The following is a 230686-nucleotide window of genomic DNA, read 5'->3' on the forward strand; positions in this document are numbered from 1 at the left end:
GACTGAAGCAACTCAAGGCGGATGAGGCCTGGCTGTTGAGCATGCACCAGGGTGCACTGCCCCCAGCAGGTGCCACCGAGGCCGGAGCACCCACCGTCGAGGCGCAGGCCGGCTCGCCGGGTGGCACGGCGGCCGCCATCACGGGTGAGGCGGCTGCCGCACAGGCCGTTCCGCAGCCGCGGGGGGCGAAGAAGACGGGCGGCACCACCCGCGGGCAGAGGAAGGCCGCGCAGGCCAAACCCAAGGAGAAGGCGAAGCCGGCCAGGAAGACGGCGGAGTCGAAGAGCGGGCCGCCGCTGCGGGAGCTGGTGCAGGGCCTGCTCACCGGCGAGCCGCGTACGGTCGGCGAGGTGGTCAAGGACCTCACGCAGGCGCACCCGGAGCGAGTGGTCACCAGTGTGCAGGTGGTGCGCAACGCGCTGGAGACGCTCGTCGCCAAGAGCCTGGCAGAGCGCTCGAAGCAGGGCAGCACGGTCTACTACACGGCGCCCGACAACGACACCGCTGCAGCCGCGGCGCCCAGCGCTACCGGCGAGAGCGCGGCGGCCGAGACGGCCGAGGACAGCAAGGTTGCGGCCGGGGTGTAGCCGGGCTGTTGCGGGCGTGGGTCCTGCCCGTCCCCATGCGCGGGGACGGGCACGGGTACCACGGAGTTACGCAGGCCTGATGTTCTCCGCCTGCGGGCCCTTGGGGCCCTGGGTGACGTCGAAGGTCACCTTCTGGCCCTCCTGCAGCTCACGGAAGCCCTGGGCGGCGATGTTGGAGTAATGGGCGAAGACGTCCGGGCCTCCGCCGTCCTGCTCGATGAAGCCGAAGCCCTTCTCGGAGTTGAACCACTTCACGGTTCCGCTGGGCATGTACGTCCTCCAAGGGACTCGAGATACGGTCCCCGCACCGTGCGGGGCCCGGAGGTGATCGCCGGGTCCTCAGCGGCACTGAACAGCAAAACCGCCCGTGTGTATGTGCTCACGGGCGGAAGGGACTTCGGAACCACGACAGCTGACGGTGACGCTACACCGACCCCGCCCCCGGCAGCGTGAAATCCGCCGCAGCCCGGCCAGGTGTCGACACAGCCCGGGCCGGGCAGGAGCGACCCGTCAGCGGCGTGAGCCTTCATGCTGGCGGTGGTGGTGCTGCAGCGTTCCTGCTGCGCCTGTGTCTGCGAGGAGACAGCTGTCGGCGTACGCCTGAACGTTGCTCAACCCCGTACAGGTGAACGTGCTCAGTTGATGATGCGCTGACCACGGGTTCTCGTCAGTCCGCAATGGACGGTCGACAGCGTCAGACGGCCGGGCACTTCTCATGCCACCTTGATGACAACCTTGCCCGAGGTGTGACCGTTCTCGACGGTGGCGAGGGCGGCCGGGGCGTCGGAGAGCGGATGGACCGCGGTGATTACGGGTGCGAGGAGTCCGTCGAGGGCCAGCCGGGCCGACCGCTCCAGGTTCTCGCGGTCGACGCGACGCTCGACGAAACGCCCACCGAGATCGGGCACAGACATATCACCCACAGCGATGACGTTGCGGGGATCCTGGGCCAGCGGAGCGACCGTCCGCAGCGAGGTGCCTCCGGCCAGGTCGACGATCCCGTCGAAGCCGTCCGGAACCAGCTCGCGTGCCGCGGCGGCGACGTCCTCGGCGGTGTAGTCGATGAACCGCACCCCGATGGCCTCGGCGTGCTCGCGTTTGGCGGTGCTCCCGGTGCCGATCACGCGCAGCTCGCGCCCGATAGCCAGCCGGGCGACGGCGAGGCCGACCCCGCCCCCGACTCCGTTGACCAGGACCGTGGCACCGGCCGGGAGGCTGAGCTGGTCGAGCACGTCCACCGCGGTCGTCCCGGCTACTGGCAGCGTTGCCGCCACGGTCGCGGACAGACCCTCCGGGATGCGCGCGGTGTTCGGCGCGGACAGCACCGTCGTCTCGGCGTAGGTGCCGCCACCGGTGAGTGCGAAGCCGAAGACCGCGTCACCCACCTCGAGCCCGTTGACGTCCTCGCCCCGGGCGAGAACGGTTCCGGCTGCCTCCATGCCCAGCACGCGGGGAAACGGACGCCCGCCGTCGAGCCCGTCGACCAGACCCGAGCGCAGAAGGTGGTCGAGGGGATTCACGCCGGCGACGTCGACCTGGATCAGCACCTCGCCGCGACCGGGGACGGGGTCGGGACGATCGAAGAACTCCTGCACCTCGGGCCCGCCATACCTGCCGAAACCCCACGCCTGCCCCATCTTCCGCCGCCTCTCGTATGACCGACCCGGTGATTCCGGGCCTTGTCGCCATCCTCACCTCTGACATTGATGTGAGGGGCAACCGGCTGAGATGCAGATCACAGCATCAGGCCGACTGCGGCACCGGTTCCGGGGCCGTGGACAGCTCCGCCCGGTGTCGGCTGTTGGCCCTGATCAGGACGTCGAGTGCATCCCGGGTCTCGATCAGATGCGCAATGTCGGCGTCGATCCGGTCGCGCTCGCGCATCATCGCCGTGAACGTCTCCTCGGCGACGCCCAGGTCACCCGGGACGTCCACACACGGCAGCACAGTCGCGATCACCCTGCTGGACATACCCGCGTCGAACAGCTGTCGGATGAGTGACACGCGCTGGACCGCAGCATCGGAATAGTGACGCTGCCCCGCGTCGGAGCGTGCGCTGGTCAGCAGGCCCTGCTCTTCGTAGTACCGCAGTGAGCGCGGACTCACGCCCGTGCGCTTGGACAACTCGCCTATCCGCATCCCGGAGAGCCTACGCCCGCGTGCTCCAGGTTCAGACCGCCGTTGAGTCATGGACGCTCGCGGACACCCCCATGGCTGCATAGGTCTCAAGCGAGAGCACTTGTCGGTGGGTTCCGGCATCACCCGTCGTCCAGAGAGCGCGTGATTGTCGGTGAGAAGTAAGAGCAGCTGAAGAGGCGCGTCCCAGAAGATGTCCGTCATGCGAGCCCCGGCCCGGCCCGCGAGCGCGAGGCCGACCGAGATGAGCGTCGATCGCAGCCGTTCCGTCCGCCGGCCGAACCGGCGGGTGAGTCCCGGCACCTGCTCGGCAAAAGTCTTGCGCGGACAGGAGGCTTCCGCGCAGACGAACCGGCGCACCCTCAATGCCACCACGACGGACTTGCCCGCAGATGGCAGGTCATGGGGAAACCGCAGATAGGAGCCGTGTATTCGCCCGGAGGGGCACTCGCAGCCCGGACAGGTCGCCTGCCGGGCAGTGCTCAGGGCCTCGACCCGGACGACCATGTCGGTCACCTCGACCGACTCCACCAACACGTTCTCCAGCAAGGAGAACAGCAACTCTTCGAGTTGCGGCCGTACTTCGTTCACGAGGCAGCACTGTCGGCCACACTGCACACCGGCCGGGCGATTTTCGGGCTATCTCAGCCACCATCACGAGAAGATCGACAGTCACGCTGCGTACGCGACCACAAGAAGTGGACCAGAGCCAAAACAAACTGACATCGCAAACTCGGTACGGCGCCCGCTATGTCTGCGGCGGCCCGGTGGTGACTCCCACAGTCACGTCGAAACGGCTCCCGCAGTCACGCGCATAACCAACTGACCGACCAAGGCGGTGAAGGCCGCGCCTGGACCGGGTTGGCGGATCGGTTCGTGATGAAGGCCGGTCAGGCCGTGGGCGGAGTGCCAGAAGCAGGGTGTGCCTGCCAGGCTTCGGTCAGACTGCCGTGGATGGGGAAAACATTCCCAGCACCGGTGATGGTGAGCAGGCGCATCATCTGCGGGGGCGGTGCGACCAGAACGAGCTGGCCGCCGACGTCCTGAGCACGGCGGCGCAGGCGAATGAGGGTGTTGAGGCCGGAGGAGTCGCAGAACGTGACTGCGGTCAGATCCAGAAGCACGGTGCGGTGGTCGTTGAGGACCTCGTCCACGGTGCGCTCCAGGACCCAGGCAGTGTCCAAGTCCAGGTCCCCGGCCACCGTGAGGGCCCTCGTCTGCCCGCGGGTGTCGGCCACCTCGACATGGAGGAGGGTGTTCATAGCTGGCTGCTCCCGTCCTGATCGGTGCTGCGTGTGAAGGGCAGCGGATCGCTGAAGGGCAGTCCCGTCAGGGCCGCCGCCGGTTCGGTCGCCTCCACAGCGGGGCCGAGCCATTCGCACATCAGTACGGTGGCGTCGTCCTGGAGGTTTCCGTCGTGGTAGTCGAGGACGGCGTGGATGAGGCGGCGCAGGGTTTCGGGTACGGGCAGGCCGTCGGCGTGGTGGCGGATGAGGAAGTCGGTGAAGCGTTCGATACCGAACTCGGTGTCGTCGGGACCCCGTGCTTCGGTGATGCCGTCGGTGTAGAGCACGATGCGGTCGCCTGGCTGCAGATGTTCGCGGCAGATTGTGCTGGGCAGGCCCAGGTCGGTGCCCATGGGGTGGGCCGGGGGGCACTTGAGGTGGCTGCTCCAGCGGTTGGCGCGGATGATGACCGGCGGGTGATGGCCGCGGTTGACCCAGCTCAGTACACCGGTGCGGGTGTCGAGGGTGGCGAGGATGCCGGTGACGGAGCGCCGGTGGTCGTACTGCTCGATCAGGGCGGCTTCCACGGCCTCGCCCTCGGCGATGAGGCCGGCGTCCTGGCGGCGGGCGTTGCGGCAGGCCCCGAGCGCCAGGGCTCCGCACAGGCCGGCTGCGTTGTCGTGGCCCATGGCGTCGAAGATCGTTAGATGCACCAGCGGGCCGTCGAGGGCGTACTCGTACACGTCGCCGCTGATCCTATAGGCCGGCTCCAGCGACGCCGAGATCACGATGCGCCCGTCGGCATAGGTGCTCGGCGGCATCAGGTTCCACGCCATCTCGGCCCCGATGTTCAGCGGCTCGGTCCGCGTGAGGCGGGCGAGGGTGTCGCTGGAGGGTCGTTTGGCGACGATCAGGAGCGCCAGCAGCGCGGCGAGGCGGTCCGCGTCCTCACGGGCGCGGTCATCGTCGTACACGGAGCGTACGCGCAGCACTCCTACGCGCTCGGTTCCGTCCACCACAGGCAGCCACCAGTCGATGCCTGCCGCCTCCTTCAGGGACGAGGAGGTGAGCTGGCCGTACTGATAGGCCCGCCCGGGAGTGGTGCCCTCGATCCGGATGTTACTTGCGGTAGCCGGCGGGGTCCCGTCCGGACCGGTCAGCAACTGCAGGACCTGTCGGTCGAGATCCGCGACATAGATGAGCACGTCGGTGAAGCCCGCGGCGCGGGCGTATTCGTTCGCTTTCTGCGGCAGCGCCTCAAGGGGCATCAGGTGGCTGGCGTCCAGCAGACCGGCGAGCATCGCCCGCCCGCCTGCCTCACGGCCCACATCCACAGTCTCCTCCATTCCTCTGGGAAGTGCTCCATACCTTTCGCATCGGGCGCCCAACCGCAACCGCAGCACAGGAGCACCGCAAGCGCCAACCGAGCCCACGGCCTGCCGTCGGGCCAGGCGCGGCGCCTACCGCCGACCAGGCGCTCGATGGCCCGCGCCCGAGGCCGCCGACGACGAGCTTGTGCTTGTCAAGCTCGAACAAATGGCACAGATGCCCCTATGGATGTCAATCAGCTGCCTGAACGAGGTCTGGTCGGTCAGCCGGACTCCTCGCGGAGAGGATGAGGTTATAGATCTCTCGGCGACGTACCGCTTGAGACAGCGGATGATCTCCCGGTGTGTCTTGCCCTCGGCCATCAGCACCGTCACGGTCCAGCGGGTCCATACGCATGCGGCGGGTCCATCGAAAAGATGGGCTACGCAAGCCGTGGGCATGTGGAGGTTCATCGAGAGCTGCCCGGGTAGTGCGCAAGTGCTGGCCTCCGGATGCGTGACGGCTCCGGGGACCAGCTCCTCGATTCCCCACGTCACCGAAACTTGACGCTGCGGCGTGTGGTGATCGGCTGCTGCGCACGGACCATGCTCCGGGAGCAAGGGACGACGTCGATGAGGTGCTGCAGGAGGCGCTGCATCACCTTGCCCTACCGGCCGACTATGCGTCTTCGGGCAGCCCACCCGCCTGTATTCGCCCTGGCGAGGCCCCTATGACGTAGTCAGGCGGGGTCCGGGGACCGTACGAAGGGGGTGCAGACGGCGTGCCGGCCCAGGTGCACCTTGCGGCTGGTGTTGACGAACGTGGCGTGTCCGCCAAGGAATCTGCTGCTGCGGCCTTCGCGGGCGTAGATCGGGGTCAGGCGGATCCGCGCCCTTGGCATCAGGCACAACTGCCTGCTCTGGGGGTGGAGGAACTCGACGTCGTAGCGATCGCTGTCCACGAGATCGCTGATCACGAAACGTGCGGACGCCTCGGGGTGGCCGGGGATCCGGCCTGCCGCGGCAGCGTCCAGCGCGTCACGCCAGCGACTCACCGAGTGATCACCGAAGAACACCCCGCGGCTTCCCCAGGTGTAGACGGAGTCGTCGGAGTCGATCACTTTCAGTACCTTCTGTCGGCCGCAGGCCTTGAGCTGCTCCACGAGCGTCGTGTCGGCACGAGCCGGAAGTACCTGCGAACGCGGCACAGTCGCGCGGAGCACGGCCAGCAGATGTGCACCGAGCCGCTGGACGATGCGGGACTCCAGGGCCGGGTCCCAGACGAGTGCGAGCAGCGCCTTCGTGCCGAAACCGTGGAAGAGCGGATTGATCAGTCGTTCTGACGCCGCGAGGATCTCCCGGCGCAGACGCTTGTCGTACTGCCGCAGCTCCTTGACGTAGCAGAACCGCCAGCCCCTGCGCCCGTCATCACGAAACGAAGAGAAGAATCCCACCTCCATCGGGAGGGCGAACTGCTCCCTCATGCGGCGGGCGGCGAGCTCGTTCTCCGACCGGTACATGCGGTACTGGTCGTCCATCCAGATGCGCTCGATGCCGAGGCGGTCGAAGGTCCGGAAGACGTCGTCGGCTCCCACGCCGTACGCCTGCTCGAAGGCGTGCATCTTCCCGGCGTTGCCGAACGCCTCCTCGAGCTCGGTGACCAGCGGAGTTCCCTGGCTCACCACGACATCGAGGCGGAACAGCTCGATGCGACGGTGCAGGTCGCGACCGCGGAGATCTTCGGGCACTCCGATGTCCAGAGCCGCTCGGACATGCGGATCACCGTCCGCGTACAGGTCCTGAGCGGTGTCGCAGAGCGCGACGACGGCGGAGCCGAGTTCTTCGAGCTGTCGCGTCAGACCGGGGCCGAGTGGAAAGGGGCGTGCTGCAACGAGCCAGGGCGCCCACTCCGGATCGGACAGGCCGTATCGCACCTCCAGCGCGATCAGCGTGCCCTCGGCATGAAGCGCCGCGCCGAGACGGTCGGGGTCCTGCGCCGTCGGCACGTACACGACGTCCGCCAGGTCGTGCCGCCGCTCTTCCCGAGCGAAAATCGCCACGTATAAACCCTAAGCCTGGGCATGTGGCCACGACGCGGCTCGCCTGACGCGGTCGGTCGGGGGCATCCGTTCACGGCAGCTGTGTGCCCAGGTCAAGGGCGTCGGCGAGCTCACAGAATCCGATCGGGTACAGGTGCTTGGACGGGTCAAGCCGACCGCTCGACCTCGCAGCCCGAAACCTCAGCGCCCGGCTCTGCTCACCGCCCTCATCATCACCGAGGCAGGAACCATGCACCCGATCTACCGGCGGCTGGCCGACCACGCCGGTCACATCTGCCCCTGCAGGCCGACAGCGTGTGGACCGATACGGTCAGGATCCTCCACGACCGCTACCGCAACCCATAGCGAACAGCGCCGTCAGCAGCAGCGACCTGAGCTGGCTCGGGACCGTGGTGTTCCGTGCCCCGCCACCCGCCCCAAGGCCGACTTCAGGCGCAGGGTGCCATGGGCGCCGCGACCGCAGCCGAACCGGTCAGCTCCATGGACCCACCGGTCAGGGCGACTTCCCCGCTCCGTGAGCTGGTGATGGAGCGTGATGTCTTCGAGCTATGGCAGGGGGCGGGCCGGTCCGGTGAGGGCGGCGCGGATCGCGGCCCATTCAGGCGGGAGGCGGCGAAGCCCCGCATGAGCGGCGAGCCGGCGCCACCGGCCGGTGTCGATGAAGCCGCAGCAGTTGTCGCAGACGGACCAGTCACCGGCGGTGAACACCTCCGCGATCATGTCCGGGTTGCCCAGGGCGCGGCCGTAGACGGTGTCCTTGAGGTTCATCATTACTCCCGGCCGGGATAGGTGAGAGTGGGCGGGGCGTCGCGGAAGAAGCACTCGTCCGGATCGCGGGGGCTGAGCCGCAGCGTCCGCATTCTCCCGTCCTTCAGGATGATCTCCATCGTCTCGAGCACCAGCCGTGGGCGGCCGAACGCGTCTCGCTCACGGGTGTGCTGATCCGGGGGGCCGTGCTCAGGACCCCGGGGTGCGGTATGGGCGAGTGGGGGCGCACACTGAAGGTCGCCTGTCGCCTCCCGCCCCTTGTGGCCGGGAGGCGAGCCGAAAAGCTGGCTCACGTTCCTGCCTCATCCGGTCTGCCTCGCAAGGGATGGGTGGTGGTGCCCCGTGGAGCAGCGTGCGGTGTCGGTCGAGGTGACCCCGAACGGCTACGTCGTCTCCTGCCCGGGCACGGAGGTGGTCGGGCGCGGGCCGACCGAGACGGACGCGTGGCTGGACTTCTGGGACGCGGTCCGCGACGACTGGAAACCACCCGGGGAGAGCTCGGTCGCCCCTTTGGGCGGGCGGCTGCCTGCGCGTCGCGCCCGCCGGGTGCGCACGATCCGGGTCCGCGACCTGTTCGGCTGACACTCCCGGGCGTTCTTTCCCGGCCCGGGCTTGCTGGGGTTTCGTGCCCCCATGCTTCGTCACGATGCTGTTGGCGAATGCGAGGCACTGATCACTCGTCCCGGCGGGAAGCCGCCGGGACGAGTGCTGCCAGGTGGGATGTCCGGGTCCGGGATCGGGGCCGGTTGGAGGTTCCAAGCGTCGTCGGTGTCCTGGGCGGTGCGGGCCTGCTGGATGGCCTCAGGCTCTGGTCGGCGTCGCAGGGTGATCTGTCTGTAGCTGGCGGCGGACGAGCTGATGCAGCTGGAACGAGCAGAGCAGGGGCGGCAGCCGGCCGGGAGGAACTACCCGGACAACCGAGGTCCCGCGGTGGGAGAGGGGGTCGCCCCATCGGTCGGTGGTGGCGCCGTTCGGGCAGGTCACGGTCTTGTTGTCCCAGGCCACGATGAAGGCGTCCTGGGCGTACCCGCCGGTGGCCTGGGCGGTGGTGTTGCTGGTCACCGGCCCGGTCAGGGTGATGCCCTGGCGATGACGGGCGGTGACGATGCGGGAGCCGTCGATATAGCCGTTGTCGACGATGTGCTCGTCGGGCAGCAGATCCTACGCCGCAAGACCGTCGTGAACACTCTCGGTCGCTTTGATGTCGGGGATGGTGGAGTCGGTGGTGAACACGTGGGTGACCAGAGTGAGGGTACCCGGTGTGCAGGCCTAGGTGAGATGGACTTTGAAGCCGGAGACGATGACCGCAGCCAGGCTGCCGTAGGTCTTGTCGTAGCTGGAGAACGTCGCCAAGAACAGGGCGAAGGCGGCCGAGGCGACAAGCCAGATGAGCACGGCGCGGATGCTGCCGGGGCTGACCCAGCGGAAGTGGCGTCGGACGTTGGGCGCGGCCCAGTACAGCAGCGCGACGATCAGGCTGAACAGGATGATCAGCACGGGCCATTTGGCGATGTTCCACACCATGACAGCCGTGCTGCCGATGCCGAGGATCTGTCCGGTCTTCTGGGCGAGGGTGCCGGTGAAGACCACACCGATCGCGATCAGCGCCAGCAGCACGACCACCCCGAGGGTGATGAGGAGCCGGGTGGGCAGCGTCTTCCACACTGGCCGGCCTTCGCCGATGTCGTAGACGGCGTTGGAGGCCCGCATGACGCCGCGATATAGCCCGAGGCCGACCACAGCGCGACCACCAGGCCGACGATGAAAGTCAGCCCCGCCTTGCCTTGGCTCCTTTCCAGCTGTCCCAGCATGCTGGTGATCAGCTCACGTGCAGTGCCCGGGGCCAGACTGCCCAGGTTGTCGATCAGGGGCTTGATCCTCGCGCTGCCCAACAGAGCGAGGACCGCCATCAGGGCGAGCAGGGCGGGAAAGATCGCCAGCACCCCGTAGTAGGTGAGGGCGGCCGCCCCGTCGGGCAGGTTGTCGTCCCTGAACTCCCTCACCGTACGCCTGAGCACCGCCTACCAGGACCGTTTGGGCAGCTGGCTGGGCTTGCTCGCCGACAGCCGCCTCCCGGCACGCCGTGCGTCATCCTCCCGCCCGCTGGGCACCTCATCTGCTGGTTTCCGGGCCATGATCACACTCCTTCTTCGGTTGCCCGCCGCGCAGACCGGGGAAGGAGCAACTGGTTTGCACGGCAGTCCCGGTGGTGCAGCGCAGAGCGGGGAGGAGGCGCTCAATCGGCTCTACGCAACGACCGCGCCGAGCCTGCTGTCAAGGACCGGTGCTGGGGCCGCGGCTCTGGCCGCGTGCTTCGTCAGCCACCTGCTGCCCGGAGTCGCGGGCCTGCTCCGTCACGTGCGCCGCTTGCGCGCTCGCCTGCTCCTTGGTGGTGCGAGCGGCGTCCGCGGCGGAGTCCTCGACCTGCTCGGCCGCCTGCTGCGCGACCTCGGTCGCGCCTTCCCTTAGGCGCTGGGCCGACTCGAGGGCCGCCTGCTTGACCGGCTCGACGGCGTCGCTGTCGGCGATCTGGGAGGCCGTCTGCTGCTCGGCCTGCGAGACCGGCAGCAGGGACGCGGTCAGGAGCCCGGCCCCGAAGGCGATCAACCCTGCCGCCAGGATTACCCTGCGTCTGCCGCACCGCTTGCTGCGGTGCCCTGGCCACCGTCTCGCGTGCCTGCCCAGCCAGTTCACCCACCTGACCGGCAGCCTGTCCGGCAGTCTCGCGCACTGTGTCCGCAGCCCCGCCGGCGCTCTCCTTCGCTGCCCCACTAGCCTGCAGCGTCCGGTGCCGGGCCGTCCCGGCGGAATCAGCCATGGGGCCCATGACACGGTCCCGCAGCCCGGACACCGCGCCGCGCATCCGCCTGGTGCGGCGGCGCACTATCTGCCGCGGGCGGGCGCGGTCGGCGAGTTGATCGACGTTCTGCGACAGGCGTTCGCGGGTGGTGTCTATCTCGGTCCTCATTTGGTCGGGTGACGTGCCCATTGCGCGTCCTCCTTCAACGTTTCGACGGTCTGCTCAGGCTTCGGCGATACCTCCCGCATCCGGGAGCGGCCCATGACGTACAGCACAGCGGCGATCAACGCCCACACCGCCGCGACGATCAGCGCCGCCCAGTCGGCGTCCATCACGTTGGCAAGAGCGAACACGGCCGCCAGCAACAGGAACAGCGCCACCATGTATCCGCCGAACCCGGCGCCCCCGTACACCCCCGCGGCCTTGCCCGCCTTGGTGGCCTCCTCGCGGATCTCCGTCTTCGCCAGCTCCACCTCCTGGCGGAAAAGCGTCTGCACGTCCGACGTCACCGCGGACAGCAGCTCACCAACCGAGCGGCCCTCCCCCTGGCCTGTGCCTTCCGCCCCGGGCGACTGCGGGTGGATCGACGCCATCTCACACCCCCGGCTGAGCCGGGTTAGCCGGAAACTCCGGTGGTGGCACCTCAGCGCCTTGCGGCACCGGCGTCACAGCCGGTACGCCCTCATGGAGGGGGTCGGTGTCTTCACGCTCCAGGCCCTGCCTTCCACTGTCTTGATACGGGGCCGGTGGCGCCCCCGCCGCCTTGGTGCCGGCCTTGGCCGGGCGGCCGACCACCAGTCCGGCCAGCACCGCCCCGCCCAGGAACGCTCCCGGACGGCGGCGCGCGAAATTCTGCAGGTCACCTACCAGGCCGTCCAGACCGTTCTTGTCCAGGTAGTCCGCCGCGCGACGGCCTTGATCGGCTGTCTGGGTGGCCAGGCTGCGGGCGGGCGAGTCATCCGAGGCCTTCTCCGCCAGACCCGCGAGATCATCGGCCCACTGCCGCACCGTCCCGGCCACCCGCTCCACCTGCCCCTGACCCTCGCCCACCACGCGCTGCTTCAGCTCCCCTATCGCGCTACCTACCTGCGCGCCCGTCTCACCGGCGACCGCTTTGACCCGCTCGGCAGCGGTACCGGCCACCTCTCCGACGGCCTGCCCGGACTGCGTGGCCACCGCAGGGGCCTGTTCCTTCGCCGTCTGCCCCATCTGCTGAACACGACCGGCATCCGGCATGAGCCACCTCCTAGACGAGTAAGTCCGAAGGCTTCGGGTGCATGAAGCGAGGGTCTCGTTGGTCCGTTTGTGACGACAGACCTCGAAACCCTCGCGACTGCACTGTACGTGAAGATCGATGACTCTCTGGCAGGATCACGGCGTTGGGGCCGTCCGCCGAGGCTGACCGATGCCGAGTTACTGACGCTGGCGGTGATGCAGGCCCTGCTTGGGTTCGTCTCCGAGACCCGCTGGCTGCGGTTCGCCCGCGCCCATCTGGCGGCCGCCTTCCCCTACCTGCCCCAGCAGTCTGGCTACAACAAGCGTCTGCGGGCAGCGAACACGCTGATCAGCAGGTTCATCCGCACCCTGGCCCGGGACACCGACCTGTGGCACGACGACGTGTGGATCGTGGACTCCACGCCCGTCGAGTGTGCACGCTCACGGCCCACCGTCCAACGCTCCGACCTGGCCGGCTGGGCCGAATACGGCTACTGCCCCTCGCACTCCCGGTACTTCTGGGGCCTGCGGCTGCACCTGATGTGCACGCCCGGCGGGCTGCCCATCGCCTGGGCACTGGCCAACCCCAAAGTCGACGAACGCGAGGTGCTGGCCGACATGCTCACAGGTGACCAGGACCTGCTGGCCACACATCCCGGGCAGACGGTCGTCGGCGACAAGGGCTACGTGTCCAAGGGCCTCGACGCCTTCATAGCCGAGCACGGCCTGACCCTGCTACGGCCGACCTACCGCAACATCAAGCCCCGACCCGGCGAACACCTGCTCAAGCCCGTCCGCCAGCTCATCGAGTCGGTCAACGACACCCTCAAGGGCCAACTCGACCTCGAACGTCACGGAGCGAGAACCCCCGCCGGAGTCCTCGCCCGCGTCGGCCAGCGAATCCTGGCCCTGACCACCGCGATCTGGCACAACCGCAACACAGGCCAATCCATCACACGATCACTCACCGCCTACGACCACTGACCAAGCATTCGGATTACTCGTCTAGGCTCCGAGCGGCCACTAGGTCGGCCGTCCGGATTCGCGTCTTGGGGCCCCCGCGTGTTCACGCAAAACAGCCTTATCGGACATCGGAGCGGGAAAACGCACGGCATGGCCCTGCGCTTGCTCCAGGTCCAGTGGCTGAACCAGACCCTCCTCCACTGGTCCTTCCCGCCCAGCGAGGTGCAAAGACTCCTGCCTGACGGACTGGTCGTTGACGAGCGGGACGGGCGGGCCTGGGTAAGCCTGACGCCCTTTGTTATGGCACATGTACGGCCTGCCGGAGTCCCCGCGACGCCCTTGTCACGCCTGGCTTCTTTCCCCGAGACCAACCTGCGCACCTATGTACGCGCAGCGGATGGCCGTGAGGGACTGTGGTTCTTGACCATTGAAGCAGCAAACCCGACAACGCTGGTCGCGCGAATGGCCGTCGGTGTCCCGTACCATTGGGCCGACCTGTCCGTCACGAGCCACGGCAGCACGGTGAGATACGCCGGCTCCCGGCGCGGTGGCGGGCCGTCGTACCGCTTGACCGTACGCCCTGGTGGTGAAATCGAGTCGTCGGATCTCGACGTGTGGCTGACCTCCAGGTGGCGTGCCTACACACGACGCATGGGGATTGTGTGGGAAGTCCCGGTGAAGCACGAACCCTGGGCGCTGTCCTCGGCCACCCTCGATGATCTGCAACAGACACTCCTGGCCGCCGTCGGGCTGCCAGCCCCCACCGGGAAGCCTCTGGTTCACTACTCGGCGGCGGTCCACCACGTGAGCATTGGTGTCCCACGACCCCGCCCCACCTGAGCGAGGACGTCCGCAGGGACATGCCCTTCCGGCCAGACCGATGCCGCCGGTGATGCCCTACTCGGCGCAGGCGGCACCCAGGAGCTCGGCGGTCGGAACAGCGAAGCCCCTGGCCACAGCAGGCCGGTAGAGGCCAATCACTGCGAAGTCCGCACCGAACCAGTCGGCTTTCTCCCTGGCCCACAGCAATGTGCTGGCGCCGGAGCAGGAGCAGAAGGTCAACTTTTCCAGGTGGATGCGCAACGCGGGTGGGCGCGCATGCAGGCAGCAACGGACGGCCTCGCGGGCTCCGGGAGCACTATCGCGCCCGACGTTGCCGGCGTGGACTCGTTCAGGCATCGGCTGGACGGCAGCATTACCGCTCCCTGGGCCCACCACACTCCGGCCTGCGCCAGGGAGCAGAGCCGTACCTGCGCTTGGCTGCCGACCGCAAGCACACCGTGCCCGAGATCGCCGCCCGTCTGCGCATGGCCTTCGCGCAGTCGGAAGCGGCAGCACGACCGCGGCGGCTTCCGCCTTCTGACGTCTCGCCGGTCACGCTGTCTCGCGGGGCACACCCCTGCCCGCTCGGCAGGACCAGGCGCAGCGCGGCAACGGTGGTGTCCCGGGCGATTGCCAAGTCCATGTCTGTGGCAGGAGAGACCGTCATCGGTTAAGCGACCGGCAGTGGGGTCGGCCGCCGACCGAAAGCGGACGGCACTACCATCTCCTGCCAGCGGGTGAGAGCGCCGGTCCGGGGCTCCTAGCAAAGGGCACCGGCGCACCATCCGCACGGAAGGGAACCCCAATGATGGCGGTCTCGGCGGCTCTCATCGCATGCCAGGGCCTCATCACCCTGCGGCCTCGGGAGCCGTGGCGAGCGACTCTCCCTCCTTCATAGCGTGTGGGCCCAACTCCAAGGGATACATACAGGTCATGAGGGTGCTCGCCGGAGTGCGTGACGGTGATCGCCGTTTGACGAAGCGGATGGCGTCGTGGGACTCGCCCGGCCTCACACGCTCCTTGTCGGCGATGGAAGAGGCCGCAGAGGGCACCAAGCTGTGGTGCGGCGGCGCTGCGGTCATGGCATGGCTGGGCGGCTGGCGGGGCCGTAGGGCCGCGGCGGGCCTGGCGGCGATGGTGTTGGCGCAGTTGGTGGCCAACGGCGTGTGCAAGCAGCTGGCCGACCGGCCCCGGCCGCCCAAGGGATGGTTCCCCCACGGTGAGGTCGACGACCGTTCCGGCTCGTCGGTTCCCCTCCGGGCACACTGCGGCCGCGGTGGCCTTCAGCGCCGCCGTTGCTCCCTCCTGGCCGCTAGCGGGCGCTGTCTGCGCCGTGCCAGCAACGATGGTGATTGTCGAACGGGTGCAAAGGGGCACCCACTACCACAACGATGTCCCGCCGGCGCTGGGATCGGCCTGGCCAGCGCCTGGCTCGCTGCTGCTGCGGCACCGCAGCAGGCACGCGACAACGATCACGATGCGGGGCTCCTTCCTTGGGGACGACACAAGTCGGGTACCCACCAGGACGCCGACCATTAGCCAACCTTGCGAACTGGCCTGCCTGGGTACTGGCGCCCATGGAGGCGGACGAGTGCCCTGACGCCGCACGGCCGGCACCTACATGGCGCGCCATGGGCTCCAGAGCAATCCCCAGTTCTTGGGGACATGCGCCCCACGTACTGCAGCACACGCGGCCCGGACCGGGCGCCCGCATCCACCCCGGCGACCCGGGGAGGAGCGAAGGGATTCAGCCGTCTGCGAGCCGCTCTATTCGGCCGCCGGAGCCGGTACCGCTGGATGGAGTCCGGCGCTGGGCTGCTCCTTTCCGCATCTTCCCCATAACATCCGGGCCACTGATTGAGAACTGAACGTTTCTGAAATGTGTGGGGTTGCTGTGACGCTTGCGGATGGGCCAGGCAAACGTGGAAATGCGAACCAGAGAGCAATACCCAACCGATCCAACACACGGAAAGGCCGCAAAATGCGGAAGACCGCTCGATGGACTGCAGCCGGCGCCGCCCTCACCTTAGCGCTGATGGGCTCAATGGCCGGCACCGCACACAGCGAACCCTCCTCGCTGTACGCCCCCTCGGCACTGGTCCTTACCAGTGCTCATGGAGAAAGCGTCGCCGCGACACCGCAGCGCGCTGTGACTCTCACTTGCGCCCCCACCGCGACTGGCACGCATCCGGCCCCCAAGGACGCCTGTGCCGCGCTCGCGCAGGTAAAGGGCGACTTCAGCGAGCTGGCAGAGACCACGCGAGGAGAGCCGCGCTTCTGCACCAGGCAGTACGACCCCGTCACGGTAACCGCACAGGGCGTGTGGCAGGGCAAGCGTGTGAACTACGAGCACACCTTCTCCAACGAGTGCATCAAGAATTCCGAAGGCTCAAGCGTCTTCGAATTCTGAGATCCCCTTGCACGGTTTAGAGATAACGGGCCCGGCCGCAGCGTGGCAGCATTTCTTCAACTCCCGCCGTTTAGGGCACTCCCCGCTACCTCCCGATTTTGTGGGGCTGCTCCCCAAAGTCGGATGTGCGGGGCGCTGTAGCCGAGGCCCGCTCTCCCTCTTTGTCCATGCCCCCTGATCGCGCATACGCGATACCTCGGCCGGGGCGCTTACTTTGCCCAGTCGCAGCCTATCCACCTTGAGGATTCGGGTGCCGCTGGTCTCTAGCCAGTCGGCGCGCCAGTCCAATGACGGTAGGGATGACGGAACAGGCTGGTCATGCTGCCTGTCTCGTGATTCTCGTTCTTGCAGACGGCGCGTGTGTGAGATCTGGATGAAGGGGAATCGCCGACGGCGGCGATAGCCCACGCCCGTGGCGTGTCAAGACAATGGTCGGCTGTCGTCGGTCTCGTCGGGCAGAGCGATGCGGGCGGTGATGCGCTTGCCGACGGGCTCGCTGCACTTCGAAGCCTTCGGCGACGGCCATCACGACCTCCAGGCCGTGCTGTCCCACCCGGACGATGTCCGCGGCCCGTGCGATCGGCAGTACCGGGTCGGAGTCCCAGACCACGACTTCCACCGTGTCGCCGGTGATCCGCAGTTCAAGCAACGCCGGGCCGGGGGCGTACTTGCGGGCGTTGGTGACCAGCTCGCTGACCACCAGCTGGGTAAGGTCCATGGCGCGCTGCGAGACGGGCAGGCCATGGTCGGCCCGGACGCGGGTGAGGAAGGCGGCTGCCAGGTGGCGGGCCTGGGCGATGTCCGTGCCGTCCCCCTCCAGAGCCACCGTGGTCTGTGCCGTTCTCGCCCCCTGGCACTGACTCCATCGCAGTACTCACCTTCACTACCCCCGTTCACCCCTCGCGCGCCCACCCACACCGGTAAGGCGTGACGTTTGCTGCCCCTCTGTTGGCTCCACCGCCCCTGGGAGGCCACTCGGTGTACGCGGGGCAGCTGTCCGGGCGACGGTCCTGGTGTGCCCGTATCACCGACATGGCTGAGGAAGAAGTGGCGGGTACCGAAAAGGCTGAACTGGCGGGCCAGTTGTCGGTCGTGGCCACCACCGTGGACGGCTCCGCCAGGCCATGGATCTGCCTGACACGTCCCATCCCTGCGTCGTGGTGTCCCTGCGGCAGTTGACCTTCATCGACTCCCTCGGCATCAACATCTTCCTCGCCGCCCACCACGCACTCACCGAGGCCGGCGGCTGGCTGTGCCTGGCCGCACCCGGCGAAGCCGTGATGCGCACCCTCACCATCATCGGTCGACGCCGTCATCGACTGCCGCGAAACCCTCCACCAAGCCCTCACCAACTGACCCTTCCCCACAGCGACCACGCGCTGAACAGGCGTACCGGCGGAGGGGGCCGCTGCCCTTTGAAGCGTTCGTGCACGGCCGGAAGGACGGCGTTGGCCCACGCTGCTGTCGCTCCGGGTCTGTCAAACGAACGGTCCTGTCTCACATTCGGTGGTAACGGAGGGTGGCGCTATCCGAGGAGGATGCGGTGGCGGAGCAGGGTGAAGCCTGCACGGCCGTGCATCTGGCGTGCGATTCGCTTGGTCTTGGTGTTGACACCTTCGGTGCGGCCGTTGCTGTACGGAAGTGTGAGTGCGGCGTTCACGGCGTCGCGGTCCCGGTACAGGCCCCGGGTGAAGGCGTGCAGATGGGGCAGATCGGCTGAGCGAACCTCGACGATCCAGCGCGAGAGCCCGTCGGCATTTCCTGCGCAAGGCGTCAGGAGTTTAGCGAAGCCCCCAACAACGGCGGCCAGTTGGGTCATCTCGGGGCAGGCGGCGATGAGCCGTGCCAGAAGATCGTGATGTTCGGCCTTGCGGTTGTCGGGCCTGGTGAGGATCATCCGGGCGAGCCCGCGCGGGGAGATGTGGCTGCGGTCGGCGTCCGCGCGGCCCTGGTTGACGTACTTGTGCAGGAGGTTCAGGCAGCCGGCGAAGCCCAGGGCCTTGATCTCTTCGAAGAGGTGCTGGACGGGGACGGCGGGGTCCTCGGTCCGGCGTTTGCGCAGGTGCTCACGGTAGGGGTCGACGAGGCTCGCGCGATACTTGGGGACGCGGAGCATCCGCTCGGGCCGGTCGGCTCGCGCGTAGCGTTTGACGGTGTTCAGGGCCAGCTGCAGACGGCGGGCGCACTCGAGCAGGCCCACACCCTTCTCGAGCAGGCCGTGCACCTGGTGCCAGCGTTCCAGGGTGGTCTGAGCGCGAGGCCCCTCGTAGATGGGCGCGTCCAGCACGGCGGCCCAGCAGGTGCTGTGCGCTCTCACCTCGCTCAGGACGTCTTCGCACAGGTTGTGCCACAGATGCCACCGGTCCGCGACCTGGACTGCGTCGGGCAGGGCACGGCGGATGGACTCGGCGTAGGTCGCGGAGCCGTCTCGGCACACGATCTCGATGCCCGGATGCTCGCGCAGCCATGCTTCCGGCGTGTCGGCGGTGCGGTCGGGCAGTACGTCGGTCCGTTCATGGGTCTCGGCGTTGATCACGACGGTGGCGTAGCGGTGCCGCCGGCGCAGGGCGAAGTCGTCGACGCCGATCACACGGGGCACCCGCCCGGTAGGCAACGGGATGCGTAGCAGGGTGCGCAGGGCCGTGTGACGCAACAGGCCCACCGCGAATATCGCTAGCAGCCGTGATCCAGCCCGGGCCCGCTAACTCTTTGACCACGGCCATGACCTGCCTGGTCAGACGGGCCGTGCGGCGCTGGTATCGCTCCAGCACCCCGGGCATCTGCTCACGGAAGGCCTGCCGGCAGCCGCGTCTGGGACACACCAGACGCCGAACCCGTACACGGACCACCACCCGGCGGTCGTCCACCGGCACGTCGGCGACGGTCCGCCAGTGGTAGCCGTGCACCCGCCCCGTGGATGCCCCGCACACCGGACAGATCGCGGCCTCCTGCGGAGTACGCGCCGGCACCACGATCCGCTCACCCTCGTCCGCCACCTCCTCGATGACCAGCGGGAACAGGCCCGAAAACACTATCTGCACAAGCTCGTTGATGTCCTTCACGCGAAGGTCAACGACCCTCACGACTCTCCGTCACCACCGAATGTGAGACAGGGCCGAACGATTTCCAGTCCCGTCGCTCCTGAGCGACGATCCCGCGGTGAAGTCGCCGGGTCGTCAGGTGCCATCGGTGAAGCTGTGCGGCTCCGGTGAGCAGCTCACTGCCGCATCAGGCAGCTGGGCAAGCCCCGTGTAGGGGTGGTTCCACGGCCATTGGATGTTCTTCAGCGTGGCGGGTACATGCGGTGTATCTGTCAGTGGAGAGGGGCGGTTGTGGTTGGAGCGTTGGTTGCGGGCGGCTGGGGCTTGTTCGCGGGTGGGGCTCTGCTGGGGGGCGCGGCCGTCGGCTCGTTTGTGCGGGTTCCGCCTCGGCTGATCGCTCTGGTCATGGCATTCGGCAGCGGTGTGCTGATGGCCGCGGTGTCGTTCGAGCTGATCGCTGAGGCCTACGAGCGCTCCGGTATGGGGCCGGTGGTGACAGAGGCGTTCGGCGGGGCTGCCGTGTACACGGCGGCAAACGCCCTGTTGGCACGGCACGGTGCTCAGCACCGGAAACGATCCGGAGAGCAGCAGCCGTCCGAGATCGAAGCGCCGGGGTCGGGCAACGCCATTGCGCTCGGGGCGCTGCTGGACGGGGTCCCGGAATCCGTGGTCATCGGCACCAGTCTCCTGGGCGGCGGGCAGCTGGGGGCAGCCACGGTGGGAGCGGTGTTCATCAGCAACCTTCCCGAGGGCCTCGCCAGTGCCGCCGGTATGCGCAGCGCCGGCCGCAGCCGCAGATATGTGTTCGCCCTATGGGGAAGCATCGCTGTGATCAGCGGTCTGGCTGCGTTGGCCGGGTACACGTTGCTGAGCGGGGCGTCCGCGGCCGTGATGGCGATGATCACGGCGGTAGCCGGCGGGGCGATCCTGGCGATGATCGCGGACACGATGATCCCCGAGGCTTACAACAAGGTTCACCTGTTGACGGGACTGGTCACCGTAGTCGGGTTCCTGTCGGCGTTCGCCATGGCTCACCTGTAAGTGCGGAGGACGGAGCGGGAGGGGTCCTCGCAAAGGTCGGATTCCGATGACCGTGCAGGCTCGCTCCTCGGCACGCCCGGCCCGTGCCCAATCAACACAACGGACAGCGCCTAACGGCTGCGCGAGCCTTCACCACCAGGCCGGGCCACATCGGGGGCACACCACGAGGCACCCGGTCGGCAGCCGATCGCATCTGCAGACCGCCCTGCCCCTCACCGCGGCCCCACACCCACGGTGGGTAGCGGCCCGCAAGAAGGGCGGAGCGGGCGCTCGAGTGCCTGCCGACGCCGTCTGCCGAGCCCTTTTGACGACCAGACCGGGCCTTGACCCAAGGCCGGGTAGTTAACGGATTCTTGCTGGTGGCAAGGGGTTTCGGCGTCGATCGCAACGCGGGCAACGGGATCGACGTTGATCAGATAGTCCGCCAAGACTGCTGATCGCCGAGGAGTTCCGTTGCCCGCATCTCAGTGTGCCTGCCACCCGGTCTGACGACGTTCTCTCGAGAACTCACGGTGGCCGCGGGGCGGTTCGGTCCTGGTCACCTGGGTGAGTTGACCCAGGTCGTCTCCTTCGACCTCGTCGACGCCGTCCTGGAGGAGACCCGGTGTGTGCAGCGCCGGTTACGGGATCTGCCTACGCGGGTCGGTGTCTACTTCCTGCTCGCGATGTGCCTGTTCCCGGAGGTTGGCTACCGGTTGGTGTGGCAGAAGCTGACCGCGGCGCTGACGGGCGCCGGGCTGGAGACCGCGTGGCCGACCGCGAAGGCCCTCCGCGACCTGCGCCGACGAGTCGGTTCAGGACCCGTCCACCGGTTGTTCGAGGTCCTCGCCGGCCCGCGGGCCCAGCCGTCCACGCCCGGCGTGAGGTTCGGGTCCTTCCGGACGGTCTCCTTCGACGGCTGCAGCTCGATCAAGCTGCCTGACAGTGTCCGGAACGTAGACCGCTTCGGTTCGCAGAGCCGCGGCGGCTACCCGATGCTGGATGACTCTGGTGGAGACCGGGACACGGGCCCTGATCGGCGCGGTATTCGGAGCCACCAGCGGCGGGGAGACCGCCTACGCCCGCCGGCTGCTGCACCACCTGAGCCCGGACATGCTGGTCCTGTGGGACAAGGGCTTCGACCAACGCCTTCCTCGCCGCCGTAGCCGACACCGGTGCCCAGTTCCTGGGCCGGCTCCGAGCCAACCGCCGCACCCCGGTCCTTGTCCGGCTCGCGGACGGCTCCTACCTGTCCGTCCTCGGCTCCCTCCCGGTCCGGGTCGTGGAAGCACAGATCGCCGTGACCTGCGACGACGGCAGCACCTTCACCGGCTCCTACCGCCTGGTGACGACTCTCACCGACGCCCGCCGCTGTCCGGCCGGCACTCTCGTCGGCCTCTACCACCAGCGATGGGAGCACGAGTCTGCATACTTCGCGCTGCGGCACACCATCATGCGGGCCGGGTCCTGCGCTCGAGCGACCCCGTCGGCGTCGAGCAGGAGATGTGGGCCCTGCTCAGCCTCTACCAGGCCCTGCGGACCGTGATGGTCGAGGCGGCAGAGTCCCGGCGGGGCACCGACCGGACCGCTGCGGTTTCACCATCGCCCTGCACACCGCCCGTGACCGGGTCGTCCAGGCCACGAGCATCACCCCACGTACAACGATCGGTGTCATCGGCCGCCGGATCCTGGCCGGACTCCTCCCAGCCCGGCGGCCGCGCATCAGCACCCGCAAGGTCAAATCACAGATCTCCCGCTACCACGACCGCCAGCAAGACGGCCGTCCGGACACCAGCCGCACCATCACCCGTCTCGACATCAGCATCCTCGAGCCCGAACCACAGCTACCCACCGAACCCGGCCTTGGGTCAGGGCCCATCCCCTGTGTGCGACAGCGTTGCCGCGCGCCGCAATGCCCGTTAGTGAGCCCAGTTGCCGCAAGCACGTCATGCGCTCCTGAGCAACTCGTTCAAGGGTTGCCAGTCGAGGTGCTCGCTCTCTGTGCCGGGTGGCACGAGGGCGCAGGTCAGGGAAAGCCAGTCGGTCAGTGCCGCCCGGTCGAGTGTGAAGTGGACGCAGGGGAAAATGCCCAGGCGTATCTGGAGCCCGCCAGCGCATCCAGGTCCGGGAACGGGGCGGATACGGACGTCGCCCATTCCTGCGGGGGCGCGGGTGCCGTTGAGCAGCAGCTCGCGGTCCATGTACCACACGACCGGGGGGCTGTGCGGGGGCTGGAAAGTGACCTTGATGGCAAAGGGGTCCCGCGTGCTGTGGTGGAAGGTTGTGGCGACGGCGAAGCAGAAGCCGCCACGCACCTGTTGGATCTCGGTCCTCCAGGTGAGCTCACGCCGGCGGACGGGGCCAGAGGGACGGACAGAGGTCTGGCGTCACCTTTCCCAGGGCAGGGCCGCCCGGCACGGCAGCGCGCTGTGCGTACTCGGATATCCGCCCGGGGAGCTTCTACACCACTCGGCGGTTTTGCCGCAGCAGCGTCGATTCGTACGCCGCCGTCCTGTCGGCATATCGGGCAGGCATTGCCTGCCCGGGGTCAACTCCTTGCCCAAAGCGCCCCCGGGCAGACAGTGCCGCACACGCCCGCCGCCGACGGGACGGGCGTTGCCGCCCCTACAGCGAGACCGGGGCGAACAGGTCACAGCTATGGATGCTCTCTCGCAGCGTGGCCCAGGCTGTTGCACGTTCTACCCGTATCCGCCTGGCCTGGTTCGTCATCGGGCCCGTTCAGTGGTCATCGGCTCTCAGGGGTGTGGCACCACTGCTACGGGGCAGGTTGCGTGGTGCAGAGCGGCGTGAGCCGCTGATCCGATACGTCCACCGATCGGGGAGCGGCGTACCTGTCGGCCGAGGATGAGCAACTGTGCCCGGGTGGCAACCGACAGCAGTACCTGTCCCGCGCTTCCCAGTTCCACGTGCGGGGTCACAGTGACGGTCGGGTACTTCTCCCGCCATGGCTTCAGCGCGTGCTCCAAAGTTTTCTTCTCGAACGGTTCCAGCCCTCCGGCTTCGTCGGCGAGGCGCATCGATCCGGGGCTGTAGGCGAAGATGGGCGGCAGGCTCCAGGCCCGCACCGCTCGCAGCGTTGCGCCGCGTGCGGCGGCTGCTTCGAAGGCGAACTGGAGTACGTGGTCACTGTCGTCGGCGTCGCCTTGCTGGCCCACGACGATCTCTCCGCCTGCTGTCTTATCCGCACCCCCGTCCCGGGCTCGGACGGAGACCACGGGGCAGGACGATGCCGCGATGACCTGCTGACCGTAGGAACCAAGCAGGAATCCTGCGATAGCCCCGTACCCGCGAGATCCGAGCACCAGCATGTTCGCCCGCTGGGCTTCGGAGAGCAGCGCGGAGACCGCCGTGTCCGACACCACCTCGGCGGTGACTGGCACGTCCGGGTACCGGCTGACTACATGTGTCTCAGCCGCCCGCAGAATGGTGTGGGCCGATTGCCCCTGCTCTTCCTTGTCCTGGACGATCGGTACGTCCAGCGGCTGCCAGAGCCAGGCGTGCACGATGCGAAGGGGCAGCCCTCGGAGAGCGGCTTCGCGGGCTGCCCAATCCGCAGCGGCCAGGCTCTCGGGAGATCCGTCCACTCCTGTGACGATGGCTCGGGTCATAAGAAGTCCCTCCTACGATTCGGCGGGCACGGCCACTCCAGCTGGCCCTGCCCCTCAAGCATGGGCGATTCCAAGGCGATACGGCCTCCCTCCCGGCGTCCCGAGCGGCTCCGCTCAACCTTGAGGTTTTCAGTGGTTCTGCATCTGCGTTCCTCCACAAGGGCCGTCTGGGGGCCGGTAACCTCCGGAAGAGCTGTGCAGCCTTGACGGACATTTGCGCTCCTCGGCCCGTGCGAGAGTTCTCAGAGGGCGGTTCGTGAGTCTTTGAGTAGCTGCAGGACAGGCACGGAACCGTGCTGGTTGTGGTGGACCAGCTGGCCTCGATCGGGGCTCTGCCGCTGGCCGTGGCCCGCGACGCCGGCTGTCGTGTCGCCTATCTGCCGGGGCTGACGATGCGGCGGATCGCCGACTTCTACCCCGGTGAGTCGAGACCGACGCCCGGGACGCTGCGGTCATCGCCGATGCCGCCCGCTCCATGCCGCACACTCTGCGGGCCCTGGCACCAGACGTCGAAACCGTTGCCGAGCTGAACATGCTCGTCGGCTTCGACGACGATTTGGCTGGCGAGGTCACCCGCACCCAGAACCGTCTGCGCGGGCTGTTGACATAAATCCATCCCTCGCTCGAGCGGGTCCTGGGTCCTCGTCTGGATCACCCGGCAGTGCTGTTCCTTCTTGAACGCTATGGCTCACCAGCACAGTTGCGGAAAGCCGGCAGCCGACGGCTGATATCCATGCTGCAGCCCAAGGCACCGCGCATGGCCCAACGACTCGTCGAGGACATCTTCAACGCGCTCGACGAACAGACCCTCGTCGTGCCCGGCACTGACGCTGCCGCCCTGATCGTCCCCAGCTCGGCCGCCTCGCTCACCGCCGCGCTCGACCAGCGCAGACTCCTCGCCGCCAGGACGAGGAACTGCTGGAGGCGCACCCTCTTTCGCAGGTCCTGACCTAATGGCGGTGCACGACGGTGACGGAGAGCCGGAGGACGTCTGGTCCTGACCCGGAGCTCGACTCCTGCTTCATCGAGGCTGTGCGCAACCAGCCCTCCGTTTCCGGCACGTCGTGATCATCCGCTGGGTAGTGCGTCTTCCGAGCCGTCGGCAAGGAGACCTCTCATCGACACCAGAGCCACGTGCTCCGCATACAGAGCGGGGCCCTTGCCGACCGCTGGGGATGCGAACTGCCAATCGGATGCCGGACCTGCGAGTCCTCCCATTAGGGCGCGGCGTTTCCCTGCACTGGCTCCTGCACTATCTGCGTTCGAGGAGGGCCTACTTGAAGATCTTCTGCGGCATCGACTGGGCGGAGGACCACCACGACGTCGCCCTGGTCAACGAACGCGGCGATCTGGTCGCCAAGCAACGGATCAGCGACGACCTCGCCGGGCTGGAGGCCCTGCAGCACCTTCTCGCCGAGGCCGGGGACGAGCCCGGGGATCCGATCCCCGTCGCGATCGAGACCTCCCGCGGTCTGCTGGTGGCATGCCTGCGAGCCACCGGCCGCCCCGTCTATGCCATTAACCCCATGGCGGTCGCTCGCTATCGTGAGCGACGTTCGGTCGCGCGGGCCAAGTCGGACCACGCGGACGCACTCGCCCTGGCGAACGTCCTGCGCACGGACGCGGACCATCACCGTCCGCTGCCCGCCGACTCCGAACTCATCCAGGCGATCGCCGTCCTGGCCCGGGCCCAGCAAGATGCGGTCTGGAACCGTCAGCAGCTGGCCAACCAACTCATCCCTGCTGCGGGAGTTCTTCCCGGCCGCACTGGCCGCCTTCCAGGTCAAAAACGTGGGCCTTGCCCACCCGGAGGCCCGCACCGTCCTCGCCGCAGCTCCCACTCCTGCCGCAGCTGCCGCGCTGAGCAAGGCACGGCTTCGCACTCTCCTGCGCAAGGCCGGCCGCCAGCGCCGCATCGAAACCAGGGCCGAGCACCTCGCCGGAGTCCTGCGAGAGCCGCACATGCGTCAGCTCCCTCGCGTCGAGGAAGCCCTCGGCCAGCAGGTCAGAGCACTCGTCCTGCAACTCGATGCCGCCGCCCAGGCAGCCGACGACCTCGCCGCCGCATGCGCCGAGAAGTTCACCGAACACGAAGACGGGCAGATCATCACCAGCTTCCCCGGCCTGGGCGAACTCACCGGAGCCCGCATCCTGGCCGAGATCGGCGACGACCGGTCCCGCTTCGCCGACGGCCGCGCGCTCAAGGCATACGCCGGCTCGGCCCCCATCACCAGAGCCTCCGGCAAGAGCCTGATCGTCCACCACCGCAAGGTGAAGAACCAGCGACTGGCCGCAGTCGGCTACGTCTGGTCCTTCGCCGCGCTGTCCGGCTCCCCCGGAGCCCGCGGCCACTACGACCGCCGCAGAAGGATCGGAGACCGTCACACCGCGGCCCTGCGCAACCTCTATAACCGACTCATCGGCCAGCTGCACCATTGCCTCACCACACGCCAGAACTACGACGAGGACACCGCCTTCCCCACCCCGCTACCGGCCCCGGCTTTGACGCCATAGACCGATCGGATGTCTCCATGCCCGGCATCGGGGTCAGGACCGCAGCACGCATCCTTATCGACGTCGGTGACGGCAGTGGCTTCGCCACCGCAGGACACCTGGCCGCCTCCGCCGGACTTGCGCCGGCCACCGCCGGTCGGCTCCTCCACACGCAGCGAACACCCGGCCCGGCGAGGCAAAAACAGCTCAAGCGAGCCTTCTATCTCGCCGCCTTCGCCTCACTGTCCCAGCCGGACTCACGCGCCTACTACGACAGGAAACGACGAGAGGGCAAACACCACGTCGCGGCCCTCGTCTGCCTTGCTCGACGCCGCATTGTAGGCGACTTTGGACGCTTTCATTCAGCACCCCCTGCTGCGACGGGCGAAGAAGAGAGCGGCGAGGACCGCCACGCAGGCGGCGATGAGAAGGCCGCGGTTGCCGCGCGCGGTTTCTGCCAACTGGGCGGCCTTCTCGCGGGCTGGCTGCGGGGTCTTGTCCTGAATCTTCTCGCCCAGGTTGTGGGCAGTCTCGGTCAGCTGCTGCCTGGCCTGGGCGGCCTTCTCGCGCACCGGCTTGGGGGTCTTGTCCTGCGCGAGATGGAGGGCGCGGGCGGCCTTGTCCTGGATCTGACTCTTGACCTGCGCTGACGCCTGCTGCGCCTGCGTCTTGATGTCGGCCTTGGCGGCCAGCGCTTCGACCGTCTCGCCGAGTTCCTCGCGGGTGCCTTCCACCTGCTCGCGCAGTTCTTCCGGGGTGGGCGTGGGGATGGAGTCGTTGCTGCGGGACTGGTCCGTCATCGGTGGGCCCTCTCCTTGATCTCAGCTACGTCGGTCTTGACGCTGTCGATGGCCTGCTCGGGCGCGGGCGGGGTGGCGTGGCTGACCTGCTTCTTGCCCACGGCGGCGAGTACACCGGCCACCGCGGCAAGCAGGACTGTGACGGTCAGGTGATGCCGGTCCCGCCGAACAGGCCGCCGCCAAGCCCGAACCGTTTGCCCTTCTGCTGCATCTCCGCCTGCGCCAGACGCAGTTCCTGCCGCATCAGCGTGGAGATCTGCTCCGACGCCTGCTTCGGGGTCTTCGGCCTTCCTCGCTGCCGGCAGGCGCGACGTCCGCGCAGCCATGGACGCCTCTTCCCATTTCGTGTCGTGTACGGGTCTTTTCCCGGCGGGTACCCGAGCCCCGTCGGGACACTCACCGCAGCAGGACCCCTTTGGTCGACGCGCTACAGCAGGCTGCGGAGCAGCAGGCGGGGTGCGTGGTGGACCAGGAGGGCGCTGGCGATGCCGATGGCGGCGCCCGCCGCGACGTCGCTGGGGTAGTGGGCTCCGGTGTGGACGCGCTCGAGGGCCACCATCGCGGTGGGGATGGCGGCCGCGGCTGCCCACCACGGGGAGGTGGGGGCCACGGCGGCGGTGAAGCCCACGGCGGCGGCGGTGTGGCCGGAGGGGAAAGAGGAGCTGTCGGGCCGGTCCTCGACGTCGTCGTGCGGGATCATCTGCTCGGGCGGCCTGCGCCGCTCGTACAGCTGCTTGCACACCGCGTTCGACAGCACTTGCGCGGTGAGCATGCTCACCACGCCCGCTGCCGCGGCCTTGCGCCCGGTGCGCCCGCCTGCGGCGGCCATGAGGACGGCCGAACCCCACCAGAGTTTGGTGCCTTCGGCCGCGGATTCCACGGCCGGCAGGGCCTGTCTGGCCCAGGGTGAGTCCCAGGAGGCGGCCCGGCGGGTCAGGCGGCGGTCGAGGCGGCGGACGTCATCGAGGAGGCGCATGATCACCGGCTTCCCGTCATCCGGCAGCCCACACACCAGCCCCTGGGGTCAGCGCTCGCCCCTGTCCTCGCGTTCCTCGTCGGTCCATTTGCGGGTGTCGCGGGGCTGGACGTAGGGCTCTTCGTCCTTGGGGTGGCCGCCGAGGATGGCGCGTTCGCGGGCCATCTCGGCGTCGAATTCCAGGCCGAGCAGGATCGCCAGGTTTGTGATCCACAGCCAGACCAGGAAGATGATCACTCCGGCGAGGGTGCCGTAGGTCTTGTTGTAGGAGGCGAAGTTCGCCGCGTAGAACGCGAAGGCCGCCGAGGCGATCATCCAGATCACCAGGGCGAGGAAGCTGCCGGGGGTGATCCACTTGAAGCCGCGGCCCCGTGCGTTGGGTGCGGCCCAGTACAGGATCGCGATCATGATGGTGACCAGGACGACCAGGACGGGCCACTTGGCGATCGACCACACCGTCTGCACGGTGTCCCCGATGCCCAGGGCGGTGCCGATCTGCTGGGCGAGAGGGCCGGTGAGCACCACGAGCAGGGCGCTGATGCAGGCCAGGATCATCAGCACCAGTGTCAGGACCAGCCGCAGTGGGGTGATCTTCCAGATCGGTCGGCCCTCGGGGATGTCGTAGACGGCGTTGGAGGTGCGGATGAACGCGGCCACGTAGCCGGATGCCGACCACAGGGCCATCACCAGGCCGACGATCGCCAGAATGGAGCTGGTGCCGCCGGAGGACTGCAGCTGTGTCACCGCGTTGGTGATGATGTCGCGTGCCGCGCCGGGGGTGAGCTTGGTGAGGTTGTCCAGGACGCCCTGCGTCGCCGACTTCCCGGCGATGCCCAGCAGGGAGACCAGCACCAGCAGGGCGGGGAACAAAGCCAGGATGCCGTAGTAGGTCAGCGCCGCCGCCCGGTCGGCGAGCTCGTCGTCCTTGAACTCTTTCAGCGTCCGCTTCAGCACCGTCCCCCACCGTTCTGGACCATCCCGTCCAGGACATCGACGGGAACAAGATCGGCGACGCCAGGCATGTCTTCCTCGACGATGTCACCGGCCGGCCGGAATGGGTCAGCGTCAAGACGGGCCTGTTCGGCACCAGTGAGTCCTTCGTCCCCATCCGTGAGGCCACCCTGGTCGAGGACCATCTCGAGGTCCCCTACGCCAAGGCCCCAGTCAAGGACGCCCCCAACGTCGACGTGGACGTCGACGCCGGCGGACACCTCTCCGAGGATGAGGAACACCGCCTGTACGAGCACTACGGCATCGACTGGGAGGAAGCCTGGCAGCAGGCCAACCAGTCCGGCCAGGGCGGATGGGCCCACCCCGACGCCGGCATGGGCAGCCCGGCCCCCGACACCGCCGCATTCGCTGACACCGACGCGGTCCGCAAGGCCACCCGCTCCGCGGCCACGGGCGATGACGCGATGACCCGTTCCGAGGAGGAGATGCACGTCGGCACCGAACGCCGCGAAGCAGGGCGGGCACGGCTGCGCAAATACGTGTCACCGAGGAACAGCAGCGGACCGTCCCCGTGCGTCCCGAAGAAGTCCGGGGGGAACGCGAACCGATCACCGACGCCCACGTGGACCACGCCACGTCCGGGCGGAGGATCTCAGAGGCCGAACACGAGATCACCCTGCACGAAGAGAAGCCCGTCGTGGAAACCGAAACCGTACCGGTCGAACGCGTGCGTTTCACCCCCGAAGAAGTCACGGAGGAGGAGACCGTCACGCGCGAGGTGCGCAAGGAGCGGATCGAGACCGAAGAAGACGACAACTCCCCACACTGACCCCACCACCCCGGGCACGTCGGGGAACGTGACTGCGCCCGCCGGTGCTCCGGGTTGTCTACCGGCGGGCGTGCCGGGCAGGGAGGGGACGACGCGGGCGGTGAGCGTGGCGCGGGGTGAACAGCCGTTCCTCGTATCGGTCCAGCGCCAGTATCAGAGCGAGGAAGAAGGCGGGCAGCAGCACCGCGCACAGTGCCATGCGTGGCAGCTCAGGCCGGTGCGCCGACGGGGACCTGGGCCGCGTGAAGAACTTCGGGCAGGGGCAGGCCGAGGGCGCTGGCGAGTTCGGCGAGCTCTTGGCCGGTGGGATGGACCGGGCGGTCGGCGCCGTCCATGGCGAACGCCCTGATACGCGGGGTGCGGATACCGGTCCGGTCGGCGAGGGCCTGGGCGCTCAGGTGCCTGCGCCTCATGGTCGTCTGCAGGAGTTCTCCAAGATCAGCCATTCACCTCGCCTGCCCCCCACAGCCCCTCTCATGCCGCCAGACCGTCCCGCAGTCCTGGTTGCGTGATCGCTACCGCGACCGGGTACTGGGGCGCCATGTTCAGGCATCGGCGTGTGCGGACTGTGGCCGTCCTTCTGACCGGCTGGGTGGTACTGACGACAGTAGAACGGTGCGCGGAGCGGGCCCCGTGGCCCAGTGCCGTGCTGGCCGGTCTGCTGTGGTCGTGCGTGGTGGCAGGCGCCTGGTGGTTCGCGGAGTGGACGCAGTTGACGCGCACCCCTGCACAGCGTGAAAACGACGTCTCCGCACAGCCCGACGGCGAAGAAAGCAGTACCCCGAGGCGACCCATCTCGCTGCCTGTACGCCGAGGACGCGGCTAAGAAGCCAGGGCCCGGCCGTGCCAGGAGATACAGAAGGCCGCTGAACCGTCGGCCCAGGCGTCTGACCCCGGCCGCAACGAACACGGCAGCCGCTTCGACAGGCAGATCCCGCACGCCGGATGATCCTCGCCCTGGGCGAAAGGCTCGCTCATGACGGCACAGTAGCGGAGCGGTCTCGGCAACGGGTGAAACGAGGGCCACGGACGGCGGACTCGCGCGGTGGCCCGTCAGCTGGGGATCTCCAGGAATACCGTGCTGCGGGCGCTGGCCTCCGACCGTCCGCCGCGGTATCGGCGGGCGTCGAGGGGCTCGGCGGTGGACGCGGTGGAGCCGGCCGTGCGGGAGCTTCTTAAGCAGACCCCGACGATGCCCGTGATGGTGATTGCGGAGCGGATCGGCTGGGACCGAGGGCTGACGATCCTGCGGGAGCGGGCGCGCGAACTGCGGCCGGCTTATCTGCCGGTGGACCCCGGTCTCGCGGACGGTCTATGAGCCGGGTGAACTCGTGCTGTGCGACCTGTGGTTCCCGCCCGTGGACATCCCGCTCGGTTACGGCCAGAGTGGGCGCCCGCCGGTGCTGGTCATCGTGTCCGGTTACTCGCGGGTGATCACGGCTCGGATGCTGCCCTCACGGCAGACGGGCGATCTGATCGGCGCCCACTGGCGGCTGCTGACCACCTGGGGAGCCGTGCCGAAGATGCTGGTCTGGGACAACGAAGCCGGAGTCGGCAAGGGGCGCCTGACCAGCGAGTTCGCCGCGTTCGTGGGCCTGCTCGCTATCCGGGTGCACCTCTGCCGCCCCGGGAACCCGGAAGCGAAGGGCCTTGTCGAGCGCGCGAACGGCTACCTGGAGACCAGCTCCTGCCCGGCCGCCTCTTCACCGGCCCGGACGACTTCAACGCCCAGCTCACCGCCTGGCTGCAGATCGCCAACCGGCGCCATCACCGCTCGATCGACGCCCGGCCGGTCGACCGCTGGGAGAGCGACCGGGCGTCGATGCTCGCCATCCCGCCCGTCGGCCCGCCCCACTGGTGGCCGCTTCGCACCCGCCTGGGCCGCGACCACTACATCCGAGTCGACACCAACGACTACTCCGTCCGCCCCCGCGCGATCGGCCACGTGGTCACGGTCCACGCGGACACCGAGGAGATCACTGTGATCTGCGGCGACGACCTGGTGGCCCGTCACACCCGCTGCTGGGCCAGCATCAGAGCCTGACCGACCCCGAGCACGCCTCGGCGGCCCGGAACCTGCGCGGTGAGGTGATCCACCAGTAGGCAGCCCGAGCGGCCACCGCCAAAGCTGCGGCCCTGGCCCCCGACAGCCTCGGCATCGAGGTCGAACAACGCGAGCTCGGCACCTACGACCGCATGTTCACCCTCATCGAGGGCGGCGGCGGGAAGGAGGGCACCTGATGGCCCGCACCACCGCTCCCGCGAAGACGCACCCCACGGCCGACGCGGGCAAGCCCGACGGCCAGGGCGCCCGCACGGGCCGGCAGACCGCCGCCGACCTGGCCTTCCTCGCCCGTGCCATGAAGGCCTCGGCCCGGGCGCCGTTGCACGTCACGACCGGTTTGGTCTATTCGGTTTGTGCCGCTCCACAAGACGTGCCGCACGTCCGTCGTGAACTCGGTCGCCGTACGGGGCCGTGGATTCCGCTCCTAGCTGTCCGCCCTGGCTGCGGACGCACCCCGGTGTCGAGGTGGTCTGCCGGGACGGCTCGCTGGTCTACCGCCAGGGCATCACCGACGGCCCCGGACGCGGTGCAGGTCAGCGACCGCTTTCACCTGTGGCAGGGGCTGTCGAAGCGGATCGGGGATATCGCCGCCACCCATCGCGGCTGCCTACCCACCGCAGTACCCGAGCCCGAACCGGCACCGCCACCAGCGAACCCAGTGGCACCATCCGACCAGGCCGATACCCCAGCCCGCCGCCACGCGAAGCAGATGTTCGACGCGGTGCACACGGTGACCGATACGGGTCGTTCGCTCAACGCAGCAGCCCGCGAGCTGGGCTTGAACCGGCGCACCCTGCGCAAATACGCCCGAGCAGCCACCTGGCAGGAATGTGTACGAACCACCCGGTCCCGCCGGCCCACCAGTCTCGATCCATACCTGGACTACGTGCCGCAACGCTGGGAGAAAGGCGAGCACACCGCAACGGTGCTGCACCAGGAACTCGTCGCCAAGGGCTACCGCGGCCACTACCAGCGGATCGAGATGGCCGTCGCGCCGCTGCGTCGCGGCCTACCGATCAACACGCCACGCGAGCGACCACCCTCGCCCCGGGAAGTCGCCCGCTGGATCACCACCGCGCCGTCCCGGCGCGGCCTGCACGCCGCTGAGGGACTCAGGCGGCTGTTCGAGCACTGCCCGGAACTGGACCGAACCCACGATCTGGTGCGTCAGTTCGCCGCGATGCTCGACGCCCGCGACGCTGCTTCCCGCTGGCGGACTGGCTCGAGCAACTCACGACCGCCCGCCTCCCTGCCCTGGCCAGCCTGGCCAAAGCCATCCGCGAGGACCAGCCCGCAGTCGTGCAGGACATCACCACCTCGTTCAACTCCGGCGCCAACGAAGGCCGCATCACCGATCTGAAGCTCCAGAAGCGGATCATGGCCGGACGCGCGGGGGTCCCGCTGCTCCGCCAACGCGTCATCCTCATGGCCCTGCTTCGACGCCGCTACCCGTGACGCTGCGTCACCGGCGCACGGTGGCACATCCCAGCTTCAGGGAAATCTTGCCAGGGCCGAACGTGCACCGGTCGGTACGAATCAAAGTGCACAAACTTGATCTGATGCCCGTCTGCCCGGAGGGGCGGGTGCCTCTCGGTGCCTTCGCCCAACAGACGTGACCTGCGCCGTCTGTTCCGTCGTCAGCGCGCGACGCGGTCTGCCGCTTCCCGGGTGATGTCGGTGTAGAGGCGGAAGAGGGCAGGGCGGGCTTCGCCGCGTTCTCGTTCGTGCAGGGCCGCCCAGCACCGGGCGATGAGCTCCCGGGCCTGCGTGCCGGGCCAGGGTTGGGGCAGGAGCTGCGGCGGCAACAGTGGGTCGGGCTCTATGGCGCGGGTGAGTTCGGCGGCCAGCTCGACCGCGATGGTGAGGAGTGCAGATGGGGAGAGTCCGGCGGTGCCGGTGAGCCGGGCGAGGCGGGGCTGGGCGATGCGGCTGAGGCGGTGGTAGCGGTCGGCGATCTCCTGCAGGGGCCACAGGCGGCGGGCGAGTTCGGCAGGCTCTTGGGTGTCGCCCCTGCGCAGGTCCGTCGTGGTGAGGAGGGTGAGCGTGCCATGGGCGCCGAGGCGGTGGGCCGCTTCTTCGACGTACGGTTCCCAGGTGTTGGCGCAGACGTACAGTCCGCCCTGGAGCGGGGCGCCGCCGAGGTGGACGAGCGTCTCGCGCAGGGAGTCCCGGGCCGTGCGCGCCGAAGCCACGGTGCCAGGGGCCGATAAAGGCGTCGACGTGGCGGGGCGCGGCCGAGCCGCCCCCTACGTATCGCGCCCCGGTCGATCCCGTGGTTCGGCTCTATCGGAGCTGCGGCGGAAGCCGTCGGCGTGGTTGCCCTCTCCGTGGTGGCGTCGCGTGGGCGATTGCTGGGCGGCGGATGGCGATGAGAGCGGCGTCGTCGTCGAGGCGTCCGCCGGCATGGGCGAGGAGGTCACGCCGGATGTGGTGCAGGAGTGCCTCTGGGGAGTTGTCGGTCCACTGGGTGGCCCGCTCTGCGAAGGGGTAGAAGTTTCCGTCTTGGTCGCGTGCTTCGATGACGCCGTCGGTGTAGAGGACGAGGGTGTCTCCGGACTCGAAGCTGACCACGTCGACGGTGTAGTCCGCCGGCGATGTGCTGCTGACCCCCAGTGGGGGCGCGGGGTGCAAGCTCGGAGTGGTGATGCTGTGGCCTGGGCTAAGCAGCAGGGGGGCGGGGTGCCCGCAACTGGTCATGCGGGTGATGGGGCCCTCGTCGGGTACCTCCAGAAGCAGGATGGTGACGAAGCCTTCTCCGGACTCGTCTTGCGGCTCGAAGTCGGCCTGGTAGCGGGAGATGCTCTGTTCCAGTGCGGCGGCCAGGGCGGGCAGGGTGGTGTGCTGGTGAGCGGCTTCGCGGAAGGCACCGAGCAGGAGTGCGGCTTCTCCGATGGCGGCCAGGCCCTTGCCCCTCACATCGCCGATCATCACCCGCGTCCCGCCGTCGACGCGGCTGGCCGCGTACAGGTCACCGCCGATCTGGGCCTCGTCCTCGGCCGACAGGTATAGGGAGGCGATCCGCAGGGGGCCAATCCAATCCGGCAGGGGCCACAGCAGGACGTGCTGTGCGGCTTCGGCCACCGACCGGACCTGGGCAAGCTCTCGTCTGTGCCGCTCGCGCAGCGCGCAGAAGATCACGAGGCTCGATCCGACCAGGACCAGGGCGACGATCTGTGCCTGGTGGTTCGCCGAGAACAACTCGTCCCGATCGCGCAGCACCGCGATGCCCGCCTGAGCCATCACCGCGAGTGCGGCGACCAGCCCCGTCATCCAGGGGCCGGCGAAGAAGGCAGTGATCGCGGGCGCGATAACCAACAACGGCCCCAGATGGATGTCCTCCGGCACCAGGATGTCCACAATCGTGATCACGATGATGAGCACCACGGGAATCGCCAGCCGCGCATGACTCGGCCGCCATGGCTCCCGCAGCCCCGCAAAGCGTTCCCTGAGGCCCACGTCTTCCACAGTGCACCGCCCCGGTCCGGCTGACGAGCCAGCAAGGTGTCGTCGAGCAGGACGATCCCGTTCGTTGCAGGGCCTGCACCTGGTGATGCCGTGGAGGAGTTCGCCCTGGGGTAGCCCTTCACTGGTCGATACCGTGTCTGGAGACTTCCTGGCCTGCGACAACAGCCACAGAGGCTCTGCCCCTGAGTGTGTCGGCGACGCTTGAATCGTGACCCAGTTCCGGCGCTTGGGTTCTAGCTAAGTGCTGACGTGGCCGGTGGTCTTCCCACACGTCCTGGTCGGCGAAGCCATCGAGCAGGGGTGGGGAGCTGTTGCTGGGTGAGGATGACCGATCGGCAGATGGTGCAGTGCGTGGGCATACAGGACGAGCTCGTCGCCTGTGCCGGGCCCGGCCGCCGGGCACGCTACGCGTTCGGGCCCCACTCCCCCGTGCCGGCGTGGGTACGCGCAGAGTTCGACGGGCACCTGGAGGGCTGCGACCTGCTGTACGGGCGCAGCCTGGGCTATGTCAGCGAGCCGCTGGACTGGCAGCGGCTGCATGCCGACTACGCCACGCGCGGCTTCACCGTCACCGCGCCCCAGGGCCGGCCGGACCTCGCCGGTGTGCTGGGCGAGGGATCTGGCGCGGTCCGCGGGGTGCAGCGCGGTCATGGTCGTCACGTGGACCTGGTGGTCGACGAAGACCATCTGACCGGCCTGGAGGTACTGGCTCACCGAAGCCGCAGTCACCGACACTCACCTCACCGGGCGGCTGGCTGAACGCGTCCTCCCTCGCCGAGCCGACCAGACCGTTGCGCCTGTGTTTGCACTGGATCACCCAGCGCCGCCCGTAGGGGTCGGTAGCCTTCACATCCGCGCCCATTGCTTACCATACGGGTCGCCCCGTATGGTAAATCGCTATGAGCTCCTTTCCGTCCTCCAGGGGACGTCCCCGGGATCCCCGCTCGCACGAGGCGATCGTCAGCGCGGCCGCAGAGCTGGTGGGCGAGGTCGGCTACGCCGCGACATCGATCGGGGCGGTGGCTGCCCGTGCCGGTGTCGGCAAGGACACGGTCTACCGGCGGTGGCGGGGCAAGCCGGAGTTGCTCTTCGAGGCCGTGTTCACGGCCACCGACCATGCTCCGGTCCCGGACACCGGAACGCTGGCTGGGGACCTGACCGCACTGCTGCGGGACCTGGTCGACGAGTTCCACGCGCCTGCCGCTGCAGCAGCGCTCCCGGGGCTGCTCGCTGACTTCGCCGCCGATCCGGCGCTGAAGGCGCGCATCCGCAGCGACTTCCTGGCCCCATCGAAGGAGCGGCTGCTGATCGTCTTCGAGCGTGCCGTGGCGCGTGGGGAGATCGCGGCGGGCATACCCGTGGATCTGGTCCTGGACACGCTGGCAGGAGCCGTGTTCTTCCACGTCGGTCTGGTCGGGGAACACCCCGACCCTCAGCTGGCCGGCCGGCTGGCTGCTGTCATAGCCAAAGGAATCGAGATCCGATGAACGGCTGGCTTCTCGCAGCGGGCATCACCGCGTTCGGCGTGGCCGCAGCGCACATCGCCGGCGGGCACCGGGATGTGGTGCGCCCGCTGCTGTCCTGCGGACTCGCAGACGAACCCAAGCGCGTCCTTCATGCCGTGTGGCACATGGTGAGCGTCGACCTGGTGCTCTCCGCAGCCGCCTTGGTCTACCTCGCGCTGGCGGACAATACGCGAGCGACCAGGCTGATGGCGTGGTTCGTGGCTGCGCACTTCGTCGCGTACGCAGTCGCTTTCCTGGTCGTCACGCTGTCGGTCGGCTGGCCGAGGCCACTGCTCCGGCTGCCGCAGTGGATTCTGCTCCTGCCGGTCGCGGGCCTGACAGTGGCGGGCGCCGCGTAGCGACAGCCCCGGAGCCACAGCCGCGGTGCCCGCGGGGCTGATCCGGCCATGGGGACCAGCGGTACAGCCCGTTGGTCCCTATGGCCGGTGTAGAGCGAGGGCCGTCGGTTCGACCCCGACAGGCGCTCGCAGATCAGGATGTGGAGGCGCGCCCCGGACCGATCACGGTCGGGTGTGTCCAGTAGACGGCTGATCCAGTTTTTGTAGGGGTCAGTTGGCGGCCGGTGTGAGCCGGCCTTCGAAGGCGATCTGGAAGGCGTTCAAGGGTGCCTTCCAGCGCATGGTCCACCGCTTGCGGCCCTTGCCGGTCGGGTCCAGGCTCATCAGCGCCATGTAGACGCACTTCAAGGCCGCGGCTTCGTTGGGGAAATGCCCGCGGGCACGTACGGCCTTGCGGATGCGGGCGTTGACGGACTCGATCGCGTTCGTCGAGCAGATGACCTTGCGGATCTCGACGTCGAAGGAGAGGAAGGGCACGAACTCGGCCCAGGCGTTCTCCCAGAGCCGGATGACCGCCGGGTACTTCTTGCCCCAGGTTTCCTGGAACTCGCTGAACCGCTCGGTCGCGGCGGCTTCGTTCGGTGCCGTGTAGGCGGGCTTCAACGCCTTGGCGATCTTGTCCCAGCCCTGGCGGGCCGCGTGCCGGAACGAGTTCCGCAGCAGGTGAACGACACAGGTCTGGACAATCGTTCGGGGCCAGACGGCTTCCACCGCCTCGGGCAGGCCCTTCAGCCCGTCGCAGACGAGCATCAAAACATCGTCGACGCCCCGGTTCTTCAGGTCCGTGAGCACGCTCAGCCAGTACTTCGCGCCCTCGCCGCCGTCACCGGCCCAGATCCCCAGGATGTCGCGGTGGCCCTCGGCGGTCACGGCCATGACGACGTAGATCGGACGGCTCGCCACCTGACCATCCCGGATCTTCACGTTGATCGCGTCCACGAACAGCACCGGGTAGACGCGGTCCAGCGGGCGGTTGGACCATTCCGCCATCCCGTCCATGACCTTGTCGGTGATCGTGGAGATGGTCGCCTTGGACACGCTCGCGCCGTAGACCTCGGCCAGGTGCGCGGAGATCTCGCCGTGCGTCAGGCCCTTCGCGGAGAGCGACAGCACCATCTCGTCCACCCCGGACAGGCGCCGCTGCCGCTTCTTTACGATGGCCGGCTCGAACGTTGCGGCCACGTCCCGCGGCACCTTGACCTCGACCGGTCCGACATCGGTCAGCACCGTCTTCGCCCGCGTCCCGTTGCGGCTGTTGCCACTGCCCCGACCTTCGGCATCGTGCTTGTCGTATCCGAGGTGATCGGTGATCTCGCCCTCCAGGGCGGACTCCAGGACCCGCTTGGTCAACTGCTGGAGTAGCCCGCCCTCACCAGTCAGCCGCAGACCCTCCGACCGAGCCCGGTCCACGAGCATCGCAACCAACTGCTCGTCACTCGCCGCCACGGCCTCCGCCGTCGGCTCGCTGCCCGGTATCTGCTCGATGGTGGTGTCGCTCATCTGGCGTCTCCTTGATCATCGGATCCGCCGATCATTGAACACTCTCCTACGGCAGGAGCCCGGACGGTCCAGGCGTTGGGCGCCCCGGCGGGCGTGCCCAGGATGGATGCGATCCGCGACCAGACGGGCGTGACCCGTAGTTCACCTCCGCAAGGTGGGCATGGCGCTGGCGACAGGGGGTGGCGCCCGCGAAGCGCCGAACTATCCCTTCCAGGGATGGCTGCGCAGAGGCCATCCGCCGGTGACAAGGCGTTCAGACCGTGTGAGCGGGTAACACACAGCTCAGGAGCGCGGTCGCGGCTGCGGTCAGCCGACCGGGCGGTGACGTTCACCGAACGAACGTTGCGATCGCGCCTGGTGTTTCCAGCCGACGCCGGGGGCAGACCGTGTTGGCACTGATCCGCATGCACCGGGCGACCTCCGCGATCGCATCTCCATCCGCGCACTCCAGCACGATCCGCCACCGTAGGGCTCACGACTGTGCACTCGAATGGCAACGCACCCACGACTGCAACAGCTCCGGGCTCGACGTCTGTCAGCACCAGTGGCGGGATCTTCGACGCCCCAGCTCGCGATCGGGCCCGGACTCGCCCGCAGCGGATTGACCTTCCAATGTGCACAGGCTCCGCCCCGGTAGTTGGGCGGGGCCTCTGTGGCCGTTCAGGGCCTTGACCGCCAGGTCGATCGCCGCGTAGGTGTCGGCGGTGGTCTTCGCCCCGGCGCCTCGGCGAACGCCTGACGCCGCACGCCCAGCCAGTCGACCTCGTGTCGGCCAGCGCAGAGGGCTGGAGCAAGCCCAGCACCCGGGGTCAGGTAGGTGCAGTGCAGGTCGGCGACTGTGGTAGTGGCTCAGATCCGAGCCGACCTGCAGTCGGAACCTGGGCCGCAGACCGGGCGCCGGTCAGCCTGCAGAAGTAGTCCGCACAGACGCACGAGATGCTGCCCGTTGGTGCTCACTGGGCCCGCAGGGAGAACTCCATGGTGTTCCCGTCCCTTACGAGTGATGAATTTTCGCGCTTCATGGCTGATACCACCAGCCGCTGCCCGGACCGAACCACGGCCAGTATCAATGGTGAGGTGACGTCTTTGCTGAGGTGCCCAATACGTGCCTGAGGCTCTGATGTGCGGATTTCGAAGTCGATGAGATCTGTCTGCTCGCCAACGAGCACGGTCAGGATACGAACGGATTCGTATCCATCCTCGTGATGCTTCGATCCGGTGTAAACGAGAGCCTCCGACTCGGACATGACAGCCATCGGCGCGCCGGCCAGGACGGACCTGACAGCTGTTTCGTCCTCGACGTCAAACCCGAGCATCCCGCCGCCAAGTTGATCGCAGTCGAGCCAGTTGCCCTTCGTGTCCCGTACGGAGTAATACAGCTCCTCGGAGACGAATCCATCGTCACGGCGGTGTACCAAAAGGGCGAACCCGAGATCGCCGTCGATCCATACGTCGGCGGCCGTGGGCCCGTCGGCGAGACGCCCGGGCAGGGCGTGCCCGGCACCGACGCGTGGCGGGCGCGTGCCTTCCCGGAGGGCTTCCTCAGCAATGTGCGCGATCGTTTGTCTCATTACGGATCCCACTCCGTTCCTGATCTAACGTTCGTTCGGGGGCAGATGCACGGTGTGGCGCGCCCTGTTAAGGACGCGCCACACCGCGATGTTTCCGAGGGACGAGGTCAGCTAACGACCTTCACTCGGTGGTGATCACCTGGCGATACAGGAGTAGGGCATGTCGGCCACATAGCCGTTCCAGCCGAACACCGCCTCAAGAGTGCTCTGCTTTTTTTCCTCGGCCGGGCTGGCCTGCCTCTGGTCAGCTCCTGTGCATGAGTTGGGTCTGCTCGCTGCCAACTTGGGTGGTGCGCTGCAGATACCGCTCGATCAACCCGAGCTCGTCGTCGGTGAATTCGTCGAGAGCCTGCGCGAAGGCCCGGCCGGGCGCCTGCCAGGCGGCTTCGAGTTCCGGGCTGCGATGGGCGGTGAGGGACACGAGCATCTTGCGCCGGTCGCCGGGGTCGGGCTGCCGCTCGACGAGGCCGGCCCGCTCCAGCCGGTCCACCAGGCGGCTGGCCGACCCTGAGGTCAGCCCGGTCAGCTCCGCGATCTCGCCGGTCGACCGCGGTCGGGGCTCCAGGCCGAGCAGGCTCACGCACTGCAGATCGGTCGGGTGCAGGCCGAGTCGTTCGGCCATGGCCTGGTTGAACAGGGTGTAGGCGGCGTGGTGCCGCCGGGCGGCCACGTTGACCGCGGCCACCGTCTCCGCACGAGTTCGGTTTGACATGTACCGATCCTAATGCCCTACATTCAATATGTGTGCCACGCAGACTGTGCTTGGCGCAGACACTTTCTATCATGGTAGACGGGAGAACCCATGACCACCCAGTCCCCGGAGCAGCTGCGCGCTCTCTACGGCCGCTGGAGCGAGATATGGCGCGGCGACTTCAGCCACGCCGAGGAGATCCTCGACCCCGGCTTCGTCGTCCACCAGGCACGCCCCGACGGCAGCGACTCCGAGGCGATCACCGGCCCGGCGCGGCTGCTGCCCGAGGTCGAGCAGACCATGGCCGCCTTCGGCGACATCACCATCACCGTCGACCTCGGCCCGATCGTCGACGGCGACCTGATCGCCGCGCGCTGGACCATGCGCGCCACCTACACCGGCGGCATCCCCCACGCCACAGCCCCCACCGGCACGAAGGTGGCCTTCAGCGGCCACGACATCCTGCGCGTGACCAACGGCAAGTTCGTCGAGTACTGGACCTGCACCGACATCCTGGACGGCCTCGCCCAGCTCGGAGCCGTCTCCGGCCCCAACGGCCCGCCCAGCACCGACACCACCGCGAGCCGGCAGCACTCCGCGGATCCTCGATGACATCCGACCCGCCCGCGCCGGCCTTTGGCGTGGACGGCTGAACGTGGTGGGAGAGTTCAGCCGCCGACAAGCCGGGGCGAATCACCGGGCGGGCTCGGTCAGGTGGTGTATTTGGTGACGAATTCCGCGATGGCGTCCTCCATATGCTGCAGACCGGGCTCCTCGAGCGGGTAGTGGCAGGGTTGTCGAGCATGACAGTGTCGACGGGGACCTTGATTATCCGGGACAGCACCGGCACGCTCAGGTGGTGTGGCTCCAGCGGTCCTCGATGGGGCAGGCGTCGAAGTCCGGCTCGATGGCGGGGACGTAGCTCATGTAGCGGTCGAGGAAACGGATACTGACCCAGTTCGCGGCGGATGTGCTGTCCTTGAAGAGGAGCTTCATAGACCTTGAGCACGGTCAGCGGACCGGGTCGCCGTCTCCGCCACGCCGACCCGGTCCAGGAGCGAGGTCTCCCGCCGGAGGCCGAGCAGGTGCCGCCCGGCCCAGGGGCTGCCCGCCGGGCACAACTCGGTCTCGCCGAAAGGCCGCAGCCATCGGGTTCGCACGCCTGGGCCGTCGCGGTTGTTGACGAGAGCGGATATCTTGCCGGCCAGGCGCATGGCGTACTTCATCGAGGCAAGGGGGGTCTTGGCCAGGAGCCCCAGGAACGGGGCCCCACTCGCGCGGTCAGGATGTCGTGGAAGGACTCGTCCCGGGGACGGCAGGGCGGGGCCGTCGCCACGGTGGTGGTGCGGGCCCGGGCGCCGGGTGGTTAGAAGCCGAGCGGGCCGAGGAGGACGCGTCCGTTGAGGACGAGCTGGTGGGTGCACGGGCCAGCCCGATCAGCATGACGTTCACCGAAGTGAAGATGTCGTTGGTCGAGATGTCCGCTGCGTTGATGAGGAACGCGATGAAAAACAGCACAGCTGCTGCAATGCCAAGCATGAGATTCTCCTTCGAATCGGTGAATCCCTTGTGCCCCGCGGAACCGCTACAAGACCTGCCGCAGCCCATGCATACAGCCTCCGCTGCAGCCATCACCCGCGGGAACGGGTGCGGACCGCGAAAGCGGCTATAGAAGAGGCTGCAGTGTTTCGGCGGCCTCGCACGTCGTGCACAGCCTCGTACCCGGTTGCCGGGCCGCGGTCAGCGCCTGGTCACGGTCGAGGATGTCACCGTCGTCCGCGTCCTTGCAGTCATGGACGTGCACCACATTCCATCCTGGACGGCCCCGCTCAAACGGTAGTCTCTGGGTCCGCCACACTCCCGCCTCCGTAGCCGGCGCGGCGGCGTCCGCCGACACCAGCTCTTGCGTCGGCACGCCCTCATAGGGGACGCCTTCCAGCAGGCGCACATAGTCGCCAGGCACCCAGACCACATGCTCAGCGGGCTGCACCCACCCGTCCTTCCTCGCCTGCCACGCCGGCAGGCCGACCTGGTACATCCAGGCCCGCTGCGTCTGCACACGCGCGCGCAGCAAGCCACCGAGCTCCTGACCGTCCGGAAGAACCACGACAACCGGCGAAACACAGTCCGTACCCATCTCACACCACCAAAGAAGCCTCTGTCGGCGAGCCCGGCCAGCCGCGCCATGTCCCCTGATACCTCGTGTGCTCCCGCTTCGAGACTTCAACCCCGAGTTGTTGTGATCATCCCTGTGGTGGTGGCAGTGCGAATGCATTGGTTCGTCGGGTTGCTTGTAGTCGATCAGAAGACCGGCCGCTGGCGCGGATGGTGTCCAGCGCGCTGGACGGGGCCGCGGCATCACCTCTGTCAGGTTCCGAACGCTCGGTGATCCGGGCGCGGCCGGCATCGACGGCACGGGCGCGGTATGCCTGCAGCTCGGCAGAGCCCTGGCGGGCCCGGCAGTAGTCGGCCAGTCCATTCGCGGAGGCGTCGATCGAGGCTCGCTCGGCTTGCTGGTAGGCCGGAACCTGACTACCCCATTTCTCAGCGTCGTGAGCCGTATGCCCGGCGAAAGGCACCCGGAAGGCGGTGTCGATCCAGGCCGGTCCCCGGTGGGGCCAGGCGGCTCGCTCAACCCGGCCAAGAAGGTAGGACGGTCTTAGCGCGGACATGGGCCGAGTCGAGGACCCCGCGGGCGGAGGTCGACCAAGTCCTGCTCGTCCAGGAGATGGAGAAATTCTGGTGCAGTCGTCCCCAGGCACCCGCACGAGAGCCGGAAGATCGAAGCTGTCCGCGGCGGCGAGCAGGCTACCGCTCTTCGGGCGGCGCCGAAGGAGATCAATCGCTGGTAGCAGCCACCAGCTTGCGCACGTTCTCGATGCTGCCGCAGCCGGCCTCCAGGTACTGCGCACGGGCCTCGCGAAACGCTCGCCCCAGCTCGGCGCGGCGGTCGTCGCCGACGTTCTCCCGGGCGTCGTTGAGGAGCGTGCGTTCTTCCTCGTCCGCGTGGTTGACTGCCGTGACGAGCTCCTCCAGCTTGTCATCCCACCCCTTGGAAGATGTGTCTTCCACCTCCAGCAGGGCGAGCAGCGCCTCGTTGGCTTCGTGGTGTTCGTGGACGCTGTGGTCTACATCGCCACCGTCTACGTTCTTGTAACGTCGCAGGGCGGGATAGACCTTGTCTTCCTCGGCTGAGGCATGGGCGATGAGCAGGTCCGCGAATTCTTCTAGAGCGGCGGCACGATCTGCCTCGACGTTGCGCATGGCACGGAAGAGGTCTTCCATACGGCGGTGGTCCTGCAGGATGAGCTCGACGACGTCGGTGGAAGACACAACGACTCTCCTTACTCGTGACGGTGATCCGGTCTCGCAGGTACCCGCTTTTCCGCAGGTGAGACACGCCCTGTCTCCCTGGAACGCCGTCCAGTCGATGTCCTGGCCGACCTGGTAGAGCTCGGCGGTGGTCGCAGCGAGTACCGGTGTTCTCTTCTTTCGGCTGTCGCGGGCGGCCGCGGCCCCTCGGCGAAGCCCAGGTCGACGGGATACCTTCTCCTGGACGATCCGCCCGGGGGCGGATCGTCCAGGTGCGCGATAACGGTCCGCGCAGCCCAGCCACTACCAGCCAAGACCTCATAGCCAGCCGCAGGGCCGCTTCGGTTCAGTTGCTGGTGAGCATGCCTTCACGCAGGCGGGTCAAAAGACGGGAGATCAGGCGGGAGACGTGCATCTGCGAGATGCCGAGGCGTTCGCCGATCTCCTTTTGGGTGAGTTCGTCGACGAAGCGCCAGTGGATGATCTGCCGGTCGCGTTCATCGAGTTCGGCGATCATCGGAGCCAGGGCGTGAAAGTCCTCGAACAGTTCGAGGGCGGCGTCGTCGGTGCCAATGAAGTCTGCCAGGGCCGCCTCACCGTCCTCGCTGCCGTTGATCGCCACGTCCAGGGACGCGGAGTTGTAGCCGTTGGCGGCTACGCGGGCCTCGACGACCTCTTCCTCCGACAGGCCCAGCAGCTCGGACAGTTCCTTGGTCGTAGGGTTGCGACCTAGCCGGCCGTGCAGCTCCTCGGTGGCGCGGGCGAGCTGCACGCGGGCCTCCTGCAGGCGCCTGGGCACATGCACGGCCCAGGAGGTGTCGCGGAAGAACCGCTTCATCTCGCCGACGATGCACGGCACCGCGAAGGAGGTGAACTCGACCTCGCGGGACAGCTCGAACCGGTCGATGGCCTTGATCAGACCAATCATGCCGACCTGGACGATGTCCTCCATCTCCTCCGGCCCCCGGCTGCGGAACCGGCCGGCCGCGAAGCGGACGAGGGACATGTTCATCTCGATCAGCGTGTTGCGCGCGTACTGGTAGTCGGGCGTGCCCTCCTCCAGCGCCGCGAGCTGATCGAAGAACAGCTTCGACAACTCCCGTGCGTCCCTGGGCGCCACCTTCGATGGGTCCGAGATCTCCGGCATCTCGGTGGTGCGCTCAGCAGTCTGCACGGCCGTCGTCATAGTCTTCCCTCCCGGTCGATCGACCCCTGCGGTTGTCGGCTGGTGAACCGACGATGCAGCGCATACCCCGCCTTCTGCTTGGCATGCCTCCTTGCATTTTAGGAGGCGCCGCGGCCGTCCTCTCACTAGGCCACCAGATGCACAGCCCCATTCGATCCCTCCCAGTAGGGGGCGACACGCTAACGGCCTGAAAAGGGCTTCCTTCTGCCCGTGCTGTGCCGAGAGCGGCCAGCACGTGCGGTCGGGTGCTGAAGGAGTCCGAGCACTGGATGGCCCACATGCGGTGGGCGGACCCGGCGACGACCGGAAGGGCCGCGTTGGAGGTGAGCCCGTTGCCCGGTCGTTCCGGGATACGTGCCAGTAGCGATATCAGCGCGGTCACCCGCCCGTCCTGGGAGCATGCCCTGACGGAACTGGCCGAGCGGCGCGCGGACGTGTCCTACGTAGAGCTGTTGCCGAGGTGACCGCGCTGGCGGTCACCTCCGTGAACCTGCCCGGCGGGCGGAACCCGAACGCACCCCATGCGAGCCAGCGACCGACCGTTACCGGGCCACCTGTCACTTGCTTCGCCGTTCATTACCGGTACCTCCGTCACCCCCGGGCGTCGGCATCGAACGTTCGCGGCGGTCTGCGGAAATGTGGTCCGCGCCAGTCCAGGCACAGGGCCGTGGCGTCGTCTTGCGGACGGCCGTCGCAGGCGTCGGTGACCGCTGTGGCCAGATTGCGCACGACCTCGCGCGGGTGCTCGGCGGCGGTGTCACGGATGAGGCCGGGGAGATCGACTTTTTGCGCTTGACGTTCTTGCATGCCGTCGGTGTAGAGCACGAGGCGGCCCCCGGGGCGCAGGTCGAGGTCCTGCACCTGGTATGGGCCCTGCCCGGCTACGCCGAAGGGCAGGTTCACGGCCAAGTGCAGTTCCTCGACCGTGCCGTCGCGCAGCCGTAGCGGCCAGGGGTGACCGGCGTTGACGAGCTGGGCGCAGCTCCCGTCCAGGGCGATACGCAGCAGCTGGCCGGTGGCGAAGGTCCGCCGGCCGTGGTCGAGGAGGGCCTGGTGCGTCTGGCGGGCCTGTTCGGCAAGATCCGTCCCGGCACGGCGGGCGCCGCGGGAGGCGTTGACCAGGAGGGTGGCCATGAGTGAGGCGTCGACGTCGTGACCCATGGCGTCGGTGACGGACAGGTGCAGGGTGTCGTGGTCGAGGGAGTAGTCGTAGGTGTCACCGGCGATGTCGGCGGCCGGCACCAGGGCGCCGGCGAGGGCGAACTCGGCGGCCTCGCAGGACGGGGCCGAGGGCAGGAGCTGGCGCTGGATCTCCGCGGCCAGGCTGACCGAGGTGGTGCGATTGCCCCAGTGGTAGAGGTCGGTGAAGCGGCGGTCCGTCACGATGATGTACGCCAGCGCGTGCGCGGCCTCTTCGACCTGCTCCAACACGTCCTGTGTGACCTGGGGAAGAAACAGCTCCAGGACACCGACGGCGTCTCCGCGATTGGTGACGGGGGCGAGCACCCGCTGGCCCTGCTCTCCCTCCGGCGCCTGCACCACCTTCTGGATACGCAGGACCTCGTCGTAGACGCTGTCGTCGAAGGGAACCTGTTCGGCGCGGCGCTCCTGGGGCGTAGCCGCCTCCTCGCTGACCCGCAGCAGGCGTCGCCCGACGACGTCGACGAACAGGAATGACACGTACCGCGCGCCGAACCGGTCGCGCAGATTGCGCGCCACGACATTGAGGGAGCGCACCGGCGCGGCATCTTCCGCCGCTTCCAGCACATCAGCCAGTCCGATCCGATCGCGTGCCACGGCAGCCTCCTTTAGGTTGCAGACTCGTTTTCCCGTCGACACGACTGGCACACGACAGCTGTGACACATGCCTCGGCCCGTAGGCACCAGGGCAAGGAAGGCCCCCAGAGACGCCACACTCCTGGGCGGCCCCACATGTCTGGTTTGAAGATTCGGGGGTAAACGGGCCGCAGCACGTTTGGGCGCGGGGGCAGGGGCGGTGCGGCATGGAGCGGACAGCGGACAGTGAGGACGGGCAGTTGCTGGTGGAGAACCTCATATCGGTGTCGGGGGCGTTCGAGGGCAGCGAGGACATTGCCGCCGCTCGCGATCTGGCCCGTAGCTTCCTCGCCGATGTCCAGGCCGTGCACGGGCTGCCGGTGTCGGGGCGCGCGATGGGCCTGGTGCAGCTCGTGGTCAGCGAACTGGTGACCAACGCCCGTAAGTACGCACCCGGCCCCTGCCTGCTGACGCTGGAAGTCAGCGGCGGCGCGGTCGAGGTCACCGTGTGGGACAGCAACCCGACGCCGCCGGCGATCCTCGCGCCCGACCCGAGACGGATCGGCCAGCACGGGCTGGAGATCGTCATGGCGGTCGGCCAGAGCTTCGCGGTCCACCGCGAACCCCTGGGCAAACGGATCACCACGGCCATCCTCCTGGCCGACGATCCCGGCGGGGACCTCACCGGCCGCCGGTCGTGACGGCTTTCGCCGTCCACGGCCGCTTCCTGCGCGCGGGTCTACCCGGCACGGGCGGGTGCTGGTGGACGAGCGGGACAGGCGCCCCGTATGCGACCTCCCCCACGCGATTGCTTCCGCCATGCCCGAAGCGCGCCCACCCCCTGGAAAGGGTGCGACGAACAACCAGGCTCCAGCGGCGGGCGGGGCGGCACCTGAGCAAGCCGCACGGCATGAGCAGGAGAACCAACAACTCAAGCAGGACCTACTCCCCCGATAACGCCAACGCCGGCCGTCCTGCCAGTCCGACCGGCGCGACACTGCTCACGACTGATCTCCCTACATGGGCGTGGTTTCCCGTACGCCTGCAGGACTGCAACAGCGCGACGCCCCCTCCCGCGCACCGCGAAGATCACACGGAACGTGAGATCAGGGTCATCGCGGAATTCCCCCCTCGACCTGTCGGCGAGGATCTGCAGGCGCGATACATGACAGAGTGTTCCGCCCCCAATCGGCGGCCGACCTCGTACAGGCGCATCCCCTCCCAGGACACTGGCCTCGCCGCCGGCACCGGCGTCGCTGTTGCAGCGGTTGCCGGAGATGCGACGGCGACCGCGGAACGGATCGGCTGGAACGGAAACGTTCCTATGCGGTGGTCAGACGGCGGGTCCGGGAGGTGAGGCCGGTCTGCGGGGCGCCCGGTCGCACGGACCGGCTATCAAACTGCCGCGCCCGACAGTCTCGCAACCACCGCCCTGCAAAGACGCCGCTGCCGCCCGCCGGCCCAGGTCGAGGAAGTCGCCCGCCGAAACCACCAGTTGGCCGACCACCTCGGCAGCAGCGCTCGATTGCCACCTCGACGACGCCCTCGCCCAGCGGGCCCCGCATTGGGGGCGGCCTACTCCCCCGACAAACCCTTGCGTGAACTGCCGCGTCGGCGCGCTACGGCCATCCCAAGTGCTGTGCCGCTGACTACTTGGTCAGCAACATGAGAGCGTGGCGAGTGTGGTCGCCGTAGACGCCGATCTCGTCGCCGGGGATGCCGTGCCGCTTTTGGAATCTGGCCACGGCCACCCGGACCTCCCTGTCGTAGCGGCCATCGATCGCGCCGCCGTCGTAGATATTCGGGACCTGAAGTAGACGTACCTGCAACTCGTATACTCCGTGGCCGCTGTCGCCCTGGCGCAGCACGCCAGTACCCGGGATCTCGGGGAGCGAGGGAGCCGGGTTGTCGGGCAGGGACCCCTCCAGCCGCCCAGAGGGCGGGGAAGTCACCGCCGGTGCGGGGCCGTCGTGGATCAGCAGCGAGGAGGCGAGAATCAGTCCGCTCATGGCACCCACCCCGAAAACTCCGGCGACACGGGTTCCCCGCCGGTCGGTCAAGCGCCCCCGTCCTCGCCTTCTCTTCGTCGCGTGCGCCCGGACGTGTGGCGGTGCCGCCCCCGATGGCGCGGCGCCCGGCTGGTCCGATTGCGGGACCGGGCGTTGGGAGACAGCCGACGGTGCGGTGACCGGGTGCGGGCCATTCCCGCCACAGGCGCCCTCTCTGTACGGGAAGGCCAGGGTCCGAAAGGTCACGGGCGGCGCAACGGGGGTCGGATCTGTGCCACGCGGCCTTGGCGGCCTCAGCACAGGCGGAAGTGGCACGGGCTGCGGATGCGCCCCGCGCGGCCACATCGGCTCCACCACGACAGCCTGTTGAACACGGCCCTGATCACCATCACCGGTGCGCAGCGGGGCCACGCCAGATGGCGGAACGGAGCGCGGTCGATCCGAGTCCGGGTCGGGCTCCTGCCTTTCCTGTTCTGTCCGCCGGGACGGGGCCGGATCACCAAAGCCGGCGTCCGTGACCGGTTTACTGTGACCAGCCCAGGACTGCGTCGGGATCTCAGCCTCGTTCTGCTGCTCGTCGGAAGCGTAGAGGTCGGCGCGTGCGGCATCCAAGGCGTCCAGCACGGCTTGAAAGGAATCCCGTATCTCCTGCGCGATGTCAGGGAACGAACCGGGAGTTTGCTGTGGTTCGGCGTCGTTGAGGCCCACCGGTCGTCCTCCTCGCCCAAGTACGTGTGTCATGTCTGGAGTTCCATGGACGGTTCCGTGACGGGAAGCTGAACCGAACGGATCCTGCTGGCGTCACTGGTGCGTTGTGATGACATACGCAGCCCGTGCGACCTCGTCTCATCGGTTCCTTCTTCCGAGAGGCAGGCCACATTCGCTCCTCTGCGCCGCAGAACGCCCGCCGGGCGGCGGCCGACCAGCTCGTCACCGACGGCCGACTGGAGACGATCCTGGCGGCGCTCATCGGAGGCCGCAGTCGTCCGGCCAGGTTGGCGCGGCGCGTCAGGGTTCCTTCGCGGGTTCGTGGTGGGTGCAGGGGGTCAATCCGGCCGCGCTCAGGGTGAGGTGTTGGGCCAGTACCTCGGCGGCGGTGTCGGCGTAGCCGGCCAGCGCCGGGTCCTCCAGCCGGCGGTGCTCGCCAACACCGTCCCGGTCACGGACGCGGTGCCCCGACCAGCGCCGAGCCAGCTCGCTCGCGGTGCGCATCCGGTGGCGCGGACCGGCGAACCGAACGGTCATGCGTCGGTGGAGCCGCTCGGCGTCCATGCCGTCGCACAGTTGGTGGCCAAACTCCCGGCCGATCTTCCGCTGTACGAATGGCCGGTGATGATGGCTCCCTCTAAGCTCTTGGCCGCATCGAGGGCGTGCCCTGTGCAGGCTAGGAGCGTGTGCCCTTGGCGGTCGGTGATCTTGTGGCTGGCCGGTTCTGTGCAGGTGTTGGCGAGCCGGTCGTATCTCCAGGACCTTTGGCACCCATGATTGGTGCACCAGGCACGGCCTCCTGTCGCAGACAGCGTGTTGCCGTGCTCCGGGCACAGGCCCCAAGGCACATCGCACAGGCGGGGGGCGCGGGCGCTGCGGCTGCGGGCGAGGTCGCCTGCCGTCTCTCCCAGGGCCTCCCTGGCCCGATGCACGTTTCCGGCAGCGCACTCCAGGTGGAAGGAACTGCGCCGGGTCTCCTCGCTGGCCCACAGACGCTGGTGCACATCGAGAATGCGTCGTTGTAGGGCGCCCGCCTCGATCATGAGGGCGCGTAGCTCCGCTGGTATCGGCTCCGTGTACTCGGTCATCGCTCGAACTCCTCAAGTTGCGGGCCCATGGGCTCACGGGCCGATGCCTTGGGCCACGGGGAGCGCCAGCGCATGGCCTTGTGCACTTACTCCTATTCGATGCTGGTGGTGACCCGGCTTGGGCGGAGTGGCCGCTCAGCTTGACGCCGACGCCTGCGTGCCGCGCGACCCGGGTGATGACCGGTCTCGCAGTCGTCCAGGGCGCGGGGAGCCGAGCCGCCCGGCCTGGGCGGGCACAGATTCCGGCTGCCGTGCGGAGTAGCTGGAATGTGGTTGCGTGCCCCCACCCGGAACGGGGAAGCGCGGTCACAGTGCCCGCCGTCTGTTTGGGAAGTGAGTCCTCGTGACGGCGTCCATCACCAGCCTGCCCACCACCTCCGCCCGGGCCTCCCCGGACTGCCTTTCCCCGTGTGGAGGACGGCAGGAAAGTGGCCCCCAGGATGGGGCAACTGAACGTGACCTTCATGGAGCGGCTGGCCGTGCTGGAGGAGGGCACGCACGAGTACCAGTACGTCCGCAACACGCTGATCGAGATGAACCTCTCGCTGGTGAAAACGCGGTCGTCGGGTTCCGCAACCGCGGCGACGGGGAGGCGGACGACATCCTCCAGGTCGGCACGATCGGCCTGATCAAGGCCATCGGCCGGTTCGACCTCAGCCGGGGGGGTGGCCTTCACCTCCTTTGCCCTGCCGTACATCCGCGGCGAGGTCATGCGCTACTTCCTCGACGCCTGCTGGGACGTCCACGTACCCCGCCGTCTGCCCTAACCGCGCGTGGAACTCGCCAAAGCCAAAGAGCACCTCGCCCACCGACTGGACCGTGACCCCACGGTCGGCGAACTGGCCGTCCACCTCGAGCTCAGCGAAGAGGAGGTCAGCGACGGGCTCATTGCCGCCACCTACACCGCAAGCTCCCTGGACACCCTTAACATCGACCCGGACGACCGCCCGGCCACCCTGGCAAGCGGTCGCTCCTACGCCGACCACATTGGCGTTTCCGATCACAGCATGGAACTCGTCGAGGACTTCCACGCGCTCGCCCCGCCTGTCCGAACTCGGCGAGCGCGAACGCACCATCCTGGAGCTACGCTTCGGGCGCGAGTTGAGCCAGGCCCAGATCGAGGCCGAACTGGGTATCTCCCAGATGCACGTCTCCCGGCTGCTCGTCCGCACCCTGAACGAACTGCGCACCAACATGCTCACCGAACAATGACATCCCGCGTGGCCGACTCCGTCCGCGCAGAGGTGACCGGGGGAGCAACGCAAGGGGTGGCGGCACGGAGATTCCGGGGTGATGCTGGAGGTGTGGGGCATCAGCCGGGGTGAGTTCCTTGCGGTTGTCCCCCGTCACGGAACCTCAAGTGATCAGTAGCCGTCGGATCTTGTACGGCGAGCCGGTGAAGGGCCGAAAAGTGGAGCCGGTGGGCGGCTGGAGCGGCCGCGGCGGCCTTTGTCCTGCATTCCCCTCTCTTGGGACTTCCCACCGCGGTCTCACTTTGCCGGGGCCCCAGACAGTGAGGCTTTCCTGTCTCGTCGTGAAGGCCGGCCCTCCTCTAGGGACCAGGTGCATGGCCATTCGGGTGGAAGGTCCGTGGAGCACTAGGGTTGTCCTGGTTGACATCGTCGATGTCTTCGGATTATCCGTGCTGGTCAGGTCTCATGTGACAGCTGAACCTCTCTGCGTCTGACGGATGCTTCTTCGCCGTGACGCTCCCCTTTCCTTGATGTTCAGATAGATAACATTATTTCCGACTTTGCGGACTTCACTCGGATGGTGCCCTGATGGGTCAGGCCCGGGGGGCCGGGTAGCCGCCGAGAGACAGCCGGTGCTCACAGGGCGATGAATCAGAGCCCAGCCCGCACGGAACCCGGAGGTAATGACCTTGCCCGGACAACCAGGGGGATCGCTTTGGACGGAGTACGACCCGGATCTCCGGTATCCGTCCCTGAGAAGCGACATCCGAGTGGATGTCGCCGTGATCGGTGGTGGGATGGCCGGGCTCTGCACGGCGCGGGAGCTGGCGCGCTCAGGCCGTACCGTCGCTGTTCTGGAGGCGGACCGCATCGCATCTCCCGCCACTGCCCGCCCGTCTTGAACCGCCAGATCACGCCCTCGAACTGCTGCCGCAGTCGCTCGGGGTACGGGCCGTACTCGCCGATCGGCAGGTACGGCTCGATGAACTCCCACTCAGGATCCGTCAGTTGCACTCGCGTCACGCAAGAAGATCTACCGTTCCAGGCCGCGCCGCGAGAGCGAAGTCCGGGACTGTCACCGTCCGCCTTCGAGTCGGACTAAGCTCAGCCGAGACCACGATGAGCGGCCCACAACGCCGCGGCACGGCTGGCAGCACCGGCGACCAGGGCCGCCAGTTCGGGTTTGTCGGGGACAGGGAACGAGACGTATGCGCCCCGACCACCACCAACTGGTCGGCCATAGGCCTTTGCGGCTAGGCGACCGTCCGGGAGAAGCCGGACGTTGAGTGTGGTCAGCGTGAACGCCTCACCGCGTCGAGTGTCCGTCCAGCGGAGCGCCTGCGGGATCGTGACATTGATCGCCAGAGCGCTCACTTCCAGGTCGCTGCTCATAGACGGATGATCCCACACGAGTCGCTACAGGCGGCCGCCACCAGCTTATGAAGCGGTGCAGTTTGAACACGACTCGATACGCGCCCTAGCTGCCTCTCTACTCGGTGGGCTCAGGGTTGTCGGGGGAAGGAGATGGTGACGCGCCTGTTCTTCTCCCTGCCGGGCTCGGTCTTGTTGTCGGCGACCGGATGGGCGTCGCCGAATCAGTTGACGGTGTAGGTGAAGCCGGTACCGAGTTCGTCGCGGAGGACGTCGCGCACGCCTCGGCGCGCCGGCGGGAAAGTGTCAGGCCGTGGGCAGCCGATCCGAGGTCGTCCGTGTAGCCGACGATGGTGGCTTTCGTGGCGTGCCAGCTGCGGATCTCACCGGCGACGGCGCGGATACGGGTACGGGCGGCGGCGGTCAGTGTGGCGCTGTCCTTGCCGAACAGGATCCTCGCGCCGAGCGTCACGGTGGTCTGGCCGGTGGTGTCTTCGCGGCGGTCGTCGACAGTGCCCGAGACGGTGGTGATGACGGCGGTCACCAGGCGCAGGTCGGCGATGACCGGCGGGGCGAGGGTAGCTCCCGGCCGGAGCTGCCCGTCGTCTGCCTGGGCCGGTGCGGCGAAGCCGGTGAGGGTGAGTAGGCCGGCGGCGGGGAGAAGGACTGCTGTGTGTCGGTTCATGGGGTCAGCCGCCCAGCTTGATGGTGGCAGTTGGAAGCCGAGCTCGGTATTGCTCCCAGTCCCAGACGTGGACAGCCGGGCGTTCCGAGTCCAAGCCCGCGACCAGGGGAAGCGCGGATGAAATGCCAACTGCTCAACAGGATGCCCGCTGCTGACTTGCGCACGTGCCACGGCCTCAAGAATTCCCCAACGCCGTAGTTCTCAGTGGCTCGTGCGACGAGGTACTGGTCAGTGTGTGGTCACGTCGGTCACCTTGCTCGACCCCCGGTGACCCTCGCACGCGGTCCGGGCTTACCACTCGGGGCTGGAGGTACGCAAGCCCAGCGTCACCCAGCGGACCGATCCGTCGTCGTCGAGCGAGAACGCGACAGCCGCCTCTAACCCCTCGCTCCCGCACGGGCGTCGGTCTCGGCCTCCTCGGCTGCCGGCATCGGAGAGGTCAGCACCGTCCGGGCCCGGAGTCGCGCAGAGTGAAGGCGATCTCGCGGGCCATGAGTAGCGGATTCGTAGGCACGACGACGCCGCCCGCGCGGAGGATGCCGTAGTGGGCGACAGGGAAGGTGCGGCACGTTGGGCATGATCGGGGCCAACCGGTCACTCTGGCGGACGCCACGAGCCTGCAGCAGCGCGGGGGAGGTCAGCGCGGTGGTCCGGCGGGCGGGTCGGCGTAGACGCCGTTCAGCATGCCGGTGGCCTGCCCGACTTCGATGAGATAGCCGTCCGGGTCACGCAAGTAGCACCGCAGCTCGGCCTTGCGATCGATGGGTGGCGTGAGGAACTCGGCGCCCTTCGCACTCCACTCTCGGTGACATGCCTCGATGTCGGCGACGCGGAGGTTGAGGAAGCTGCTGACCGTGCTCGGGTCGGTGGGCGGGCGCAGGGTGACGTCTGGCTTGTCCGGGGTGGGGCCGCCGCCCGGGTTCATGATGATCCATCCGTTGGCGAGCTTGATGGTGCAGGGGTTCTCCTCGAGCACCACCTCACCGCCGAGAACGTCGGTGTAGAAGGCGCGAGATCTGGCTACGTCGGCCACCGTCAGAAAGTGAGTGAGGAGGAGCCCGGAATCCGGGGCAGGAAAACCATCACGGTGCATGGCAAGGCCTCCAGGTAATCGGACGTTTCCTTCCATAGTGATGGATGGATGTCCGTGGGCACGAATGAACACGGCCGGGAAGGGAGCCAGACGTGCTGGCCGCCGGGCCCTCCGCTGCCCTCGAGCCCGTGCCGGCGGCCCTGGCGGGGCCGCCGGTACGGGCACTGGTCAGCGCACGTCGACGTGGTCCCCGGCGGAGTAACAGTGGTCTTGAGGGCACCGGTGGTGCTCGCCTTCACCGTCTAGAAGGTGGTGTAGGCCGTACTGCCTGCCTTGCGGAACTGGAGCTTGACGTACTGGGGACTTGTCCGGTCGATCAGGGGCAGCCAGTGAGCGCTGGTTTCGATGAGGACGTTGGCCAGGTACGCGAAGTGTCCGACAGATGAGAGATGATGAGGCACTTTCATGGCGGCGGGGGGCCGCTGAAGTTCACTGGGGGTGGGGATGGATCGGGAACCGGGTCAGGGTTCGTTCGAGGCGCTGGCCGACGGGGATCCGGTGACGATCGGGCGGTACCGGATCGTCGCGCGGCTGGGTGCCGGGGGCATGGGGCGGGTGTACCTGGGCCGGTCGCCGAGCGGCCGTGCCGTGGCGGTGAAGGTGGTACGTCCGGAACTCGCCGAGGACGGTGAATTCCGTCGCCGGTTCGCCCGGGAGGTCGGCGCCGCGAGCCGGGTGAACGGGTTCTTCACCGCAGGGGTCGTCGACGCCGACCCTGAGGGATCACCAGCATGGCTGGCAACTGCGTACGTGCCGGGGGTACCGCTGAGCGAAGCCGTCTTGACCAACGGCCCGTGGCCGCAGGACGCCACTCTGACACTGGGCGCGGGCCTGGCCGAGGCACTGGAATCCATCCACGGTTCGGGAGTGGTCCACAGGGACCTGAAGCCGTCGAACGTCCTGCTCGCGGCCGACGGTCCACGGGTGATCGACTTCGGGATCTCCGCCGCGGCCGACGTCAGCGTGCTCACGCAGACAGGAACGGTGATCGGCACACCCGGGTACATGGCTCCCGAACAGCTCACCGGACAGCCCGTGGGCCCGGCCTGCGACGTCTTCGCGCTGGGTGCGGTGTTGGCGTTCACCGCGACAGGTACTGGCCCGTTCGGTGCGGGATCCGCCCACGCCCTGAACTTCCGGGCCGTCTACGAGCAACCGGACCTGGACGCCCTCCCGACCGTGCTGCGCGACCTGGTGGCCGACTGTCTGGCCAAGGAGGCAGGGCAGCGTCCTACCGTCGCCGCCCTGCTGGACCGTCTCGGCGACCACGGTGACGCGCCGGAAGCCCGCCGGACTCTGCACAAGCCCGGTTGGCTTCCCGAAACGGTCGCGGCAACCGTCCTCGCACGTGCCGCCGCTCCTCAACCGGCCACCCCGTCGCCCTCGACCGTGCCGGCATCGGCACCCTCCGACGGCCCACCACCAGCGCAACCCCCGAAACCGGTCGGCACCGCCATCACTTCGACCCCGGACGCCGGGGCACCCCAGGCCACCACCGCTCTGCCCGGACCCGCCCCCGCCCTGCAGGAAGCGCGGGACAAGGTTCCCGGCGGGCCGGGACCGTACATGCCGGCTCCGACCGGCCGACCGGGAGCACAAAGTCTCGGGCTGTCCCGACGACAGGCCCTGTTCGGACTCGTAGGGGTAGGTGTTGCCGGCGCCGGCTACACCGCGTGGAGGGTACTCGACCGCACCGGCACACAGCCGGGTCAACAATTGTGGGTGTTTCCCACCGGCAAGACCGTCAATTCGACGCCGGCGATCGCGGACGGAGTCGTGTACGTCGGCAGCGGCAACGGCACGCTCTACGCTGTCGACTCCGGCACAGGCAAGGAGCGCTGGACGTTCCGGACCGGCGAGATGATCGAGTCGTCACCGGCCGTGGCGGACGGGACCGTCTACGTGGGCAGCGGCGACGGCAATCTGTACGCGGTCGACGCCGGCACCGGCAAACGGCGCTGGGCCTACCGGACCGGCCCCAACTACACATCGCCCGTCGTGGTGGACGGAGTTGTCTACATCGGCAGCAACAACGGTGTGCACGCGGTCGACGCGGCCGACGGCAAACCGCGCTGGACGTCACTCACCGGCGTATCGGTGACGTCGCCGGCGGTGGCGGACGGTGCCGTCATCGTCGGGAGCGGCAGGGGCCTCATCTCGCTGGAAGCGGCCACCGGGAGTGAGCGTTGGAGGTCGCTCCAGGACAAGATCGTGAATGCCACACCGACTGTGACCGGCGACCGCGTCCACGTCGGATCCGACGACGGCCTGCGTTCCGTCAAGGCTGACAATGGAGGCGAGTGGGAGGACTTCCCCGCAGGCGGCCCCGTCGGCACGTCGTCCGCGACGGTGGTGGCCGGCATTGCCTACTTCGGCAGCAAGGACGGAAATCTGTACGGGGTCGATGCCACCACCGCCCAGCAACGGCTCAAGTTCCCCACGGCCGACAGTGTGGACTCCACACCGGCAGTGGTGAACGGCGTCGTCTACTTCGGCAGTGACGACGGGCACCTGTACGCCGTGGACATGGCCGCCAGCAAGGAACGCTGGCGGTTCGCCGCCAAGGACACCTTCTTCACACCGTCGTCGCCCACGGTGTCCGACGGAGTCCTCTACATCGGCACTTACGGAGGCGACCTGCTCGCGATCGCCCTGTAGCCAGGCTCCACGCCTATCGCGGTCGTCCGCCATGGGCCGTGCCCGGTGCCCGGCACGTGACCCGTGTTGTCTTGGACAGCGAGTCTTGAAGGTGTGCCATCGAACTTTGACGCACGTGAGTTCGTGACACGGGACTAGCCCCTGCGCCTCCGTCGCACCCAACCCGTCCCGAGGGCAACTGCGGCGACCACGGACAGAAGGATCGCGCCAAGGACTACCGTCGCTCCGGCTGCAATCACGATGATCGCCCACCACGGCCCATCGGATTCCACGGCGCCTCCAACGGATCACGAGTACCGAGCGAGACGACGGTCTCTTGGGACTGGTTCCACGGCCCGATCACTCAAAGTTCGATGACACTGCTCAAGGTTGGCTGTCACAGGACACATGTGGGTCGTCCACGGCGCTTCGGCGGGCCTCCAGGTGGTCGGGAGCCGTTGCCCCGTGCGCGAAGAAATCGACGCAATGGACGCACAGCACGTTGCCGGGCCAGGTCTCGTGGCCCTGGACATCACCGCCGCTGACGGACGGTCTCGAGCAGAAGTAGGCCACCTCCGGCATCACACCGGTCAGCGTGAGGGGGCTGCCGTCGTCTCGTGCGACACCGATGGCGCAGGTCGGCGGGCGCCGGCGCCGCGCGTTTCGTAGATTGGCAATACACCCAGGACAGTCGAAGGGACGCACAAACCGTGGTACCGCACATCGATTACAAGGCGGTCTTCACGGCTACGCCCAGTCCGTATCTGGTGCTGGCTCCCGACTTGATGATCGTCGACGTCAACGAGTCGTACCTGAGGGCGACCGGTCGGAGCAGGCAGGACTTGGTCGGGCAGTATCTGTTCGCTGCTTTCCCGGACAATCCGGCGGACCCGGACGCCGACGGGGTGCGGAACCTGGGCGCCTCGCTGGACCGGGTCCTGCGATCCAGGGAACCCGACACGATGGCGGTGCAGAAGTACGACATCCCCGTCGCCTCCAGGCCGGGGGTGTTCGAGGAGCGATGGTGGTCCCCGATCAACACCCCCGTACTCGGGCCGGACGGGCAGGTGGCGTGGATCATCCACCGGGTGGAGGACGTGACCGCGTTCGTCCTCTCCCGCCCACAAGGCGGGGCGGGGGGTGGACGGAAGGCCATGGAGGCCGAGCTGTACGCGCGGGCGCGCGAGCTGCAGCGGCTGAACGAGGAACTGCGCCAGGCGCACGGCCGGGAACGCCAGGTCGCCGTCACCCTGCAGGAAGCCATGCTCCACTCGCCCGACCTGGTCCGGCACCCGAATGTTGCGGTGCGCTACCTGCCCGCGGTCGGGTCGCTGAACGTGTGCGGCGACTGGTACGACGTCGTCGACCTGCCCGGTGAGTGCTTCGCGGTCGCGGTCGGCGACGTCGTCGGCCACGGCCTGGCGGCCGCCACCGTCATGGGCATGCTCCGCAGCGCACTGAGCGCCGCCGTCCGGGCCCTGCACGAGCCCGCCAGGTCGCTGGAGGTCCTCGGCCTGTACGCCCGATCGGTGGAGGGAGCGGTGGCCACCACCGCCGTCAAGGCAGTGATCGACCCCAGCCGGCACCGGATCACCTACAGCAGCGCCGGCCACCCCCCGCCCGTCCTGCTGCACCACGACGGCGCCTGCACCATGCTGGACCGGGCCACAGACCCGCCCCTGGGCGCCCGCCCCGAACACGTCCCCCGCCCCCAGGCCGCGCTGCCCTACACCCCCGGTGACACCCTCGTGCTCTACACCGACGGACTCGTCGAACGCCGCGGCGAGGACATCGACGCCGGCCTGGACCGGCTCACCGACGCCCTGGCCCGCTATGCCCTCCTGAGCCCCGACCGCCTCGCCGATGCCCTGCTCGCCCGCCTCGAAGTGGCAGGCGGCGCCCGCGACGACATCGCCCTGATCGTCGTGCGCCTCTGACACCACGCCGCGGGCCGCAGCACGGGGCAGGCCACACTGACCGGGCGGCCGTCGGCTGCTTCGCGTATCTCGTCCGTCCAGCCAGGATGCTCCGTCGCCACGACCGGCACGTCCGGGAATCGCTTGCGCAGTTCGGCGGCACCGCGGTCGCTGCGGACGACGTTGACGAGCGCCAGGTTGTGCACCAGGGACGCGCCCGTCAGCAGCCGCCCGACCGACGAGCCCGCGGCGGTCTGCACCAGAAGACCGTCGTATCCGAAGGCCAGGTGCTCCTGCGCCTCACGGCGCAGCATCACCGTGGTGAGCGGGTTCACCAGCATCTGCGCGGCGACCTCGTCCGACAGCTCGTCCGGGACGACGATGACCGCCCCGGCATCCGCCACGATCCACTGGGACCAGGCCCCCGGGTGAGGGAAGACCGTTACGCGGCCGCCGACCGTGACGCCCGGCGCCACGCGTGTTCCCGGGCCGATCGCCTCCAGCACGCCGGTGCCCTCCACGCCGGCGGGAATCGGCTTTGCCGCCTCCTCGGGGTAGGCCTCAACGGCCTGGAGATCACCAGGGTGCACCGGGAAGGCGGTGGTGCGGATGAGGACCTGACCGGCCCCGGGTGCTGTCGGCTCCGGCTCCTCGATGACGGTCACGACGTTGGCCGGCGACCCGCCACGGGTGTAGACGACTCGACGGTTCATGAGCTCCTCCTGTGCGCTGGAGTGAGGCTTGGGCAGGCGTCAGCCGACGTCCTGAAGCAGCAGGTGCTTCGCGCTGAGTGCGCCGTCCAGTTGCATCAGCCGACCGCCCTCACGCAGACCGCCAAGGTCCACGGCGGCGAATCCGAACTGGTCCAGCAAGCCGGCCACCGCTGTCTTCGCGTCGGCGTCGTCGCCCGCGTAGAAGGCCACTTGCCGTCCTTCGGTATGCCGGGGGTCAGCGGCGATGAAGGGGGCGAACAGTGTGTTGAGCGCCTTCACGACCCGGGCTCCCGGAAGGTGCTGGGCGACCCATTCGCTGCCCGTGAGGTCACCGACGTCGTACCGGCCCCGCCAGGGGTTGGCCGCTGCGAACTGATTCGTCGTGTCGACGACGATCTTCCCGGACCAGTTGGTGAGGTCCGTCAGTTCCGGTACGGCGAAGAACGGCACCGAGAGAATCACCAGCTCCGGTTTCGCCGCCTCCTCGGCCGTTGCTGCGCGGGCCTTCGGCCCCAGCCTGTCCACGAGGGCTTCGAGGGTCTGCGGGCCCCGGCTGTTGCCGATGACCACCTCATGGCCGTAGCGGATGGTCTGGTCGGCGACCGCCTGCCCCACCTCTCCTGCGCCGAGTACGCCGATGGTGCGGTGTGTGTCCATGGTGCTCTTCCTCGATCGTGTGCCAAGTCCGTGCCAGCTGCGCGGTATCGGTTCGCACAGCCGACCCGGCGGCGCGTTCAGGTGCAGAGACCCGCAGGGGGCACCGCCGCCCTCGTCGCCGTCGGGAGCCTTCAGCATTCCCGCCCTATATCGCAATATGTGCCTATTGGTGAATAGACGGAACCGGGGAAGCTGCACCGGCGGGGCACGCCGGCCATGTGCGCCTCCCGAAGCCTGGCGCCTCTGGCAACGGCCGCCCGACGGGTGCGGCGAATGAGGCTGCTGCGGAGATCGGGGGTCGATCTCGTCGCCCAGGATCCAGTCACTCGTGCCGTATCGGCACCGGGCCGCGACGATGCCTACGGGCGGTGAGGGTTGAAGTCCAGGAGGACTTTGCCGTTCCTCCGCAGGTATGCGAGGGCCTCGGAGAAGTCCTTGGCCTTGTAGACGGGGGCGGAGGGCAACGTGAGCTTTCCGTCGGCGACCAGCCGCGCGGACTCCGCGCTGAGGTCCGGATGACGGGGAAGGTATTCGTCCTGGTACATCCAGAACTCCCTTGTGGTGATGTTCTTTGCCTTCAGCGCGTGCTGGTCGGGAGTGAAGGGCTCGCCGCTCATGTAGCCGTAGATCACCAGCAGGGCGCCTTCGGTCAGCACGTCGAGCAGGAGCGAGGTGGCCTTTCCACTGACGCCGTCCAGCCCCAGCGGCACCGGCTCGTTGCCGGTGGTCGCACGCACGCGCTCGGCCACGTCCGGGGAGTCGAGCAGCACGATGTCGGCGCCGAGGTCCTCGAGTTCGGCGACGAGTTCCTCGCGGCGGACGATGTTGATCGTGCGAAGCCCGCGCTTCTTGGCGAAGGCGATAACGGACCGGCCGACGCCGCTGTTCGCCGCGTTCTGCACCACCCAGGAGCCGGCCGGAAGGTCACGCGACTCCACCAGCAGACCTGCGGCGGTGGGGTTGATGCTGAGCATCGCCGCCTGTTCGAGGCTGATGGTTCTGTCCACGGCGGTCAGCTTCGCGGCCTCCGCCAGGACCTGTTCGGACCAGGCGAAGGTGCCGAAGGGAAGCAGGACCCTGTCGCCGGGGCGGATGTGGGTGACCTCCGGTCCGACGGCCAGGACCGTGCCGGCTCCCTCGTTGCCGATGGCGCTGGGCAGTTCGGGCCGGACCGGATAGGTACCCTGCGCCAGGAGCAGGTCGTGGTGGTCGAGCGGGGCGTACTCGACCTGGATCAGCGCCTGCCCGGCGGCAGGAGCCGGAGGCTCAGGAACGTCCACGACTTTCAGGCTCTGCTCAGGCTCCCCGAACCGGGTGAGGTGAATGGCGAGCATGGAACTCGTCTCCGAGCAGTGAGTGCGGATCAAGAACGGGGTGAGCAGCCGAGGGCTTCGAGGTCGTGGGGCCCGGACCTGCCAATGAGCACCTCACGACCCGTGGCGGATGACCTTGTCGAGTGCCCGGGCTGCCCGGCATCGGAGTGAGCAGCAGACCCGGCGGCGCGTTCGGCCTGCTGAGACCCGCAGGGACCGTGCGCCTCCGCTCGTCGAGCGATCCGCGGGCATCGACGACACCCTCGGCGTCCACGGAGGTCTTCGACATCCTGATGTCCAGTTTAGGGAATTCTGTACCTAATTCTCAATAACTATACCCAGGGCGGCGCACCGGCAGGTGCGCACCCTGCCGTGGACCTCACTCAAAGGCAACGACTGATGCCGGGGCCGTCCCTGAGCAGGTACGCGTGCGGAGGAACAGCAGCTGCTCGTGCGGGGGGCTCAGATGCCTGGGAGGCTTGGCTCAAACAGCGGATCCCCGTGTGCATTCGCCCGTGTGCGCATGCCGGGGCTTCATCGGACGGATCCCGCTTCCGGCTGGCTGTACGGCGACTGCTCCGTGGACGAGAACGGATTCACCCTCACCGACGCGCACATCCCGCCCGAAGAACTCGGCCAGCGCTGGCAGGGCCTCGGGCGTGGGCCGCTGCCGTTCGAAACCAGCATCCCCGGGGTCTTCGCAGCAGGCGATGTGCGCCACGGATCGATCAAGCGCGTCGCCGCAGCTGTAGACGAGGGGGCAAGCGCAGTGTCCTCAGTGCACCAAGTGGTCGGTGTGCGGCTTTGGAAGTCGCATCTCAACCGTCGGTTGAGACATTCAGGTTCGGCGCGGCGTCACTGGGGTGCCAGAGGCCGCGCTCCGGTCCAGTCGGTGACTGGTAGGGACTGTGCATGGCGAGAAAGCGGACGTCGAGATCGGTCAGCAGGTAGTCCATGCGCCGCTCCCAGAACACTTGTATGTGGGGGAGGGCAAGGTGGGCGTCGAGATCGGCCTGGGAGCGCCAGGCCTCGTAGAAGACGAAGACGCCGGGGTCGTTGCGATCTTCATGGAAGTGGTATTCCAGGCAGCCGGACTCCTGCCGGGTCGGCGCGACGAACGAGAGCAGAAGCTGCTTCAACTCCTCGGGGAGGCGGACCATGGACAGCATCAACCGGACGGGCCCCGCTGGAACCGCCAGCCGCTCCACAACAAGACCAAGGGCTGCCTGCCAGTCCTGCACCGACGTGCCGGGAACACATCCGGCAGTGACCCCATCAACTCGGGGTCGAACCAGCAATTGACCTCATCCCACAACCACTACCTCAACCTGTCTCATCGCCGCGTCACAGCCTGGGCCTGACGGACCGACAATCTGACCGAGAGTCCGGCGCATCAATGGGGCTATCAGTCCCCGCGGCCTCATCGCACCGGAAAGCCGAAGACGTATCCCTGCTCCCGGAGCCACGGCAGGACCTGGCGCAGAGCAGCAACCGTCTGGCTGCGGTCTCCGCCCGCGTCGTGGAACAGAATGGTGGGACCGCCTGCGATCTCGTTCTTCACGGTCGCCACCATCGCGGCCGCCCCGGGTTGCTTGAAGTCTTTGGAGTCCACGTTCCAACCCAGCGGACGCATACCGTGCGAGGCAGCGAGCTGACGGCTGTACGGAGTGAAGGCGCCGCCCGGAGCACGGTAGTAGAGCGGCTTGACGCCCCCCGAGGCCTCGCTGATCATCCGCGCCGCATCCAGGATCTCCTGGGACTGGCGGGCACGTGACGCGGTGCCCATCGTCGTGTCGTGGGAGACGGAATGGTCACACAGCCGGTGTCCGTCCGCGACCACGGCCTTGACAAGTTCGGGATGAGCTTTGGCTTGCGTTCCGACCATGCAGAAGGTCGCCTTGACGCCGTTCTCCTTGAGCACGTCGAGGACCTGGGGCGTCCAAGTCGGGTCCGGACCATCGTCGATCGTAATGTTGACGCCCTTGGCACCCATGTCGGAGGCATGCGCGATATCCATGCTGACGGTGGGGGCCGGGAGTTGGGGATCCGGAACGGAGGTCTGGCCCACGATCGGCCTCGGCTTCGCAGGCGCGGTCGACTCGCTCCCGGCCGGGACAGCCTGGGTCGTCCACGCCGCTGCCAGGGCGGTGATCCCCGCCACGCCGATGGCCGCCGCGATTACACGGCCGTTCATCCCCATGCTTCGATGCCGCCCCATGCCCGTTCCCCGCTCTCCCCTGCGCCTGACTTGCACCTGACTTGCCCCCGGGAGGACGCGAGCTACGGCGTGACGGATCCGCTTATTACCGATCCCGTACATTTCCGTGGGCGCGGCCCGTCCACCCTCGGCGTCGGCTGGTTGCCGGCCGCCGACCGTATCCGCCGCCACCGGAGACCACTTGGATACGCCTGGCCGGCCGCGCCGTGCGATTGCCGAACAGGCCCGGTTCCGGGCGGGATTCGCGAACCGGCGCGCGGTGCACGTCAGTCCAGCTGGGTGCCCCCTGCCGGGCAGGACGGTGGGTTGAGCCGAGGGTTCGGGGCGGACCGTTGCCCAGCTGGACCGGCCGGGGTCTAGACGGATTCGGCAGCCTTGAGGAGCCGCTGGGGCAGGTAGGGGGACTCGACCCGGATGTCCCAGCCCCGGCGGCGGGCGTGGCAGCACAGGGCGAGGACGTTGACGTCAATCGTGGAGGCGGGATCGTCGGCGCGGTCGGCGACCTGGTAGTGATCGCGGTGGGCTTCGAGGGCATCGGCCAGAGCCAGGTTGAAGCTTTCCTCGTCGCCTTTCACAAGCTGCGACAACAGTACGGCCGGTGGCGGCAGGAAGCCCCAGTCCTTGGCCTTCTCGATTTCCCGCAGCGCCCGCTCCGCCGCCGGCTCGGTCTCCACCCCTGTCAGGTAGGCGTGGAGGGCCTCCCGGTACGCGGCGAAGGCGGAGCCGTCCTTGCCGGCGATCGCAGGGCCGGCGAGGACCAAGGGAGCGAGGTCCTCGCGTACACCGGTGATCAGGGCGAAGGCGGTGGCGTTCTCCCAGTAGCCGGCGCCCGCCTCCCCGCCCCGCGCAGCCGGATAGCGCAGGTTCTGGCCGCCGATGGTCACCGCGACTTCGGTGCCCGGCTCTGCCAGGGCGATGCGGAACAGGGCCGCCCCCAGCTGGGAGGCCAGCAGCAGGTTCGCGAGCTGGGCGTCCGTGACGTCGGCGGAGTTTCCGGCGCGCCACTTGAAGAGGAGCTCCTGGTAGCGCATGGCGCGCCCGAGCCGCCTTACGACGAGGGGTTTTCCTTCCTCCGGAGTGAAGGCTTCCCGGGTGTACTGGTCGAACAGCGCCTCGCTCTCCGCGTTCACGGTCCGGTCGCATGCCGGCCGCTCGACCACCAGCGGACCTGCGGCCAGCGCGGCGACCGCGTCCGGACGCCGGTTACGGCCAAAACCCCCGACCCTTGGACCGCGGGTCTCGAAACCGGTGACCAGGGCGTGCGGGAGGTAGTCGGTGTGGAGGGCCGGCGCCCAGCCCAGGGTCCGGTACGCGAGCGCGGCCAGGCCGAGCGGCAGGAGCGGGAGGAGACTGCTCGGCGAGGCAGTGGCGCCGTGAACGGTGGTGTGCGGGAGCAGGAGGGCGGCCAGTCCGGAGTCGAAGGCCTCCCGGTCCTCGGCAGACAGGGCGCGCAGGGTCCTCAGCGCCACGCTGTCGGGCCGGTCGAGGAGGCCTTCGCCGGTCTCCTCAGCCCGGCTGCGGATGCGGGCCAACGCGGCGTCGATGGCGGCGAGCTTCGCCTGCGCGTTCGGTGGGTGGTCCTGGTCGTTTCCGGTGTCGTCGAGAACCTGAGCCATGAAACCCGTGACGAGCTCGCCGGCGGGGCTTCCCTGTGCCTTCTCAGCGAACTTCTCGCGGGCGAAGTGGAAGGCCTCACCGTGCCACTTGGCCCTGTCTCTGAGGATCGTCAGGCAGAACGCGTCGATCCACTCGCCAGGGGTGACGCTTTCCTCGACGTCGTCCTCGTCGCTCGGGTCGTAGCTGATGCCGAAGTTCACGTAGTCGAGGAAGACCTGGAAGGTGCAGTGCGGGAAGTACGCCGCGAAAGACACGGCGCCGACCGCGGACTCGGTGGCATCCTTGAGGGCGGCCTTGGCCTCCGAGGTGTCGAGGCTGGGCGTCTCGACGGAGAGGGCGCCCAGGTAGTCGAGGAACTCGTCGGCGATCGACTGCCATTCGTAGGTGGCCATCCGACCGGCCTTCGACATGGACCGGGCCCGTCCCCCGATCCGGCTCGCGAAGTCCTCGCGCGCCGCCGAAACGACTGCCTCGCCTACCTGATGACGCTCTATCCGCACTGGGCTGCTCCTTGACGCCGGACCGTGCGGACAGCCTAGGCACAGGGTCTGACAAGGCAGGCGCGCGCTGTGGGATACGGGCCCCGCCGAGGACGCGTACCGCTCCACCGGCGGATTCTGAGCGTCCCGGCTACGCTCCCGGCAGACGCACATCCTGGGCCACCGACGGAATTGGTCCACCCGCGGTTCTGTGGCTTCAGTGGTGTGGTGATCTTGGAGGGCGCCGGACTCCCTGGAGGGCTGGTCTCCGGTCCGGTGCTGGGAGTTGAACGCCGACCGATCACTTGGCTGTTCTGGTGACCACACCAAGCAGGTCGATCTGTGTGCCTGGGGCGAAGGGCCGACCCTGTGAACCCCGGGACCGCTCGCGATGTTCGATGCCGCCTGTCTCGGCAGCGAAGTCGGCACCCTCACCGATGGCGCTGCTGTCGAGCTGGGCAGAGGTCGTACCGGGTCATGTGACGCTGCTGGCCCAGCTAACCGCCAGTGCCTTCGGGACCGGCTGGGCCTACTACGCCATCAGTCTCCTCGTCACCCTCGTACTGGGCATCGCAGCGAACACCAGCTTCGGCGGCCTACCGGTCCTGATGAGCCTGCTTGCCAAAGACGACCGTCTCCCCCACCTGTTCGCCCTCCGCTCGGAACGGCCCGTACACCGCTGGGGCGTCGCCGCCCTGGCGATGATGGCCGGCGCGCTGCTGATTGTCGTCAGCGCCGACACACAGCGCCTGATCCCGCTCTACGCCATCGGCGTTCTCGTCGGCTTCACCATCAGCCAGATCGGCCTCGTCCGGCACTGGCTCACCCAGCGCCCTGACGCGTGGCTGCCTCGGGTACTGATCAACGGCATCGGGGCGGTGCTGACGGCCGTTGCAGGCATCGTCCTGCTCACCACCAAGTTCCTCGCCGGTGCGTGGATCGTCGTCCTCATCGTGCCGCTGCTCATGCTGCTGTTCTCTCGAATCGAGCGCTACTACACCCTCGTCGAGAACGAGCTCAGACTGGACCGCACCCCGCCGCGTCCGACACGCGCCCACAGTCTCGTCATCGTTCCGCTGGGTGGGGTCGACGCGGTCGCCGTTTCCGCCGTCAACGCCGCGTACACGCTGGGCGAGGAGGTCGTCGTGGTCGCCGTCTTCACGACCAGGAGAAAGCCGACATCATGCGCGACGCCGACTGGACGCGGTGGAACCCCGGTGTACGGCTCGAAATCATCGACAGCCCCCAGCATGCCCTGGTGCATCCCGTCGTCGACTACGTCGAACAGGCCACCCCCGACCGCGACGACAGGCGGATCGCCGTGCTCATCCCGCAGGTGGAACCCCTGCACAGCCGCTACCGGATCCTCCAGAACCAACGAGGCATCCTCATGGCCGGCCTTCTGAACGCCCACACCGACGCGGTCGTATGCCTGCTCAACGTCCGATTGAACCTGTGACCACGGCCCGCGGGCTGTGAGTCCCTCGACCGCCACGGGAATGTGGCGGGGGACGCTCAGCACGCCAGGGTTTGGAGGGGCAGTACCCACACGCACGGTTGCTGCGCAACGTGTACTTGGGAACTACCGCCGGACCTCGGCAGGATAGACGTCGACGAATTCGCCGCACCAGGCCGGGCGGTGACGGCCGACGACGCGCCCCTGCCGCCGGGGCGATCACACCGTGATGGCCCACGCCATCTCCAAGCGTGGCGCCGGTGTACTCCCACCACCGCGGGGCGAGCGCCCGCATATGGCTGATCATGTCGGTCAGGTCGTCGATGCTCCCGGCGTGGCCAATGTCATGAGCCCATGGTGGTCCTCCTGGCTGGTGTGTCGGCTGCCGGGCGCCGACGGAGGCAAGGGGAAGTCGTCAAACGACGGCGGCTGAGCGCGACATGACGGGTGGCGGATGCCATGGGACGGCCTCGAAGCCGTGATCAGTGGCAGGGGTGGCAGGGGTGGCAGGAGTCGAACCTGCGGCATCCGGTTTTGGAGACCGGCGCTCTGGCCTCTGAGCTACACCCCTTCGACGGGGTCAGCTTGGCACGCCCGGCAGTCCTCTCTCCATGGATTTTCTTGTGGGCAGCCCGGGGCCTCCCCGGCTGCCTCGCCACCTGGTGGCGGAATGAGTCGAACAGCAGTCGGGGCGCAGCCGGTCGGCTGCGCCCCGGGCTTCAGGCGGTCAGGCCCTGACGGACGAGGCGTTGACGTACTCCGTACCCTGCTGGAACCTCGGACTGCTACCACTTCGCCCCCGACCGGTGGTTCCGGACAGAGCCGGGCTGGTCGGCAGCGCGGCCGGGGAGTCTCAGCGCGTGCCATCGTGCTGTGACCAGGAAGGTTCACCGGTGGGGTGTGTGCTCTATGGCCGGTCGTAGAGGATCTGCCGTATGAGCGACAGGGGATTTTCGTTGCGCGTAGCCACAGGTGACGATGCGGAGTTTCTCGCAGACATGCTGGTAGCAGCAGTGAACTGGGGCCCTGCTCGGGAGCCCGTCAGCCGGGGCGCTTCCGCTGCACCTCCGTCGAGTCGTCCGACAGCCACTCCTGACGGTCCGGCGCGATGTCTCGAGTCGGACGACGATCCGCCTCGGCGTCCCCGGCAGGCAAGGTTCGTCATCGACGAAGAGGCAGTTCCTCGGAAAGCAAATGAGACAAACCCGCGCCGGCCGCGTATGGCTCTGTGACCGAACAAGCCTTGCAACCCCGGTGCCCCCAAGGTGCCAGCTCATCGTTTCGATGCTATCCGGCCGCTACAAGACATCCTGCGTCTGTCCGATTCGGGCAGCCCCGTGGATGTCGGTCGAGGAGGACTGCCGGTGAAATTTGACAACAGCGAGCCACAGGAAGCCCTTCCTCCAGGGCCTGAGTTCGAGCGCTCGATCATGGACTCCTTTCAGCAGGTCCTGCAGGCGCTCGACGACGCTCGCGCCGAACTCCTCGACGGTTTCACCCCGCTGTACGGAACGGCCGATGCGTCACGGGTGCCTGGGCGCCGCACATCCGTGGAGCACCCGCTCGACGGGAGGGGGCGCAGCGCAGACTCCAGCGGCTCGTCCGGCGCCGAGGCCGCGCCTTCGCACCCGTGGCGGCAGCCCGGCGACGACTGGGACGCGTTCCGGCCGCGGACGCCGATGGGAGAGGCACGCAGTCCACGCCCTGTTGCCGCGTCGGCGGTTGTGGTGGAGCCGCTGTGGGAGCGTGGCACAGAGCCGGATGGCCAAGCAGCGGAGGACGGATTGCCCCCCGTCGGCGCCCACCACCACGTCATCCCGAAGCCCGACTCGTCTCCTGGGAATGTCCCGGCCCCCCGCGAATCCTTGTGGAGCACCGCGGACGGAGACGCAGTCTCGCCGTTCACGGCTGGGCCCAACTGCTTCCAGTGGCCCGCGACCCCGGTGACGTCACCAAAACCTGCCCGACCGAAGGCGAGAGCCCGGCGCATCGACGTCGCGCGGCTCGTCGTGAAGCCGGGGCGCCTCGCGGGGGTGTGCGGGGTCGGGGCCGTAGGTGGTCTCATCGCCGTCTCGTCGCTGATGGGCAACGACGGTGAGGCGTCCGACCCGGCCGTGTCGCCGTCCGTGCAACCGAACCAGCCACTGCCCGGCGGGGCTGTGTGGGGCCCCGATCAGGCACGGTCGTCCGACGAAAGCGCGCTGGACCCGGCCCCGGACCAGGACGTGCCCGGGGCGCACAAGCACCGGCTCCGGGTCGCCCGCATCCTCCGTGACCGCGTCGGCGGGCACTACGACATCGAGATCCAGGTCCAGGCGGCAGCGGCCAGGTTCCAGGACCCGTCAGGAAGGGCGTGAGCGCCGCGTGCGGCGTCACGCAGGAGTGCGTGCGTTCGGTTTGTGGTGCGCGTCCGCTCGTTGACCTGGTCGTCGTGGCGCTCGGTCAACAGCCGCAGGATGCCGCCTGGTCCTCCGATGTGATTCTGCGCAGGTAGGCGCGGAAGAGCGCGGCCTGGGCGACGTGGAGTGCGTCAGCGGGGTCGGTCTTGCGGTCTCCGCCGGTGGCCAGGAGCCGTGCCCTCGCCGACAGGGTTGAAGGCCCTCCCAGTGGGGGTGCCGATGCTGCTGGAAGCCCCTACGGATCGTCACGGTCTGAGGGAGCTTCCAGCAGCTTTCACGTCGGAATCAGCTCGATGAGTTTGTGCATCTGGAGGCCGGCGGTCATAGCCCCGGGGGGAGCGTGGTGTCGGATGCTCGTGATGGAGGGTCAGGAGCGGTTCAGACCCCACGTCTGCAGGGTGTAGGGCCGCCCCTTCTCCTCACCCGTGATCAGCGGCACGTCGAGCAGTCTGAAGCCCGCCTTGGTCGCTACGGCGACGCTGGCGGCGTTCTCGGCCTCCAGCTCCAGGATCAACTGCTCCGCGCCCAGTTGCTCGAAGGCGTACGCGGCTGACACCCGCACCGCCCGTACTGCCAGCCCCTGGCCGCGGTGCGCCGGGCCGACCGCGTAGCCGAGCTCCATGCCCTCGGGGGCACGCCGCAGCATTACCTCGCCGAGCGGTGCGCCGCCGTCGACGGTGATGGCAAGCAGGATGGTCGTGCCCTCCTCCCGCAGCTGCCGGTCCCGGTCCAGCCGTGCACGGGCGGCCGCTTCGTCGAAGGGCGAGACGATCGGTGTCCAGTACGCAATGTCAGGGTGGTCGAACAGCTCGGGCATCGCAGCCAGGTCAGCCTCGGTCCAGTCGCGGAGGACGAGCCCCTCCCCCGAAAGCTCAATCCGCTCGGGCAAGGACGACGTGGTGCTGCTCATGGTGGGGACCTCCCTGGCCTGTTCAGGACGAGGCAGGATAACCGAGGCAGGCATGGGCCCACGCATTCCCTCCGGGGGCTCACTGGACCCCGGGCCGTGGTGGTCTCCGCCGTAGCCTCCTACGGCTCCCGCGAGCCACCTGCAGCGCGACCGGTCGCATCACTCCGTCTGGGCGTCCGGCACGCCACCACGCTCCTGCGGACCCTGTTCGTGCTTCGAATGTTCACCGGCCTCGACGGAAACGAGCTCCTGGCGCGTGGACACGGCGACCCGTCGGCGCATGCCGCGCGACCGCGGCGAATGCGCAGGACCGCGACGCGGCCGTCGGGCTGCTTCAGCGGCTGCGCACGCTGTACTTCTCGATCCGTCTCGTCTGGGCGGACGGCGGCCGCGCGGGCCGACCGGCCGGCCGAGAAGCCCCAGCTCACCCTCGACATCGTCAAACGCTCCGACGCCACCACGGGCTTCGTGGTGGCTCGCCGGAACTCCCGTATCCGCGGTGCGCTCCGGGTCCTGGTCCTGAAGCCCCGGGGTCGTCGGGTCCGCGTGGTCAGTCACGAGGGAACGCCAAGGGGTCCATTCCCAGCAATGTGAACCAGTCACCGTCGAGGACGTTCCGCTTCCAGGTGTCGACCTCGCTTTGTGGGATCTTGTACTTCCTGGCGACCTCGGCGCTCGTGACGTCCCCGTACACAACGATCATCACGATCCGTGCCTTGTCCGCGGCCGAGAGCTTGTCCTTGGTCTTGTCCGGCAGATCGCTGAACCTGAGGCAGCCGCCCGTGCCGCCGTCACCGCCGCGGCCGCCGGTACCGCCGAGGAAGCCGTCCCCGCCCCGGCCGCCGTCACCACCCTGGCCACCCAGACCAGGCTCGCCTGGCCGGCCGGGCTTGCCGGGCTCACCTGGCTGACCGAGCATGCCGCCCAGGCCGCCGTCACCACCACGGCCGCCGTCACCGCCGCTACCGCGCAGGCAGCCACCGCCGCGGCCGCCGTCACCGCCGTTCCCACCGCGACCGTTGAAGATTCCGTCACCACCACGGCCACCGTCACCACCCCGGCCGCCCTGCGGACTCTTGCCGAGGCGGTCACCGGCACTGGCGGAGTGGTCTGTGCCTGCATTGTGCGGCGCCGGTGCGGCGCATGCGGTGCCGACGGCGAGGGCCGCTGCGGCCGCCGCCAGGATGAATGGACGCCGCCAGAGACTTCTGGACATGGGGGACTCCGTTCCACGACATGGATGTTGACCTGCAGGTGCTGTGCGCCGGCCCCGACGCCGTGTACGGCGGACCGGCGGTTGTTTTCGCGATGACCGACTTGGCAGGGGCACGGGGGAGGCCGCGTACGACCTCCCCCGTGCCGGTGGGCTGCCACGGCCCGGACGCGGATCGTGGCGGCCCGTCGGCGGGTGAGGGTCAGAAGAAGCCGTTACCGCCCTGGCCGCCGGTACCACCGAAGAAGCCGTTACCGCCCTGGCCGCCGGTACCACCGAAGAAGCCATTACCGCCACGGCCACCAATGCCGCCGAAGAAGCCGTCACCACCACGGCCACCGAGACCGCTGAAGATGCCGTCACCACCACGGCCACCGGTACCACCGAAGAAGCCGTCACCACCACGGCCACCGACACCGTTGAAGATGCCGTCACCACCACGGCCACCGGTACCACCGAAGAAGCCGTCGCCACCCTGGCCACCGGTACCGGCCTGGATGCCGGTGTGATGACCGGCGAGGCTCACCACAGGCGCGGCGGGCTTCGGGGCCGCCATCGCGGTAGCCGGAAAGAGGACGCCCCCGCCGATCACGGCGGCCGAGGCGAGAACCGTTGCGAGACGAAAGCGCCGGCGCTTGGGACGGGCATTGTCGTTGATGTGAACATTACGGGTCATGGTTTTCTCCTTATTGCGGGGGAATACTTCACGACGCCCCACCGAATTCACAGAACGGGCGGACCGGTATGGGTTTCCACCGGAGCCGCCAAAGAGATGAACCGGCGGTTCGGCGAGAAGAAATCCCGGTGAGGAATTCCGCCCTACCGTGCTGCCTCGTTTCCCTTTCCGTGAGGCCACTTCCAGTAGGCCCGAGCAGCGCAATGCGGTCACGTTCCGACATATCGGGGCTTGACCAGAGCGCACGCTCCGGGTAAAAGGCCGCCAAGGCACCACCAGGCAGCGATGCGACCCAAAAGCCCCAGGAGAACCGCCCCGAAGCCGCGCCGGGAGGTGAGCCGATCCCCGCCTCGAGGAATCGAGCGCACAAACCATCACAAGGACCCCGCACACGAGCGCCGCCGCACGCTCACCGGGCTCCGCACACCCCCTGTCGGCCATGCCCGCCCGGCCCCAACCTCAGCCCGCCGTAACCGACTTCACCAGACCCGGCCATCAAGCCACCCCCTGACGCGGCATCAACAGCACCGGCCACTGGCGGCAGTGGCGGCACTGGCGGCACTGGCGGCGCCGAACACCGCGGACCCGAGCCGGACACCGGTTGACACACGCGAGCAGCGGCGCACCATCGGGGAAGCAAGCGCGAGGCCGACCGTCCCGATGATCCCGGCATCCTGCCCCGCGTGGCTTCCCGCCCGGGGAAAGGCCTCCCGGCCATTCGGCCCACGACCCCGCCCGTGCCCCGCCACCAGTCAGGGCACCCACGCGACAGAAGGGATCACAGGCCGGCGGGAACCTCGCCCGCCAGTCCGGCGCTCCGCTGACCCTCGGCCCCCTGGGCCACCGCGGCGCCGGACCAACGCGACCGGCCGCTCAGCGCGTGCCGTCCAGACCGGCCCGCAAGCATCACGCGTGCGCGGTTCTTCTCCCCGAGTGCGTTCCCGGCAGCGCACATCCCTGCCTGGTTCCTGCTCCGATGTGGCCACAGTGTCCGGTGGCGTGCGGGGCGCCGCCCCAGATACAGGCCCCTTGCCGTGCTCCCGCGCCATGCCCACCGGTCGTGCAGGTGGGGCACAGAAGATCACGGCCCCCGGCGACCGGACCACCCTTCGCACAGCCCATCGTGTCCGGCGTGCCGGCCGGTCGACATCGTCGCCGGCCGCACGGACCGTGCTGCTGCCCGGCCTTGTGGACGACCCCGGTTCCAGCGACGTACTGGCTCCGCTCCCCGTGGCACCGGCCTCGATGAGATCCGGAGGCGGAAGCGCGGTGGACGACAGCAGGCGTAACCGGCAGCCGAACCAGCATGCCGAACGCCCCCGGCAGGCCCCGGGACACCGGGCGCCGCCAAAGTGCAGCCTGCACGCATTCGTCGCCCAGTCGCGCACTCCGCAGACACCGGGCGAACCCCCTCTCCTCGATCCAGGAATCGATACCGGCGCCCCGGGGTGGTGCCATCACGCCGAAAACACAGGGCGAAAGTGTGCGCATACCGCTTTCCACGGCACACGCACGGGCCCGGCCGGGTGACACGTCCCCTTGACGTTGCCACCCGGCCGGGCCACAGCCTCACCGGTGTTGCACCTGCTTGCTCTCTCAACGGGTGTTGACAGTCCCGTTGTTGACAGGCACCGTGTTGTTGTTGCCGATGATGACAACGATATTCCCCCTCCCACCGCCTCCGCCGCCCTTGTTCCGGCCGCCGCTGTCACCGTGGCGCCACTTGTCGCCGTGGCCGTGACGCCAGTTGTCGCCCTGAACGGCTGCCTTCGCCGTCACCGCGTGAGCCGGCGCCGGAGCGGCGAACGCACTGGTGGGCACCAGCACACCTCCCGCGGCCAGAGCGGTCGAAGCGGTCAGCGTCACAAAACGCCGGGTACGGAAAATGCGAGCCATGGGAATTCTCCTTCGCAAGAAAAAGAGGGGAATGAGGGGATGAAAAGACCAAGGGACCACTGGACAACCTGTCCATTCACGGGCCATTCAGCAACGGGACGAAATGCCCCGCAAAACACGCCGTCAGGACTTTCCCGAACGATACGGACGGGCCACCCGGCCTGCGTGAACCCATGACTCAATTAAGCCCCCGATAAGCACCCCTGTCACGCCGCTGCATCTCGGGACTTGACAAATCCCCGTGGATCAACCACTCACGCTGCCGGCATACCGGGCAGCGTAGGCCCGACAGAGCCCCGCACCGGGGCGACGCCCGGACCGCGGGCGCGTGTCGGTATTGCGGGCCATGTCCGGAGGGGGCTTGTGTGTGGCAGGGCGGCGGGGCTCGGGTTGTCTGCCGTGGGGGCCGCCGACCGGTCGCTGACCGCGCCGGCGACCCGGCCGCCGAACCCTGTAAACGCCTCACTCACCCGCGGAACATCTCGCCGATCTCCCGGCCGCCCTGGTCGACAGCAAGCATGGTCAGAACCCAATGCCGCAGCCGGAACACGGACTGCCGACGACCCGACGGCGGCCAATCCCGGTCGAAGCCGCACAGCACCCCGGGCCGGGCTGGAACGATGCCGCGCGGCCGGCCGCCGCCCACCGACCGCTCCAGCCGCACCTGGGCCGGCCAGGCCGCCTTCCGCGACGGCTGGAGAAGAACCGGAACCGCCGTTCGGATCACCAAAGACGGCCCTTCCGGTGATTGCCGCACGCTTCGCGAGCAAAGTGGCCGTCGCGACGGGTAAAGCGTCTGCGTCAAGGACGAAACCACGCACCCAAAACCCGCGAGGAGACCGGCCATGTACGCAGCAGTCCGGCGATACGAAGGGGTGACCGATCCGGCCGAGGCGGCACGCCTGGTGGACGAGGGGTTCGTGCCACTCATGCGCCAGACCCCCGGCTTCGTTGCCTACTACTGGATCGATGCCGGGAACGCAGTCATGGTCTCGACCAGCATCTTCCAGGACCAGGCCGGGGCCGAGGAATCAGTCTCGAGAGCGGCGGACTTCGTCCGGGACAACCTCGCGTCCCTGCTCCCCAACCCTCCCCAGGTCACAGCCGGGAAGGTTGTGGCTTCCGCCTGACAACGTACGAACCTGCACCCGGTCCGGCCGACCGGACAGCCACCGCGCAGACAGCCGCTCGCCGCCCCGGCACAGAACCACACGGAACAGCACGGCACCGCACGGCAGCAGGCAGCAGGCAGCAGGCAGCAGGCAGGGAAGGGGATCTCGCGGCGTACCGCTCAGCGGGAAGACGCGGCAACCCGCACGCGGTGGCTGTCGTTGTCGGAGAGGAACAGCGCCAGTTCCCGCCCCTGCTCGGCGACGGCGGTGCGGTCGGCCCGGGAGAAGCTGCGCAACGGAGTGACCATCACGGTGCCGTCCTTGACGGTCCAGGTCGCGGCGACCCGGCCGTCGACCAGGACAACGCGCTCGCCGGCGACCGACAGGCCGCGGTGGGCCCCGTCGATGATCCGGCTGCGGTCGTGGTAGCCGAGCAGCGCGTTGTCGAACGCCGGCAGGAACCGCACCGGGGCGGGTGTGTCGGGATCGGGGCGCGGCGCGCCGGGTAGGTCCAACAGCACCCGTCCTCGCTCGTCACGGAAGGTCACCAGCTCCTCGCGTATCGCGGCGACCGCGGCCGGCAGTCCGGCGAGACCGCACCAGGCGCGCAGGTCGGCCGAAGCCGCGGGGCCGAACGCAGCCAGATAGCGCCGTACCAGCGCCTGGCCCACAGGATCGGAACCGTCCATGGACAGAGCATCGATCTCGCGACCCAGCCAGGACGACAGCAGGACGTTGCGCACTCCTGCCCTCGTCCGCCACAGCCCCCGCGGCGGCAACTGCGCCACCGGGACGAGAGCCGCGACCAACATCTCCCCCAGGGCCCGCGGCCCCGGCGCCGGCCACCGCACGGCCAGCGCCCGCGCCAGCTCGGTCATCGAGCGAGGCACGTCGTCGGCCATCACCGCCCGGCCCGCCGCGGCAAGTTCGTCGAGGTCTGTCCCGGCGAGCTCACGGCGGTAGTTCCCCAGTACCCGTTGGCGCAGCATGGCGTCGTGGCGGGCCCGCCAGGCCAGAGCATCCTCGGCCGTAACAAGGTGGACCGTGCGACGCATGAGATGAGTCCGCACCACTCTCCGCCGGATCAACAGGCCCGAGAGCACCTCCGGGTCGAACGCGCACAGTCGCGACCACAGTCCGACGAAGGGTTCCTGCGGTTCCTGCGCCTGCAGACCGCCGAGGTGCGCGACGGCATCGACGACCGGCACGTCGGCTCGATCGAGCAGCAACTGCCGGGCAAGCGACGCGCGATTGAGGGCCCGGTCATCAAGAACGGTCATCGGGAACACGCCTCAACGCACTCGCCGACCGAACGTCGGCCGAACGACACGCGCCTGACCACCGACAGCGCACAGACCACGCCGGCTCCGACGATCAGGCCGAACAGCAGGGCGTCCGGATAGGAGTCGATCCTCAACGTGGCCATCAGAACCACGCTGGTGATGGATGTCACCAGCGCGGTCAGGACCAGTCCGGCAAAGAAGAGGGCGGACTGCGGGAACTCGCGTGCGGTACCGGCCGTGAGATCGGCCCAGGTGACGCCGTCGGGCAGGTCGTAGCGCATCGCGGACGGGCCCTCGACCACGAAGCGCATCCATCCGTCCTCGATGGACGCGACATGCTTGATCAGCCCGCCCAGGCACAGCGCGCTGACCGTCGGTTGCTCGCCGGCCTGCTCGTCGCTGAGCTCGCGCGTCGTGTTGGTCAGGGCCGATCGCGCGGCTGCGAGCGCGGCGAGCAGGTCGGCTCGCTCGGCGTCGAGAGTGGGGCGGGGCGTGGTCGTGGCGGTCACGGTGATCGGGGCCCTCCGGTCGTTCTCGTTGTCTGGCACGAGACAACCGTCGCAGGAGAAGCGGACAGGATGTGGCCGCTTCTCAGGGCAATATGGAGTCATGCAGAAGACCTCAGCGCGACTGCTGTCGTTGCTCTCGCTGCTCCAGGCGCGCCGGGACTGGCCGGGGGCGCTGCTGGCCGAGCGGCTGGACATCAGCGCGCGCACCGTCCGCCGTGATGTCGACCGCTTGCGTGAGCTCGGCTATCCCATCGTGGCGGCCAAGGGCCCCGATGGCGGGTACCGGCTCGACGCCGGCACGGAACTGCCCCCGTTGCTGTTCGACGACGAGCAGGCCGTCGCACTCGCCGTCGCACTCCAGATCGCCACCACCACCGGCGCCGGCATCGAGGAAGCCGCGGCGCGCGCGCTGAACACCGTCCGGCAGGTCATGCCCGCCCGTCTTCGTCGCCGCATCGACACCATCCAGGTCACCGCCGTCGAGCGGCCCGCGATCCGGCCGGACCCGCAGGTCGACAGCAGCGTGCTCATGACGCTCAGCGCCGCTGTCCACGCCCGCGAGGTGCTGCGCTTCGACTACACCTCCGCATCGCCACCGGGAGGCGGCAACGACGACCGCGCCGAAACTCCTCCGCGCCGGGTGCAGCCCCACCACCTCGTCACCTGGGGCGGGCGCTGGTACCTCGTCGCCTGGGACCTCGACCGCGAGGACTGGCGCACCTTCCGCGCCGACCGGATCACCCCGCGTACCCCTACGGGGCCCCGCTTCACGCCGCGCGAAGTGCCCGGAGGCGAGGTGGCCGCCTTCGTCGCCGCCAGGTTCGGGGGCTCCGACGGCTCGGGCGACTGGCCCTGCCGTGGCGAGGTGATCCTCGACCTGCCCGCCGCCGTCGTGTCCCAGTACACCCGCGACGGAATCGTCGAGGAACTCGGCCCGGACCGCTGCCGGCTCGTCCTGGGCTCCTGGTCATGGCCCGGCCTGGCCGCGAGCATCGGCAGGTTCGACGCCGACATCGAGGTCGTCGGCCCACCCGAACTCAACCACGCCTTCGCTCACCTGGCCCGCCGCTACGCCAACGCCGCGACCAACGAGCCCCCCGAGCCCGCCGAGCCCCCCGAGCCCCCCGAGCCCGCCAAGCCCGCCAAGCCCGCCAAGCCCGCCAAGTCACCCTCGGGCTCCGCAGTCCCGGTTTCCTTGCAGCGGCGGCCTTCCGAATGAGTTCCAGGTGAGTCCGAAACCCTTGACCCGGGGCTTTCCGGGTCGGGGAACACTCGCGGGAGGGCGGCCCTGGACCCGGAGTTCGTCCGGTCAGGCCTGGTGGCCGATCACCGGAACCGGGATGTGCTGGGTCCCGTGCGGGTCTGCGTCGTCCTCGGGTGCCCGGGGAGCGAAGTGCAGCAACTCCCACAGGGTCTGGTCCCGCAGGGTCTGCGAGTCCTCGGCGCCGTCACGGCGCAGCGTCACATCTCCCAGAAACCGGTGGTACGCCCCAGCCTTGCCGAAATCCAGGAAGAAGGCGTCCTTCCGGTGCCGGAAGGCGATGGTGTAGGTGTCGTCCCCGTCGGTCACCCGATACTCCAGTTCCGAACCGACCGCGACATGTGTGGTCGGGTGAACGCTCACCCCGTGCTCGGTGAATCCGACGGCGTCGGCACCGACGGCCGAGACCACGGCCTCGCCGGCCCGGGCTACCAGAACCGCGGGAAGCACCGCTTTGCCGTACCGCTCGTGGCTGACGAACATCAGGGTCACGACTGTGTACTCGCCGAGCCGGGCCCGGCCCCAGTACCAGTGGTCGAGCACCTTGCGCGGCGCGATGTTTCCCCAGTTGTGATCGTGGTATCCGCTGCCCGTCAGCTCCCGGGTCGTCCCGTCGACGGTCAGCGTCGCAGTGACGGAGCCATGGGCGACGACCGGAAGCCAGGCGATGTAGTGCTCTTCTGCGGCACCGAAGAACGCGTGTCCGGTGGCGGGCCGCCAAGGCGGGACCTGCGCGGTGAGGGCGAGGTCGAGGACCACGTCCTCGACCTCCACATGAATCGTGTAACCGCCCTGTCCCCCACGGAAGATGTTGTTCCCGATGGCGACATCGCAACCCTGCGTGGACGCCCGGAACTCGTCGGGCTCCGCGGTGTACGCCTTGTCGATCCTCGAGCCGTCCGGAAGCGTCAGGGTGAACAGCACGAAAGGCGTCAGCGGCGCCTTGGGCGAGACGAAGGGTGGCTTGGTGTGGAACTCGACGGTCAGAGTGGACCCGTCGTCCAGGTGTGCGTCGCAGTACCACCACTCGAAGGTCCCGCCGGCGGCGCCGGTGCGCAGTCCGTCCTCCCAGGGCTGGACAACGCCGGGTGTCAGGTTCAGTCGCTCGTAGTGCCGAGGCTGGTCGCCGATCAAAGCATGCATGTGTGGGTCCTCAGTTCCGCAGGCCGGTGCGCGGAGCCCGCATGGTCGGGGAAATGTGCGGATGGATCTGCTCAGGCGCCCTTGTAGACGGGCGTGCGGCGTTCCACCAGTGCCGCGATGCCTTCGGCTGCGTCGGCCGTCGCGAACAGCCGCGGTCCCACCTCGCCCCGCAGACTGGTCGCGGAGGCCGCGATCGTCCCGGCCAGCGCAACCCGGGCGTCGGCCAACGTGGCCTGCACGGCCAGCGGTGCCTGCCGGGCGATGCGTTGCGCCAGCTCCAGCGCGCGATCCTGCTGCTCGCCTGCCGGCACCACCTCCTGGACCACACCCATGCGCAGGGCTTCCTGCGCGTCGAACTGGTCCCCGGTCAGCAGGTACCGCATCGCGTTGCCCCAGCCGACGCGATGGGGCAGGCGGACGGTGCCGCCGCCGAGCGCCACGATGCCGCGCGTGACCTCCTGCTGTCCGAAGACCGTGTTGTCCGCCGCGACGCACAACTCGCTGTTGAGTACCAGTTCCAGACCTGCCGTGAAGCACCGGCCGTGGACCGCGGTGACGACCGGCTTGCTCGCCGGTTTGCCGTACATTCCCCACGGGTCACGTCCGCCGTCGGGGATCAGGCCGTCGCCACCGGTCGCCAGGCGGGGGGCGAGGGAGGCGAGATCGAGACCGCCCGTGAAGTGGGCGCCGTTGCCGTACACCACTGCGACGCGCAACGCGGCATCGTCCGACAGCCGGGTCAGGGCGTACGACAGGCTCGTGATCATGTCCGAGTCGATCGCGTTGGCCTTCTCCGGCCGGTTGAGCGCGATCCTGAGGACCGGACCGTCCTGTTCGACGAGTACTTTTCCCGGCCGGGGGGGCGGAGTCTGCCGAGGGATGCTGTGTGGATGACATGGGCTCACCGTAGGGAGCACACTGAGGCCGGATGCGACATGCGAAGGGGCGTCTGCGACATGAGGATTGGCGTGGTGGTCCTGAGCGGCTGCTGGGACTCGGGGCTGACGACCGTCCTTGACGTCCTGCGGACGGCGCACGCCGCCCGGCAGCGGGTGGACGGCAACATTCCGGCAGTGGAAGCCGTGACCGTTGCGCCCGCGCGGGAACCGGTTGTGACCGCGGGCGGCCTGCTCGTGCCGGTGGACCGCACGCTCGACGACTGCGTCGCAACCGGCGACGTCGATCTGCTGTTCGTCCCTGCCCTCGCCGCCCAGAGCCCGGCGACGCTCGTCGACGCCCTGATGCGTGAGGAGACCCGAGCCGTGCGCACGGCGCTCCGAGGCTGGGCCTCAGAAGGGCGGGAGCTGGCCGCCGCGTGCACGGGCACGTTCGTCCTCGCCGAGGCGGGACTGCTCGACCGTCGCCACGCCACCACGAGCTGGTGGCTGAGCGACATCTTCCGGTGCCGCTATCCCGCCGTCGAACTGGACATGTCCCGCATGGTGGTCCGCGACGGCAGCATCGCCACCGCCGGTGCCGCGTTCGCGCACATCGACCTGGCCATGAGCCTTGTCGCGCGGGTCAGCCCGCGACTGGCCAAGGAGACCGCCAGTGCCCTGCTTGTCGACGAACGTCCCGCGCCGAGCGTGGGAGCGGTGACGGACTACCTCGCAGACCACGATCAGCTCATCAGCGACTTCGAGACATGGGCCCGGGCGAATCTGCACCGTCCCGTCAGCGTGACGGACGCCGCTCTCGCCCTCAGCACCACGCGCCGCACCCTGGAACGTCATATGCGCGAACGTCTCGGGACATCGCCCTACGCATTCATCCGGGCGCTTCGCAGCGAGCGGGCCGAGCACCTGCGTGCGACGACCGCGCTGCCGGCCGCGGCCATCGCACAGCAGGTCGGCTACCGGGAAGCGGCGACCGTCCGCCGGCTCCGCACCGGCCGGTGACGCGCTCAGCCGCCGGAGCTATCCCTCGGGCCTCTACTCCTGTCCGACCCCGCACAGCATCTTCGCCCATCCATGCGCCGTCACCGTCTCCACGCTCGAGCAGTACCACCGAGACATGAGCCCGCCCCGCAGCTGTCCCAGCCATCTCTCCGACGCGCGCTGGGAGTTGCACGAACCCGCCCTGACCGCCCGGCAGACCGAAACGCCGCGGACACGGCCCCGACATCGGACGGCCGTCCGAGCACAACCAGCGCTGTCTCCACCAGCGACGACCTTGATCAGCTGCTGATCGACGAGCCCTGATGCCCCCAGCCCTTTCGGCGCTCGCGATGGTATGCGTGCTCGGTCGTCACTGGCCCCTGCGTACCCGGGCCGCGTTTCGTGCCTCTGCGACCTTGCGGGCTTCTGTGGTCCTGCGGGATTCCTTTGAGCCGCGGCCCGGCCGGGTCCCCAGACCACGGAAGGGGGCGTTGCCGCTCTTGGTCTTGTCCCCTGCCGGCGGGCGCTTCGCTCCGGTGATACTCGTCAGCTTTTCCTCGCCGGAGCGCACCTGTGTGACCGTCGGTCGGATCCCGGCGTCGGACATCATCCGGTTCACGTCGCGCCGCTGGTTCGGAGTGACCAGGGTGACCACGCTCCCGGACTCGCCCGCCCGTGCCGTGCGGCCGCCCCGGTGCAGGTAGTCCTTGGGGTCGGAGGGCGGGTCGACGTTGACGACGAGGTCGAGCGCGTCGACGTGGATGCCACGTGCCGCGACGTTGGTCGCCACCAAGACCGTGATGTCACCGTTCTTGAACTGGGCGAGGGTGTGCGTGCGCTGCGGCTGCGACTTCCCGCTGTGCAGGGCGGAAGCCCGTACGCCGCTGGCCCGCAGATGGCGGGTGAACTGGTCCACGCCGAGTTTGGTGTCCAGGAACATCAGCACCCGGCCGTCCCGAGCCGCGATCTCGGTGGCCGTCGCGTACTTGTCGGCGGGGTGGATGTGCAGCACGTGGTGCTCCATCGTCGTGACCGCGGCCGACGCCCGGTCGACCGAAGCGACCACCGGGTCGTGCAGGTAGCTCCGGACCAGTTGGTCGACGTTGCGGTCGAGCGTGGCCGAGAACAGCATCCTCTGCCCCTGGGGGTGCACCTGGTCCAGGATCTCGGACACCTGCGGCAGAAAGCCCAGATCGCACATCTGGTCCGCTTCGTCCAGCACCGTGATCTGCACCTGATCCAGGCGACAGTCCCGGCGCGCGACCAGGTCGGTCAGTCGTCCCGGGGTCGCGATGACCACGTCCGCGCCGGCCCGGATCAGCGTCGCCTGCCGCCCGATCGACACGCCGCCGACCACCGTCGCCAGCCGCAGCCTGAGCGCCTTCGCATACGGTTCCAGCGCGTCGCTCACCTGCTGGGCGAGTTCTCGAGTCGGTACGAGGACCAGCCCGAGCGGTCGCTTCGACTCGGCCTGCCGGCCTGCCGTACGGACGAGCAGTGCCAGCCCGAAGGCGAGGGTCTTGCCCGACCCGGTCCGCGCGCGACCGAGGACGTCCCGGCCGGCCAGCGCGTTGGGCAGGGTGGCCGCCTGGATCGGGAACGGTTCCCTCACCGCGAGGCTGGTCATCGTCTGCACCAGCTCCGGCGGCAGTCCCAGTTCGGCAAAGGACTCGGCGGGCGGCAAGCCCGGGGTCAACGTCTCCGCCGATGGCTCGCGGTGCGGCGCCGCGGCTCTCTGGGCCTTGCCGGCACCGAAATGCCCAGGCGCTGGCGGCTTTGCGTTCATGGGAACCTTCCTGGATCTGGCGCCCGGAACGGGCCGGTGCCCGTACCCCTCGATTGGGACGCCGACGGCGTCGAAGCCTACAGCCATTTCTCACACCGGACACTCCGCCGGCTCCAGCGCGGTCTCCTCCAGCGGTGCCGGTTCGACGGGGGCGACGCCCCTGCGCTTCGCTCCTACTGGCGTTGTGGCACCTGTCCGGAGGAGGACGGCTGGGTGGCGCGAGGCCTGGAAGCACTCCCCCGCCCCGAAAGCCCTGGTGGGGCCCGTTTCTCGTTGTTCCGGGAGCGTGACCGTCCCGGGCTGTGCATACAGGGGCGGTTATATGCGAATGAGCCCACACCATGACATGCCTCACAGTGCGGGCCCTGCTCGTTGGGCGATCCGTCTGTAAGGGACGAGGCCGTCCGGCGCGGGTGGACGACCGGGCCGTCCTCCCACCTGGAGGTACGGGAGTCCCCTGCGGCCCGCGGGGTTGGCACCACTGGTCTTCGGCAGCGGTGCCCATCGGGCGGTTGGCCGTCGGGCGGGGCCGTCGAACCACGCCCTCGTCGTCGGCGTCGCTGACGGGACGGGACGGGACGGGACGGGACGGAGGAGCATCTCAGCATGCCCTGTGATCCAGATCACGGGCCGCAAGTGCATCGTGGGCCGTATGCCAGTGCCTTCTACAAGGTGTAGGCGACCGGCGAGAACAGGGACAGTGCGGATGGAGCAGAGTCGAGCCCGTGCGTTCGACGAGTTCGTGGCTGCCCGCTGGTCGGTGCTGATCCACCTGGCCCGGCTGCTCGTCGGAGGCGATCGGCATCGGGCCGAGGACTTGTTGCAGGAGTCCTTGGTCAAGCTCTGGTTCGTCTGGCCCAAGGTCGCGGATGACGCACCGGAGCCGTATGTCCGCAAGGTGATGGTGCGTGCGGCGGCACGCTCGGGACAGCGGCGCTGGTGGGGTGAACGCCCCGTCGAACAGCTGCCCGAGGCGGCGATGGTCGGCGATGTCTCCGCGGACGTGGTGGAGCGTTCCCGACTGGAGGCCGCGCTGGCCCAGTTGTCGCCGAAGCAGAGGGTGGCGGTGGTGCTGCGCTACTACCAGGACCTGCCCGAGGGGCAGGTGGCGGAGGTGCTCGGGTGCCCGGTGGGCACGGCTCGGTCCCATGCCGCGCGCGGAGTGGCGCGGCTGAGGCAGCTCCTGGGCGATGTGAACGAGCCGGTGCGGTGAAGGAGAACCCCATGGATCACTTCGAGCGGCAGCTGGCACAGATGATGCGCGACACCGAGGCGCCCGCACCGTTCGAGCCGAAGCACCGGGAACGTCTCTGGGCAGGGGTGCGTGTCCGCGGTCGCAGACGGGTCGCGCAGAGGGCCGTCGGCTCCGCCCTGGCCGTCGTCGGCCTCAGTGTCGGGCTGTTCCTGCTGCCCGGCCATGCGACCCGGGTCGATCCCAGCCACCCCCGCCCACAGCCCGCGACGAGCCCGTCGCCCTCCGCCCCGCCGGCGACACCCGATGTGTCCCCGAGCGCGCCCTCCTCCTCGGGCACCTCCACTGCCCCCGCGTCCCCGGACGGGACCGCCCCCATCACGCCGCCGGCCACGACCGGGAGTACGGCAACGGCCACTATGACCCCGCCGGGGAACACGGAGGGCGCGTCGCCGCCCTCGACCTCGGCCCCGCCTTCGGGAACGGCGACCGCGCGCAACTAGCCGTCGACCGCCTCGCCCTCGCCCGTCACCCCGTAACGCCCTGGCACATCCTCGCCCCGAGCGTCTTCGGCCTGCCCCGCGCCAGGTCACAAAAAGGACAGAACATGAGAAACCAAGGGTCACTTGCACTGAAGGACCTGAGCCGACTGCCGCACCGCGCACCGGTGGCGACGCACCACCCGGAGCCCGTCCTGGACGTGGTCGTCCCCGTGTTCAATGAGGAGAACGATCTGGAGCCGAGCGTGCGGCGGCTCCACGCACACCTGCGCGAGACCTTCCCCTATCCGTTCCGGATCACCATCGCCGACAACGCCAGCACGGACAGCACCCCGCGGATCGCCGCTCGGCTGGCAGACGAACTGCCCGAAGCGCAATGGCTTCGGCTGGCCGAGAAGGGTCGCGGCCGGGCGCTGCGTGCCGCCTGGTCGCTCTCGCCGGCTCCCGTACTCGCGTACATGGACGTGGACCTGTCCACGGAACTGACGGCGCTGCTGCCGCTCGTGGCCCCGCTGCTCTCCGGCCACTCCGATATCGCCATCGGCACCCGCCTGGCCCCCGGTTCCCGGGTGGTGCGCGGCCCCAAGCGAGAGATCACCTCTCGTTGCTACAACGCCCTCCTGCGCTCCGTCCTCGCCGTGGGCTTCTCCGACGCGCAGTGCGGATTCAAGGCGGTGCGGCGTGATGTGGCCGAGCGTCTGGTGCCCCTCGTGCAGGACTCGGACTGGTTCTTCGACACCGAACTGCTGGTGATCGCCGAGCGTGCCGGGCTACGCATCCATGAGGTGCCGGTCGACTGGGTGGACGATCCCGACACCCGGGTCGACATCCTCGCCACGGCACTGGCCGACCTGCGCGGCATCGCCAGGATCGGCGGGGCACTGGCACGGGGCACACTGCCGCCGGGCGGGTCGCTGCGCGACGGTGGCGCCGACGCACCGGGCAGGCTCGCCACCCAACTCGTGTGCTTCGCCGCCGTAGGAGCCGTCAGCACCCTCGTATACCTGCTCCTCTACGCGGCGCTGCGCCCGGTGGCCGGATCCCAGGCCGCCAACGCACTCGCGCTGCTGGTCTGCACCGTGGCCAACACGGCCGTGAACAGGCGGCTCACCTTCGGACTCCGTGGCCGCGGCAGTGTGCTGCGCCACCAGGGCAGGGGCCTGGTCGTCCTCCTGATCGGCCTGGCGCTCACCGGCGGATCGCTCGCCGCCCTGCACCACGCGGCGCCCTCGGCCGGGCGGGCCACCGAACTCGCCGTACTCCTCGCCGCCAACGTTGCCGCGACGCTGCTGCGGTTCCTGTTCTTCCGAGCGTGGGTGTTCCGCGCATGATCAGGACCACCGCCCGTACGACCGCGACCGGCACCCTGAGCTGGAACGCGAGGCTGTCGCAGCAGCCCGCGACCACAGGCCCCGACCGCCGGCGCCGGCTGCGCCGCACAGCCGAGCACTACGGCCCCGTACTGGCCGTCTACGGCACGCTCAAGTTCATCGGCTTCGCCGCCTTCATGTGGCTGCTGCACTCCGCCGCGGACTACCGCACGAAGAACCCGCGCTTCGGCGGCGGCGCCCACCCGTGGGACGTCCTGGCCAGCTGGGACGGCTGGTGGTACCAGCAGATCGCCGCGCACGGGTACGACCCTCAGCTGGTCCCGATCCCCGGCGCCACCGGCCCGATCACAATCGAAGGGAACTCGGCGGCGTTCTTCCCGCTCTACCCGGCGCTGATGCGGCTGGTCTCCGAGCTCACCGGCCTCGGCCTGTACGGCGCCGGCCTGCTGGTCTCCGTCGTCGCCTCGTTGGCCGCCGCCCTGGGCATCTACGCCGTCACCGAACGCCTCGGCGGTAGACGGGCCGGGCTGGCCGCGGCTGGACTCTGGGCCGTCTGGCCCGGTTCCGGCGTGGAGTGGGCGGTCTACTCCGACTCCCTCTACGTGGCCCTGGCCGTCTGGGCCTGCCATGCCGTCCTGAGCCGCCGCTGGCTCACCGCCGGCCTCCTTACCTGTGTGGCAGGGCTCAACCGGCCCACAGCCGTTGCGCTGATCGCCGCCGTCGTCGTCGCGGCCCTGCTCGCGCTCCACCGTTCCCGGGACGGCATCCTGCGGCCGGTGGCCGCGATGGCCGTCGCCCCGCTCGGTCTCCTCGCCCATCTCGGCTGGGTGGGTCACCAAATGGGCGACTACAGCGGCTACTTCAGGCTTCAGTCCGGTGCCTGGGCCCACGAGTGGGACTACGGCCGGCACACCCTCGACGTCCTCACATCCGTCCCGGTGGGCCACTCCGACTACCTCTACGCCTGGCCCTTCGCGGACCTGATCGCCGTCGGTGTCGTCCTGCTCGCGCTCGCACTGCTCCCGCTGCTGATCCGGCTGCGTCCCCCGGCCGTCCTGACGGTCTACACCGTTCTCACCCTTGTCCTCGTCCTGGGCAGCCAGCAGATATTCGGCAACGTCTCCCGCTATCTGCTCCCCCTCTTCCCGCTCTTTCTCCCGCTCGCCCTCGCCCTGCGCCGCCTCAGCCTGACCCACCAACTCGTGCTCCTCGGCATCGCGGCCCTGGCTTCCGGCTCGTACGCGGGCTACGGCCTTTTCGAACTCGGCGTCCCTTAACCGACGCACCCAGGAGTGGATGCCCGATGACCACGACCCTGCCCACCGCAAAGCAGTCGGCCTCGAGTCCGGCACACCGTGATCCTGCAGGCGATCCAGGTCCCGTACGGAGCCCCATCGGCCGCCCCGAGCGGCGCCGACTGCTCGACCGACTGACCCCCACGGACCTCCGGGTGCTCCGGCTCTACCTGTTCACGCGCCTGGGGCTGTGGCTCGTCGCCTACTGCACCGCCTGGCTGTTCCCTGGCGGATCCGACGCCAGGACACCCGCATCATGGCTGTCCCGCTGGGAGCAATGGGATTGGGTGCACTATCAACACATAGCCCGGTACGGCTACTTCGACCCCTTCCCGGGAATCGACCCCGCGTCCGACAACCGGGTGGCCTTCTTCCCCGGTTTCCCCCTCCTGCTGCGCGCCGTGCACACCCTCGTCACCGACTGGGCCGTGGCCGGCCTGCTGATCTCCCTGGTGAGCGGTGCGGTGGCTGTCGTAGCCCTGGCCAGGATCGCTGGACTGGGCCGGCCGGACAGCGCTCGGGCCGGCCGACGGGCCACGGGCTTTCTGTTGCTGTCGCCCGCAGCGGTGTTCCTGGCAGCCGGATACACGGAATCCCTCTTCCTCGCGTTCGCGCTGCCGGCCTGGCTCGCGGCGAAGAACCTCAACTGGCCGGTCGCGGGCGTTCTCGCCGCCCTGGCCACCACCACCCGGATCAGCGGCCTGTTCCTGGCCTTGGCCTGGTCGACGCCGAACGCGACGCCGCGGGGCACCTGGTGTTCGACCCCACGGCCCCGGCGGTCCTCGCCCGCATCCAGCGGCTGCGCACCGGACTCTGCCTGAACTACGCATCCATCGGCCTGGTGCTCGACCTGCTCGACCGCATCAGCCTGCTCGAAGCCGCCCTGCGCGGCCGCGGCACGAGGAGTGAAACACCCCCATGGACATGAACCGTCTCACCCAGAAGTCCCAGGAAGCCCTCCAGGAGGCCCAGACCGCGGCCGTCCGCATGGGCCAGACCGAGGTCGACGGGGAACACCTGCTGCTCGCACTTCTCGATCAGGAGGACGGTCTGATCCCGCGGTTGCTGCAACAGGCCGGCACCGAGCCGAAGGAAATGCGCGCGGCCGTGCGCGAGGAACTCTCCCGCCGCCCGAAGGTCACCGGCCCCGGCGCGGCACCCGGCCAGGTCTTCGTCACTCAGCGCCTCGCCCGCCTGCTCGATGCCGCCGAACGGGAGGCCAAACGCCTCAAGGACGAGTACGTGTCCGTGGAGCACCTCCTGCTCGCCCTGGCCGAGGAGGGGTCGTCCACCGCCGCCGGGCGCCTGCTCAAGGAGGCCGGCATCACCAGGGATTCGTTCCTGAGCGCGCTCACCCAGGTCCGCGGCAACCAGCGCGTCACCTCGGCCAACCCCGAAGTGGCCTACGAGGCTCTGGAGAAGTACGGCCGCGATCTGGTCGCCGAGGCCAGGGACGGCAGGCTCGACCCGGTCATCGGCCGGGACGCCGAGATCCGCCGCGTCACCCAGATCCTCAGCCGCAAGTCGAAGAACAACCCGGTCCTCATCGGCGATCCCGGCGTCGGCAAGACCGCCGTCGTCGAGGGTCTCGCCCAGCGCATCGTCCGCGGCGACGTGCCCGAAGGACTGCGCGACAGGACCGTGTTCGCCCTCGACATGGGCTCCCTGGTCGCCGGCGCCAAGTACCGCGGTGAGTTCGAGGAACGCCTCAAGGCCGTACTCAGCGAGGTCAAGGCCGCCCAGGGGCGCATCCTGCTCTTCGTCGACGAACTGCACACCGTCGTCGGCGCGGGCGCCGCCGAAGGGGCCATGGACGCGGGCAACATGCTCAAGCCGATGCTCGCCCGCGGCGAACTGCACATGATCGGCGCGACCACCCTCGACGAGTACCGCAAGCACATCGAGAAGGACGCCGCCCTCGAACGCCGCTTCCAGCAGGTGCTGGTCGACGAGCCGAGCGTGGAGGACACCATCTCCATCCTGCGCGGACTGCGCGAACGCCTGGAGGTCTTCCACGGTGTGAAGATCCAGGACACCGCGCTGGTCTCCGCGGCCACCCTCAGCCACCGCTACATCACCGACCGGTTCCTGCCCGACAAGGCCATCGACCTCGTCGACGAAGCCTGCGCCCGGCTGCGTACCGAGATCGACTCCATGCCGGCCGAGCTCGACGAGATCACCCGCCGCGTCACCCGCCTGGAGATCGAGGAAGCCGCCCTGTCCAAGGAGACCGACCCCGCCAGCAAAGCCCGCCTGGAGGAGCTGCGAAGGGAACTGGCCGACCTGCGTGGTGAGGCCGACGCCAAACACGCCCAGTGGGAGGCCGAACGGCAGGCGATCCGCCGCGTGCAGGAACTACGCCAGGAACTGGAGCAGGTCCGCCACGAGGCGGAGGAGGCCGAACGCGCCTACGACCTCAACCGCGCCGCCGAACTCCGCTACGGCCGCCTCCAGGACCTGGAGCGCCGACTCGCCGCAGAGGAGGAGCAACTGGCCGCCAGACAAGGGCAGAACCGGCTGCTGCGCGAGGTCGTCACCGAGGAGGAGATCGCCGAGATCGTCGCCGCCTGGACCGGCATCCCCGTCACCCGCCTCCAGGAGGGCGAACGCGAAAAACTCCTGCGCCTCGACGAGATCCTGCGCGAGCGCGTCGTCGGCCAGGACGAGGCCGTCAAGCTCGTCGCCGACGCCATCATCCGCGCCCGCTCCGGCATCCGCGACCCTCGCCGCCCCATCGGCTCGTTCATCTTCCTCGGCCCCACCGGCGTCGGGAAGACCGAGCTGGCCAAGACCCTCGCCCGGACCCTGTTCGACTCCGAGGAGAACATGGTCCGCCTCGACATGAGCGAGTACCAGGAGCGGCACACCGTCAGCCGGCTCATGGGCGCACCGCCCGGATACGTCGGCTACGAGGAAGGCGGCCAGCTCACCGAGGCCGTACGCCGCAAGCCGTACTCGGTTGTGCTGTTCGACGAGATCGAGAAGGCGCACACCGATGTCTTCAAGACCCTGCTGCAGATCCTCGATGACGGCCGCATCACCGATGCTCAGGGCCGCACGGTCGACTTCCGCAACACCGTGATCATCATGACGTCCAACATCGGCTCCGAGCACCTCCTCGACGGCGCCACCGCAGAAGGTGAGATCAAGCCCGACGCCCGCGCCCTGGTGATGGGCGAGCTGCGCGGGCACTTCCGCCCGGAGTTCCTCAACCGCGTCGACGACATCGTGCTGTTCAAACCGCTCGGCGAGCGGCAGATCGAGCGGATCGTGGAGCTGCAGTTCGACGAACTGCGGCAGCGGCTCGCCGAACGCCGCATCACCGTCGAACTCACCGACGCCGCCCGGGAAGTGATCGCCCACCAGGGCTACGACCAGGTGTACGGGGCCCGGCCACTGCGCCGCTACATCTCCCACGAGGTCGAGACACTGGTCGGACGCGCCCTGCTGCGCGGCGACGTCCAGGACGGCGCGACGGTCCGCGTCGACGCCGAACACGGAGAGCTCGTGGTCACCTACGACCAGCCCGAGGACGTGAAGGGAGCGCGGGCGGCATGAGCACGATGCAGGCGACGACCGTCAGTTGTCCGAACTGCGGGCGCACCAACCGGGTGCCCGTGGCCGCGGAGGGCCGCCCCAAGTGCGGCCACTGCAAGCAGCCCCTACCGTGGATGGTGGACGCGGGCGACGACGAATTCACCGAGGTCGCCGAGCGGGCCGACGTCCCCGTCGTGGTCGACCTGTGGGCCACCTGGTGCGGCCCCTGCCACATGGTCAGCCCCGCGCTGGAGAAGGTCGCCACCGATCTCGCCGGCCGAATCAAACTCGTCAAGGTCGACATCGACAAGAACCCGCGGCTGTCGCAGCGTTTCGAGGTCCAGGCGGTACCGACGCTGCTCGTCCTCGACCAGGGCGAGACGGTCGCCCGGCAGGCGGGGGCGGCGCCCGCCCCCGCTCTGCGCCAGTGGGTGGAACGGTCGATCACGGCCCGGGAAGGGTGATCCGGATGACCCTGCACGCAGACCCCCACCTCGCGCTTGTGCGGCCGGTCCAGCCGCTGACCCCAGAAGGGTGTCAGGAGTGTCTGCTGCTCGGCTCCCCGTGGGTCCACCTGAGGCTCTGCCTGACCTGCGGGCACGTCGGCTGCTGTGACTCCTCACCGAACAAGCACGCGCGTAGGCACGCAGCTGCCGCCGCCCATCCGATCGCGCAGTCGTTCCAGCCCGGCGAGGAATGGCGCTGGTGCTACGTTCACGAGGCGTTCGTCTGATGTCCGGCGACCAGTCGCTGCCGGGCGAAGAACCGGTGCCGGAGGAAGCGGACGAGGCCGTCTTCTGGGAGACCCCGGACATCTACGGCGCGTATCCGCGCCTGACGGAGGACCAGACAGCACGTCTGGCGGAGCACGGGCAACGCCGGAGCGTGGCTCCGAACGACGTGCTGATCCAGGAGGGGGAGCGCTGCGAGACGTTCTTCGTCGTCCTCAGCGGTACCGTCGCCGTCGTCGAGGACTACGGCACTCCCGAGGAGCACGTGCTGCGCGTGCACGGCCCCGGTCGCTTCATCGGCGAACTCGGGCTGCTGCACGGACAGGTGGCCTTCTACACCGCTGTCGCCAGGGAGCCGGGCGAGGTCCTCGTCGTCCCCTTGGACCAGTTGCGCCACCTGGTGTCCCAGGACTCCACCATCGGGGACATCGTGCTGCGCGCCTGTCTGGGCCGTCGCGCGCTGCTCGTCGGACAGGGCGCCGGCTTCCGCATCATCGGCTCGCGCTACTCGCCCGACACCAGGCGGCTGCGCGAGTTCGCCATCCGCAACCGGCTGCCGCACCGCTGGATCGACCTGGAGACCGACGCGGAGGCCGAGGACCTGCTGCGCCGCTTCGGCGTCGGCCCGGAGGAAACACCGCTCGTCATCTGGCGGGACACCACCCTGTTGCGCAACCCCAGCAACGCGGAACTGGCCCGGCTCATCGGCCTGCCGTCACTGCCCGCCGGAAACCGTCACGGCGACGTCCTGATCGTCGGCTCCGGACCCGCCGGCCTCGCTGCCGCGGTGTACGCCGCCTCCGAGGGCCTGAGCACCACCGTGGTGGAGGCGATGGCCACCGGCGGCCAGGCCGCCACGTCGTCCCGCATCGAGAATCTGCTCGGCTTCCCCGCCGGCATCTCCGGCGCCGAACTCACCGAACGCGCCGTGCTCCAGGCCGACAAGTTCGGCGCCAGGATCAGCATTCCGGTGGAGGCGACCGATCTCCGTCCCAAGGACGAGGACCACTACGTGGTGGCGTTCGCCGACGGCAGCGAGATCGCCGCCCGCGCCGTCGTCCTGGCCACGGGTGCCCGCTACCGCCGGCTCCAGGTGCCCGGCATCGAACGCCTGGAGGGAACGAGCGTCCACTACTCGGCGACCGTCTACGAGGCCCAGCAGTGCCGTACCGACCCGGTGGCGGTGGTCGGCGGCGGCAACTCCGCGGGGCAGGCCGTGCTCTTCCTGGCCGGGTACGCACCGCAGGTGTATCTGCTCGTCCGTGGGCCGAGCATCGAGGCGCACATGTCCCGCTACCTGATCGATCAGGTCGAGCGCCACCCGCGGGTGCGCGTGCTGCTGCACACCGAGATGACCGAGGCACTCGGCGACAAGGCGCTGGAGGCGGTCACCGTGGTCGACCACCGTACGGGTGAGCACCGCCGCCTCGCGGTGCGGGCCCTGTTCGTCTTCACCGGCGCAGACCCTCACACCGATTGGCTGTCCGGTGCGCTCGCCCTCGACGCGCGCGGCTTCGTGCTCACCGGCGCGGAGGCGCAGGCATCCTCCGTTCCCGAACTGTGGCAGAGCCAGGGCCGCGACTGCCTGACCTTGGAGACCAGCCTGCCTGGCGTCTTCGCCGCCGGCGACGTCCGCAGCGGCTCGGTGAAGCGCGTGGCCTCCGCGGTTGGAGAAGGCGCGATGAGCATCCACTTCGTGCACCGCTACCTGGACCACACGGCCGCGCCCGGCGGCACCGACAGCTCCCCGCACACCCGTCCGAAGGAGTCCGCTTGGCTCGCATGACACCCAGCGGGCGAAGAGATCACGAGAAGGAGAAGGAGGCGGTGGGAATGACCACGCCCGTCCGGCGCCACCGCGGTGGTGCCATGCAGGACAGGCCCCTTGGCTGGGCACGCAATCCGCTGACGGAGTTCGACCAACTGCTCAGCGAGATGAGCGGCCTGATGGAATCCACGGCGGGAGGCGCGGCGCCCGCAGTCGCGTGGACACCCCTGGCGGATGTCACGGAGTCCGACGACGCCTTCCACGTCGAGATCGAACTCCCCGGCGTCAAGAGCAAGGACATCGACGTCGAAGCGAACGGCCAGGAGCTGGTGGTCACCGGAGAGATCAAGGAGAAGGAACGCAAAGGCGTTCTGCGCCGGAGCGCCCGCCGCACCGGAGCCTTCGAGTACCGCCTGCGGCTGCCCGGAGAGGTCGACACCGAAAAGATCAATGCGCAGATGTCGGACGGGGTGCTCACCATCACCGTCCCCAAGGCCGAGGTCGCAAAGCCCCGGCACGTCGAGATCAGCGAGGCGAGTGAAAGCACCAGCAGCAGCGGCTGAGACGCGAACGCCGCGGTTGCGGGCACCCATCCGACACCGCGGCCGGGCCGGCTAGGCTCAACACCCGGGGCGGCTCATGAACGACGTCCCACTCGGCTGGCGGCTGGCCTTCGGCCTGGGCGGCATTCTGGGCCTGGGCATCATGCTGGTACGCCGCCACGTGCCGGAGAGTCCGCGCTGGCTGTTCATCCACGGGCATCAAGCCGAGGCTGAACGCATCGTCGACCGGATCGAGGCCGAGGTGCGCCAAGAGACCGGCCGCGAGCTGCCGGAACCGGGCGAGGCGGTCACCGTACGGCAGCGCGACGTCATCCCGTTCAGGGAGATCGCCGGCGTGGCTCTGCGGCGGTACCCGCGTCGCGCCGTTCTCGGTCTGGCGCTCTTCGTCGGACAGGCTTTCCTGTACAACGCGGTCGTCTTCGACCTGGGCACGATCCTGAACGGCTTCTTCGACATCGGCTCCGGCTCGATCCCCTACTTCCTTGCCCTCTTCGCGATCGCCAACTTCCTCGGACCGCTCCTTCTCGGCCGACTGTTCGACACAATTGGCAGAAAGCCGATGATCGCGGGCACCTACTTCGGCTCGGCAGTAGTGGCAGCCGTCCTCGCAGTCCTGCTGATCAGCGGCTCCCTGACGACATGGTCGTTCTTCCTACTGGTCTCGCTGACCTTCTTCGTGGCGTCCGCGGGAGCGAGCTCGGCCTACCTGACGGTGAGCGAGGTCTTCCCCATGGAGACCCGAGCCCTGTCCATCTCGCTGTTCTTCGCGATCGGCACGGCCGTGGGCGGAATCACCGGCCCGCTGCTGTTCGGCCACTTGATTCACAGTGGCGATGCCGACCTGGTGGCCATCGGCTTCCTCGTCGGAGCGGCAGCCATGGCCCTGGGCGGGCTGGCCGAGGTCTTCTTCGGTGTCCGGGCCGAACAACAGTCCCTGGAGAACATCGCCCGGCCGCTCACCGCTGAGGAAGCCGAGGCAGCCTGGCGCAACGAGCCCGCGCCACAGGACGCACGAGACCGCCTCCGGCCCGCGCACGTCCGGCAGGCCGCGCACGAGCGGGAACTGCGGATCGCCGACCGCACCGCCCGCCGCCGGGAGCGGGAGCGCGCCGGAGCCCGCCGCTACCGCCCGGGCACCGGACCGGGCAGCACCCTGTACTCGCCGGGGATGGCCGGCACCGCGGGCACGGCAAGCCGTACGTCCGCCATGGCCGAACAACGCCTCGACGACGAGATCGAACAAATCACCCACGTGCTCCAAGAAGCCGGCCCGACCAGCCGCAACCGACTCGAACAGGCCGTGGGAGGCCGTTCCTTGGGGCCCCGGGCGATTCCGCCGTGCCCTGCGTGAGTCCGTGCGGGAGTCCCGGGCCAAGGGCCTTGCGAACGGCAGCTACGCGCCGACGGACGGACCCGGCAGGCCCGACGGCGCACCCGGCGCCCCCCTTGATCAGCGGTGACCGGGGAGGGCAGAAGGAAGGCAGCGATGAAATACGACGGATTCCTCGCCCGGGTACGCGAGCGAGGCGAATACAACGACCAGGACGAAGCCGCGGACGTCACCAACGCCGTGCTGGAAGTGCTGGCCCAACGGATCAGCCCGGGAGAGGTCAAGGACCTCGCATCCCAGCTGCCCGGCCCGCTGGGACAGGTTCTGGACCACGCCACGCCGCAGCAGGCGCGGAGCTTCGGGATCGAAGAGTTCTACCGCCGGGTCGCCGAGCGCACCCATGCCCGGCCGCGTACGGCGCAGTGGGACGCCAGCGCGGTCCTGACCACGGTTGCCGACGCTGTCACCGGCGGAGAGCTGAACCAGATCATCAGCCAACTCCCCTCCAGTTACGCGGTCCTGTTCGGCAAGGCCGACCTCGCGGACTGAGCCCATGAGGCGCCCAGAACGAAAAGCCCACGAAAATGGTTGAGACAGGTTTCTCCTCGTTCGACACCATGGTGGACAAGGCCAATCGGCTCCTCAAGGACGTCGAGGAGGCCTTCGAATGGCCTAAGCAACGGCGCAAGCAGTCGTACGCGGCACTTCGGGCCGTGCTGCACGCTCCGGGATCGTCTCCCGGTCGAGACGGCCGTACGTTCGGCGCCGAGCTGCCGACCATCGTCAGGGGCGTCTACTACGACGGCTGGAAGCCGGCCGAGACGCCCGTAAAGATGAGCAACGAGGAGTTCTTCGCACGGGTCGGGGCGAATTCCGCTATGCGGTCGAGGCGGCAGCGAGAAGCCGGTGCGTACCGTACTGAAATCTCTGGAGCGCCATATGAGCGCCGGCGAATGGCAACACCTCAAATCCCGGGTGCCGACCTCGTTTGCCGCGCTCCTGCCGTGATCCGGGCGGAGGAGATGAGCGGCCCAGCGCGCCCAGCAGGCCTGCGGCGCCCCGGCCGTCCCAGCACCCGGGTCGCGGGTGGTTGCCGAGCGTGATGGTCGGGGATCGTGCGGATCCCCGCAAGCCGCACAGCGGTCTGCTCCAGCAGCCGGCGGGTGCCCGCCGCGGGTCTCAGCCTCAGCTCACCGACCAGGTGCGTCAGCCGCCCCGAGGGCTGTTTGCCCAGCGCGCGTCGGGCGTTGCGCTCCACCGCAGGACGAGTTCGACGTGGACGCGGCGCTGCAGCGGGGATCTGGACCGCCTGGCGCTGCTGGCGGAGGTCACCGACCGCTCTCGGCAGCACCCTGGACGTGGACGAGGCCCTGCGGCGGGCCAGCAGGATCGTTGCGGCAGCCGAGGAAGCAGAGCGCGCTGACGCTGTTCGGCCGTGGCCTGCACCGCCTGGTCCGGTCGCCCCTCACAGCAGGAGGTCGAAGACGGCTCGGGCCTCGTCCCAGTGCTGGGTCCGGGGGTTCTTCAGGTCGGGGTGGATGATCTTGAAGCTCTGGGCAAGGGCCAGGCTGAGTCCGCCGATGATGTCCGGATAGGCCGCCTCGGTCTCCTCGTCGGGCGTGCGGTCCAGAGCGGGGTGGGTGGCGAGCTGTTCCAGGATCGGCTTGAGTTCTACTTCCTGGTCGATCTTCCGGAAGTGGTGAATGCTCTCCTGCAGGCCTTTCGTGATCGGTAGGTCACAGGTCCGGATGATGTCGCGCCCGTTGGCCTTGGCAGTGGCCTGGGCGACGGTCAGCAGATCGTAGAGCTTGGCGTCGACGAAGTCGCTGTAGCGCTTGAGATCGTTCTTGTCGACGTCCAGCCCGGCGGCCGCGCGGAAGAACCTTTCGAACCTGGCGATGGACATCACGGTCATGACGGCAACCTCCGGCTGCGGGCGCCGGGGTGGCTCCCGGCCCCCTGGGCTTCCCAGTCAGCCTGGCAGACGGGGGCGCGCGAACGCATGCGCATGTCGGGCCCAATTAGCCTCCCTGTATTGCCCTGCCAGGCCCAGGCGTCCGACTGCCCGGGTAGTGGGACGCGGGTGCGCCGTTGACCGACGCGCATGGGGCGCGGATCGAGCCGTTACTTCCGGGCCGGACACCGAAGCGGGGTGGTCGGTGACGCGGCGTGCGGTGCGGGCCGAGGTGGGGCCAGAGCGGGTGTTCGCGGTGGCGCACGCGATCATGGCCCGTGGTGGGAGCCGGCCCTGTGCTGGGAAGACGAGGAGACTGGCCGTACCGCCTGCACATGTCGGCGGAGGCCAGCATGTCACGCGGCGTCGACGTTACCTCGGGGGCATCCTGTGGGCACTTGCGATCACGGGGGCAGTCGACGAGAAGGGTCCAGTCATGCGGGTGTCGTCTCAGGGCGTTACGGTCGTGGCTCTCCTGGCGGATCCGGACGCGCCGACGGAGATCGCGCAGCGCATGGCCCGGACACTTCCTACTCGGCTCGCCGACAAGTCAGGCCAGGGGCGACGGTTCGACGTCGAGGTGGTCAGTGAGCCCTTCACCTCAGGCACCGAGGACCCGCCCACCTTGATGCGCAGGATCATGGACCGCGCAAGTGCGGAAAATTGGGATATCGTCGTGGCCCTCACCGACCTTCCGCTGCAATCAGACGGGCGCAAGCTCGTTGTGAATCTGAGTTACGAACACGGCTTGGCGCTGCTGTCTCTTCCTTCACTGGGGGGCTTGCGGCTGCAGACGAGGGCCCGGCGGGCCGTGGAAGAAGCCGTGCTTGGCTTGGCGGGTCCGCAGGCCACTGGAGGACCTCCGCAAGGTGAGCCGCTGCTGGGGCCCTTTGCCGGTCGTCTCACGCCTGTTCATCCGGGCCCGGTCGGTGAGGAGACCGCTGATCTTCGGTACGTCGTCAGCGGGCCGCGCGGTTACCTGAGGGTGCTCGTCGGTATGGTCCGCGCCAACCGGCCGTGGCGCTTGGTGCCGGGCTTGTCGAAAGCCCTGGCGGCGGCACTCGCCACGGGGGCCATCGCCACCCTGGACTCCACCACCTGGAGCCTGGCCGAGTCCCTGAGCGCGCCACGCCTCGTGATCGCCATGGTCGGGTCTGTCGGGCTCATGATCGGCTGGCTGATCGTAGACGGGGAGCTGTGGCATCGACCAGCAGAGGGCTCGCCGGAGGCGAGGCAGAGGGCGAGGCTCTACAACGCCTCGACGGTCATGACCGTAGGTATCGGGGTGCTCGTCTGCTACGGGGGTTTGATGGTCATCAACTTGGTGTGGGCGCTGTTCATCCTCAACGACCGAGTGTTCGCTTCCGCGACACGAACCCCGCTGCACGCCGCGGAGTACTTGACGTTGTCCTGGTTCGTCGCTTCGGTCGCCACCGTGGGCGGCGCGCTGGGATCAGGCTTGGAGAGCGACGAGGCGATCCGGGCAGCCGCCTACTCCAAGCGCGAACAGGAACGTCGCCACACGCTCCAAGACGATCCCGGTGACCAGCCCTCGAAGTGAGCCGATACCGGCGCAAATGGCTCCAGGGCGCGCGTGCGGCATCACGGCTCACCGCTGCCGGCGTACCGGGATTCGGGCTACACGCGGCGGTCCTTCGGACCCGCCCACGCCCGCTGAACCAGGGCCGCTCCCTCAGCCGGTGGGCGACGGGCACCAGACCAAGCATGGGCAGCGACAGCAGCGCGATGTGCTCCAGCGGGTTGATCATGGCAATGACGGGGCGGGTGTCGTCCCGGTAGGGCAGGTCCGTCACCCTTCTTCAGCCGCTTCGCGACCTCCGTCGGCCATCCCGGATCGGCCACGAGGACGATGCCGTGGCTGCTGGGGCTGAACAGGCGGTGCTGGGGGATGTGGTCATCGATCGCCCTGTACGCGAGGGTGCCGTTTTGTGAGTGCAGGTCGGCCCGGGGGCGCGCGCCCGCCGTGCGCGGCCCTGCCAGGAGGCGGCGGCGCGGCCGACGCGCCCCGGCAGGGCGTTCCGGCTAGGCTCACACCCGTGACGTGGCTGCGCGCCCTCGGGGAGGTCGTGCGATCCGGGCTCACGATCGAGGAGACGCGGCTGGAGCCCCTGCTCGCGCTGCGCACGGCTGCTGGGGTGGCGATCGTCATCGGGCCGGCGCTGTGGCTGGTCTCCCCTGCGTACGCCGCGTCCGCCGCCCTCGGTGCCTATTCCGCGGGTGGGGCCACCTTCCAGCGCATCTGGCGTCCACGCAAGGTGATCGCGCTCGGCGCGGGCGCGGGTCTGGCGCTCAGCACCTTCGTGGGCTACCTGGCGGCGGGGCGACTCCTGACGTTCCTCCCACTGCTGGCCGTATGGGCCTTTGTCGCGGGGATGGCGTGGGCCGTCGGATCGACACCTGGGATCGTCGCAGCGACGACGGTCGGCAGCATGCTGGTGACCATCACCCTGCCCACGAGCGTCGGGCAAGCCCTGGAGCACGCCGGGGTCATCGCGCTTGGAGGCGTGGCGCAGGCCGTGCTGATCTTGCTGTTCCCGATCCGCCGTTGGGGGGCGCATCGGGACGCGCTCGCCGACGCCCTGGCCGCCGTGGCGGACTACGCCCGCCGGCTGCGGCACGACCCGACCGCCCCGTTCGACCCGGAGCCGTTGATGACGGCCCGGGACGCGGCGGCCGTGACGCCATCACAGGCCCGCACCCGTCCCCCCGTCCTCCACGGCCCCCGGGGCCTCGCCGAGCGCATTCGGCCGGTCGTCGCCGCGCTCGCCGACCCGGACGTCGGCGCCCCGGCGGAGGGACCGGGGCGGGACCGCGCGCGGGAGTTGCTCGAGGCGGCCGCCGACGTCCTGGACGCGGCCGCCCGTTCGATCCGCCGCGGCACTCCCGCCGAGGTGCCGCCCGGGAGCGCGGACGTCCTGCGCGTCGACGAGGAGCACGAGGTGCTGGAGGGGCCCGCGCGGCAGGCCGCCGCGCGGCTCGTGGAACTGCTCGGCGAGGCGTTGGAGATCGCCGGGAGCTGCGGCGCGCGCGGGAAGACGCCCACGCCCCCCGGCCCCGCGGGCGCCCAGTTCCTGGTGCGCCCGACAATGTTCCGGCTGCTCCCGGTCGTCGTCCGGGCGGTCCGCAGTGAGCTCCGCCGGGACTCGCCCGTGTTCCGGCACGCCGTCCGCCTGTCGGCGGTGGCCACGCTCGGCTATCTGATCGCCGCCGGGCTACCCCTGGGCCACGGCTACTGGGCGCCCATCGCCTCGGTGATGGTGATGCGGCCGGACTTCCACCGGACGTATGCGCGTGCGGTGGCCCGTCTCGCCGGGACCCTGGCGGGGGTCGCGCTCGCCACCGGGATGGTGCGGGCCCTGGGCCCGGACGCCCAGGTGTTCGGCGCGCTGGCGGTGGTCTCGGCGGGCCTGTCGTACACGCTGATCCGTACCGGCTACGCCTACTCCCAGTGCTTCACTGCCGCATACGTCGTCTTCCTGCTCGGCATGGGCGGCCAGGCATGGGAGCAGACGGTCCCGGAGCGGGTGGTGCTCACCCTGCTCGGCGGGGCCCTGGCAATGCTGGCGTACGTGGTGTTCCCCGCCTGGGAGACGCCCCGGCTGCCGGGCCGACTTGCGGACTGGCTCGCCGCCAACGGCCGCTACGCGGCCGCGGTGCTCCGCAGCTACGCCGAACCGACCCAGGAGCATCGCGCCGACATGCGCAGGGCACTGCTGGCGAGCAGGGAGGCACGTGCCACCTGGCAGGAGGCCTACGACCAAGCAAGGCAGGAACCGGTCCGCCCCAGGGGCCTGACGTCGCGCGAGGCGGAGGAGGCGCAGGAGGCGCTCAAGGGGTTCGGCCGCGCGGCGATGCTCATGGAGAGCCACATCCCGCGGGCCGACAGCCGTTTCGTCCCCGAGGCGGAGCGGTTCGCCGAGGCCCTGGAGGCCGACACCGCGCAGGCGGCAGTCGACGTGCGCGAGCACAGGAATCCGGACTGGGGGCGCGTGGAGGAGGCGCTCCACGCGTGGGAGGGCGCCGCCGTGGGGGACCGGAGCCCGGTGGTCCGGCGCGGGGCGGAGCTGCAGAAGCGGGCCTTGGAGGACCTCGCGACGGCCGTGAGCCGCACACCGCTGGAACGGGACGTCGGCTCTGCTCGCGAGGAGCAGCGGGTGCGGGCGGCCGTGGAGGATCAGGACCCGCGCACCGGGTTGGGTGACGGCGCCGGCGACGGGGAGCGCCCCACCTCCTGGAGCGGGAAGTAGTCACCCGGCCGCGTCGAGCGCCGCCACACGTACGCCGCTGTCGCCATCACGAGGATCAGCCCCGCCAGGATGAGCAGTTCGATCCCCTCGACGTTCCACCGGAAGGACTTCTCCGCCTCGGCCGTCACGATGAGCACCTTGCGGATGCCGGCAATCAGGCCGACGACGAGGAACGGCTCGGCGTCGAGGGTCTGGTTCCTGATGGTGAGACGGACGGTGTGGAGCAGCTCGGCCACGATGAACAGCACAAGGCCGTTGTCCAGGGCGGAGAGAACCACCGTCTCCTCGCGGTACGGCCCCTGGATCGACCTGATGACGTCGTGGACGACCCCGAGGGTCAGGAGCCCCGCGAGCAGTACGAGGAGCGCCGCAACGACGAGGTGGATGCCGTCCTCGATGAGCTGCAGGAGGCCCTGTACCCGGCCGCCCTCGATCTTCGGGAGAATGGGTCGCACAGTGAGCATGCTAGGGGTTCCCCGGCCCGCAGGCGCGGCGTGCTGCCGAACGGGTGGACCAGCGGATCCCTCCCTGTGGTGACAGCCTGGGGGAAGCGGCGGGGCGCGACATCACCGAGGCCTACCCGGCGGCAGGACAAGGGTGTATGAGGCAGCCCGACGCCGACACGAACGGCAGGAACCTGCGGCCCGCCCTGGTCGCCGACCGGGGGTCTGCCCTCCGAGACGGCCCGGGACCTCGCCCCCGGCCTGCGGGAGGAACCGCGCCGCCGCACCGCCAGGGGCATCCTCTGGCAGGCGGACACCGATGGCGCCCCTGGCGGCGAACGAGCTGCGTTGCCGGAGTGGCGCGAAGCGATGGCGGGGAACCTGTACTGGGCCCGCTGCTGCGTGGCGGGCGCACCGTGCCGGAGGACGCGAGTGCACCGGAGGTGTGTGATGAGTGCTGGCCGCTCCCACGAGAGCCGTGATGGTCACGTACTGGTCCTCGATGCCGGCTCTTCGAGCCTTCACATCGCTCTGTTCGCGGCGGACGGTGAACGGGTGGCGGATCGAGACGCCTCGGAGCCCCCGGGGCCCGCTGCGGCGGCGGACCTGCGGGACTTCCTCAGCGAGGTGCCCGCTCCTGCGGCGGTTGGTCACCGCATCGTCCACAGCGGTCCGCACCTGACCGGACATACGCTGATCGACGCACGCGTACGGGCGCTGCTGGCGGACGTCGCCGATCTCGCGCCGCTGCACGTGACCCCTGCCCTGCCTGTGGTCGATGCCGCACGAGAACTCCTGCCCGACGTGCCTCATGTCGCCTGCTTCGACACCGTCTTTCACAAGGATCTGCCGGCAGAGGCGCGCACGTACGCCGTGCCGGAGCGATGGCGAGCCGAATACGGGCTGCGCCGGTACGGCTTCCACGGGCTTTCCTACTCGTGGGCACTACAGAGGACGGCGCAGGCCCTGGGCCGACCCGTCGACAACCTCCAGGTCGTGCTCGTGCACCTGGGCGGCGGCTGCTCGGCCTGCGCCGTCCGGAACGGACGCAGCGTGGACACCACCATGGGCCTCACTCCGCTGGAAGGCCTGGTGATGAGCCGGCGCAGCGGCAGCCTCGACCCCGGCGCGCTGCTGTGGCTGCAGCGGCGGCACGGTCTGAGCACGGACGAATTGGATGACACACTCCACCGGCATTCCGGTCTGCTCGGCCTCTCCGGTACCTCGGGAGACACCCGGGACCTGGTGCGCGCCCGCGCGGAGGGTGATGCCGCGGCCGCTCTGGCGCTGGCTACGTTCACACTCAGCTGCCGCAGGGGCATCGCCTCGATGGCCGCCTCGCTGGACCGCCTGGACGCGCTGGTCTTCACCGGGGAGATCGGCGAAGACCAACCCGAGGTACGTGAGGAGATCTGCTCGGCCCTGACTGTTCTCGGCGTACGAGGCGGGCTGCTCGTCCCCGCACTGGAAGATTTGATGCGAGAAGGCCTCCGACGCATCGATCAGGCGGGGAGTGGTGTCCCGGTCCTCGTGGTCGCAACCGGCGAGACACAGCAGATCGCCACCGAGACCCGACGGGTGCTCGGCATGTGACTGGCCAAGGCAACTGCCGGCACATCCACATTCACCTGGCCCGCTCACAGAGCCGGCCTCCTGTACCAGGACGGCACGGGGGCGCCCGGCGCCCCATGGCGTGCCGCTGCTGACCCCGGCCCGGCTCCCGGTACTTCCCCCTTCGCGTCACCCCACCCGGGCCCCGCGTCGCCCCGCTGTCCGGCGGTCACGACGATCAACATGGGCCTTTCCCCCTGTTCGACCGCCAGATGCGCTTTGGTGCTGAACCCGCCGCGCGAGCGGCCCAGCCCGTGGTCACCCGGCTCGACGAAGACGCCTCCTGGCGGCTCCTTCTGCAGCTCGCTCCGTTTGCGGGCTCCTGCCGCATGTTGATGGGCCCGGCAGACCGTGGAGTCGTCGTTGAGATCCCATGTGATCGAGCCCCGCGAGTCAGTCTCGGATTGGAGCTCGGAAAGGATCCGATGCCAGGTGCCGTCCCGCCTGCCACCGTCGAAACAGGTCATAGATCCGGCCCCACGGCCCGTACTCGGCTGGCACGTCCCGCCACGGGATACCGGTGCGGACCCGGAACCGTACGCCGTCGATCAACTGCCGCCACGACCACACGCGGGGCCGACCGGGCTTCCGGCCCCTCGGCAACAACGGCTCCGGCACAACCCACTGCTCGTCTGGGAGATCTCCCCGCGCCACGAACCAGAATCTCTCAACGCTCAAGATCCGCTTTCGATACACCTAGGGCGGTGTATCGAAAATGGATCCGGGACACTCCGGACGCTCGTGTGAGCGAGGCCCGGGGACGGCGCCTGTCGCGCGGTTCCCGGCGCGATCAGGTAGTCAGGAACGGTGAACAAGGACGCGACCGACACCTTCGTGCATGTCCGGGGCGCCAGTGAGAACAACCTGCGGAACATCGATGTCGACGTTCCGCGGGACGTGATGGTCGCCTTCACCGGCATCTCCGGTTCGGGCAAGTCCTCGCTCGCGTTCGGCACGCTCTACGCGGAGGCCCAGCGGCGCTACTTCGAGTCCGTAGCACCGTACGCCCGAAGGCTGTTGCAACAGGTCGGCGCACCGCACGTGCAGGAAATCACCGGACTGCCACCGGCCGTGGCCCTGCAGCAGCGACGCGGGTCGCCCAGCTCGCGCTCGACGGTCGGCACCATCACCACGCTGTCCAATCTGCTGCGCATGCTGTACTCCCGCGCCGGCACCTATCCGCCCCGGGCCGCACGGCTGGAAGCCGAGTCGTTCTCACCCAACACCGCGGCCGGCGCCTGCCCGGAGTGCCACGGACTGGGCGTCGTGCACGACGTCGCCGAGGACCTGCTCGTCCCGGACCCCTCGCTGAGCATCCGCGAGGGGGCGATCGCCGCCTGGCCGGGCGCCTGGCAGGGCGCCAACCTGCGCAGTGTCGTGAGCGGCCTGGGGATCGACATCGACCGACCGTGGCGCAGGCTCAGGAAGAAGGACCGGGACTGGCTGCTGTACACGGACGAGCAGCCCTCCGTGTACATCGAGCCGGAAGAGGACCGCGTCGACTACGGCTACCAGGGCAAGTTCTGGAGCGCCCGCAAGCACGTCATGCACGTCCTCGCGGACTCCAAGAGCGAGAAGATACGCGAACGGGCGCTCCGGTTCGTCAGGAGCGTGCCCTGCCCGGAGTGTCACGGCAGCGGACTGCGGCCCGAGGCGCTCGCCGTGACATTCGCCGGACGTTCCATCGCCGAGATCAACGAGATGCCGCTCACCGAGGTCGTGGCGCTGCTGCGGCCCGTCGCGGGGCGGTCCGAGGCCGACGCCACCACGTCGACCGCCCGCTCCGGGGAGACGACCGAGGTCGCGGTCCGGATCTGCGGCGATCTGGTCGCGCGGGTCGACGTACTGCTCGACCTGGGCCTCGGATATCTCAGCCTCGGGCGCCGCTCGACGACCCTGTCGCCCGGCGAGGCGCAGCGCCTGCGGATCGCCACCCAGCTGCGCTCGGGGCTGTTCGGCGTCGTCTACGTCCTCGACGAACCCTCCGCGGGCCTGCACCCGGCTGACGCGGAACCGCTGCTGGACGTGCTGGCCCGCCTCAAGGCGGCGGGTAACTCGCTGTTCGTCGTGGAGCACGACATGGACGTCGTACGGCGGGCGGACTGGGTGGTCGACATCGGCCCCGGCGCGGGCGAGGGCGGCGGGCGCGTGCTGTACAGCGGCCCGGTCGCCGGTCTTGAGCGGGTGGAAGAGTCGGCCACGAGCCAGTACCTGTTCGGGCGCGCCAAGCCGCTCGATCACCGCCCGCGCACACCGTACGGCTGGCTGCACCTGAGCGGCGTCTCCCGCCACAATCTGCACGACGTGTCCGTCGAGGTACCGCTCTGCGTACTGACGGCGGTGACGGGCGTGTCCGGTTCCGGAAAGTCGACGCTGGTGACGCAGGTGCTCGCCGAGGTCGTCCGCGGCCACCTCGGACTCGTACCCGAGGAGCCCGACGAGGCGCAGCTGGAGGTCGACGTCCAGGACGCGTCGGGAGTCGAGTCGTTCGACCGGCTGGTCCGGGTCGACCAACGGCCCATCGGCCGAACTCCCCGGTCCAACCTGGCCACGTACACGGGGATGTTCGACGCGGTGCGCAAGCTGTACGCGGCGACGGACGAGGCCAGGGCGCGCGGCTACTCGGCCGGGCGGTTCTCCTTCAACGTGCCCGAAGGGCGGTGCGAGACCTGCCAGGGCGAAGGATTCGTCGCGGTGGAACTGCTGTTCCTGCCCGGCACCTACGCGCCGTGCCCGACCTGCCAGGGCGCCCGGTACAACGCCGAAACGCTGGAAGTCACCTACCGCGGCAAGAACATCGCGGAAGTGCTGGGGCTGTCCGTCGACGACGCCGCCAAGTTCCTGTCCGCCGTCCCGGCCGCCTCCCGCAGTCTGGAGACGTTGCGCGAGGTGGGACTGGGGTACCTGCGGCTGGGGCAGCCCGCGACGGAACTCAGCGGTGGTGAGGCGCAACGCATCAAACTGGCCACCGAACTGCAGCGAGCCCGCCGCGGCCACGCGCTCTACCTGCTCGACGAGCCGACGGCGGGGCTGCACCCCTCGGACATCGCGCTGCTGCTGCGACAGCTGCACCGGCTTGTCGACGCCGGCAACACGGTCGTCCTCGTCGAGCACGACCTGGACACGATTGCCACCGCCGACTGGGTCATCGACCTCGGGCCGGGCGGCGGCGACGCGGGCGGGCGGGTGGTCGCGGCGGGCCGGCCGGCCAAGGTGGCGAGGACCCGCCGCAGCGCCACCGCGCCCTATCTCGCGGCCCGGCTCGCGCGCTCCTGACAACGGTGCGAGGGGCTGAGCACCGGTCAGCCGGGTTCGGGGCGCAGGGTCGCGCGCGTCGCCATGCTGCGTTCCAGCTTGTGGCGGATATCGCTCGCGAGGTGTCCCGTCCGGGCCGATTCCACGATGCGTTCGGCGACGTGGCACATCTTGATGTCGGTGTGCCGGGAGATCTCCCGCAGGACGTCCCGGCCGTCCTCGGCGCGCAGGCCGGCCAGTGTGACGACGATGCCGATCGCCCTGCAGATCGCCCTGATTGCGGGCCCCGGCCGCATGCTGGTGGGCGCGGCAGACCGTGGAGTCGACGCTCAGGTCCCACGTGATCGCACCTTTCGCGTCGGCCAGAGACTGGAGCCGCTGGAGGCGTTCTACCAGGACGACCGACGGCAGGGCGGAGCGGAAGAAGAACGCTGCTTCGACTCCGGTGACTTCGAGGCCGACGCGGCCGCGCTCATCACCTGGGTCACCGGCCTGGCCGACGCCCACGGCCGGACAGCCGGCTGACCTCCACCGCCCGCACCGCAAGGGATTGCAGGCAGAGGTTGTTGACCGCGCGGGAGAAGCCGCGGGATGTGGTGTGGATGAGAGTGACCGCGTCATCGGTGAACAGCTGGTCGCTGCGGCCGGCGACGCCGAGGTGGTGCTTGATGTGGCTGGCTTTCTCGGCGGAGGTCAACAGGGCCTTGTGGAACATGTTGGCCACCGACCGGGAGGGCGCCAGGGAGATGTCGGTTTTCGGCCGCGCCCTCGCGCAGGGTCCGTCGAAGTCCCTCCTGGGGCCGCGCCGGTTGCGCGGGACTGATCGAGGGACGCCGGGCGCCAAGGCGCCTGTCGCGCTCGACCGCCACATAGGGGGGCGTTACAACGGGACCTCGGGCGAAAAGCCGTCGCGACTGCCCCCGACCGGATTGAGACCGTGACAGAATTCCTGCCTGCCGCTGCGGCGCACGCGGTGCGGATCGTGCTGGTCGCCGACCCCGGAGTGGCGTCGGAGATCGCCAAGGAACTGGCCGACAAGCTGCCGCAGCAGCTGAGGCGGCGGGTCCGCGCCGACGTAGACTGGCAGGTGACGGCGCGCACGGCACCCCTGGTCGCGGACGAGCAACTGGACGTCTCCTCCGCGGCCGACGTCGTACGCCCGTTCCTCCCCGAGGGCGACTGGGACGCCGCAGTCTTCCTCACCGATCTGCCTCGACGAGCCGGCCTGCGCCCGGTCAGCGTCGAGGTGAGCCCGGCGGACCGCATCGCGCTGGTGCTGCCCACCACGCCGAACGCCCCCAGTCGCTGCAGGACCTGATCCGGGACATGTCCCGTCCCGAGAGGGAAGACGAGGGTGCAGTCGCGTTTGGCGGTGGTGAAGGGTTCGCCGAGGACCGCGCTGAGCTGGGCGTTACGGCGCTCCTGTTCGGCGAGGACCTCGGCCAGGACCGTTTCGGGTGTGGGGTGAGTCAAGGACCAAGGCACCTACCTGATGAGCAACGGCATCCACCCCAGCGGCACCATGCTCGACATGCTCCGCAACCACGCCGCCGACGGAGCCACCCGCTTCCTGCTGATGGTCAGCAGTGCTGGTCCCGCGTCGCCTGCCGAGCGGCCACGTGAAGGGCGCGGAGCGCGACCACCAGGACGCCGATGTCGTCGAGGTACACCGGGTCGGGCAGCACGTCGAGGGGCGACACGGTGTAGAGCACGGCCGCCCAGAACAGGGCCTTGTCCCTGAAAGGCACTCCGGCATCGAGGAGCACTCTGCGAGCGCTGACCACACGGAACAGCAACCAGGCGGCGCAGACCGCCGTGGCGAGAACGACCGCGCCGAGGATCCACCAGAGGACGCCATCCATGACGTTCCTGTACCCCGTCCGAGTTCGGTGAGTCGGCCGACTCACCGAGCCCTTGAGCGCTTTCGCCCGCCCGGCGGGCGGACGCGGGTGGCCACAAGAGGCTGTGCCGATCCAAGTGGACGACGACAGGGAGCTCTGGCGCGAGGGCTGTCCCTGGCTTGCTCGCAACGGTGGAGGCCCATTGCCGCCCGGTTCAAGACGAAAGCATCTGACGAGAGGTGCGGGGTTTCTTCCATCCAGAGTCGTGTTTCTGTTCACGCTTCACCCGGACCAGCTCCGCGTGTTCTGCAAGCGCGTCGGCGGCGGTCCAGGTCGCGGACCAGCCTCATGGCCCTTCGGCAGAAGGTCACGAAATGCTGGAAGATTCGCAAGGCTGACATCTGTCTGAAAGTGGGTTAGGTACGAGCACGAATGGGGACTGGCCTGATCTGAGTGCTGAGTGAAGATCTTGGAGGGGGCGCTCCTATCCGTATGGACCTGTCCGACGACTTCTCCGAGGTGAGTCATGCGAAAGCTGGGAATGGCTGCCGGTGCGCTGGTGGTAGCTGGTGCCGGCCTGGTCGGCACGACCGGGAGCGCCGATGGCGCGACCGGTCACATGGGCAGGGCAGCCTCGGCCAAAGGCTGCGCGACCTCCTGGGGTAGTGGCACCAAGTCGGCCGTGGAATCGGCCACCATGCGGCTCAAGGTCATCGTGACCAGTCAAAGCAGGTGCTACGACCGCATGATCTTTCACGTCAAGGGCGTGCACAGCAATATCAGTTATCACGTTGGCTACGTGACGACGTTTCAGCAGGACGGCTCCGGCGAGCGAATTCCGGTCCGTGGAGGTGGAATCCTGCAGATCTTCGTGTCCGCGCCGAGCTACGACCCGGAGACAGGCAGTCCGACATACGCCGGGAAGGCTGGGAAGCCACTGCCGGGCGTGACCGTCGCCGGGTACAGGACATTCAAGGACGCGAAGTTCGGAGCAAGCTTCGAAGGACGGACCCAGATCGGCCTGGGCGTGCGCGCCAAGCTTCCGTTCCGAGCAGTCCAGTCCGGGGACAAACTGATCGTGGATGTCGCACATACCTGGTGATCCGACGCTGCGTTGAGCCAGTGGGCCGCGTGCGCCCCCGTCGAAGCCAGAGCGGCTGGAAGACGTTGAGGTGGAGGGGCAGCGCGCGTCCGAGGGCCGCGCTCGCTACCCAGCGAGCGCGGCGGTTTCGCCGAGGTGGGCGGCAGCAGTCCTCCACGCATTCGTCACTGCCGTGCGGGCCTGCGCCGTCCGCACAGCATCGTCACCAGTCAGCTGCAGCGGTGCCCCCACGTGTACGTGCAGGTTCGGGCGGCGCAGTGGTGCGGTGGTCAGGCCCGCGATCTGCTTGGCGGCATTCCCCGAAATGACACGGCGTGCGCCGGCCTGGCCTACAGGAACGACAGGCGCACCGGTGTGGTGTGCGAGCCTGGACAGGCCACTGTGAAAGGTACCGGGTGCCGCTTCAGCGGCATCTCTGCGGCGCGGGAGGCCGCCCTCGGCGTAGATGAGGACCAGCCGCCCCCTCTCGAGGGCCGCTGCGGCAAGCCCGAGGGCGTCTGCCGCGCGCAGGGTCCTGCGGAACACGGGAACATGTCCTTCGCGCACGAGCGCGCGTCCGAGCAGCGGGATACGCCACAGGCCGGCGGCAGCCATGATGACCGGCTCGACGTCGAGGCGGCGGAGAGCAGCGAGGACGATGGCGGGGTCGGCGAGCGAGGTGTGATTCGCGGCAATGATGGTGCCCGGCGCGAGTTCGGTGTGGGCGTCGGCGGTCACCGAGAGGCGTCCCACGAAAGGGACCAGGACGTCGGCTACGCGGCTGAGCATGTTGGTCTCCCGGCATCAACGATGTTGATCTACATCGTCGACGCCAAGTGGCCTGCAGGTATGAGCATGCGTACTCAACCTCACGGGCGTGCCGTACCCAGTCGATGGCCTCGGCCACCCCTCCAGAAGGGCGCGTGCCGGCAGCCGTCGCCGGTCCGGCCAGGGTGCGGAGTCTCCGCTGTCCGTGCCCTCGCCCAGTCGGTGCCGGCACCTTCGGAGGAGGCCGGGTTGTGGAGCGATCGCCCCTGGACCGGCTCGAACTGCGGGAAGTCGCCCCGTTGTGGGTTCGAGGGCCTGAAGGGCCAGAACGTTGAACACGCCCGGCGACGCGGTTCCGGTCCGGGGATCTCCGGAGGACCTCTCGCTCACATGAATCCGCGCCCCAGGGGCCGCCGATTACCGTCGCGAGGCGGTTTTCGACAGGATGAGTGCCATGACCGAGATCCGCACGCCCCGCCTCATCCTCCGCCGCTGGACCGATGACGACCTTGTTCCCATGGCAGAGATCAACTCGGATCCCGAAGTCATGCGGTGGATCGACGACGGCGCGGTCCATGATCTGGAACAGACGGCCGAGGACATCGAGCGGTGGGAGGAGGAGTGGGACGAGGAGGGGTTTGGTCTCTTCGCCGTCGAGCTCATTGCCTCGGGTGAGCTGATCGGCTTCGCAGGTCTGTCCGTGCCGGAGTACCTGCCGGAAGTGATGCCGGCCGTGGAGATCGGCTGGCGCCTCGGAAGGCCGTTCTGGGGACAGGGCTACGCCTCTGAAGCTGCCCACGCCGCCCTGGAGTTCGCTCTGCAGGACCGTGGACTGGACCGGGTGATCAGCATCGCCCACATCGGAAACCAGGCCTCAGAGAACGTCATGCGCAAGCTCGGCATGGTGCCGGAGCGCGAGACGACGCATCCCGTCCACGGTATTCCGCTGCGCATCCACACCATCGACCTCACCGAATTCCAAGGGTGACCCGTTGCCACCAGGGCGCCGGCCGTGGTGAGACTCCGGCCGTGCTCGCTACTCGTCCGCCGGATCACTTCGTGCGCCATCATCCGAGGCAATCCATGACCCTGCAGGTCGGTGCGGCCAAGGCGTGTTGGGAAGTCGCCGGTCTGCCTGGTTGGCCGTCCGGGGAAGTCTTGGACGTCCGCCGGGCCTCCTCATCGGCCGGCGTGAGCTGAGCGGCGGAAGGGCCTGGCCCCGCTTCCGGGTCAGCGGCTTGTGGTGACGCGGTACTGCGCGTCCTCGCTTCGTACTCGCTCGTCGTGGGGAATCTGATCCCGGCCGCCTATGTGGCGTACTCCTGGGCCTGGATGCTCGGACACCGCACGGCGATGGCCGCGATGTCGTCGTTGAGCCTTCCGCCGCTGTACTGGAGCAGGTCCCGGTGAAGCCGGTCGAGCAGCTCGCGGGGCGGCGTCGGGCCTTGCCGTCGCATCCAGTCCGGCAGCGGGAAGAACTCGCGCGCGCGGTCCCGGGTCTCCGTCACCCCGTCGGTGTAGAAGAGCAGCTGATCGCCCGGGACAAAGTTGACGGTGTCGACGCAGTACTGGTCTCCGATGAGCGTCGCGAGGTTGAGGGGCGGCGAGGGGGTGGTGGGCTCCAGGACGCGGATCTCCCCGCGGTGCGCAAGCAGCGGTGGAGGGTGCCCGCAGTTGAGAATTCTGACGTGGCCGCTGCCGTGCGGAATCTCGGCGACAAGAGCGGTGGCGAAGCGCTCCGGCAGGTCCTGGGCGGGGAACGCCGCGCTGTGGCGGCTGATGCTGCTCTCCAGTCGATGGACGATGCCCCTGAGGTGGGGCTCGTCGTACGCGGCCTCCCTGAAGGAGCTGAGCACCGCCGCGGCCGCCCCCACCGCCGACAGTCCCTTACCTCGTACGTCGCCGATGAGCAGTCGGATCCCGTACGGCGTGTCGACCGCCTCGTAGAAGTCCCCGCCGATCCGGGCCTGCTCCTGGGCCGCCAGATACAGCGACTCGATCTCGATGTCCGCGATGCTGCGCGGCAGGGGGCGCAGCAGCACCTTCTGGGCCGTGTCGGCGACGAGCCGGACGTGGAAGAGCATCTCCTCCCGCTGAAGTCGGACATGGCTTGCATAAGCGGCCGCCAGAGTCACGGCGACGATCGCAGCCGCCGTGTACGGCGTCCCCAGGTCCGTGTAGACGAAGCTGAGGCCGATCATGACAAGCAGGCAGAACATCCCCAGCAGGATCGTGGGGAGCACGGGCCACATCGCAGCGGCCAGAGCCGGTGCGGCCGGCAGGAGGCGGCTGAAGGCGATCTCCCTCGGTGTGGAGAACGCCAGGCCGGCGATGAGGACGGTGAGGATCACCGGTGACAGCAGGGCAGCTTCCCACCGGCCGCGGTAGGGAGGACGACGGTGTCGGCGCCGTCCGGATGCAATCACAAAGTGCATCATATCGAGCCGAAACGGTTATATAGCTCAAGGGGACATGCATTCACAGCCGCAAGCCCGAACCCTCCTCCGACGCGATCCGGTGGGCGCCGAGTCGCTCGAACGGCTGTGCCAGCCCCCGCGCGGACGTCGCGTCCGAGGGCCCAGTTGATCATCTTGCCGTTCGCCGTCCTGCCGGTCGAGCACCCTCCGCCGAGGTTCATGGCATCGACCGCGCCGCCACGAGTGTTCCTTCACCTCGGGGACTGGCCCTCTCGCTCGGCCGGGACGCTCCGGAACTCGGACAGGAAATGGAGGCGGGCCGCACGCCCGATGCCGGCGGGGCAGCCCAGGGCAGTCACCACGTCGACCGCATCGAGATGTCCACCGCACACGAGGACGTCACCGTCGAGCCGATCGACCACCGGCGTGCCGGTCGTGACCGGCACGCGGGTTCCTGGGGCATACGGGAACGCACCGTGCGCGGCTCGCTCAGCGGTGCGGGACACGCCCACACCCTCAACCGGCTCGACGTCGTCGACGAGCGTCAGGTGGCCGTGGGCCAACTCCGCAGCAGGGCGGCGACCTTCGCGGCGGTGCAGGCGGAGTCGAGGAGCAGGTCCTTGAGGGCGATGGCGTCCGCGCGGTTGGGTTTGACGGAGATCCCTGCGGCTTCGAGGCTCATGACGCCGGTCGCTGCCGCGACGGCGAGGTTTGAGCGCTCCAGCCAGCGGCACCGGCCCAGGGTGTGCACAAGGGCGGCCGCCCTGGCGTAGGGACCGTCGTAGACCGGCTGCTCGAACAGTTCGGCCCGGTGACGGGCGACGGCGGAGACGGGGACGCCGTAATCGTCGGGGGCGGGGTCGCCCGCCCCTGCGACCTCGGCGACCTGCAGGATCCAGGGAACGTCGATGTGCAGGTCCATCAGGCGGCGCGCGCTCCCGGAGAGGTCTGCTGTGCGTCCTCGGCCTCGTCGAAGACGTCCTGGTGCTCGGCGAGGAAGCGGGCGGCCGCGTCCACGGCGCGGGCGCGCAGGCCGCTGGCGTCGTCGTGGACGAGGCGGGCGAGGTAGTCCCCGATGCTCAGTCCGAGGTCGGCGGCCCGCTTCTTCGCGAGTTCCGCCACATCCTGATCCACCCGTGCACCCAGCTGCGTCTTGGCCATACCTCGCATGGTAACAGTTGTTACCACCCATCGCAGGCGGTCCGTGTGATCCTCCTTCGTCGGCTGCGGTCGGCAGGAGAGAAGGGGGCGCAGAGGGCGGCACGGAGATCCGCGCCGTGGCCGGCGCGGCCATCGTCACAGCCGCGTCCGGACGCCGAGGCGCCAGCAAGCGCGAGCGCCTCCCCCGGCCCCTGCCGCCTCCCAGGCCCTCGACCCGGTGGCCGAGCGGCTCGTCCGCCTCACCACGCAGGGCACGCGGAAGGCGCCCGACCGGGCCGATGTCCCCCTCGGGCGCCTTCGCGATGAGCACACCTGCCCCGGCCGGGGCAGGTGTGCTCATCGTCCGACGGTGAACCGTGTCCGTGCTACGAAGCGTCCCGTACCGTGCCGGTGACGACCGGGCCCGGACGCGGCTCCCAGGCCGCGTCGTAGGTGATCAGTCGGCCGCGGAGCGATTCCTGGGGTTCGCTCACCCGGTCGGTGACGGTGGGCACGGTCACATCGGTGCTCAACTCACCGGCAGGAATGGTGATCGGCAGAGACGGGTTCTCCACCATCTTGGACAGGGGCCGGGACGGGCTCGGCGACTCACCGAAGTTGTCCTTGAGCCAGCGCCGGTCGACGTCCAGGGTGGACAGCTCCGCGCCCTCGCCGACCGGCAGGAAGGCGAACTCACCGATGATCTCCGCGTCGGCGGTCGTGGAGAGCGATACCCGCCAAGTCAGGCGCTTGCCCTCGGTGACGTCGGCCGCGACCGGCTTGAGCGTGACCGTGGGCATCGGGTCGTCGTTCTGCGCCGTCACGCCGCCGCGGTAGGAACCGACCACCGCGCCGCGCACCGCCTTGACCAGCACGTCGCTCACCGCGTCGTTGCCGTAGCGGGTGTTGCCGTGCACCGCGACCGGTACATCGATGTCGTGGCTGCCCGGACGTACCGTCACCGTGCGGTGGGTCACCTGGTCCGTGCCCGGCTTGGGGACGGACACCCGGACCTGACCGCTGCCGTGCCCGGTGACCCGCACCGGCACACGATAGGTCCGCGTCCCGGAGTCGCCTTCCTTGACCGTCAGCCGGCCGATGTCGACGCGCGGCAGCGCGGCGGGACGTACCGCGGGAGTGCCGGGGCGCCAGCCCCATGCGTCCACCAGCCACGCGCGTCCGGAGCGGGTGCGCGGGCTCAGCTCCAGGGCCTTCACCTGCTTGAGGTCCAGCCCGGCCCGTGCGGCCGCGGACAGCGGTACGCGGACCTCACGGCCCCAGTAGGAGGCCGTCCGTTCGCTTCCCGGCAGTCCGTCGACGGCTGCCCTGCCAAGAGTCGCGCGTCGACCCGAGGCATCGACGAGGGCGACGTCGAACCGGGCGCCGGTGGAGTTGGGCGGAACGATCACTCGCAGCGCCAGTGCGCCGGATCCCACCAGCGAGACCGGACGTGAGAGCCGCACCGTGGCCTTGGAGCCCGCCCGGGACCAGTGCATCGCGACCGCGTCGCGGCCCGGCCCCTCCGCCACCTCCCACGTGGCGAAGTGCGGCGACTGACCGCGTGCGTCGGCCGCCAGACAGGCGCGGGCCGGGTCGGGGTCGGCCTGTGCGCACAGCCGTCCGCCGGTGACGGCCACGGACGGTCCGGGCAGGAAGGCCGGCGCTCGGTTCGCGCCGACGGCGTGGGTGAGCACGCGCGCGGGGCCCGCCGAGGGCGCACGCCGTCCGGATCCGTCCAGCAACGGGCGCACCCGGTCGTCTCCTGCGACGAACAGCCGGGCCGCCGCCGCGATGTACGTGGCGCCTGCGGCCTGCTGCTGAGCAGCGGTCAGACGGTGCTTGCTGCCGGGGGTGCAGACCGGGTCCGGGGTGTCGCCCGAGCCGAAGTCGTCGTCGGCCGGGGCCTTCGCCTGGCCCGGAGTCCACTCGCTGTTGAAGAAGTTGTGGTTGGCGCCGACCATGTACACCGCGCTGTGGAGTGCGGCTCCGCCGCTGATGCCGCGCGTGCCGTCGACGTAGATCTCGCCTTGCAGGTCGGAAACGTCACCGTCGCAACCCGGCAGGATGGTCATGGAGGGCACGTCCGGCGCCGGATTGTGACCGAAGATCGTCGGGCCTATCAGGACGTTGCCACGGATCTTCCAGCGCACGGGGCCCTTGTACCCGTCCTGCTCGGCGGGCGGTCGGTAAAGGCTGTCGAGTGCGGCCCGGTTGACGCCCTCCCCACCCCGGGAGTGACCGACCAGCAGTACGCGGGACAGGTCCGCCGGTGCGGCCGAGCGCACGGCGGACGGTGCGCCGGACCGGTTCGCGGCCCAGTCCGCCCAGCGGGCCAGGTGCTGCCTCACCAGGGACGAGCGGGCCTGAGCACCGCCGTCCTCCGCGAGGTGGTCCTGCGCGTTGATGCCGTTGGCGGAGATGGACAGGGTCACATAGCCCTGGGAGGCAAGAAGCCTCTGCGCCCGCAGATAGCCCTGGTGGCTCGGCACCGGCTGTGTGCCGTTCTTGCAGGGCCAGTCACCGGTCACCTCGCCTCCAGCGCTGAAGCACGTGCCGTGACGGCCGTGCAGGAACAGCGCCAGGGGCCTCTTCCCCGGGGCATCGGCGGGTCCCACCACCGTGGCGCGCATCTCCACCGGGGCGGGGAAGCCGGGCAAGCGCACCGCGTTCAGGGCGTATTCGCCGCTGACGGTGCGATAGCGGCCAGGGGTTCCGGGGTCGACGGGGTTCGCGGGAAGAGCGGTGTCCTGCGGGGCGGGCGCGGGGCGGGGCCGGGAGCGCGGGGCCCGGTCCGCCCCCTCCCCGTCCAGACGGCGGCCACCGGCAAGAACCTGCAGCTCCTTTGCCGACCCGATACGCGCGCCGTCGAGCCGCAGGTGGAAGGACCGCCCGTCCCGCGCGGCCACCGGTCGGCCGAGCAACCGGTCCCCGGCGTAGAACTCGACCCGTGCGTCGCCCATGGGCACCGGAGCGGCCGAAGTCCAGACCAGCTGCTTTCCCGCACCGGTGCCGGTCACCTGCCAGCCCGCCGGCAGTCCCCCGTCCTGGCCCCGTGGTGCGTCCGACAGGGAGCCGGCAGGCGTCTGTACCGCCTGGGCCGGCCCTGGCGATCCCGCTGCCAGCGCGAGTCCTGCCATGGCGGCGGTCATCACGCGAAAGACACGTATCACAGTGGTCTTCCTCATCATCGGTTGTGTCGGGGAACCTCAGGACTCCCTGTGGCCTCCCTCGCTCCCGGAGGACGACAACTGATCGATGCGGGTTGCCTCCTGCCACCCAAGGTGTCGCAAATATGCCCCTGCCGCGACGAGTTGTGCGATGGCGGCTCTCCCGGTCGCGGGTGCGGGAAGGGTGGGACGGAACCCACTGTTGTGTTCTGTGCTGTGCCCTTCGCCCGGTGGTGCCGGCCGGGCCCGCCGACCTGCATGGCTACCTTCTGCCTGGCTCGTGAGGTCCTGCGCCGGACGTGCCGAAGTCGCGAGCGCGTGATCGTCGTTGAGTACCGTTCTGCCGGCGCTGTCGTGGGACGTTCATCGGCAGCCGGGATTCCGTGAAGGCCGAAGGGCGCCGTCCGGTCGATTCAGTGCGCCGCTGCCGTCGGCCGCACCTGCGGGCCGCATTGTGGCGGTCGGCAGTTCTGCAGCACGGTCCGAGCAACTTGACCTGGTGATCTGCAGTCCATCCACCACGGACTTCCGGCCCAAGCGCACTTATGGGCGGTCGAAACCGGCGCAGATCTCCTTCAGGTTCGAGCTCGTGCGTGATCCTGCCCAGGAGGTCATGTCCTTGGTGCACCCGGCCTGTCGCCGGTGTTCCGGATCATCTGCTGGAGCACCATCAGGGCCGTGAGGTGGTCGGCGTCGTCGATGCCGTGGTGGATGCGGTCGCGGATGGCAGGGACGTGCTGCTTGATGGCCGCCCGTGCCTCGTCCCCCGCTTCGGTGATCCACAGCCGTCCCTCGCCGTCGGCGGTGAGCCAGCCGCGCTTCAGCAGGATCTCCGCCTCGGAGTTCAGGTCGTCCTCGCGCCGGAGGTAGGTGCTCATGGCCTGCTGGAGTTCGGGGACGGACATGCCGCGGCCGTCGGGTGAGAGGTCGTCCTCGGACAGGTTGCGCAGCAGCCAGTACTGAGGCTGGGTAAGGCCGAGCTCGGCCAGCTGGGCTCGGACGAACGCGATGAGGGCCTCGTGGGCGACTCCGGTCCAGTAGGCAGCTGGATGTGCGGCGAGCTCGGCGTCGGAGGGGCGCTGGGCGCTCATGTGCGGTGCTCCCTGTGAACGATCGCTGGTGCAAGCACCGTAGAACCTGAAGTCAGGTTGAGTTCAAGGTGGCGGGACGGGCCAGTGCCAGAGGGGCGGACGGAGGGGCGGACGGACAGGGGGCAGATCCCTGAGCGATGCGGACCGGCACGGGCGCGGCCGAGCTTCCGTCCGGCCCGTACCGCCCGCTGGAGCGCGTACGGAGAAGTTCAGCTGGTGCGGTGGTGGTCGGAGAGGGCTTCGGCCACCGCGCGGCGGCCCACGCTTGCGAGTACGGGGTTCGTGGCGCGGTAGTAATGCTCTGCGTTGAGTCCGAAGCACAGCGCCCAGCCGCGTCCTCGGGCCCATGTCGCGTCGTCCACCCCGGCCGACTCGCGGAACAGGTCACGGGTCCGGGCGGACAGGAGCGTCCAGGCGACCATCATGTCGCATGCGGGGTCGCCGACGCCCATCCCTCCGAAGTCGATGACGGCGCTGAGCCGGCCCTGCCGAGCCAGCAGGTTTCCCGGCAGGAGGTCGCCATGCACCCAGACGGGAGCGCCCTGCCATTGCGGAAGCCGGAGGACTGCCTCCCACGCGTCGGTCGCGGCGTCCCCGTCCACCGTCCCGTCCGCGCTCAGGTCGCGGATCGCGGCGCGGACCTCGTCATCGCCCGTGCACACCGGACCTCCTCGAAAGGCCGGTGGTGCGTCGGTGGCGTCGATCCGCCGCAGAGCCGCGACGAAGCGGCCCAGCTCGACGGCGGCATCATGCAGCTCGACAACGGGCTCGTCGAAAAGGTTCTCGCCTTCGAGCCAGCGATACACCGACCACGGGAACCCGTATTCCTCGCCGGGAACACCCTTGCCCAAGGGCACCGGCACAGCCAGCGGCAGGTGGGGAGCGAGGTGAGGCAACCAGCGGTTCTCCTTGCCGACCTGGGCGACGGAGCCGGGAATGCGCGGCAGGCGCACGGCCATGTCGGTACCCAGCCGGTACATGGCGTTGTCCGTGCCGGCGGAGCGTACCTTTGTGATGGGGAGATCCGCCCACTGAGGGAACTGCGCGCCGACCAGTCGGCCGACGAGCGATTCGTCGATGTCGACCTCGTCGGCATGCATCTTCACGCTGGACACGGAACTCCTCTGCCGGGAACGGGCCCGGTGGAGCCCATCGGCGGCGTCCACCATGGGCACCGGACCCTATCCGCCTCCTTCGGATCAGCGCCAAGGCTTTTCGATCGCTGAGGCCGACCGTGCCGTCACAGCACCGGGGTACGTGACGAGCCGACCGCGTGCGAAGCATGTTCCAGCGCCAACGCGCGAGAGCAGGTGGCGCCCTGACGGTTTGCCAGCCGGAACAGGGGCCCCCTCGCATACGGCCGGGGTCAGTGGCGGCTGCGGCGTGTAGTTGTCTTGCGGTAGCCGAAGGGGCCGGGAAGGTCCATCGAGGTCGTACGCCGACCTGTCGACGAGTAAGTACGCCTGGCGCCATCGCCCTTGCCGACCGTAATGGACACGGACCTACGGTTGACGTTGAGGCGGACGCCCGGGAATATCCGGAAGCTCTTGCGGAAGGTGACGGGCACAGTGGGCTCCTTTCGTTGATCGTTCGTCTTCCCCGAGTTCCCGTCATCACTCGGTTCGGTGCCGACCGGGGAGTCCCGACCGCGCTGCCCGGCCGGACAGCTGCCTGGCGTCACGGCCCGCAGCGCACACGCCGGCGGCGTTCGTGGCGGCCACGACGCCTCGTGCGGTTCAAGGCAGCAGGGGTGCGCCGAAGAAACCCCCGTTCCGGCGGCAATCCGGTACGGGAATCCCGGCGCACCCCGGCGGGCCGATGCTCCGGTCCGCCCGTCAACCGATCTCGATGAGCAGGTCGCCCGCCTCGACCTGCTGGATCCCGCCGATCGCGAGCCGCTGGACGGTTCCGGCGCGCTGGGCCGTGATGGACGCCTCCATCTTCATGGCCTCGATGGTCGCCACCGTCTCGCCCGCGGACACCGAATCGCCCTCCCCCACCAGTAGCGTGACCACTCCGGCGAACGGCGCCGCGACATGGCGGTCGTTGCCCCGCTCGGCCTTCTCCGCCGCTTTGACCTCCGTCGCGATGGACTTGTCCCGCACCGACACCGGCCTCAGTTGCCCGTTGAGCGTGGCCATCACGGTGCGAATGCCCCGTTCGTCGGCCTCGGAGATGGCCTCGAGCTCGATCAGCAGCGTGACGCCGGGCTCCAGGGTGACCGTGTACTCGGTGTCCGGTTCCAGGCCGTAGAAGAAGTCCTGCGTGCGCAGTACGGAGGTGTCGCCGTACGCCTCGCGGTGGGCCTCGAACTCCTTGGTCGGGCCGGGGAACAGCAGCCGGTTCAGCGTCGCCCGGCGCGCGTCCTGAAGACCGCCGCGGTCCTCCGCCGACAACGTGGGAGCCTTCACCTGCGACGGGCGGCCGTGCAGCGCGCGCGTGCGGAACGGCTCCGGCCAGCCACCGGGCGGGTCGCCCAACTCACCGCGCAGGAACCCGATCACCGAGTCCGGCACGTCGAACTTGCCGGGGTCGGACTCGAAGTCCGCGGCCTCGACTCCGGCTCCGACCAGATGGAGCGCGAGGTCGCCCACCACCTTCGACGACGGAGTCACCTTCACCAGTCGGCCCAGCATCCGGTCCGCCGCCGCGTAACAGTCCTCGATCAGCTCGAAGCGGTCACCGAGGCCGAGCGCGATGGCTTGCTGGCGCAGGTTCGACAGCTGCCCGCCGGGGATCTCATGGTGGTAGACCCGCCCGGTCGGCGAGGCGAGACCGGACTCGAACGGCCCGTAGACCTTCCGCGTGGCCTCCCAGTACGGCTCCAGGTCCCCGACGGCCTGCAGCGACAGTCCCGTCGCCCGCTCCGTATGGTCCGTCGCCGCCACCAGTGCCGACAGCGACGGCTGGCTGGTGGTGCCCGCCATCGAGGCGACCGCGGCGTCGACTGCGTCAACTCCCGCGTCGATCGCGGCGATCAGCGTCGCCAACTGACCGCCCGCCGTGTCATGGGTGTGCAGATGCACCGGAAGATCGAACCGCTCGCGCAGCGCCGTCACCAGCGTGCGCGCGGCGGGCGGGCGCAGCAGGCCGGCCATGTCCTTGATGGCGAGTACGTGTGCGCCGGCTTCGACGATCTGCTCGGCCAGCCGCAGGTAGTAGTCCAGCGTGTAGAGCGTCTCCGCGGGGTCCGACAGGTCCCCGGTGTAGCAGAGCGCGACCTCGGCCAGGGCCGTCCCCGTGGCCCGCACCGCGTCGATCGCGGGGCGCATCTGCGAGACGTCGTTGAGCGCGTCGAAGATCCGGAAGATGTCCATCCCGGTCGCCGCGGCCTCTGCGACGAACGCTTCCGTCACTTCCGTCGGATAGGGCGTGTAGCCAACGGTGTTGCGCCCGCGCAGCAGCATCTGGGTGCAGATGTTGGGTACCGCCTCCCGGATGGCCGCGAGTCGCTCCCAGGGGTCCTCTGCCAGGAAGCGCAGCGCCACGTCGTACGTTGCGCCGCCCCAGCACTCCAGGCTGAGCAGCTGCGGCGCCGTATGTGCGACGTGGGGAGCCACGGCCAGCAGATCACCGGTCCGCACACGTGTTGCGAGCAGGGACTGGTGAGCGTCACGGAAAGTCGTGTCCGTCACGGCGACAGCCGACTGACGACGGAGCTCCGCGGCGAAGGCCTCCGGCCCCAGGGCCGCGAGCCGCTGCCGCGAGCCGTCCGGCGGCGGCGAGCTCAGCGCAGTGCGAGGAAGCTTGTCGATGGGGTCGATGACATCCGGGCGCGGCCCGTGAGGCCGGTTGACGGTCGTCTCCGCGAGGTAGCTCAGCATCCGGCTGCCGCGGTCGGCCGACGGACGGGTACGGATCAGTTCCGGATGGTCGTCGATGAAGCTGGTCGTGATCCTGCCGGACCGGAAGTCGGGGTGATCCAGCACAGCGCCGAGGAAGGGCAGGTTGGTGGCCACTCCACGGATACGGAACTCGGCGATCGCACGGCGGGCACGACGGGCGGCGTTGGCGAAGTCGTGCCCGTGGCAGGTGAGCTTGACCAGCATCGAGTCGAAGTGGGCCGACACCTCGGCGCCGGTGTGCACCGTGCCGCCGTCGAGCCGGACACCGGGACCGCCCGGTGAGCGGTACGCGGAGATGGTGCCGGTATCGGGCCGGAAGCCGTTGGCGGGGTCCTCGGTGGTGATGCGGCACTGCAGCGCGGTGCCGGTCAGCTCGATGTCGTCCTGGGTCAGATGGAGTTCGGGAAGAGTCATACCGGCGGCGATGCGCAGTTGCCCGATCACCAGGTCCCGACCGGTGACCTGCTCGGTCACCGTGTGCTCCACCTGGATGCGCGGGTTCATCTCGATGAAGACGTGGTTGCCACGCTCGTCGACGAGGAACTCGACGGTCCCCGCGTTCACGTACCCGATATGGCGGGCGAACGCGACGGCGTCCTCACAGATCCGCTCGCGCAGACCGGGATCCAGGTCCGGCGCGGGCGCGATCTCGACAACCTTCTGGTGGCGCCGCTGCAACGAGCAGTCCCGCTCGTACAGGTGCACGACATTGCCTTCGGCGTCCGCCAGGATCTGCACTTCGATGTGGCGCGGATTCACCACGGCCTGCTCGAGGAAGACCGTCGCGTCACCGAAGGCGGACTGCGCCTCGCGCATCGCGGCGTCGATCGCCTCCCGCAGTTCGCCGGGCTCTGCCACCCTGCGCATGCCTCGTCCGCCGCCACCGGCGACTGCCTTGACGAACAGCGGGAAACCGATGCTGTCGGCGGCGCCGAGCAGCGCCTCGACGTCGGTGGAGGGCTCCGACGACTCGAGTACCGGAACTCCCGCCTCCCGGGCGGCCGCGACCGCGCGGGCCTTGTTGCCTGTCAGGTGCAGCACGGCCGACGGTGGTCCGACGAAGGTGATCCCGGCCTCCGCGCAGGCTGCTGCCAGGTCGGGGTTCTCCGACAGGAACCCGTAGCCGGGGTAGATCGCATCGGCGCCGGCCTTTCGCGCCGCCTTGATCACCTCGTCGACCGAGAGGTACGCGCGTACCGGATGGCCGGGCTCACCGATCTGGTACGCCTCGTCCGCCTTCGCCCGGTGCAGTGAGTTGCGGTCCTCGTAAGGGAACACCGCCACCGTGGAGATGCCGAGTTCGAACGCCGCGCGGAACGCGCGGATGGCGATCTCACCTCGGTTGGCGACCAGTACCTTGCGGAACATCAAACTCCCCTTGTCGTGTCACCGGGTCACGCCATGGCATCCGCCGCCCTTGTGGACGGTGTCGATGTACTCGTCTCCACACTTCGGAGGCCGGAGTGGGGGTCACCGTACCCGACGGCGTCCGACCAGATCGCGTTGGTGGCGCGTGGCGTTGAACACGCTGCCGTGCTTCGCCGATGCCACCCGTCGGGGCAGGGAGCGCAAGCATGGAGTTCCGAGGCAGGGGCAGACGGGTTGTCATGGGAACTCTGAGCCGATGGGAACGTGCGATCGAGCGGTTCGAGCGCTCGCTGTTCGCCAAGGCGCAGAGCAGCGAGCCGGTGGAACTGCTCGATGCTCTGCGGCGCGAATGCGACGATCACGCCGTCGTGTGCAGCCTCAACCGCGTCGTGGTTCCCAACGTGTACACCGTCGAACTGGCCAGGGACGTCTTCGAGGAACTGACTCAGCACGGCGAGAGTGTGGGACAGGAACTCACCGACACACTGGCGCGTCACGGGGAAAGCAAGGGATACGAGTGGGCCGGCCCGCTCACCGTGCGGATCACCGGCGCCACCGAGGTGCCCAACGGTCGCTACCGGTTGACCAGCCGGCCCATGAGCCGCATCGAAGCCGGTGCGCTCGCAGGAAACAGTTCCTGAGATCCGCGTCGGCATCCTGCCCGAAGGAGCGGGTGAGGGTCGGGCCGCGTGAATCAGCAGGTGATGCGGCCCAGATGGACCCACTGGCGTGAGCGGTGGGCACGACGCCGATGCTGCCTCGCCCGCCTTGCCCCACGCAGCCGTTGGAGGCGGTGCGGTTCGCGCCTCGGCGAAGGCGGCTTCGGTGCGGCGGTCGGCGCTCCGTTGCGGTACTGAGCGGTCCCTTCTCACCGGGCGCGCAGGCCGGCTCGATCCAGCAGTCCTCGGCCCGCTGTTCCTTCCGGGTCCGCGACCTGCCCGGCACGTGCTGCCCGGCCCGGGGTGCTGCCCAGCCGGACGGTGAGCCCGTCCAAGGCCGGCCTCGATGTGGTCGACATGTCCGGCATGAGCCGCGATCAGGGGAAGTGACGCAGGCCCCGAGTGGCCCGCTTGCGTGGTGAGCGGGATCCGCACCGGTTCGCCCGGCGTGCGTGTGCTTGCGGACCTCTTCCGCTACGCCGCCGGCTCCGCGCGCATCACGTTCGTCCGCTGCGGCCCTCGTGTCACCGGTCGCCTTGTGGAGCGCGGTCGTCATCGGGCTCCTCAACGGCCGGCAGTGACCCGCCCCGCGGATGTCTGCCGGAGTCGGTGAAGGGGTGCGTACAGGCGATGAGCAGGGCGACGTCGTCCGGGTCGTCGGGGCGACGGAGTTCGTGGAGGAGCCGGTCACAGGTCTCCTCCAGGGAGCGGTCAGGCCGATCTAGCAGGTGGAGCAGGGTCTCCAGGCGTTCGTCGATGGGGTGGTCGCGTGTTTCGACCAGTCCGTCGGTGTACAGGACCAGTTGGTCGCCGGGGCCGAGGTCGAGGGTGGTCGTCTCGAATGGGACGCCTCCGACTCCGAGCGGGGTGCCGGTGGGCAGGTCGAGCAGTTCGGGGCTCTTGCCGTTGCGGACGAGGACGGGGGGCAGGTGGCCGGCGTTGGCGATGTGGCACTGGGTGCGACGGGGGTCGTAGACGGCGTACACGCAGGTGGCGATGTAGTGCTCCAGCCCCGAGGTGATCTTGTCGAGGTGCCGGAGGACCTCGGCAGGGTCGAGATCGAGGTCGGCGAAGGCGCTGGTCGCCGCGCGCAGGCGGCCCATGGTGGCGGCGGCGTCGATGCCGCTGCCCATCACGTCACCCACGACGAGCGCGGTCTTGTCGCCGTCGAGCGGGAGGACGTCGTACCAGTCGCCGCCGACCTCGTACGTGGCCTGTGCCGGCCGGTATCGGTAGGCGACGTCCAGGCCGGGCAGGCGGGGCGGATCGTCCGGGAGCAGACTGCGCTGCAGGGTCTCTGCGGCGGTCCGCATCCGCTGGTGTGCGCGGGCGTTGTCGATGCACACAGCGGCGCGGGAGGCCAGCTCACCGGCAACGGCGACGTCGTCCTCGTCGAAGGGCAGCGGGTTGCGGGCGGCCCTCGCGAGCCCCAGGAAACCAAGGATCTGGCCGCGCGCGGTGAGTGGCGTCAGCAGGTAGGAATGCACCCCGGCACGGGCCAGCATGGCGGCAGCCTCGTCGTCGCGGGCGATGCGCACCAGATCGGCCTCTTCGGCGTGGGAGATCAGGACCGGCCGGCCGGTGCGTACGCACTCGGTGGCCGGTCGGTCGGCGTCGTAGGCGGCCACGTGGCCGGGGGGATCGGCGGCGAGGACGGCTTCGGTGGGGTAGGCGGCCTTCAGCGCGAGGGCGCGAAAGCGCGCGGGGCCGTCCGTGGGGACCGGGCGTTGCTCACCATGGTCGTCCAGGACGGATTCGAGCACATCCACCGTGACCACGTCGGCGAGAGCGGGAACGGTGACGTCGGCCAGCTCCCGGGCTGTCTGCTCCACCTCCAGGGTGGTGCCGATACGGGCGGAGGCGTCGGCGATCAGGGACAGGCGCCGCCGGGCCTGGGAGGCCTCCATGGCGGCTTGGTGCCGGTCGGTGACGTCCACGACCAGCTCGGCCAGCCCGAGAACACGCCCCTGGGGGTCCTCCAGCTGGTACAGCGAGATCGACCAGGCGTGCTCGTGCTCCGGGTCGGCGGGGCTACGGGCGACGATGGTGGTGTGGTCGACCATCGGGATCCCGGTCTTGAGAACCTGCCGCATCGCGGCCTCCGGCACGGCGAACTTCTGGGACCTCATGACCTCTCGGTAGTGCCGGCCGAAGTGGTCTTTCGCCGCCATGCCGTGCATCCGCTCCAGGGCCGGGTTGACGGCCACGTAACGGAGCTCGGTGTCGAAGATCGCCACCCCCATGGGGGACTGGGAGATCAGCCGGGTGGACAGCGCGACATCCCGCTCCACTTCGCGGATCGTCGGTGAGTCGGTGGCGAGCCCGAGCGCGTAGTGCTCACCGGCACTGTCCAGCAGCCGCATGCTCCGCAGCTCCAGCAACCGCGTGGTGCCGTTCTTGTGCCGGACGGGCAGCGTCCCGGCCCAGCTCTCGCCGGTCTCCAGGACCTCGGCGAACTTCTTGATCACCCGCTCCCAGTGCTTTTCGTGCACGAGGAGCGGCGCCGCATACCGGCCCAGCGCCTCTTCGGCGGTATAGCCGCACAGCGCCTCGGCCTGCGGGCTCCACAGGTCGATCCTCCCCTCCGCGTCAAGCAGCATCGCGGCGACACCGAGGAGGTCCATGAGCCCGCTCGGCTGCGCCGAGATGTCCTCCGGCCGCTCGGCATCAGGCCAGCGCTCAGCGGCTGCGTTCACCCGGGGACACTACCTTTCGCCCGGCGGACCACGTGGACAGTCACCCACCGTGATCCGTGGCCTACCACCTGTCCGTGTGCTGCCTCCCTTTCCGGTGCGTGCTTGCTCCATGCTGCCCCCGGAACGGCCTGCCGCACACCCTGACCGAACCGGCCCCCTTCGGACGAAGCCGTGACAGCCGCGTCTCGGACGGCCGGGCCTGGCGGTCCCGCTCCGCCTGCGATTCCCGGCCGGTGGAGCCCCGGAGAACCGTGACGACGATCGATCGGTCCAGGCGGGCGGGCGTGCGGCCGGTCGGCGGGCAGGTGGAGCGCGAGCCCGGCGAGGGCGGGGCAACCGGCATTCAGGGTCCCCCGCCCGGGTGACCCGCGGAAGATCATGGCGCGATCACGACCGGGTACCGCTGCGGAGACCGCCGCCTGCGCGACGTGACGGCGGGCGGAGATCGCCGGACACCTCGGCCTTTCCACTTGGTGAGACGATGGTTCCCTGGCAAGTCCGGGGATCCGTAACCAGCCGCAATCTCAGCGTCCGTAATCCTCCGAACCCGCAGAACGGGCATCCGGCCACGCACGGGGTAGGTCATCCAGCCCGGAGCGGAACACACCCGCAGGCTTGAGCCCCCTATCACGGAGACGATCATGAGCGACGACAGTATGGCGGACGACGTCTATCAGCCGACCGGCGGCAACGAGGAACAGGCGGACGCAGCGCCGCTGGACCTCGAGGACGCGGTGGACGAGCGCGATTACGACGACATCCTGGACGAGGGGTACTCCCCACCGGAAAGGCCGCTGGGAGTCGACAAGGTCGGTACCACCGCGGCCGAGCAGCACGACGGCGAGACCCTCGACCAGCGGCTGGCCCAGGAGGAGCCCGACGTCGGTGCGAGTGAGGGGGACGGCATCGGCGACCTGCCTTCCGGTGAGGGCGAGCCGCTCGACCGGGAGGCCGGCGTGGAGCGGGCGGGGCGACTGGTGGCGCCGGACGAGGGAGCCCACCCGGACACCGACAAGGAGCTCTGGGCATCCGATGTCGGCATCGATGCCGGTGCCGCCGGGGCCGAGGAAGCGGCCGTCCATGTCATATCCGAAGAGGAGCTCGACGCCGAACCGTCGGAACGGGGCCTGGACTGACGGAGAACCTGAGCCGGGGTCCACTTGCTGGTGGGCTCACTCGTGGCGGCGACGACGAAACGCTGCGCCGTTGGGGCCTCCGGGTGGAGATGGGACGAGGCCACGGCAGTGGGGTCGGCCGCCGATGTGGATGCCGGGGCGGCGGTAGGTGTCGGGTTCCTGTCTGCGGATGATCTCGCGGGTGACCGGAGCGGTGTCGCCGCGGCCGGGCAGGCGGAGGCGCAACGAGGTCTGATGTCGCCGCCATAGGGGCAGGAAGTTGCTCGACAGCAGGCAGGGACCCGGGCACCTGTGGTGAGGACACCGAGGGTGCAACGACCGCTGTGACGGTGCGTCATCACACCCTCGGTGTCCCTGTTCTGTCAGCGTCTGCGCCTCGGGCCGGCCCAGCCGCTTCCGATCCCCGCCACGTGGAGGGCGAGGAGAGTGAGGCCAAGGAGCATGACGTTCCCGGAAGAGAAGGCATGGTTCGTGGTGATCTCGGCTGCGTTGATCAGGAAGGCGACGAAGAACAGGACCGCTGCGGCTATGCCAAGCATGGAGCAGCTCCTTTCGGAAGGGTGAGACCCGTGTGCCCCCGAATTCTGAGGCCAGACCCGGATCGTCGAAGGTGACGCGCCGCTACCCGCTGTCTCCCTGTGGGCCCTCGGCTTCTCCCCCGCTGACGCTGAACGGCCACGCCTGCCCGAGGATGCGCCCCGGCCAGACTCTGCCGACGCGGACGTCGTCCTCGCCTGCGCGACGACGCGGAGCCGCTACGGTCCTCAGGGTGAAGACACGCCCCGGTCGTCCGTATCCCCTCGGTGCCACGTACGACGGCACCGGCACCAACTTCGCGCTGTTCTCGGAGGTGGCGGAAAAGGTCGAGCTCGCGCTGATCGACGACGAGGGCGCGGAGGAACGCGTCGCGCTGAGCGAGATCGACGGCTTCGTGTGGCACGCCTACGTCCCCGGTGTGGAGCCCGGGCAGCGTTACGGCTACCGGGTCCACGGACCGTTCCGGCCGGCCGAAGGGCACCGCTGCAACCCCGCCAAGCTGCTCATCGACCCGTACGCCAAGGCCGTCGACGGTCAGGTCGACGACCACCCGTCCCTGTTCGGGCACCGGCTCGACATGCCGGACGAGGCGGACCCCGCGGACAACGCCGGCCACACGATGCTGTCCGTGGTGACCAACACGTTCTTCGACTGGGGCAACGACCGTCCGCCCGGTCGGCCCTACCATGAGTCGGTCATCTACGAGGCACACGTCAAGGGCCTGACGATGACTCACCCGGGCCTGCCGGAAGGGCTGCGGGGCACCTACGCCGGGCTCGGGCATCCCGCGGTCGTCGAGCACCTGACGTCGCTGGGCGTGACCGCGATCGAGCTGATGCCGGTCCATCAGTTCATCCAGGACGGGCACCTGCGCCAACGCGGCCTGGCGAACTACTGGGGATACAACACCATCGGCTTCTTCGCGCCCCACAACGCCTACGCCTCCAGCGGCACCCGCGGCCAGCAGGTCACCGAGTTCAAGAGCATGGTCAAGGCGCTGCACGAGGCGGGCATCGAGGTCATTCTCGACGTCGTCTACAACCACACCGCCGAGGGCAACGAACAGGGCCCGGCGCTGTCCTTCAAGGCCATCGACAACGCCGCGTACTACCGGCTGGTCGACGGCGACCCCGCGCACTACTACGACACCACGGGAACGGGCAACAGCCTGCTGATGCGGCATCCCAACGTGCTGCAGCTCATCATGGACTCGCTGCGCTACTGGGTCACCGAGATGCACGTGGACGGTTTCCGGTTCGACCTGGCGGCCACCTTGGCGCGGCAGTTCCACGAGGTCGACCGGCTGTCCGCCTTCTTCGACCTTGTCCAGCAGGACCCGGTGGTCAGCCAGGTGAAGCTGATCGCCGAGCCGTGGGACCTCGGGGACGGCGGATACCAGGTGGGCAACTTCCCACCGCTGTGGTCCGAATGGAACGGCCGCTACCGTGACATCGTGCGGGATTTCTGGCGAGGCGAGCCGTCCGCGCTGGCCGAGTTCGGCTCCCGGCTGGCCGGTTCCTCCGATCTGTACCAGGACGAACGGCGACGCCCTCGGGCCAGCGTCAACTTCGTGACCGCGCACGACGGCTTCACACTGCGCGACCTGGTCTCGTACAACGTGAAGCACAACGAGGCCAACGGCGAGGACGGCAACGACGGTGAGAGCCACAACCGGTCGTGGAACTGCGGCGTCGAAGGCCCCACCGACGACGAGGCGGTACGGGAGCTGAGGGCGCGCCAACAGCGCAACCTGCTGACGACCCTGCTGCTCTCCCAGGGCGTGCCGATGCTTGCGCACGGCGACGAGACAGGCCGCACCCAGCACGGCAACAACAACGTCTACTGTCAGGACAACGCGCTGTCCTGGGTCGACTGGGACCTCGACGACGAACAGCGGCACCTACTGGGCTTCACCCGGCGTCTGGTCGAGCTCCGGCTGCAGCATCCCGTGCTGCGCAGGCGGCGCTTCTTCCGTGGTGACACCGAGGGGCACAGCATGGCCGACCTGGTGTGGTTGAGCCCCGACGCAATGCCGATGCGGGACGAGGACTGGCAGCGGCCGGACGCCCACGCCCTGGGGATGTTCCTCAACGGGGAGGCCATCACGGAACCGGACTCGCTCGGTGACCGGATCGTCGACGACACGTTCCTCGTCCTGTTCAACAGCCACCACGAGCCCGTCGATTTCCTCCTGCCGGACACGAGCTTCGGCGAGTGCTGGCAGGTGGAGGTGGACACGGCCGCGCCCACCGGGGACCTTGACGAGACGCAGTTCAAGGCCGGCACCCGCGTACCGGTCGCGGCCCGCAGCACCCTCGTGCTGGCGCGGATGAGAACGGCCGGTCCCTGACGCAGCCATGACGTGAGGACTGCGGAAGCACCGCCGTCCGGCCCGTCCCGACACCACGGACACCAGGGTCATGAGGTGAGGCTGTTCAGCGCGGCTTCGGCCAGGTTCGGCCACTGTGCGCGTGGTTGTGGGGGACGGAGACCCAGTCCTTGAAGGGGCGGTGATTGCCCGACGGGTCGAAGAGTTCAGCCCCGGGGAGTGCGAGGGCCTCGGCGTGGGTGGGGGTGGCCTCGCCGAGTTTGAAGGCGAGGTAGTCGCCCTTGAGGCAGGCGAAGGCCTTGCCGTGGGCTTTGAGGGCGCGCTAGCCGAACATCGCTCCGGCCCTCGCGCCTCGATTGAGCGCGTCCCCGCCGTTCAGACCTTCTCCTGTGGCGCCCTGATGTCCGCGTCGCCGGAACGACGAACGGAAGGGGCCGGATCGGCAGCGGGCGCCGTTCGCCTCCGGTGAGCCCGGCCGCATCGGCCCTGAGTGACGCTCGAGGGCCGACCGGCGCCCCGGATCGCGGACGGCGAAGGGTGATGCCGGGCCGCCGTTTCGCTCGCCACCTGACTCGGCGCGCGTGATCGGGCCGGAGCTGCTGTGCTGGTAGAGGGATGTCCATCGTGCCCAGCCGGAGAGATCCTATGAACACCTACCGAGCCGCGCAGGTGGAGACCGCCGGCGGACCGTTCGAAATCGTCGAGCGTGAGGTGCCGGCGCCGGGTCCCGGCCATGTACGGATTGCCGTGGACGCCTGCGGGATCTGCCACAGCGACGACTACTTCGTGCAGGCCGCGCTACCGGGCGTCCGGTTTCCGCTCGTACCCGGGCATGAGATCGCCGGTCGGATCGAAGAACTCGGCGAGGGAACACCCAGCACCTGGCAGGTCGGCGACCGGGTGGGGGTGGGCTGGTTCGGCGGCAGCTGCGGCCACTGCACACCCTGCAGACAGGGCGACTTCATCATGTGCGAGAACCTGAAGGTCCCCGGATGGGCCTACGACGGCGGCTTCGCCGACAAGGTGATCGCACCGGCCGACGCCCTGGCCCGGATCCCGGACGCGCTGACCGCGACCGACGCGGCACCCCTGGCCTGCGCGGGAGTGACCACGTACAACGGGCTGAGGCGCAGCTCCGCCCGGCCGGGCGACCTGGTCGCCGTCCTGGGCATCGGCGGCCTCGGCCACCTGGGGGTCCAGTACGCCGTCGCGATGGGCTTCGAGACCGTGGCGATCGCCCGCGGATCCGGCAAGGCCGACCTCGCCGAACAGCTGGGCGCGCACCACTACATCGACAGCACCGCGGACACCCCTGTCGCTGACGCGCTGCAGTCCCTCGGCGGCGCCAAGGCCGTCCTGGCCACCGCCGCCAACTCCGCCGCGGCCACCGCAACCGTGGAAGGGCTCCTGCCCCGCGGCGAAATGGTGATCATCGGCGCGGACGTGGAACCACTGGGGATCAGCCCCAACCAACTGCTCCTGAGCGGCAAGGTCATCCGCGGTCACCCGACCGGCACCGCACAGGACGTGCAGGACACCATGGCCTTCAGCGCCCTGCAGGGCATCCGCCCGATGGTCGAGACCGTGCCGCTGGGCCAGGCTGACGAGGCGTACCGGAAGATGATGTCCGGCGCCGCCCGCTTCCGGATGGTCCTCACCACCCACTGACGTAGCCCGTGCCGGTTGACCACCGCCCGACGGGGATCGTCAGCGTTGCTGGGCACTGCAGCACCGCCAAGGGCAGGCCGTCGACCGCCGTCCACCGCCGATGGTGGCAGCGAGTTGCCACGCCTGGATCCGAATCGGACGACCCAGGGCTCCCAGGACTCGTGGCGCGCCCGGCCTGCCGGTAGGCCGCGCCACGCCAGCCACCGGTCGGGAGCCTGCCGGACCTTCGATGCGGGGAGCAGACTGCACCCATGGACTGGTCACCGGATCGAGAAGCGCTGCGCGGTCGCGTGGCCGTTGTCGCGGGAGCCACCCGGGGAGCAGGGCGCGGGATCGCCGCCGCCCTGGGTGAAGCTGGTGCGACGGTCGTCTGTACGGGCCGCAGCAGCACTGCGCGGAGGATCCGGTCCGATTACAGCCGGCCCGAGACGATCGAGGAAACGGCCGACCTCGTCACACGGCTCGGCGGTACGGGCATCGCCCTCGCCGTCGACCATCTCGACCCGGACCAGGTCCGGGAACTGGCCGAGCGGGTCCGCAGCGACCATGGCCATATCGACGTTCTCGTCAACGACATCTGGGGTGGCGAACTGCTCAAAGGCGGGCCCCAGCAGTGGAACACTCCTCTGTGGGAGCACAACCTCGATGACGGTCTGCGCATTCTCCGGCTCGCCGTCGACAGTCATCTCATCACCTCTCATCACCTGCTCCCTCTGCTCATCGGACGCGCGGGCGGCTTGCTCGTCGAGGTCACTGACGGCACCGCCGACCACAACGCATCGCGGTATCGGATCTCGGTGTTCTACGACCTTGCGAAAGCCGCTGTGAACCGGCTCGCGTTCTCGCAGGGCCACGAGCTGAGCCCGTACGGAGCCACCGCGGTCGCCATCACACCAGGCTGGCTCCGCTCGGAGATGATGCTCGACAACTTCGCCGTGTCGGAGGAGAACTGGCGCGACGCCCTCCTCCCGGACAGGGGTGAGTCCCGCCCCTGCGCACCGCCGGACTTCGCGTTGTCCGAGTCGCCGCGCTATGTCGGGCGCGCCGTCGTCGCACTGGCCGCGGATTCCGACCGGGCCCGGTGGAACGGCACGTCAGCGAGCTCCGGCCGGCTCGCCCGGGAGTACGGATTCACCGACCTCGACGGGTCCCGCCCCGACATCTGGCGCTTCAAAGAAGAGATCCGTGAACGTGGACTCGATGCGGATCCGGACGACTTTCGGTGACGAGGCCGTGCTCCCGGCAGCCATGCTCCCGGCCGCGGTGAGGGGCGCTGAGTCCGGTCCGCGCACGTCCCTGCTCGTACGGGCACACGGCCACAGAAGCGGTCCGGGAGGGTGGTGTCGACGAGGGACGGTCCAGCCGCGCCGTGAACCCGCCGATGTGGATCACAAGGAACCCGCTCTCTGACGTGACTCGCCGAACGGAGAAGGTCATGGATCCGGCCACCGAGGTGCTCTCCGTGCCCCGCGGCGCCTACCGGATGCATGCCGAAGTCGTGCCGGGGGACGGGCCGCTCGCCGTGCTGATGCACGGCTTTCCCGACAGCACACGTCTCTACGACCGCGTGCTGCCGCACCTCGCGGGCCGCATGGCCGTGGTGCGGTTCGACTTTCTGGGCTGGGGGCAGTCGGACAAGCCGCACGGCTACCCGTACACGGCCTCCAACCAGACGGGTGACCTGGCCGCCGTCATCGATGCGGCGTCAGCCGCCTTGGGCGAGCGCCGTCTTGTCCTGGTGGCACACGACGCCTCGGGCCCGCCCGCGATCGACTGGGCGCTCGCCAACCCCGACCGCGTGGCCCGCCTCGTACTCCTGAACACCTACTACCACTGGACGCCCGCGCTGCGCCGCCCGCCCGCCATCGCGCTCTACTCCACGCCACTGCTGCGCACGGCGGCCCGCGCCGTCGTCCGCCGCCGACCCGATCTGGACCGTCGGCTCTATGCCTGGCAGGTGGGTGGATTCATCCGCGACACCGAGGTGCGGGAGCAGTACGTGGCGTCGCTCTACGAGCAGTTCCCAGCCGCGCGACCGGCGTTCTGGCGACTCAACGACGACCTCATCGGCGCCGTGCTCAGCCGCCGTCGGCGCATCCCGGACATCCGCGCGTTCAAGCCGCCCGTACGGGTCGTCTTCGGCGCCCAGGACCGCTACCTCAACCCGCGCGTGGCCCGGCAGTTCGCCGACCTGTTCCCCCACAGCGAGCTGCAGCTCCTGCCCCAGGCGGGCCACTATGTGCAGGTGGACGAGCCCGAGCTGGTGGCCGACGCCATCGCCGCCGAGCACCTTTGACACCTGTGCCCGCCGAGTCGCATTGGCCGGCGTGCCTCACCCGCAGGACGGCTCTCACCCGTACCTGAGACGGCCCGGCGTACTCCACGGCCGGACGGATCGCCCGTGTGCAGCAACGCACCGGAGCGTTCATGCACACGGCACGTTCCTCGATGACACGCATGGCCGCGCCGCCGAACTCTCCCCCAGGCGCCGGGCGGCGCTCACCGGCAAGGGCGGCGGGAGAGGCCACGTTCCCGGGAACAGGGGCGGCGGCGCACGACGGGGCGGCGTGAGGGCAGGGCGGAGGGCCGGGGAGAGACGGGCCTTCGTGTCGTCCCCAATTGGCCGTCAGGTGGATGTCTGCGGTGGGCGTTGCGCCGTTGGGCGGAAACCGCGCCGGGATGCGGCGCGCCTCACGACGGAAAAGACTGTGACCACACTTTCCGTTCTGTTTGCCGCTCACTTGTGCGATTGAGGTCCCCGGTGAATCCGATTGGTGCTCCCTGTTCGTCCCAGGGGAAGGGGCAAGCTCGTGTCCCGCCCGACTCGCGAGGACACGACGAGGTGCTCGCGGGCCGGGGGCGGATACAGCGGGCGCTGGCATGCTCTGCTGCGGGCATGCTGCTCACGGGCTGCTTCGCTGCCGGTCAGCAGAACGGATCCGGTGACCGGGGTGGACACTCCCCGGCGCAGAACCGGCCGACGGCGACATCGGAGAGCAGGAAGCCGGCCAAAGCGCCGCCGGGCAGCAGCGGCACGCGGGTGCCGGACCCGACGGACGTGAACAGTGCGCTCGCCCGTTCTCTCGACCCGATCCGACCGGGGAGCGGCACTCGCGTGTCGGTCGCTGTTCTGGCGCCCAGGGACGGTCGGCGGGCGGTGTACGGCTCTCGAGTGCATATCACCGCAAGCCTCGCGAAGGTGGATATTCTTGCGGCACTGCTGTTGCGTGCCCAGCGGGAGGGACGAGAGCTCTCCCGGTGGGAGACATCGACCGCCGCTTCGATGATCCAGAGGAGCGACAATGCCTCCGCCGATGCTCTGTGGCGGCGTATCGGCGGCGGCCAAGGACTCGCTGACGCCAACAGGGCCCTGGGGTTGACCTCCACGCGACCGGGTCCGGGCCCCCACTGGGGCCTCACCCGGACGACCGCGGCAGACCAACTGGCCCTGCTGTCCGCGGTCTTCGACGACCACTCACCGCTGGACGGAGCCTCACGCGACCTGATCCAGACCCTCATGGGCCGGATCGACGCCGACCAGAACTGGGGGGTGTCCGCAGCAGGCAGCCGTTGGCAACTCAAGAACGGCTGGCTGCTGCGCACCCACTCCCAACGCTGGGCAATCAACAGCATGGGGCGTGTCAAAGCCCACGGGAGCACGTTCTACGTCGTGATCCTCTCCGACGGCAGCCGGAGCATGTCCCACGGCATCTCCGCCGTGGAGCGGGCAGCGCAGTCGGCCGTGCGCGTCCTCGGCAGCACTCCCCCACCCGTGTCCCCGATCATCCGCTGACCCCCCGGCCACCGGATTCGCAGTCCTGAGCGGCCCACATCGCAGGCGGTGCCGGAGCGCTTCAGAGGCGGGCAGCCGGTCGTTCACCGATCAGCACGGAGAGATCCACGCTCCGCGCCATTCGTGCGTACCCCGCGTCGTTCAGGTGGAGGTGGTCGCCGGAGTCGTACGCCGGGTCGAGCCGGTCCGGGGCGTACGGGTCGCGCAGTGCACGGTCGAAGTCGAGGACGGCGTCGAAGACGGTGCCCGCCCGGATGGCCGCGTTGACCTCCTCCCGTACGGCCTCCAGGGCCGGGGAGTGCCGGCGGTGCCCCTCGAAGGGCATGAGCGTGGCTCCGACGACCCGCAGTCCGTGGGCCCGTGCCTGCTGCGCGAGGCTCTGCAGCCCGGCTGTGACCGCCGCCGGGTCCGCCGGGCGGGGCGGGCGGATGATGTCGTTGATCCCCAGCGCGATCACGACGACCCGTGCTCCGGAGCGGTCGAGCACGTCGCGCTCGAAGCGGGAGAGCGCGCTCGGGCCGGTGCCGTCGGTGAGGACGCGGTTCCCGCTGATGCCCTGGTTGACGACTCCGTACCCCCAGCGGCCCGCGCGCAGCCGTTCGGCCAGGTTGTCCGTCCAGCGGCGGTCCGCGTCCGGTGTGGAACCGGCACCGTCGGTGAGCGAGTCGCCGATGGCGACCACCGTGCCGAGGGCGGCGGGATTGCGGACGTCGACCGCGGTCAGATAGTGCCAGGCCGACGTGCGCCCCGTGTAGGCGGTCCCGTCGGTGTCCCGCGTCCTGTCCCCCGCGGCGAGGTAGGAGGTCTGGCGCGCACGCGCGTGCAGGGTGACCGTGCCGGGCGCGGGGACATGGACCGTGACCAGCAGATGCCCGTCCTCGGGAACGGGGAGGAGTGCGGGGTCGCCGACGACGTGACCGCCCGGCGGTACCGTCACGGACGCGCGCCCGGCGAACAGCACCTGACGCAGGGTGCCCGGCAGGGCGGCGGCGCCGTCCGCGGCGACGGCGACGGCGACGGAGGCGTGCCCGATACGCAGCGGCTCGGTCCCGAACAGATTGGAGAGGGTGATCCTGGCCTGGCTGCCGCCGAGCGTGGTGTGGACGACGTTGCGCGCGGAGTACCCGCCGGAGGGGGCTGCCCCGGCCTTCCCGGGCGCTGCGGACCACGTCCCGGCCCAGCCGCCCGTGCCCACTGCCTGCGCCGTCGCACCGCCGTGGCGCCCGCCGGTTCCAAAACCGGCCCCGGACGGCTGCCTGGGGTCGTTGCCGGCGAGGGTGAATGAGGTGATGATCGCGCCGCATATCAGAAGCGTCAGGGCGACGAGCGCGGCGAACAGGCCATATCCGGCCCGCTGGGTTTTCATGAGCACATCATCCGATACGGCCGTGGGAACTCGGCATGCGGCCCCCGTGGTACCTCAGGGCGCAAAGGGTGTAAGGCCGTTGCCCCGGGCCGGTTCCGGGTCTCCCGACGAAGGGCAGACTCAGCGGGAACCCCCCTCGCCGGTCGCGACGGCGATCGCGGCGCCGGACCGCCGGTCCATGCGCAGCATGCCGACGAGCACGATGACCGTCACGGCGCTGAGCATCCACCACAGCCCGGCCGGCGCATGGGTGAGAAAGAGAGCCACGAGCAGGGGCACCACGGCCAGCGACAGGCCGACGAGGACCTGGTTGAAAGCCTGGTAGACACCGCGCTCGTGATCCGGGGCCAGAGTCACGAGAAGCACCGAGAGGACCTGGGTGGCCACGATCTCGCCCAGTGTGTAGATCATCACCGCCATGACGAGCAAGGGCAGCAGCGCTGCGAACGGAAGCTGTCCCGCCAGGCCGAGGACGATGAGCAGAGCGGCGTGCAGGACACTGCCCACGGCGATGACGCGCAGCGGCGCACGGCTTCGCAAGCGGCTGCTCACCGGAAGCTGGAACACCACCATCAGGATCGTGTTCATGGCGAAGAGCAGACCCACGGTCCACGCCGGAGTGTCCAACTCATCGATCAGATAGACAGGAAGGCCCACCTCGGTGGCGACGATGACGGTGATGAGAAGGAAGTTGACCGTGGCGATCCGGACGAAGAGCGGGTCGCGCCAGGGGCGGCTGCCGGAGAACGACCGTCCTGCGGCCGACGCCCGGATCGTCGGGAGCGGCAGGTAGAGCAGCGCTGTCAGGGCGAAACTCGCCGCGTTGAGCAGGCCGACCGTGACGAAGCCCGCGTGGCTGGACGTCTGGACGAGAGCCAGCCCGGCCAGCAGACCACCGCAGCCCATGCCCGCGTTGAAAGCCACCTTTGTGAGCGCCAGCCAGCTCCCCAGTTGTCCTTCGGGGGCGATGCCGGATGCGAGCACCGGCATCGCCACCTGCTCCGCCCTCTGGGCGACCGCCGCCACGAAGGCGAGGGCGATGAACGATGCGACGTCGTGGATGAACAGATACGCGACGAACACGGCCGCCCTGACAAGCGCCGCGGCGACCAAGGACGCCCGTGTCCCGAAGCGGTCGACCCACCGGCCCAGGAGGAGTACGGCCGGCAGGGCCAGCAGGGTCGCCGCCGTGAGGCCGGCGCCGATGGTGGTGAGCCGGAGTTCGGTCACACCCAGGAAGAAGAGCAACTGATACGGGTAGAAGAAGCCCGTTCCTATCGCGTTCACCAGGGCGGCGGTCCCGAACCACCCTATTCCCGCGCCCCGGGGCAGCGAGGCGGTGAAGGAGGTTCCCCCGGATCGCGAGGGAGCTTTGGGGATGCTCCTGCCCTGGCGTTCCCCAGCGGTCATCGTGATCTCCTCGAGAATTGCCGTGTTCATTGACGGAACGTCAGGCATGTATCAGGGTGGTGTCCTGTCGCAGGACCGCCTGTGCGCGCTCACGCAGGGCGGGCGGAGGTCTGTGCCGATCCGTCGGCCAGGTCCGCCGCGATACGTGGAAGGCATCCGGCGCGGACACCCGACGAGGCGCCCGGTACCACTGGCCGAGCCGCAGTCGGACGTGGAAGCTCTCGCGCAGAGGGAATCGGACGACAGGCTCGTACCGGTCAGTGGTGACCTGCTCGCGGCGTCCGAACAGCGACTCCGGGGACCTCCCCTGCCGCGCCACGGCGATGCGCTCCTCGTCCAGGCGGCCCCGACCGCGCCCGTCGCGCGCGGTGGCCGGCTTCTCCCGGTGGATCGCCTCGTCCGCCGAGCGGACTCCCCTCGCCCCCCTGCACCTTCATGGTTGGCCCTTCGCCACATGACACGCGTTGAACTCCGACGAGTGGTGCGTAAGAAGTAGACGGAATGCGCGGAGGGTGTGTCAATGGACCTCGGCGTGCACCACGGATTGGCTGAAACTGCCTCTTCTGCCTTTTACCGAAGGCGAGTTGCACCGGCCGCTGTCACCGGCCGGGGCCTGCTCCTCGGCGCGGCCGCCGCGATCGGGAACGCGATCCGGGGTGCCTCCCCCGTCCGCCGCGAGCGGTTCGCCGCGGCAGATCCCGGAGCGCCGGTAGGTGAGGACGGCCTGCGGTACGCGCCGGGCCTGCTCCGTGCCGAGGATTCACCTCCCCTCAGCCGGACCGACGGCGGCAGGGGCGTCTCGTGGCACGTACGTAGCGACCCTCTCGGGGGCCCCGACACGGGTAGGTGGCCTCAGGCAAGCCCCGCAGGGAACCACCGGGCCACCTACCCCCTCATCCTCGGCCGGTCAGGAACCCGTCGAGCACCGTCGTCAGCTCCTCCGGCTTCTCCACCGGCAGTTCGTGGCCGGCGTCCACGATCCGGACCACCGCGTCCGGGTAGGCCTTCGCCATCCGCAACATCTGTGAGACGGGCAGCTGGATGTCGTGGTATCCGTGCACCAGCAGGGTGGGGATGCGGATCTCGCCGACCCGGTCGAGGACGTCGAAGGCCCGCATGGCGCCGTAGCACGTCATGACGACCTCGCGCGGGGTGGCCGAGGAGCCGCGGATGTACTCCCTGATCTCCTCGCGCGGGTAACCGGGGGCGAACGCCCGCTGGATGTTGGTGGCGACGAACAGCTTGAACGGCACCAGCGTGGATGCCGCCATCAGCAGGCCCCGGCCGCGGCTGTAGGTCATCCGGCTGATGGAGTTCACCAGCACCAGGCGTTCGACCCGCTCGGGGTGGGCCAGCGCGATGGTCTGCGAGATCATCCCGCCCATGGAGTGGCCGACGAGCACGAACCGGTCGATCTTCAGGTGGTCCAGGAGGGCGAGGACGTCCGCGGCCAGCTCCTCGATCCTCCGCGCCCCCGCCCCGTCGCTGTCGCCGTGCCCGCGCAGGTCGAGCCGAACCACCCGTCGCTTCTGGGCGAAATGCTCCATCTGGTGGTCCCAGCGGTGCCGGTTGGCCGTCCAGCCGTGGACGAACACCAGGGGCACACCGTCGCCGTCGCGGGGGCCCTCGTCGTCGTACGTCAGTGCTGCGCCGTCGACATCGAGCTGCGGCATGGGGCGCCTCCTGGAGTACGGTCCGGTTACTGGCAGGTACGGTAGTCGGCCCCGGGGCCGGCCGTCACCGTCGCTTGCCGAGGAAGTCGAGGATGTGCCCGAACACGTCGAGGGCGGCGCCCCGGCCGAGGAACGTGTCGAGGTGGCCGTAGCCGGGAATCTCCGTGTACGCCACGTCCAGTTGCGGCTGCCGGCGGGCGAGGACATCGTGGCAGAGCTTCTGGGAGTCCAGCCACAGCCCGTTCTCGCTGCCCGCCAGCAGCAGGACGGGGGTGTCGATGCGGCCGGCCGCGTCCAGCGCGTTCTGCGGCAGCGCCCGGTAGCGGTGGTCCCCGTCGTGCCAGCGCACCACGCTCCGGGCCAGCTCGATCCGGCGCAGATGCGGCAGGATCCACAACGGTGCGGGGCCGAGAAGCTCCGCGAGCCGGTTGTGGGTGGCCTCGGACAGGTGCTCGTGAACGAACAGCGAGGCGCCCGTGCCCCACGCCGAGTTGTGCAGGATCTGACAGGTCGGGTCCGGACAGCTCGCCTTCCGGGAGGCCAGCGCGAACAGCGGCGTGTACTTCGACCAGAAGCCCACCTTGCGGAAGTCGACCGGGATGTGGTCGATCCTGCTCTTCAGCAGCTCCCCGGCCACCGACATGCGCAGCGACGTGCGGCCTGCGAGCTTGGGCGTCAGGAAGACGCCCTGCGACACCACGCCCGCGAGCCCCGGCACCAGCCCGGCCGCCATGCTCAGCGACAACGTGAGGGAGCCGATGCAGTGGGCGACCACGAACAGCGGACGGTCGCCGATGCGTTGCCGGATGTGGGAGACGGCCTCGGGTATGTCGTACAGGGCCACGTCGTCGTACGTGTACTTCTGACCGGTCTCGTTGTACGGCAGCCGGCAGCTGCCCCGCCAGTCGAGCAGCCACGGCTCGTAGCCGTCGTCGAGGAGGACGTCGACCAGGTTGCGGGTCTCGGGCAGCAGGAACATGTCCGCGGACGCCGTGTGCCCGTGCAGGAGCAGCACGGCGGGCCGGTCCGCCTCGCCGCTGTCGATGCGGGTCAGACCGAGCCGGACGCCGTCGGTCGCCCGGAAGGGGATCTCCTCGACGGCCGCCGGATCGAGGCGGTGGTGGAGCGGGCGCAGGGCCGTGGTGGTCCTGACCTTCCGGACTGCCGGCCTGGTGGTCCTGGAGTTCGTCGTTCTGAGGATCATCGGTTGCGCTCCGTGAGGGTCGGGTTGCGGCGCAGGTCGAGGAGGTCCGCGGCAGCCCGCGCGAAGGGCCCGAGCAGGCCGCGGCCCATCTCCAGGCCGAACCAGGCGAGCCAGGTCAGCTTGGCGGCCCGCTTCTCCTGACCGGTCAGGCGCGGGTCGACCTTGATGCCGTCGATCTGGTCGCGTATGTAGCTGTCCGCGGGCACGACGACCTCGCCCGCCAGGACCGCCGGTTCGCCCTCGCGGCCGATCTCGACGCTCAGCGCACGGGTCTGCCGCCATACATCGCGGCGGGCCCGGGCGTACTTGCGGCCCTCCAGCCACCAGCTCCCGCCATCGGCGTCACGCAACCCCAGCCGGTAGCAGAGGAGTTGGTGCCGCAGACCGTGCTGCTCAGGGATTCCCTCCTCGGGGCGGATCCAGACGTCGCCGCGTTCCACGACCAGCGGCTCGGGATGCACGGCCGCGCACACCAGCTCGCCGCTGACGTCCACCCGGCGCTCCTTCACCAGCTGGTACATGCTCGCGATGGAGAGGGTGAGCGCCATCGAGCAGGGGGTGTCGGCCGGGGCGCCGACCGGGCCCACGCTGCCCTCCGTCGTCTCGGAGAACCACAGGTACGGCCGGTCGTCCTTGTGCGGCAGCCGGGCGAGGCCGTCGCCTGCGAGCCGCTCGAACGTCTTGAGCTGCGCCTGGGCGTCGTAGCGTTCCGCCCGCGGAAGCCCGAGCGCCTCGACGAGCGCGGCGGTACGCTCGTCGGCCGCAGCCGGGCCCTTCAGCGTCGCCTCACAGAGTTTGAGGGCGGTGGGGCTCTGCAGCACCCTGGTCAGGAAGGCCAGTTCGGGCACCGGGTCGGCCTCGAGGCGGGCGAGGGCGTCGGTGCGCCACTCGTCCCAGTCCTGTACGCGCACGTGCATGCCTCCGAGCGCCATGTCCTGGACGACGTCGTCGAGGGTGTTGGGCACGCCCGTCAGGTTGTAGTCGAAGCCCCAGGCGTCGGGTTCGCAGATGACGCCGACCGCGACCCGGCTCACCCAGTCCACCGGGGCCGCGTTGAGGTAGCGGAAGGCGGGCACGGTGCGGAAGCGGCCGAAGGCGGAGATGAGGCCACTGCTGAGGTCCTGGGGGTTGTATGCGCCGGTCCTGGTGTGGCCGCCGATGCCGCCCGGGCGCATCGCCGTTACCACCAGGCCGTGGTCACGCGCGCGCCTCAGCGCCACTTCCGCGGCCCACTTCGTCTGGTCGTAGCCCGCGACGAGGCGGTCGGCGTGGGCGAGCGGGTCGTCCTCGCCCATGGAGGGGATGCCGACCTCGTTGAAGACGGCGATCGAGGAGATGTGGTGCAGGGGCTTGGGGTGGCCGGTCGCCGCCAGTTCGGCCAGGGTCAGCGCGCCGAGGACGTTGCTCTGCCGCAGCGACTGGTAGCCGCGCAGGAAGTCCACGGCCGCCGCGACGCCGACGACGCTGTCCAGCTCGTGGGCGAGCGCGTTCCACAGGTCGTCGGACAGGCCGAGGTGCGGGCGCCTTATGTCGCCGGGGAGCACGGTCACCCGGCGGCGGATCTCCGAGGACCAGGGGAGCTGGTGACTCTGCAGCGCCTCGCCGAGCCGGGCGACGGCCGCCTCCTCGTCGGCCGCGCGGACCAGGCAGTGGACGTGGGCGTCGCTGTGCCGCAGCAGGTCGAGGAGCATGTGGCTGCCGAGGAAGCCGGTGGCTCCGGTCAGCAGGATCCGGCGCGGTGGCAGCGGATCGGGCGAGGCGGTCCAGGGCAGGCGGTCGGCCAGGGAGAGGTCGGCCAGGATCTGGTCGAGGTCCTCGCGGCGGGCCGCCGAGTGGGGGGCGTCGCTGCTGCCGGTCAGGAGGGTGGTCGCCACCGCCTGTGGGGTGCGGGGGGAAGGGACGGGGAGGGTGGTCGGCGCGGGGGCCGGGCGGGTGCCCGCGGCGGAGAGCGGGACGGCGCCCGGAGGCAGCGGGAGGGTGCCCGGGGCCGCCCGGGTGCCGGTCGCGGTGGCCGCCGGGGTGCCTGCAGCGGCCGTGGCCGAGGGGACGGACGGGGTCCCGGTGGCCACCAGCCAGCGCTGGGCGAGGCTGCGCGGCCGGGCGTCGGCGAACACGTCGTCCAGACCGATCTCCATGCCCAGCTCGCGTTCCAGTGCCGCGACGAGTTCCACCGCGTGCACGGAGGTGCCCCCCGCGTCGAAGAAGTCGGTGTCGGGCGACAGGTGCCCCTCCGGCAGATAGCGGCCCGCCGCGGCGGCGACGGCGTCGGCCAGGCCGTCCACATCCTGCGCCGGGGTGGTGCCGGCTCCGGAATCCGAGCCGGTGCCCGTCGGCTGAAGTGCACCGGAATCCGGGCCGGTCGGCGTGGGCGGGGCGGCCGTCCTGACCTTGGCCAGCAGAGCGTCCACGCTGAGTCCACCGCCGCCCCGCTCGATCGACTCGCCGGTCGCCCGCTGTCCGGCGTACGCCGACACGTCCTCGTTCACATCACGCATGAGAGCCCTTCACCCTGTGCACCGTCCTCATCCCTCACTGCTGCCGAAGGCCGAAGCCGGCCCGGTCACTTCTGCTGCCACGAGCGGAATGCCCGCAGGTGTTCCGGCGTGACCACGCACTCCAGGCGTTCGTCGTCGTGGTCGCCGCCGCCGAGCGCGGCCAGGAGGCGACGGGCCGGAACGTTGCGCGCGGTGCGCTCCGCCGTCAGCCGGACCTTCGCGCAGCCCAGCTCGTCGGCGCGGTCGGCCAGCCATTGCAACAAGCGTTCCTCGACACCTCGGCCGAGCGCCCGGCAGCTCATCATCCAGGCCAGTACGTCGAGTTGGCCGCCCCGCGGACAGATGGCGAGCAGACCGATCTGGCCGTAGTCGCCGAAACGGTCCCGGGCCGCGGCCGTCCACACCTCGCCGCGCTCCCGCCACCGGGCGAGCTCGCCGCCGTCGGCCGACCGGGCGCGGAGGGTGAACTGGTTGGTACGGCGGACGAGCTGCTCCGCCCGCTGGACCCCGTCGTCGGACAGGGCCCGGATGTCGACCTCAAGTTCCAACTGTGCGAGGAACTCTTCGAAACCGGCTTGCTCGCGTACGGCGTCCCGTTCCCGCTCCTGCTCGTAGAACCGCGCACGCAGCGAGTCCTCGGCCGTCGCCGCCGCCGGGACCATCGGCCACAACCGGTACAGGAAATCCTCCAGTTCAGCAGCCGGTGGGCAGGTCACCGAGAGCACCTCCGGCAACGCGGAGCGCACTCCCGCGATCTCCACCGGGTTGTCGTCGAGGAACAGGAAACTCTCCGGTCCGAGGTTGAGCGTGCGCGCCGCATGCTCCAGTCGGCCCGACTTCGGGCCCCAGGTGGCGGAGAGCACGCTGAAGTGCTCCGCCTTCAGCAAGCTGTCCGGGCGGTCCAGGACGGCGCGGACCGTGTCCTCGTCGTTGTTGCTGACCAGTGCAAGCAGCGCGCCCGCGGCACGCCACTGCAACAGCCTCCGTGCCAGCAGGGCACGCGGACCGGTCAGGTCCACCGCCTCCGGGCCGATCTCCCCGGCCACCCCGCCCCACAGGGTCTCGTCGCCGTCCACCGCGATCACCTTGGGCGCGGGGCGCCGCACCGCTGCTACGACCTCGGCGAGTCGTAGGGCCACCGCCGCCTGGAAGTGCGGGGTGAAGGGCAGGTGGGCCAGTCGCTCGGTGGCCTCGTCGAAGCGTTCCTCGACCACGTGGTGACGGGTCCAGTCGTCGGGGCGGAGCACCGCGATGCCGGGCAGCTCGGCAAGCTCGGAGGCGATCTCGCGCTCCCACCGCTCGAAGCGGTCGTCCTCGCGCGCGGACGGCAGGAAGCCGACGATCAGCGGCTTACGGGTCCGCTCGGACAGGGCCCGCAGCGCTGCCGGGTACTCGGTGCGCAGCTGGGAGAGCAGCCCGTCGTCCACCGGGCCGAACCGTTCCAGGTCGCCCGCCCGCAGCAGCACCGCACCCACCTCCGTGGAGGGGTCGGCGAAGACGCCGGAGGGGTCGCGCAGGCAGGCGAGCACCTGGTGGTACGGGGCTTCCGCCACCGTCACGACGCCGTCCTGCGTCGCCTCGTCGACTGCCGCCTCGCACATCAGCGGCAGGTTGCCGAGGGCGAAGGTGGCGGCGAGGGCGAGGGATCGGCGCGGGGCGGCAACGGGCCCGTCGCCGGCCGGGGCTTCGGTCGTGGCCGCGACTTCTGTCGTGGCCGCGACTTCTGTCGTGGCCGCGGCTTCTGTCGTGGCCGCGACTTCTGTCGTGGCCGCGGCTTCTGTCGTGGCCGGGGCGGCGTCGACCGACGCACGCGTCGTACGAACAGGTGCCGTCGGGTCCTCGGCCGCGTCCGCGAGCAGCCGCAGGAACTCCTCCCCCAGCCCGGTGGAGGTCTCCGCGTCCAGGATGTCGAGGTTGTGGTCGAGCCGGACACGGCCGGCGTCCGGGGTCATGGTGATCATCAGGTCGAGGTCGGAGTAGCCTGTCCCGGCCGGCAGCACCTCCAGGTTGGCGAGGCGACCCGCCGAGGAGCGTACGTAGTTGAAGTACACCTCCACCAGCGGGGCGTTCGCCCGGTACAGCCCCTGCTGAGCGAGCGTCGACAGGACGTCCGAGAACATAGCGCCCTTCGCGAGGACCCGGTCGAGACGGCCGTCGGTACGGCGCAGCACCTCCTCGATCCGCTCGTCCGCACCGGCCTCGGCCGGGAACGGCACCGGCACTCCGAAGAAGCCCACCGCGTCGTACGCGTCGGTGTGCATACGCGTGTCCACGGGCACGGCGAGCACGAACCGCTCGCGCTCGCGCTTGCGTGCCAGCAGCACGGTCAGCGTGCCGAGACAGAAGGCGGCGGGCGTGACGGCGAGCCTGCTCGCGGCTGCCGCCACCCGCTCCATGAGCCCGTCGGGAATCGCCACGGTGATGCTGCCGGCCCGGTAGGACCGCGCCGCGGGGCGCGGCCGGGCGAGCGTCAGGTCGAGACGGGCGCTGCCGTGGAATGCCTCGCGCCACTCGGCAGCGCCGGCACCGGGCCCCTCGCCGGCCTGCTGGGACTCGATCAGCAAGTCGATGTCGCGGTTGGTGACGGCGTCACCGAGCCGGGTGCCGGACAGCTCGGCGTCGATCTCCCCCGCCACGAGCAGGAGCGACTGCAGATCGCTCACCGCGTGATGCGCGCCGAACAGCAGGATCTGGCCTCGCGCCCCGCCGTCGAGCAGCTCGAACCGCCACAGCGGCGGGTTCGCCAGGTCGAACGACGGCTCCAACAACTCCCGCAGCCGGTCGGCTGCGTCGAGTCCGGTGTCGGTGGCCACTTCCGTCCACCGCAGCACCGGCTGCGCCGGGTCCCGGTCCACCCGCAGCTGCCGCGTGCGTCCGGTGTCGGTGACGATCGCGGTGCGCAGGGCCGCGTGGCGCCCGGAGAGTCGGGTGAGGATGTCGGTGAGCGCCTCGCGGCTTGTCGGCGCAGTGAGCCGCACGGCCAGGCCGACGGCGTGCGCCGCTTCCGGCATGCCCGGCCGGGCACTGCGCAGCAGCCGTACGACGTCGCGGGTCGCGGGCCGCAGTTCGGTCTCCGGCACCTCCGGCGTGAGGTCGGCCCGCTGCTCCTGTGCCGCTTCGTTCCGCTCGGGCAGGGCCGCGCCCAGCGCCCGTGCGAGGCCGCGGATGTCGGACGCCGAGAAGACATCGGCGGTCGCAAGTTCGACGCCCACCTCGCGGGCGAAGGTGTTGCGCAGCCGGACGAGCATCAGGGAGTCCAGGCCCAGTTCCTTCAGGGCCGTGGTCGCCGACACGTCCACGGCTCCCCCGGAGACGTCGCCCACCCTGGCCCGTACGTACGCTTCGAGCCAGGCGGCGCGGTCGTGGTCGTTCGTCGCCGCGAACACCTTCTTGACGAGGCCGTCCGAGTCCGCCGTACCGGTCGGGACGCTGACCAGGTCGCCCAGGATCGGTCGGTTCCGCGCCGCGTCCGGGTCGAGCGCCAGCATCTCCCAGTCCAGGGCGACGGGAGCGAGCTGGCGACGGGAGGTGGCCAGCACCCGCTCGAACAGCTCGCCGCCGTCCTGCGGGGAGAAGGCGACCAGGCCGGACCGGCTGGTCTCCGCGGACCGCGTGCCGGACTCAGAGACCATGCCGACGCCCTTCCAGGCACCCCAGTCGAGGCTCAGCGCCCGCCGGTCGCTACGGGAGAGGTGGTGCGCCCAGGCGTCGAGGAAGGCGTTCGCCGCCGAGTACGGACTCTGTCCGGCCGAGCCGAGCAGACCGGCCGCCGAGGCGAACAGGACCAGGCTCCCGGCTTCCGGGACCAGCTCGCTCAGCAGGGCGGTGCCCAGGACCTTGGGGGCGAGGACCCGCAGGACTCGTTCGTCCGTCAGGTTCGCCACCGTGGCGTCGTCGAGCACACCGGCCGCGTGGACGACTCCGGTGATCCGGCCGGCTTCACGTCGTACGGCGTCCAAGGCGGCCGTCAGGCCGTCACGGTCGGCGACATCGGCGCGGGCGAGGTGCACGGTGACGCCGCGCGCTTCGAGACCCTTGATCCAGCTCGCGCTGCCGGCGTCGGGCCTGCCCCGGCTCATCAGAGCCAGTCGGCGGGCTCCGCGGCGGACCAGTCGCTCGGCGACGACGCGGCCGAGGCCACCCAGACCGCCGGTGATCAGGTACACGCCGTCCGGGGTGATCTCCCCTTGACCGCCGTCGTCCGGGCGGGTGCGGGCCAGGCGCGGCACCAGACGGCCCGAGTCCCGCAGCGCGACGAGCCGTTCGTCGTCCGCGTGCCGCAACTGCGTCCACAGGGCGTCGGCGCCGTCCGCGGACGGCAGGTCGATCAGCGTGGTCGACAGTTCGGGGTACTCCTGCGCCACCGCGAGACCGAAGCCCCAGGCGAGCGCCTGCTGAGGGTGCGTCACCTGCGTGCTGTCCCCGGCGGCCTGGCTGCCGCGTACGACCACGAACAGGCGGGGAGCCCGTCCCTGCGGGCGGTCGGCGAGCGCCCGCACCAGGTGGAGGGTGCTCAGGCAGCACAGCCGGGCCGCTTCCCGGGCGGTACGGGCATCGCCGATCGCCGGGGCGTCGAGCGCGGACAGCTGGACCACCTGCTCGGGCGGTCCGTCGGCGAAGGCCTCGTCGAGCAGACGGGAAAAGTGCTGTGGATCGGCCGGGTCGAGGACATATCGGCCGGGACCTTCGACGCCGAACGACTCACCCCTGCGTGCGATCACATGGGGCACCGTCGAGCCCAGCCGCTCACCGAGTTCGGCGGCCACGCCCGTCTCGTCGGCCAGGATCAGCCAGCTTCCCCTGGCCGGCGGCTCCTGCGCGACGGGGCGCGGCTGCCAGCGGGTCTCGAAGAGCGCGCCGTCCAGCGGCGAGAGAGCGGCGAGCTCTAGGTCCTGTGCCTCCAGGACCAGTTGCTCGTTCTCGTCCCAGAGCCTCAGGTCCAGGGTCGCGTTGTCCCCGTCGACGGACCGCAGATGGCAGGTCACCCACATGGGCGTGGTGCGCAGTCCCGTGAACCGCATCCGGCCCACGCCGGCGGGCACGAACGCCCGGTCCTCGGGCGCGTCGCCCGGCAGGGCGGCCGTGTGGAAGGCGGAGTCGAGGACGGCGGGATGCAGCAGGTGGCCGGCGGCGGGCCTGTCGGCCAGCCGGCCGAGCGCCGCCGAGTGCGTGCGGTGGCCCTCCTCGAGGCCACGGAAGGCGGGGCCGTAGTCGATGCCGAGGACGGTGAGCCCGGCGTAGACGCTCGACAGGTCGACCTCTTCGTCGCACCGCTCGCGCAGCGCGGCCGGCCGCTCGCCCGGCTCGGCCGCGGGCCGGTCGGCGGTCACAGCGACACGTCCGCCCACGTGCCGCTCCCATCGCGGGCGCCGCTCACCGGCGGGCGCAGAGGCGATGGTGAAGTCCCTGAAACCGTCCTCGTCGGGCCGCATGACCAGTTGCAGCCGTACGGGCCGGTCCGCGTCCAGACGCAGCGGTTGTACGAACCGGACGTCGGCCAGCCGCACTTCGCCGCCGTCCTGCAGAGCGGACGCGGCCTCCAGGGCCATGTCGAGGAAGGCGGCGCCGGGCAGCCAGACCTCACCGCTGACCTGGTGGTCGGTCAGAAAGGCGAAACGGCTGTCGCGCAGGTCCACCTCGCTCTGGAAGATGTGCCTGCCGGGTTCGTCGCTGGCCTCGATGTGCGTGTCGAGCAGCGGAGAGCCGCCGCCCGACCGGGAGGCCGGAGCAGGCGCGAGCCAGTGGCGCTCGCGGGCGAAGGCGTACGTCGGCAGATCGACCCTGCGGCCGTCCGGGAACAGCACCGGCCACTCGGGGGTGTGCCCGGCCGTGTACAACTCCCCCAGCCTGCGCAGCAGGACGTCGCGGCCGTCCTGCTGCCTGCGCAACGAGCCGATACCGACCGCGTCGATCCCGGCCTCGGCCGCCACCGCCTCGATCGACGCGGTGAGCGACGGGTGCGGGCTCAGCTCGACGAAGTAGCGGTAGCCGTCGTCCAGCATCCGCCGGATCGTGTCCGCGAACCGGACGGGTTGTCTGAGGTTGGCGTACCAGTACTCGGCATCCAGCCGGTCGCCGGGCACGGGTTCGGCCAGCACCGCCGAGTAGAGCGGGGTCGGCGTCCGCGTGCCCGCGATACCGGCAAATCGCTCGAGCAGTTCCTCGCGGAGCGGGTCCATCAAAGGAGTGTGCGAGGCGAAGGGTGTCGAGAGGCGCCGTGCGGGGATTCCCTGCTCGTCGAGGTGTCGGCTCAGCTCGGCCAGTGCGTCGGCGTCACCGGAGACGGCCGTGGAGCGTGCGCTGTTGACCGCTGCGACGAACAGCCGGTCCGTGTACGGCGCGAGCAGCTTCTCGGCCTCCGCGCGTGGCAGCTCCACGGCCAGCATCCCGCCCCGTCCGACCAGCGGAACGACCGCCTGTGCGCGCCCGGTGACCACGGCCACCGCGTCGTCCAGGGTGAGGGCGCCGGCGCTGTACGCGGCGGCGATCTCGCCCAGGCTGTGCCCGACCACCGCATCCGGGGAGATGCCGTGCGCACGCCAGGCGGCGGCCAGCGCCGCATTGACCGCGAACAGCACGGGCTGCAGGAACTCGGTCCGGTCGAGCGGGGTGAATTCCTCCGGCGCCCGCAGCACGTTGAGCACCGACCAGCCGACCTGGCGGCGTACCGTCTCGTCGATACGGGACAGTTCCTCGCGGAACGCCTCCGTGCCGGCCATCAACTCGACACCCATGCCCGGCCATTGACCACCGTGCCCGGCGAAGACGAAGGCCACCTTGCCCGTCTGCTCCTCGCGGGGCGGTGGAAGCGGCAACCGTCCGGTCGCCAACGCGTTGAGCGCGGAGTGCAGTTCGTCCCGGTCGCCCGCCACGATCGCCGCGCGCCGTTCGAAGTGGCTACGGTGGCGCGCCAGCGTGTGGGCGACGTCCGGCAGCGCGGTGTCCTCGGTCACGTGCCGGGCCAGCCGCGCGGCCTGCCCCCGCACGGCGTCCTCACTGCGCCCCGACAGCACGAACAGCCGCTTCCCCGGGGTGACGTCGCCCTGCGGCTCCGCGCCGACCGACGGGGCCTCCTCCACGATCACATGCGCGTTGGTTCCGCTGATCCCGAAGGCGCTCACGCCCGCACGCCGTGTTCGCTCCCCCGACGGCGGCCAGGCCACGGCCTCCTGCAGCAGGTGCAGCCCGCTGCCGTCCCAGTCGACGTGCCTGCTGGGCGTGCCGGCGTGCAGCGTGCGCGGAAGGCTCTGGTGGCGCAGCGACTGCACCACCTTGATGAGCCCGATCACGCCCGAAGCCGCCTGAGCATGCCCGATGTTGGACTTGAGCGAGCCCAGGTGCAGCGGCCGGTTCTGCGGACGCGAGTCGCCGAAGACCTCGGACAGGGCGTTCGCCTCGATCGGGTCACCGAGGGTCGTGCCCGTCCCGTGCGCCTCCACGTAGTCGATGTCGCCCGGCTCGAGCGCGGACAGCTCCAACGCCCGCCGGATCACCTGCTCCTGAGCCGGACCGTTGGGCGCTGACAGCCCCTGGCTGCGTCCGTCCTGGTTGACGGCCGTGCCACGCAGAACGGCCAGCACCTCGTCACCGTCGCGGCGCGCGTCACTCAGCCGCTTCAGTACGACCATTCCCGCGCCCTCGGCCCAGATGGCGCCGTCGGCCTCGTCGGAGAAGGAGCGGCAGCGACCGGTCGGGGACAGGCCCCGCAGACGGCTGAACTCCACGAAGGTCCCCGGCGTCACCATCAGCGTCACACCACCGGTGAGGGCCAGGTCGCACTCGCCCGACCGCAGCGCCTGCGCCGCCAGGTGCAGCGCCACCAGCGACGAAGAGCACGCCGTGTCGACCGTCATCGCCGGGCCGCCCAGCCCCAGCGCGTACGCGAGGCGGCCCGAGGCCACGCTCAGCGCCGATCCCGTACCGACGTACCCGTCCAGCTGATCGAGGCGGGACCCCGCCAGGTAGTCGCTGCCGAACATGCCGACATACACACCGGTGGTGCTTCCCGCCAGCTCGGCGGGCACGATCCCGGCGCGCTCCAATGCCTCCCACGCGGTCTCCAGCAGCAGGCGCTGCTGCGGGTCCATGGCTGCCGCTTCCTTCGGGGTGATCCCGAAGAAGCCCGCGTCGAACGATTCGATGTCGTCCAGGAAGCCACCTTCCCGGGCATACGACTTGCCCAGGGCTTCCGGGTCGGGGTCGTACAGCGACTCCACGTCCCAGCGTCCCGCCGGGAACGGGCCCACCGCGTCGTGGCCCTCCGCGACCAGGCGCCACAGATCCTCCGGATCGCTCACTCCGCCAGGCAGACGGCATGCCATGGCCACCACGGCGACCGGCTCGTCGGACACCGAGGTCGCGGTGCGGGCTTCCTGCCGGTCGGGCGCGGTCGGGCGGGTCTTACGGCCGCCCGTCGCGAGTGCGGTGGTCAGCAGGTGGTCGGTGAGCCGGGCCGGGGTGGGGTGGTCGAACAACAGGGTGGCAGGAAGTCTGGCACCGATGCGCGTGCCGATACGGTTGCGCAGTTCGACGGCCGTCACCGAGTCCATGCCGAGATCGCGCAGCGGCCGGTCGGGGCGGAGGGACTCCGCAGAGCGCAGGCCGAGGGCGCGGGAGGCTTCCTCGCGGACCAGGGCCAGTACGCGCGCGGCGCGTTCGGCCTCGGGCAGTCGGGCCAGGCGGTCCGCCAGGCTGTCACCGCCGTCCTGGCCGGTGCGGGGCGCCGGCAGCAGCGAACGCCACAGTGCCGCGGCGGTGCCGCCTGCGGCGGCCGCGGTCTCGCGCAGGCGGGGCAGATCCAGGGCCCAGGCGACGAGGTGGGGTGCGCCGTGCCGCAAGGAGAGCTCGACGAGTTCGCGGCCCTGGTCGGGGCTGAGGGCGCGATGGCCGAGGCGGGCCATCCGCTCCAGGTCGGCGTGTTCGGCGGCGAGGCCCTCACCCGCCCACGCGCCGAAGGAGACCGAGACGCCGGGCAGGCCCAGGGCCCGCCGGTGGTGCGCCAGTTGGTCGAGGAAGACGTTGGCTGCCGCGTAGTTGCCCTGTCCCGCGTTGCCGACGACCCCGGCGGCCGAGGAGACCAGCAGGAAGAGGTCGAGCGGCGCACCGGCGGTGAGCCGGTGCAGGTGGGAGGCGCCGTCGACCTTGGGGCGCAGCACCTGAACAAGGCGCTCGGGCGTCAGCTCGGCGACGACGCCGTCGGCCAGGACGCCGGCGCAGTGCACGACGCCGCGCAGTGGCAACTCCTCGCCGATGCGGGCGAGTACGTCGGCCACGGCCGCCGCGTCCGCGATGTCGCAGGGAACCACCTCGACCTCGGCGCCGAGAGCGTTCAGTTCCGCGGTCACCTCGTCGGTCCGCGAGTCGTACGGACCTTGACGGGACGTCAGCACCAGTCGTGGTACGCCATGTTCGGCCAGGAGCCGGGCGATGTGCCGGCCGACGGCACCCAGACCTCCGGTGATCAGCACTGTGCCGTCGGTGGGCACGAGGGTGGGACGGCCGGCCAGGTCGAGGACGACGGGACGGTCCGACACGGTCCGCAGCCGCATCGCCTCGCGCGCGGCGGTGACAGGCAGGACCTGGGGGCGAGCGGGGCGCACCTGTCCGGCGGCGACCGCCGCGACGGCCGCGCGCAGGGCCGCGCCGAGCTGTTCACGGCCGGGCGCGGACGCGTCGGCGGCGGACTCCGGTGCCAGGGGCAGGGCGGCGGCCGTGGTGAACGGCAGGCCGTCGGGGAGTACCGCGACCAGCCGCGCGTCGGCGATCGCCTCGGAGCCGGGCGCGGTGTCGGCGAGGGCGAGGACGGGCAGACCGGGGGCGAGTCCTTCGACGTCGGCGCCGACCTCGGTGAGCACACCGGCGCACGCGGCGCGCAGGGCCTCGTCACCTGGGACGAGGGCCCCGGTGGGGTGCACACCGGCCGCGTGCACCTGGATCCTCACCTGGCCGGGGGCCAGGGCCTTGGGTGCCACCGCGCGCAACGTCACATCCGCCGGAAGGCCGGCCAGCTCGTAGCCGTCCTCTGCCGGGATCCGCAATTCGTCGCCTGCACGGGCGCGCACCAACCGCGGGACGAGCAATGTGCCTGCACGGAAGGCGAGTTCGGGCTCTTCGGCATGCGCCACAGCGGCCGGCAGAGCACCCGCGGGATCAGAGCCCTCGAGGTCGAGCAGGGTCAGCCCCAGGTCCGGGTGTTCCGTGCGGGCGCTGCGGGCCAGGCCCCAGAGCACCGACTGGGCGAAGCCTGGCACCGTGTCCCCGTCGGCGGCCGCGACCGCGCCGCGGGTCACCCAGACGGTCCGCGAGGGTGCCTCGTCCTGCGGGAGGTTGATCAGCGCACGCAGTTCGGCCAGTGCCGTGGCAGCCAACTCCTGCGCCACGGATGCCGGTTCGGTGTCCGCCGCCGCGCGCGGCCAGAACCTCACGAGGACGTCGGCGCCCGTTTCGCCCACCTGGATCCCGGCCGCCTCAAGGCCTCGCAGGGTCGCCGTGACCTGCGGGTCAGACCGGTCACCGAGGACGGCCCATGCGGTGCCCGGCCCCTCTGCGGGCTCTTCGGTTACGGCCGTCCACGCCACCTCGTACAAGTGCCGGCCGCTTTCCGAGGCACCGTTCAGGTCCGCCGGGTCCGCGGCCCGCAGCCGTACGCTCTCCAGGCGGGCCGCCGGGAGACCGTCGGCGTCCCACAGCGTCACGTCCAGCGTGAGGTCCGTGCCGGAGCCGCCCGTTCGCCGTACGGACGCGGTGAGGTCCGTCGCGCCGCCGGGCGGCAGGACACAGCGGCCCACAGCCACCGGCAGCAGCACCCGGCCGTCGGACGCGTCGAACGCCGCGGCCAGCTGCAGCGCGGCGTCGAGCAGCGCCGGGTGGACCGGGTACGGGTCGGCCACGTCGCGGGCCGAGGACGGCAGCGAGAGCCGGGCCAGCAGCGCGCCGTCGGCGGTCGTGACCGCCGACCGTACGCCCTGGAAGGCCGATCCGTAGCCGAGTCCGAGCGCGCTGAGCCGCTCGTACGTCTGCGGGCTCCAGGCCGGCTCGGCCTCCTCCGGCCACACCGGCGGCTGCCCCGCCGTCACCGGGGCGGATACGATGGCAGAGGCGGTGACGTGCAGGGTCCAGCCCGTGGACTCCTGGCCGCGCGGACGGCTGTGCACGGTGACCTCAGGTGCAGGACCGGCGGTGACCACTTCGACGGACACCTCGACGGTGCCGGACCCGGGCAGGGTGAGCGGCGCGAGGAGGAGCAGGTCGGTGACGTCACCGGGTTCGTCCGGGCGGGCCACGGCGAGCGCGGCGCGGCACAGCTCCATCAGGGTCGTGCCCGACACCACGGTCCGCCCGAACACGGCGTGGTCGGGCAGCCAGTCGGCGGTGGCCGGGGACCACTCGTTGCGGAAGGTCCAGCGGGTCTCGTCCGCCGACTGCAGCTGGATGCCGAGCAGCGGGTGCGCGGCGCGGTCGAACAGTCCGGGGGCGCCGGGGGCGGACTCGGGCTCGATCCAGTGGCGCTGCTGGTCCCAGGCGTACGTCGGCAGGTCCAGCGTCCCGGCGTCGGCGACCAGTCGGCGCCAGTCGATCTGCCGTCCGTTGACGTGGAGTTCGGCCGCGGCCCGCTCCAGGCAGGCGGGCCCGTCCTCGTCGCGGCGCAGCGATCCGACGGCGACCACTTCGTGGGCAGCGTCCTCGGTGTCCTCGGTGTCCTCGGCCACCGTGCGCACAGCGGTGAGCAGGGACGGGTGGGGGCTGAGCTCGAGGAAGTAGCGGTAGCCGTCGGCGGCCATGCGTTCGACGGTGGGCGCGAAGCGGACGGGTTCGCGCAGGTTGGTGTACCAGTAGTCGGCTTCCAGCTCCTCGTCGACCGGCTCGCCCAGGACCGTGGAGTACCAGGCAACGGACGTCGGGCAGGTGGCGACCCCGTCGAGTTCCTCGAGGATCGCCGCGCGCACCGGCTCGACCTGGGCGCTGTGGGAGGCGTAGTCGACGTCGAGGCGGCGGACGAACACCTGCTGCCGGTCGAACTCGGCGAGCAGCGCTTCCAACGGTTCCACGTCTCCTGCGATCACCGTCGAGCGGCCGCTGTTCACAGCGGCGACGCACACCCGGCCGCCGAGGGCGGCGAGGCGGGCCTCCACCTCGGTGTGCGGAAGGGCGACCACCGCCATGGCGCCGGTGCCGGACAGCTCGGTGAGGGCCTGGCTGCGCAGGGCGACCACAGCCGCCGCGTCGTTGAGGCTGAGCGCCCCGGCGACGCAGGCTGCGGCGACCTCGCCCTGGCTGTGCCCGATCACGGCGTCCGGTCGTACGCCACGGGCTCGCCACACAGCGGCCAGGGACACCATCACGGCGAAGAGGACCGGCTGGACGACGTCCACACGGTCCATGGGCGGGGCGCTCGCGTCGCCGCGCAGAACGGCCGCCACCGACCACGTGGTGAACGGGCGCAGGGCGGCGTCGCACCGGTCGAGTTCGTCCGCGAACACCGTGGAGTGGTCCAGCAGATCGCGCGCCATACCGGCCCATTGGGCCCCCTGCCCGGGGAAGACGAAGGCCAGCTTCCCGGAGGAAATGGTCCGTCGAGGGCCGACGACCAGGTCGGCGTCGGGCTGTCCCTCGGCAAGCCCGTGCAACGCGGTCAGCAGTTCTTCGCGGTTGCCCACCTGCACGACGGCTCGGTGCTCGAAGTGCGTACGGTGGTGGGTGAGCGTTCCGGCCACATCAGGCAGTGGCAACCGCGGCTGGGCCGCGAGCGCTTCAAGCAGACGGCGGGCCTGTCCCTGGAGGGCGGGGAGGGTGCGGGCGGAGAGCGGGAAGAGGGTCTTGCCAGGCAGTTCCGCGGAGGGCTCTTCGGCAGTCGGTTCCTGATCGGCCGGTACCTGAGCAGCCAGTACCTGAGCAGCCGGTACCTCTGCAGCCGGTTCCGGTGCGGGAGGCTCCTCGGCAGGCTTGGGCTCGGCAGCCAGTTCCGGTGCGGGAGGCTCCTCGGCAGACTTGGGCTCGGCAGCCGTCTGCTGGTCGGTCGGCTGCGGCTGCGGCTGCGGCTGCGGCTGCGGCTGCGGCTGCGGGGCGGGCGTCGGCGCGCAGGCCGGCCGCGCCAGGTCCTCGGGCGCCTCTTCCAGCACCACATGGGCGTTGGTACCGCTGATCCCGAACGCGCTCACCCCGGCCCGCCGCACCCGGTCACCGCCCCGCGGCCATGCCTCGGCGCTGCTGTGCACGCGAATGCCGCCGCCGGCCCAGTCGACGTGCTCGGTCGGGGTCTCGGCGTGCAGCGACGCCGGGAGCAACTCGTGGCCGAGTGCCAGCACCGTCTTGATGACACCGCCGATGCCCGCCGCGGCCTGGGTGTGGCCGATGTTGGACTTCAGGGAGCCGATACCGAGCGGCCGTTCGGCCGGGCGGCCCGGCCCGAAGACGGCGGCAAGCGCCCGGCCCTCGATGGGGTCGCCGAGCCGTGTGCCCGTGCCGTGCGCCTCCACGTGGTCCAGGTCGTCGGGCCTGAGCCCGGCGGCGTCCAGGGCGGCGCGCAGAACCCGTTCCTGCGCAGGACCGTTCGGGGCACTCAGCCCCTGGCTGCGGCCGTCCTGGTTGATCGCCGACCCCTTGACGACCGCGAGGACCCGGTCACCGTCCCGGCGTGCGTCCGCGAGCCGCTTGAGCAGCACCAGACCGCAGCCCTCGGCCCACACCACGCCGTCCGCGTCGGTCGAGAACGGGCTGCACCGCCCGGACGGCGACAGCCCGCGCAGCCTGCTGAACTCGACGTGTCCGCGCGGGGTCACCAGCAGCGTCGCGCCGCCCGCGAGCGCGAGGTCGCACTCGCCGCTCGCCAGCGCCCGCGCGGCCAGATGCAGGGCGACGAGGGAGGAGGAGCAGGCGGTGTCGACGGTGACCGCCGGGCCTTGGAGACCGAGGGTGTAGGCGATGCGGCCGGAGGCCACGCTGGACGCCGAGCCGGTGCCGACGTGCCCGTCGAGTTGGCCCAGTCCGGCCGAGGCCAGGTATCCGCTGTCGTACAGGCCGACGTAGACGCCCGTGGAGCTGCCGTTCAGCGTCTCCGGAACGATCCCGGCACGCTCTGTCGCCTCCCAGGTGGTCTGCAGAAGCAGCCGCTGCTGCGGGTCCATCGCCGCGGCCTCGCGCGGCGAGATCCCGAAGAAGGACGCGTCGAAACGGTCGATGTCGGAGAGGAAACCGCCGCGCAGGGTGTACGCCTTGCCGACTGCCTCCGGGTCGGGGTCGTACAGCCCTTGAGTGTCCCAACGGCCCGCGGGCACCTCGGAGATGGCGTCCTCGCCCGTGGTCAGCAGTCGCCACAGCGCCTCGGGGTCGTCGGCGCCGCCGGGAAAGCGGCAGGCCATGGAGATGATCGCGATGTCGTCGTCCGCCTGTACGGTCCCGTCCGCCGGTGCAGGTTGCGGCGCCCTCACCGCCGCCGTCGGCGCACCGGCGGGCCCGGCGTCGAGGACCACCTCGGCGATCGCGGCGATCGTGGGGTGGTTGAAGACGAGCGACGGCTCCAGCGGTCGGCCGATGCGCTCGGAGAGATCCGCGGCCAGGGTCACCAACTGGCGTGACCCCAGCCCGAATTCGGCGATGGGCCGCTCCGGGTCGACGGCCAGCGGGTCGAGCCCGGCCGCCTCGGCAACGGCCGACGCCAGCCAGGCCCGCACACCCTCCAGGGTCGTGACGGACCTCTCGGCGGACTGCTTCGGGGACTCGTTCGCAGGCATCTAGACAGGTGTCCTCGTGAACTCGGGCTCGGACGGTTTCCGTACGACCGGTACGGCCGGTGCACCCGGCATGCGGCTGATGCCGCCGGCATACGGCTGACGTCCGGCGGATTCGGGCGCCGCACGACCGGGAGTGGCCGGCGCGCGACCAGTAGGACCGATGTGCAGCTGTCGGCGGCGCACGGGCGTGCCGGCGGCGGCTGAATTCAGCCCATGGCGGGCGTCTCGACCACGGAGAGCGCGCCGTTGAGGTACGCCGTCCGTGAAGCGCCGCGCTGGATCTTTCCGCTGGACGTCTTGGGGATGGTGCCGGGGTGGACCAGCACGACGTCGCGCACCGACAAGCCGTGGGCCTCGCCGATCGCGCTGCGGATCAGGTCGGTGATCTTCTCGGACTCGCCCGCCGCCTCCGGGTCGGTCTCGGCGACGATGACGGGCTGCTCGCCCTCGGCTCCGCCGTCCACGGAGAACGCGGCCGTGCAGCCGGGTCGCAGCGCCCAGTGAGACATCTCGGCGGACAGCTCCAGGTCCTGCGGATAGTGGTTACGCCCGTCGATGACCATGAGGTCCTTGAGGCGGCCGGTGACGAAAAGCTCGCCGTCACGCAGGAATCCGAGGTCGCCGGTCCGAAGGAAGCGGCCCTCGCGGCCCTTCAGAGCGGCCCGGAAGGTCTCGCGCGTGGCGAGGGTGTTGCGCCAGTAGCCCTTGGCGACGCTCGCGCCGCCGACCCAGATCTCGCCGACCTCGCCGTCCGGCAGCTCCTCCTGCAGCTCGGGGTCGGCGATCACCACCGTCATGCCGGGGCCCGGCCGGCCGGAGCCGACCGCCGCCGCATCCTCCGCACCTGCGTGCGGACCGGTCGCGGCGGCCTCGACCAGGGTGGGCGGGGCCTCCACGGAGCTGCCGGTGACCATGAGCGTGGCCTCTGCCAGGCCGTAGCACGGGTAGAGGGCCTCACGGCGGAAGCCGGCCGCGCCGAAGGTCTCGGTGAACCGGCGCACCGTGGCCGCGCGCACCGGTTCTGCGCCGTTGAAGGCGACCTTCCAACGGCTCAGATCGAGGCCGTCGAGGAGGTCGGGAGTGGCGTGCTTCAGGCACAGCTCGTACGCGAAGTTGGGGCCGCCGCTGGTGTGCGGGCGGTAGCGGCTGAGGGCGGTCAGCCAGCGCCCGGGCTTCTGCAGGAAGTGCAGCGGGGAGAAGAGCGTGGCGGTCACGCCGAGGTAGACCGTGTTCAGGACCGGGCCGATGAGGCCCATGTCGTGGTAGACGGGCAGCCAGCTGACGAACAGTTCGTGGTCGTACTCCGCGATCGTCTCCGGCGTGTGGCCCATGCGCTCCGTGATGACCCGCTCGTTGTCCAGCAGGTTCCCGTGGGTCACCATCACGCCACGCGGGGCGGAGGTGGAACCGGAGGTGTACTGGAGGAAGGCGACCGAGTCGGCGGCGAGGTCGGGTTCGCGCCAGGAGCCGGCCGCGTCGTCGGGGATGTCCTCGGTGGCGACGCAGGTGATCTCGGCCAGTTCGGGCAGATGTTCCGCCATGGCGCCCAGGGCGGCGATCACCTCACGGCCGCCCAGGATCACCTTGGCGTCCGCGTCGGCGATCAGGCGCTTCATCCGGGTCAGGGCGCGGTGGTTCTGCGACCGTCCCTGCGGGGGCACGCCGGGCACGGCGACGACCCCGGCCGACAGACAGCCCAGGTAGCCGCAGATGAACTCGAGGCCGGGCGGGTAGAGCAGCATGGCGCGGGAGCCGGCCAGTCCACGTTCCTGCAGCCAGGCGGCGACGGCCCGGGACCGGCCGGCCAGGCGCCCGTACGAGATGTCCCGGATCTCGCCGTCGCAGTCCCCCGTGACGAGATAGCGGTAGGCGGTCCGGTCGGGGTGTTGTGAGGCGTGCGTGGTCAGGAAGTCGACCAGGGAACGAGCCATGTGACGAGTCTCACCTGTCCGGATAAGTGGGCGAGGAAACCGAAGTCCGAGGGCCGCGTCCTACGTACGCGCAGAAGCCGTGGCCGACCTGGCCCCCTTGCCAGGGCGTCCGTCTCGACCGCCCGCCCAAGGAGTTGCGGCGATGTGTCCGCCGACTCCTCGTGCCCCCCATTCGATTTACTACCAATGAGTAGCACCATAGCAAGTCCCACCGGCCCGACAGGCGGAGCGGATGTAAACCCTGGATGTCCAACGGAGTTGGACGGTAAGACGCCCCGCTGGAGAGCGGTGCCGCTCACTCGCGAGGACGCGGGTGTCCGGTGACCGGTTCCGATGCCTTGGGTGCTCTTATGCGATCAGCGAGCGTGTGAGTTTCTCGTCGGTGGCCCAGTTGTGCGGTTGGCGGCAGCCAATGCTGAGGCGTCTTCAGAAGATGGTTTCAGCAGCCGACTTCGGTCCGACTGCCGGGCTGCGATGCTCTCCGGTCGCGTAGCGTCGGATCAACTGCGGTCGCCGATACAGCCGTTTTCGGCGAGCCGGCTCGCCGAGCGGGCTCGTGGAGAGAACCGCCGTCGGGTCTGTCCGATCGCGCCACCCGCGGTACTGCCGGTCCATAGGCAAAGGCGGGTACAGCCTGTTCGTCCGCGGGCGGTCGAGGGTGGGCGTATCACCGATGTGCCGATCACCCCGGAGGGAAGGCATGTCCACCACGCTGTTCACCGGAGCGAACAAAGGGCTCGGTTACGAGACGGCCCGCCGCCTGATCGAGGCCGGGCACATCGTCTACGTCGGGGCACGCGATGTCCACCGAGGCCGAGAGGCTGCCCAGCGGCACGGCGCACGCTTCGTCCAGATCGACGTCACCGACGACGACTCGGTCAAGGCCGCCGCCGCATGCGTCCGCGAGGAAGCCGGACGCCTCGACGTCCTGGTCAACAATGCCGGGATCGCGGGCGCGGGCAAGGCGGTCGGCGAGGTCACCGGGGCCGAAATGCGGACCACGTACGACACCAACGTCTTGGGCGTCGTGCGCGTCACGTACGCCTTCTTGCCACTCCTGGAGGCGAGTGACGCCCATGTCGTCGTCAACGTCGGCAGCGGCCTGGGCTCGCCCGCTGCCCGCCGTCACCGGGGTCCGGTCCGGGACCGGACCGGGCCGCGCCGGTCCGGGCCGGGCCGTGGGATCAGTCAGGTGGGAGTCGGAGTCGCCGCAAGCCCGTCCTGTCCGACGGCGCCACCCGCCGCGTCTCGCGGGGCAGGTGCGCCGAGTGGCCGGATCGAGCCCCGGTCCGGTGTCAGGTCTTGGCGGCCGGGCTCGCCGTTGCGCCGGAAGCCGCGTCGGTGTCCTGGCTCCGGATCGTCGCGGCTGCACGGTGCAGTTCGGTGAGCACCGTGCGTACGGCTCTTCGCGCGAGGCGTTCGGGGCGATGGAGCACATCGATGTGACGTCGGGCGTGGACGCCGCTGAGAGGTCTGAGGACCAACGCGGGATGCCGACGCGTGGTCCAGCGGGGCATCAGGGCCAGGCCGCCCCCGGCAGCGACCGCTTCGGCAACCACCGTGAATTCGTTGATGCGATGGACGATCTCGAGCCGTCGGCCGGCGGCAGTCGCGATGGCGTGGATGGTGGCCATCAACGGGAAGCCGTCATGAACGGTGATCCACGGCTGATCCGCGACGTCCCGCGGAGTGAGGCGTCGTCTTGAGGCCAACGGGTGGTCGGCCGGCATGGCGATGTCGAGCGGTTCACGCAGCAGCGTGGTGGCTGTGACAGAGCGCGGCCACGGACCCGCGTGGTCCAGATGGTGGGCGAGTACGAGGTCGTAGTCCCGGGTCAGCCGGGGGAAGTGGTCCTGCTCGACGTCCTCGTCGGCGAGCGCGAGCCGCGGGCGCCCAGGACCCGCCTGCCCCCGCAGCAGAAGCGGGAAGAATGCCGCGGCGGCGCTGTGGAAGGCCGCCAGCGACACCTCTCCGTCCGGCCGGTCGACGAACTCGTCGACGGTGTGCCGCGCCCTGGCCAGCGCGATCTCCACCTCGAGCGCCGCGCCGGCCAGGGCCTGACCCGCGTCGGTCAGCACCAGCCGCCGTCCGTCGCGTTCGGTGAGGGGGACAGGAATGGAGCGTTGCAACAGCCGCAGCTGTTGCGAGATCGCCGACGGAGTCATCAGCAGCGCCTCGGCGACCGCAGTGACACTTCCCAGCTCGCCCAGCTCCCGCAAGATCCGCAACTGTCGCTCGTTCACTCTGCCAGTGTAGTGATGCTTAAGGGATCATGAAGAAGCTCGCTCTTGGCTTCAGAGTCACGATCGTGCAGCGTAGGGGCGTGTTCCAAGCCCGCCGCACTGACGCGGTCCTCCTCCTTGTCGCCGTCGTCTGGGGCTCCAGTTACCTGGCCGCGAAGACGGCCACCTACGCCCTCCCGGTTCTGCTGGTGCTGTTCGCTCGGTACGTGCTCTCCGCGATCGCCTGCCTCGGTCTCGTCGCCGCCCAACGCCGCCAAGGCCGCTGCACACGGGACGAGGTCCGCGTCGGGGCGTTGCTCGGGGTCACGCAGGCGGCTGTGCTGGTACTGGAGACGTACGGCGTCGCGCACACCAGCGCGGCCAACGCCGGCCTCATCATCAGCCTCACGATCGTGCTCACCCCGCTGCTGGACCGCACGGCCGGCAACGGCCCGCTCCCTACGCGTTTCTTCGCCGCAACGGGGGTGTGCCTCCTGGCCGTCGGACTTCTCATGTCCGGCAGCGGCTTCCACACTCCCCGGATCGGCGACCTGCTGATGCTCGCCGCCGCGGTGGTGCGCGCGGCACACGTCGCGCTCGTAGGTCGGCTCACGGCCCGCCGCGCTGTGCGTCCGCTGCAGCTCACGGCTGTCCAGACGGTGGTCGGCTCTGCGCTGTTCGTGGTGCCCGCCGCCAGCGGCGTGCCGGAGCTGGGGCAGATCGATGCCACCGTCTGGGCCCAGCTCGTTTATCTCGCCCTGTTCTGCAGTGTGTTCGCCTTCCTCGCCCAGACCTGGGCCGTGCAGCAGAGCTCTGCCAGCCGGGCCAGTCTGCTGCTGGGCACCGAACCGGTGTGGGCCGTGGCGGTCGGCATCGGTCTCGGCGGCGAAGGGTTCACCGTCCTCGCCGCCCTCGGTGCGGCACTCATGGTGGCCGGAACGTACTGGGGACAGGCCGTGGAACGTGCCCATCGCACCATCAGGAATGAGGAGACCCCATGCCGGACCACGGCACCTACCAGCGCCTGATCGGCCTGCTCGACAGCACCGCGACCCCGTACGAGCTCATCGACCATGAACCGGAGGGCACCACGGAGACGGTCAGTGCACTACGCGGGCACTCCGCGTCGGAAGCGGCGAAGTGCATCATCCTGATGGTCAAGGTCGACCGACGCGTCACTCGCCACGTGCTCGCCGTCGTCCCGGGAGACCGACGGGTGGACCTCGGCGCGATCCGCACTTTGTTCGCCGCCCGCTACGTCGGGTTCTGCGACGCAGCCACCGCCGAGCGACTGGCCCATGCCGTCCCTGGCACCGTCCTGCCCTTCAGTTTCGACCCCGGCCTCGAACTCGTCGCGGACCCGGACGTCGTCGCACGTCCGCGCCTCTACTTCAACGCCGCCCGCCTCGACCGCTCGCTGGCCGTCTCCGGCGCCGACTACGCCAGGCTCGCCCGGCCACGCGTCGAACGCATCGCCAGTGGTGGCTCGGAATGACACGCCGCAAGGTCGTCGGCGTGACACCTCGGCGTCCGTGACCTGAGCCGCTGCCGGACGGAGACCCCTGCGGGAGTTCAGGAGGCGTCCGGGGCACAAGGCGGCGTTTCGCGGCCGCGATTGCGGTCACCCGGATGTCCGTGTGCTGAGGCGCAAGGCCCGGCCGTCGTCAGAGGAGTGCTGCGCATGCCCGATCGGTCTCGTTCCACGTCGGGCCAGTCCGCCGACGGGAGGCTCTGCTGGGAGGCACCCGTCCGGCACATACAGACTCCGGGCATCAGCGTCCCAGTCCGCACGACCTTCTCGTACGATCCGGACGACCCGTACACCGTGCAGGTCACCTTCCGGCCGGCAGCCCACAAGTCGGTCACCTGGGACCTGTCCCGCGATCAGCTCATCGCCGGAACACAGGCGCCGTCCGGAATGTGTGACGTGCGTATCTGGCCGGTCCGTGCGGACGGCGACAACCGCGTCCACATCCGGATCGGCCCCGCCCACGCCTGCGCCCTGTTCGAGACCGACCGCACCGGGCTGCGGGCCTGGCTGCAGCAGACCTGTCTCATCGTCCCGTCCGGATCGGAGTCGGATCGAATCAACTGGGACACGCTGACTCAGCGTCTGCTGACGGACCACTGATGGTTCGGATCCGCGGTCGCGGTCGGTGAACGCGTGGCCCGGCACCGCGTCGGCTTGGTCAGTTTCTGCGGCAGCACCGGGCCCCACCAACTCTGCTTGGCCTTGGCACGTTGCCCGGGCCTCGTTGGCTCCTACGTGTCGCTGATGTCGGAGGAGGTGTAACGGACGCGGGCCCAGAGCGGCAGCGCGAACCAGCAGAGCAGGTACCAGGCCAGGACTCCGGCCACGAGATAGGGGACGAAGCCGTCATGTGTCGCGGCCCGCAGGATCAGGATCAACGCGGAGGTCAGAGTGGCCAGCAGGAGCACGATGCCGGTGAACGTGAGCCGTGATGCCCAGACGACGGCCTGCGGCTTCATGCGGCGTCCGGAGACGATGCGGTGGAACGCAACCGGTCCGATAAGGGCTCCGGTGGCCAGGGAACCGAGGATGACCGTCACTATGTAGATGGTCTTGTCGGTCTGGTCCAGCTGCTGGAAGTGGGGTGTGAACACTACGGTCAGCAGGAAGCCGAGCAGAATCTGCACACCCGTCTGCGTGACCCGGATCTCCTGCACGAGCTCTTGCCACCGCCGGTCCGCCCGCTCCTCCTCGCTCTCGCCCCGGCCGTCCCGCTGCCCACTGTCCAGGGCTTCCGCTCTCGTCGTCATGGCGACTCCTCCATCTCACTGGTTCCGCACGCGTATACCCCCGAACGGGCGCCTGTCGCCCAGGACAGCGCAGGGATTTCCGACGGCGTTGGTGCGTGGGAAGACGGGCGCCGCCGAGTCGACACGGCCGAAGCCCGGCCTCCCCGTCTCTTCCTTCAACTGCTGCGAGACAGTGCCTTTTGCACGTGGCTGCGACTTCAGGCCGGCGGGACTGGCGTGGTCGCTTCCTCGGCTTCCGAAGGGGCTCCGTTCCCGCGTCCAGAAGCCGGGAGTCCGGCGCGCGCGCCGTTGAGCACCAGATCCACCGTCTTTTCGAGGAAGTCGTCGCCGAGCGGGCGGCCGAGCATGAGCCAGCGGAAGTACAGCGGGCCGGAGAGCGCCTCCAGGAGGAAGTCGGGATCGGCGTCGGCCGGCAGATCACCTCGCTCCACGGCCCGAACGAAGATCGTTCGTGAGAGCCGGAAGCGCTCGGGCCAGATCTTGTCGAGTACCTCGCGCACGTCGTTATTCTCGGAGTTGCGCGGCCCGACCTCCCGGACGAGCGCCGTGATCCAGGGAGTGTGCAGTACCTCGCGGATCTCCCCGACGTGCACCATGAGGTCCTCGCGCAGGTCTCCGGTGTCCGGCGGCGGCGCGATCTCGCTCTGCCGCTCGATGAACGCGGTGGCCACCAGAGCCGCCTTGTCACCCCAGCGCCGGTAGATCGTGGTCTTGTTCACGCCCGCACGCTCGGCCACCGCATCGATCCGCAGCGCCGCATAACCGACCTCACCGAGCTCAGCGATGGTCGCGTCCAGACGGCCTGGCCCACCCGCGCCGTCCGGCCGCCGGGCCGCGCCGTCGCAGCATCGGCGTGCAGACCGGGTCGCCGGCGCACCGGGTCCCATTCGGTTCGCCGTTCGCACCCGACAGATCCGAGACCACCCGGTGCGGCTCGGCCCACACCCGGGCCGCGGACCGATCGGTGAAGCGGCGATGCACGGTACTCGGACCTTCACCTCAAGAAGGACGCCGTAGTTGTCGATGCCCTATTCCGGGTCCTCATCCTTGCCCCAAGCGATCACGGAGGTGCCTTGTGACACATCTGGACAGGCGCAACCTGCTCGTGAACGGCGGCGCAGCGGCAGTAGGCGCAGCGGTCAGGCCACGGGACGGTGGAACGTCGGCCGGCGATCCGGCAGGGAGAAGACCCGCAAGGATCCGTCCGGCCCCCAGACCGGTGGCGCCGGTCAATCAGAAACTGGCCGAAAGGATGCCCATCGAATACAGGGCACTGCCGACGCAAGTGGTCGAGGTCGACGTCGAGAAACACATCTCCATCCACACGATGGACGACGTCGAATCGCGACGAGCCCACATCATCCGATACCTGTGGAAGGGGCGCGGTCTGCCCGCCACCATGCCGGCCGTCGAGCAGGGCGTCGGTATGCCGGCCGAGCTGGCCGGTCTGACCGGGGTGTCACTGGTTACCCGCCTGAGCGTTCCCATGCGGTACGGAGTCGGAGCGACCATGTACCTGGTCCATCCCAGGACCCCGCCGATCCGCCGACTCGGTATCCACCACACCGGCCACGGGGAAGACCCTGTCGTGCGCCTGCCGCCCGTTCAGGCACTACTGGACGTCGGCTACATCGTCCTGTGCTGCGACATGCCGTTCGTGGGCTGGAACACGCAGAGAATTCAGACCGTAGGCGATCCGTCAACCTATCTGGACCTCGGGCGAGGCGTGGCCGCGCACAACCGTCTGGCCGCCTACGAGTCGCCCACCTTCACGCCGCTGACGTACTGGCTGGAGCCGCTCGCCGTGGCGGTCAACTACGTCCAGGCAACGCTGCGACCCCGCTCGATCAGCATGGTCGGCCTCTCGGGCGGAGGATGGACGACTACGGCATACTCGGCGATCGATCCCCGGATCACCCGCAGCTACCCAACAGCTGGATCGCTGCCCGCTTTCCTGCATACAGCGTCGCTGGGTTCACAGGGTGACTATGAGCAGGAAGCGCTGACCGCACCCGGCTTCTATGCGCATGCCGGCCTCCTGGATCTCTACGCCATGGGCGCGATCGGCCCCCGGCGTGGTGGCCAGCTCCAGATTCTCAACCGTTTCGATCGCTGCTGCTTCTGGAGTGTCTCACACCGTAGCTATGCACCTGTCGTCAGCCATCGGGTAGCCCTTGCAGGCGAAGGCCATTGGGACGTCCTTGAAGACGCCACACACGACAAGCACCAAATCTCCCCCTACGCTCTGGATGTCATCCTCTGGGACCAGGAGCACAACCCCCCGGATTGAGAGCGCTTCTTGATCGGCGGTCGGGCGTTGCTCCCGGTACAGGGACGGTCGAACGGCTGATGCTGTCCCCTCTTGCGGTCCGCACCTCATCCCACCGTCGGGCCCGTGATGTACGTTCCGTTCTTGTCGTACGGCCAGGCGTTGGACAGGCACCCGTTCAGCCCCTTGATCTGCTGCATCATCACCGGGGCGAGCTGCCCTCGGCCCGGGCAGCCCATGTGCGCGCGGACGCCGATCTCATGTCCGACCTCATGGTTGATGATCAGGTGCCGGTACTGCGCCGGCGCCCCGTCGAACTGCGGCGAACCCAGCAGCCAGCGGCGCAGATTCACCACGACACCTTCGAGCGTCTCGCAGTTCAGCTCGCCACCGGTGTCGAAGCCCTGCGCGAGACACAGCCGGTCGGCGGTGGCAGGCGTGGCGATCTTGATGACGAAGTCGGCGTCGGAGGTGACCAGTTGGAAGGATCCGCGACCGTGTGCGCCCCAACTGCGCTGGTGCGCGAGGATCTTCTGGATCTCCCGAGCGGCGGCCTCGGCGGAGATCTCGATGCCGTCCTCGACCTGTACACGGTAGCGATGCAGCGGGCCGGAACCGACCGGGCTGCCGGACGCCTGCGCCGTGGTGAAGGTCCCAGGGCCTGCGGTGGGGACCCCGGGCGGCTTCGCCGGCTCCGAGGGCTTCTTCGGCACGGCCGACGGAGCTGTGCGGCGCTTGCCAGGTGTCGAACCATCAGTGCGGGACGAGGTCGCTTCCGGGGTCACGGACGGCTGTACGGCCCGGGCCGCCGACTCCGACGCAGGTTCGGCGGCGTACCAGCGCTCAAGGGCAGCCCCACCGAGACCACAGCTCACGAGGGCCCCGCTGAGGGCGATCCGGGTGGCCATGCCGTGGCGACGGACCCCGTGACGGCCCTTTCTGCGCCTTCCGGAAGCAGCAGCACGCTTACCCACAACACGCTCCCCGGCCCACCGGAGCGTCTGGTGAGGAGTGGACCACCGCGAATCTCCCACGCTCTTCGACGTGCGCAGGACCGCTCCGAGAGCGGGATCGGGCTTCGGGGTGCATCGCATGGTGCGCGGTCATGGTCGTCGATGCTGCATCCGCCATGTGACAGGACCTGGCCCGGAATACGACCGAACGATGACCACCGACCCGTCGAGCCGCGGCAGACGGTATTTCCGCATTTGCCGCTGACACAACGGAACTACGGGCCGGAGACGGGTACGCACAACGTCACCGTCCACAACGCCACCGTCGGCCGACCCGGCGCACGCCCGGTGTCACCGCGCGCCCCCACCAGGACGGCCTGCCCGGCCACGCCGGAGAGCGTTGGCCCCGCTGTGCTCCGCGCCGACCGACGGTGCTCTACGAGTCGGCCATCAGCTGGAGGAGATCCCGCAGGCTGTGCCGCTGGCCCAGGTCAAGAGCGGCCAGGGGGTCGGTCGCGAAGCGAAGGCGGTCACGCAGGTCCTCCGCGGCGGCTTTGCCGGCATCGGTGGTGACGATGAGCTTGACCCGCCGGTCGGCGGGGTCCGGAAGGCGTTCGACCAGACCGCGGGTCTGCAGCCGGTCCACGATGCCCGTCACATTTGAAGGGTCTGCACCCAGGAGCTCGGCCACACGCCGCATGGGCATGGCTTCGTCGAGCGCCAGCAGCGCCTTGACCTGGTGGGGCGTGAGGCCGTGATGGGCGGCGGCGGTCTCGTACTCGCGGCTGTAGCGGTCGGTGATCTTCGCGAAGAGGGCGATCACCTCGGCGGACAGGTCGTCTGCGGGCGTCATGACCACAGCCTAGACGAACTAGTCACAAGCCACCATGGTTGACAATAATGATGGTGCTTGACCACTATTTCGGTCGGCAACGGTCACGCTCCCCGGCAGTGCACCCACGCCGCCCACCCCCCGCAGCTCGAGGCCGCCGGTCAGGTCGCCGAGAGCATCGCCGACTTCCTCACCGCTCTCTGACCTGCGCCGACCCGCGACCGGGTGGCGATCCCCACCGACAGCTCATCTCTGAGGTCCACGGAACGCCGACCCGCCCCACACTCATGGAGCGCAACTGCTCATGCCGACGTCCACGTCAATCGCCCATCGTCAGACCGGCAACCTGTCAGTCATGCCTGCACTGCTGCTGGCCATGCTCGCCTTCTCCATGATCCAGACCTCGGTCGTTCCCATCCTGCCGTCACTGGCACGGGAATTCGACGTCACAGGTGCGGAGATAGCCTGGCTGGTGACCGCGAACCTGCTCTCGGCAGCCGTCCTCACTCCCGTGCTCGGCCGCGTCGGAGACACACGAGGGCGCAAGCCCGTCCTGCTGGTCGCGCTCGGGGGCCTGGTGGCGGGCTCGGCCCTTGCCGTCGCCACCCATTCCCTCCCGTTGCTGATCCTCGCCCGTGTTCTGCAGGGAACCGCGGGCGGTGTCCTGCCGCTTGCCATCGGTGTCGTGCGTGACGCAGTGCCGGGTGCACGCGCTGCCGGAGGCGTAGCCCTGATCAGCGCGGCGTTGGGTGTCGGCAGTGGTCTCGGCCTCGTTCTCACCGGCCTCCTGCTTCAGCTGTGGTCCTACGAGTCCATCTTCTGGGTCGGCCTGGCCCTGGGGCTCCTCGCTGTCGCCGCAGTGATCGCCCTCGTTCCCAGCGATCCCCCACGGGATCGCACAGGCGGCGCGGATCCCGTGGGCGCCGTCCTCCTCGCCGCATGGCTGTCGTCCCTCCTCATCGCCATCAGCCAGGGCAACGGCTGGGGCTGGACGTCCGCCCCGACCGTCGGGCTCTTCGTCGCGGCCGTGCTTCTGGCAGGGGTCTGGGTGGCCGTCGAGCGCCGTGTCGCCCATCCCTTGGTCGACCTGGCCATGATGTCCAGGCCGGGTGTCGCCGTCTCGAATGCGGCGGGCGTCCTCATCGGGTTCGGGATGTACGGATCCTTCATGGTCATCAGCAACTTCGTGCAGACCCCGGCGCCGGTCGGCTACGGTTTCGGCGCAAGTGTGCTGAGCGCGGGCCTCCTTCTCCTCCCGTCCGCCGCCGGGAGCCTGATCGCAGCCCCGGTCGGCGCCGCCGTCCTCGCTCGTCGCGGACCTCGGACGCCGTTGGTGCTCGGCGGTGTGCTCGCGTCACTGTCCATGACGTATCTGTTCCTCCAGCACGCCCGCGAAGCCGATGTCCTGGCGGCCTCGGCAGTATTCGGCCTCGGCGTCGGTCTGGCGTTCGCCGCCATGCCGGCCTTCATCAACTCCGAGGTGCCCCCTGCCCACAGCGGCAGCGCCAACGGGATCAACGCCGTCCTGCGCACGGTCGGCGGCGCGACGGGAACCGCGGTCCTCAGCGCCGTACTGACGAACGACACGATTCCCGGCGTCGGTCTGCCCGGTGCGGACGCGTACAGACTCACGTTCCTGATCACCGCGGCCGCCTGCCTGGTGGCCGCCGCCGTCCCCGTGGTCCTCCGCCTGACAACTCCGTCCCGGCCTCGGGCCGGATCCGCCGGTGCGCCGAAGACCGTCTCCTCGGCTCCGAACCCGCCGGGGCGTTCGCAACCACCGACCCCTGTCGGCGCCGGTGATCACCCCGCTCCCCCACACTGACGCACAACACGCAGGAACGCCTCGGAGCCGCCGCCCAACGCGTGCTGCCATGACCGAAGGCCGTGACTCCGGGCGGCCTACCTGCCTCCCCCGGCGAACGGGCGACCTTGCAGCGCACACCGCTCGCCGTGAGAGGCACAAAGCACGTAGTCGCCTCCACACCAAGGCGTGCTCCCCCACGCCTCTGTACCGCCTCTTCGCCGACCCCCGCAGGCTGTCGGCGCCACAACGCGGCTGCGAGCTCTGTGCCGCGCCCGCCGAGAACATCAGCTGCCCAAGGCAACCAGGTCACAGATCTGTCACGCCGTCGACACACAACGTTCGGGTCGCGCATGATGCTTACCAGCACCAACAGCAAGAGGGGGGCTCGTGCGCAACCGCACCGCCATCGTCACGATCACCGCCACGACCGCGCTCCTGGCCCTGCTCACCGCCTGCGAGCCGGGCAGCACCAGTTCCAAGCCGGCTGCCTCGGCGCCCACCGCCCCGGACGACGGAGCCGCGAAGCCCACATCCGCAACCGCGCCGTCCACCCGCCAGGCCGACGAGTCCGCCGTACTGCCGAATGTCGTTGGCAAGGGCCTCCAGTCCGCCCAGGACGAGGCTCAATCGGCCGGCTTCTACGCTCTCGCATCGCACGACGCCCTCGGCCGTGGCCGCATGCAGGCCTTCGACAGGAACTGGAAGGTCTGCTCACAGAAGCCGGCGCCCGGAACGCACCCGACAGACACGCGCATCGACTTCGGAACCGTGAAGCTGGAAGAGAACTGCCCCGCGAGGGACGAGGGCGAACAGCCCGAAGCCAAGGGCACCATGCCGAATCTTGTCGGGAAGAGCGTCAGGGTCGCCCGCAAGGCACTGCCTTCGAACACCAGCATCACGACGAAGGACGTCAGCGGACAGGACCGGCACATCCTGGTCGAGTCGAACTGGCAGGTCTGCTCGGTGAGTCCGGCTGCGGGAGCGAAGCTCGACGGACAGCCGGTGACGATCAGTGCGGTGAAGTTCGACGAGGACTGCTGACGGGACGCGTGCAGCCAAGCCCCGTCGCGCACCCTCGCGGTGGAGCTTCGGCAGTTGCACCAGGCGGGTGGTCGGCCTGTGGACGCGTAAGGCAGTCCGCGCTGCCGCGCATGCCCGCGCCCGGCCCCGGGGGCCGGGCGCAGTTCTGCCCGGCAAGATCCGGACCGCCGCGCCGTGGCGCCCGCTCCGGGCGGACGGCGGACGCAGGCGCCCCGCTCGCCCGACGGCGGTCAGGACACCTGGTCAGCACACCTGAATGCCGATGAGGCAGGTGTCGTCGTCGGTGTCCGACTTGCTGTGCGTCAGCAGACGGTCGAGCCGGCGTTCCAGGGTGGTTGCCGGGGCCTGAGCGGTGGCGAGCAGTTGGGTGAGGGATTCGTGCACGGCCGTGTCCCTGCGTTCGACCAGGCCGTCGGTGTACATCAGCAGCGTGTCGTCCGGCTCGAGCCGGACTTCGTCCTCCTGGAACTGGGCCTCCGCGAGAGCGCCGAGGAGCAGCCCGCCCAGCAGGGGAAGGGCCCGGGCCTCGCTCCCCCGCACGAGCACCGGAGGCAGGTGCCCGGCCCTGGCCCAGCGCAGGATGCGGGTCTCCGGGTCGTACAGTCCGCAGACGGCGGTGGCCGTCACCTGTTGGGTGAGATGGTGGGCCACGAGGTTCAGCCAGGACAGCAGCTGGCCGGGGCCTGCGCCGGTGACGGCGAGACCGCGCATCGCGTTGCGCAGGACCACCATGCCGGTCGCCGCCTCGATCCCGTGGCCGGCCACGTCTCCGACACACAGCAGGATGCGTTTGGACGGCAGGACGACGGCGTCGTACCAGTCGCCGCCTACCAGGGACTCGGACTCCGCCGGCCGGTAGCGTACGGCGACCTGGAGTCCGGGGGCGTCCACGGTTCCCGGCGCGGGCGGCATGATTGCGTGCTGGAGTTGCAGCGCGAGGCGGTTGCGCTCGGCCGATTCCTGTTCGGTGTGCGCGAGTTGGTCACGGGTGGCGGCCAGCGCCACCTCGGTCCAGTGCTGGGAGGAGATGTCCTGGTAGGCGCCGCGCACCGAGAGGAGCCGGTCGTCGGCGTCGAGGACGGGTTCGGCGATGACCCGCATGTGGCGGGTGACGCCGTCGGGGCGTTGCAGGCGGAAGGCCGTCGCGGTGGGACGCCGGTGGTGGAGCACCGCCTGGAGGAAGCGGCCGATGGCGACGGTGTCGTCCGGGTGCGCGTGGCCGGCGAGATCCTGGAGGGACACCGGGTGATCGGTGACCGCACGCCCGTACAGGGCGAAGAGCTGTCCGTTCCAGGTGATCTCGCCCGTGACGAGGTTCTCCTCGAAGCCGCCGATGCGGCCGAGGCGCTGCGCGTGCTGGAGCAGGCTGGCGAGCCGTGCGGTCTCGTCCTCGATGCGCCAGATGAGCAGGACGCTGCCGCCGTGCCGGCTGATGCTGAGATCGGCCACGGAGGCGAGCGGCACCTGGTCGACGAGTGCGGTGAGCGTCATCCGCCGGGCGCGGAAGGGTTCCCCGGTGGCGTAGACGTGCTCGACCTTCTCGAACAGATCACTGTCACCGGCGGCCATGGGGTACGCCTCCAGCAGCAGCGCTCCGTTGACGGCGCTGCGGGCCCGTCCCGCCGGGTCGAGAAAGCTGCTGTTGGCGTGGCGGATACGGAAGTCGGTGACATGGCCTTCCGGATCGAAGTGCGGTGTGAGGACCAGCGCGGGGTCGTACAGCCCCTCGGAGAGGTCGACCAGTTCGGAGACATCAGCCAGTTCCAGCGCTGCCGGCAGGAGCACGCCGGAGGCGGGCGGGTTCTCGAGCGTGTGGCCGCACAGCTCGGCCAGCGCTTCGAGCTGTCGGACGACTGCGGGCGACTGCGGAGTGAGTGGCCCGGGCCAGCAGATCTCGAGAACGCCGTGTATCCGGCCGCCCGTACCCGCGGGCAGTGCGACGCGGCCGCCGTCCGGCATCTGGCTGTGTCCGATGGAGGGAGTGCCGACCTCGGCGAGGGAGGTGATCCGTGAGGTGCAGCGCTCGCTGAGGGCGCCTCGGGCCACGGTCGCCACACCGGGCGGTACGTACCGCCATCGTCCGGCCTCGTCGGCGCTGAATCCGGCGTGGCCGCACAAGGTGAGGGAGGCGTCCGAGCCGGCGGCCCACACGGCAACGGCCGTGGCTCCCAGCGGGGCCAGGGCGTGTTCGAGCAGAGACTCGGCGACAGCCTGTGTGTCGCCGGCGGCCAGCGCGGCGCATTCCGCTGTGCGCAGTCGCACGGCGACGGACGCACCGGGCTCTTCCTCGTGCTCCGGTTCGCCGCTCGCCCGTTTGAGGAAGTCGTCGGCGGCTTCGGCCACTTGGTCGCGTGCGGCCTGATTGATGATGTCCGCGGCCAGTTCCAGCTGGGACACGCCGGCCTGGTCGGCGAGTTCGGCCAGCTGCCGGGCCGCCTGTGCCGGGCCGCAGCTGAGCCGCTCGATCATGATGCCTTTGGCCAGTTCGACCAGGGCACGGCCGTCGGCAGCGGCGTGCGCCGCCCGCACCTCCCCTCGGAGCCGTTCGACGGTGGCCGCCAGGCGACCGACGCTCGAGGTCTGGCCGGAGCGTGCCCCTTCAGGTGCGGTCCCGAGCACATGAGAGGACATCAGATATGTGCCCTCCGCCGTCATGAGGTTGTCCGGCGACGACATGGCAGGCAGTTGCGCGGCGGCATCGGCGGTGCGGGGCTCCGATTCCACGAACAGGTCGTGCCCGGAGTCGGACGCCACCGGCGAGTCGTCGCCGTCGCGGTCTCCGTTGTGCTCAGGAGCACTCAACGCGCTGACTCCTCGGTGAAGTGGCTGCTTGCCGTGGGATGGACATGTACCTGGGACTCGGCGATGACAGTGTCACCTATCGGTCGTTGAGCCAGCGGCGGACGCAGGCGATGAGGTCGTCGGCATCCACGGGCTTGGTGACATAGTCGCTGGCCCCGGAGGCGAGACTCTTCTCCCGGTCCCCTGGCATGGCCTTCGCGGTCACAGCGATGATGGGCAGGTCCACGTGTGCGGGCATCTGGCGGATCTCCGCGGTTGCCGCGTAGCCGTCCATCTCGGGCATCATCACGTCCATCAGGATCAGGTCGATGTCCGTGTGTTCGGCGAGTGCTTCGATGCCCTTGCGGCCGTTCTCCGCGTGCAGGACCTGGATGCCGTGCAGCTCCAGGATGCCGCTGAGGGCGTAGAGGTTACGGGCATCGTCGTCGACGACGAGGACGGTGCGGCCGTGCACGCCGTTGTCCACCGTCTGCGGAGCGTGGGGGCGGGGCTCCTCGGCGCGCACCAGGGGAACGACATCGCCCGGCTGCTCGGCCGACAGGTGCAGCGCGATCCGCTCGCGCAGTTCGTCCAGGCTGGAAAGCAGTTCCATCGGCCGCTCCTGGGCGCGCGACTGCAGGGTTCGCTCGTGCGCCGCGTCGAGGCGGCGGTTGTTGTGTGCCAGTACGGGAACGTTGCGCAGAGCGGTATCGCCGTCCATGGCGTCGAGGAAGCGCAGGGCCTCGCTGTTGGCCATGTCGAGTTCGAGCACCACACAGTGGAAAGGCTGCGCGGCAAGCGCACTGGCGGCTTCCTGCGGTCCCACCGCCGCGATGATCTCGATGTCGTCGCGATCGGCGGAGTCGTGCCCGCCCGAGAGTTCGGCCACCGCGCTCTCGGCGACCAGGGACAGCAGCCCGCGCGGTCGCTCCTCGATCACGAGGAGTCTGCGCGGCTTTCGCAGGCGGGGAGCCGTGGCGGCGATGCCACGCTGCCCGTCGGAGTCCTCGGCGGTCCCGCCGTCCTCGGCCGACGTGGCCGGTCCGTCCAGGCTCTGTTCCCGGAAGTCGGCGCGCGCGACGGGCAGGTACAGCGTGAACGTACTGCCCTGACCGGGTGTGCTCACGGCGGTGAGCGCGCCGCCGAGCAGATGTGCGATCTCACGGCTGATGGACAGGCCGAGTCCCGTGCCGCCGTACTTGCGGCTGGTGGTGCCGTCCGCCTGCTGAAAGGCGCCGAAGATCGCTTCGAGCTGCTGCTCGGCGATGCCGATGCCCGTGTCCTTGACCCGGAACGCCACGACGGCACCGCCACGATGGACCGGGGCCGGCAGCTCGGCGGCGGATGCCGACTCGATGCGCAGCTCCACGCTCCCCCGTTCGGTGAACTTGACGGCGTTGGAGATCAGGTTCCTCAGGACCTGCCGCAGCCGGGAGTCGTCGGTGAGCAGGTCCACCGGCACACCGGGTGCCCTGGTGATGGTGAAGTCGAGGCTCTTCTGCGTGGTCATGGGCCTGAACGTGGCCTCGACATAGTCGAGCAGCTGCCGCAGTACGACGCGCTCGGGGTTGATGTCCATCTTGCCGGCCTCGACCTTCGACAGGTCGAGGATGTCGTTGATGAGCTGCAGCAGGTCGGAGCCGGCCGAGTGGATGATGCCCGCGTATTCGACCTGCTTCGCGGTGAGGTTGCGGGTCGGGTTCTGGGCGAGCAACTGGGCGAGAATCAGCAGACTGTTGAGCGGGGTCCGCAGCTCGTGGCTCATGTTGGCGAGGAACTCCGACTTGTACTTGGACGCGAGGGAGAGCTGCTGCGCTCGGTCCTCGAGTTCCTGACGCGCCTGCTCGATCTCCAGGTTCTTGGCCTCGATGTCGCTGTTCTGGGACGCGAGCAGGGCGGCCTTCTCCTCGAGTTCCGCATTGGATCGCTGCAGTTCCTCCTGCTGGACCTGCAGTTCCTCTGAGCGCGACTGGAGCTCACCGGCGAGCCGCTGGGATTCGCCGAGGAGCTCGTCGGTGCGGGCGTTGGCGACGATGGTGTTGACGTTGACGCCCACGGTTTCCATGAGCTGTTCGAGGAAGTCCCGGTGGACGGGTGTGAAAGCGGTGAAGGAGGCCAGTTCGATGACGCCGAGGACCTGGTCGTCGACGACGATCGGCAGCACGATCAGGCTGCCCGGGGTCGCCCGGCCGAGCCCGGAGGAGATGGTGACGTAGTCGGCGGGTACGCCCTCGGCGGCGATGGTGCGGCGGCTGCGAGCCGCCTGACCGACGAGGGACTCCCCGAGCTTGAAGCGGTCGTGTCCTGCGCTGTCGGTGGGCCGCCCGTAGGAGCCGACGAGCCGGAGCTCGGTGCCGGTCGGAACCTCCTCCGCGAGGTAGAAGGCGCCGTACTGGGCGGAGACCAGGGGGGTGAGTTCGTCCATGACGAGCTCGGCGACCACGGCCAGGTCACGATGCCCCTGCATCAGCCCGGAGATCAGGGCGAGGCTGGACTTCAGCCAGTCCTGCTCCTGGTTGGCCCGCGTCGTCTCGCGCAGGGAGCCCACCATCGCGTTGATGTTGTCCTTGAGTTCGGCGACCTCGCCGGAGGCGTCGACGGTGATCGACCGCGTCAGGTCACCCTCAGCGACGGCGCTGGCGACCTCGGCGATGGCCCGCACCTGGCGGGTGAGATTGCCGGCGAGCTCATTGACGTTCTCCGTGAGGCGCTTCCAGGTGCCGGAGACGCCTTCGACCTCGGCCTGGCCGCCGAGCCGCCCCTCGCTGCCGACCTCACGGGCGACACGGGTGACCTCGGCCGCGAAGGAGGAGAGCTGGTCGACCATCGTGTTGATGGTCGTCTTCAGCTCGAGGATCTCGCCCCGGGCGTCGACGTCGATCTTCTTGGACAGGTCTCCGTTGGCGACCGCGGTGGTGACCAGGGCGATGTTGCGGACCTGGCCGGTCAGGTTGTTCGCCATGGAGTTGACATTGTCGGTGAGGTCCTTCCAGGTGCCGGCGACGTTCGGCACCCGGGCCTGTCCGCCGAGCCGGCCCTCCGTGCCGACCTCGCGGGCCACGCGGGTCACCTCGTCGGCGAACGCCGACAGGGTGTCCACCATCGTGTTGATCACCTCGGCGAGGGCGGCGACCTCGCCCTTGGCCTCGACCGTGATCTTCCGTGACAGGTCACCGCGCGCCACGGCCGTGGCCACCTGGGCGATGGAGCGCACCTGGCCGGTCAGGTTGGAGGCCATCACATTGACGTTGTCGGTGAGGTCCTTCCATGTACCGGAGGCGCCGCGCACCGTGGCCTGGCCACCGAGGTTGCCCTCGGTGCCGACCTCACGGGCGACGCGCGTGACCTCGTCGGCGAACGCGGACAGCTGGTCGACCATCGTGTTGATGGTCTCCTTCAGCTCCAGAATCTCCCCGCGGGCGTCCACCCGGATCTTCTGCGACAGATCACCCTGGGCAACGGCCGTCGTGACCTGGGCGATGGAGCGCACCTGGGCCGTCAGGTTGTCGCCCATGACATTGACGGACTCGGTGAGGTCCTTCCACGTGCCGGAGATGCCCTTGACGTCGGCCTGGCCGCCGAGGCGCCCTTCCGTACCGACCTCACGGGCGACACGGGTGACCTCGGCCGCGAAGGAGGAGAGCTGGTCGACCATCGTGTTGATGGTCTCCTTCAGCTCCAGGATCTCCCCACGGGCGTCAACGTCGATCTTCTGCGACAGATCGCCCTTCGCGACCGCGGTGGCGACCTGGGCGATGGAGCGCACCTGGGCCGTCAGATTGCCCGCCATGAAGTTCACCGAGTCGGTCAGGTCCCGCCAGGTGCCGGAGACGCCCTTGACGTCGGCCTGACCGCCGAGGATGCCTTCGGTACCGACCTCCCGGGCCATGCGGGTCACCTCGTCGGCGAACGACGAAAGCTGATCGACCATCGTGTTGATGGTGTTCTTCAGCTCGAGGATCTCCCCACGGGCGTCCACGTCGATCTTCTGCGACAGATCGCCCTTCGCGACCGCGGTGGCCACGTGGGCGATGTCGCGGACCTGAGTGGTGAGGTTGCCCGCCATCGCGTTGACCGAGTCGGTCAGGTCGGCCCAGGTGCCGGAGACGCCCGGAACATCGGCCTGTCCTCCCAGGGTTCCTTCGGTGCCGACCTCGCGGGCGACCCGGGTCACCTCCGAGGTGAACAGGGACAGCTGATCGACCATGCCGTTGAACACGGTGGCGATCTCACCGAGCAGACCGTCCGCCTCGTCCGGGAGACGTGTGCCGAAGTCACCGTCGCGCACCGCTGTGAGACCGGCCAGAAGCTGTCGCAGCTCCGGCTCCCCGACCTTGCCCGCACCGCGGGCGCGTGACCGCGGCACCGGACGCACGTTCTCGACCGTCGTCTCAGCCATGACCAATCCTCATTACGCTCGGTCAGGCATCCCGCCGGAGGACGGGACACCGTCACGGCCCACGACACGGGCCGCCCCCCTCGACGTCTCACCACCTCGGCACGACAGTTGTCGTACGGCAAGATTCGAGGCAGCGTACCCCGGCGCGGCTCCCGGAGGGAAACGGACGCGAGGCGGGCCGGACACCAGCATGGGAACGCTGCGGGCTTCGATCATCGTTGCGCCCTGGCCGCTTCCGCACCCTCTCATCGGGCGGCCTCCCCGTCGACCTCGTCCCAGGGCAGGGGGCCGGAACCGTCGCTCCACGCGACGAGGCGCCGAAGGTCCCAGCAACGGATACCGCAGTGCTCGGCGTACTCGAGCGCCGGCTGCGTGAACTCGCCGGTGGTCACGACGACTGCCACGTCCGCCTCATGAACGGCGAAGCAGGTGCCCCCGAAGCGTTGCACGTCCTGCGAGCCGACTTTGTTGACGGGTCCGTAGCGCTTGCACTGGATGACGATGCTGCGTCCGTCGGGCGTGGTGGCCATGATGTCGGCACCGAGGTCCCCCGCCCCGCCCACGACCTGGACGCCCCGGCAGCCGTCTCGCTCACACAGGGCTGCCACGGACTGCTCGAAGACCGACGGGTCCATGGCCGCGTAGTCGGTGGCATCGATGGATTCCTCATGCTCGTCCACCTCCAGCACCGGCGCGCCCGTCCGCCGCTCCAGGTCCGGCCCGCTCTGTGCGGCGATCTCATGCGTGAGGTCGACAAGACCGTCGGCGACCCGGCCCACGGCACGACGCCGGCGAGCGGTTCGCAGCAGTGCCGCTGCCGTGCAGACCGCGGCGGTCGCGACCACCGCGGCCCCAGGGTGTTCTCCGGCCGCCCGCACGACGAGTTTCACGGTGAGCCCGACCGCGCACAGCGCGATGGCGACCAGGCCGAAGAAGAGGACCGACTGACGAAGGCTGAACGCCGTTCTCCGCTCAGCACGTTCGGGCCCTCCACGAGGAACGGTCATATGCGGCATCCACCTCCGCGCACGTCTGCACCAAGATCACTCATGGCTGCCGTATGCCCCGGGCACCCCACTTCAACAGCAGGAATCCCAGGGCCCACCGGTGAAGGCGACCGAACCCGCGGCCGCCGCCGGTCACCCACCGGCCGGTCGGCCCGACCTCCGGAAACAGGTCCTTCACACCCGTGTACGGCCGGTGCGGTCGGGGGTAGTACTGAGGCGGACGCCCGTGGCGGGCGCCGGAGTGGCCCGGGCCCCGGGCCACTTGATGGATGAACAAGAAGGAAAAAGCATGGCCAGCGGCACCGTGAAGTGGTTCAACTCCGAAAAGGGCTTCGGCTTCATCGCCCAGGACGGTGGCGGCCCGGACGTCTTCGCCCACTACTCGAACATCTCGGGTAACGGCTACCGAGAGCTCGTGGAGGGCGAGGCCGTGACGTTCGACATCACGCAGGGGCAGAAGGGCCCGCAGGCGGAGAACATCGTCCGCGGCTGAACGACGGGCTGAGCGACACCCGGACCGGCGGCGCCTGCATGGTGTGTGCGGGAGCCGCCGGTGCGCGGCGGGCCGGCCGGCCCGAGGTGGACCTCTTCCGCTCCGGCCCGGCCCCGACCCCGGCGCCCTGTCCCCGGGGTACGTGCCCTGGCGCCTCGGCCGGCCCTGAGGTTGCCGGATCGCGTGCGACGGCCGTGCTGCTCACGACCGACGGCAGGCGGTGACCGCGACCGTACCGTTCCGCCTGCGCCGCACATCTCGCTCAGATGAAGGCTCGGAGATATCATCTTTTACCGGCCCTTTTCTCATCGATGATGCATCTGACCTCACAGAATTGCGCCAGAAACGCGAGGTCCGACCTTTTGTCCCGTCGATCCGCATTCATTTCCACGAATGCAGCCGTGCCGTTCGACGTGTGGCGGACCGCGAACTGCCCGGACCTGCGGCATATGACTCAAGGCCCTCTGTGGGGCCTGCGCGGCCGGGGCCCCGCAGAAATCTCCCCGGACGAACGCATGCAGAGGACGAACGCGAGAAGAAGGCACCCGTGAACGACCCCCGAGAACGAGAGGCCGCGGAGCTGCTCGACGGCCTGACGGTCGACGAGAGCAGGCCGGAGCAGCCGGTGCTGCTCGACGCGACAGGCTGTCCGATCCAGACGTGGCGTGAGAACTACCCGTACGAGAACAAGGTGCGACGCAGCGAGTACGAGCGGCAGAAGCGGGTGCTGCAGATCGAGCTGCTGAAGCTGCAGCGGTGGGTCAAGGGCACCGGTCAGCGCCTCGTCGTGATCTGCGAGGGCCGGGATGCCGCAGGCAAGGGCGGCACGATCCAGCGCTTCACCGAGCGGCTCAATCCGCGCGGTGCCCGGGTGGTGGCCCTGGAGAAGCCCACGGAGCATGAGGCCGGCCAGTGGTACTTCCAGCGGTATGTGGCTCATCTGCCGTCGGCGGGCGAGATCGTTTTCTTCGACCGCTCCTGGTACAACCGGGCCGGCGTCGAGCGGGTCATGGGCTTCTGCACCAAGGACGAGTACGAGACGTTCCTGCACCAGTGCCCTTTGTTCGAGCGCATGCTGGTGGAGGACGGAATCCTGCTGGTGAAGTTCTGGTTCTCCGTGTCGCGAACCGAGCAGCGCACCCGCTTCGCCATCCGCCAGGTCGATCCTGTGCGGCAGTGGAAGCTCTCCCCCACCGACGTCGCCTCCCTGGACCGCTGGGACGATTACACCGCGGCCAAGGTCGACATGTTCCGCGCCACCGACACGGCTCAAGCCCCCTGGACCGTGGTCAAGTCCAACGACAAGCGCCGGGGCAGGCTGGAGGCCATGCGCAGCCTGCTGTCGCGCTTCGACTACACGAGCAAGGACGAGAAAGCAGTCGGCGAACCCGACCCATGGGTCGTCGGAGCCGCCGACACCCTCCTGGAGCCGGGCGAGGACGCCAGCGAGCTGTCCCCGACCCCGCTCGCCCACCCCTCGGTCGCGCCGGGCGATCACCCCGCCGAGCGGCCCGGGACCGTGTAGCCGATACCCGCCGCACTCCGCTGCTCCGACCCGGGTTCGGTTCCGTCACCGGTCGCCGGCCCGTTGCGCAGAGGCCCGCGACCGGTGACGGCCGCTCATCGGACTGTCACCGGTCGAGTGCATGCCCGTGGACAGCACCGACGGGATACGGAGTTCCACCGCGCACCCGCCCCAACCAACCTGCCTGGCCGGTTCCTTGGCGTGCGGAGCCCCTCCTGACGGCTCCGCCTCACCTGCCGGAGCGACCACGAGCGTGAGCGTTGAACCCGCTGCCTACTCGGGGGTGTGGCAAACGGCCTCCACGTTGTTTCCGTCCGGGTCTCTGACGAACGCCCCGTAGTACGTCGGGTGGTACTCGGGCCACACCCGTGGCTCGTGCAGCACCTCAGCCCCCGCCTCCACGGCTGCCGCATGGAACGCGCGCACTCCGGCACGGTCCGGCGAGGTGAAGGCGAGATGCGCCTCGCGCGGCTGACCGCCCGTCGTCGCCGGACCGATCCAGAAGGTCGGCTGTGTGGTGCCGTACCCGATCACCGTGCCGTCCTCGAGCTCGATCAACCGCTTGCCGCCGAGCGTCGCGAGCACGCGGTCGTAGAAGGCGGCGCCGGCCGCAGGGTCTGTCATCTGTACCGAGATGTGCTCCAACATGAGGCGAGCGTGACACACGGCACTGACAACGCCTCGGACCTGAGGCATGTTCGACGCCTTCGGTCCAGGTCGGCGCGCACCGGACGGCCCCGCCCGGCCGGATTCCCTGTCGGGCCTTCGTCGTTGCTCGGGTGCGGTTGCCCGATTCAGCGGGCGCTCGTCACGGCGAACTGCTTCGTCGTCCCGGGACCCCGCCTGGCTGCGCTCCCGGATCCGCGAGGAACTCGGCACGATCCGCCGACAGGCCGCACCGGCAGCCGGACCCGGGTGGCCGGCCTGCCCTCGTGGCTGCTCTTTCGGAGATTTGACGTATTCCTGACGCCGTGACCGCATCCGCAGCTGCCCCGCTGCCGTCCTGACGCGTGTCGGACCCAACTCATGAAGGAGTGCGTGCCATGGATGGCGCTGTGGTCGGAGCCGTGGTTGTTGTCGTCTTCGTTCTGCTCGTCCTGCGCGGCGGGATGCGGGTGGTCAATCAGGTGGACCGAGGTGTTGTGTTCCGCCTCGGCAAGGCGCTGCCGGAGTACCGGCAGCCCGGCATCACCTTCCTGATCCCCTTCGCCGACCGTATGCGGAAGGTGAACGTCCAGGTGGTGACCCTGCCGATCCCGACGCAGGAGGGCATCACCCGGGACAACGTGTCGGTGAAGGTCGACGCCGTCGTCTACTTCCGGGTCACCGACCCGCTGCGGGCCGCGATCGAGGTGCAGGACTATGTGTTCGCGGTGGGGCAGGTCGCGCAGTCCTCGCTGCGTTCGATCATCGGCAAGAGCGACTTGGACGATCTCCTCTCGGACCGTGAACGGCTGCACGAGGGGCTTGCCCTGATGATCGACAGCCCGGCCGCCGGCTGGGGTGTGCATATCGACCGCGTCGAGATCAAGGACGTACAGCTTCCGGAGTCCCTGAAGCGGTCGATGTCGCGCCAGGCCGAGGCGGAGCGCGAACGGCGGGCGCGCGTGATCACGGCGGACGGTGAGTTCCAGGCCGCGCGGCAACTGGCCAACGCATCAAGGATCATGGCCGACACGCCGGAAGCCATGCAGCTGCGGCTGCTGCAGACGGTGGTCGAGGTCGCCGCAGAGAAGAACTCCACACTCGTCATGCCCTTCCCGGTGGAGCTGCTGCGCTACTTCGACCGAGCCGCACGGAACCTCGGGACCGAGCCCGCGGCCGCGGACCCCGTTCCGACCGCAGACGGTGTGCCCGCCGCTCGGCACGACAGTGTGACGGACCCGCTCGTTCAACCGTGAGTGTCGTGGACGGCGCGCCGGGCGGCGCGCGGAACGCGCGCAGCCACGAGTGCCGTCCACCGCACGGGGTGTGCGGTGGGAGACCGCCCGGAACCCTCCCATGCATGGTAGGGGGCCTCAAGACGTTCGACGGTGATCGTGCGATGCCACACTTGCCGGATGGCCACTGTCGATGGAGCGCCCGCGTCGGTCGACGACCTGCAGGCGCTCGCCCTGACGAACTACGGACATTTCACAACCATGCGTGTGGAGAACGGGGCCGTCCGCGGGCTGTCGTTGCACCTCGACCGCTTGGTCCGGGACAGCGACACCGTTTTCGGGGCCGAGCTCGATCCCGAGCGGGTCCTGTACTGCATCCGGCGTGAAGTCGGTGAGCGAGCCGGCGCCTTCAACGTTCGCGTCACCGTCTTCGATCCTGCGCTGGACATGCTCAACCCGGCCCGCGAAGCGGAACCTCATGTGCTCGTCACGACCCGTTCCGCCGGTGCGCTGTCTCCGCCCCCGCTCCGGGTGACGTGCTTGCCTTTTCACCGCGACGCCGCCGAGGTGAAGCACGTCGCGCTGTTCGGTCAGCTCAGGATGCGGCGGCAGGCGCAGTTGGCGGGATTCGACGATGCCCTGTTCGTCGAATCCGATGGCCGGATCTCGGAAGGCACCACCTGGAACACCGGTTTCGTCGACGAGGCCGGCACGGTGGTGTGGCCGGAGGCCGACGTGCTGCCGGGTGTGACCATGCGTTTGCTCCAGGCGGCCCACGACCGCAGCGTCACGCGTCCGGTGCGGACGGGTGAACTGCGAGCCATGCGGGCCGCTTTCGCCACGAACGCATCGGTCGGTGTACGTACGCTCAGTGCCGTCGACGAGGTGGCGTTCCCGGTCGACGACGCAGTACTCGCCACGCTGCGCGAGGTACACGCAGCCATTCCCCCGGAGCGCCTGTAGTGGCGCTCCGTGACGTAGGCCCCTACTCCCTTGGCGGGTGGGTCGGCGTGCACCGAAGGCGCCCCGTGGCCAACTTCCCCGGGACTCTTCCTGTTCGGCCCGTGCGAGGTCGCCCCCCGTCACCTGCGAAGTGATCTACGCAGCCGAACCCCTGCCGATCCCGCCGGCCTCGCGTCCACGTCGGTCGTGGCTCGTCGCATCGGCCGGGACAGCGGCGCGTAAATCGTTCGAGATGCACGACCGGGCAGGCACTGTTTCGCTGGTGGGGCCCGCTCCAACCAGAGAGCCGAGGAGTGATCATGAGCGTTGCAGGCGAATCCGGCGAACGTGCCCAGCAGATGCGCAGGCAGGCACAGCAGTTGAAGGAAGCTGCGGACCGCGCCACCGACCCTGAGGAGCGCGAGCGGCTGCGCGAGAGGGCCCGGCAGATGGAAGAGCAGAGCCGACGGGAAAGCGGTACGGACCGCGGCATGGACCCGATGGAGTAGACAGCCACCAGCACACCGACCGGAGGCTCCGCCGCGCCGGACGCGTGCGGGGCCGCCGGCCGTCCGGCCGTGACACACCGCCCGCTCGACGTCCCGTCCCGTGCCCCGAACCCGACGTGACACGTCGGCGCACCTTGGCAGACCACCATGGAACGGGCATGCGGCGCCGCGTCCCGCCCGACGACCCTGAGCGCCTGGTCAGGCGCTGCGCGGTTTCCGGCTCGCGGTCTTCTTGGCGGTCGTCTTCTTCGCGGTCCTGGCCGTCTTCTTCGCCGCGGCCTTCTTGGCCGTCTTCTTCGGCATCTCGTGCACCGTCGCATCGCCACGACGTTCCTTCGCCTCGGCGACGGAGGCGTTGAGCGCGGCCATGAGGTCGACGACCTGCCCGGCCGGCTTCTCCCGCTCCTCGGGCTCCGGGAGCGCCTTGCCCTCCGCCTTGGCCGCGATGACGGCCTCGAGCGACTCCCGGTACTCGTCATGCAGATCAGGCATGCTGTCCGCGGTCATCGTGTCCATCAGAGCCAGTGCGCCCTCGAGCTCATGCTCGTCCAGTTCGGTCTCCTTGGGCGCCAGTTCCTGCGGACTGCGGATCTCGTCCGGCCACCGCATCATGTGGATCAGAATCGCATCGCCGACCACACGGAGGAGGCCGAGCCGCTCGCGGCCGTGGAAGGCCATCTTGGCGACCGCCACCTTCGAGCTGCGTTCCAAGGCCTTCCTGAGCAGTACGTACGGCTTGGCGGCAACCGGCCCGTCGGCGGCCAGATAGTAGCCGTCACCGATCCTGATCGGGTCGATGGACTCCGCGGGAACGAACGCCTCGATATCGATCGCCTTCGCGGTGGGCAGCGGGATGGCGTCGAGTTCCTCCTCGGTGATCTCCAGGGTGTCGCCGCCCGGCAGCTCATAGCCTTTGCCGATCTCGGCCTGACTGACCTCTCTGCCCTCGATCTCGCAGATCTTCTTGTTCCGGACCGCACCCATGTCGGCGAGGTGGATCTGCCGGAACCGCACACTGCGGTTCTCGGTCGCGGGCAACAGCTTGATCGGGATTGTCACCAGACCGAACGAGATCGCGCCGCTCCATACAGGGCGTGGCATGACGTACCTCCAGGCCCCCCTGGGGGTTGTCCATGTAGGGTCTCAGATTTCCTGGGACACCACAGTCCCGGCGTCGACGACGGGTGAGTGTTCACCCGATTCGGGAGCAACAAGAGATCCGAGGGCCGACACGGCACGGCACGGCACGGCGCATCTCACGCGGCGACCGCGTTCTGCCGATCCGTGTGCCGAAGGCGCCGTCCCCCGAGCTCGTACCGCTCCCGGCGAACCTCCTCGGCGACCGTCGCCACCCAGTCCTCGCCCAGCCGGCCGCTCAGCCGCGCACGCAGCACGTTGCGCTGACGGGCCGTGGTCGCAGCCCAGATGCCGGTCGGGGTGAGGGACGGATTGGCGAGTGCCCACCGCAGGCAGTCCTGCACGACAGGGCAGGTCGAGCACAGCGCACGAGCCGCATCCAACTGCTCCTGCACTTTCGGGCCGTTCTCGCCGTGCCCATGAACGAACCGCTCGGGGTCGGTACTGCACGCGGGCGGGTTATCCGTGTGAGGGAACGGGATACGAGGGTCAGCAAGGCGAACGGAGACGGCAAGACTCATGAGTGAACCCCCAGAACGACGTTGAGCATTGGGCGCCGGAGCGCGAACTGCCTTCCGGATCCGCCCTTCTATACGGGCGTCAGCGCGTCCTGTTCGGCAAAGAAAGGTAAAGAAACCGTCTTGTCGCGATGTGCCGAGCACCGACAGCGGGGAAGGACGACACTTCCTCCGCAGGTCGGACGGCTGTCGGACCGGGCGCGCCGGGCGGCGGCCGTCAGGTGGGCAGTGCCTGCTCCGTCCAGATCGTCTTGCCCCAGTGGCTGTATCGCGCTCCCCATCGCTGGACGAGCTGGGCGACGATGAACAGTCCTCTGCCGCCCTCGTCATCGTCCGCGCTGTGGCGCAGGTGGGGGGTGGTGTGCCCCGCGTCCGCGACCTCGCATACGAGGGTGCGGTCGTAGATGAGCCGCAGGTGCAACGGACCCTCGGCATGCTTCACCGCATTGGTGACCAGCTCGCTGGCGATCAGCTCGGTGGAGAACACAAGCTCGCCCAGCCCCCAGTCGCTCAACCGGCGGGCGACCAGCTCCCGCGCCTGGCCGGCAGCGACCGGTTCCGCCGGCAGGTCCCAGTCGGCGACCCTGCTGATGTCGAGCTCGCGGGTGCGGACCAACAGGAGAGCGGTGTCATCGGTGGTCGTGCCGTCCGGAAGAAGTTCGGAGATGACCCGGTCGCAGAGATCCTCCAGGGAACTCGAACCCTCGCTGAGGACCCTCCCCAGGATTTCCAGCCTCTTGTCGATGTCCCGATCGCGCGACTCGACCAGACCGTCGGTGAAGAGGGCCACGAGACTTCCCACGGGCAGCTCGACCTCGAGGGACTCGAAGGGCAGCCCGCCCAGCCCCAGGGGTGGGCCGGCCGGAAGATCCAGGAAGCTGACACGTCCCCCGGGTTCCACGACCACGGGCGGCAGATGGCCCGCTCGGGCCATGGTGCAATGCCGTGACACCGGGTCGTAGATCGCGTAGAGACAGGTGGCTCCGGCCGCGACATCGTCACTGCCGGGCGACTCGCCGAGTTCCCCGCCGCCGTCCTCCGCCGGCTGCCCCACGAGATCGTCGAGCCGCTTGAGGAGTTCGTCGGGGGGCATGTCCATGGGCGCGAGCGCTCGTACGGTCGTACGCAGGCGTCCCATGGTGGCCGCCGCGTGGAGCCCGTGCCCGACCACGTCCCCGACCACGAGCCCGACGCGCGTTCCGGACAGCGGAATGACGTCGTACCAGTCGCCGCCGACACCGCTCAGATGGTCCGTGGGCAGATAGCGATGAGCCAGCTCGACCGCCGAGTTCGGCGGCAGATGCTGTGGCAGGAGCTGCCGCTGGAGAGCCAGGGACGCTGCCCGTTCACGGGTGTAGCGGCGAGCGTTGTCGATGGACACCGCGGCACGGGTGACCAGCTCGTCCGCCACCGCGACCGCTCCGCTGTCGAAGACGCGCGACCCACTGCCGCGTACGAAGGTGACGAGGCCCAGCGCGCTGCCCCCCGCGCGCAGCGGCACGACCAGCGTGTGGTCCTCGAGCACGAGCCCGCCGGAGGCGAGGCTGCGGTGCTGGGGCGAGCCCTCCGGGTACTCCACCGGACGCGGCGGTTGCTTCCGCGCCCCCACCGCCTCTGTTGTGCCGTCGGGTCCGGCCGAACGGGAGGAGGTACGGATCAGAACGTGTCCGGCCGGGCCGGTGCGACCGGGCACTCCGCCCACCAGCACGTCCGGGGCGAGGTCGACCTCGACACGTTCGGCGAATTCCGGCACCGCCACCTCGGCCAGTTCGTCGGTCGTCACGGTGACATCCAGCGTGGTTCCGACGCGACGACCGGCCTCGACCAGCAGATTCAGCTGGCGCTGTGCCTCGTAACGGTCGGTGATGTCGAACGCGTCCTCGCAGACTCCGATCACCTGGCCGTCAGCGTCCTGCAGCCGGTAGTAGGAGCAGGACCAAAGGTGATCCTTGCCCGGGTCGCTGGGCTGCTCCCCGCGGAAGTGCAGGTCGAGGAACGGCTCTCCGGTGTCCAGCACGTGGCGCATCACCGCGCCGAGTGTCTCCGGATAGCCCGGTGTCACGAATGCGCCCTCGTAGAGTTCCTCGGCGGGCACGCCCCGGACTTCCGCCAGCGGCTGCCCGAGCTCCTCCTCGGAAACCGCGTTGCACCAGACGAGACGCAGGTCGGTGTCGTAGATGGCGAGACCGACAGGTGACTGGGTGGCCAGGCCGTGCAACATGGCCAGCCGGGGTTCCCACTCCCTGAGCCGCTCGTGTTCGGCGGCCACGACGACGCGCTCCGCCGGCCCGGGTCCGGACAGATGACAGACCGCGGTGACGAGTCGCAGACGGTGACCGTTGCGCTGCACGGCAACACGCACATCGCGCTCGGGAAGGGACAGGACCGGCTTCCCGGCGCCCTGTTGCGCGGATGCGGATCCGGCCGGGGCCGCGGCTGTCAGGAAGGTGCCGACCGGCCGACCGATGATCTCGGCCGGCGCGTAACCGAGAAGGTCTTGAGCTGCCGGACTCCAGCCGATGACGGTGTCCTGCTCGTCGAGCACGAACGTGGCGGCCTTCGTGACGTCCAGAGGGCCACGGAAGTCGGCGTCCCCGGTCGCCTGCCTTGCGTAGCTCATGACGCCCTCACCGGCCTGTTTCATCAGGTTCCACAATCCGCCTGATGCTGACTCTGCGCAACCAATCGGACCGGGCGTGCGCTCGGCCCCGCGCCGGGCAGCGGGCGACGCCAGGACCTGGTCGCAGCCGAGGTTCCGCCAAGGGAGTGAGACCCGCGCTGTGGGGGACTGCACACTCGTGGGAGTTCCTGTCGGCGGCGACGCCGGCGGACACACCACCACCGCGGAACGGGAGCGCCCGCGCCGGCGGTCAGCCGGCCGGCAGTCGGCGGTCCTCGGAGTGCGGTGCCGCCGCCGGACCGGCGCAGCGCAGGTCGTCAGCCCTGACGGGGGCGCCTTCGGCGACATTGCGGTCGTAGGTGACGGTCTTGACCACGACGGGCTCCGAGCCGACGGAGACATCGAAGACGGCGTCGTGCTGAGGGAGCGCACGCAGGTGTGAGCCCGGCAGGGCGGCGGCCAGCGTGGACGCATCCGCTTCACGGCCCGCCGGGTAGCTGATGACAGGAGGGCCTGTGTGCCGCACCGGCGGGGCGGAGGCCGAGGCGTCCGTCACCACGAACTTGTTGCGCCGCAGGGCCTTGGCGACCGCGGCGTCGTCCACCCGGACCTCGATGCCGGCGGGGTTGGTGGCGGCGGGGGTCCTGGGCGCGGGCTGGATGCGTGTGTCGCCGGTGATCGGGCGGTCCGCGCGCAGAGCGTCCCACAGGGCCGCGGAGCGGGCCTTGTGCCAGATCAGGGTGGAGCCCACGCCGGGCACGCGGTGGTCGAAGTCCGAGATCGGTACGGTGGCGAACTCGGTGCGGTTCGCCGGCAGCCGACCCAGTGCCCAGCCGATGCGGACGAGGTCGTCCAGACCGGTCCGCTCGTCGGTGCGTACGGATTTCAGCAGCTTGTGAGCCGTGTGCGCCGCGCTGAGGGGACCGGCCAGCGCGCCTTCGTCGGTCAGGCGCGCCAGCATGTCGGCCAGCATGCGCTGCTGGCGGCGGACCCGGCCGAGGTCTCCCGGACGGTTGATGTGCCGGGCCCTGACGTAGCGCAGCGTCCGGTTCCCGTCGAGATGATGGGTTCCGGCGGCGATGTCGAGGCCGGAGTTCTCGTCCTTGAGGGGCTTGTCCGTGCACACGGTCGCGCCGCCCAGGTTGTCGACCGCCTGCTCGAAGCCGGTGAAGCCGGTCTCGAGGTAGTGGTCGATGTGCAGACCCGTGGCCTTCTCGACGGTGCGTACGGCGAGCGGGCCGCGGCCGATCTTGAATGCGCCGTTGATCTTTCCGCGGCGGACGGGGCCGGCGGGGTCACCGGAAGGGGCGTACTCGACATAACTGTCGCGCGGGATGGAGACGACGCCGACGCGCCGCTGGTCCTCCGACAGGTGCACGAGCATCATCACATCGGTGCAGTCGCAGCCTTCGCCACCTACATGGAGACGCCGCTTCTCGGCCGCCGACAGTCCGGTGCGGCTGTCGATGCCGACGACCAGGATGTTCGTGCCGTGACCGCCCTCGCGGCCCGCCGGTGCGCCTGCGGTCGCAAGGGCCTGCGCGCCCAGCCAGGATCCCGGGGCAAGGCTCGCGAGCAGGGTCAGACCGATGATGGGACGACGCATCACATACCCCCGGAAAGTGCGGGCTTGGCCGGAGGTGACGTTATCGGGAGCGGGCGCGTGAGCCCGCGCTACGCGCCGGTGAACGCCGGATCGTCCCCGTAGTGGAGGGCCACGTTGTCCCGCGCGGGTCTGGTACGCCCCGTCGGGCCGTGCGCGAACGCGTTCAGGACGTTCGCCGTCACGGTGCGGGTGAACTCCCCCGCGCGCCCGTCCAGTCCGTGGTTCGCCTTTCCCCCGCCCGGCCCGGTCGCCTCCAGCGCTTCCACCCAGCGCATGGTGCCCGTGGCGAAGACGCCCGCTCCGCCCGGCAGTGAGCAGTAGGCCATGTCGGCGTACGAGGACCGTCCTTTGCACACCACGGGAGAGTGCGCCAGGATCTCGATCGGCCGAGGCGTGGGGTACGCGGTGTTCACGCGGTCGTACTCGACGCCGACCAGGTGGGGGAAGGAGTCGCCGAGGCGCGCACCGGCGCCCTTCAGCAGCCAGTGGTCAGGCTGGGAGACCACGAACGGCGCGTCCACCGGATAGCCGTCGTAGATGACTCCGAGCAGCGAACTCTCCGGATCGGGCGCAGGCCGGCGCCGGTAGTCGTTCGTCGGCGGGCCTCCGAGGACGAAGCCGGGGTCCTTGGCGTAGTCGTCCTTGTAACAGACCACGATCCGGTCCGCACCCACGGCGGACGGCTCGAAGCGGACCCGCCGGTAGCAGCAGTTGGCTCCGAGGACGGCCAGGTTCATACCGCTGTCGCGCGCCGACGCCACGTGCCGTCGCTGCTCGGGGCTCCAGTACTCGTCGTGCCCGAGCGAGAGCATGGCCAAGGCCCTGTTGAGGAACCGCGGATCACGGGCCACGTCGACTCCCGTGGCGTAGGCCAGCGGCAGTCCCAGCCGCTCCGCCAGCGCGACCAGTGGAGCCTCGTAGACCAGGTACTGACCGGCGCCGTGACCGCCGGCGTAGGGACGGTCGAAGGACACCGCGAGGGATCGCGAAGCCTTCTTGCCCGTCGTCCCCTTGTAGAGGTCGGGGCCGCCCCACCGGTTGTAGGCCTGCCAGGTGGCGACCGAGTTGGTCACCACCATCCGGCCCGCTCCCGAGGAGGACCGGACGGTGAGCGGTACGAACCGCTGCCCGCGGCCGTCCTCTGCGTCCAGCCGCAGCAGGTAGCAGCCCTCCGGCCAGCCTGTGGTGTCCACTTCTGCGGTAGGCCGCCAGTCGGCACGCGCCGTCCGCGTATCGGCGTCCAGCAGCGCCGGAGGCTGGAGCACTCCCGGCAGACTGCCCGAGCGCCACACGAGACGAGCCCTCGCTCCCCCGTACCACCCCATCCTGTACGCAGAAACGCTGTACGACGCGGCCGTCGTGGAGACGCGCAGCGCGACGGATTCGCCCGGGCGCACACTGACGCGCTCGGCGAAGCCCTCGACGGCACGAGCCGGGCCCGCCCGGGTGATCCGCCAGTCAGGGTCTCCCGGGCGGGCGTTCTCGGCGCGTACGTCGATCCCGTCCCCTTCCGGCAGCTTCCGGAATGGCCCCTCGCCCACGTCACCGGGCTGCGCGACCGACACCGACGGCCCGCGGAGCCACGGCCATGACGAGACGAAAGCGGCGGGCGCCAGCCCCAGCAGCCATCTGCGCCCCGGGAGCTCCGGGTCTCCCGCACCGCACGCACTGCCGCGCTGCGCCATCGCGTCCCCCGGGTATGCCGAGCTTGTGTGTGGGCCCTCTTTCTAGACGAGCCGAACCCGCAACGCGCGCACGCGGGAGGACCCGGGCGCGCCTCGCGTGCCGCGCGCCCCTGCGCGGGCAGGTCGTCCTGGTCCGGACCTCGCGTCTGCGCACCTCAGGCCTGGCGGCACTACGCGCACGGGACCACATGAAGACGGAGCCCCGGCAGGAGGAGCCCCGGCGCCGTCCACGACCGGATGAGGGCGAGTCGGACCCGCCGGCGCCGCCTGCTGCTCCTGCTGCTGCTGCTGCTGCGACAAGGCTCCCGGGTGGCCGTCGTCGTGACCTGACGGCGGCGACCGTCCGGCCGCGGATCGGTAAGATGATCGCGTACGTCCTGCGTGCCCGGCTGCCGGATCCGCCGGCCGACGCGGGGACAACAGCATGACCGTCCGGGTCGGTTCGCGACGGTGATGCCTAGGGTCACGCGGAGCCGGTCCAGCCCGTGCTCCGGCACACGAGCAAGGCCCACCGACGGATTCCCTCACCCCTCAGCCGCATGGGGCGGACATGGCCGACGAGGTGCGTATCGGACTGCTCGGCGGCTTCCACGTCGCCGTCGCGGACCGCGACGTGGCTGCCGGGGCGTGGCGGCTGCGCAAGGCCAGGAGCGTACTGAAGCTGCTCGCCCTGGCGCCGGGCCACAGGCTCCACCGTGAGCGGTTGTGCGATCTGCTGTGGCCCGACCTGGACGCGGCGGCGGCCTCCAACAACATGCACCAGGTGCTGCACGCCGTCCGGCGGGCGCTGGCCACTGCCGGGACGCCCGGCGACGTCGTAGTCCTCCGCGACGACATGGTCGTGCTCGCCCCGGACGGGGGTGTGCGCATCGACCTCGACGAGCTGGACGGGACAGCGCGACGGGCAGCGGCCGAGGGCAGGCCGGGGGACTACCGCGCGGCGCTCGCCCTGGCCGAGCGTGAACTGTTGCCCGAGGACACCTTTGAGCCCTGGACACAGGAGACGCGCAGTGCTCTCGGAGTGCGCCGCAGCCGGCTGAGACTGGGCCTGGCCGAGGCTCTCGAGCAGGAGGACAGCACCGTCGAGGCGGTCGAGGTGCTGCGGGTCCTGATATCCGAGGACCCACTGCATGAAGCGGGCCACCGGGCGCTGATGCGGGTCCTCGCGGCTTCCGGCCGGCGGCGCGACGCGCTGGCGGTGTACGAGCAGTTGCGCGACGCGCTCCGGGACGACGCCGGATCCGACCCGGACCCGCAGACCCGCGAGCTCTACCGGACGCTGCTGGTGGGTTCCGTCGAGGAAACTGCCGAGCCTTCTCCCGAGTCCCCGCGGCGGCACAACCTGCCCGTGCAGATGACCACGTTCATCGGCCGCGAACGAGAGATCCCCGAGGTGGAGGAACTGCTCGCGCGAAGCCGACTGCTGACGCTCACCGGGCCCGGCGGCTGCGGCAAGACCCGGCTCGCGCTGGCCGTCGCGTCCCGGCAGATCGACGTCGTCCGCGACGGTGTGTGGTTCGTCGACCTCGCCGCGTTCACGGACCCCAGGTTCGTTCCGGATGCGGTCGCGGCGGTGCTCGACATCCAGCTCCCGCCGGGCGACAGAACGCAGTCGGCGCTGGTCGCTCAGCTCGCGGGGCGGGAACTGCTGCTCGTCCTCGACAACTGCGAGCACCTGATCGAGGCGTGCGCCGCCCTGGTCGCGGACGTTCTGGCCCACTGTCCAGGCGTCGTCGTGCTGGCCACCAGCCGGGAGACGCTCCATGCATACGGCGAACGCACCTGGAGGGTGCCTTCGCTCGGGCTGCCGGACGTGCTCAGGCTGCCGCCGACGGCCGAGCTCGGCCGTTTCGCCTCCGTGCGACTGTTCGTGGAGCGGGCCACGGAGGCCGCACCGCATTTCGGGCTCACCCCGGAGAACGCGGCCGCCGTCGCACAGATCTGCTTCCGGCTCGACGGGATGCCCCTGGCCCTGGAGCTCGCGGCCGCGCGCGTACCCCTGCTCGCACCGCGACAGATCGCCGAGCGGCTCGATGACGCGCTCACCCTGCTCGGGCAGGGCAGCAGGCACACGGTGACCCGGCAGCAGACGCTGCTCGCGACCTTGCGATGGAGTCACCAGCTGCTCGACCCCGACGAACGTCTGCTCTTCCGAAGGCTCGCCGTCTTCGCCGGCGGCTTCTCCCTGGCCGCGGTGGAGGAGGTGTGCGCCGGTGGCATCGACCCCATGTCGGTGCTGGACCTGCTCGGGCGGCTGGTGGACAAGTCGCTCGTGCTCGTGGAGCCCCGCGGGGACGAGACGCGCTACCGGCTGCTGGAAACCATCCGGCAGTACGCGCGGGAACGGCTGAGGGAGTCGGGGGAGCTGGCGCGGACGGAGAGCATGCACCGCGCCTTCTACTGCGCACTCGCCGAATCCTGCGACCCGGAGGCAGGTGTCAACGGGGCGAGCGGGACGTCGCTCCTGCTGGAAGCCGACCACGACAACCTGCGCGCCGCAATGCGTTCGGCCCTTGAGAGCGACCCGGAAGGCGCATTGCGGCTGGCTGTCGCGTTGCGGCGGTTCTGGGTGCAGCGCGGGCACCTCGCCGAGGGGCGGCGGCGCCTTGACGACGCCCTCACCGCCGCTCCGGCACCGACTCCCCTGCGGGCCCGCGCACTGGTCGGTCAGGGTGTGCTCGCGGTACGGCTCGGAGACGGCTCCCGGCTGGAGTCCATCGGGGCGGAGATCGTGGCGATCCACCGGGCGCGAGGGGACCGTGCGGCCCTGGCGTACGCCTGTTACCAACAGGCGATTCTGCTCTGGATGCGCGGTACCTGGGACGCGGCGCGGGCAGCACTCGACGAGGCGTGCGTGCTCGCGGACGGGGAACTGCCGGTTCTTGCCGCCGCCGCGCATCTGCGCGGAATCTGGGCCGTCTGCCTCAGTGAGGGAGTAGCGGCCCGGGATGCCTTCCTGACGTCCCTGCGGCTGCTCGCGGATCTGGACGGCGGGACGCGGCCCTTCTTCCCGGTCATGACTCCCGGCTACGCGATCGAGGAGGACGCCTACGGAAGGACGACGCTGTTCTTCGAGGAGACCGTGCTCGTCGGCGGGCTCGTCGGAGCCACGCAGGCTCGCGGGTACGCGCTGTCCAACCTTGCCCGGGCCACCCGGCTGGGCGGCGATGTGGACGAAGCCGCAGCAACGGCCGAGCAGAGCCTCGACTGCTTCCGCGCACTCGGTGACCCACTCGGGGAGTCGCTGGCCCTCAACACCCTCGGGAACATCTGTCGCACGCACCGCGAATACGAGAAGGCGCGGGCCTACCTCGAGGCCGGCCTGCTGATCAGGCACCGGCTCGGGGACCGCCGCGAGGTGGGGATCACGCTCGGCAACATCGGCATGCTGGACATGACCGTCGGCGACATCGAGGGCGCACGGGCGGCGGTCGTCCGTGCCCGCGCCGGGTTCGAGGAGACGGGCGACATCCCGGGCACGATGAACTGCCTGCTCCATCTCGGACTCGTCGCCCGGGCGGCGGGCGACTCCGGCACGGCCCGGGCACTGCTCACCCGCGCCCTGGGGCTCGAGAATGTGGCCGGTTCGTCCTGGGCCACGGGCTGGGTGGCGGTCATGCTGTCCCGGCTGGCGGAGGAGGCCCACGATCGCGCCGGCGCCGACACGGCCACGGCCAGGGCGTCGGGCCTCTTCACACGGCACGGCGATGCACGAGGTCTGGGACACCTGCGCCGCATCGCCTCACGGACGCAAACCCGACGCTAATCGGATGCTAAGCGGCATTTCCTACCTTCCTTGGTGTCAGAACACATCCCACGCATCAAGGAGGCCGACGATGTCGACCGAGACGGCAAACAGTGTCCTCGGAGAAGCCACGATCGGTGAGCTGGAGGCGGAACTGCGCGGCACGGTGGTGCGCCCGGGCGACGCGTCGTACGAGGAAGCCAGGACGATCTGGAACGCCGCCCACGACCGCAAACCGGCCCTGGTGGTGCGCTGCGCCGGAACCGCCGACGTGATGCGGGCAGTCGAGTTCGCCCGCAGCCAGGACCTGCGGGTCGCCGTGCGCGGCGGTGCCCACAGCATCGCCGGGTTCTCCACCTGCGACGGCGGCATCGTCATCGACCTGTCCGCCATGAAGGGGGCGTGGGTCGACCCCGTACGGCGCCGGGCCGTCGCGCAGCCCGGACTGACATGGGCGGACCTCGACCGCGAGACACAGGCGTTCGGTCTTGCCACGCCCGGCGGCCTGGTCTCGACGACCGGCATCGCCGGCTTCACCCTGGGCGGGGGCCTGGGCTGGCTGGTGCGCCGGCACGGTCTGGCGAGCGACAATCTGGTCGCGGCCGACATCGTCACCGCGGACGGCCGGTTCGTGCACGCGAGTGCGGACGAGAACCCTGACCTGTTCTGGGCACTGCGCGGCGGGGGTGGCAACTTCGGTGTCGTCACATCGTTCGAGTACGAGCTGCACCCGGTGGGGCCGCAGGTGCTCGCGGGCCTGATCTTCTACCCGCTCGACGAGGCACAACAGGTGATCAAGGGTTGGCGTGACCAGATCGCCGGGATGCCCGACGAGCTGACGACGCTGGTCAACCTGACAACGGCACCCCCGCTGCCGTTCCTGCCGGAAGAGGTGCACGGCACCCGGATCGTGGTCATCGCCGGGATGCACAGCGGTTCCGCGGACGCCGCGGAGGCGGCGGTCCGCCCGCTGCGCACGCTCGGCACCCCTATCGCCGACGTCATGGGCCCGATGCCCTACGTGGCCATGCAGTCACTTCTCGACCCGCTCTGGACGAGTGGCGCATACAACTATTTCACCTCGGCATTCATCGACGCGTCCGACGCGGCGATCGACGCGGTGACACAACGGCACCTCACCACTCCGACACCCGCCAGCGAACTGCACCTGCATCAGCTCGGTGGCGCCTTCAGCCGCGTCCCCGCTGACGCAACCGCCTTCAGCCAGCGCGACGCGGGCGTCCTGTGCAACGTGGTCGCGCGCGCCCCCGAGCCGACCGGGTTCGAGGAGCACGCCGCGTGGGCACGCGAGGCACGGGAAGAGATGGCGCGCCACGGCAACGGTGCGACGTACGTCAACTTCACCGGTGACGCCGCCGAGGACAAGGTGCGCGCCTCCTATCCGCGAGGGGTGCACGACCGGCTCGTGCGGGTGAAGGACGAGTACGACCCCACCAATCTGTTCCGGCTCAACCAGAACATCCGCCCGTCCTCGACCAGGTGAACCGGCACCGGCGCCCTGCCACCGCTTCGGCGGACCGGGCGCCGGTGCCTGCGAGTCCGCTACGGAGTTGAGCCATCCAGTACCCCTGCGTCGCGGGAGTGCGGTGGGCCCGGTACGCCCGGTGCGCCCGGTGCCGGGTGCCGGTCCCGCATGCCGGGGGCACCGACCTCTCCATGGCCGCACACGGATCCTCCACGGCTGCGCAGACGAGCGCCCCAGGAGGGTTCCCGCCTGCCACCCGCACTGCGTTGGTGCTCCGTGCGCCGCAGGATCATGCTTGTCACATGAAGCCCTGGCCGTGCAGCCCCCGCGGGGACGGCTGAGTCAAGGAACGAGCGAGGGCGAGATGAGCGGCGATGGAGCGACTTCCCACCCCTCCCGGTGAGCGGCCGAACCCGACGGAGTGGCAACCTCCCTCCCCTGGTGACCGGCCGGACGAGACGGACGCCCGTCTTCCGGGGCCGGCCTGCACAGCCACGGCCGTCATCGATGAGCGGGGCGTCGTCATCACGTGGAGCGAGGGCGCCCGGCAGCTGCTCGGCTACCCGCCGGCCGAGGTGGTGGGCGCACCGGCAGCGCGTCTCCTCGCCGACACCGGTAGCGGCACCGCCCCCGCCGGTGACCAGGTGACGCGGCAGGCGGCCGCCGGGCACCAACGATGGAGCGGCACGCTGGCACTGCGGCACCGCGACGGCCGCCTGCTCCGGCTGTCGCTGCTCGCGCACCCCCGCACCCCGGACAGCGGGACCACCGAGTGGCTTGTGGTGTGCGCGGTCGCGGGCCCGCCAGGCCCCCCTCTGGACCAGGCGCTGCCGGAATGGACGTTCACCCAGTCCCCGTGCATCCAGGCGATCTTCGACACCGACCTGCGACTGGTGCGGGCGAACACCGGCATGGAGGGCGCGCTCACCCTCACCGAGGCGCGGATGCGCGGCCTGCAGCTGCCGGAGATCGCACCCCACGCCCTGAGCGAGGAGACCGAGCAGCTGATGCGCCGGGCACTGGAAACCGGTGAGACGCAGTACATGCAGGCCTGCCTCCACCCCGCAGGCTTCAACCGCGAGCACGGCTGGCCCGCCTCTCTCACCCCGCTCACCGACCCCGAAGGCAAAGTGCGCGCCGTTTGCCTCACGGCTCACCACAGGCCTCAGGAGTCGCCCGCGCGGCAACAGATGCTCCTGCTCAACGAAACCAGCACCCGCATCGGCAGCACCGCCGACATCAGTCGTACCGCTCAGGAGCTGGCCGAAGCCGCCGTTCCCCGGCTCGCCGACGTCGTGGCCGTGGACCTGCTCGAGACCCCGCAGGACAGCAACGCCCCGGCTCCGACCGCAGGCCGGCTCACCCTGCGCCGCACCGCGGTTCGGTCGACCTCCGGAACGACTCCCGAGTCCCTCACCGAGGCAGGAGGGACAGTCACCTGCCCTCCGCTCTCACCCCCCGCCCTGGCCCTCGCCCAGGGCCGCAGTGCTCTGTACCGGATGACAGACCCCACCCTCGCCCGGTGGACCGCAGAGGACCCACAGGCCGCCTGGATCCGCCAACTCGGCACGCACTCAATGATGGTGGTCCCCATCCGCGCCCGCGGCACCACCCTCGGGACAGCCGTGTTCACCCGCCATCAGCAGTCACAGCCTTTCGGGCCCGACGATCTGCAACTGGCCCAGGAACTCACCACCCAGGCCGCCGTCAGCATCCACAACGCCCGCCGTACCAACCGCGCACGCACCACCACCATGACCCTGCAGCGCAGTCTGCTCCCCCACTCCCTTCCCGACCAGGCGGCACTCGAGATCGCCTCCCGCTATCTGCCCGCCGGCACCCGCGCCGGCGTCGGCGGCGACTGGTACGACGTCATTCCCCTGTCCGGCGCACGCGTCGCCCTCGTCGTCGGCGATGTCGTGGGCCACGGCATCCGCGCCTCCGCCACCATGGGCCGCCTCCGCACCGCCGTACGCACCCTCGCCGACGTGGACCTCTCCCCCGACGAACTCCTCACCCACCTCGACGATCTCGTCATCCACCTCTCCGCCGACGACGACACCGACGCCGCCTCCGAAGGCGCCGCCGGCATCGGTACCACCTGCCTGTACGCCGTCTACGACCCCGTCACCCGCCACTGCACCCTTGCCCGTGCCGGACACCCCCCACCAGCGGTCGTCACTCCCGACCGGGACGTCTACTTCCTCGACGTCCCACCCGGCCCGCCCCTGGGCCTCGGCGGCCTGCCCTTCGAAACCACCGACGCCGAACTTCCCGAGGGCAGCATCCTCGCCCTCTACACCGACGGGCTTCTCGAAACGCGCGACCACGACATCGACGAAACGCTCGACAAACTCTTCACCGCCCTCGCCCGGCCCGCCCCTTCCTTGGAGACGGTCTGCGACCACGTCCTCACCACTCTCCTCACCCACCGCCCCGATGACGACATCGCCCTCCTCATCGCCCGCACCCGGGCCCTGCACTCCGACCGGGTCGCCGCCTGGGACCTGGAACCCGACCCCTCCGTCGTCGCGCAGGCCCGCCGGCACGCCACCGACCAACTGGGGGCATGGGGACTCAGCGACGCCGCGTTCACCACCGAACTCGTGGTCAGCGAACTGGTCACCAATGCGATCCGGTACGGCAAACCCCCGATCCACCTTCGGCTCATCCACCACGACACCACCCTCACCAGCGAGGTCTTCGACTCCAGCAACACCGCCCCCCACCTCAGGCGTGCCCGCACCTACGACGAAGGAGGACGGGGCCTCCTCCTCGTCGCCCAACTCGCCCACCGCTGGGGCACACGCCACCACCCCATCGGCAAGACGATCTGGGCCGAACAGAACCTCACCACAACCTGAAAGCCCCTTCTGGCCGTCGAACCGGCGTGTGTGTCGCGTGCCGTTCGGTTTCGACGGTGGCTGTGCGAGGTCTGCCTCTCCGGAACATCGAACTGCTCGAACGGACAGGCCCCCGGGATGTCACCGGGCTCTGGCCGCCCGTACGAGCTGCCGCGATGATGGCACCATGCCCCACGCGATCCTGCCCGCCGTCCCTGCCGGAAGCCTCTCGTGCTCCGTGCAGCCCTCGCTCCCTTCCCAGGACGGTGAGCTGGTGCTTCGACCCTGGGAGGAGAAGGATGCCGGCGTTCTGCAGACCGCCTTCCAGGACCCGGCCATTCGGCACTGGCACATGTGGCACGTCGAGTCGGCGGAGGAAGCCCTCGAGTGGGTCGCCGACTTCACCCGGTACTGGCAGCAGGAGCGGGCCGGACAGTGGCTCGTCACTCGTGGGGGCGACGGCGAGGCACTGGGCCGAAATCTCTGCGAGGAATGGACTTCCTGCACGGAACTGCCGAGTGCACGTACTGGGTCCTTCCGCACGCGCGAGGAGCACATGTCGCCTCTCGGGCGCTCACGACGCTGACCGGCTGGGCTTTCGCCACGGTCGGCTTCCATCGCCTCGAGCTCATGCATTCTGTCGACGACCAAGCCTCGTGCAGAGTGGCCTCCCGTTCAGGCTTCGCATGGGAGGGCACGCGGCGCAGCGCGTTCCGGCACGCAGACGGTTGGCATGACATGCATCTGCATGCGCGGGTGCAGGGCAACGCCGAGCAGGGTCCGCCGTCATGCAGTCCGCATGGCGACTAGCTGCTGCGGTCGCCGCCGTAACTCACGCACCACGTCCGGCAGTCAGGCAGCGGCGCCGCCGGCGGTCGTCCCGGCGATGCCGGGCTTCCGGGGCGGAGCATGCCGCGCGCCGGAGCGCCGGATTCAGCCGGCGCGGACGCCGTCGCCCGCTGCCGCCGCAGGCTGTGCGTCCGAGCGGTCCGCCGCCGGTGCGGGTGCCGGCTTCTCGGGGGTGCACGTGACCTTGTCGCGCGGCGTGTAGTGGGTCTTGAAGTCTTCTCGCTTGACCTCGCGGCCGTCCTGCACGAAGACGCGGCCGACGGCGACGTCGAATCCTTCGAGCGGGGTCTGGACCTCGCACTCCGGGCCGCTGCCCGTGCGCGTACCCGGCGGCTCGACGTTGGTGCGCGGCCCCTGGGTCGCTCGTATCTCGTCGTACTTCTTCGTGCCCAGGAAGGTGATGGTCACCGAGGTGTCGGTGGATTCCGCCTGGATGTAGAGGGCGTGGCCGGAGTCGTTGGTCCAGCGCAGGTCGAGGGTTCCCCACGCGACCGTGGCTTCGCGTCCCGCTGGATAGCGCTCGATGTAGAAGGAGTGAGCACCGTGTTCCAGGGGCCTGACGCCCGCGAAGAACATCGCGTTGAACATGGTGGTCGCAACGGCGGATACGCCGCCGCCGGGCGATTTCACGTACTGACCATTGTTGATCATGATGCCGTCGACGAAGCCGTTCTCCTTGGTGCGCTCACCGACCGTACGGTTGAAGCTCCATTCCTGGCCGGGAAGGACGAGCGAGCCGTTGATGAGCTCCACAGCGCGGCCGATGTTGGTGCTGCGGTAGGGCGCGGCCGGGAAGGCGACCGTGAAGGAGGAGACCTTCTCCTCGATGCCGAGACGCTGGGCAGACGCGCTCGTGAGCTTCGGCTGGACGGCGCCCGTGACGATCTCTCCGGTCCGACCCGCTCCGGAGCGGGTCAGCAGAGGCAGGACGGCATCGCCGAGTGCCTTGTCGGTGACCTGTCGCCCCACGCGGGCCTCCCGTGCCACCACGACGCGGTCGCCGCCGTCGAGCCGGAACTCGGCGTCCCGAGCGTCCGGGGCCGCTTCCCGCAGCGGACCGGAGACAGCCGGGTCGACGAGCAGGCCGTGGGAGTCGAGGGCCGGCCCCAGCCGGTTGTGGTCGTCGGCCTTCATCGTCAGATGTCTGCCGAGCGTGGAGGGGGCGATGGAGAGGTGTTTGCCGGCGATGGTGAGCGTGACGGGGCCGGACACCGCGGGCCGGGCGAACTCCGTCATGGCCCGCTCGGTCTCCTGCGGGCCGATGCGCGGCTTCGTCTGCTTCACCGGCATGACGACCGGACCGGCGCCTGCCGTGCGGAGGTAGGCCTCGCGAACGGTGTTCAGTGCCTGGTCCGCGACCAAGGTGACGCCGGTGACCGGAGCCACGGCCTTCGCCCGGCCGTTCTCGAACGTTATCGTCCCGTCGCGGACATGCTGCTCGGCGCCCTCACCGATGCGGTCGATCGCGGCGCGGGCCTTCTGCTCGTCCACGCGTATCACCGGCTCGACGTCCCGACCGTGGGAGGCGAAGAGTCTGCCGATCACCGTGACCGGCCCGGATCCCTCACTCGCGGCACGGTCGGCGGTCGCGGCGGTGTCGAGGGACATCCCGAGCGTGCGGGGATCGGCCTTCTCGATGCGGTCACCGATCTTCATCGCCACCGGTGCGGCGAAGGCCGGTCCCAGCTCCCGGTCCAGAAGCCGCTGCGCCTCCGCCCGGCTCGTCCCGCCGATGTCGACCCCGCGCACCCGAGTGCCTTCGGCGATGTCGTCGGCCGCGAGCCCGGCGGTGTACAGGCCACCCAGCCCGAGCACGACAGCCCCTCCTGCAACGGGCAGGGCGACCCGCCGGATGCCCGTGATGCGGGGTGCGCGTCCCATATCTCTCCCTGTGGCGCCGGACCGACCGGACGGGCGCTTGGGGTCGCCGAAGCGGCCCGGTTTACATGAATTCGCACCAAATAGTTACGCAAAATCGACCATATGCGGGCACTATGTGATTGTTTTCACGACGGGGATTTCCTCGGATCCTTATCTGAATCCATCTGAATCCATCTGAATCCCCACCGACGCCGCCAATCCGGGCGGGGGCGCCGTCGGCTCAGGACGGCAGTCGGCTGTCAGGTCGGACGTCGGGCGCACGCTCGGCTGCGTGGTCAGGCACCGTCCCCATCGGCGGTTTCGTTGGCGCGGTCGATCTCGGCCATGTGCTCCTCCGCCCAGGCTCTCAGCGCAGCGAGCGGGGCTTCGAGGGAAAGCCCCAGGTCGGTGAGGCGGTAGAAGACACGTGGCGGCACCGTCGGCTCCACCCGACGCGACACCAGGCCGTCGCGAGTCAGACTTCGCAGCGTCACCGACAGCATTTTCTGCGAGACGCCGGGCATCCGGCGCTGCAACTCGGCGAAGCGCACCTCGTCCGGGGCGGCATCGGCGAGCGTCTTGACGGCCATGGACGTCCACTTCGTGCCGATGCGGTCCAGCAACTGCCGGGTCGGGCACTGCGGATCGAAGAGATCACCCCGCCCCCCTTCCTCGGTCCGTCCCCCTTCGCCGGTACGTGCCGCGCCCTCGGCCGGCGCCCTGTGGGTCCCCGCTCCACGGGAGGTCACCTGGAACTCACCACCTGTCGTGAAAGTGCGGTCTTGGAAGCGCTCATGAAGGTTACCTATCGTTTTGTTGTCACCAACGGTAACAACCTGGGAGATCTCGTGGCCACCATCGGAAGCCCCGCTGCAGACCTTCGCCGACCTCCGCGAATCGACCTCCGTCAGGTGATCTCGAACGGCGTGCGGCTCAATGTCGCCAGCACGGGAGAAGGGCCTGCCGTCCTGCTGCTTCATGGATTCCCGCACACGTGGCGGCTGTGGAGCGGCGTCATGAGCCGGCTCGCCGGGCAGTACCGGTTCATCGCCCCCGATCTGAGGGGCTTCGGTGCGAGCCAACGGGCCGCGGACGGCTACGACGCCGCCACACTCGCCACCGACGCCGAAGATCTGCTGAGCGCTCTCGGCGAGAGCTCCGCAGCCGTGGTCGGCATCGACGCGGGCACGGCGCCCGCCTTCCTGCTCGCCATGCGCCGTCCCGACCTCGTCCGGCGCCTGGTCGTCATGGAGGGGCTGCTGGGGCGACTGCCAGGAGCCGAGCCCTTCGCCGCCGGTGGAGCTCCGTGGTGGTTCGGCTTCCATGCCGTGCCCGGCCTCGCCGAGTCCGTACTGACCGGCCACGAGGCCAGGTACATCGACTGGTTCCTCGATTCCGGGACCCTCGGACGAGGAATCCCCGCAGACATCCGTACGGCCTTCGTCCACGCCTACACGGGAAGGGAGGCCCTGCGTTGCGCCTTCTCCTACTACCGGGCGCTGTCCACCAGCGCGACACAGATCCAGGACGCCGTCGCGGCGGATCGGCTGACGGTGCCCACCATGGCGGTCGGCGCCCACCCCGTCGGCGCCGCACTCGAACGCCAACTCCGTCCCGTTGCCGACCATCTCGTCGGACACGTGATCCAGGACTGCGGCCACATCATCCCGCTCGACCGCCCCGACGCACTGACTTCACTGCTCGCCCCCTTCCTCGCTGCCGATGCGCCGGAGTGATCGCCGCGACGGCCCGGGCCGGGCCGGATGAGGTGGGACTGATCCGTTCACCACGAGACCGGCGCTGGACGGCTGAGCGCGGCGCGCCTGCGACCATTCCGGTTCAGTTCACATACTGACGGTCTCGACGACCCAACTGCCGCGGGCCGAAGACGCATTGTCGGCGAGCACACTCCTACGAGTCTCCGTCACCTCCCCGCGCGGGCGTATGCGCCGCTCCCAGCATCGGTTCAGTCCATGGGCGTTCCTCAGAACCGTCCCGCTCGGGGCCACTGTGGCGCCCTCGTCCGATGAGGTTTGCGCTCAACTTGGTTGCACACAAAGCAAACTGACAAGATGTCAAAGAGTGTCGGATATCGGACAGAGAAGCACCCCAGACGGACAAGAGCTGGTCAAGAACTTGTGAGGCAATTGTTAGCACTCCGTCAATTTCGCTCGTTCGGTGGCACGCTCATTTGCGGTCAACCCCCCACAGGACAAGCGATGGAGATCGCATGACCCCCCACAAGAACACCCGGCGTGCCGCTGCCCTCGTGGCCGCCGCCGCCATGGTCGTCGTCGGCGTACAGACAGGCTCCGCGACGGCGGTTCCCGACCGCGCCGACGGCCCGACACCGGCGCCGCGTACGTCCGAGCGTGCCGCAGCCGTCAAGGCCGCTCAGGAGCGGTCCGCCGCGGCGGCCGAACAGCTCGGGCTCGGCGACGAGGAGAAGTTGGTCGTCCGTGACGTCGTCAAGGACGCCGACGGCACCGTGCACACGCGCTACGAGCGCACCTATGCCGGGCTGCCGGTCCTCGGCGGCGACCTCGTCACGCACACCGCGAAGAACGGCAAGCTCAAGGGCGTGGACAAGGCCAACGACGCCCGGATACAGGTGGCGACCACCGACACTGCACGCAAGGCCGCGGCCGGCGCCCGCAAGGTGATCTGGGCCGGCAAGGGCAAGCCCGTGCTCGCCTTCGAGACCGTCAGGTCCGGTGTCCAGAAGGACGGCACGCCCAGCAGACTCCACATCATCACCGACGCCACCACCGGTAAGAAGCTCCACCAGTACGAGGCCATCGAGACCGGTACCGGAACGAGCCGGTACAGCGGCGAGGTCCCCCTCTCCACAGCCAAGGGCGGTTCCGGTTTCGAGCTCACCGACGGCGAGCGCGGCGGCCACAAGACGTACGACCTGGCCCAGGGCCAGAGCGGCACCGGAGAGCTCCTGACGGACGCCGACGACAAGTGGGGCGACGGCAGCAACTCCGACCGGCAGACCGCTGCCGTCGACGCCCACTACGGCGCGGCCGTGACCTGGGACTTCTACAAGGCCGAGCTGGGACGCAACGGCATCGCGGGGGACGGCAAGGCCGCCTACTCGCGGGTCCACTACGGCGACGGGTACGTCAACGCCTTCTGGGACGACAACTGCTTCTGCATGACCTACGGCGACGGAGAGGGCAACAAGAAGGCCCTCACCGAGATCGACGTGGCCGGCCACGAGATGAGCCACGGTCTGACCTCGCACACCGCCAACCTGGAGTACAGCGGTGAGTCGGGTGGGCTCAACGAGGCGACCAGCGACATCTTCGGCACGTCGGTCGAGTTCTTCGCCGACAACAAGGAAGACGTCGGCGACTATCTCATCGGCGAAAAGATCGACATCCGCGGAGACGGTACCCCGCTGCGCTACATGGACAAGCCCAGCAGGGACGGCAAATCGCTGGACGCCTGGAAGGAAGGCGCGGGCGATGTCGATGTCCACCACTCCTCCGGCATCGCCAACCACTTCTTCTATCTGCTGGCCGAAGGCAGCGGCAAGAAGACGATCAACGGCGTCGAGTACGACTCCCCGACCTCGGACGGTTCGACCGTCACCGGGATCGGCCGGGAGAAGGCCTACAAGATCTGGTACAAGGCCCTCACCGCGTACATGACCTCCACGACCGACTACAAGGCGGCTCGTGAGGCGACCCTGAAGGCGGCCAACGACCTGTACGGCGCGGACGGTACGGAGGCGAAGACCGTCGCCGCCGCCTGGGCGGCGGTCAACGTCAAGTAGCCGCGAGCGCCCTTTCGTCGAGTGCCCCGGAAAGCTGCGGCTCTTCGGGGCACTTCGCCGAGCGGCCGGGCGAGTGGCCCAAGTGCCGTGACCGGCGCGGGTGGAGACGGCCCATGGGGGCCGGACCCGGAGGGGGGCCGCGGGCCGGCCCGTCTGCGACTCAGGGAGGTGGGCACCTGACGGACGTGTACATCCTTCGATGTAGCAAACGTTCGTCTGCGCCTACGAGGAATGCCGGCGCAGCCGGGCAGACGATAGGTCCATGACCAAGACCCTGACCAGTCCGACCGTGACCTCCGGTGCCGCAGGCAGTCGGCTGGCCCTGCTCGACGTGTTACGCGGGACCGCGATCCTGGGCACGCTGATGACCAATGTGTGGGTCTTCACCGGCCCGGGGGCGGAGTGGGGAATCCTGCAGAACGGCACCGGCGGATCGGCCTTCGGGTCCCTGCCTGCGGCTGCCGAGAGCCTGTTCCGCCTGCTTGCCGACGGCAAGTTCCTGTCGATGCTGACGATCCTGTTCGGCGTCGGCCTGGCGATCCAGTTCGACTCCGCCGCCCGGCGCGGACAACCCTGGCCCGGCCGCTATCGCCGACGGGCCCTGTTCCTCTTCGCCGAGGGCACGCTGCACTTCGTCCTCGTCTTCGCCTGGGACGTCCTCATGGGCTACGCGGTCACCGCCATGCTCGTCGCCTGGCTGCTGACCCGCTCCGACCGGGCGCGGCGCCGGGTGATGTGGTGGGCGGCCGGCCTGCACATCTCGCTGATGGGTGTGCTGACGACGGCGCTGGTCGCGATCAACGGCGATGAGGCGGGCGGAAAGGAAGGCGGCAGCGGCGTCTCGCGTCAGGTCGTCGACCTGTACGCGCACGGCAGCTACCTGGACCAGATCTCCTTCCGGCTGGAGAACGCCGTCGCCTTGCGGCTGGAGCCCGTGCTCTCCTTCGGACTTCTGGTCTTCCTTTTCCTTCTCGGTGTGCGGCTGTTCCGGGCCGGTGCGTTCGGCTCCGACGAGACGGGCCGGCGGATCCGCGCCCGGATGCTCGGCTGGGGCCTGGGCCTCGGGGTGCCTCTGACCGCTGTCATCGCCCTCGCGGGTGAGGACTACTTCCTGCTGAGCAGGTACTGCGCCGCGCCGCTGACCGCGGTCGGCTACATCGGTCTGATCGGAGCCGTGGTGGACCGGATACCGCGCCCCGGCGCGTTCATGACCGGGGTCACCTCTGTCGGCCGGACGGCTCTGTCGGGCTACGTGCTGCAGAACGTGCTGTGCGTACTGGTCTCGTACGGCATCGGCCTCGGCCTCGCGGACCGGCTCGGGGAGACGGCCCGGCCGTGGTGGGTGATGGGGCTGTGGGCGGCGGTCTGCACCATCCTGATGGTGGGCTCCACGCTGTGGCTGCGACGGTTCTCCCATGGGCCGCTGGAATCCGTGCAGAAGTGGGCCCTGCGGCGCTGAAAGGACCGTACGGACCGACGGTCAGCGCGCGCCGGGATGCAGGCCCCCGCGGCTTTGAGCGTGCGGATGACGGGTGCCGTCCCGATGGGCTGGACGGCATCGAGCGAGGCCACGCGTTCTGTGAGGTACCGGCACAGGTCGTCGGCGCTGCGGCAGCTTGAGTGCTGCGACGGGCGTGGGGCAGGGGCCCCGGCACCTCCACGGCGCCGGGGCCTGGCCCATCGATGACCCGCCCACAGGGGCGAGCCGGACAGGCGGGGTCAGGCGGCAGCGACCGCGGTGCGGCCGGCGGCGAAGACCTTCGCGGTCTCGGCGACGCGTCGGCCGAGGTGCTCAGCGGTGGCTATGTCCGCCTTGTGGACGCCTTCGACGCCCTCGTCGGCGTTGGTCTGGGCGGCGGCGCCCACGAAGAAGCCGAGACGGTTGAGGTCGTTCTCGGTGCCCTCGGTGGAGTTCCAGCCCGGCTTGAGGCCGAGGTTGACCCAGTGCATACCGTGCTGGGCGGCGAGGATCTGGAAGAACTGCAGGGTGTGGAGCTTGTCGCCGCTCTTGGAAGCCGAGTTGCTGAAACCGGCGGCGAGCTTGCCGTGCCAAGCGTCGGAGAACCAGCGCTTGGAGCTGGCCTCGGCGAATACGTGGAAGGCGCCGGAGGCGGTGCCCATGTAGGTGGGCGAGCCGAAGACGATCGCGTCGGAGCCGTCGAGCAGCTCCCATTCGGCGTCGGTGATCTCGTCGACCTTGATCAGGTGGACGTCGGCGCCACCGAGGGCGGCACCGGCCCTGACGGCCTCGGCGATGACGGCGGTGTGGCCGTATCCGGAGTGGTAGGCGATCGAAACGACAGGCGTGGTCACGTGAGTGCTCCTCGTGGGTGCCAGTAGGGGGGTCGCGGTTGCCGCCCTGCTGGCGGCGACAAACGAAAGGAAAGCACTAACTTCCGGAAAGCGCAATCCTGAGGTTAGCGCTGCGCTCAGGTTATGATGGCGGCATGGACAGCACCCTGCGGGACGACGACCTCGCCTTCGACGTGTTCTCCAAGGCCTGCCCCTCCCGAGGGACGCTGGAGCACGTCACCGGGCGCTGGGGCGGCCTGACCCTCGGAGCCCTGTACGAAGGCACCTTCCGCTTCAACGAACTGCGCCGCAGGGTCGACGGCGTGAGCGAGAAGATGCTGTCCCAGACATTGCACGCCCTGGAACGCGACGGACTCGTGCACCGCGAGGCACAGCCGGGGAACCCGCCCCGCGTCGACTACGAACTCACCCCCCTGGGGCGGGACGTGGCGGCGCGGCTGCTCGCGCTCATCCACACCGTCGAGGGGCGCATGGCCGAGGTGCTGTCGGCGCGGGACCGCTACGACGAGGCCCAGGGCGGCCGCTGACGCTCCGGGCGGACAGGGTTGGACCGGCCCATTCAGGCAGGGCCGGGATCCGCGGTGCCGCTCCTGGCGTCTCGTTCGGCAAGTTTCTTGAGGGTGAGCAGTTGCTTGCGCATCATGATCAGATCACCCCATGCGAGAAGCCTGCGCCGCAGTCTGTGGCGCAGGCCGGTCCCGGACTCGGCCGTGACCCTCACCACCAGGCGGCAGCCGCCGGAGCGCGGCTGCACGGCGTAGGTCACCGCCATCTGCCCGTACCGGTCGGCGCTTCGGGCCGGGAGCCGGCCGGTGATGTGCCGGTTGTTCTCGAAGCCGCTGATCGTGAACGGGAGGAACTGCTGTCCGGCGGCCAGAGGCGGCAGGTCCTCGATGAGGGCTTCCGGGCTCTTGCGGCCGCGGAAGTCGATCCAGTCGTAGCTGTACGGGGCGACGGTCAGTTGCCGGATCCAGCGGAAGACGAGCCAGTCCGGAGCCGTGACGTCCACGGCACGTGTCCAGCGCTCGGCCTTGACGGGGACGAGCCGGTCGCAGGGGTGGACAGCCTCGCGCTCCGACGCGGTTGCGCCCCAGACCTTTCCCGACCAGTCCATGAGGCCAGAGTCTAGGCTCTCTCGTTCGGATCGTGCCGGGCTCGCGTGCCCTGGCGGCCGATCCGGCCTGATCCGAAACGAAAGTCCCTGGGTGCCGTGGCCGCGTGGCCTCTTCACGGTGTGGGACGACGAGGTCCGTCGTCGGGGCGGCACACGGGCTTCGGACCTTCGGCGTCGACGAGAGCCGCACCGAGGACGACTTCGCCCGCGAGGTGCCGCCCACTTTCGCCTGCCCGACGAACCCCGTGTCCGGCTTTGCCATGTCCACGGGACGACGGAACATAGGATCCGGCGCTGTGAGCAGACATATGACTTTCTCGCGGCTGCACAACTTCCGTGATCTGGGCGGGTATCGGACCGGCGACAGCCACGCGGTGCGGTGGGGGCGGCTGTTCCGTTCCGACTCGCTGGGCAAGCTCCGGGGCGAGGACTGGGACCGGTTCCTCACCCTGGGCATTCGCACAGTCATCGACTTGCGCCATCCCTGGGAGATCGACGCCAAAGGCCGCATCCGCGAGCACCCGTCGTTCGCCTACCACAACCTGAGCATCGAGCACCGCCCCTACGACCAGCCGGGCCTCGGACCAGAGGTGGAGACCGGGCCGTTCCTCGCCGAGCGGTACATGGAAGTCGCTCACGACGGTGCCAAGGAACTGCGTCAGGCCCTCGATGTGATTGCCGCGTCCCACGACGGCCCTGTGGTGTTCCATTGCGCTTCCGGCAAGGACCGCACCGGCCAGCTGGCGGCACTCGTCCTGGGGCTCCTGGGAGTCGCCGAGTCCGACATCGTCGAGGACTTCAGCCTCACCGAGCTCGCCACCGAACGTCTTCTCGCCGACTGGCGGGCCGACCACGCGGGTCAGGTGCCGTCGTGGCCCGGATACGGCCGCGCACCCACCGACGTCATGCGGCTGTTTCTCGCTGCCTTGGAGCAACAGCACGGGTCGGTGCGCCACTACGCTGCCGAAATCCTTGGGGTGGACGACGATCTGACAGCCACTCTGCGGCGGAACCTGCTCGAACCCGTCCGGGAATCCTGAAAACAGCCTCCGGGCCCGCCGGCTCGCCTGGAGATCGCTCACAGGCGGCCCGGCCGGGTCTCCCCGGCACTGCCGGAAGCCCCGCCGCGCGTCGGCCGCGGCGGACGTTGCCGACCGGAGGGGGTGGCCGGCCCCGGATCGACCGCTGAGCCGGCGTACGGTCGTCGGGGCCCGCGCCCACCCGGTGCCGCTCCTGCCCGGTGGACGACGACAGCCGAAACTACGGCGCCTACCCCGAGAAGCGCGCACGGCCCGTGCATTCTCGTCGAGTTGTCGGCCCATGCGCGGCACATCTCCGACAGCGACAGCCGAAGAATTTACGGATGCAAGCGTCATGGTGGGCCGAGTTTCCGGCGTGCTCGGTCCGTCAGGGAGTGGCGGGAGAAGATCTCCGCCGTTGAACAGTGCACTTTCCGTCGGCCATTGTCTCGTTCATGACCATCTGACCCCGGCACCCTCTCTCGGCCCGTTCACGACTGCCAGCATGTGGCGGCACGGGACGGTTCACGTCCCGCCTCACGAAGAAACGATCCTGCCGCGCGGGTCTTCCGAACCTCGCGGCGGAACGACGAGAGGAGCAGACCGTGCAACGTCTCACCCGCCGCGACATGGTGCGAGGGACCACACTCGCTCTGGCCGGTGTCGCGCTGGCCGGCCCGGCTGCCGTCGCCGCTGCGACCGCGTCGCGATCCGGCACGCCCCGTGGCTCGCGTACGCCCCGGTCCGGTACGGCACACCAGGCCGCCACGCGAGGGGCAGAGGTGCCCGCGGCTTTCGACGAGATGTACCTCGGCCGCCACATCGAGGGCTGGCCCGCGACCGAGGACCACGAAGGCCATGGCGGCCACAGCGCTCACGGCGGCCCCAGGAGCCGCCCCGCGGACGACGGCCACGGCCCGGTGGAGTTCGTCGTGCGCGTGGACGACGACGATCTGCACGTGATGCAGAACACGGACGGCACCTGGATCAGCGTCATCAACCACTACGAGACGCACCACACGCCGCGTGACGCCGCGCGTGCCGCCGTTCGGGAGCTGCGCGGTGCGTCTCTCGTGCCGGTCACCGTCTGACATCGCGTTCGACACGCCCCACCGAAAAGGATCGTCGCCATGGCAGACCGCAAGAACCAAGCAGAGCTGACCGCAACCGAGAAGCGTGACTTCGTCGACGCCGTCCTCGAGCTCAAGCGTCAGGGCCGCTATGACGAGTTCATCACCACGCACAACGCCTTCATCATGAGTGACACCGACAACGGCGAGCGGACGGGACACCGCTCACCCTCGTTCCTCCCCTGGCACCGCCGCTTCCTGCTGCAGTTCGAACAGGCACTGCAGAGCGTCAACCCCTCTGTCACCCTTCCCTATTGGGACTGGACGGCCGACCGTACGCCCCGCAGTTCCCTGTGGGCGGACAACTTCCTCGGTGGCGACGGGCGCAGCGGGGACGGCCGGGTCACTTCCGGCCCGTTCGCCTTCGGAAGCGGCAGCTGGCCCATGAACATACGCGTCGACGGAAGGACGTTCCTGCGGCGGTCGCTGGGCGTCGGCGTCCGAGAACTGCCCACCAGGGCCGAGGTCGATGCCGTACTGGCCATGCCCATGTACGACGCGTCCCCCTGGAACAGCGGCTCCGGCGGCTTCCGCAACAACGTCGAGGGCTGGCGGGGCCCGAACCTGCACAACCGGGTCCATGTCTGGGTCGGGGGACAGATGACCACCGGAGCCTCGCCGAACGACCCCGTCTTCTGGCTCCACCACTGCTTCATCGACAAACTGTGGGCCGACTGGCAGAGCCGGCATCCGTCCTCCGGCTATGTGCCGACCACGGCTCCGCGCAATGTGATCGGCCTGCGCGACACGATGAAGCCGTGGAACGACGTCACGCCCGAGGACATGCTCGACCACACGCGGTTCTACACCTACCGCTGACCCGGCCACTGTGGGGGCCCGCGCCGCCGCCGGCGTGACCGGCGGCGGCGCGGGAGCGGGAGGACGGCCGCGGAGCTGCGGTCGGTCTGCCCGGGACTGTCTCCTTGCGCGGTGGACGTCCCCTGTTCGAAGTGGGTACCTTTGTGCGCGCTTCGATAGGGGGAACATGTCAGGGACTGGCGCACGGAGTTCGGCTGCCGAGTGCCGTCATTCCTCCGGCGGGGACGGCTCGGACGGCTCTTCGTCCGACGTGCGGGTTCGGAGAGGCCTCAGGTGACCTCCATCCGAATCCGGCGCCCGGCTCGACATGCCGTGGTGATCGGAGGCGGCCTGGCCGGCACGCTCGCCGCCGCCGCCTGCATTCCGTACGTCGACAAGGTCACCATCGTCGAACGCGATGAGCTGCCGGACGGGCCGGTTCCTCGTAAGGGCCTTCCCCAGGCCAGGCACGCCCACATGCTTTGGTCCGGCGGCGCCCGTGCCATGGAAGCGCTCGTGCCGGGCGTGACCGACGCCTGGCTGGCAGCCGGGGCCCACCGCATACCGCTGCCGACCGGAATGGTCTCGTACTCCCCCGCCGGCTGGTACAGACGCTGGCACAAGGAGTCCCACTTCCTCATCGCGTGCAGCCGTGATCTGCTCGACTGGACCGTACGTGACCGGGTACTGAAGAGCAGTGCGGTACGGCTCCTGACCGGCACAGAGCCACAACGGCTGACCGGCACCTCGCATCGGGTGGACGGTGTGATCGTGCGCCTGCCGGACGGCGCCGAGCGGCATCTGGCCGCGGATCTGGTGGTCGACGCCTGCGGACGCTCTTCCAGGGCACCGCAGTTGCTGCACGGGCTGGGTGTGCCCGCCCCGCCGGAAGAGGAGATCGATGCCGGTGTCGTCTACGCCAGCAGGCTTTACAAGGCGCCTGCGGTCGTCGAGCACCCTCCGGTCATCAACATCCAGGCGGACGCTCGTCGGCGCCGGCCCGGACAGGCCGCGACGATCGTCCCGATCGAAGGAGACCGGTGGTTCGTGGCCGTGTCCGGCACACGGGGCGGCGCGCCCACCGGTGACACGTCGGAATTCGTGGACTTCGCCCTCGGCCTGCGCCACCCCCTGGTGGGCGAAGTGCTGTCGCGCGCCGAGCCCCTCGGCGACGTCGCCGTCAGCCGGAGCACGGTCAATCGTCGCCGGTACTGGGAGAAACCCGCCGCGGCGCCTGAGGGGTTCGTCATCGTCGGCGACGCCGTCGCCGCGCTCAACCCCGTGTACGGGCACGGCATGTCGGTGGCGGCGCTCGGGGCTCTCGCGCTGCGCAATCAGCTGGAGCGGTCGGACGTACGATCCGCCGGCTTCGCGCGCAGGGTACAACGGGCCGTCGCCCGGCCCACCGACGTCGCGTGGACGCTGGCCACCGGACAGGACATGCACTTCCCCGGCTCCAAGGGCCGAAAGCCCACTGCCTTCGACCGGCTGCTGCAACGCTACGTCAACCGCCTGACGCTCACCGCCATCGGCTCCTTCCGCGTGGCCAAGGCGCTCACCGACGTCATGACGCTGCAGAAGGGTGTCGCCCCGCTCGTGCGGCCGGATGTCGTGCTGGCCGCCCTGCGCGGCCCGCAACTTCCGCTTCTCGGCCACCCTCCGCTGACGGACCGGGAGCGCGAGGCACTCACACCGGAGACGGTGTCCGAGGCCGATGCCTCGACATCTGGATGAAGCGGGTGCGGCGGAGCCCGCCTTCCCCAGGACGGCCGCGGGCACGGCCTTCCGGCGCCCGAAGCCACAGTGCGAGCGAGATCTCATCCGGTTGTGCCGATCGGGCTTGCGTTCGACCATGGTGATCGTGATGGGATGAGCCGATGCGACCCCCCACACGCATGTCCACGCAAGCACACAATCCGTACGACGAACTGGCTCAACTGGCGGACCCCGAACCGGACTACGGCGCGGAGGCGGCCGACGACGACGACGGCTTCTCCGGCTTCGAACGGCTCGGAATCCGGTCGGACGACGACGAGGCGGACGACTGGACGCCGCCCCGGCACCGTGGCAAGAGCCGCCTCGCGGCACTGCCCGTCGCGCTCAAGTTCACCGTCGCCGCGATCGTCACCGCTACGTTCTTCGTGACCGGTGACCGTCTGGCCGTTGCGTACGCGGAGACAAAGGCCGAGGACAGGATCCAGCAGTCGCTGGACCTCGCCGCCAGACCGCAGGTCGACATCCAGGGCTTTCCCTTTCTGACACAGGTGCTCGACCGCCGTATCGACAGGGCCGACGTCACGGTCCCCGACGTCGCCGCCGACAAGGTCTCCCTGGCCGAAGTGCACGCCACCGCGACCGATGTGCGGATCGTCGGCGATCTGCCCACCGCGATCCAGGGCGCGGTGATCAACCGCATGGACGGCGACGTCCTTCTCTCCTTCGACGACCTCAGCCGTGAACTGGGCGCCTCCCACGTCCGGTTCGCCAACGCCGGACGCGGAAGCATCCGGATCGCCGGATCGCTGCCCGTGGCCGGTCGCACGGTGACCCTCAGGGCGCAGGCGCACCTTCGCCGCGACGGCGACCGCGCGGTGTCCACGACCGTGGAAGCCATGCGTCTGGACGTCCCTGGCCTGTTCACCTATCGCCCCGGCAAGGACCCCGCGCACTCGGGGCTCCGGCTGCATCCGCAAGCAGTGCGCCGGATCAGCCAGGAGGCCGCCCATGCCAAGGCACTCCTCGCCCTGCCTGCCGTGGTGGAGCGGCTCGGCATTCCACGCGCGCAGATCGATCGGGCCCTGAAGAGCGAGAAGCGGCTCAGCCGGCTCACCGGCTCACCGCGCTTCGTCGAGCAGCTGATGAAGGTCAACCTCGTCGACCTCGTCATCGACCATCCTTGGCTGCTGGAGAAGGCGGGCATCGACCCGAACCTGATCGGCACCCTGCTCAAGCTGCGGCCGCCGGAGCTGTCAGAGCGGCTGTCCCTCTCTTTCGAGCTGCCGAGGACCACTGGGGACGTGCGGCTGCGAGACATCGTGGTGGAGCGCTCCGGCATACGGGCGGACCTCACAGGCACCGGACTGACCTTCGGCAAGGCGGCCAAGCACTAGGGTCTTTCGTTCGGATCTTGCCGGTCTCGCGTGCCCTGGGGTCGGCGCCGGGAGGCAGGCGGGTGGCGGCACGATCTCGGGCCGTCCCGGCTCGCCCGGTCGGCCGTACACCGGCAGATCCCGTAGGGCGCCTTCCACACGACACCCATGTGGAAGGCGCCGCGCTTCCTCCAAGAACTGGCGCCATGCCAAGTCCTTTGCGGCGCCTTCCCGTTGACGACGGCACGCGCACATCTGCCACCCGACGCGACGTGCCGTCCAGCGCCCGCCCACCGCTCGGCCCAACCACCGGCCCCATTGCATAAAAACGGCAAAACGGGCACATCGCATTTAGCGCACTTGTGGCGGCAATCACAAAAAAGACACTTGTGACAGAAGGCCCCTACTCGGATCCTGGGAAACCCCGGCGGAAAAATTCTTATTCCCGGAAGAACCGCCTTGCATGGGATCACCATCAGAAAAATCACGTGAAAGAGCGACTCATGGGGCTTTCCATTCTCCCGAAGCGGACGAAGTCGAAGATCGCCGGCTATCTGGCCGGCGGCACCGCCACCGCGGTCTGCCTGCTGGCGGCGGCCACAGCGGTCCTTCCCACCCCCGCCGCGGCGGCGCCGTCGAGCCCGCAGCGGATCGACGTCTGGATCGACCACGCCCTGCTGGTCATGAAGGCCAAGGGAATCCCCGGGAGCCACGAGGGGATCCGCCGGAACCTGATGCGCGAGTCGAGCGGTGACATGTTCGCCATCAACCTGTGGGACTCGAACGCGAAGGCGGGCATTCCATCCAAGGGCCTCATGCAGGTCATCGACCCCACATTTCGGGCATACCACGTGGACGGCACCTCGTGGGACATATACGACCCGATCGCCAACATCACCGCTGCCTGCAATTACGCAGCCAAGCGTTACGGGTCCATCGACAACGTAAACGGACCCTACTAACTAAAGCACTTTCTCGCATCAAAACGGACATTACGTTCCGGGGTGCCCGACCGAGCCAGGCTGGACTCGATCCGCCCGGGCGCGGTCGACCGTTCCCGGCGCCGGCAGCGCGTGCGCGTCCCCGTCACGGAGCTCCACCACAGAGCAGCCGGGGCGGCGGGGTCGCCACCCCTCGGCCTCCGCCCCATCAGCCCTTCGGGGAGGGGCCGGCGGTCCAGCGTTGGTCGCTGTTCCCGTCGGCGGAGTCGAACTCGAGGGAGCCGCCCTCGGAGCGTCCCTGGGGTTCAAGTGCGAAGTCCGGCGCGATCCTTGGGTGAATCACTCCGGACCCGTCCACGGTGAACAGCAGATTCAGACCGTTCCTGCCGTTGACGGAGGAACAGGACCAGATACCGGCGCCGCGGTCGGTGTCGCCCCGCGAGTCCAGGCAGTAGTCGGGGTCCGCGTTGCTGCGCAGAAGACCGATGGAGTCCAGACTCCACTGCTGGGTCAAGGCACCGGTACAGCGGGCCATGACGACGTCGGTGCGGTTCTCCATCACGCCGTTGGCGATGTCCAGGCACAGTCCGGATTCCGCGTTGACGACCTGGGAGAAGCCGCCTCCCACGACGATCGGCGCGGGCCGGGGCCGGACGGTCTTCGAGGGAGTGGGCGCGGGGGTGCTGGGGGCCGGGGCCGACTTACTGGGGCTCGGTGAACGCGAGGGCTGCTTCGACGGCTTCCTGCTGGGGCTCGGCGACGGGACGGGGGCGGTCGTGGACGGGGTCACGGCGGGCCAGGCCACCCGGACCGGCGGAGGCTCGACCGGCTCACGCGCCGGAGCGGAATCCTCGGAGGCCATTGCCAGAACGGTCCCGGCGATGACGCTGCCCGCGGCCACCGCCGCGACGACCACGACGGACCGGGACGGCCGCCGTGTGTTCCCCAGCGGCTTCCAGCCCTTCGACGGGCCGAAGGACGCGAAGATCCCTGACACACGTCCCGTACCCGTCGGCCGGCCGGGCTCCGCCGGTGCGGCTTCGGGAGCGTCCAGAGGCGCGCGGACCGAACGCCGGGACGCGTAGGCGGATCCGCCCCACCCCAGCAGGCCCTCGGCAACGACGGTGCGAGGGTCGTCCGCCATCCGCGTCAGCTCGGCCACCAGCCGGGTGCAGCTGGGGCATTCCGCCAGATGCTGCGTCAGATCCTGGCTGGTCCGATGGTCCCCCGGCTGCGCCGCCGCGTCGATGATGCGACGGAACCCCTGGCATCTCCTGTCTCCGCCACGCGCGAGATAGGCCTGCAGATAGGCCTGGCGCATGGCGTTCTGCGCGGCTTCCCGCAGCTCGGGAATGCGGTCGGGGCGGATGCTGAGGAAGTTGGCGACAGTGGCGTCCGGCTCCTCGTCGACCACCGAGTACCAGAGGATGCCCCGTGTCAGGGCGGGCAGCCGGTAGAAGCCGGCGAGCATGGCGGACGCGTCCTCGAAACGAAGGGGCCGCGGCTCGGACAGCTCCGGTGCCGGGAGGTCGGCGGCCTGGTCGATCCAGGCGGCGAACTCGGGTTCGAGACGGTCCCGGCGGCCGCCGGCGGCCCACGAGCCGCCTACCCGCTGAACGAGCATCAGCAAGTGGTGACGCCAGTTGCCCCGGGGCTCGATGCCGCGGCACGCCTCCTGGGCGGCCAGGCCGAAGGCCTGCAGGGCCAGTTGGTTCCCGGCGACCTGGTTGCGTCCGCAGAGCCGGGCGTAGGTCAGAACCGCGGGCAGGTGGCGGCGTTTGAGCTCCTGGGTGGCCGGATAGGCGGGCGGGGCTCCGGCGCGGATGCGTTCGGTGAGCTCTGCGTCCGACAGGGCCATGCAGACCGCTTTCTCGTCCGCGGGATCCGGTTCCGGTCCGACCTGGTGAAGCTCGGGCACCCTGTTGACTCCTCGTTCACTACGGCATGACCGACTCCCTGTCACAACGGACACGCCGGGGGTTACTCATGGGAAACAGGAGCCCATGGTGGGGCAGTAATCCCTGCAGGGAAAGGTGTTTCCACGGGTAAGTCGTGGCCGGAACCGGGAAAGACCGCGCCGGGAGCGCGGTGACGGCGGCGTCGCCGCACGTTCGCATACATGCGGCGCAATGTCCCTCGTGCCGAGCAGTGACCGCGGGCGGGCGCTCGTAGGGTGACGTGCGTGAAATCTCGCAAAGGCCCGGTGAACGGCCGCGCGGCCTGGCGACCGGGGTATCCGGCAGCGGCTGTGGTGTTCGCCATCGGGATGGCGGGGACGACCCTGCCCACACCCTTGTACGGGCTCTACCAGGAGGAGATCGGCTTCTCCGAACTGATGGTGACGGTCGTCTTCGCGGTGTATGCCGTCGCGGTCATCACCGCGCTTCTGGTGGCGGGAAACTACTCCGACGAGGCCGGCCGCCGACCGGTGCTGCTGTGCGCGATGGCGTTGTCGGCCGCGAGTGCGGGGTGCTTCCTGCTGGAGAACGGTCTGCCATGGCTCTTCGCGGGGCGCCTGCTGTCCGGTTTCGCTGCCGGTCTGCTGAGCGGCGCGGCGACGGCGGCCGTCATCGAGCTGGCCGGTCCCGGGCAGCAGGCGCAGGCCGCTTTCGCCGCCACCGCCGCGAACATGGGCGGTCTGGGCTGCGGGCCGCTGCTCTCCGGGCTGCTCGCCGAGTACGCGCCCTGGCCGCTGATGCTGCCGTTCTGGGTCCACCTCGGGCTGGTGGCAGTGGCCTGCGGGATCATCCGGTTCCTTCCGGAGACCGTGGTGGAACCGAAGCGTTGGCCTCCTCTGAAGCCGCAAGGAGTCGCGGTGCCGCCGGAGGTGAAGGGTGTGTTCGCGCCCGCCGCGGCGGCCGCCTTCGCCGGCTTCGCACTCCTGGGGCTGTTCACCGCTGTGGCGCCGAGCTTCGCCTCGCAGACCCTGGGCGTCGACAACCTGGCTGTCTCCGGCGCGGTGGTGTTCTCGGTGTTCCTCGGCTCGACCTTCGGGCAGTCCCTGACGCAGCGGATCGGCACGCGCCGATCGCTCCCGGTGGGATGCGGCGTTCTCGTCCTCGGCCTGGTTCTGGTGGCGTCGTCGCTGATCGCCGAATCGCTGCCGTTGCTCGTCCTGGGCGCGCTGTGCGGCGGTACGGGCCAGGGGCTGGCCTTTCGCGCGGCACTCAGCCTGGTCAGCGGCGCGGCGCCGGAACAGCATCGGGGCGCCACCATCTCGGCGTTCTTCGTGGTCGCTTACACCGGGATCTCCCTGCCGGTGGTCGGCGTCGGCGCCATGGCCATGTGGCTGGGCCTGCGGGCAGCGGGCCTGGTCTTCACCGTCTGCGTGATGCTGCTGGCAGCGTGCGCGGGAACCTACGCGGCGCGCAGGCCGCCCGCGCGGGCCTAGGACGTCGGCAGGCCCTACCCCCAAGCGCCATCGGGTTCCGCCTCACGGCCGACCGGTTGGGGGTCGCCCTGCTGCGCGGATTCACCACGCGACCCGTTCCGGACAGCGTGTGGGAGACTCCGATGATGACCTCAGCCATGATCACCGCGGAAGCCGCAGGCACCTGGAAGCTCGGCGACTTGACCGTCAACCGGATGGGGTTCGGCGCGATGCGCCTGACCGGGAGCGCAGCCTTCGACCTCGGGGTGCCGAGTGACCGGGACCGGTCGATCGGGGTCCTGCGGCGCGCCGTCGAACTCGGTGTCAATCACATCGACACAGCCGCGTTCTACTTCTCGTCGCTGCGCTCCGCCAACGAACTCATCAACCGGGCGCTGGGCCCCTACGCCGACGATCTGGTCATCGCCACCAAGGTCGGCCCCGGCCGCGATCCGTCGGGGGCCTGGCTGTGGGCCACGCCGGATCAGCTGCGCGGTCAGGTCGAGGAGAACCTGCGTCAGCTGGGCCGTGACCACCTCGACGTGGTGAATCTCCGTCTCGCGCAGAGCCATCAGGACAGCTCCATCGCCGAGCTGTTCGGGGCCCTGTCCGAGCTGCGCGACGCCGGCCTCATCCGTCATCTGGGACTTTCCAACGTCACACCCGGGCATGTCGCAGAGGCGCAGGCCATCGCGCCGGTGGTGTGTGTGCAGAACCGTTACGGCCTCGACTCGTACCGCAAGGACGACGACTTCCTGCGTGTGTGCGGAGACCAGGGCATCGCGTTCGTGCCCTTCTTCGCGATAGCCGGCAGCGGCCGTGAGGCGGGCATGGACGACACCGGCAGCGACGAGCTGCTCGCCGTCGCCCGCGCGCACGGGGCGACCGTCGCCCAGGTCCGCCTGGCATGGACGCTCCAGCGCGGTCCGCACGTGCTGGCCATCCCTGGCACCGGCAACCCGGATCATCTGGTCGAGAATGTGGCGGCGGGCGGCCTGCACCTCTCGCAGCAGGAGTTGACCGTCCTCGACTCGCTCCACCGGGCCGACGAGTGACCCTCAGGGCTGCCTCCGAGGTCGCCTGACCCGCCCCCGGCACCTGATCCCGGCCGTGGGTGGCGGAGATGCGTCGAGGCCGCCGTCGGCCGACGGGCGATCAGAACACGACGCGGGCCGCGACGGGCAGGTGGTCGCTCCCGGTCCGGGGCAACGAGCGTAGATCGGTGACGGTCGCGGACCGCGTCATGATCTGATCGATCCTGGCCAGAGGAAATGCCGCGGGCCAGCTGAAGGCGAACCCGGCGTCGGGCACGCTCAGCCGGGAGGCGATCGGGTCCAGCCCTCGATCGTCCGACGTGCTGTTGAGGTCGCCCATCAGAATCACTCTGTCCAATCGCTCGGCAGAGAGGGCCGCACCCAGCAGAACGGCACTCTCGTCCCTCCGGGCCGAACTGAATCCGCTCGTCACTCCGAGGCGTACGGAAGGCAGGTGAGCGACGTAGACGGCGACCTCGGCCCCGGGCATCCGAGCAGTGGCCCTCAGGCCCCGATTCCAGTTGCCCACGATCCCCTCCGGCCTGATGTCCACCGGCCGTACGTCCGAGAGCGGATGTCTCGACCAGAGCCCGACCGTGCCCACCACCGCATGATGCGGATAGTCCCGGCCCAGAACCGCCGAGAAGGCGGGCACAGCGGAAGGCGTCAGCTCCTCCAGCGCGATGAGGCCTGCCCGTGACCGCGCCAGGGCCCTCGCCGTCCCTGCCGGATCGGGGTTCTCGTCACTGACGTTGTGCTGCAGCACTGTGACGTCGTGGGCGTGGGCGTGGGCCGGGCTCGGGCCGGGAAGCAGGCGTTCGCCGAAGAGTCCGATCCATGCGACGACGGGTAGGAGCAGCGCTGTCAGCGCGACCACTGAGCGGCGCATCAGTGCCAGGCACAGCAGGACCGGAACCGTCAGTCCCAGCCAGGGGAGAAACGTTTCCAGAAAGCTGCCCGACCGGCCGACCTCATTGGGTACGGCAGAGTGAAAGACCAGCAGGCAGGCATTCGCCACGGCCACAAGGGCCGGCACACGTCCCCGCTCCCACCAAGGCTGTTCCCGTCCGTCCCCCTTGCGCTCCCACACGCCCCGGCGGGACCACGGAGGCCTGCGCCGGGGCATCCCGGCCCGGGCGTCCAGGGCCGAGTACCTCTGTCCCGTCTCCATCGGGTACGACGACGCAGCACCGAATGGTCCGGTTCCAGGTTCCGGTCCGGATCGCCGGTGCCGGCTCAGCCGTCGGACGATATGGGCCACCTCATGGCGAACCTCTCCCCTCACGGAGCACCTTCGGGCATCCTCGACGCGGAGGCGGCAACTGCCGTCGACGCGGCACGGAGGAGAGGGCATGAGACGGATCGTGGGTGCCACCGGGCTGCTGGCCGCGGCTCTGCTCGTATCAGGGTGCAGTGATCAGGGCACGGCGGACGGCCGCGCGCCGAGCGGCCCCGCGAACACCTCTCCCGCCACGGCCGCGCCCTCATCACCTCCGACTCCAGGGCCCACCCCCGCATCGACGCCGGCCGGGCCCACGAAGTTGTCGCCTCCTTCGCCCACTCGCGCGCCCACGGGCCGCGACGAACAACTGGTGGCAGCGACCATGACGGGCGGCATCGACGGCCGCGCCGAGAGTGTGATCGTCAGCAGCGACGGTTCGTACACTCGCTTGAAACGGGGCCGGCCGGCGGAATCGGGCCTCATGAAGCCGTCCGAGCTCGACGCACTGCGCAAGGCTCTGGCAGAAGCGGACTTCCCACGGCTCCCCCGGAGGTCGATGGGTGAGCCGGTCCCGGACGGACGTGTGTACGCGATCATCCACGGCGGTCGCGAGGTCGTCACCGGCGACCCGGCGCCGCCGCCCACGCTGGGCAACGTGATCGCCGCGCTGCCCTTCTCGGTCCACTGAACCTGAGCCGACAGGGTCCCTTGGGCATGGGCCGTTGGCGGAGAGTCTCCGCCGGGTACGGCGTGAGCACCCCGCGCTTCATGTCTCGCTGTGTCGCAGAACCAACAAGGTTCCCGGCGCGGTTCGCCGGTGCAGGACCTCCCGGCCCGCGCGAACCGTGGTGATCAGGCCCGCGCCGCGCAGCGCGGCGGTGTGGGCGGAAGCGGTGGCGTTGCCGGCGCCGAGCGAGCGCGGTGAGTGCGGCGCCGATGCCGTGTTCGGCCACGGCCAGGGCATGACGGGTGAACTCGGCGCGGTGCAGGTCCCGCACCAGTGGCCGGACGGGGCGCAGCACGGTGTCGAACGCCGAACGCCGTGCGCGGCGCAGGAGTTGCCAGGCGCCGGCATCTCCTCGGTGCAGGTCTCGGATCCACGGCGGAGCCGGGACCGTGCTCCCTGCGTAGACGCGCTCGATCTCCGAGCGCACGACGTCCGGGTGCGAGGCACTCACGGTGTCCAGTCCCTCGTTCTACCTCAACGATCGCTCGCGCTCCCCACTCGGCACCAGCATTGAGGTCGTGCCCCTTCATTCATTCAAGGGGCCGCCGGAAGGCGCAAACACCGAAGTCACAAGCGTGGCGCAGTCCGTTCCCCTGGTGCGCGGGCACGTGCTCTCGTTCTTCGCCCGCCATCTCCGGTGTGACTCCTCACGCTGAGCGGCTGCCGCGTCCCGCCGCCGGACGGCCCGGTCGTAGGGGACGGGCAGGGTTCGGTCCACAACTTCCACTCCGCCCCCGTACACTTGGCAACCGCTTCCGTCCGACGGGAGTGGACTCGTCTTCGGAAAGGACTGGTTGACCGTGTCGCAGGAGGCGCCGATCTACGATCGGCTCATCACGGAACTCGGCGACGTGCCGACGCAGGTCCGCCGGGAAGCCGAACGCACTCTTCGCGACCTGGAACGCGTGATGCAGCCGAGCATGCCCCTCGGCGGGTATCCGCCTCAGGTTCGGCCCTTTCCGCCCGCGTAGCGATCGTCCCCGCCCCGGGCTTCTGAGCGGCGGGGCGACTCCAGCGCGGCCGCGTCGGGCATCCGGCGCGGCCGCGAATGATCTCGGCCTGGCGCAGGTCCCGTAAGAGGCTTGCGCCGGGTGTGCACGCGCTGCCCGGCACCCGCCGCCGGTCGGACAGCTGCCTGCACGGCGATCCGGGAAGGAACCTCTCGTCGCGCGGCTCACCAGTAGTGCCGGCGACCCCCGACCGCGTGCCCTACGGCCCCGAGGATCCAGAGAACCACACCGATCACGACGAGAATGATTCCGATGGTCCAGAGAATGCCTATTCCGGCCACGGCGCCGATGATGAGCAGAATGAGTCCGAGGATGATCATGTCACTCTCCGATCAGGGCGGCCCCCACACTCGGAAGCTCCCCACTCCCCATCGCGACAAACTAGGACATCTCACCCTCGAGTCCGAAGGCTGCACGCGAGCTGGCCGGCACGCTCCCGCTTGACCGCGCGGCCGGACAGCGGCACGCACTCGACCCGCACACGGGGGACACGGCCTCCACTCCGCCCACCACGCCTCTCACCAGATGCATGCCACGCCGCTACCGTGGGTGACAGAGGTGAGGCCTGCAATTCAGTGGGTAGGCGGCGATGGAGATCGGAAAGAGCCGCGAAGATGCCGGTGAACATCGCATGACGGTGCTCTAGCGCACGGTGCGACGTCCGCAGCTTCGAACGAAAGGCTGCCCCGCAAGGAATCGTGAGGCGACGGGGCCGCAGAGAGACGCAAGTACGGGGGTGAATCGTGCCCACAGGCGAAAGGGTCGGCGAGCAGCGACAGCAGCTGCCGCTGCCATCGAGCGCGGCCGTCGCCCGCGACCAGGTCGCGCGACTGCTGGACGACCGGTTCCGTCCCTCGCCGGAGGATCCTCGTCACAGCACGGCGCTGGCCGATGCACTGCTCGTCACGTCCGAGCTGGTGACGAACGCGATCCGGCACGGAGGCGGCGTCTGCGGGTTCTCGGCCCATGTGACGGATGCCGGGCTCGTTCTCTCGGTGAGCGACCGCAGCGGCAGGATCCCCAGGACGATCCGCCCCTCGAACGCGTCGGCCGTCCCTGTCGGTGGCTACGGCTGGCCGCTGATCCTGCGTCTGGCCGAGGAGGTCGACGTCAGCCCCCGGCGCGAGGGGAAGAACATCAGCGTCCTGCTCCGCCTGCCGTGACCTCCCGAGGAGTCGACGCGTCACCCCGGCCGCTACTCCACGTCGATGCCGGTGATGACCGGGTCTCCGAGCGGTACGTCCGCAGCCGAGAGACCCGCCGAACGAAGTGCCGCGGAGGCGATGTCCCGCGCCTTCCGTTCGGCCGACGCGGTGTCGTACGCCTCGACCTCGAGGCGGATGCTGAACGCCGAGGAATCCCCGTAGAACGTGAGAATGTCGAGGTCCTCCGCGGCACCGAAGTCCGTGCCCTGGGGATCCGCCGGCTTGAGGTTGCGAACGAGCTCACCGCGCACCGCGTCGGTGAGCTCGGCGAGCAGCGTGCCGGGAATGGTGACGACATAGACGGTCATGAGTCAGGAGCTTGCCCCATCGAGGCCGAAGCACACATGAGGCTGGACCGCTCATGCGCGATCGGCGGTCACCGGGTCACGTCGCAAGTGAACATCACGTCACCGGCAGGCCCAACCGTTGCCACTCGACAATTATTGCCCCTATAAGTGGGCAGGGAGAGGCCACTGCAGTTCGTCACGGCACGGAGGTTCCGGTGTTCGGCAACGCAAGGCGGATCACCGTCACCGACCTGGCCCTGGCAGAGCGGTGCGCGGTCCTCCGTGTGGCAGGAGAGCTCGACCTGGACACCGAAAAGGATCTTCTCGACCATGCCGGAAGGCTGGTAGGGAACGGGCATCAGCACCTGGTACTGGACCTGACCGCGCTCATGTTCTGTGACTCGCGCGGCCTGAACTGTCTGCTCTCACTGAACTGGCTGTGCGGCCGGATGGAGGGCCGGCTCCTGCTCGCCGGAGTCGGTGTGCGCGTGATGCACCTGCTGACCACGACCGGCGCCTGTCATGCGTTCAGCTGCTTCACCACCGTGCGCCACGCCCTCGACACCGTCCCACCCGCCTACCGACCCTCTTGGCCTCCGGGCACCGGTTGATCGGCTCGAGCTGCTCGGCTACGTGGAGCGCTGCCCGAGCCCAGTGAGCTTCGCCGCCGCCTGGTCAGCCGGCGTCCGGCGGTCCGTGACCGGCCCCCTCCGGCCGTCCCTTCCAGTCGAGACAGACCACCAGTGCGTCGTCGTCGAGAGGTGTCTCGCCGTGGTAGTCGGCCAGTTCACGCAGGACCGCACCCGGTACCTGGGCGGGCGGGAGGAACTTCGTCGCGTTGAGGGACCGGGCCAGCGCCTGCTCGCCGTACCGCTCGCCGCGTGCGGACAGAGTGTCGTACACACCGTCGCTGCCGCACAGGAGACGGTCGCCGGGACGCACGGTGAAGCGCTCGGAGACGTACACCGTGTCCTCGAACATGCCCAGGGGAAGCTGGGCGTCGAAAGAGATCGACTCGACCGAGCCTTCGCGCAGTCGCCAGAGCCTGGG

Annotated in this window: 180 protein-coding genes, 1 tRNA gene and 22 pseudogenes (1 of these 203 cut by a window edge); 92 read left to right on the top strand and 111 right to left on the bottom strand. The window is 69.5% G+C overall.

The features are described 5' to 3' along the window. On the top strand, positions 1-587 hold a 587-nt coding region (locus tag ACFU5O_RS20210), incomplete at its 5' end, for a hypothetical protein (protein WP_384242286.1). A gap of 66 nt (positions 588-653) precedes the next feature. Here ACFU5O_RS20210 and ACFU5O_RS20215 read toward each other — a convergent pair. The 8 genes and pseudogenes from ACFU5O_RS20215 to ACFU5O_RS20250 form a co-directional block, all read right to left on the bottom strand. After that, positions 654-857 (bottom strand): cold-shock protein, encoded by a 204-nt coding sequence (locus ACFU5O_RS20215; protein WP_384242288.1) that lies wholly within the window; start codon positions 855-857, stop codon positions 654-656. Positions 858-1300: 443 nt separating this feature from the next. Beyond that, complete coding sequence (locus ACFU5O_RS20220; protein ID WP_257536789.1) at positions 1301-2224, bottom strand: NADP-dependent oxidoreductase; 924 nt, start codon at positions 2222-2224, stop codon at positions 1301-1303. 106 nt (positions 2225-2330) lie between these two features. Beyond that, positions 2331-2726 carry a MerR family transcriptional regulator gene (locus ACFU5O_RS20225; protein WP_384242775.1) on the bottom strand — a complete coding sequence of 132 codons (396 nt, stop codon included), beginning with the start codon at positions 2724-2726 and terminating at the stop codon, positions 2331-2333. Between the two features lie 345 nt (positions 2727-3071). Then, positions 3072-3230 (bottom strand): annotated as a pseudogene (locus tag ACFU5O_RS20230) (transposase family protein); the annotation flags it as partial. Positions 3231-3613: 383 nt separating this feature from the next. Next, the gene (locus ACFU5O_RS20235; protein ID WP_384242290.1) at positions 3614-3985 is read right to left on the bottom strand and encodes an STAS domain-containing protein; all 372 of its coding nucleotides are present in this window, start codon (positions 3983-3985) and stop codon (positions 3614-3616) included. Beyond that, positions 3982-5295, bottom strand: coding sequence for a PP2C family protein-serine/threonine phosphatase (locus ACFU5O_RS20240; RefSeq protein WP_384242292.1), 1314 nt, complete (start codon positions 5293-5295; stop codon positions 3982-3984). Before ACFU5O_RS20240 ends, ACFU5O_RS20235 begins: the two co-directional genes overlap by 4 nt. A gap of 701 nt (positions 5296-5996) precedes the next feature. Beyond that, positions 5997-7316, bottom strand: a complete 1320-nt coding sequence (locus ACFU5O_RS20245) for a hypothetical protein (protein WP_384242294.1) — start codon at positions 7314-7316, stop codon at positions 5997-5999. Positions 7317-7862: 546 nt separating this feature from the next. Further along, complete coding sequence (locus tag ACFU5O_RS20250) at positions 7863-8087, bottom strand: hypothetical protein (protein WP_384242296.1); 225 nt, start codon at positions 8085-8087, stop codon at positions 7863-7865. A 339-nt stretch (positions 8088-8426) separates the two neighbouring features. Here ACFU5O_RS20250 and ACFU5O_RS20255 point away from each other — a divergent pair, with 339 nt between their 5' ends. Further along, on the top strand, positions 8427-8666 hold the full coding sequence (locus ACFU5O_RS20255; RefSeq protein ID WP_384242299.1) for a hypothetical protein: 240 nt from the start codon (positions 8427-8429) through the stop codon (positions 8664-8666). Between the two features lie 219 nt (positions 8667-8885). Here the strand turns inward: ACFU5O_RS20255 and ACFU5O_RS20260 are convergent, their stop codons facing one another. The 6 genes and pseudogenes from ACFU5O_RS20260 to ACFU5O_RS20285 all read right to left on the bottom strand — a co-directional run bounded on the left by ACFU5O_RS20260 (position 8886) and on the right by ACFU5O_RS20285 (position 12120). Then, complete coding sequence (locus ACFU5O_RS20260) at positions 8886-9146, bottom strand: hypothetical protein (RefSeq protein WP_384242301.1); 261 nt, start codon at positions 9144-9146, stop codon at positions 8886-8888. 207 nt (positions 9147-9353) lie between these two features. Continuing rightward, positions 9354-10102, bottom strand: a pseudogene (locus ACFU5O_RS20265) (YihY/virulence factor BrkB family protein). 256 nt (positions 10103-10358) lie between these two features. Further along, positions 10359-10691, bottom strand: a complete 333-nt coding sequence (locus ACFU5O_RS20270) for a hypothetical protein (RefSeq protein ID WP_384242812.1) — start codon at positions 10689-10691, stop codon at positions 10359-10361. Positions 10692-10992: 301 nt separating this feature from the next. After that, positions 10993-11073, bottom strand: a pseudogene (locus ACFU5O_RS20275) (DUF3618 domain-containing protein); the annotation flags it as partial. Then, positions 11049-11477: a phage holin family protein gene (locus ACFU5O_RS20280; protein WP_384242303.1), complete on the bottom strand. Its 429-nt coding sequence runs from the start codon at positions 11475-11477 to the stop codon at positions 11049-11051. The gene ACFU5O_RS20280 and the pseudogene ACFU5O_RS20275, both read right to left, overlap by 25 nt. 1 nt (position 11478) lies before the next feature. Then, on the bottom strand, positions 11479-12120 hold the full coding sequence (locus tag ACFU5O_RS20285; RefSeq protein WP_384242305.1) for a hypothetical protein: 642 nt from the start codon (positions 12118-12120) through the stop codon (positions 11479-11481). 69 nt (positions 12121-12189) lie between these two features. Here ACFU5O_RS20285 and ACFU5O_RS20290 point away from each other — a divergent pair, with 69 nt between their 5' ends. The 3 genes from ACFU5O_RS20290 (at position 12190) to ACFU5O_RS20300 (ending at position 16294) form a co-directional block, all read left to right on the top strand. Continuing rightward, complete coding sequence (locus ACFU5O_RS20290; protein ID WP_384242307.1) at positions 12190-13083, top strand: IS982 family transposase; 894 nt, start codon at positions 12190-12192, stop codon at positions 13081-13083. Positions 13084-13212: 129 nt separating this feature from the next. Beyond that, the gene (locus ACFU5O_RS20295; RefSeq protein WP_384242777.1) at positions 13213-13902 is read left to right on the top strand and encodes a YqjF family protein; all 690 of its coding nucleotides are present in this window, start codon (positions 13213-13215) and stop codon (positions 13900-13902) included. Between the two features lie 2026 nt (positions 13903-15928). Beyond that, positions 15929-16294: a subtilase-type protease inhibitor gene (locus tag ACFU5O_RS20300; RefSeq protein ID WP_384242780.1), complete on the top strand. Its 366-nt coding sequence runs from the start codon at positions 15929-15931 to the stop codon at positions 16292-16294. Positions 16295-16714: 420 nt separating this feature from the next. Here ACFU5O_RS20300 and ACFU5O_RS20305 read toward each other — a convergent pair. After that, a pseudogene (locus tag ACFU5O_RS20305) lies at positions 16715-17165 on the bottom strand (ATP-binding protein). 253 nt (positions 17166-17418) lie between these two features. Between ACFU5O_RS20305 and ACFU5O_RS20310 the strand changes: the two are divergent. Continuing rightward, positions 17419-17538, top strand: a pseudogene (locus tag ACFU5O_RS20310) (anti-anti-sigma factor); the annotation flags it as partial. A 281-nt stretch (positions 17539-17819) separates the two neighbouring features. Here ACFU5O_RS20310 and ACFU5O_RS20315 read toward each other — a convergent pair. Further along, positions 17820-19326, bottom strand: a pseudogene (locus tag ACFU5O_RS20315) (ISL3 family transposase). 300 nt (positions 19327-19626) lie between these two features. Here ACFU5O_RS20315 and ACFU5O_RS20320 point away from each other — a divergent pair. Both ACFU5O_RS20320 and ACFU5O_RS20325 read left to right on the top strand, forming a co-directional pair. Further along, on the top strand, positions 19627-20376 hold the full coding sequence (locus tag ACFU5O_RS20320; RefSeq protein WP_384242782.1) for a ZIP family metal transporter: 750 nt from the start codon (positions 19627-19629) through the stop codon (positions 20374-20376). A 512-nt stretch (positions 20377-20888) separates the two neighbouring features. After that, entirely contained in the window at positions 20889-21521 is a 633-nt protein-coding gene (locus tag ACFU5O_RS20325) for a transposase domain-containing protein (protein WP_384242309.1), read from the top strand. Positions 21522-22301: 780 nt separating this feature from the next. On the opposite strand, the gene ACFU5O_RS20330 is transcribed toward ACFU5O_RS20325, so the two are convergent. Both ACFU5O_RS20330 and ACFU5O_RS20335 read right to left on the bottom strand, forming a co-directional pair. After that, on the bottom strand, positions 22302-22670 hold the full coding sequence (locus tag ACFU5O_RS20330) for an SsgA family sporulation/cell division regulator (protein WP_384242311.1): 369 nt from the start codon (positions 22668-22670) through the stop codon (positions 22302-22304). Between the two features lie 441 nt (positions 22671-23111). Then, positions 23112-23984 (bottom strand): universal stress protein, encoded by an 873-nt coding sequence (locus tag ACFU5O_RS20335; protein ID WP_384242314.1) that lies wholly within the window; start codon positions 23982-23984, stop codon positions 23112-23114. 272 nt (positions 23985-24256) lie between these two features. On the opposite strand from ACFU5O_RS20335, the pseudogene ACFU5O_RS20340 reads away from it, so the two are divergent. The 3 pseudogenes from ACFU5O_RS20340 to ACFU5O_RS20350 all read left to right on the top strand — a co-directional run. Further along, positions 24257-24935, top strand: a pseudogene (locus ACFU5O_RS20340) (IS110 family transposase); the annotation flags it as partial. 326 nt (positions 24936-25261) lie between these two features. After that, positions 25262-26498, top strand: a pseudogene (locus ACFU5O_RS20345) (IS110 family transposase). Positions 26499-26515: 17 nt separating this feature from the next. Further along, a pseudogene (locus ACFU5O_RS20350) lies at positions 26516-26737 on the top strand (transposase); the annotation flags it as partial. A gap of 102 nt (positions 26738-26839) precedes the next feature. Here the strand turns inward: ACFU5O_RS20350 and ACFU5O_RS20355 are convergent. From ACFU5O_RS20355 to ACFU5O_RS20370, 4 genes and pseudogenes are all read right to left on the bottom strand, one after another. After that, positions 26840-27277, bottom strand: coding sequence for a DUF3618 domain-containing protein (locus ACFU5O_RS20355; RefSeq protein ID WP_384242315.1), 438 nt, complete (start codon positions 27275-27277; stop codon positions 26840-26842). Beyond that, positions 27274-27521: pseudogene (locus tag ACFU5O_RS20360) on the bottom strand (phage holin family protein). Before ACFU5O_RS20360 ends, ACFU5O_RS20355 begins: the two are co-directional and overlap by 4 nt. A gap of 183 nt (positions 27522-27704) precedes the next feature. Continuing rightward, positions 27705-28253: a phosphatase PAP2 family protein gene (locus ACFU5O_RS20365; RefSeq protein WP_384242317.1), complete on the bottom strand. Its 549-nt coding sequence runs from the start codon at positions 28251-28253 to the stop codon at positions 27705-27707. Positions 28254-28301: 48 nt separating this feature from the next. Further along, positions 28302-29207 carry a YihY/virulence factor BrkB family protein gene (locus tag ACFU5O_RS20370; protein WP_384242319.1) on the bottom strand — a complete coding sequence of 302 codons (906 nt, stop codon included), beginning with the start codon at positions 29205-29207 and terminating at the stop codon, positions 28302-28304. A 14-nt stretch (positions 29208-29221) separates the two neighbouring features. Between ACFU5O_RS20370 and ACFU5O_RS20375 the strand changes: the two are divergent. Next, positions 29222-30033 (top strand): annotated as a pseudogene (locus ACFU5O_RS20375) (DUF2382 domain-containing protein). 58 nt (positions 30034-30091) lie between these two features. Here the strand turns inward: ACFU5O_RS20375 and ACFU5O_RS20380 are convergent. Beyond that, positions 30092-30232 carry a hypothetical protein gene (locus ACFU5O_RS20380; RefSeq protein ID WP_384242321.1) on the bottom strand — a complete coding sequence of 47 codons (141 nt, stop codon included), beginning with the start codon at positions 30230-30232 and terminating at the stop codon, positions 30092-30094. 10 nt (positions 30233-30242) lie between these two features. Next, positions 30243-30479 carry a helix-turn-helix domain-containing protein gene (locus tag ACFU5O_RS20385; RefSeq protein WP_384242323.1) on the bottom strand — a complete coding sequence of 79 codons (237 nt, stop codon included), beginning with the start codon at positions 30477-30479 and terminating at the stop codon, positions 30243-30245. Positions 30480-31195: 716 nt separating this feature from the next. Between ACFU5O_RS20385 and ACFU5O_RS20390 the strand changes: the two genes are divergently transcribed. The 4 genes and pseudogenes from ACFU5O_RS20390 (at position 31196) to ACFU5O_RS20405 (ending at position 33458) form a co-directional block, all read left to right on the top strand. Next, positions 31196-31351 (top strand): hypothetical protein, encoded by a 156-nt coding sequence (locus ACFU5O_RS20390; protein ID WP_384242325.1) that lies wholly within the window; start codon positions 31196-31198, stop codon positions 31349-31351. Between the two features lie 40 nt (positions 31352-31391). After that, positions 31392-31610: pseudogene (locus tag ACFU5O_RS20395) on the top strand (IS21 family transposase); the annotation flags it as partial. A 245-nt stretch (positions 31611-31855) separates the two neighbouring features. Continuing rightward, on the top strand, positions 31856-32077 hold the full coding sequence (locus ACFU5O_RS20400; RefSeq protein WP_384242327.1) for a hypothetical protein: 222 nt from the start codon (positions 31856-31858) through the stop codon (positions 32075-32077). Between the two features lie 196 nt (positions 32078-32273). Beyond that, positions 32274-33458, top strand: coding sequence for a hypothetical protein (locus ACFU5O_RS20405; RefSeq protein ID WP_384242330.1), 1185 nt, complete (start codon positions 32274-32276; stop codon positions 33456-33458). A 277-nt stretch (positions 33459-33735) separates the two neighbouring features. Here the strand turns inward: ACFU5O_RS20405 and ACFU5O_RS20410 are convergent, their stop codons facing one another. Continuing rightward, the gene (locus ACFU5O_RS20410) at positions 33736-34290 is read right to left on the bottom strand and encodes a PaaX family transcriptional regulator C-terminal domain-containing protein (protein WP_384242331.1); all 555 of its coding nucleotides are present in this window, start codon (positions 34288-34290) and stop codon (positions 33736-33738) included. Positions 34291-34381: 91 nt separating this feature from the next. Continuing rightward, positions 34382-35554, bottom strand: a complete 1173-nt coding sequence (locus ACFU5O_RS20415) for a PP2C family protein-serine/threonine phosphatase (RefSeq protein WP_384242332.1) — start codon at positions 35552-35554, stop codon at positions 34382-34384. A 360-nt stretch (positions 35555-35914) separates the two neighbouring features. Here ACFU5O_RS20415 and ACFU5O_RS20420 point away from each other — a divergent pair, with 360 nt between their 5' ends. Then, positions 35915-36322 carry a hypothetical protein gene (locus ACFU5O_RS20420; protein ID WP_384242814.1) on the top strand — a complete coding sequence of 136 codons (408 nt, stop codon included), beginning with the start codon at positions 35915-35917 and terminating at the stop codon, positions 36320-36322. Positions 36323-36335: 13 nt separating this feature from the next. Here the strand turns inward: ACFU5O_RS20420 and ACFU5O_RS20425 are convergent. Further along, positions 36336-36425 (bottom strand): annotated as a pseudogene (locus tag ACFU5O_RS20425) (restriction endonuclease); the annotation flags it as partial. Between the two features lie 37 nt (positions 36426-36462). Between ACFU5O_RS20425 and ACFU5O_RS20430 the strand changes: the two are divergent. Together ACFU5O_RS20430 and ACFU5O_RS20435 are read left to right on the top strand one after the other, a co-directional pair. After that, the gene (locus ACFU5O_RS20430; protein ID WP_384242335.1) at positions 36463-37050 is read left to right on the top strand and encodes a TetR/AcrR family transcriptional regulator; all 588 of its coding nucleotides are present in this window, start codon (positions 36463-36465) and stop codon (positions 37048-37050) included. Continuing rightward, on the top strand, positions 37047-37427 hold the full coding sequence (locus tag ACFU5O_RS20435; protein WP_384242337.1) for a hypothetical protein: 381 nt from the start codon (positions 37047-37049) through the stop codon (positions 37425-37427). Before ACFU5O_RS20430 ends, ACFU5O_RS20435 begins: the two co-directional genes overlap by 4 nt. 210 nt (positions 37428-37637) lie before the next feature. Here the strand turns inward: ACFU5O_RS20435 and ACFU5O_RS20440 are convergent, their stop codons facing one another. From ACFU5O_RS20440 to ACFU5O_RS20455, 4 genes are all read right to left on the bottom strand, one after another. Next, entirely contained in the window at positions 37638-38927 is a 1290-nt protein-coding gene (locus tag ACFU5O_RS20440; RefSeq protein ID WP_384242339.1) for an IS256 family transposase, read from the bottom strand. Between the two features lie 328 nt (positions 38928-39255). Next, entirely contained in the window at positions 39256-39384 is a 129-nt protein-coding gene (locus tag ACFU5O_RS20445) for a hypothetical protein (protein WP_384242784.1), read from the bottom strand. A 496-nt stretch (positions 39385-39880) separates the two neighbouring features. Further along, the gene (locus ACFU5O_RS20450) at positions 39881-40498 is read right to left on the bottom strand and encodes a hypothetical protein (protein ID WP_384242342.1); all 618 of its coding nucleotides are present in this window, start codon (positions 40496-40498) and stop codon (positions 39881-39883) included. A gap of 244 nt (positions 40499-40742) precedes the next feature. Further along, entirely contained in the window at positions 40743-41210 is a 468-nt protein-coding gene (locus ACFU5O_RS20455) for a MarR family winged helix-turn-helix transcriptional regulator (RefSeq protein ID WP_384242344.1), read from the bottom strand. Positions 41211-41300: 90 nt separating this feature from the next. Between ACFU5O_RS20455 and ACFU5O_RS20460 the strand changes: the two genes are divergently transcribed. Continuing rightward, positions 41301-41801, top strand: coding sequence for an ester cyclase (locus tag ACFU5O_RS20460; RefSeq protein ID WP_384242346.1), 501 nt, complete (start codon positions 41301-41303; stop codon positions 41799-41801). Positions 41802-42041: 240 nt separating this feature from the next. Here the strand turns inward: ACFU5O_RS20460 and ACFU5O_RS20465 are convergent, their stop codons facing one another. The 5 genes from ACFU5O_RS20465 to ACFU5O_RS20485 all read right to left on the bottom strand — a co-directional run bounded on the left by ACFU5O_RS20465 (position 42042) and on the right by ACFU5O_RS20485 (position 47484). Beyond that, positions 42042-42185, bottom strand: coding sequence for a hypothetical protein (locus ACFU5O_RS20465; RefSeq protein WP_384242349.1), 144 nt, complete (start codon positions 42183-42185; stop codon positions 42042-42044). Positions 42186-42855: 670 nt separating this feature from the next. Next, positions 42856-43263 carry a DUF6233 domain-containing protein gene (locus ACFU5O_RS20470; protein WP_384242351.1) on the bottom strand — a complete coding sequence of 136 codons (408 nt, stop codon included), beginning with the start codon at positions 43261-43263 and terminating at the stop codon, positions 42856-42858. A 764-nt stretch (positions 43264-44027) separates the two neighbouring features. Further along, complete coding sequence (locus ACFU5O_RS20475) at positions 44028-44522, bottom strand: hemerythrin domain-containing protein (RefSeq protein WP_384242354.1); 495 nt, start codon at positions 44520-44522, stop codon at positions 44028-44030. A 325-nt stretch (positions 44523-44847) separates the two neighbouring features. Further along, positions 44848-45687, bottom strand: a complete 840-nt coding sequence (locus tag ACFU5O_RS20480; RefSeq protein ID WP_384242357.1) for an RNA polymerase sigma factor SigF — start codon at positions 45685-45687, stop codon at positions 44848-44850. A gap of 591 nt (positions 45688-46278) precedes the next feature. Further along, positions 46279-47484 (bottom strand): PP2C family protein-serine/threonine phosphatase, encoded by a 1206-nt coding sequence (locus tag ACFU5O_RS20485; RefSeq protein ID WP_384242359.1) that lies wholly within the window; start codon positions 47482-47484, stop codon positions 46279-46281. 206 nt (positions 47485-47690) lie between these two features. Between ACFU5O_RS20485 and ACFU5O_RS20490 the strand changes: the two genes are divergently transcribed. Next, positions 47691-48164 (top strand): ATP-binding protein, encoded by a 474-nt coding sequence (locus tag ACFU5O_RS20490; RefSeq protein WP_384242361.1) that lies wholly within the window; start codon positions 47691-47693, stop codon positions 48162-48164. Between the two features lie 948 nt (positions 48165-49112). Here the strand turns inward: ACFU5O_RS20490 and ACFU5O_RS20495 are convergent. Together ACFU5O_RS20495 and ACFU5O_RS20500 are read right to left on the bottom strand one after the other, a co-directional pair. Beyond that, the gene (locus ACFU5O_RS20495; RefSeq protein WP_384242364.1) at positions 49113-49472 is read right to left on the bottom strand and encodes a peptidoglycan-binding protein; all 360 of its coding nucleotides are present in this window, start codon (positions 49470-49472) and stop codon (positions 49113-49115) included. A gap of 1008 nt (positions 49473-50480) precedes the next feature. Beyond that, positions 50481-50687: pseudogene (locus tag ACFU5O_RS20500) on the bottom strand (GntR family transcriptional regulator); the annotation flags it as partial. Positions 50688-51708: 1021 nt separating this feature from the next. Between ACFU5O_RS20500 and ACFU5O_RS20505 the strand changes: the two are divergent. Together ACFU5O_RS20505 and ACFU5O_RS20510 are read left to right on the top strand one after the other, a co-directional pair. Beyond that, a pseudogene (locus ACFU5O_RS20505) lies at positions 51709-52480 on the top strand (sigma-70 family RNA polymerase sigma factor). A 664-nt stretch (positions 52481-53144) separates the two neighbouring features. Further along, positions 53145-53363, top strand: coding sequence for an FAD-dependent oxidoreductase (locus tag ACFU5O_RS20510; protein ID WP_384242367.1), 219 nt, complete (start codon positions 53145-53147; stop codon positions 53361-53363). Here the strand turns inward: ACFU5O_RS20510 and ACFU5O_RS20515 are convergent. The 6 genes and pseudogenes from ACFU5O_RS20515 to ACFU5O_RS20540 all read right to left on the bottom strand — a co-directional run. Further along, positions 53299-53484: pseudogene (locus ACFU5O_RS20515) on the bottom strand (transposase); the annotation flags it as partial. The gene ACFU5O_RS20510 and the pseudogene ACFU5O_RS20515 overlap by 65 nt on opposite strands. 81 nt (positions 53485-53565) lie before the next feature. Beyond that, positions 53566-53853, bottom strand: coding sequence for a hypothetical protein (locus tag ACFU5O_RS20520; protein WP_384242370.1), 288 nt, complete (start codon positions 53851-53853; stop codon positions 53566-53568). Between the two features lie 97 nt (positions 53854-53950). After that, positions 53951-54517 (bottom strand): OmpA family protein, encoded by a 567-nt coding sequence (locus tag ACFU5O_RS20525; RefSeq protein ID WP_384242372.1) that lies wholly within the window; start codon positions 54515-54517, stop codon positions 53951-53953. 439 nt (positions 54518-54956) lie between these two features. Continuing rightward, on the bottom strand, positions 54957-55130 hold the full coding sequence (locus ACFU5O_RS20530) for an AMP-binding protein (RefSeq protein WP_384242374.1): 174 nt from the start codon (positions 55128-55130) through the stop codon (positions 54957-54959). 24 nt (positions 55131-55154) lie between these two features. Beyond that, entirely contained in the window at positions 55155-55610 is a 456-nt protein-coding gene (locus ACFU5O_RS20535; protein ID WP_384242376.1) for a VOC family protein, read from the bottom strand. Positions 55611-55852: 242 nt separating this feature from the next. After that, the gene (locus ACFU5O_RS20540) at positions 55853-56017 is read right to left on the bottom strand and encodes a hypothetical protein (RefSeq protein WP_384242378.1); all 165 of its coding nucleotides are present in this window, start codon (positions 56015-56017) and stop codon (positions 55853-55855) included. A 37-nt stretch (positions 56018-56054) separates the two neighbouring features. On the opposite strand from ACFU5O_RS20540, the gene ACFU5O_RS20545 reads away from it, so the two are divergent. Both ACFU5O_RS20545 and ACFU5O_RS20550 read left to right on the top strand, forming a co-directional pair. Next, the gene (locus ACFU5O_RS20545; RefSeq protein ID WP_384242381.1) at positions 56055-58268 is read left to right on the top strand and encodes a PQQ-binding-like beta-propeller repeat protein; all 2214 of its coding nucleotides are present in this window, start codon (positions 56055-56057) and stop codon (positions 58266-58268) included. A 689-nt stretch (positions 58269-58957) separates the two neighbouring features. Beyond that, positions 58958-60184 (top strand): PP2C family protein-serine/threonine phosphatase, encoded by a 1227-nt coding sequence (locus ACFU5O_RS20550; protein WP_384242382.1) that lies wholly within the window; start codon positions 58958-58960, stop codon positions 60182-60184. Here ACFU5O_RS20550 and ACFU5O_RS20555 read toward each other — a convergent pair. The 6 genes from ACFU5O_RS20555 to ACFU5O_RS20580 all read right to left on the bottom strand — a co-directional run bounded on the left by ACFU5O_RS20555 (position 60079) and on the right by ACFU5O_RS20580 (position 67091). Then, the gene (locus ACFU5O_RS20555) at positions 60079-60876 is read right to left on the bottom strand and encodes an alcohol dehydrogenase catalytic domain-containing protein (RefSeq protein WP_384242383.1); all 798 of its coding nucleotides are present in this window, start codon (positions 60874-60876) and stop codon (positions 60079-60081) included. The genes ACFU5O_RS20550 and ACFU5O_RS20555 overlap by 106 nt on opposite strands. A gap of 39 nt (positions 60877-60915) precedes the next feature. Next, positions 60916-61533: an NADPH-dependent F420 reductase gene (locus ACFU5O_RS20560; protein WP_384242386.1), complete on the bottom strand. Its 618-nt coding sequence runs from the start codon at positions 61531-61533 to the stop codon at positions 60916-60918. A gap of 359 nt (positions 61534-61892) precedes the next feature. Then, positions 61893-62867, bottom strand: a complete 975-nt coding sequence (locus tag ACFU5O_RS20565) for a zinc-dependent alcohol dehydrogenase family protein (protein WP_384242388.1) — start codon at positions 62865-62867, stop codon at positions 61893-61895. 797 nt (positions 62868-63664) lie between these two features. Further along, complete coding sequence (locus ACFU5O_RS20570) at positions 63665-64015, bottom strand: putative quinol monooxygenase (protein WP_384242390.1); 351 nt, start codon at positions 64013-64015, stop codon at positions 63665-63667. Between the two features lie 251 nt (positions 64016-64266). Beyond that, positions 64267-65064, bottom strand: coding sequence for a polysaccharide deacetylase family protein (locus tag ACFU5O_RS20575; RefSeq protein ID WP_384242392.1), 798 nt, complete (start codon positions 65062-65064; stop codon positions 64267-64269). Between the two features lie 356 nt (positions 65065-65420). Further along, entirely contained in the window at positions 65421-67091 is a 1671-nt protein-coding gene (locus ACFU5O_RS20580) for an Imm49 family immunity protein (protein ID WP_384242395.1), read from the bottom strand. A gap of 506 nt (positions 67092-67597) precedes the next feature. Between ACFU5O_RS20580 and ACFU5O_RS20585 the strand changes: the two genes are divergently transcribed. Next, a complete protein-coding gene (locus tag ACFU5O_RS20585; RefSeq protein ID WP_384242397.1) occupies positions 67598-68566 on the top strand; it encodes an amino acid permease in 969 nt (322 codons plus the stop codon). A 545-nt stretch (positions 68567-69111) separates the two neighbouring features. Here the strand turns inward: ACFU5O_RS20585 and ACFU5O_RS20590 are convergent. Continuing rightward, positions 69112-69187, bottom strand: a tRNA-Trp gene (locus tag ACFU5O_RS20590). A gap of 793 nt (positions 69188-69980) precedes the next feature. Here ACFU5O_RS20590 and ACFU5O_RS20595 point away from each other — a divergent pair. Then, entirely contained in the window at positions 69981-70973 is a 993-nt protein-coding gene (locus ACFU5O_RS20595; protein WP_384242399.1) for a hypothetical protein, read from the top strand. A 409-nt stretch (positions 70974-71382) separates the two neighbouring features. Here ACFU5O_RS20595 and ACFU5O_RS20600 read toward each other — a convergent pair whose 3' ends face one another. The 5 genes from ACFU5O_RS20600 to ACFU5O_RS20620 all read right to left on the bottom strand — a co-directional run bounded on the left by ACFU5O_RS20600 (position 71383) and on the right by ACFU5O_RS20620 (position 76515). After that, positions 71383-71925 (bottom strand): GNAT family N-acetyltransferase, encoded by a 543-nt coding sequence (locus ACFU5O_RS20600; protein WP_384242401.1) that lies wholly within the window; start codon positions 71923-71925, stop codon positions 71383-71385. A 550-nt stretch (positions 71926-72475) separates the two neighbouring features. Next, the gene (locus ACFU5O_RS20605) at positions 72476-73141 is read right to left on the bottom strand and encodes a DUF1153 domain-containing protein (RefSeq protein ID WP_384242403.1); all 666 of its coding nucleotides are present in this window, start codon (positions 73139-73141) and stop codon (positions 72476-72478) included. Positions 73142-73340: 199 nt separating this feature from the next. Beyond that, positions 73341-74027 carry a hypothetical protein gene (locus ACFU5O_RS20610; RefSeq protein ID WP_384242406.1) on the bottom strand — a complete coding sequence of 229 codons (687 nt, stop codon included), beginning with the start codon at positions 74025-74027 and terminating at the stop codon, positions 73341-73343. A gap of 1383 nt (positions 74028-75410) precedes the next feature. Next, complete coding sequence (locus ACFU5O_RS20615) at positions 75411-75710, bottom strand: hypothetical protein (protein ID WP_384242408.1); 300 nt, start codon at positions 75708-75710, stop codon at positions 75411-75413. 466 nt (positions 75711-76176) lie between these two features. Further along, complete coding sequence (locus ACFU5O_RS20620; RefSeq protein WP_384242410.1) at positions 76177-76515, bottom strand: hypothetical protein; 339 nt, start codon at positions 76513-76515, stop codon at positions 76177-76179. 40 nt (positions 76516-76555) lie between these two features. Here ACFU5O_RS20620 and ACFU5O_RS20625 point away from each other — a divergent pair, with 40 nt between their 5' ends. Beyond that, a complete protein-coding gene (locus ACFU5O_RS20625) occupies positions 76556-76840 on the top strand; it encodes a hypothetical protein (RefSeq protein WP_384242413.1) in 285 nt (94 codons plus the stop codon). Between the two features lie 161 nt (positions 76841-77001). Here ACFU5O_RS20625 and ACFU5O_RS20630 read toward each other — a convergent pair whose 3' ends face one another. Both ACFU5O_RS20630 and ACFU5O_RS20635 read right to left on the bottom strand, forming a co-directional pair. Continuing rightward, on the bottom strand, positions 77002-78102 hold the full coding sequence (locus ACFU5O_RS20630) for a winged helix DNA-binding domain-containing protein (RefSeq protein ID WP_384242416.1): 1101 nt from the start codon (positions 78100-78102) through the stop codon (positions 77002-77004). After that, entirely contained in the window at positions 78099-78614 is a 516-nt protein-coding gene (locus tag ACFU5O_RS20635) for a DUF664 domain-containing protein (protein ID WP_384242786.1), read from the bottom strand. The genes ACFU5O_RS20630 and ACFU5O_RS20635 overlap by 4 nt, the downstream gene beginning before the upstream one ends. Before the next feature lie 100 nt (positions 78615-78714). On the opposite strand from ACFU5O_RS20635, the gene ACFU5O_RS20640 reads away from it, so the two are divergent. After that, on the top strand, positions 78715-79833 hold the full coding sequence (locus ACFU5O_RS20640) for a helix-turn-helix transcriptional regulator (RefSeq protein WP_384242417.1): 1119 nt from the start codon (positions 78715-78717) through the stop codon (positions 79831-79833). A 90-nt stretch (positions 79834-79923) separates the two neighbouring features. Here the strand turns inward: ACFU5O_RS20640 and ACFU5O_RS20645 are convergent, their stop codons facing one another. Together ACFU5O_RS20645 and ACFU5O_RS20650 are read right to left on the bottom strand one after the other, a co-directional pair. Then, the gene (locus tag ACFU5O_RS20645; protein WP_384242419.1) at positions 79924-81018 is read right to left on the bottom strand and encodes a lipocalin-like domain-containing protein; all 1095 of its coding nucleotides are present in this window, start codon (positions 81016-81018) and stop codon (positions 79924-79926) included. A 71-nt stretch (positions 81019-81089) separates the two neighbouring features. Then, positions 81090-82055 (bottom strand): crotonase/enoyl-CoA hydratase family protein, encoded by a 966-nt coding sequence (locus tag ACFU5O_RS20650; RefSeq protein ID WP_384242422.1) that lies wholly within the window; start codon positions 82053-82055, stop codon positions 81090-81092. On the opposite strand from ACFU5O_RS20650, the gene ACFU5O_RS20655 reads away from it, so the two are divergent. Continuing rightward, the gene (locus ACFU5O_RS20655) at positions 81975-82916 is read left to right on the top strand and encodes a GlxA family transcriptional regulator (protein ID WP_384242424.1); all 942 of its coding nucleotides are present in this window, start codon (positions 81975-81977) and stop codon (positions 82914-82916) included. The genes ACFU5O_RS20650 and ACFU5O_RS20655 overlap by 81 nt on opposite strands. A gap of 349 nt (positions 82917-83265) precedes the next feature. On the opposite strand, the gene ACFU5O_RS20660 is transcribed toward ACFU5O_RS20655, so the two are convergent. Further along, positions 83266-84681, bottom strand: coding sequence for a DEAD/DEAH box helicase (locus ACFU5O_RS20660; RefSeq protein ID WP_384242427.1), 1416 nt, complete (start codon positions 84679-84681; stop codon positions 83266-83268). Between the two features lie 706 nt (positions 84682-85387). On the opposite strand from ACFU5O_RS20660, the gene ACFU5O_RS20665 reads away from it, so the two are divergent. The 14 genes and pseudogenes from ACFU5O_RS20665 to ACFU5O_RS20730 all read left to right on the top strand — a co-directional run bounded on the left by ACFU5O_RS20665 (position 85388) and on the right by ACFU5O_RS20730 (position 98031). Then, the gene (locus ACFU5O_RS20665) at positions 85388-85894 is read left to right on the top strand and encodes a SigE family RNA polymerase sigma factor (RefSeq protein ID WP_384242428.1); all 507 of its coding nucleotides are present in this window, start codon (positions 85388-85390) and stop codon (positions 85892-85894) included. 11 nt (positions 85895-85905) lie between these two features. Further along, positions 85906-86376, top strand: a complete 471-nt coding sequence (locus tag ACFU5O_RS20670) for a cellulase (protein WP_384242430.1) — start codon at positions 85906-85908, stop codon at positions 86374-86376. 104 nt (positions 86377-86480) lie between these two features. Continuing rightward, positions 86481-87704, top strand: coding sequence for a glycosyltransferase (locus tag ACFU5O_RS20675; RefSeq protein WP_384242431.1), 1224 nt, complete (start codon positions 86481-86483; stop codon positions 87702-87704). Continuing rightward, positions 87701-88981 carry a glycosyltransferase family 39 protein gene (locus ACFU5O_RS20680; RefSeq protein WP_384242434.1) on the top strand — a complete coding sequence of 427 codons (1281 nt, stop codon included), beginning with the start codon at positions 87701-87703 and terminating at the stop codon, positions 88979-88981. Before ACFU5O_RS20675 ends, ACFU5O_RS20680 begins: the two co-directional genes overlap by 4 nt. Positions 88982-89007: 26 nt before the next feature. Then, positions 89008-89643: pseudogene (locus tag ACFU5O_RS20685) on the top strand (mannosyltransferase family protein); the annotation flags it as partial. Next, positions 89583-89927: a MerR family transcriptional regulator gene (locus ACFU5O_RS20690; RefSeq protein WP_384242788.1), complete on the top strand. Its 345-nt coding sequence runs from the start codon at positions 89583-89585 to the stop codon at positions 89925-89927. The pseudogene ACFU5O_RS20685 and the gene ACFU5O_RS20690, both read left to right, overlap by 61 nt. Next, positions 89918-92557, top strand: coding sequence for an ATP-dependent chaperone ClpB (clpB, locus tag ACFU5O_RS20695; RefSeq protein WP_384242435.1), 2640 nt, complete (start codon positions 89918-89920; stop codon positions 92555-92557). The genes ACFU5O_RS20690 and clpB overlap by 10 nt, the downstream gene beginning before the upstream one ends. Then, on the top strand, positions 92554-93000 hold the full coding sequence (trxA, locus tag ACFU5O_RS20700; protein WP_384242438.1) for a thioredoxin: 447 nt from the start codon (positions 92554-92556) through the stop codon (positions 92998-93000). Before clpB ends, trxA begins: the two co-directional genes overlap by 4 nt. Before the next feature lie 5 nt (positions 93001-93005). Beyond that, complete coding sequence (locus tag ACFU5O_RS20705; protein WP_384242439.1) at positions 93006-93269, top strand: UBP-type zinc finger domain-containing protein; 264 nt, start codon at positions 93006-93008, stop codon at positions 93267-93269. Beyond that, positions 93269-95053 carry an FAD-dependent oxidoreductase gene (locus tag ACFU5O_RS20710; RefSeq protein ID WP_384242441.1) on the top strand — a complete coding sequence of 595 codons (1785 nt, stop codon included), beginning with the start codon at positions 93269-93271 and terminating at the stop codon, positions 95051-95053. The genes ACFU5O_RS20705 and ACFU5O_RS20710 overlap by 1 nt, the downstream gene beginning before the upstream one ends. 47 nt (positions 95054-95100) lie before the next feature. After that, positions 95101-95598, top strand: a complete 498-nt coding sequence (locus ACFU5O_RS20715; protein ID WP_384242790.1) for an Hsp20/alpha crystallin family protein — start codon at positions 95101-95103, stop codon at positions 95596-95598. A 76-nt stretch (positions 95599-95674) separates the two neighbouring features. After that, the gene (locus ACFU5O_RS20720) at positions 95675-96949 is read left to right on the top strand and encodes an MFS transporter (RefSeq protein WP_384242443.1); all 1275 of its coding nucleotides are present in this window, start codon (positions 95675-95677) and stop codon (positions 96947-96949) included. Positions 96950-97084: 135 nt separating this feature from the next. Further along, positions 97085-97477 carry a DUF2267 domain-containing protein gene (locus ACFU5O_RS20725; protein WP_350854399.1) on the top strand — a complete coding sequence of 131 codons (393 nt, stop codon included), beginning with the start codon at positions 97085-97087 and terminating at the stop codon, positions 97475-97477. A 68-nt stretch (positions 97478-97545) separates the two neighbouring features. Then, complete coding sequence (locus ACFU5O_RS20730) at positions 97546-98031, top strand: DUF2267 domain-containing protein (RefSeq protein ID WP_384242793.1); 486 nt, start codon at positions 97546-97548, stop codon at positions 98029-98031. 5 nt (positions 98032-98036) lie between these two features. On the opposite strand, the pseudogene ACFU5O_RS20735 reads toward ACFU5O_RS20730, so the two are convergent. Together ACFU5O_RS20735 and ACFU5O_RS20740 are read right to left on the bottom strand one after the other, a co-directional pair. After that, positions 98037-98195 (bottom strand): annotated as a pseudogene (locus ACFU5O_RS20735) (ISNCY family transposase); the annotation flags it as partial. A gap of 198 nt (positions 98196-98393) precedes the next feature. Beyond that, positions 98394-98843 (bottom strand): DUF1931 family protein, encoded by a 450-nt coding sequence (locus ACFU5O_RS20740; RefSeq protein WP_384242445.1) that lies wholly within the window; start codon positions 98841-98843, stop codon positions 98394-98396. Between the two features lie 475 nt (positions 98844-99318). Between ACFU5O_RS20740 and ACFU5O_RS20745 the strand changes: the two genes are divergently transcribed. Continuing rightward, positions 99319-100443 (top strand): hypothetical protein, encoded by a 1125-nt coding sequence (locus ACFU5O_RS20745; protein ID WP_384242446.1) that lies wholly within the window; start codon positions 99319-99321, stop codon positions 100441-100443. Between the two features lie 496 nt (positions 100444-100939). Continuing rightward, entirely contained in the window at positions 100940-103150 is a 2211-nt protein-coding gene (locus ACFU5O_RS20750; protein WP_384242448.1) for an FUSC family protein, read from the top strand. Here ACFU5O_RS20750 and ACFU5O_RS20755 read toward each other — a convergent pair. Next, on the bottom strand, positions 103078-103614 hold the full coding sequence (locus ACFU5O_RS20755; RefSeq protein WP_384242451.1) for a phosphate-starvation-inducible PsiE family protein: 537 nt from the start codon (positions 103612-103614) through the stop codon (positions 103078-103080). The two genes, ACFU5O_RS20750 and ACFU5O_RS20755, sit on opposite strands and share 73 nt — an antisense overlap. 429 nt (positions 103615-104043) lie before the next feature. Here ACFU5O_RS20755 and ACFU5O_RS20760 point away from each other — a divergent pair, with 429 nt between their 5' ends. After that, positions 104044-105186 (top strand): acetate/propionate family kinase, encoded by a 1143-nt coding sequence (locus ACFU5O_RS20760; protein ID WP_384242454.1) that lies wholly within the window; start codon positions 104044-104046, stop codon positions 105184-105186. A 411-nt stretch (positions 105187-105597) separates the two neighbouring features. Here the strand turns inward: ACFU5O_RS20760 and ACFU5O_RS20765 are convergent, their stop codons facing one another. Further along, positions 105598-105900: a transposase gene (locus ACFU5O_RS20765; RefSeq protein ID WP_384242456.1), complete on the bottom strand. Its 303-nt coding sequence runs from the start codon at positions 105898-105900 to the stop codon at positions 105598-105600. A 111-nt stretch (positions 105901-106011) separates the two neighbouring features. On the opposite strand from ACFU5O_RS20765, the gene uvrA reads away from it, so the two are divergent. Beyond that, positions 106012-108480 (top strand): excinuclease ABC subunit UvrA, encoded by a 2469-nt coding sequence (uvrA, locus tag ACFU5O_RS20770; RefSeq protein WP_384242458.1) that lies wholly within the window; start codon positions 106012-106014, stop codon positions 108478-108480. Positions 108481-108506: 26 nt separating this feature from the next. Here uvrA and ACFU5O_RS20775 read toward each other — a convergent pair whose 3' ends face one another. The 3 genes and pseudogenes from ACFU5O_RS20775 to ACFU5O_RS20785 all read right to left on the bottom strand — a co-directional run bounded on the left by ACFU5O_RS20775 (position 108507) and on the right by ACFU5O_RS20785 (position 109174). After that, positions 108507-108755 carry an ANTAR domain-containing protein gene (locus ACFU5O_RS20775; protein ID WP_384242461.1) on the bottom strand — a complete coding sequence of 83 codons (249 nt, stop codon included), beginning with the start codon at positions 108753-108755 and terminating at the stop codon, positions 108507-108509. After that, a pseudogene (locus ACFU5O_RS20780) lies at positions 108729-108843 on the bottom strand (IS5/IS1182 family transposase); the annotation flags it as partial. The gene ACFU5O_RS20775 and the pseudogene ACFU5O_RS20780, both read right to left, overlap by 27 nt. Before the next feature lie 100 nt (positions 108844-108943). Continuing rightward, positions 108944-109174, bottom strand: a complete 231-nt coding sequence (locus ACFU5O_RS20785) for a hypothetical protein (RefSeq protein WP_384242464.1) — start codon at positions 109172-109174, stop codon at positions 108944-108946. A 222-nt stretch (positions 109175-109396) separates the two neighbouring features. Here ACFU5O_RS20785 and ACFU5O_RS20790 point away from each other — a divergent pair, with 222 nt between their 5' ends. Further along, positions 109397-109777 carry a hypothetical protein gene (locus ACFU5O_RS20790; protein WP_384242465.1) on the top strand — a complete coding sequence of 127 codons (381 nt, stop codon included), beginning with the start codon at positions 109397-109399 and terminating at the stop codon, positions 109775-109777. Positions 109778-110039: 262 nt separating this feature from the next. Here the strand turns inward: ACFU5O_RS20790 and ACFU5O_RS20795 are convergent, their stop codons facing one another. After that, positions 110040-110321 (bottom strand): YkvA family protein, encoded by a 282-nt coding sequence (locus ACFU5O_RS20795; protein WP_384242467.1) that lies wholly within the window; start codon positions 110319-110321, stop codon positions 110040-110042. Between the two features lie 505 nt (positions 110322-110826). Between ACFU5O_RS20795 and ACFU5O_RS20800 the strand changes: the two genes are divergently transcribed. Next, a complete protein-coding gene (locus ACFU5O_RS20800; protein WP_384242470.1) occupies positions 110827-111402 on the top strand; it encodes a hypothetical protein in 576 nt (191 codons plus the stop codon). 105 nt (positions 111403-111507) lie between these two features. On the opposite strand, the gene ACFU5O_RS20805 is transcribed toward ACFU5O_RS20800, so the two are convergent. Further along, the gene (locus tag ACFU5O_RS20805; protein ID WP_384242472.1) at positions 111508-112170 is read right to left on the bottom strand and encodes a lysophospholipid acyltransferase family protein; all 663 of its coding nucleotides are present in this window, start codon (positions 112168-112170) and stop codon (positions 111508-111510) included. Positions 112171-112603: 433 nt separating this feature from the next. Here ACFU5O_RS20805 and ACFU5O_RS20810 point away from each other — a divergent pair, with 433 nt between their 5' ends. Continuing rightward, a complete protein-coding gene (locus ACFU5O_RS20810) occupies positions 112604-113137 on the top strand; it encodes a GNAT family N-acetyltransferase (protein WP_384242474.1) in 534 nt (177 codons plus the stop codon). Positions 113138-113456: 319 nt separating this feature from the next. On the opposite strand, the gene ACFU5O_RS20815 is transcribed toward ACFU5O_RS20810, so the two are convergent. The 5 genes from ACFU5O_RS20815 to ACFU5O_RS20835 all read right to left on the bottom strand — a co-directional run bounded on the left by ACFU5O_RS20815 (position 113457) and on the right by ACFU5O_RS20835 (position 118876). Further along, a complete protein-coding gene (locus ACFU5O_RS20815) occupies positions 113457-114575 on the bottom strand; it encodes a PP2C family protein-serine/threonine phosphatase (RefSeq protein ID WP_384242476.1) in 1119 nt (372 codons plus the stop codon). Between the two features lie 242 nt (positions 114576-114817). Next, positions 114818-115012: a hypothetical protein gene (locus ACFU5O_RS20820; RefSeq protein WP_384242478.1), complete on the bottom strand. Its 195-nt coding sequence runs from the start codon at positions 115010-115012 to the stop codon at positions 114818-114820. Between the two features lie 98 nt (positions 115013-115110). Beyond that, positions 115111-115488, bottom strand: coding sequence for a fic family toxin-antitoxin system, toxin component (locus tag ACFU5O_RS20825; protein WP_384242481.1), 378 nt, complete (start codon positions 115486-115488; stop codon positions 115111-115113). Continuing rightward, on the bottom strand, positions 115488-115727 hold the full coding sequence (locus tag ACFU5O_RS20830; RefSeq protein WP_384242483.1) for a hypothetical protein: 240 nt from the start codon (positions 115725-115727) through the stop codon (positions 115488-115490). The genes ACFU5O_RS20825 and ACFU5O_RS20830 overlap by 1 nt, the downstream gene beginning before the upstream one ends. A 365-nt stretch (positions 115728-116092) precedes the next feature. Beyond that, a complete protein-coding gene (locus ACFU5O_RS20835) occupies positions 116093-118876 on the bottom strand; it encodes an alpha/beta hydrolase family protein (RefSeq protein WP_384242484.1) in 2784 nt (927 codons plus the stop codon). Positions 118877-119291: 415 nt separating this feature from the next. On the opposite strand from ACFU5O_RS20835, the pseudogene ACFU5O_RS20840 reads away from it, so the two are divergent. After that, positions 119292-119504, top strand: a pseudogene (locus tag ACFU5O_RS20840) (short-chain dehydrogenase); the annotation flags it as partial. Here ACFU5O_RS20840 and ACFU5O_RS20845 read toward each other — a convergent pair. The 4 genes from ACFU5O_RS20845 to ACFU5O_RS20860 form a co-directional block, all read right to left on the bottom strand. Continuing rightward, a complete protein-coding gene (locus ACFU5O_RS20845) occupies positions 119485-119964 on the bottom strand; it encodes a MarR family transcriptional regulator (protein WP_384242486.1) in 480 nt (159 codons plus the stop codon). The pseudogene ACFU5O_RS20840 and the gene ACFU5O_RS20845 overlap by 20 nt on opposite strands. Positions 119965-120173: 209 nt before the next feature. Then, positions 120174-121079 (bottom strand): aminoglycoside phosphotransferase family protein, encoded by a 906-nt coding sequence (locus ACFU5O_RS20850; RefSeq protein ID WP_384242488.1) that lies wholly within the window; start codon positions 121077-121079, stop codon positions 120174-120176. Positions 121080-121330: 251 nt separating this feature from the next. Beyond that, positions 121331-121531 carry a DUF4236 domain-containing protein gene (locus tag ACFU5O_RS20855; protein WP_384242491.1) on the bottom strand — a complete coding sequence of 67 codons (201 nt, stop codon included), beginning with the start codon at positions 121529-121531 and terminating at the stop codon, positions 121331-121333. A gap of 268 nt (positions 121532-121799) precedes the next feature. Beyond that, positions 121800-125177 carry a pyruvate carboxylase gene (locus ACFU5O_RS20860; RefSeq protein ID WP_384242493.1) on the bottom strand — a complete coding sequence of 1126 codons (3378 nt, stop codon included), beginning with the start codon at positions 125175-125177 and terminating at the stop codon, positions 121800-121802. A gap of 239 nt (positions 125178-125416) precedes the next feature. Between ACFU5O_RS20860 and ACFU5O_RS20865 the strand changes: the two genes are divergently transcribed. Then, positions 125417-125818, top strand: a complete 402-nt coding sequence (locus ACFU5O_RS20865) for a DUF3662 domain-containing protein (RefSeq protein WP_384242495.1) — start codon at positions 125417-125419, stop codon at positions 125816-125818. Between the two features lie 542 nt (positions 125819-126360). Here ACFU5O_RS20865 and ACFU5O_RS20870 read toward each other — a convergent pair. Further along, positions 126361-128532, bottom strand: coding sequence for a SpoIIE family protein phosphatase (locus ACFU5O_RS20870; protein WP_384242497.1), 2172 nt, complete (start codon positions 128530-128532; stop codon positions 126361-126363). Between the two features lie 641 nt (positions 128533-129173). On the opposite strand from ACFU5O_RS20870, the gene ACFU5O_RS20875 reads away from it, so the two are divergent. Next, a complete protein-coding gene (locus ACFU5O_RS20875) occupies positions 129174-129668 on the top strand; it encodes a DUF5709 domain-containing protein (RefSeq protein ID WP_384242500.1) in 495 nt (164 codons plus the stop codon). Positions 129669-130030: 362 nt separating this feature from the next. On the opposite strand, the gene ACFU5O_RS20880 is transcribed toward ACFU5O_RS20875, so the two are convergent. Beyond that, entirely contained in the window at positions 130031-130207 is a 177-nt protein-coding gene (locus ACFU5O_RS20880) for a hypothetical protein (RefSeq protein WP_384242501.1), read from the bottom strand. A gap of 230 nt (positions 130208-130437) precedes the next feature. Between ACFU5O_RS20880 and glgX the strand changes: the two genes are divergently transcribed. The 5 genes from glgX to ACFU5O_RS20905 all read left to right on the top strand — a co-directional run bounded on the left by glgX (position 130438) and on the right by ACFU5O_RS20905 (position 137995). Continuing rightward, the gene (glgX, locus tag ACFU5O_RS20885; protein WP_384242502.1) at positions 130438-132555 is read left to right on the top strand and encodes a glycogen debranching protein GlgX; all 2118 of its coding nucleotides are present in this window, start codon (positions 130438-130440) and stop codon (positions 132553-132555) included. 624 nt (positions 132556-133179) lie between these two features. After that, positions 133180-134202 (top strand): alcohol dehydrogenase, encoded by a 1023-nt coding sequence (locus tag ACFU5O_RS20890; protein WP_384242504.1) that lies wholly within the window; start codon positions 133180-133182, stop codon positions 134200-134202. 251 nt (positions 134203-134453) lie between these two features. After that, positions 134454-135428 (top strand): SDR family oxidoreductase, encoded by a 975-nt coding sequence (locus tag ACFU5O_RS20895; RefSeq protein WP_384242507.1) that lies wholly within the window; start codon positions 134454-134456, stop codon positions 135426-135428. A 185-nt stretch (positions 135429-135613) separates the two neighbouring features. Further along, positions 135614-136498: an alpha/beta fold hydrolase gene (locus ACFU5O_RS20900; RefSeq protein ID WP_384242509.1), complete on the top strand. Its 885-nt coding sequence runs from the start codon at positions 135614-135616 to the stop codon at positions 136496-136498. A 903-nt stretch (positions 136499-137401) separates the two neighbouring features. Beyond that, entirely contained in the window at positions 137402-137995 is a 594-nt protein-coding gene (locus ACFU5O_RS20905; protein ID WP_384242510.1) for a serine hydrolase, read from the top strand. A 61-nt stretch (positions 137996-138056) separates the two neighbouring features. On the opposite strand, the gene ACFU5O_RS20910 is transcribed toward ACFU5O_RS20905, so the two are convergent. The 7 genes from ACFU5O_RS20910 to ACFU5O_RS20940 form a co-directional block, all read right to left on the bottom strand. Next, positions 138057-139361: an SGNH/GDSL hydrolase family protein gene (locus ACFU5O_RS20910; RefSeq protein ID WP_384242512.1), complete on the bottom strand. Its 1305-nt coding sequence runs from the start codon at positions 139359-139361 to the stop codon at positions 138057-138059. A 120-nt stretch (positions 139362-139481) separates the two neighbouring features. After that, complete coding sequence (locus ACFU5O_RS20915) at positions 139482-140801, bottom strand: MFS transporter (protein ID WP_384242514.1); 1320 nt, start codon at positions 140799-140801, stop codon at positions 139482-139484. 863 nt (positions 140802-141664) lie between these two features. Next, positions 141665-142444 carry an alpha/beta fold hydrolase gene (locus ACFU5O_RS20920; protein ID WP_384242516.1) on the bottom strand — a complete coding sequence of 260 codons (780 nt, stop codon included), beginning with the start codon at positions 142442-142444 and terminating at the stop codon, positions 141665-141667. 64 nt (positions 142445-142508) lie between these two features. Then, positions 142509-143648 (bottom strand): alpha/beta hydrolase, encoded by a 1140-nt coding sequence (locus tag ACFU5O_RS20925; protein ID WP_384242519.1) that lies wholly within the window; start codon positions 143646-143648, stop codon positions 142509-142511. Next, entirely contained in the window at positions 143645-146143 is a 2499-nt protein-coding gene (locus ACFU5O_RS20930) for a thioester reductase domain-containing protein (protein ID WP_384242521.1), read from the bottom strand. The genes ACFU5O_RS20925 and ACFU5O_RS20930 overlap by 4 nt, the downstream gene beginning before the upstream one ends. A gap of 65 nt (positions 146144-146208) precedes the next feature. Further along, positions 146209-160872, bottom strand: a complete 14664-nt coding sequence (locus ACFU5O_RS20935) for an SDR family NAD(P)-dependent oxidoreductase (protein ID WP_384242523.1) — start codon at positions 160870-160872, stop codon at positions 146209-146211. Positions 160873-161078: 206 nt separating this feature from the next. After that, on the bottom strand, positions 161079-162803 hold the full coding sequence (locus ACFU5O_RS20940; RefSeq protein ID WP_384242526.1) for a fatty acyl-AMP ligase: 1725 nt from the start codon (positions 162801-162803) through the stop codon (positions 161079-161081). 700 nt (positions 162804-163503) lie between these two features. Between ACFU5O_RS20940 and ACFU5O_RS20945 the strand changes: the two are divergent. Then, positions 163504-163914, top strand: a pseudogene (locus tag ACFU5O_RS20945) (SDR family NAD(P)-dependent oxidoreductase); the annotation flags it as partial. Between the two features lie 184 nt (positions 163915-164098). Here ACFU5O_RS20945 and ACFU5O_RS20950 read toward each other — a convergent pair. Next, positions 164099-165046 (bottom strand): LysR family transcriptional regulator, encoded by a 948-nt coding sequence (locus ACFU5O_RS20950; RefSeq protein WP_384242528.1) that lies wholly within the window; start codon positions 165044-165046, stop codon positions 164099-164101. Between the two features lie 80 nt (positions 165047-165126). On the opposite strand from ACFU5O_RS20950, the gene ACFU5O_RS20955 reads away from it, so the two are divergent. From ACFU5O_RS20955 to ACFU5O_RS20965, 3 genes are all read left to right on the top strand, one after another. After that, positions 165127-166053 (top strand): DMT family transporter, encoded by a 927-nt coding sequence (locus ACFU5O_RS20955; RefSeq protein ID WP_384242531.1) that lies wholly within the window; start codon positions 165127-165129, stop codon positions 166051-166053. Next, positions 166023-166520, top strand: coding sequence for a YbaK/EbsC family protein (locus ACFU5O_RS20960; protein WP_384242533.1), 498 nt, complete (start codon positions 166023-166025; stop codon positions 166518-166520). The genes ACFU5O_RS20955 and ACFU5O_RS20960 overlap by 31 nt, the downstream gene beginning before the upstream one ends. A 186-nt stretch (positions 166521-166706) precedes the next feature. Then, positions 166707-167156 carry an SsgA family sporulation/cell division regulator gene (locus ACFU5O_RS20965; RefSeq protein WP_384242535.1) on the top strand — a complete coding sequence of 150 codons (450 nt, stop codon included), beginning with the start codon at positions 166707-166709 and terminating at the stop codon, positions 167154-167156. 131 nt (positions 167157-167287) lie between these two features. On the opposite strand, the gene ACFU5O_RS20970 is transcribed toward ACFU5O_RS20965, so the two are convergent. Together ACFU5O_RS20970 and ACFU5O_RS20975 are read right to left on the bottom strand one after the other, a co-directional pair. Next, entirely contained in the window at positions 167288-167806 is a 519-nt protein-coding gene (locus ACFU5O_RS20970) for a DUF6328 family protein (protein WP_384242537.1), read from the bottom strand. Between the two features lie 197 nt (positions 167807-168003). Further along, the gene (locus ACFU5O_RS20975; protein WP_384242538.1) at positions 168004-168693 is read right to left on the bottom strand and encodes a TetR/AcrR family transcriptional regulator; all 690 of its coding nucleotides are present in this window, start codon (positions 168691-168693) and stop codon (positions 168004-168006) included. A gap of 365 nt (positions 168694-169058) precedes the next feature. Between ACFU5O_RS20975 and ACFU5O_RS20980 the strand changes: the two genes are divergently transcribed. After that, positions 169059-170096, top strand: a complete 1038-nt coding sequence (locus ACFU5O_RS20980) for a hypothetical protein (protein WP_384242540.1) — start codon at positions 169059-169061, stop codon at positions 170094-170096. An 86-nt stretch (positions 170097-170182) separates the two neighbouring features. On the opposite strand, the gene ACFU5O_RS20985 is transcribed toward ACFU5O_RS20980, so the two are convergent. Together ACFU5O_RS20985 and ACFU5O_RS20990 are read right to left on the bottom strand one after the other, a co-directional pair. Then, entirely contained in the window at positions 170183-170983 is an 801-nt protein-coding gene (locus ACFU5O_RS20985) for a DUF3152 domain-containing protein (protein ID WP_384242543.1), read from the bottom strand. Between the two features lie 481 nt (positions 170984-171464). Beyond that, entirely contained in the window at positions 171465-171881 is a 417-nt protein-coding gene (locus ACFU5O_RS20990; RefSeq protein ID WP_384242545.1) for a MarR family winged helix-turn-helix transcriptional regulator, read from the bottom strand. A gap of 57 nt (positions 171882-171938) precedes the next feature. Between ACFU5O_RS20990 and ACFU5O_RS20995 the strand changes: the two genes are divergently transcribed. The 3 genes from ACFU5O_RS20995 (at position 171939) to ACFU5O_RS21005 (ending at position 174708) form a co-directional block, all read left to right on the top strand. After that, positions 171939-172064, top strand: a complete 126-nt coding sequence (locus ACFU5O_RS20995; protein ID WP_384242547.1) for a hypothetical protein — start codon at positions 171939-171941, stop codon at positions 172062-172064. Between the two features lie 151 nt (positions 172065-172215). Next, a complete protein-coding gene (locus ACFU5O_RS21000; protein ID WP_384242548.1) occupies positions 172216-173685 on the top strand; it encodes an MFS transporter in 1470 nt (489 codons plus the stop codon). A 369-nt stretch (positions 173686-174054) separates the two neighbouring features. Further along, entirely contained in the window at positions 174055-174708 is a 654-nt protein-coding gene (locus ACFU5O_RS21005) for a hypothetical protein (protein ID WP_384242551.1), read from the top strand. Between the two features lie 243 nt (positions 174709-174951). On the opposite strand, the gene ACFU5O_RS21010 is transcribed toward ACFU5O_RS21005, so the two are convergent. From ACFU5O_RS21010 to ACFU5O_RS21020, 3 genes are all read right to left on the bottom strand, one after another. After that, the gene (locus tag ACFU5O_RS21010; protein WP_384242795.1) at positions 174952-177339 is read right to left on the bottom strand and encodes a SpoIIE family protein phosphatase; all 2388 of its coding nucleotides are present in this window, start codon (positions 177337-177339) and stop codon (positions 174952-174954) included. A gap of 247 nt (positions 177340-177586) precedes the next feature. Then, positions 177587-181888, bottom strand: a complete 4302-nt coding sequence (locus ACFU5O_RS21015; protein ID WP_384242553.1) for a HAMP domain-containing protein — start codon at positions 181886-181888, stop codon at positions 177587-177589. A gap of 245 nt (positions 181889-182133) precedes the next feature. Continuing rightward, positions 182134-182895 carry a restriction endonuclease gene (locus ACFU5O_RS21020; RefSeq protein ID WP_384242555.1) on the bottom strand — a complete coding sequence of 254 codons (762 nt, stop codon included), beginning with the start codon at positions 182893-182895 and terminating at the stop codon, positions 182134-182136. A 289-nt stretch (positions 182896-183184) separates the two neighbouring features. On the opposite strand from ACFU5O_RS21020, the gene ACFU5O_RS21025 reads away from it, so the two are divergent. Both ACFU5O_RS21025 and ppk2 read left to right on the top strand, forming a co-directional pair. Continuing rightward, a complete protein-coding gene (locus tag ACFU5O_RS21025; protein ID WP_108953368.1) occupies positions 183185-183388 on the top strand; it encodes a cold-shock protein in 204 nt (67 codons plus the stop codon). A gap of 547 nt (positions 183389-183935) precedes the next feature. Further along, positions 183936-184913: a polyphosphate kinase 2 gene (ppk2, locus tag ACFU5O_RS21030; protein ID WP_384242558.1), complete on the top strand. Its 978-nt coding sequence runs from the start codon at positions 183936-183938 to the stop codon at positions 184911-184913. 273 nt (positions 184914-185186) lie between these two features. Here ppk2 and ACFU5O_RS21035 read toward each other — a convergent pair whose 3' ends face one another. After that, positions 185187-185561 (bottom strand): VOC family protein, encoded by a 375-nt coding sequence (locus ACFU5O_RS21035; RefSeq protein WP_384242560.1) that lies wholly within the window; start codon positions 185559-185561, stop codon positions 185187-185189. 395 nt (positions 185562-185956) lie between these two features. Between ACFU5O_RS21035 and ACFU5O_RS21040 the strand changes: the two genes are divergently transcribed. From ACFU5O_RS21040 to ACFU5O_RS21050, 3 genes are all read left to right on the top strand, one after another. Further along, on the top strand, positions 185957-186814 hold the full coding sequence (locus tag ACFU5O_RS21040; RefSeq protein ID WP_384242562.1) for a slipin family protein: 858 nt from the start codon (positions 185957-185959) through the stop codon (positions 186812-186814). A gap of 159 nt (positions 186815-186973) precedes the next feature. Continuing rightward, positions 186974-187756: an aminotransferase class IV family protein gene (locus tag ACFU5O_RS21045; RefSeq protein ID WP_384242565.1), complete on the top strand. Its 783-nt coding sequence runs from the start codon at positions 186974-186976 to the stop codon at positions 187754-187756. A 299-nt stretch (positions 187757-188055) separates the two neighbouring features. Beyond that, positions 188056-188244: a DUF6381 family protein gene (locus ACFU5O_RS21050; protein WP_384242567.1), complete on the top strand. Its 189-nt coding sequence runs from the start codon at positions 188056-188058 to the stop codon at positions 188242-188244. A gap of 198 nt (positions 188245-188442) precedes the next feature. Here ACFU5O_RS21050 and ACFU5O_RS21055 read toward each other — a convergent pair whose 3' ends face one another. The 5 genes from ACFU5O_RS21055 to ACFU5O_RS21075 all read right to left on the bottom strand — a co-directional run bounded on the left by ACFU5O_RS21055 (position 188443) and on the right by ACFU5O_RS21075 (position 195810). After that, the gene (locus tag ACFU5O_RS21055; RefSeq protein ID WP_384242569.1) at positions 188443-189345 is read right to left on the bottom strand and encodes a Ku protein; all 903 of its coding nucleotides are present in this window, start codon (positions 189343-189345) and stop codon (positions 188443-188445) included. Positions 189346-189500: 155 nt separating this feature from the next. Next, positions 189501-190229 (bottom strand): WhiB family transcriptional regulator, encoded by a 729-nt coding sequence (locus ACFU5O_RS21060; protein WP_384242572.1) that lies wholly within the window; start codon positions 190227-190229, stop codon positions 189501-189503. Further along, positions 190117-192519 carry a SpoIIE family protein phosphatase gene (locus tag ACFU5O_RS21065; protein ID WP_384242574.1) on the bottom strand — a complete coding sequence of 801 codons (2403 nt, stop codon included), beginning with the start codon at positions 192517-192519 and terminating at the stop codon, positions 190117-190119. Before ACFU5O_RS21065 ends, ACFU5O_RS21060 begins: the two co-directional genes overlap by 113 nt. 250 nt (positions 192520-192769) lie before the next feature. Beyond that, on the bottom strand, positions 192770-194125 hold the full coding sequence (locus ACFU5O_RS21070; protein ID WP_384242576.1) for an LCP family protein: 1356 nt from the start codon (positions 194123-194125) through the stop codon (positions 192770-192772). A 68-nt stretch (positions 194126-194193) separates the two neighbouring features. Beyond that, positions 194194-195810 carry a N,N-dimethylformamidase beta subunit family domain-containing protein gene (locus ACFU5O_RS21075; RefSeq protein ID WP_384242578.1) on the bottom strand — a complete coding sequence of 539 codons (1617 nt, stop codon included), beginning with the start codon at positions 195808-195810 and terminating at the stop codon, positions 194194-194196. 550 nt (positions 195811-196360) lie between these two features. Here ACFU5O_RS21075 and ACFU5O_RS21080 point away from each other — a divergent pair. The 4 genes and pseudogenes from ACFU5O_RS21080 (at position 196361) to ACFU5O_RS21095 (ending at position 204694) form a co-directional block, all read left to right on the top strand. Next, a complete protein-coding gene (locus ACFU5O_RS21080) occupies positions 196361-199576 on the top strand; it encodes a BTAD domain-containing putative transcriptional regulator (RefSeq protein ID WP_384242580.1) in 3216 nt (1071 codons plus the stop codon). 70 nt (positions 199577-199646) lie between these two features. Further along, on the top strand, positions 199647-201059 hold the full coding sequence (locus ACFU5O_RS21085; protein ID WP_384242583.1) for an FAD-binding oxidoreductase: 1413 nt from the start codon (positions 199647-199649) through the stop codon (positions 201057-201059). A gap of 356 nt (positions 201060-201415) precedes the next feature. Beyond that, entirely contained in the window at positions 201416-203905 is a 2490-nt protein-coding gene (locus tag ACFU5O_RS21090) for a SpoIIE family protein phosphatase (protein WP_384242585.1), read from the top strand. A gap of 166 nt (positions 203906-204071) precedes the next feature. Then, positions 204072-204694: pseudogene (locus tag ACFU5O_RS21095) on the top strand (GNAT family N-acetyltransferase). Between the two features lie 123 nt (positions 204695-204817). On the opposite strand, the gene ACFU5O_RS21100 reads toward ACFU5O_RS21095, so the two are convergent. Both ACFU5O_RS21100 and ACFU5O_RS21105 read right to left on the bottom strand, forming a co-directional pair. Next, a complete protein-coding gene (locus ACFU5O_RS21100) occupies positions 204818-206614 on the bottom strand; it encodes a VanW family protein (protein WP_384242587.1) in 1797 nt (598 codons plus the stop codon). A gap of 275 nt (positions 206615-206889) precedes the next feature. Beyond that, positions 206890-207216, bottom strand: coding sequence for a winged helix-turn-helix transcriptional regulator (locus ACFU5O_RS21105; RefSeq protein WP_384242590.1), 327 nt, complete (start codon positions 207214-207216; stop codon positions 206890-206892). Positions 207217-207450: 234 nt separating this feature from the next. On the opposite strand from ACFU5O_RS21105, the gene ACFU5O_RS21110 reads away from it, so the two are divergent. The 3 genes from ACFU5O_RS21110 (at position 207451) to ACFU5O_RS21120 (ending at position 211836) form a co-directional block, all read left to right on the top strand. Continuing rightward, a complete protein-coding gene (locus ACFU5O_RS21110; protein ID WP_384242797.1) occupies positions 207451-208329 on the top strand; it encodes an alpha/beta fold hydrolase in 879 nt (292 codons plus the stop codon). 494 nt (positions 208330-208823) lie between these two features. Further along, a complete protein-coding gene (locus ACFU5O_RS21115; protein ID WP_384242592.1) occupies positions 208824-210377 on the top strand; it encodes a M4 family metallopeptidase in 1554 nt (517 codons plus the stop codon). A 262-nt stretch (positions 210378-210639) separates the two neighbouring features. After that, positions 210640-211836: a DUF418 domain-containing protein gene (locus ACFU5O_RS21120; RefSeq protein WP_384242595.1), complete on the top strand. Its 1197-nt coding sequence runs from the start codon at positions 210640-210642 to the stop codon at positions 211834-211836. Between the two features lie 260 nt (positions 211837-212096). Here ACFU5O_RS21120 and ACFU5O_RS21125 read toward each other — a convergent pair whose 3' ends face one another. Then, complete coding sequence (locus ACFU5O_RS21125; RefSeq protein ID WP_384242597.1) at positions 212097-212690, bottom strand: flavodoxin family protein; 594 nt, start codon at positions 212688-212690, stop codon at positions 212097-212099. A 134-nt stretch (positions 212691-212824) separates the two neighbouring features. Between ACFU5O_RS21125 and ACFU5O_RS21130 the strand changes: the two genes are divergently transcribed. Then, entirely contained in the window at positions 212825-213217 is a 393-nt protein-coding gene (locus ACFU5O_RS21130; protein ID WP_384242599.1) for a winged helix-turn-helix transcriptional regulator, read from the top strand. 32 nt (positions 213218-213249) lie between these two features. Here ACFU5O_RS21130 and ACFU5O_RS21135 read toward each other — a convergent pair whose 3' ends face one another. After that, a complete protein-coding gene (locus tag ACFU5O_RS21135; protein WP_384242601.1) occupies positions 213250-213804 on the bottom strand; it encodes a hypothetical protein in 555 nt (184 codons plus the stop codon). 296 nt (positions 213805-214100) lie between these two features. On the opposite strand from ACFU5O_RS21135, the gene ACFU5O_RS21140 reads away from it, so the two are divergent. The 6 genes from ACFU5O_RS21140 to ACFU5O_RS21165 all read left to right on the top strand — a co-directional run bounded on the left by ACFU5O_RS21140 (position 214101) and on the right by ACFU5O_RS21165 (position 220802). Continuing rightward, a complete protein-coding gene (locus ACFU5O_RS21140) occupies positions 214101-214844 on the top strand; it encodes a tyrosine-protein phosphatase (protein ID WP_384242603.1) in 744 nt (247 codons plus the stop codon). Positions 214845-215428: 584 nt separating this feature from the next. After that, a complete protein-coding gene (locus ACFU5O_RS21145) occupies positions 215429-215914 on the top strand; it encodes a tyrosinase family oxidase copper chaperone (protein ID WP_384242606.1) in 486 nt (161 codons plus the stop codon). Between the two features lie 39 nt (positions 215915-215953). Continuing rightward, a complete protein-coding gene (locus tag ACFU5O_RS21150; protein ID WP_384242608.1) occupies positions 215954-216772 on the top strand; it encodes a tyrosinase family protein in 819 nt (272 codons plus the stop codon). 273 nt (positions 216773-217045) lie between these two features. After that, a complete protein-coding gene (locus ACFU5O_RS21155) occupies positions 217046-218485 on the top strand; it encodes an NAD(P)/FAD-dependent oxidoreductase (RefSeq protein WP_384242610.1) in 1440 nt (479 codons plus the stop codon). Positions 218486-218646: 161 nt separating this feature from the next. Beyond that, positions 218647-219861, top strand: coding sequence for a DUF2993 domain-containing protein (locus tag ACFU5O_RS21160; protein WP_384242613.1), 1215 nt, complete (start codon positions 218647-218649; stop codon positions 219859-219861). A gap of 482 nt (positions 219862-220343) precedes the next feature. Further along, the gene (locus ACFU5O_RS21165) at positions 220344-220802 is read left to right on the top strand and encodes a transglycosylase SLT domain-containing protein (protein ID WP_384242615.1); all 459 of its coding nucleotides are present in this window, start codon (positions 220344-220346) and stop codon (positions 220800-220802) included. Positions 220803-220989: 187 nt separating this feature from the next. On the opposite strand, the gene ACFU5O_RS21170 is transcribed toward ACFU5O_RS21165, so the two are convergent. After that, a complete protein-coding gene (locus ACFU5O_RS21170; RefSeq protein ID WP_384242618.1) occupies positions 220990-222699 on the bottom strand; it encodes a ricin-type beta-trefoil lectin domain protein in 1710 nt (569 codons plus the stop codon). 264 nt (positions 222700-222963) lie between these two features. On the opposite strand from ACFU5O_RS21170, the gene ACFU5O_RS21175 reads away from it, so the two are divergent. Together ACFU5O_RS21175 and ACFU5O_RS21180 are read left to right on the top strand one after the other, a co-directional pair. Next, positions 222964-224172 (top strand): MFS transporter, encoded by a 1209-nt coding sequence (locus tag ACFU5O_RS21175; protein ID WP_384242621.1) that lies wholly within the window; start codon positions 222964-222966, stop codon positions 224170-224172. A 125-nt stretch (positions 224173-224297) separates the two neighbouring features. After that, positions 224298-225206, top strand: a complete 909-nt coding sequence (locus ACFU5O_RS21180; RefSeq protein WP_384242799.1) for an oxidoreductase — start codon at positions 224298-224300, stop codon at positions 225204-225206. Positions 225207-225306: 100 nt separating this feature from the next. Here the strand turns inward: ACFU5O_RS21180 and ACFU5O_RS21185 are convergent, their stop codons facing one another. Further along, positions 225307-226311: an endonuclease/exonuclease/phosphatase family protein gene (locus ACFU5O_RS21185; protein ID WP_384242801.1), complete on the bottom strand. Its 1005-nt coding sequence runs from the start codon at positions 226309-226311 to the stop codon at positions 225307-225309. A gap of 577 nt (positions 226312-226888) precedes the next feature. Here ACFU5O_RS21185 and ACFU5O_RS21190 point away from each other — a divergent pair. Together ACFU5O_RS21190 and ACFU5O_RS21195 are read left to right on the top strand one after the other, a co-directional pair. Further along, entirely contained in the window at positions 226889-227095 is a 207-nt protein-coding gene (locus ACFU5O_RS21190) for a hypothetical protein (RefSeq protein WP_384242623.1), read from the top strand. An 839-nt stretch (positions 227096-227934) separates the two neighbouring features. Then, the gene (locus ACFU5O_RS21195; protein WP_384242625.1) at positions 227935-228105 is read left to right on the top strand and encodes a hypothetical protein; all 171 of its coding nucleotides are present in this window, start codon (positions 227935-227937) and stop codon (positions 228103-228105) included. A 203-nt stretch (positions 228106-228308) separates the two neighbouring features. Here the strand turns inward: ACFU5O_RS21195 and ACFU5O_RS21200 are convergent, their stop codons facing one another. Then, a complete protein-coding gene (locus ACFU5O_RS21200; RefSeq protein ID WP_384242628.1) occupies positions 228309-228464 on the bottom strand; it encodes a DUF6131 family protein in 156 nt (51 codons plus the stop codon). Positions 228465-228887: 423 nt separating this feature from the next. On the opposite strand from ACFU5O_RS21200, the gene ACFU5O_RS21205 reads away from it, so the two are divergent. Then, on the top strand, positions 228888-229307 hold the full coding sequence (locus tag ACFU5O_RS21205; RefSeq protein ID WP_384242629.1) for an ATP-binding protein: 420 nt from the start codon (positions 228888-228890) through the stop codon (positions 229305-229307). 32 nt (positions 229308-229339) lie between these two features. Here the strand turns inward: ACFU5O_RS21205 and ACFU5O_RS21210 are convergent, their stop codons facing one another. Next, the gene (locus tag ACFU5O_RS21210) at positions 229340-229657 is read right to left on the bottom strand and encodes a hypothetical protein (protein WP_384242632.1); all 318 of its coding nucleotides are present in this window, start codon (positions 229655-229657) and stop codon (positions 229340-229342) included. Between the two features lie 194 nt (positions 229658-229851). On the opposite strand from ACFU5O_RS21210, the gene ACFU5O_RS21215 reads away from it, so the two are divergent. After that, complete coding sequence (locus tag ACFU5O_RS21215) at positions 229852-230247, top strand: STAS domain-containing protein (RefSeq protein WP_384242634.1); 396 nt, start codon at positions 229852-229854, stop codon at positions 230245-230247. A gap of 64 nt (positions 230248-230311) precedes the next feature. Here ACFU5O_RS21215 and ACFU5O_RS21220 read toward each other — a convergent pair whose 3' ends face one another. Further along, on the bottom strand, positions 230312-230686 hold the final stretch of the coding sequence (locus ACFU5O_RS21220; RefSeq protein WP_384242802.1) for a PP2C family protein-serine/threonine phosphatase. The gene runs 759 nt beyond the window's last position; 375 of the gene's 1134 nt are visible here — the last part of the coding sequence; the start codon falls outside the window, past its right edge — the gene reads right to left on this strand; it ends in the stop codon at positions 230312-230314.

The sequence above is a fragment of the Streptomyces sp. NPDC057445 genome (genome assembly GCF_042802855.1).
Lineage (GTDB): Bacteria > Actinomycetota > Actinomycetes > Streptomycetales > Streptomycetaceae > Streptomyces.

Coding starts and splice junctions, on each gene's coding strand:
- ACFU5O_RS20845 (WP_384242486.1), bottom strand. CDS start 119,964: ATGAGCGCCCAGCGCCCCTCCGACGCCGAGCTCGCCGCACATCCAGCT.
- ACFU5O_RS20980 (WP_384242540.1), top strand. CDS start 169,059: ATGCCCATCGAATACAGGGCACTGCCGACGCAAGTGGTCGAGGTCGAC.
- ACFU5O_RS21180 (WP_384242799.1), top strand. CDS start 224,298: ATGACCTCAGCCATGATCACCGCGGAAGCCGCAGGCACCTGGAAGCTC.
- ACFU5O_RS20605 (WP_384242403.1), bottom strand. CDS start 73,141: ATGTCCAGAAGTCTCTGGCGGCGTCCATTCATCCTGGCGGCGGCCGCA.
- ACFU5O_RS20540 (WP_384242378.1), bottom strand. CDS start 56,017: ATGAAAGTGCCTCATCATCTCTCATCTGTCGGACACTTCGCGTACCTG.
- ACFU5O_RS20675 (WP_384242431.1), top strand. CDS start 86,481: ATGAGAAACCAAGGGTCACTTGCACTGAAGGACCTGAGCCGACTGCCG.
- ACFU5O_RS20895 (WP_384242507.1), top strand. CDS start 134,454: ATGGACTGGTCACCGGATCGAGAAGCGCTGCGCGGTCGCGTGGCCGTT.
- ACFU5O_RS20910 (WP_384242512.1), bottom strand. CDS start 139,361: ATGAAAACCCAGCGGGCCGGATATGGCCTGTTCGCCGCGCTCGTCGCC.
- ACFU5O_RS20920 (WP_384242516.1), bottom strand. CDS start 142,444: ATGCCGCAGCTCGATGTCGACGGCGCAGCACTGACGTACGACGACGAG.
- ACFU5O_RS20975 (WP_384242538.1), bottom strand. CDS start 168,693: ATGGGACCCGGTGCGCCGGCGACCCGGTCTGCACGCCGATGCTGCGAC.
- ACFU5O_RS20825 (WP_384242481.1), bottom strand. CDS start 115,488: ATGGACCTGCACATCGACGTTCCCTGGATCCTGCAGGTCGCCGAGGTC.
- ACFU5O_RS21100 (WP_384242587.1), bottom strand. CDS start 206,614: ATGGGACGCGCACCCCGCATCACGGGCATCCGGCGGGTCGCCCTGCCC.
- ACFU5O_RS20535 (WP_384242376.1), bottom strand. CDS start 55,610: ATGCACCGTGATGGTTTTCCTGCCCCGGATTCCGGGCTCCTCCTCACT.
- ACFU5O_RS20405 (WP_384242330.1), top strand. CDS start 32,274: ATGGCCCGCACCACCGCTCCCGCGAAGACGCACCCCACGGCCGACGCG.
- ACFU5O_RS20300 (WP_384242780.1), top strand. CDS start 15,929: ATGGCCGGCACCGCACACAGCGAACCCTCCTCGCTGTACGCCCCCTCG.
- ACFU5O_RS20600 (WP_384242401.1), bottom strand. CDS start 71,925: ATGAGCAGCACCACGTCGTCCTTGCCCGAGCGGATTGAGCTTTCGGGG.
- ACFU5O_RS21200 (WP_384242628.1), bottom strand. CDS start 228,464: ATGATCATCCTCGGACTCATTCTGCTCATCATCGGCGCCGTGGCCGGA.
- ACFU5O_RS21130 (WP_384242599.1), top strand. CDS start 212,825: ATGGACAGCACCCTGCGGGACGACGACCTCGCCTTCGACGTGTTCTCC.
- ACFU5O_RS21075 (WP_384242578.1), bottom strand. CDS start 195,810: ATGGCGCAGCGCGGCAGTGCGTGCGGTGCGGGAGACCCGGAGCTCCCG.
- ACFU5O_RS21190 (WP_384242623.1), top strand. CDS start 226,889: ATGAAGCCGTCCGAGCTCGACGCACTGCGCAAGGCTCTGGCAGAAGCG.
- ACFU5O_RS20625 (WP_384242413.1), top strand. CDS start 76,556: ATGTACGCAGCAGTCCGGCGATACGAAGGGGTGACCGATCCGGCCGAG.
- ACFU5O_RS21035 (WP_384242560.1), bottom strand. CDS start 185,561: ATGTTGGAGCACATCTCGGTACAGATGACAGACCCTGCGGCCGGCGCC.
- ACFU5O_RS20915 (WP_384242514.1), bottom strand. CDS start 140,801: ATGAACACGGCAATTCTCGAGGAGATCACGATGACCGCTGGGGAACGC.
- ACFU5O_RS20730 (WP_384242793.1), top strand. CDS start 97,546: ATGGTGGACAAGGCCAATCGGCTCCTCAAGGACGTCGAGGAGGCCTTC.
- ACFU5O_RS20615 (WP_384242408.1), bottom strand. CDS start 75,710: ATGGCTCGCATTTTCCGTACCCGGCGTTTTGTGACGCTGACCGCTTCG.
- ACFU5O_RS21090 (WP_384242585.1), top strand. CDS start 201,416: ATGGAGCGACTTCCCACCCCTCCCGGTGAGCGGCCGAACCCGACGGAG.
- ACFU5O_RS20805 (WP_384242472.1), bottom strand. CDS start 112,170: ATGCTCAGCCGCGTAGCCGACGTCCTGGTCCCTTTCGTGGGACGCCTC.
- ACFU5O_RS20640 (WP_384242417.1), top strand. CDS start 78,715: ATGCAGAAGACCTCAGCGCGACTGCTGTCGTTGCTCTCGCTGCTCCAG.
- ACFU5O_RS20465 (WP_384242349.1), bottom strand. CDS start 42,185: ATGAAGCTCCTCTTCAAGGACAGCACATCCGCCGCGAACTGGGTCAGT.
- ACFU5O_RS20705 (WP_384242439.1), top strand. CDS start 93,006: ATGACCCTGCACGCAGACCCCCACCTCGCGCTTGTGCGGCCGGTCCAG.
- ACFU5O_RS20795 (WP_384242467.1), bottom strand. CDS start 110,321: ATGGATGGCGTCCTCTGGTGGATCCTCGGCGCGGTCGTTCTCGCCACG.
- ACFU5O_RS20490 (WP_384242361.1), top strand. CDS start 47,691: ATGGAGCGGACAGCGGACAGTGAGGACGGGCAGTTGCTGGTGGAGAAC.
- ACFU5O_RS20990 (WP_384242545.1), bottom strand. CDS start 171,881: ATGACGCCCGCAGACGACCTGTCCGCCGAGGTGATCGCCCTCTTCGCG.
- ACFU5O_RS21050 (WP_384242567.1), top strand. CDS start 188,056: ATGAGCGTTGCAGGCGAATCCGGCGAACGTGCCCAGCAGATGCGCAGG.
- ACFU5O_RS20240 (WP_384242292.1), bottom strand. CDS start 5,295: ATGGAGGAGACTGTGGATGTGGGCCGTGAGGCAGGCGGGCGGGCGATG.
- ACFU5O_RS20965 (WP_384242535.1), top strand. CDS start 166,707: ATGCCCGATCGGTCTCGTTCCACGTCGGGCCAGTCCGCCGACGGGAGG.
- ACFU5O_RS20510 (WP_384242367.1), top strand. CDS start 53,145: ATGACCTTGCCCGGACAACCAGGGGGATCGCTTTGGACGGAGTACGAC.
- ACFU5O_RS20930 (WP_384242521.1), bottom strand. CDS start 146,143: ATGCGTGATGTGAACGAGGACGTGTCGGCGTACGCCGGACAGCGGGCG.
- ACFU5O_RS20645 (WP_384242419.1), bottom strand. CDS start 81,018: ATGCATGCTTTGATCGGCGACCAGCCTCGGCACTACGAGCGACTGAAC.
- ACFU5O_RS21000 (WP_384242548.1), top strand. CDS start 172,216: ATGCCTGCACTGCTGCTGGCCATGCTCGCCTTCTCCATGATCCAGACC.
- ACFU5O_RS20235 (WP_384242290.1), bottom strand. CDS start 3,985: ATGAACACCCTCCTCCATGTCGAGGTGGCCGACACCCGCGGGCAGACG.
- ACFU5O_RS20670 (WP_384242430.1), top strand. CDS start 85,906: ATGGATCACTTCGAGCGGCAGCTGGCACAGATGATGCGCGACACCGAG.
- ACFU5O_RS21210 (WP_384242632.1), bottom strand. CDS start 229,657: ATGACCGTCTATGTCGTCACCATTCCCGGCACGCTGCTCGCCGAGCTC.
- ACFU5O_RS20380 (WP_384242321.1), bottom strand. CDS start 30,232: ATGGCACTGTGCGCGGTGCTGCTGCCCGCCTTCTTCCTCGCTCTGATA.
- ACFU5O_RS20860 (WP_384242493.1), bottom strand. CDS start 125,177: ATGTTCCGCAAGGTACTGGTCGCCAACCGAGGTGAGATCGCCATCCGC.
- ACFU5O_RS20585 (WP_384242397.1), top strand. CDS start 67,598: ATGGCGCTGCTGTCGAGCTGGGCAGAGGTCGTACCGGGTCATGTGACG.
- ACFU5O_RS20570 (WP_384242390.1), bottom strand. CDS start 64,015: ATGCTGTCCATGGTCCGCCTCCCCGAGGAGTTGAAGCAGCTTCTGCTC.
- ACFU5O_RS21080 (WP_384242580.1), top strand. CDS start 196,361: ATGGCCGACGAGGTGCGTATCGGACTGCTCGGCGGCTTCCACGTCGCC.
- ACFU5O_RS21165 (WP_384242615.1), top strand. CDS start 220,344: ATGGGGCTTTCCATTCTCCCGAAGCGGACGAAGTCGAAGATCGCCGGC.
- ACFU5O_RS21060 (WP_384242572.1), bottom strand. CDS start 190,229: ATGACGAGGGCGGCAGAGGACTGTTCATCGTCGCCCAGCTCGTCCAGC.
- ACFU5O_RS21010 (WP_384242795.1), bottom strand. CDS start 177,339: ATGTCCTCTCATGTGCTCGGGACCGCACCTGAAGGGGCACGCTCCGGC.
- ACFU5O_RS20775 (WP_384242461.1), bottom strand. CDS start 108,755: ATGCGGCCGGGGCCCGCAATCAGGGCGATCTGCAGGGCGATCGGCATC.
- ACFU5O_RS20480 (WP_384242357.1), bottom strand. CDS start 45,687: ATGACGACGGCCGTGCAGACTGCTGAGCGCACCACCGAGATGCCGGAG.
- ACFU5O_RS20430 (WP_384242335.1), top strand. CDS start 36,463: ATGAGCTCCTTTCCGTCCTCCAGGGGACGTCCCCGGGATCCCCGCTCG.
- ACFU5O_RS21065 (WP_384242574.1), bottom strand. CDS start 192,519: ATGAGCTACGCAAGGCAGGCGACCGGGGACGCCGACTTCCGTGGCCCT.
- ACFU5O_RS20295 (WP_384242777.1), top strand. CDS start 13,213: ATGGCCCTGCGCTTGCTCCAGGTCCAGTGGCTGAACCAGACCCTCCTC.
- trxA (WP_384242438.1), top strand. CDS start 92,554: ATGAGCACGATGCAGGCGACGACCGTCAGTTGTCCGAACTGCGGGCGC.
- ACFU5O_RS20755 (WP_384242451.1), bottom strand. CDS start 103,614: ATGCTCACTGTGCGACCCATTCTCCCGAAGATCGAGGGCGGCCGGGTA.
- ACFU5O_RS20215 (WP_384242288.1), bottom strand. CDS start 857: ATGCCCAGCGGAACCGTGAAGTGGTTCAACTCCGAGAAGGGCTTCGGC.
- ACFU5O_RS21150 (WP_384242608.1), top strand. CDS start 215,954: ATGGCAGACCGCAAGAACCAAGCAGAGCTGACCGCAACCGAGAAGCGT.
- ACFU5O_RS20335 (WP_384242314.1), bottom strand. CDS start 23,984: ATGACCCGAGCCATCGTCACAGGAGTGGACGGATCTCCCGAGAGCCTG.
- ACFU5O_RS20785 (WP_384242464.1), bottom strand. CDS start 109,174: ATGTTCCACAAGGCCCTGTTGACCTCCGCCGAGAAAGCCAGCCACATC.
- ACFU5O_RS20630 (WP_384242416.1), bottom strand. CDS start 78,102: ATGACCGTTCTTGATGACCGGGCCCTCAATCGCGCGTCGCTTGCCCGG.
- ACFU5O_RS20720 (WP_384242443.1), top strand. CDS start 95,675: ATGAACGACGTCCCACTCGGCTGGCGGCTGGCCTTCGGCCTGGGCGGC.
- ACFU5O_RS21025 (WP_108953368.1), top strand. CDS start 183,185: ATGGCCAGCGGCACCGTGAAGTGGTTCAACTCCGAAAAGGGCTTCGGC.
- ACFU5O_RS20935 (WP_384242523.1), bottom strand. CDS start 160,872: ATGCCTGCGAACGAGTCCCCGAAGCAGTCCGCCGAGAGGTCCGTCACG.
- ACFU5O_RS20865 (WP_384242495.1), top strand. CDS start 125,417: ATGGGAACTCTGAGCCGATGGGAACGTGCGATCGAGCGGTTCGAGCGC.
- ACFU5O_RS20655 (WP_384242424.1), top strand. CDS start 81,975: ATGAGGATTGGCGTGGTGGTCCTGAGCGGCTGCTGGGACTCGGGGCTG.
- ACFU5O_RS21185 (WP_384242801.1), bottom strand. CDS start 226,311: ATGCCCCGGCGCAGGCCTCCGTGGTCCCGCCGGGGCGTGTGGGAGCGC.
- ACFU5O_RS21020 (WP_384242555.1), bottom strand. CDS start 182,895: ATGACCGTTCCTCGTGGAGGGCCCGAACGTGCTGAGCGGAGAACGGCG.
- ACFU5O_RS20280 (WP_384242303.1), bottom strand. CDS start 11,477: ATGGCGTCGATCCACCCGCAGTCGCCCGGGGCGGAAGGCACAGGCCAG.
- ACFU5O_RS20830 (WP_384242483.1), bottom strand. CDS start 115,727: ATGGCCAAGACGCAGCTGGGTGCACGGGTGGATCAGGATGTGGCGGAA.
- ACFU5O_RS20800 (WP_384242470.1), top strand. CDS start 110,827: ATGCGAAAGCTGGGAATGGCTGCCGGTGCGCTGGTGGTAGCTGGTGCC.
- ACFU5O_RS20960 (WP_384242533.1), top strand. CDS start 166,023: ATGCCGGACCACGGCACCTACCAGCGCCTGATCGGCCTGCTCGACAGC.
- ACFU5O_RS20460 (WP_384242346.1), top strand. CDS start 41,301: ATGACCACCCAGTCCCCGGAGCAGCTGCGCGCTCTCTACGGCCGCTGG.
- ACFU5O_RS20760 (WP_384242454.1), top strand. CDS start 104,044: ATGAGTGCTGGCCGCTCCCACGAGAGCCGTGATGGTCACGTACTGGTC.
- ACFU5O_RS21120 (WP_384242595.1), top strand. CDS start 210,640: ATGACCAAGACCCTGACCAGTCCGACCGTGACCTCCGGTGCCGCAGGC.
- ACFU5O_RS21015 (WP_384242553.1), bottom strand. CDS start 181,888: ATGGCTGAGACGACGGTCGAGAACGTGCGTCCGGTGCCGCGGTCACGC.
- ACFU5O_RS21135 (WP_384242601.1), bottom strand. CDS start 213,804: ATGGACTGGTCGGGAAAGGTCTGGGGCGCAACCGCGTCGGAGCGCGAG.
- ACFU5O_RS20555 (WP_384242383.1), bottom strand. CDS start 60,876: ATGAACCGTCGAGTCGTCTACACCCGTGGCGGGTCGCCGGCCAACGTC.
- ACFU5O_RS20725 (WP_350854399.1), top strand. CDS start 97,085: ATGAAATACGACGGATTCCTCGCCCGGGTACGCGAGCGAGGCGAATAC.
- ACFU5O_RS20545 (WP_384242381.1), top strand. CDS start 56,055: ATGGATCGGGAACCGGGTCAGGGTTCGTTCGAGGCGCTGGCCGACGGG.
- ACFU5O_RS21070 (WP_384242576.1), bottom strand. CDS start 194,125: ATGCGTCGTCCCATCATCGGTCTGACCCTGCTCGCGAGCCTTGCCCCG.
- ACFU5O_RS20680 (WP_384242434.1), top strand. CDS start 87,701: ATGATCAGGACCACCGCCCGTACGACCGCGACCGGCACCCTGAGCTGG.
- ACFU5O_RS20740 (WP_384242445.1), bottom strand. CDS start 98,843: ATGACCGTGATGTCCATCGCCAGGTTCGAAAGGTTCTTCCGCGCGGCC.
- clpB (WP_384242435.1), top strand. CDS start 89,918: ATGGACATGAACCGTCTCACCCAGAAGTCCCAGGAAGCCCTCCAGGAG.
- ACFU5O_RS20355 (WP_384242315.1), bottom strand. CDS start 27,277: ATGACGGACCAGTCCCGCAGCAACGACTCCATCCCCACGCCCACCCCG.
- ACFU5O_RS20580 (WP_384242395.1), bottom strand. CDS start 67,091: ATGTCGAAGGCCGGTCGGATGGCCACCTACGAATGGCAGTCGATCGCC.
- ACFU5O_RS21045 (WP_384242565.1), top strand. CDS start 186,974: ATGGCCACTGTCGATGGAGCGCCCGCGTCGGTCGACGACCTGCAGGCG.
- ACFU5O_RS20400 (WP_384242327.1), top strand. CDS start 31,856: ATGCTCGCCATCCCGCCCGTCGGCCCGCCCCACTGGTGGCCGCTTCGC.
- ACFU5O_RS20520 (WP_384242370.1), bottom strand. CDS start 53,853: ATGAGCAGCGACCTGGAAGTGAGCGCTCTGGCGATCAATGTCACGATC.
- ACFU5O_RS20710 (WP_384242441.1), top strand. CDS start 93,269: ATGTCCGGCGACCAGTCGCTGCCGGGCGAAGAACCGGTGCCGGAGGAA.
- ACFU5O_RS20875 (WP_384242500.1), top strand. CDS start 129,174: ATGAGCGACGACAGTATGGCGGACGACGTCTATCAGCCGACCGGCGGC.
- ACFU5O_RS21055 (WP_384242569.1), bottom strand. CDS start 189,345: ATGCCACGCCCTGTATGGAGCGGCGCGATCTCGTTCGGTCTGGTGACA.
- ACFU5O_RS20665 (WP_384242428.1), top strand. CDS start 85,388: ATGGAGCAGAGTCGAGCCCGTGCGTTCGACGAGTTCGTGGCTGCCCGC.
- ACFU5O_RS20565 (WP_384242388.1), bottom strand. CDS start 62,867: ATGCTCGCCATTCACCTCACCCGGTTCGGGGAGCCTGAGCAGAGCCTG.
- ACFU5O_RS20970 (WP_384242537.1), bottom strand. CDS start 167,806: ATGACGACGAGAGCGGAAGCCCTGGACAGTGGGCAGCGGGACGGCCGG.
- ACFU5O_RS20440 (WP_384242339.1), bottom strand. CDS start 38,927: ATGAGCGACACCACCATCGAGCAGATACCGGGCAGCGAGCCGACGGCG.
- ACFU5O_RS20385 (WP_384242323.1), bottom strand. CDS start 30,479: ATGGCTGATCTTGGAGAACTCCTGCAGACGACCATGAGGCGCAGGCAC.
- ACFU5O_RS20575 (WP_384242392.1), bottom strand. CDS start 65,064: ATGGGGCGGCATCGAAGCATGGGGATGAACGGCCGTGTAATCGCGGCG.
- ACFU5O_RS21040 (WP_384242562.1), top strand. CDS start 185,957: ATGGATGGCGCTGTGGTCGGAGCCGTGGTTGTTGTCGTCTTCGTTCTG.
- ACFU5O_RS20225 (WP_384242775.1), bottom strand. CDS start 2,726: ATGCGGATAGGCGAGTTGTCCAAGCGCACGGGCGTGAGTCCGCGCTCA.
- ACFU5O_RS20810 (WP_384242474.1), top strand. CDS start 112,604: ATGACCGAGATCCGCACGCCCCGCCTCATCCTCCGCCGCTGGACCGAT.
- ACFU5O_RS20880 (WP_384242501.1), bottom strand. CDS start 130,207: ATGCTTGGCATAGCCGCAGCGGTCCTGTTCTTCGTCGCCTTCCTGATC.
- ACFU5O_RS20745 (WP_384242446.1), top strand. CDS start 99,319: ATGCGGGTGTCGTCTCAGGGCGTTACGGTCGTGGCTCTCCTGGCGGAT.
- ACFU5O_RS20220 (WP_257536789.1), bottom strand. CDS start 2,224: ATGGGGCAGGCGTGGGGTTTCGGCAGGTATGGCGGGCCCGAGGTGCAG.
- ACFU5O_RS20450 (WP_384242342.1), bottom strand. CDS start 40,498: ATGAGACAAACGATCGCGCACATTGCTGAGGAAGCCCTCCGGGAAGGC.
- ACFU5O_RS20715 (WP_384242790.1), top strand. CDS start 95,101: ATGACCACGCCCGTCCGGCGCCACCGCGGTGGTGCCATGCAGGACAGG.
- ACFU5O_RS20365 (WP_384242317.1), bottom strand. CDS start 28,253: ATGCGCCTCCTCGATGACGTCCGCCGCCTCGACCGCCGCCTGACCCGC.
- ACFU5O_RS20285 (WP_384242305.1), bottom strand. CDS start 12,120: ATGCCGGATGCCGGTCGTGTTCAGCAGATGGGGCAGACGGCGAAGGAA.
- ACFU5O_RS20455 (WP_384242344.1), bottom strand. CDS start 41,210: ATGTCAAACCGAACTCGTGCGGAGACGGTGGCCGCGGTCAACGTGGCC.
- ACFU5O_RS20890 (WP_384242504.1), top strand. CDS start 133,180: ATGAACACCTACCGAGCCGCGCAGGTGGAGACCGCCGGCGGACCGTTC.
- ACFU5O_RS21115 (WP_384242592.1), top strand. CDS start 208,824: ATGACCCCCCACAAGAACACCCGGCGTGCCGCTGCCCTCGTGGCCGCC.
- ACFU5O_RS20495 (WP_384242364.1), bottom strand. CDS start 49,472: ATGAGCGGACTGATTCTCGCCTCCTCGCTGCTGATCCACGACGGCCCC.
- ACFU5O_RS20525 (WP_384242372.1), bottom strand. CDS start 54,517: ATGAACCGACACACAGCAGTCCTTCTCCCCGCCGCCGGCCTACTCACC.
- ACFU5O_RS21160 (WP_384242613.1), top strand. CDS start 218,647: ATGTCCACGCAAGCACACAATCCGTACGACGAACTGGCTCAACTGGCG.
- ACFU5O_RS20925 (WP_384242519.1), bottom strand. CDS start 143,648: ATGATCCTCAGAACGACGAACTCCAGGACCACCAGGCCGGCAGTCCGG.
- ACFU5O_RS20435 (WP_384242337.1), top strand. CDS start 37,047: ATGAACGGCTGGCTTCTCGCAGCGGGCATCACCGCGTTCGGCGTGGCC.
- ACFU5O_RS20250 (WP_384242296.1), bottom strand. CDS start 8,087: ATGATGAACCTCAAGGACACCGTCTACGGCCGCGCCCTGGGCAACCCG.
- ACFU5O_RS20940 (WP_384242526.1), bottom strand. CDS start 162,803: ATGGCTCGTTCCCTGGTCGACTTCCTGACCACGCACGCCTCACAACAC.
- ACFU5O_RS21085 (WP_384242583.1), top strand. CDS start 199,647: ATGTCGACCGAGACGGCAAACAGTGTCCTCGGAGAAGCCACGATCGGT.
- ACFU5O_RS20985 (WP_384242543.1), bottom strand. CDS start 170,983: ATGGCCACCCGGATCGCCCTCAGCGGGGCCCTCGTGAGCTGTGGTCTC.
- ACFU5O_RS20660 (WP_384242427.1), bottom strand. CDS start 84,681: ATGAACGCAAAGCCGCCAGCGCCTGGGCATTTCGGTGCCGGCAAGGCC.
- ACFU5O_RS20560 (WP_384242386.1), bottom strand. CDS start 61,533: ATGGACACACACCGCACCATCGGCGTACTCGGCGCAGGAGAGGTGGGG.